Source organism: Nocardioides sp. WJ219 (genome assembly GCF_058559815.1).
Genome location: NZ_JBZUJV010000006.1, coordinates 1 through 227,613 on the forward strand (window position 1 = coordinate 1; position 227,613 = coordinate 227,613).

The following is a 227,613-nucleotide window of genomic DNA, read 5'->3' on the forward strand; positions in this document are numbered from 1 at the left end:
AGCTCCGCGACGAGTTGTCCACAACCCCTGTGGTTGAGCGGGAAACCCGCCGCAAACTGTCGGTGGTCGGTGCTGGAATAGTCTCATGGCCGAGCACACCGACACCCCCCGATCGGGACACCCGATCGAGGCGTTCCTGTGCTCGGTGCTCGACGACCTCCAGGCCCTGGCCGAGGTCCCGGCCTGGTCCATGGACCCGGTCACCACCACCCGCGTCGTCGGACTCGCCGCCCGGGTCGCCGCCGGCATCGCCGAGGTCGAGGCCCGCACCATCGGCCACGCCGAGGTCCTCGACCTCCCCGGCACAGCCCAGTGCCGCGACCTACGACGGTGGCTGCAGCAGACCACCGGCGTCACCCGCCGCACCGCTGCCGCGAAGACCAGGTTGGCGGGAGCGCTCGCCGGCCTGGAGCCGACCCGCGCCGCGACCGCCCGCGGTCAGATCCACGCCGAGCAGGCCCACGCCATCGCCGACCACCTCACCCGCCTCGACGACGACCACGTCCCCGCCGCCGACCGGGCCCGCGCCGAGGCGTTCCTCCTCGACCACGCCACCACCGGCGGCATCGACGCCGACGACCTCGCCCGGCTCGGCCACGCCATCGCCGAACGTCTCGACCCCGACGGCGCCGATCAACGCGAAGCCCGCGCCCTCGAGGCCCAGGAAGCCCGCGCCCGGAAGAAGACCCGCCTCACCATGGTCGACGCCGGCGACGGCCTGACCCACGGCCGGTTCACGCTGCCCACCCACGTCGCGGAGATGTTCCGCAAGCAGCTCCACGCCCTCGCCGCCCCCAAGCACGTCCGCGCCCACCACGGCCCCGGCACCTACGACTGGCAGACACCCTCAGCCGACAGGCTCGGCCACGCGTTCACCGAGTGGATCGAGACCTACCACCCAGACCAGCTCCCCCAGATCGGCGGACTCTCCGCGACCGTCATCGCCGTCGGGGACCACGACATCCTCACCGGCAAGGTCGAGGCCGCCGCCCTGGACACCGGCACCAAGATCTCCCACACCGAGTACCTACGTCTGGCCTGCGGGGCCGGTGTCATCCCCGCCTGGATGAACGCCACCGGCGAAGTGCTCGCCCTGGGCCGCAAGCACCGCTTCCACACCACCGCCCAACGCCTCGCCGCCATCGTCGAACAACGCCACTGCCAACACCCCGGCTGCGACACCCCCGGCTACCTCTGCCACACCCACCACCGGGTCCCGTGGCAGGACGGCGGCACCACCGACCTCCGCAACACCCAGCTCCTCTGCCCCTACCACCACACCCGCACCCACCAACCCGGCACGCACCCCATGCGAACGTGAGATGCAGGGCGGCGCCTCCGGCCCGTCCCTGCTCTCCTCCGTCCGACCAATCGCAGGCCCGGCCGCGTTCGACGTCGACGGGGGCGCCACTCCGTCGCCTACGCGCTCCTCTGCACCCGCGTGCCGGCACGGATCGCCCGCGGGATCTCGGCTACGGCGTCGACCACGGAGGCGAGGCGGGCGAGGTCCTCGGCCAGCGCCGGCGAGTCGATCAAGACTGAGTAGTTGATGCCGGTCGAGCACCACTCGGAGTCGAAGTCGCCGTCGGCTTCGACCGCGATCCCGTGCACCTCGATGCCGAGGCGCTCGGCCTCGCGGTAGGTGTCGTTGAGGACGCAGAGGGCCACTGACAGGTGGAGCAGGTGACCGCCGGTACTCGCGGGACCTGCGACGACGCCTTCCGCGGTCCAGGCGTGGTGGAGTACGACGCCTTCGAGCGCGCGTAGGGATCCGGCGGTCGCGCGTACGCCCAGTGGTGACAAGACCATCTGCCGATTGTGCCAACGAAAGAGACGGGCAGGCTCAGTCGGTCGCGAGATCGCGCGTCAATCCGCCGCGAACGAGCGCTGCCCGATTCAACTCAATCGTGTAGTGAACCTTGCTTTCACGCAGGTTTCTCGCCATAGGCCCGCTCCAAGCATGGCCTCACTCTCCTCGCGGCGAGTCCATGACCCGCGTTCGACGGTGACCGGGCGGGGTGCGCCACGAGCACTGGACTAGGCCATCGTGAAATCTACTTGATGTGTACATGGATGTACTGGATAGTGTTCCATGTAGTCGGGCACGCCGGCCGCACAACAACCAGGAGACCCCCATGGACAGCACTACCCCGGTTAGCGACAGCCCGTTCGCGTATGTTCCCGTCCCCAATGAGCACGTCCCGGCCGTCCTGACCTACCTCGCAGGTCTCATCGCGGGACAGCACAGTGCGGCTGCGGAGTCACTGACCACCTCGGTCTCCTCGGCTTCCTCGGCTTCCTCGCCTTCCGCCAATCCCGAGCCGCCCGCAGATGAGTGGACCGACGAGGAGCTGAGAGCCTTCCTCGACTCCGGGACCAAGACGGCGGAGATCGTCGGCCGCTTGATGGCGAACCTGACGGCGGCGGGCGACTCGGCTGCGCTGTCGACCACGGAGGTGGCTACGTCGCTAGAACTGACCTACTCGACGGTCAAGGTGCTGCCGACCCACATCACCCGGACCTTGCGCAAGCACTTCCCCGACAAGACCTCACCGCTGGTGCACATGTGGGGTTCCGAACTCTCCCCGCCGCGCGGCGACGAGCTGTACTACTCCGTAACGCCCGAGCGCGCCGCGCAGTTCGCACGCGTTACCGCGTAACCCGGACAGCCCCGCAGGCCCCGATCCCTCGGATCGGGGCCTTCGTGTGGTTTTGCCACGGCTTCCCTAGGTGACTCGGCGCCTTGCCCGGCTGGTTAGCCAGAGTCACGCTCGGGCCACCGCACCGTTCGGATCACTTATCCGACACGTGGCGATGACGTCCGCGCTGGTACGCGGTCGGTCAACACCATGATGGACTCCTCTGAGACCGTCGGTCCGTCGGACAGGGAGGCACCCATGGGAGTCATCGAGCTCGGGAAGAGCGTCGACGCCGAAGAAGCCGAGAGGTGGGTCTTGGCGGCGGCCGAGGGGCTCGTCGACGGCGAGGAGATGCTGGCGGTCTTCCGGGCCAACCAGATCAAGCCGGCCGCCGACGTCGCGTTCGTGACATCGGCGCGGATCATCCTGTGCGAGACCGCCAGGGGCTCGTTCCGGTTCAAGAGGGAGCACCGGATCGCGGACGTCCGGACGGTGACGGCCAACAAGCTGGGACTGAACGGCCAGGTCGCCATCACCACCGACGCTGGCGACAAGTTCAGGGTCTCTGTCGGCCGCTACAGGTCCGCGAAGGACGACGCAGTGGCGATGCGGGACGCGATCGAACGAGCCAGGACCCATCCCGACCATCAGCGCGCCAGCGCCAACCTGCCCCCCGTCGGACCAGACGGCGACCCGCAAGCACCGACGGCCGCACCTGAGGCGACCCCGACCCGGTTCGAGGCCAAGTCCGAAGCCCGGCAGCGCGCACTTGCCGAGCGGCAGGGCGAGCTGCAGAACCGCCTCGAGACCAGGGCCGACGAGGCGCGATCGGTACCCGAGCTCGGAAACAACGTCACCTTCGTGGGCGACCGGGCCTCGTCGAAGTCGGTCCAGGTGATCCTCGACCACTGCACGGACGACGAGCGACCGTGGCTCGTCATCGCGTCCACCGGCGCAGGAGTCCTGGCAGCCTTCGAGGACCGCCTGATGATCATCAAGACCGGAGCCGTCACCTCCTGGATGGCGGGGTCTCTGGGCGGAGGCAGGTCCGCAACGTTCCACTTCACCGACGTCACCGGGATCGAGTACAACTCCGGGTTGATGAACGGAGTCCTGGAGGTCCTCACGGCGTCCTACAGCGGAACGCTCGCAAAGGACTACTGGCGGGGAGCGGGCAGGTCACGCAACGCCGATGCGAGTGATCCCCACACGCTCAGCAACACGCTGCCCTTGACGCGGGCCCACCACGCGCAGGCGCAGCCCCACCTGAACGAGCTGCGGTCGCGGATCTCTGCTGCCAAGCGCCCCGGCTCGAGCGCACCTGCACCCGCCCCGGCAGCACCACAGCCCGACGTCATGGAGCAGCTTCGCCAGCTCGGATCACTCCGCGACGCCGGAGTCTTGACCGAGGATGAGTTCGACGCCAAGAAGGCGGAGCTGTTGCGGCGCATCTGAGCGGCGTCCGCGCCACAGCAGCGACTCATGGTCCCAAGCGGTGATGGCGGCCACGGCGCACGGCCGGTGTATCGGCCGCGTCGATCCGCCGCGAGCGGGCGTGGCGCCTAGTCGAGGACCACGCGCGGCAAGTAGCGCCTGGCGCCACGTGCCCAGTCGGTGGTGACGCTCGACCGGTACGGCCGGTAGGACTGGACCGCCACCCGTACTGAGGCTGGGTCGCCCAAGCAAGCGACTGGCGCGTTGAAGACCAACTCGTTCTGGCGTGGCCTCGTCGTGATGAAGCCCTGGTCCCAGTCGTCGGGTACGCACTCGTTCCAGTCGCCCCACGGGTCGACGCCGTTGGGGCGCAGCTTGTTCCACCCGGTGGTGGAACCTGCAGCCGTGTGCATCCCGTCCACCTTGACCACGTGATCCGGCTTGCGTTCTGCGTCAGTGTCGAAGTGGACGCCCAGTGCCGTAGCGACGGGGGCCCGGGAGCCCATCCGTGCGAAGTCACGCACACGGACCACGACGCGGACGGTCGCCGCTGAGTGAGAGACCGAGACGCGGGTGATGTCGAGCGCCCGGTGCGCGTCACGCCTGACGTCCCACTCGGTGATGTCGGCGTCGGCCAACGACCTCATCGGGACGCCGGCCGCGCCCTGCCCGGCATTTCCCGCTGTCCCGGTAGCCGCACTCGAGGGGATCGCGGTCGCCGCGGTCAGCGCGACAGCGGCGGACAGGACCACAGAAGCCGAGACGAGAAGACGCACGTGGCCAGTCTCCTGTGCGTGGGTGTCGAGCGTCTCGGGTTTCGACGATGTCGACGGCCTGGCAGCAGACCGGTGTCGGAGCCGGATCGGACTCACGTCGGCACCCAGCAGTGGGAGCCATACACGTGACTACTTGCGCGCGGGCCCACCCCACGGGGCGCCGATGCCGTACGCCTGGTCCATCTCCATCTGGTCGCGGTGGTAGGTGACGAGGCGCTCGGCCTTCATCTGGCCGCCGCCGGTGTTGGTGAGCATCGCGACGGCGCAGATGCGGAGCGGCTGGCTCTCGTCGAGGCGGACCTCGATGGTCGGGCCGCCCTGCTGGCTCACGCGGACGACGCCGTCGGCCTGGGCCCAGTTGGCGACGCCCTCGTAGATCATCGCGTAGATGAGGATGCGGTCGAACTTGTCGGAGTGCTGCTCGTTGATCCGCAGGGTCTCGCCGCCCGTGGCGGCGCCGCTGCGGTCGTCGCGGTCGAGCCGGATCCACGGCGCCTGGTCGTAGTCGCCGAAGGCGTTGCCGAGCGCCTGGATCCCGCTGACCTGACCCGAGGAGAGGACGAAGAGGCAGCAGAGGTCGAGGTCGATGCCCCGCGACTTGGGTTGCAGGAACCCGCGCTTCTGACCCCCCGGTGCCGCCTGGTTCCAGTCGAGGTTGACGACGAAGGCCCCGCCACCGCCCTTGGCGAGGTTGACCGACTCGCCGCGCTTGGTGAGCGTGACCTTGCTCAAGTTGGGAGCACTGCTCGCAGTCGGCGGGGGCGGCGGCGGCGGAGCCGGTGACGCCGCAACCGGTGCGGGCGGCGGAGGCGGCGGGGGCGGCGGGGGCGGCGGGGGCGGCGGGGGCGGCGGGGGCGGGGGTGGGGGCGGCGCGGCCGCCTCGCCCACCGAGATCCCGAAGTTGGTGGCGATGCCGGAGAGCCCGTCGGCGTACCCCTGGCCGACGGCCCGCAGCTTCCACGCGCCCTGGCGCCGGTAGACCTCGACGCAGAGCAGCGCGGTCTCGGCGGTGAGGCCGTCGGGGACGAAGGTGGCGACGGCGGAACCGCCCACCGAGACCGTCAGCGTCAGCGCACCGAGCTGCCCGAAGCTCGCCGGCCCGCTGCCGTCGAGGCTCGCGGCCACCACCACGCGCTCGATGTCGGGCGGCACCTGCGCCGGGTCGACGTCGACCCCGTCTGCGCGGTAGCGGACACCGCCGGCCGACGGCTGGTTGTAGAAGACGAAGTCGTGGTCGCCGCGCACCATGCCGGCCGCGGTGAGCAGCAGCGCCGACACATCGACCGCGGCGCCCGCCTGCACGTGCACGGAGACCTCACCCGGTGGCAGGGAGAGGTTCTGGCCCTTGCCCAGCTGCTGCGACATGCGCCGAGCCTACGGGCGGTTCCCTCGCCGGTCGTCCAGGACGTCGCGCCACGAGTGCTGCGGCTCGTAGCCGAGGAGCGCGCGGGCCTTGTCGATGGAGTAGAAGGTCTCGTCGCGGCCCATCTCGCGGCGTACCTCGACGCCGTCGTAGAAGCGCTCGATGAGCTCCTGGGTGGTCGCGGCCACGGACAGGTCGGCATTGGCGACGTTGAAGATCTCGAAGCCGAGGCCGTCGGTCTCCAGGCAGCGCAGGGTCAGCTGCCCGAGGTCGCGGGTGTCGATGTAGGCGAACAGGTTGCGCCGGCGCAGCGCGGGGTCCTCCAGGAAGGGCGGGAAGAGGGTGGCGTACTCGTCGGGCTCGATGACGTTGTTGATGCGCAGGCCGTAGATGTCGGCGCCGGTGCGGGCGTGGAAGGCGCGGGCGGTCACCTCGCCGGCCACCTTGGACATGGCGTAGGAGTCCTCCGGCACGACCGGGTGCTCCTCGTCGACCGGCACGTACAGCGGCTTGCGGTCGCCCTGGCCGAAGCAGACGCCGTACGTCGTCTCGGAGGAGGCGAAGACGATCTTGCGGATGCCGAGCCGGGTCGCGGCCTCGAGCACGTTGTAGTGGGCGACGATGTTGGTCGCGAAGGTCTCGTTGTCGGTGGAGGCCAGCGGCCGCGGGATCGCGGCGTAGTGCACCACGGCGTCGTACGCCGACCCGCGCGTGAGGTCGAGGTCGGGGTCGTCGTAGTCGGCCTGGGTGGGCACGGCGGCCAGCGCCGAGTAGGTCTGGCCGGCGTCGGTCAGGTCGACACGGAGGTCGGTGACGTCGGGGTGCCCGAGCGGGGTGAGGTCGGCGTTGGTGACTTGATGGCCCTGGGAGGCGAGGTACGGCGCGACGTGGTGCCCGGCCTTGCCACTGCCCCCGGTGAAGAAGATCCGCATGCCTCCCACCAAACCAGGCGGCCGGTCAGCGGCGCCGGCGGGCACCCGCCGACCGCGGGGGCGCGGCGCGCATGTGGTCGCGCACCGGCACCAGGAGCTCGCCCAGCTCCTGCGTCTGCGGGCCCGTCAGCACCGCGAACAGCTGCTGGCGCAGCACCTCGACGTGCCCGGGGATCACCTCCGCGACCCGGGAGCGCCCGGCGTCGGTGACCGTGACGGTCACGCTCCGCTCGTCGTCCGGGGACGGGGCGCGCACGACGAGACCGGCCTTCTCGAGCAGACCGGCCTGGTAGGTCAGGCCGCTGCGGCTGTAGACGACACCGTCGGCCAGGTCGGTCATCCGCTCGCTGCCGGTCGGTGAGTCCAGGGCCAGCCGCGCCAGGAGCTGGAACTGCACGTAGCTGAGGTCGCCGCTGTCGCGCAGCTGCTGCTCCACGGCGTGACGCAGCAGCCCCGCCACGTCCATCAGCGCGAAGTAGGCGCCGAGCTGGACGGAGTCGAGGGAGGAGGGCGAGTCGGGCACGGAACCAACCTACCAATTAATTCACCTTCGAAACACTTGCTTCGAGTTCGAAGGGGATGTAGCGTCCCTCTTGTGCTTCGGATTCGAAGCAACTCCCACCGAAAGAGAAGAAGGTCCGCCATGAAGGCCATCCGTTTCCACCAGTACGGCGACGTCGACGTCCTGCGCTACGAGGACGTCGAGACCCCCACCCCCGGCGCCGGCGAGGTCCGCGTCCGCGTCGCCGGGACGACGTTCAACGGCGTCGACGGCAACATCCGCGCCGGGTTCATGCAGGGGCCCATCCCCCTGACGCTGCCGCACGTCCCCGGCCTCGACGTGGCCGGCACGGTCGACGCCCTGGGCGACGGCGTCACCGGTCTCCAGGTCGGCGACCCCGTCGTGGGCTTCCTGCCGCTCGTCATCGACGGCGCCTCGGCCGACTACGTCCTCGCCCCTGCCGACGGCCTGGCGCCTGCCCCGTCATCGATCCCGCTCGCCGACGCCGCCGCCCTCCCCACGGTCGGCCTCACGGCGTGGCAGGCCCTCTTCGAGCACGCCGACCTCCGCCCCGGCCAGCGGATCCTGGTCAACGGCGCGAGCGGCGCGGTGGGCGGCTACGCCGTCCAGCTGGCCAAGGCCGCCGGCGCCCACGTCATCGCCACGGGCAGCGCACGCAGCACCCAGCACCTCCGCACCCGCGGCGCGGACGAGGTGGTCGACCACACCACCACCGAGGTGAGTGCCGCGGTGACCGAGCCGGTCGACGTCGTGCTCAACCTCGCGCCCGTCACCCCCGAGCAGCTCACCTCGCTCACCGACCTGGTCGGCGACGGCGGCGTCGTGGTCAACACCACCGTGTGGATGCCCGCCCCCAGCGACGAGGCTCGCGGGGTGCGCGGCATCGACCTCTACGTCCACGGTGACGCGCAGCAGCTCGCGGAGCTCGTGGCCCGCGTCGACCGCGGCGAGCTGGTCGTCGACGTCACCGAGCGCGTGGCGCTCCCCGACCTCGCGTCGGTCCACGCCCGCGCCGCCGCAGGCACCCTCACCGGCAAGGTCGTCGTCGTCCCCGAGGGCGACCAGCGCTGAGCGTCAGGACGCCAACCAGGCCGCGAACGAGTCAAAGGTGTACGGCCGGCCCAGGAAGTCCGCGACCAGGTCGGCCGCATCCCTGGTGCCGCCGGCCGCGAGCACCCGGTCGCGGTAGCGGCGGGCCACCTCGGGCTCGAACAGGTCGGTGGAGTCGAAGGCGCTGAACAGGTCCTTGGCGATCACCAGCGACCACATGTAGGTGTAGTACGCCGAGCTGTAGCCGCCGAGGTGGCCGAACGACGCGAACATGTGGGTGCCGTCCTGGTAGGGCCACGCGGAGTACTGCTCCTGCAGCTCGACCATCCGCGCGGTGAGGTCGTCGGGGCGCTCCACGTGGAACCAGTACGACATCGAGGCGTAGAACATCTGGGTGCGCGCCTGGGCGCCCTTGCCGAAGTCGTCGCTGGCGCGCATCGCCTCGACCAGGTCGGCCGGGATCGGCTCACCCGAGGCGTCGGTGGCGAAGGAGCGCAGGATGCCGGGGTCCCACGCCCACTCCTCGAGCATCTGGCTGGGGGCCTCGACGAAGTCCCACTCGGTCGCGACCCCGGCGAACCGCGCCCAGGCCACGTGCCCGCCGAGCACGTGGTGGACCAGGTGGCCGAACTCGTGGAACAGCGTCACGACGTGGTCGTGCTCCATCAGCCCGCGGCTGAAGTTGCACACCAGCACCCCCTCGGGCAGCTGCTGGCCCATCACGCCGTCGGTGAGCGTGAACTGCGCGGCGTGCTTGTACTTCCCGTCGCGCGGGTGGAGGTCGAGGTAGATCCGGCCGAGGCCGTCGCCCGAGGCGGTGTCGACGACGTCGTACGCCGTCACGTCGGGGTGCCACACGGCGGCGTCGGGCACCTCGTCGTAGCGCAGCCCGAAGAGCCGACCGGTGACGTCGAGGAGCCCGGCCCGGACCTTGTCGAAGGCGAAGTAGGTGCGCACCCGCTGCGAGTCGACCTGCAGCTGCTCCTTGCGGACGACCTCCTCGTAGTAGATGGCGTCGGCGACCGGCACCCGGTCGGCGTCGGGCCGGTCCTGGCGGTAGCGCTCGAGCAGCACCCCCAGGTCGCGCTCCATCGGCTCGCGTGCCGCCTCGGCGATCCGGTCGATGAACGCCGCGATCGCCGGCCCCTCGCCGATCATCTTGACCTCGGCGTCGTAGGACGCCCAGTCGGCGTAGCCGACCAGGCCAGCCAGCTCGTGGCGCAGGTCGAAGAGCTCCTTCAGCAGCGGCTCGGTGGCCGGCCAGCCGCGGTTGAGGAACGCGTCGAGCATGTCGCGGCGTACGTCGGCGTCGTGGGCGAACTGCCGCACCGGGATGGCGTCGGGGTAGTCGGTGGTGACCGTGACCAGCCCGTCGTCGCCGGCCGGGTGGGACTCCAGGAAGTCCTCGGGCAGGCCGGCCAGGCGCTCGGGGGCCACCCGGACCGTGCGGACGTCGTCGCGCACGACCTTGCCGAACTCCTGGTCGAGCTCGGTCATCCGCTCCCGGATCGCGGTGATCCGCTCGCGGGTCGCGTCGTCCTGGTCGACGCCGGCGCGGGTGAAGTCGCGGCGTACCTTGCCGAGCAGGCGCAGCGCCTGCTCGTCGAGGCCCTCCTCGGACAACCCGGCGAAGAGGTCGTAGAGGCCGCGGTCGAGCGAGAGCTCGGTGCTGAGCCGGCTCACGTCCTGCTCGGCCTCCTCGGCGGTGGTGCGCACCGACTCGTCGGGGTGCACGTTGCCGAGCAACGAGCCCATCGCGGCCACGTTGGACAGCTGGAGCGACAGCTCGTCCCACCGGCGCAGCACGTCGATCGCGTCGGCCGGCGGCGCCTCGCGCAGGCCGGACACGAGCTCGCGGGCCCGCGCCAGGCCGCTCCCGGCCCGCTCGCGCACCCACGCCTCCCACGCGGTGGCGTCGGCGTCGGCGGGCAGGGCCAGGGGCTCGAGCGTCTCGGGAGTCACGCGCCCAGGCTACGAGCAGCCGCCCCCACGTGCGCCGACCGTCACCCGGTCAGCTGGTCGCGCCGCCGGGTGAGGTACGCCGTCTCGGCGGGGTTGTCGATCAGCGCCAGCGCCGCGTCGTACGCCGCCCGCGCCTCGGCGGAGCGCCCGAGCCGGCGCAGCAGGTCGGCCCGGGTGGCGTGGAACGGGTGGTAGACCGCGAGCGCGTCGGTGAGCCGGTCGACGGTGGCCAGCCCCACCTCGGGGCCGTCGAGCTCGGCCACCGCGATCGCGCGGTTGAGCCGCACGACCGGGCTCGGGTCGAGGGCGACGAGCTGGTCGTAGAGCGCGGCGACCTGGGACCAGTCGGTGTCGGCGGCGGCGCGGGCGTCGGTGTGGACGGCGTTGATCGCGGCGAGCACCTGGTAGCGGCCGGGACGGTTGCGGGTCAGGCACTCGCGCACGAGCGCGTGACCCTCCTCGATCAGCGGCCGCGACCAGGCGCCGCGGTCCTGCTCGTGCAGCGGCACCAGGACGCCGTCGGCCGAGACCCGTGCGGGCCGCCGCGCCTCGGTGAGCAGCATCAGTGCCAGGAGACCGGTGACCTCGGGCACCTGCGGCAGCAGCGCCCGCAGGATCCGCCCGAGCCGGATGGCCTCGGCGGTCAGGTCGTCGCGGACCGACGTCCCCTCCGCCGTCGACAGGTAGCCCTCGTTGAAGACCAGGTAGACCACGGCCAGCACGGCGCTGACCCGCTCGGGCAGCTCGTCGAGCGACGGCACCCGGAACGGGATCCCGGCGCCGGCGATCTTCTTCTTCGCCCGGGTGATCCGCTGGGCCATCGTGGTCTCCGGCACCAGGAAGGCCTGGGCGATCTCGGCGACGGTGAGGCCGCCCAGCAGCCGCAGGGTGAGTGCCACCCGGGCCTCGGGGGCCAGCGCCGGGTGGCAGCAGGTGAAGACCATCCGCAGCCGGTCGTCCTCGACCGGCCCGGTGGGCTCGTGCGGGGTGTCGTCCATGATCGTGAGCGCGGCCTGGTGCTTGGCGTCGCGGTGGGACTCCCGGCGGATCCGGTCGATGGCCTTGCGGGTCGCCGTGGTGGTGAGCCACGCCCCCGGGTTGGGGGGCGTGCCGTCGACCGGCCACTTCTCCAGCGCGACCAGGAGCGCCTCGCCGGCGGCGTCCTCGGCGACGTCGATGTCACCGAAGCGCCGCGTCAGCGAGGCGACCACCCGGCCGAACTCCTCGCGGTAGACCCGCTCGATCGCCTCCACGGGGCGACGTCCCACCGACTCCGTCAGGCGTCCGGCTCGCCCTGGAACGGGCGGACCTCGACCTTGCCGGCGCAGGCGCGCGAGCCCTTCGTCGCCCAGGCGAGCGCCGCGTCGAGGTCGGCGGCCTCGATGATCCAGAAGCCGCCGAGGTACTCCTTGGACTCCGAGTAGGGCCCGTCGGTGACGACCGGGGTGTCGCCGGTGGCGTCGACGAGGGTGCTGGCGTCGCGGTCCTGCAGGCCGCCGGCGAAGACCCAGGCGCCCGCCTCCTGCAGCTCGGTGTTGAAGGCGTCGACGGCCTCCATGATCGGCTGCATCTGCTCCATCGTCATCTCCGCCATCTCGGCGGCGCCGGCCTCGTCGTGGTTGACGGCCAGGAAGTACTGCGCCATGTCGATCTCCTCGTTCGTGTGTGGGTGGTGCGGTGCGGCCCCGGTGGCCGCCTTCCACCCCTTCCACGAACGGGACGGCGGCGATACGACAGGTCCCCCGGAAGTTTCTCGGGACTTTCTACCGCGTGCCGCCGGTCCCGGGTCGCCGTACCCTGGCCCCGTGGCCAGCTACACCGTCAACGACGCCGGCGTCGCCCACGCCCGGGCGCTGATCGCCAAGCGGCAGTACGTCCTCGACAGCGACTGGGGCGAGGTGCAGCCGAGCGCCGCCGACCAGAACTCCTACCTCGACAAGCACTCCTGGGACGACTACGCCGGGTGGCACCTCGGCCTGACCGACGGCGCCAACGACGAGACCAAGGCCCGGTTCGCGTTCGGCTACGGCGACTTCCGCCGGTTGCACCGCTCCGGCCTGATCGCATGCGTCTACCGCGCCTCGGAGTGGCGGCACAAGCAGGTCGAGCTCGCCGCGCACGCGCTGCTGCAGGAGCTCGACGAGGCCGCCGGCATCGGCTAGCCGCACTGGTCGCGGAAGCCGGCCACGACGGTGGACATGTCCTGAAGATCCGCCAGCGCGGCGCTGGTCGCGCACCGAGCCGTCCGGTGTGGCGCAGCGGTACCACCAAGAGGCAGCGCCCTGAGCCGGAGAGCGAGCCAAGGACAAGACCGGCGTGTCAGCGCCTTGGCGGTGACACGCCGATCCGGGTCTGCGGCATGAGGTCCACGGACCTCGTTGATCCGTTACCGGACTTCGACGAAGTCGACGTGCCGCCGCACCGTCGGGTCGAACTTGCGCAACCTGAGCCGCTCGGGGTCGTTACGGCGGCTCTTGCCGCTCACGTACCGGAAGGAGGACTCCGTGGACTGGAGCAGAACCTTGCCGCGGAGCGAAGAGGAACGGTGAGCCATGATTGTCCTTTCCTGACTGCGGGTCGGCAGTCTGTCCGGCTCAACCCGCTCCAGGGCGCCGCCATTCCCACGCCGCCTGGCGCGCCGCCCCACGCAACGACGCCAGAGTTCGTCGGTCGGCGACCGATGCGCCCCGCCTCCCGCTGAGTGCGTCAACGCGGCGCCGCCCTCCTCCGTTGTCCGCCTGGACGACCGCCCCGACCCGACCCAGGAGCACGATGAGCCACCTCCGTCGCAGCGCGGCGACCGCTGCCGCCGTCACGGACGTCTACCTGCGTTCCCTCACGGGTGCTCCGTGACCTGGGCGGGCCGGTAGCGCAGGGCGACCGCCCCGGATCGGAAGTCGCGACGCTCCACGAGCTCGAGCTCGATGCGTTCACGCAGCCCGGCGAGCAACGTCGGCCCGTGTCCGGCGAGGACCGGCTGCACGACGAGCTCGTACTCGTCGATCAGTCCCAGACCTGCCAACGCCAGCGGGAGCGTCACGCCACCCACCAACAGGCCCTCGCCCGGCTCCGCCTTGAGCCGCTCGACCGCCTGCCGCAGGTCGTCCCGCACCAGCTCGGCGTTCCAGTCGACGGAGTCGAGGGTGCTCGACACGACGTGCTTCCTCGCCCGGTGGATGGCCTCGGCGAACGGGACCTCCCACTCACCCATCCACTCGGGCCACGTGCCCGTGGCCGGCTCGCGCCACGCCGACTCCATCATCTGGTAGGTCACCCGGCCGTACAGCAGGGCATCGGCGCGCTCGATCGCCGCGGTCCAGTACCGCATCGACTCCTCGTCCGGAGGAAGCCCTGCCTCGTGATGACAGCAGCCGTCGAGCGTGACGTTGATCGAGTAGCGGAGTGGTCTCATGCTGGTCCCTCTCGAGAGGCGGTCGTGCCGACCGGACCGTACTCAGACGGCCGCCGGCCCCGGATCTCATCGCCGTCCCGCTCGGTCGTCCTCGCCCGCCTCGTCGGCCTCGTCGTCCTCGTCCTGGAGCTCGCGGACCAGCCAGGCGGCGAAGGCGGCGGTGACGGCGCCGACCAGGGCGATCCCGACCACCATCAGCGCGACCGCGACGAAACGGCCGGTGGTGGTCACCGGGTAGATGTCGCCGTAACCGACCGTGGTGACGGTGGTGCACGCCCACCACACCGCGTCGCCGAAGGTGGTGATGGTCGCGCCGGGGGCGTCCTGCTCGGCGTCGAGGGCCGCCAGGGCGCCGAGACCGATCGAGGCCAGCGTCGCGCCGACCACGTAGATCCCCACCCGGCCGACCAGGGTGAGCCGGGCGCCGCGGTGCAGCAGGCGGGCGAAGGCGAGCAGCTGCAGGAGCCGCAGGGGTCGCAGCACGGGCAGCGCGACCAGCACGACGTCGTACCAGTGGCGCCAGGCGTAGCGGACCCGGTGCCGCGCCAGGGCCAGCCGGATCGCGAGGTCGACGGCGAACGCCGCCCACACCGTCCACGAGACGACGCGCAGGAAGTCCTCGACGCCCGGCTCGAGGCTCCGGTCGAGCACCGGCCACGCGTAGGCCACCAGGAACGCGAGCGCCAGGAGCACCAGTGGCACCTCGGTACGCCGCTCCCAGCGCTGCACGCGTTCCTCGGTCGTCACGACCCAGGAGCCTAGGCACCGGGTGCGCTTGACTGGACGGGTGACCACCGACGCCCCCGCCCCCGTCCGCGCCTGGCACCGGCTCGTCGAGAACCGCGACCCCGCCGGCCTCGACGACCTGCTGGCCGAGGGGTGCGTGTTCCGCTCCCCCGCCGTGCACACGCCGCAGGAGGGCAAGGCCGTCACGACCGCCTACCTGAGCGCGGCGATGGTCGTGCTCGGCCCGCACCTGCGCTACGTCGCCGAGTGGTACGCCGGCACGGACGACGACGGCTCGGCCGTGCTGGAGTTCGAGACCGAGGTGGCCGGCAAGGCCGTGCACGGGGTCGACATGCTGCGCTGGGGCGCCGACGGGCGGCTCACGTCGTTCACGGTGATGGTCCGCCCGGTCAAGGGGCTGGAGGCCGTGATCGCGGCGATGGGCGCCGAGCTGACCCAGGGCTGATCACGGGCTGAGGCCGGGGCGGCGTCCACGAACCGTCAAGGACCCCGCCGGCACCGTCAAGGAACCGTCAAGACCGTCGGGTCCGGTGTCGCGGCGGCGGTGCGATGGGGTCGTGACCGACGCCCTCTTCCTCCTCCTCACCCTCACGGCCTTCGCGCTCCTCGCGCTGCTCGTCGGGGTCCTCGACCGCACCGGCCGGCAGTCCCAGGGCGGGGAGCGGTGAGCGAGCTCGCCCCGGCGCTGGGCCAGGTCGCCCTGCTGGTGGCGCTGCTCGCGCTCACCGTCCCCCTGCTCGGCCGGTACCTGGCCCACGTCTACACCGCCGAGCGGCACCTCGCCCCGGAGCGGGTCGCCTACAGCGTGCTCCGGCTCGACCCCGACGCCGACCAGCACTGGCGCACCTACGCCCTGTCGGTCCTCGGCTTCTCGCTCGTCGGCGTGCTCGCGCTCTACGCGCTCGGCCGGCTCCAGCAGCACCTCCCGCTCTCGCTCGGCTTCCCCGCCCTGCCGAGCGACGGCGCGTGGAACACCGCGGTCTCGTTCGTGACCAACACCAACTGGCAGTGGTACTCCGGCGAGGCGGCGCTGGGCCACCTCGTGCAGACCAGCGGGCTGACGGTCCAGAACTTCGTCTCGGCCGGGGTCGGCATGTCGGTCGCGGCGGCGCTCGCCCGCGGCCTGGCGCGCAGCGGCACCGGAGGCACGAGCGGTCGCGTCGGCAACTTCTGGACCGACCTGGTGCGCACCGTGGTCCGGGTGCTGCTGCCGATCGCGCTGGTCGCGGCCGTCCTGCTGGTGCTGCTCGGCGTCGTCCAGAACCTGCACGACCCCGTCACCGTCACCACGCTGACCGGCGACCCCCAGACCATCCCGGGCGGCGCCGTCGCCAGCCAGGAGGCGATCAAGGAGCTCGGCACCAACGGCGGCGGCTTCTACAACGCCAACTCCGCGCACCCCTTCGAGAACCCGGGTCCGCTGTCGAACCTCCTCGAGGTCTACCTGATCCTGCTCGTCCCGTTCGGCATGGCCTGGGCCTTCGGGCACCTCGTGCGCGACCGCCGCCAGGGCGCCGCCGTCCTCGCCGTGATGGCGGTGCTCCTCGCCGTGTCGATCGGCCTGCTCACCTGGGCCGAGATGGCCGGCCCCGGCAGCGCCCCCGAGCTCGCCGGCGGCGCGCTCGAGGGCAAGGAGGTGCGCTTCGGGACGGCCGGCTCGGCGCTGTTCGCCGCGGCCACGACGGCCACGTCGACGGGTGCGGTCAACGCCTCGCACGACTCGTTGACCGCCCCCGGCGGCGGCGTCGCGCTGTTCGGCATGATGCTCGGCGAGATCGCGCCCGGCGGGGTCGGCTCGGGCCTCTACGGGATGCTCGTGCTCGCCGTCGTCACCGTCTTCCTCAGCGGCCTGATGGTCGGCCGCACCCCCGAGTACCTCGGCAAGAAGATCGGCCAGCGCGAGATCGTGCTGGTCGCGGCCTACGTGCTCACCACGCCGCTGCTGGTCCTCGGCGGCAGCGCCCTGGCGCTCTCGGTGCCGGCCGGCCTGGCCGGGCTGCAGGAGTCGGGCCCGCACGGCCTGTCCGAGGCGGTGTACGCCGTCACCTCGGCGGCCAACAACAACGGCTCGGCCTTCGGCGGCCTCACCTCGGGCACGCCGTTCTGGAACACCCTGCTCGGTGCCTGCATGCTGCTCGGCCGGTTCGTGCCGATGGTGCTGGTGCTCGCGCTCGCGGGCCGGTTCGCCACCCAGCCCCGGCTCCCGTCGGGGGCCGGCACCCTGCCGACCCACCGCCCGCTGTTCGTCGTCCTGCTCACCGGCGTCGCCCTGGTCGTGGTCGGGCTGACCTACGTGCCGGTGCTCGCCCTCGGCCCGATCGTGGAGTCCCTGTCATGACCACGCACGTCCTGACCCCCGCCCAGCTCGGCGAGGCCCTGCCCGGCGCCCTGCGCAAGCTCGACCCGCGCGCGCTGCTGGCCACCCCCGTGATGCTCGTCGTCGAGGTCGGCGCCGCGGTCACCACCGTGATCTCGGTGGTCGACCCGAGCGTGCTCGGCTGGTCGGTCACCGTCGGGCTCTGGCTGACCGTGCTGTTCGGCACCCTGGCCGAGTCGGTGGCCGAGGGCCGCGGCAAGGCCCAGGCGGCGAGCCTGCGCGGGCTGCAGACCGAGACGCCGGCGCGGCGGCGTACGCCGTCGGGCGGGCTCGAGGCGGTGCCGTCGACCGCGCTGCGCACCGGCGACGTCGTCGTGGTCGAGGCCGGCGAGCGGATCCCCGGCGACGGTGACGTCGTCGAGGGCGTCGCGTCGGTCGACGAGTCGGCGGTCACCGGCGAGTCGGCGCCGGTGATCCGGGAGTCGGGCGGCGACCGCAGCGCGGTCACCGGCGGCACGGTCGTGCTGTCCGACCGGATCGTCGTACGGATCACCTCCGAGCCCGGGCACTCCTTCGTCGACCGGATGATCGCGCTGGTCGAGGGCTCCGAGCGCCAGCGCACCCCCAACGAGGTCGCCCTCAACGTGCTGCTGACCTCGCTGACCGTCGTCTTCGTCGCGGTCGTCACGTCGCTGTACTTCCTCGCCGACCACAGCGGCGCGGGCCAGAGCGTGCTGGTGCTCGTCGCCCTGCTGGTCTGCCTGATCCCCACCACGATCGGTGCCCTGCTCTCGGCCATCGGCATCGCCGGCATGGACCGGCTCGTGCGCCGCAACGTGCTGGCCATGTCGGGCCGGGCCGTCGAGGCGGCCGGCGACGTCGACGTGCTGCTGCTCGACAAGACCGGGACGATCACCCACGGCAACCGCCGGGCCACCGCGCTGTCGCCACTGACCGGCGTCACCGCCGACGAGCTCGCCCGGGCCGCGCTGCTCGCGTCGCTGGCCGACGAGACCCCCGAGGGCCGCTCGGTGGTCACGCTGGTGGAGGGGCAGGGCATCGAGGTGGCCGCCGTCGGGGCGACGTACGTCGCGTTCTCGGCCGCCACCCGGATGAGCGGCATCGACCTCGACGGGCGGGAGGTCCGCAAGGGCGCGGCCTCGGCCGTCACGGCCTGGGTCGGCGGCTCGACACCCGAGCTCGACACCCTCGTCGAGCAGGTCAGCCGGACCGGCGGCACGCCGCTGGTGGTGGCCGAGCGCGGTCGCGCCCTGGGGGTGGTCCACCTGCAGGACGTCGTCAAGGACGGGATGCGCGAGCGGTTCGCCGAGCTGCGGGCCATGGGCATCCGCACGGTGATGGTCACCGGCGACAACGCCGTGACCGCCGCCGCCATCGCCGCCGAGGCCGGCGTCGACGACGTCCTGGCCGAGGCCACGCCGGAGGACAAGCTGGCGCTGATCCGCCGCGAGCAGGAGGGCGGCCGGATGGTCGCCATGTGCGGCGACGGCACCAACGACGCGCCCGCGCTGGCGCAGGCCGACGTCGGCGTCGCGATGAACACCGGCACCACCGCCGCCAAGGAGGCCGGCAACATGGTCGACCTCGACTCCGACCCCACCAAGCTGCTCGAGGTCGTCGAGATCGGCAAGCAGCTGCTGATCACCCGCGGCGCGCTGACGACGTTCTCGGTGGCCAACGACGTCGCGAAGTACTTCGCGATCCTGCCGGCGATGTTCGTCGGCGCCTTTCCCGAGCTCAGCGCCCTCGACGTGATGCGGCTCAGCAGCCCCGCGTCGGCGATCGTCTCGGCGGTCGTCTTCAACGCGCTGGTCATCGTGGCGCTCATCCCGCTCTCGCTGCGCGGTGTGCGCTACCGACCCGCGTCGGCGTCGGACCTGCTCACCCGCAACCTGCTCGTGTACGGCGTCGGCGGGCTGGTGACGCCGTTCATCGGCATCAAGCTGCTCGACCTCGTCGTCTCGCTGATCCCCGGACTCTGAGGAGCACACCCATGAAGGACCTCCACGCCCTCCTCCGCCACAGCCTCGCCGGGCTGCGCGTGCTCCTCGCCGCCACGGTGCTCCTCGGCGTGGCGTACCCGCTCGTCGTGCTCGGCGTCGCCCGGCTCGTGCCCGGACGCGCCGACGGCTCGCTCGTCAGCGTCGACGGGGAGGTCGTCGGGTCGAGCCTGGTCGGCCAGCTCGCCCCGCCCGACCTCTTCCAACCCCGCCCCTCGGCTGCGGGCGACGGCTACGACCCGCTCAACACCTATGGCTCCAACCTCGGCCCCGAGAGTCCCGAGCTCCTCGCCGCGATCGCGGAGCGGCAGGCCGAGGTCGCCGCACGCGAGGGCGTGCCGGTCGCCGACGTCCCGCCCGACGCGGTGACGGCCTCCGGCTCCGGTCTCGACCCGCACGTCTCGCCGGCGTACGCAGCGCTGCAGGTGGCGCGGGTCGCCGCCGCCCAGGGGCTGGGCGTCGACGTCGTGCGCGACCTGGTCGCCGACCACACCGAGGGCCGGACCCTCGGCGTCCTCGGTGAGCCGCGGGTCAACGTGCTCGAGCTCAACCTGGCCGTGCTGGACGCAGTGGGAGGATCTGGCCCGTGAGCGAGCACGTCCGACGCGGGCGCCTGACCGTCTACCTGGGCGCCGCGCCGGGGGTGGGCAAGACCTGCGCGATGCTCGGCGAGGCCCGGCGGCGGTGCGAGCGCGGCACCGACGTCGTGGTCGGCTACGTCGAGACGCACGGCCGCCGTCACACCGAGGAGATGGTCGCCGGGCTCGAGGTCGTGCCGCGCCGCGAGGTCGGTCACCGCGGCGCGGTGTTCGCGGAGATGGACACCGACGCGGTGCTCGCCCGCGCACCCGCCGTCGTGCTCGTCGACGAGCTCGCCCACACCAACGTCCCCGGCGGCCGGCACGAGAAGCGCGCCGGCGACGTCGAGGAGCTCCGTGCGGCCGGCATCGACGTCATCACCACCCTCAACATCCAGCACCTCGAGTCGCTCAACGACGAGGTCGAGCGGATCACCGGCGTGCGCCAGCGCGAGACCGTGCCCGACGAGGCGGTCCGCACCGCCGACCAGATCGAGCTCGTGGACATGTCGCCGGACGCGCTGCGGCGGCGGATGGCGCACGGCAACATCTACCGCCCCGACCGGATCGACGCCTCGCTGACGTCGTACTTCCGGGTCGGCAACCTCACCGCGCTGCGCGAGCTGGCCCTGCTCTGGCTGGCCGACCGGGTCGACGACGACCTCGGCGACTACCGCCGCGCCCACGCGATCGACCACCCGTGGCCGACCAGGGAGCGGATCGTGGTGGCGGTGACCGGCGGCACCGAGAGCGAGACGCTGCTGCGCCGCGGCGCCCGGCTCGCCCAGCGGGCGGCCGGCTCGGAGCTGCTCGCCGTCCACGTCATCGCCTCCGACGGCCTCGGCGGGCCCGACGAGACCCGCATCGCCCGCGCCCAGCAGCTGGTCGCCTCGCTCGGCGGCACCTTCCACTCCGTGGTCGGCGAGGACGTCGCCGCCGCGGTCGTCGACTTCGCCACCGCCGCCAACGCCACGATGGTGGTGGTCGGCGTCTCCCGGCACGGCCGGCTGCGCCGGCTCGTCGCGGGCACCACCGGCGACCGGATCGCCGCCCTCGCCGGGGCGGTCGACGTCCACCTGGTCACCCACGACCAGGTGGCCCGCGGCACCCGGCGGCGAGCGGTGCTATCGCCGCTCAGCCCGCGCCGCCAGGTGGCCGGCTGGGTCGCCGCCGTCGTCCTCCCGCTGCTGCTGACCCTGGTGCTCCAGGGCTTCGACGACACCGACCAGCTGCCGCTGGCCGAGATGCTGCTGCTCGCGGGCGCTGTGGCGGTCGCGCTGGTCGGTGGGCTGCTGCCGGCCCTGCTGGCGGCGCTGGTGAGCTTCCTGGCGCTCAACTGGGTCTTCACCCCGCCGACCGGGGAGCTCACGGTGGCCGACCCGGCCAACCTGGTCTCGCTGCTCGTCTACGTCGCCGTGGCCGCGGGGGTCGCCACCGTCGTCGACCGGGCCTCGCGGCGGGCCGCCGACGCCGTCCGCGCCCGGGCCGAGGCCGCGACCATGGGCTCGCTGTCGCGCTCGGTGCTGACCGGGCAGGACACCGCCGAGGCGGTCGTCGAGCGGGTGCGCGAGGTGTTCGGGCAGCAGTCGGTCTCGCTGCTCGCCCGCGCCCCGGCCGGGTGGGACCTGGTGGCCGCGGCCGGCGCCGACCCTCCCGCCCGTCCCGAGGACGGCGACACGCGGGTGCGCGTCGACGACGACCGGGTCCTGTGCCTGCGCGGCGCCACGCTGCGCGCCGGTGACCAGCGGGTCCTGGAGGCCTTCGCGGTGCAGACCAGCCTGGTGCTGGAGTACCGCCGGCTGCGCGAGCGCGAGCAGCGCGCCGCCGCGCTGGAGAGCGCCGAGGCCACCAGCACCGCCCTGCTGCGTGCCGTCTCCCACGACCTGCGCACACCGCTGGCGACGATGCGCGCCTCGGTCGACGGGCTGGTCCTCGGCGACGTCGGACCGGACGACCGGGCCGCCCTGCACGAGTCGCTCGACACCGCCACCGACCGGCTGGAGACCTTGATCGACAACCTGCTCGACCTCTCGCGCGTGCGGGCCGGGCTGGTGACCCCCACCCTGGCCGACCGCAGCCTCGACGAGGTGCTCCCGCTGGCGGTCGCGGGGCACCCCCCGGGCGCGGTGGTGCTCGACGTCGACGAGCCGGCCCCGGTGGTGCGCACCGACGCCGGCCTGCTCGAGCGGGTCATGGCCAACCTGGTCGCCAACGCGGTGCGCGCCTCGGCCGGCGAGCCGGTGCGGGTCCTGGCGCACGTGCTGCCCACGACCGTCGAGGTGATGGTCGTCGACCGCGGTCCCGGCGTGCCGCCCGACCAGCGCGACCGGATGTTCGAGCCGTTCCAGCGGCTCTCCGACAGCGCGCCCGGCGGCCTGGGCCTCGGGCTCGCGGTCGCGCTCGGCCTGACCGAGGCCGTCGGCGGCCGGCTCGCGGCCGAGGACACCCCGGGTGGCGGCCTCACCATGATCCTGTCCCTGCCACGGGGGGCGTCGTGAACGTCGGCGGCCGCCCGGGCCGGGTGCTCGTGGTCGACGACGAGCCGGCGCTGGCCCGCGCGCTGGCCATCAACCTGCGGGCGCACGGCTGGGAGGTGACCACCGCCGCCGACGGTCGCAGCGCGCTGGACGCCGCCGCGACGACCCACCCCGACGTCGTCGTGCTCGACCTGGGGCTGCCCGACCTCGACGGTACCGAGGTGATCGCCGGGCTGCGCGGCTGGACCAGCGTGCCGATCGTGGTGCTCTCGGCGCGCCAGCACGGTGAGGACAAGGTCGAGGCGCTCGACCTCGGCGCCGACGACTACGTCACCAAGCCCTTCGCGATGAACGAGCTGATGGCCCGGCTGCGGGCCGCGGTGCGCCGGGCCCAGGAGGCGGCGCCCACCGAGACCGTCGTGACGGCCGGCGACCTGACCATCGACCTGGCCCGCAAGCGGGTCGCCAAGGGCGGCGACGACGTCCGGCTCACCCCCACCGAGTGGGCCTTCCTCGAGCTGCTCGCCCGCCACCTCGGCCGGCTGGTGCCGCGCGCGCAGGTGCTGCGCGAGGTGTGGGGGCCGGCGTACGAGCACGAGACGCACTACCTGCGGGTCTACGCCGCGCAGCTGCGCCGCAAGCTCGAGGACGACCCCTCGGCGCCGCGGCACCTGATCACCACGGCGGGCCTGGGCTACACGCTCGAGCCCTGACCGTCGCCCTGGCCCTGGCCGCGCAGGCGGTCGCGGACGTCGAAGGAGTTGATGCCGCGCTCGCGGGAGACCGGCTTCTCGACCAGGCCGCGCTCGAAGACGATGACGCTGTCGTAGAGGTGCATCGACCGGGTGGTCCGGGTGAACTCGTCGACGACGAACCCGGGCTCGCGGGAGTGCCAGGCGTGGAGCTGGTCGCTGAGGTCCTTGGCGTACTCGATGAAGGTGCCCTCGCGCCGGTAGCCCCCGCCGTAGCCGGGCCAGTAGCTGGTGTGCAGGTCCTCGATGAGGAAGCAGCCGTCCTGGGACATGGCCGGGTAGATCTCCTCGAACGAGGCGATCTGCTGGCCCATGTGGTGGCCGCCGTCCTCGATCACCACGTCGAAAGGCCCGTGCTTCTCGTTGAGCGAGCGCAGGAACTCGCGGTTCTCCTGGTCGCCGATCTCGATCGAGACGTTGCCGCCGGCGAACTGGCGGCAACGCTCGTCGATGTCGACGCCGACGATGCGGGAGTCGTCGTGGAAGTAGTGCTGCCACATCTGCATCGAGCCGCCCTGGTTGACCCCGAACTCCAGGATCGTCGCCGGCTCGTCGCGGAACCGGGCGAAGTGGCGGTGGTAGATCTCGAAGTAGTGGATCCACTTGTGGATCCGCGGACCCTCGTGCTGACGGAAGAAGCGCAGGAGCGGATTGGGTCGGGGCACGCCACGGACCCTACGCGGGCGGACCCTGCTCGCCGGTCACCACGAAGTCGCGTTGCCGGATCAGCAGCAATGTCAGGACCGCCGAGACGAAGGCGATGACGGCCGTGATCAGGATGATGTGGTTGAGGGCGTCGACGAACGCCGTGGTCGCGGCGTCGGTGACCGCCGCCGGGGCCTCGTCGGCCAGCCGGCCCAGCCCGCCGTTGGTGACCGCGAGCGCGACCTCGCCGGACCGGCCTGCGGCCGGCGTGCCCTCGAGCGAGGCCGCGATCTCGTCGCGCACCTGGTGGCTGAAGATCGAGCCGAGGGCGGCGATGCCGGTGGCGATCCCGACCTGGCGGAACGTCGAGTTGACCCCTGAGGCCATCCCCGACCGGGCGACCTCGACCACGCCGACGGCCGTCGAGGCGAGCGGCGGGTTGATCATGCCGATGCCGATGCCGCAGACGAGCAGCCCCGGGATCAGGTGCGTCCACGCCCCGGGATCGCGGGTGGGCTCGATGCCGAGCAGCAGCACGAGGCCGGTGCCGAGGACCAGGAACCCGGGACCGATCAGCAGCTTGGTGGGCACCTTCTCGGTGAGCCGGCCGGCGATCGCTGCCGCCACGAACGAGGCCGCCGAGAGGAACAGGAACCGCACCCCTGTCTCGACCGCGGAGTAGCCGAGCACGCTCTGGACGTAGATCACCAGGTAGGCCAGCAGCGCGAAGATCGACGACGAGACGCCGAACGCCGCGATCAACCCACCCGAGAAGGTCGGCTTGCGCAGCAGCGAGAGGTCGAACATCGGGGAGCGGACCTTGAGCTGCACCACCACGAACGCCGCCAGCAGCAGCACGGCCGCGGCCATGCACACCTGCACGACGGTGTCGGACCAGCCGTCCTCGCCGGAGCGGATCAGGCCGTAGACCAGCAGTCCCAGGGCGCTGCTGAAGGTGAGGAACCCCAGCCAGTCGGGCGACCCGGCGCGCGGGTCGTGGGACTCCTGGACCCGGCGCACGGTCACCGCCAGGGCAACCGCGCAGATGGGGACGTTGACCAGGAAGATCCACCGCCAGCTCAGGCCGCTGGTGAGCACGCCGCCGAGCACGGGCCCGATCGCCACCGCGACGCCGGTGGTCGCCCCGAAGGCACCGAACGCGACACCCCGGTCGCGACCGCTGAACGCCGAGGCCAGCAGCGCGAGCGCGGTGGCGAACATGGCGGCGCCGCCGATGCCCTGGAAGGCCCGGGCCACCGTCAGCAGCCCGACGCTGGTCGCCGCCCCGCACGCCACCGACCCGATCGTGAAGAGCACCGTGCCGATCACGAAGACCCGCTTGCGCCCGTAGAGGTCGGCGAGCGAGCCGGCGGTGAGCAGCAGCGCCGCCAGGCTGAGCGCGTAGGCGTCGATCACCCACTGCAGGTCGGCGAGCGTGGCGTCGAGGTCGGTCTGGATGTCCGGCAGCGCGACGTTGACGATGGTGATGTCGAGCAGCAGCATGAACACGCCGGTGCAGACGGCCACCAGGGTCCACCACTTGGGGTCGCGCCCCGTCGGGGCCGCGTCGGTCTCGGTCTCGCTCACCGCGTCATCATGGCCGCGCCCACCGACACCCGGCTCCCCCCGTCAGGCCTTGGCGTGGGCGACGGCCTCGCCCTCCTCGGGCGAGAGCTGCTGGTCGCTGCTCCACGCGGCGATGCTCTTGGCGTAGGTGCGCGCCTCGCTGCGGCCGTGGATCGAGCTGAGCACGACGCCGTCGCCACGGTCGTCGAGCAGGGCCACGCTCCACGACAGGTGCCCACCGACGTCGTCGAAGGCGTCGTAGCGCACCACCGCGACGTGCCGCAGCCCGTCACCGAGCTCGGTGCGCAGGGCCGCGACCTCCCGGCGCAGGCCGAGCAGGTCGGAGGGCAGGTCGGACCCGTCGGCGCGCCGGTGCGTCCGGCGTACGGCGACGACCGCGAGGACCACCGCAGCCACGGCCAGGACCAGGGCGAGGACGGCGAGCGCGGTGGTCATGGGGTCACCGTAGGTCGGGGCCGAGCCCGACCCGAGGAGGCACACCGTCCGCCCAGCCGGACGGCGTGCCTCCCCGGGCGCCTACCGGGCCGGGGGCCCGCTGCGCCGGCGCGCGGCGCGGCCGCTGAGCACCAGCCCCAGGCCGACCAGCAGCAGGACCCCGGCGACCAGGAACAGGATCCCGGCCGGTCCGCCGGTCTCCGGCAGCCAACCGCCGTCCCCGCCGCCGCCGTCCCCGCCGTCCGCGGTGGGCGGGTCGACCGGGTTGCGCGTGCACAGCCGCGACTCCGGCGGGCAGCCGCCCGACGACGTCACCCCGGTCGGTGCCAGGACGTTGAGCAGCTCGCCGTCGCCGCTGCCGGGCTGGCCGACCCGGACGACGTAGCTGACCACGACCCGCTCGCGCGGCTCGAGGTCACCGCGCACCCGCAGCACCGAGCCCCGCAGCTCGGCGGTCACCACGTCGGTGCGGCGCCCGTCGGGCGTGGTGACCGTGGGCCCGCCGACCAGCTCGGCGTCGTCGAGGACGTCGGACAGGTCGTCGTCCCAGGTGACCTCGCCGGCGCCCGTGCCGGTGTTGGTGAACCCCAGCCGGTAGGTGAGCTCCTGGCCGGGTCGGACCCGGGTGCCCGAACCGGGGCGGACCGACTTGCGGGCCACGACCTCGGCGGCGTAGGTCACCGTGCAGGTGGTCGCCGCGGGGTCGCAGGTCGGCTCCTCCGGGGTCTCCTCGCCGGGGAGGAGCAGGAAGTTGGCCAGCACGTCGTCGCCGCGCCGTCCGTCGGGACGGACCTGGAGGCGGTAGGTCACCGTGACCTCCTGGGCCGCGGCCACCGTGCCGTGCACCCGGAACCTGGCGTTCCTGATGCGGGTGGCCTCCAGGGCCGGGTCGGAGCTCGACGGGTGCTCCACCACGCGGGCGTCGTCGACCACGTGGGTGAGGTCGTCGACCCGCTCGAGGTCTCCGGCGCCCTTGCCCTCGTTGGTGAAGGTGAGGGTGTAGGTCAGCTCGTCGCGGGCCGCGACCGCCGAGCCCGACGCCGGGGCGACCGTCTTGGTCTGGACCAGGCGCGGGACCGGGCTCCAGACGCAGTCGACGCCCTCGTAGCCCACCGGCGCCTCCGGCCGGCACTCCGGGGCGGGCTGCTCACCGGGGTCGAGCAGGAAGTTCAGCAGCTGGTCGTCGCCCCCGGCGGCCGCGCGCTCGGCGTCGGGCATGACCTCCACGGCGTAGCTGACGGTGACCACCTGCCCGGGCTGCAGCGTGCCGGCGACCGCCAGACGAGCATCGGTCAGCGTCGCGGTGAGCGCCGGGTCGGACGACGCGGGCGGGGTGACCAGCACCGCGTCGTCGAGCACGCCCGACAGGTCGTCCTCGCGGGCCACCACGCCGGGAGCCTTGCCCTCGTTGCCGAAGGTCAGCTCGTAGGTGACCAGGTCGCCCGGCAGCACCACGGTGCCGGAGCCCGTGTCGGCCGACTTGCCGTCGACCAGGCGCGGGATCCCGTTCTCCACGCAGTCGGGGTGGGCCGGCGCGCAGCCGGTGAAGGGCTCGTCCGGGTGCAGGATCGCGTTGAGGAGCCGGTCGTCGCCGCCGCGCTCGAACCGCACGGCGTCGGGCAGGACCCGCACCGTGTAGGTCACCGTGACCACCTGGTCGGGCTGCAGCGTGCCGGTCACCGCCAGGCGGGTGCCGGTCAGGGTGGCGGTCAGGGCGGGGTCCGAGACCGTCGGGCCGGAGAGCAGCTCGGCGTCGTCGAGGATGCCGCCCAGCTCGTCGTCGCGGGCCAGGGCGCCCGCGCCGGTGCCCTCGTTGGCGAAGGTCAGCGTGTAGGTGACCTCGTCACCCGCGAGCACGGTCGTGCCGTCACCGACGTCGTTGGCCTTGCCGTCGACCAGGCGCGGGATCTTCGTGCCCGTGCAGTCGGGGTCGTCGACCTCGCAACCGGTGAACGTCTCGCCCGGGTCGAGCAGGGCGTTGAGCAGCTCGTCGTCGCCGCCGTCGGCCACGCGCTGGTCGTCCGGCTTGACCCGCACCGTGTAGCTGACGGTGACCGTCTGGTCCGGCTGCAGGGTGCCGCGGACCGACAACCGGGTGCCGCTCAGCGTGGCCGTGAGTGCCGGGTCGGACGCCGTCGGGCCGCTGACCAGGACGGCGTCGTCGAGGACGCCGCCCAGCTCGTCGTCGCGGGCCAGGGCGCCCGCGCCGGTCCCCTCGTTGCCGAACGTGAGGGTGTAGGTGACCTCGTCGCCCTGCAGCACCACCGCGCCGTCGCCGACGTCGGTGTCCTTGCGGTCGACGAGGCGCGGGATGAAGCTCGACGTGCAGTCCGGGTCGTCGGCCTCGCACTCGTCGACCGTCGTGCCGGGGGCGAGGAGGAAGTTCTGCAGCAGGTCGTCGCCGCCGGCGGCCACCCGCTCCTCGTCGGGCAGGACCTCGACGACGTAGGTGACGGTGACCGGCGTGCGTGGCTGCACCACGCCCGCCACCGTGAACCGGCCGCCGGTGATCGGCGAGACCGTGAGGGCCGGGCTCGACGACGTGGGGGGCGAGACCAGCCGGGCGTCGTCGAGGACGCCGGACAGGTCGTCCTCCTTGCGCACGTCGCCCTCGGCCTCGCCGAGGTTGTCAAAGGTGAGCGTGTAGGTGAGGCGGGTCCCCTCGACGACCGTGCTGCCCGAGGCCGGGTCGACCGACTTGCGGTCGACGACCAGCGGGATGCGGTGCTCCGGGCAGCGACCCGGGAGGCACACCAGGTCGCCGCCGGGGTTCACCACGGCGTTGCGCAGCCGGTTGTTGCCCCCGCGGGCGATCCGCTGGTCGTCGGGCAGGACGCGGGCGGCGTAGGACACCGTGACGACCTGGCCGGCGGTGAGGGTGCCGGTCACCGAGAACCGGCCGGCCGCGATCGGCGAGACGGTCACCGACGGGTCGTCCGGGGTCGGCGGCGAGAGCAGCTCGGCGTCGTCGAGGACGTCGGCGACGACGTCGTCGTACGCCACCGGTCCCGGACCGTTGCCGTCGTTGCGGAAGGTGAGCGTGTAGGTCACGACGTCACCGGGCAGCACCCGCGAGCCGTCGGCCGGGACGGCCGCCTTGGCCGCGGTGATCAGCGGGACGCCGTGCACCGTGCAGTCGGGGTTGGCCGGCAGGCACTGGTCCCCCGGGTCGACGTCGGGCGGGACGAGGAAGTTGAGCAGCCGGTGGTCACCGCCGTCGGCGAGGCGCTGCTCGTCGGTCTTGACCCGCACGGTGTAGGTGACGGTGACCGTCTGGTCGGGCTGCAACGTGCCGGAGACCCGGAACCGTCCGGCGGTGGTGCCGGAGACCGCGAGGGCAGGGTCGGACGCGGCAGGCGCTGTGACCAGCACGGCGTCGTCGAGCACGCCGGCGATCACGTCGTCCTTGACCACCGGGCCGGGTCCGGCGCCGATGTTGCGGAAGGTCAGCGTGTAGCGGACCTCCTCGCCCGGCAGCACGGTCGTGCGCGACGGCGGGGTGGCCGACTTCTCGTCGACGATCTCGGGCACGAGGTGGACGGTGCAGTCCTCGCCGACGCACTGCGCGGGCGGGACGGTGCCGGCCTCGACCAGGAAGTTGGTGAGCACGTTGTCGCCGCGCTGGTCGTCGGGCAGGACCCGGACCCGGTAGGTGACGGTGGCCGTCTGGCCCGCCGCGAGCGAGCCGCGGACCTCGAAGCGACCGTTGGCGATCGGCGAGACCGTCAGCGCCGGGTCGGACGACGTGGGCGGCGTGACCACGACCGCGTCGTCGAGCAGCCCGGCGAGGACGTCGTCCTTGGCGACGGCTCCCGCCTCGGTGCCCCGGTTGGTGAAGCTGAGCGTGTAGAGCACCTCCTGGCCGACCGCGAGCGTCGTGCCGGAGACCGGGGTGGCGATCTTGGAGTCGACCAGCTCCGGCATCCGGTGCCCCGTGCAGCGGGGGTCGGGCGGCACGCAGACGCTCGTGTCGCCCGGTCGGATCAGGACGTTGCCCAGGTAGTTGTTGGTGCGCTGACCGGGCGGGCGTACCCGCACGCTGTAGGTGACGGTGGCGCGCTGGCCGGCCTCCAGGGTGCCGCGCACCTCGAACCGGCCGTTGGTGATGCCCGAGACGGTGAGCGCCGGGTTGTCCGAGGTCGGCGGCGTGACCAGGTCTGCGTCGTCGAGCACGTCGGAGGCGTCGTCGTCCTCGACGACCGCGCCGGCGGCCGAGCCCAGGTTGGCGTAGGACAGCGTGTAGGTGACGACCCGCCCGGTGCTCACGACCGTGCCGCTCGCCGGGTCGGCGGTCTTGGCCCGGACGATGTCGGGCATCCGGTGCTCGGGGCAGTCCGGGTCGCCGGGCGCGCACTGCGTCTCGCCGGGCAGCACGAGGGCGTTGCGCAGCACGTTGTCGCCACGCTCGCCGTAGGGCCGCACGCGGACGGCGTACCTGACCCGCACGGTCTGCCGGGGCTGCAGGGTGCCCCGCACCGTGAACCGCCCGTCGACGATCGACGAGACGGTCAGGGCCGGGTCGTCGGAGGTCGGCGGCGCGACGAGGTCGGCGTCGTCGAGGGCGCCGGCGACGTAGTCGTCCTTGGCGACGGGGCCGGGCGCGTTGCCGTTGTTGGTGAACTCGAGCGTGTAGGTGACGACCTGGTTCTCCGCCAGGACGGTGCCGGCGGCCGGGTCGGCCGTCTTGGTGTCCACGATGTCCGGTGCGAGGACGAGGACCGGGACCAGGTGGTCCTCGACCTCGCCGCCCGCCGCGTTGCCGGTGGCGGCGGGGGGCGTCGGCCCGTGAGCCAGCCGCAGGCGCAGGACCGTGGGGCCGGTGGCCGTGCCGGCGGGGAACACCAACGTGGGGCTGGTGGTGCCCGAGCCGCCGAGCACGGTGGCCTGCTGGCGCTCGCCGGGTGAGAACGTGCCGTTGCCGTCGAGGTCGAGCCAGCCGACCAGGACGGCCTGCTCGGCGGCGGTGTTGGTGACCGTGACCGGGACGGCGAGCGGCTGGCCCGGGGTGCGCGTCAGGGCGCCGACGGCGTCCTCGTCGTCGACGTCGGCGGCGTCGTCGCCGGTGGCCTGCGGGCCCGGTACGCCGTTGCCCTCGAGGTCGACCCGGCGCCCGAGCATCAGCGGGGCGGTGCGGGTGGCGGCGTCGTGGTCGCGGATGGAGTGGCGAGCGCCGTCGTTGACCTCGAGCCGGGTGCCGAAGCTGTCGGGCGCGTCCCCGAAGTCGATCGGCACGGGCGCGGTGGCGCAGCGCGCGCCGTCGTTGGTGCTGGTCTCGGGCCCGTCGGAGAACAACGCCATCGTGGCGGCCGGGTTGGGCGCGGTGACGTCGATGCGGAAGATGAGGCCGTCCTCGTTGTAGGAGGCGTAGACGTAGCGGTTGTCGGTGAACATGGCCCCGACCGCGTTGTTGGACGACCGGCTGCCGAGCGGGACCGGTGTGGACCACGTCAGCGTGGTGGTGTCGAAGGCCAGCAGCATCGACTGGAGCCCGTCGCCGCTGCGCGCGACCATCCACAGCTTGCCGGTCGACGGCACGAAGACCCAGTCCCGGCCGGCCTCGATGCCGTCGGGCCGCGGGCGGAGACCCGTGGCGACCGGGGCCGCGGTGTTCCCGGTGATCCGGATCTTGACGAAGGTGTCGCCGCCGTAGATCCAGTAGAAGCCCTGGTCGTCGACGTCACCGACGGCGGTGCCGATCGGCGTCGTCTGCGGGGGCGGTACGGACCCGTCGTTGTAGGCGATCGGCGTCGTCGTCCCGTCGGCGGAGATCCGGACGATCTCCCGCGCGTCGACGTCGGTGCCGTAGACGAAGTTGTCGAGCATGTTGTAGCCCACGCCGTTGACCCGACGGTCGAGCACCGCGCCCCGGGTGTAGGTGCCGAGGCCGAGCTCGACCTCGAAGACCGAGGAGTCGACCTCCCCGTCGGCGGACTGGAAGAGCAGCCCCTCGGGCTGGCACGTCCACGGGACCTCCGGTCCCGCCACCGCCACGCGGTAGTCCTCGACCTCGCCGCCCTGCGCTCCGCCGACCGGTGGCGGCGCGACGGTGCCACTGCTCAGGCGCAGGCGCAGGAAGCTCGACGCGGTCGAGGCGCTGGCCGGGAAGGTCAACGACACGGTCTGCGGAGCCGCCCCCGCAGGGACCGGGGTGGTGACCCGCTCACCGGGCTCGAAGACACCGTCGGCGTCGAGGTCGACCCAACCCGCGAGCACGGCGGCTGCGCCGCTGGTGTTGGTCACCGTCACCGGGACGGTGAGGGGCTGGTTCGGCGTCCGGGTCGGCGCGCTGCCGAGGGCGTCCTCGTCGTCGGTGCCGGCGAGGTCGTCACTGTCGGCCTGGCCACCGCCCACGCCGTTGGCGTCGATGTCGACCCGGCGGCCCAGCATCAGGGGCGCCGTGCCGGCGGCGGCGTCGTAGCCCAGCAGGGAGTGCCGGGGCCCGTTGTCGACCTCGAGGCGGGTGCCGTAGCGGTTGGGTGCGTCACCGAAGTCGACCGGCACCGCGGCGCGGGCGCAGCGGGCGCCGTCGTTGCCGCCCGAGATGGGTCCGTTGGCGAAGAACGACGCCCGCTCGGCTGCCGGGATCCCGTCGGCGAGGTTGACCCGGTAGATCTGCCCGGTGAGGTTGTAGGAGACGTAGAGGAAGCCCAGGCTGTCGGCGAACATGCCGCCGCTGCGGTTCTGGCTGCCGGCGCCACCGAGGTTGCCGAGGTCGATCGGCGTCGACCAGGTGTGCGTGGTGCGATCGAAGCTGGTCAGCAGCGAGGTCGTGTTGGTCGCGTTGGTGCCGACGGTCCAGAGCTTGTTGGTCCCCGGCACGTAGACCCAGTCGACGCCGGCATCGACGCTGGGGGGCCGCGGCGCCTCGCCGTCCTCGAGGACCGTGGTACTGCCGGCGTCGATGCGCAGGCGGTACCAGTGGGACCCAGGGTTGAGCCAGTACTCCCCCCGGTCGTCCACGTCACCGACCGCGATGTCCCTCGCGATCTGGTCCGGGTCCATGCCGATGGGACCCCCGAGGTCGTCGATGCCGCCGTCGGCGGCGACCCGCACGACACCGTGGGTCACGACGTCCCACCCGTAGGCGAAGTTGTCGACCGGGTTGTAGCCCACGGCGTTGATCTGCCGGTCCTGGATCGGCATCGGCTGCGGCCAGGTCCCCTCGGCGATGTCGACGCGGTAGACGTTGGTCGGGGTGCCGCCCTGGAAGAGCAGGCCCTCCGGCGTGCAGCTCCACGGGGCGACCGCGTCGAGCGCGGCGACGTCGTCGCGGGCCGCGGTGGCGTCGTCCTCGGGGGGCTCGGTCGGGTCGGGTTCCCTCGACCGGGGCCCGGCGTCGGACTCGGTCGGCTCCGGCCCGGCCGGCTCCGGCTCTGCCGGCTCAGGCTCCGGCTCGGCCGGGTCGGGGTCGGCCGGGTCGGGCTCGGCCGGCTCCGTCCCGGGCTGGGTCGGCTCGGTGGTCGGACCGTCGGAGGGCGACTCGGTGGAGTTGACGGGAGCGGGGGTGGGGCCCGGGTCGTCCGCGGTGGCGACCCCGGCGTCGAGGCCGGCGGTCAGGACGACGGCGGCGGCGACGACGGAGATCAGGCGACCGCGGACGGCGCGGTGGACGGGGAGGGAGCGGCGGCGCATGGGGGGCTGCTTTCTGGACCGAGAAGGGCGGTGCGTCCCCGCCGAGTGCGGGAACGCTCGCAGCCCGTGACCCTCCCGGCGGCGCCCTAGAAGCGCGGCGGGGTCAATTCACCCGCACATTTCATCCTTTCCGGCAGGACGGAGCAGGCCCTGCTCCCGGGCGGCCACCAGCGCCTCCGCACGCGACCGGACGCCGAGCTTGCGGTAGATGCTGTGGGTCTGGGACTTCACCGTGTGGCTCGACACCGAGAGCCGCTGGGCGATCTGCTCGCGGCCGAGCCCGGCGGCGAGGTGGCGCATGATCACCTGCTCGCGCCGGGTCAGGCGTACGGGCACGAGCGAGACCGGGAACACCTCGCGCAGGTGGGCGTCGTCGAGCGCGCGCAGCGCCGGCTGCGCGGCCGCCAGCCCCTCGGCGAGCAGGCGCAGGTCGGGTCCCGGCACCATCGCGAAGGCGCGCGGCGTCGTCGTCCCCTCGGCCAGCACCCGCTCGAGGTCGGCGCGGGCGCGGTCGGTGTCCCCCGACCGGTGCCGGGCGACGATCTCGAGCAGGACGAGCTCCTCGCGCACCCGCGTCACGGCCGGCCGGCTCAGCAGCGAGTCGCGCGCGAGGGCGACCGCCGACCCGGTCTCGCCGGAGAGCAGCGCCAGCCGGGCGCGCGGCGCGTCGAGGAGCGGCTGGTCGGTGCCGACGGCACGGACGATGGCGGCGGCATGGCGGCGGTGGCCGAGCGCCAGCATCAGGTCGACCTCGGCCGCACGGACGAGGGCGTCGAGGGCCGATCCCTCCCCCGACCAGTCCGGCCGGGAGGCGCGCTCGGCCAGGATGTGCTGGACGACGGCGACCCGGTCGCCCCACAGCAGCGCGTACTGCGCCCGCGCGTACAGGGCGAACGGCCACAGCTCGTCGAGCGGGTCGGTCGTGGTGAGCAGCTCGCGCAGCGCGTCGCGGGCGCCCGCGTGGTCGAGGCGGCCGACGGCGACCAGCACCCGGGCCACGTCGGCCGCGATCTCGGCGCGCGGACCGACCCACCCCGCGACCTCGGGACTGGTCGCCGCGCGGTCGAGCCAGGTGGCGGCCTCCTCGACGTCGCCGAGCAGGGCCAGGTCCATGGCGAGGTGCGAGGCGCAGTGCCGCGCCGACCCGCGCAGCGCCGAGTGCCCGGCCGTGTCGAACCCCCACCGCAGCGGCATCACGGCGCCGGGCACGTCGCCGTCCAGCTCGTGGAGGATGGCGGTGAGCAGGAACGTCGGCGCCAGCAGGTCGCTCACCTCGACCGGGCTCCAGACCCGCGCGGCCAGCACGATGCGCTGCAGCCGCTCGGCCAGCACCAGCGCCTCGTCGAGGCGGCGGGCGCGGCGCAGCCCGAAGAGGTGCACCAGGCCGGTGTTGAGCGTGGCTCGTACGTCGGGCGCGGCGGCCCGCTGCTCGATCTCGCCCTGGTCGGAGGGGAGCCGGATGACGTCGGCCGTCGGGTCGCGGGGCAGTCGCAGGGTCAGGTCGCGGACGCCGTGCAGGAACTCGCGCCGGGTGAACCAGTCGGCCGGGGCGTCGCGGAAGAGCCGGGTCAGCGCGTCGTTGTGGTAGACGAGCAGCGGCAGCCAGGCCTCGTCGAGGATGCCGCCCACCAGCTCGGCGTCGCCCGTGGCGTGGGCGTGCTCGATCGCCGGCGCCCACTCCTGTCGTCCGCGGTGCCAGGCGGCCAGCCGGTCGTCGGTCGCCCGGACGGCGGCGGGCGACGACGCCGCGAGGCCGGCGCGCAGCGCGTCGGCGACGGCGGTCGGCCAGTGGTGCACCGTCTCGCCGTCGGCGAGCGCCGACCCGAGCAGCGCGAGGTCGGCGAGGTGGCGCAGCGCGCCGGCGGCGTCGCGGGGCGGTACGCCGAGGACCGCGCCGGCCGTCTCGACGGTCAGGCGTCGCGGGAGGGCCAGGGAGCACAGGCGCGCGGCGACGTCGGGCGCCAGGCCGGGCAGCAGCTCGTGGTGCACGAGCTCGCGGGTCACCCGGTCGGCGAGCGCGAGGTCGTCGACCCGGCCGGAGGACTCCACGAGGGCCGCCGCCACGCGGCGCACGAGCACCGGCCACCCGCCGACCGCGGCGTGCACGGCGTCGACCTGGTCGTCGCTGCGCCGCAGCCCGGCGGCGGCGAACACCGCCCGGGCCTCCTGCGGCGTCATCCGCAGGTCGGTCGCGCCGATGGTCCGCCCGCCGCGCGAGACGAGGAGGTCGCCCGCACCCGGGCCGACTCCGGGCGCGGGCACGACCGGCCGGTCGCGCAGGCACACGACGAGCCCCAGGTCGGGCACGGCCGCGACCAGGTCGAGCAGCTCATGGCCCAGCATCTCGTCGAGGACGTCGTCGAGACCGTCGAGCACCAGCGTCGTACGGCGGCCGCGTCGGGCGAGCTGGGCGCGCACGGTCAGGGCGGAAGACGTGCGCGACGGCGCCGGCTCGAGGGCGCGCGCCACCTGGCCCCAGAAGGCCGGACGCCGACCCCCGCCCGCGATCGTCACCGGGACGACGTCGCCGTGGGTCGGGCCGCGGGTCTCCGCCCAGATCCGGGTCAGGGTCGTCTTGCCGAACCCCAGCGGCGCCCGCAGCACCGTCACGGAGTGCTGCTCGTCGAGCATCTGGAGCAACCGTGGGCGGACCACGAGCCGGTCCGCCGACGGCTGGGACCAGTGGACGGCGGGGAGGTCGTCGTCACGCTCGCCAGACGACACGTGAGCACCTCGTCCCGGAAGTTGCGCGCCGGCCCCCGATGACCCGCGAGCAGGCGCCCGTCCCCACGGCCGGGCGCCTGCGCCCACCCTAGGAGAACGCGGCCGTGCTCGCGCGCCTCGCAGAGGATGAAAGCGGGGATGAAACAGCGCCGCCGAGGCGCCCTGACAGGCTGGGCCGGTGGACCTCGCTGCCCTCGCGCTCACCTTCGGGGCGATCTTCGTCGTCGAGCTGCCCGACAAGACGTTCCTGGCGACCCTCGTGCTGGCCACGCGCTACCGCCCCCTCCTCGTGTGGGTGGGGGTCGGGCTGGCGTTCGCGGTGCAGACCGGGATCGCCGTGGCGCTCGGCCACGCGGCGTCGCTGCTGCCGCCCGAGCTGGTGCAGGGGACCGCCGTCGTGCTGTTCCTGGTCGGCGCGGTGCTGCTGGTCCGCGAGGGCCGGTCGCACCAGGAGGCCGCCGACGACGACTACGCCGACCGCGCGCCCGCCGCGACCGGCTGGCGGGCGGTGCTGGCGTCGTTCCTCGTGCTCTTCGCCGCCGAGTGGGGCGACCTGTCGCAGCTGCTCACGCTGTCGCTGGTGGCCCGCTACGAGGCGCCGCTCGAGGTGTTCCTCGGTGCCCTGGGCGCGCTGCTCACGGTCAGCGCCCTGGCGGTCATCGTCGGGCGCAGCCTGCTGCGCGTCGTTCCGGTGCACGTCCTGCACTACGCCGGTGCCGTGGTGTGCGTCGTGCTGGCGGTCCTCACCCTGGCCGAGCTGCTCGGCTAGGTCGCCGGCCGCCACCGGCAGCGCCGATTGTCTGACAATCGCCGGGGTCACTAGGCTCGGCGCATGGTGCACGGGGCGGACTCTGAGGTCGGGCGACTGCGGACAGTGATGCTGCACCGGCCGGGGCCGGAGCTGAGCAGGCTGACGCCGCGCAACAACGACCGGCTGCTCTTCGACGGCATCCCCTGGGTGGCCCGGGCGCAGGACGAGCACGACGCCTTCGCCCAGGCGCTGCGCGACCGCGAGGTCGAGGTCCTCTACCTCACCGACCTGCTCACCGAGACGCTCGCCGACGGCGACGCCCGCGACGTGGCGATCGAGACCGTGCTGGCCGACCTCGACCTCGGCGACACCATGCGCCACTACCTGCGCGGGTTCCTCGCGGAGGCCGCCCCGGCCGACCTCACGACGTACCTCACCGCGGGCATCCGCAACGACGAGGTGCGCGGCGGCTTCGGGCTGGTCACCTCCCTGCTGGCCTCCGACGCGTTCCTGGTCGACCCGCTGCCCAACCTGCTCTTCACCCGCGACTCCTCGGTGTGGGTGCGCGACCGGGTCGCGATCACCAGCCTCGCGATGCCGGCCCGCAAGCGCGAGACCGAGCTGACCGAGCTGATCTACACCGGTCACCCGCGCTTCGCCGGCACCCCGCGCATCCACGGCTCCCACTACGAGCACGTCGAGGGTGGCGACGTCCTGCTGCTCGGGCCGGGCGTCGTGGCCGTCGGTGTGGGTGAGCGGACGACGCCGGCCGGCGCCGAGCGGCTGGCGCGGCAGGTCTTCGACGACGGCCTGGCCCACACCGTGCTCGCCGTACCGATCGCCCAGGAGCGGGCGACCATGCACCTCGACACGATCTGCACGATGGTCGACGTCGACCTGATGGTCGTCTACGAGAACGTCGCCGACTCGCTGGTGGCGCACGCCGTCACGCCCGCCGGCCACGACGACGAGGGCAGCCTGCTCCTCGACGTCGCCGGCCCCCGCCCGTTCCTCGAGGCCGCCGCCGACGCGATGGGCCTCGACAAGGTGCACCGCATCGCCACCGGCCTCGACCCCGTGGAGGCCGAGCGCGAGCAGTGGGACGACGGCAACAACACCCTCGCGCTGGCGCCCCGCGTCGCCGTGGCCTACGAGCGCAACGACGGCACCAACGGCCGGCTGGAGGACGCCGGCATCGAGGTCGTCCGCATCGCCGGCTCCGAGCTCGGCTCGGGCCGCGGCGGCCCGCGGTGCATGAGCTGCCCCATCGAGCGCGACCCGCTCTAGGATCAGCCTGCTCCCTCCACCCCGCAGCACCGGCCAGGAAGGCTGACCCATGGCAACGTTCTTCGACTCCTTCACCCCTCGCGAGGTCGCCAAGATCAGCGCACACGGGCGGCGGGTCAAGCTGCCCCAGGGCTGGTCGCCGATCTGGGAGGACACCCCGGCCGACAAGGCCTACATCATCCTCGAGGGGTCGGTGTCCGTGCGGCGTGACGGCAAGGAGATCGCCCAGCTCGGCTCCGGCGACATCGTCGGCGAGGCCGCGATCGTCGGCCACACCCTGCGCACCGCCTCGGTCGTCGCGCTCACGCCGCTCGTCGCGATCCACTTCACCGACACCGACGTCAACGAGCTGCTCGAGGAGATGCCGTCGTTCCGCACGAAGCTGACCGCCGTCGTCGAGTCCCGGGTCAAGGGCTGACCCTGAGCGACGAGCCGGCCGCGCCCGACCCCCTCGACCTCCTCGACGCCTACCTCCTCGGTGAGGCGCCGAGCCTGACCCGCCGGCAGGTCAGCGAGCGCTCCGGCGTACCGCTCGACGACGCCGTGCGCCTCTGGGCGCTGCTCGGCTTCGCCCACGTCGAGGACGACGAGGTCGTCTTCACCCCGGCCGACGTCGACGCGCTGCGCGGTGCGCAGGAGCTGGTCGAGCTCGGCATCCTCTCCCCCGAGCGCCAGGCCGCGCTGGTGCGCACGTGGGGCCGCAGCTTCGCGCGGCTCGCCGACTGGCAGACCAACCTGCTGGCCACCGTGGCGCTGGAGAGCGGCGCCGAGCCCGACGTCGCCGCCCTCGCGGCCGAGGTGGTGCCGCGCGTCGAGGCGCTGCAGTCCTACGTCTGGCGTCGGCACCTGGTCAGCGCCGGGGCGCACCGCCTCGCCGCCCCCGGCGTCCCCACGGCGGCCGCACCGCTGGCCGTGGTCTTCGTCGACATCGTCGGCTACACCTCGCGCAGCCGGAACCTCTCCGAGGCCGAGCTGGTCGCCTGGCTCGAGCGCTTCGAGGACGAGACCACCGCCCTCGTGGTCGCCCAGGGCGGCCGGATCATCAAGAACATCGGCGACGAGGTGCTCTTCGTGGCCGACGACGTCCGCGCCGCCGTCGACGCGGCCCTCACGCTGGTCACCCGCGGCGCCGACCCCGACGACCCGTTCCCCGAGGTGCGCGCCGGCGTCGCGCACGGCGAGACCGTGCGCCGTCTCGGCGACGTCTACGGCGAGACCGTCAACGTCGCCGCCCGCCTCACCTCCGCCGCCCGCCCCGGCTCCGTCCTCGTCGACCGCGGTGCCTTCGAGGCGCTGACCGGCGCCGAGGACGACCCGTCCTCCGACGGCGACGGGACCCACCCCGACCTCGCGTTCCGGCGGGTGCGGCGGCTGTCGGTCAAGGGGTACTCGCGGCTCGCCGCCTGGTCGGTCCGGGCGCGGGGCTGAACGGCGGTCTCGTCGTACGGCGGGCTCAGCTCCCGGAGCCGGCGATGGCGGTGACCCGGATCTCGACACGCATGGCGGCGAGGCCCAGGACCGTGACGCCGGTCTCGGTCCAGATCGGCGCGCGACCGCCGAGGCGCAGCCGGAACTGCTCGGCCATGACCGCGTTGTGATCGTCGCCGATGACGTCCTGACCGGGCTCGACCTTGTGGTAGGAGTTCACGTGGATGACGTCCTTCCAGGTCGCGCCGACCGAGGCGAGCGTCAGCTCGACGTTGTCGAAGGCCCGGACGATCTCCTCCTCGAGCGAGTCCGGAATGGCGAGGTCGTCGTCGACCCCGGCCTGGCCGGAGATCTCGACGCGGTCGTCCACGCGGACGGCGCCGCTGTAGCCGAGGGCGTCGTGCAGCTTCTGGCCGAAGCCGGGGGCGACCCCGAAGGTGACGGTGCTCATGGTGGTTCCTCTCGCTCGGTGCGTTCCCTCCGGATGAGTTCACGCGTAAAGTGACGGTAGCACCGATGACTTCAAGAGTGAAGTGAGAGTGGATGGTCATGAGCACCGAGGAGCCCGACGCGACCGACGTGACCGAGGAGGAGGTGCGCTGGCTCGAGGCGCACGAGAAGGCGGCGTGGACGGGGTTGATCTCCCTGGTCCTGCTGCTGCCCGGCAAGCTCGAGCCGCCGCTGCGGCAGGAGCACGGGCTCACGCTGTTCGAGTACCTCGTGCTCAGCCACCTCTCCGAGGCGCCGCAGCGGACGCTGCGGATGGGAGAGCTGGCGTTCCTCGCCAGCGGGTCGCTGTCCCGCCTGTCCAACGTGGTCAAGCGCTGCGAGCAGCGCGGCTGGGTACGGCGCGCCCCGGACCCGGCCGACGGTCGCTACACCCTCGCTGCGCTCACCGACGCCGGCGTCGACGTCGTGCGCCTGGCCGCGCCCACCCACGTGCGCGCCGTGCGCCGCGCCGTCCTCGACCTGCTCGACCCGACCGACCAGGAGTCGCTCGTCCGCATCGCGCAGAAGCTGCGCGTCGTCCCCGACGAAGTCGGGTGACGCCGACGGCGCCGCGTCCTAGAGTCCGGGGACGACGACTGGCGTAGGTGGCCACCACCGGGGAGTGCCGTCGCCGCATCGACCGCCTGGGTGCTGCGTACCGCGAGGAGGCTGCCGTGCCGCACCGGATCCTGCACCTGTCCGACACCCACGTGACCGCGAGCGGACGCGACGAGGACGGCGTCGACGCGCTGGGGTCACTCGAGCGGATGCTCCACGACTGCCGGCACCTCGACGGCCTCGACCTGGTGGTCGTGACCGGCGACATCGCCGACGACGGCTCGCGCGAGGGCTGCGCGCTCGTCCGGGAGCGGGTCTCGGCGTTCGCCGCGGCGCGCGGGATCCCGCACGTCTACACGACCGGCAACCACGACCGCCGTCCGACCTTCACGGCCGCCCTGGGCACCGGCCACCTCGACGGCCGCGCGGGCCGGGACGCCGACGTCGGCACGCTCCTGCCGGGACTCGACGACGAGCGCGCCGCGGTGAGCACGGTCGACGGGCTCCGGGTCGTCACCCTCGACAGCCTCGTGCCCGGCTCCGCCCACGGACACCTGGGCACGGCGCAGCTCTCGGCGCTGCGCGAGCTGCTCGCCGACCCTGCACCCGCCGGCACGGTGCTCGCCCTGCACCACCCCCCGATCCACAGCCCCGCGGCGCCCTGGACGGAGCAGGCGGGGCTGCGCAACCGGGACGCCCTGGCGGAGGCGATCGCCGGGACCGACGTCTCGGCGGTGCTGTGCGGGCACTTCCACCTCCAGCTCACCGGGCGCCTCGGTGGGTCGGTGGTCTGGGTGACCCCGGGGATCGTGACGCGCGTCGACCTCAGCGCCCCCGCCCGCGTCGTCCGCGCGGTGCAGGGAGCCGGCGCCACCGTCGTCGAGCTCGGCGGCCCCTCCTCGCCGTCGTTCCACCTCGTGCACGCCCGCGACCCCCTCGCCGGCCGCCAGGTGTACGTCGTCGACCCCGTGACGTGGGACGACACCGCCGAGGAGCAGGCGTCCGGGCACGAGTCCTAGGAGCCTGCGGCGAGCCAGGCGTCGACCTCGGCGTCCGCCTCGGTGTCGGCCTCGAGGGCGTAGCGCCGCTCGTCGAGACCGTGCAGGACGTCGTCCAGGTCGTGAGCCTCGAGGAGGTGCAACGGATGGGAGCCGGCGGGGAAGCGCCCTATCGTGCGCCCATGACCTCGAGTCCCACACCTGCCGGCGACCTGACGCTCGGCCACGTCCTGGCGGCGTGCGGGGTCGACCCGAGCGACGTCCTGGTCATCCGGCACACGTACAACGACGACGGTCTGCGTCGTGGGGACGTCACCCTCGAGACGGTCCTCGCCTACACCCGGGTCCAGCGAGTGCGTTTCAACCCGGTCCAGCCGACGCTGTGGCTGAACTTCCTGGCCGTGGGCGGTCGACGTTCCCGGCTCTGGGGCGCCTTCGAGAACGGCGGGGAGGTCGTCGAGGAGCGGACCGACGAGTGGCGCTCGTTCGACCTCCGGCCGTCGGGCGTCATGTCCTCGCTGGCGAACCGCCTGACGGTGGAGTGGAGCCGCGACACGATCAACTGGGCCAAGCGGGGCCCGACCGCTGCTGGGTTCCCGGTCGTCGAGATCGCCGACCCGCAGGACGTGCCCTTCCCGGGGTTCGACCGCCTCGTGCTGAGTCACGCCGACCTGCAGACCGTGATGGCCGACTCCCGCTACGGAGCCTGGCGAACGGCGCTGGGGTCGGTCCAAGGGGTCTACCTCATCGCCGACACCAGCACCGGCCAGCACTACGTCGGCAAGGCCGACGGCAGCGAACGCGTCCTGGGCCGCTGGTTGCAGTACGCCAAGGACGGCCACGGCGGCAACGTCGCCCTGAGGTCGCTGGCCGCGGCCGACCGCCAGCACTCCCGCCACTTCGTCTTCAGCCTGCTGCGGGTGTTCGGCCCGGACACCCCCAGCCGCGACGTCGACGAGGCCGAGGCGCACTTCAAGAAGGCGATGCTCACCCGCGAGTTCGGGATGAACCGCAACTGAGGTGAACGAGACCATGGTCCGCCGAGCGCGCTGAGGCTGCACGGTGCCGGCATCACCGAACTGCGCGTCGCAGCTGGGGAGGGCACCCAGTCGGCGATCGAGCAAGGGGCCATGGCTACCCGCGAATCGACTGGAGGAATCGACCTGAGCCGTCGCTCAAGAGCCAGAATGTCCAACCATTCCGTTGTGGGCTGACATCTGGCTTGTAGTGAGAGATGACCGCTCTCGCAGCGCTGCTTGGTGACTTGAAGGACCGGCCGGCGAGAGGTCCGTCGACGACGTCGACACGGCTCGTCAGCTCCCGGAACAGCGCCGTAGTCCGGTGACCTTCGTAGTCCACATGGATTTCGACCACCTGGTCATCCGCCGCCCTCGGCGTCGAGGTCGGTGACGCGACTGGGGCCTGCTTCACCAGTCGAGCGACGACGCCACCGTGGGTAAGTCCGCTGAATCGCGCAGCGAGGTCGATTGCATCGTAGGTGTGTTGATCGAGGTCGATCGTTGGCATGAGTCACTCCTGGCCTGGGCGGGTGTACTCTCGCCGCTCATGAGAGAGAATAGAGCAGCATTCGAAGTAAACCAAGCAGCGGCGAGGCTGGGATGAGGCCGTGGAAGGACGACATCGTCCTGGCGCTCGAGACGATTGGCGGTCGCGGCACACTGTCCGACATCTACGCCGCGATCGCGCAAGTACGGTCGCCCCTGGACGGGCAATGGAAGGCAACGGTGCGCGGCACGTTGGAACGTAACTCGTCAGACTCCGAGAACTACCGCGGCGGCGAGGACCTCTTCTTCACCGTCAGCGGGATCGGTGGCGGGGAATGGGGCTTGCGCTGAACTGACTTCGAGCTCCTGGACTCCGGCATCCGTCCCCCTCCTTGTATCTCTGGACCGGCACATCTCAACTGGGTTCCTCAAGCCAGCACGGACGCGACCTAGACGCGTCGGTGGAAGGTGATGTCGCCATTGGGGTGTCGGGTGTGGTGGTAGTGGGGGTCGTGGGCTCGGTGGTGGTGGTGGGTGCAGAGGAGGACGCCGTCGTGGAGGTTGGTGTGGCCGCCGTGGGTCCAGGGGGTGAGGTGGTGGGCTTCGCACCAGGGCGCGGGGATGGTGCAGCCGGTGGCGCGGCAGGTGGGGTCGCGCAGGGCCATGGCTTTGCGTTGGTGGCGGCTGTAGAGGCGTTGGCTGCGGCCGAGGTCGAGGACGTGGGAGTCGCCGTCGAGGACGGCGGGGATCAGGTGGGCTTGGCAGGCCAGGCGGCGGGCGTGGGCGGCGGTGATGGGTTGGTCGCCGACCAGGGCGGTGCCGAGTCCGGTGAGCAGGGTGTGGAGGTCGAGGGTGACGATGACGGTGGTGGCGTCGCCGCCGTGCAGGGGCAGGCGTGCGGGGTCGAGGGTCTCCAGGAGGGTGGCGAAGGCGTGGCCGAGGCGTTGGGGGTAGGGGCGCCGGTCGTCGGGGTTGTTGCTCTCAGGGTCGCCGTGCTGGCCGGGCTGGCCGGGTTGGCCGCCGTGGCGGGGTGAGGTGAGGGCCTCGAGGTAGGTCAGGAGGCGGTCGGCGACGTGGTCGGCGCAGCGGATCGTGAGGTCGGTGGTGCCGTCGCCGCGGCGGTGGGTGTGCAGGTCGGTGGCGGCGTGGGCGTGGGTGTCCTGGGCCTCGAGGAGTCGCCGTTCGAGGGCCTCGTCGACCTCGGGTGCGACGACGGCGAGGATCTTGCGGCCCAGGACGCGTAGTCGACGGGGGTTGAAGTGGGTGGCCTGGTCGAGGAGGTGGCGTTCGGCGTGGTCGAGGGTCTCGGGTGAGATGTCGTGGGGCAGCTCGTCGAGCGCTCGCGCCACGACCGCGGCGCGGGCCCGGTCGAGGCGCCCGGATCGCATCGCCGCTGCCAGGTGGGGGCGCCGTTCCAGGGTGCGCGCCAGGGCGAGGTCACCGCGGGCGGTGGTGTCGTCGGTCCGGGTCTGGTGGGCCAGCCAGGCGGCGGCGTCGCGGGCGCCGTGGACGACGGCGACGTCGTCGGCTGCGGCGAGGACCCGTAGCCGCAGCTCGTCGAGCTGGGCGGCTGCGGCGGCGAGCTCGACCAGCGCGGTCTCCTTGTCGGCGGTGGCCAGGTACCGCGGGTCGACCTCGCTCACTCCACCGAGCGCCGCCCGCAGCGTCGCGGCGCAGGCCAGCACCGGGTGCGGGGTCGGGGCGAGGGGGTGGGACACGACGTACTCCGTGCGGGCGAGCTCGAGCCACGTGCCCGGGGAGAGGTCCCCACCAGGACTTCGGACGAGCTCGGAGCCAGCGCGACCCAGCGGGTCGGAGGACGGGGGCACGCACCCGCCGAAGTGTCCGGGACCGAGGTGAGCCGTTCAGCGTGCCGTTCCCGTCATCGTACACCTGTTCGAATGAACGCGCAAGCATCAGTCGCCCGACGGACGGTCAGGACCAGGAGGTCTCGCCGTGCCGGTGGGCGAACCGCCCCGAGCCGTGACCGGGCCCCTCGGTCGCGAGCGACACGACGGCGTCGGTCCCCTCGGTGACCGTCTGGGGGCCGCTGTGGGCGTTGAGGTCGGTGGCGGTGTAGCCGGGATCCGCGGCGTTGACGCGGATGTCGGGGAACGCCTTCGCGTACTGCGTGGTCAGCATCGTCAGGGCCGCCTTCGAGGCCGTGTAGATGGGCGCGACGACCTGCGACTCGGGGCGCGACGGGTCGTGGGTGTGCTCCAGGGACCCCATCCCGCTGCTGACGTTGACGATGACGGGGTCCGCGGACCGCCGCAGGAGCGGGAGGAAGGCGGAGGTGGTCCGGACGACGCCGGCGACGTTGACGTCGAGCACGCCGAGGACGTCGGCGCCGGTCAGGTCGGCCGGGTCGACGCCGTGGGTACCGGCGACGCCGGCGTTGTTGATCAGCACGTCGACGTGACCCTCGTGGGTTTCGACGTCGGCGGCGGCGGCGCGCACGGAGCGCTCGTCGGTGACGTCGATCTGGACAAAGCGGACGCCGAGGTCGGCCGCGGCGGCCGCGCCGCGCTCGGGGTCGCGGGCGCCCAGGAGGACGGTGTGGCCGAGGTCGGCGAGGCGGCGGGCGGTCTCGAGGCCGAGGCCCTTGTTGGCCCCGGTGATGAAGGTGGTGGTCATGGGTCGATCCTGCGGTCGCGCCGGGTCGCCCACCAGGGAGGACGCGACGGTAGGAGCAGCCGTACCACCCACAGCACCACCGGCGCGTGCTGTCGCGGGGGATGATCGTGCGGTGACGACCGCGAGTGCCCTGGGCCCCACCATCCGTGCCTGGCGCGACCGGCTCGCGCCGTCCGCCGCCGGGCTGCCCGCGCGGCACGGCCGGCGCACCACGGGGCTGCGCCGCGAGGAGCTGGCCGAGCTGGCCGGCGTCTCGGTCGACTACGTCGTGCGTCTCGAGCAGGGTCGCGCCACGACGCCGTCAGCCCAGGTCGTGGCCGCGCTGGCCCGGGCCCTGCAGCTGAGCGCCACCGAGCGCGACCACCTGTACCGGCTGGCCTCGCTCGCGCCGCCCAGCAGCGGCCGGGTCTCCGACCACCTCTCCCCGGGCGTCCACCGGGTGCTGTCGCGCGTGGGTGACGCGGCCGTCGCGGTGTTCGCCGCCGACTGGCAGATGATCTGGTGGAACCACAGCTGGGCCGCCCTCCTCGGTGACCCCGCCGGCGTGCCGGTGCCCGTGCGCAACTTCGCCCGCTGCATCTTCCCGGTCGCAGCCGACGGCCCGGCCGTCGCGCAGTGGCCCGTCGTCGTGCAGGACCAGGCCCGGACCGAGGCCGCGGTGGCCTCCGACCTGCGCCGCGCCACCGGCCGCTTCCCCAGCGACCCGCGGCTGGCCGGACTGGTCCGCAACCTGCTCGCCGGCAACGCCCGCTTCGCCGAGCTGTGGGCCGCCGGCACCGTCAGCGCGCACCGGGAGGACCGCAAGGTCGTCCACCACCCGGCCGTGGGGCCCGTCGCGGTCGACTGCGACACCCTCACCGACGGCGAGGCCGACCACAAGATCGTCGTGATGACGGCCGCGCCCGGCACGGAGGACGAGAGCCGGTTCCGTCTCGCGCTGGTGGCCGGCATCCAGCACGCCGTTCCGGCGACGAGGACCTGAGCCCCGACCCGGCGGGTCAGCCCTAGCGGATGGTGACCTGCCGGTTGGCCAGTCCCGAACGCGTCGAGCGCTGCTCCGAGGTCAGCTCGGAGGTGTCGGCGAGCGCCTCGTCGAGGGCCGCCTTGAACGCCGCCGCCGGCTCCTCGAGCGCCTCGGCGCCGGTGCCGAGCGGGAGGTCCCAGACCGGGGCGAGGAGGCCGTGGGCGCGGAACATGCCGACCAGGCGGGAGTCGGGGACGATCACGTCGGCGCCGGAGGCGTGCAGCCGCGAGAGCGCGTCGAGCAGGGCGTCCTCGGGCTCGGGCATCACCCAGCGCAGGTGCTCCTTGGTGCCGACGTCGGTCCAGTACGCCGCCTCGACCGACGTCAGGCGGGAGGTCGGCGTGGACGCCTCGTTGGCCTGGGCCATGGCCTCGGCCATCGCCTCGCTCTCCTCGACGTCGGCGAGCCAGAAGTCGAAGCCGTCGTGGACGGTGACCTCGAGCTTGTCGTCGGTCACCAGGTCCTGCAGGCGAGCGCCGGGACCGGGCGGTGTCGTCAAGCCGATGACGCCGGGCTCGGTCGCGGCCAGCGCGGCCTCCAGCACGGCGGCCAGGTCGCGCGAGGGGTCGCCGAAGGCGTGCTGGACCTGGAGGCCGAGCCAGGTCTGGCCGCTGTCGCGCGCCATGGCAGGCGACGCGGCCGGCAGCAGGGTGCACAGCTGGACGGTGCGGTCCTCGAAGCCCTTGATCGTCAGCGGTGCCGTGGCCGCGGGCACCAGCTCGCGCATCGCGACGATGTCGCACTCGCCGGGCAGGCCCTCGAACGGCCGGGCGACGAAGACGTCACCGCCGCCGGGGGCGCCGTGGCAGGCCTTGTAGCGCTTGCCCGAGCCGCAGGGGCAGGGCTGCCGGGGACCGACCTCGCCGGCACCGGCGGTGGACGCGACCTCGCGGGCCTTCGTGCGGGACTTCTTCGCCATGCCAGGAACCTACCGACCGAGCTGCTCCAGCACGTAGGCCGGGCGGTCGGTGATCACGGCCTGGACGCCGGAGTCGAGGCACAGCTGCAGGTCAGCCTCGGTGTTGACCGTCCACACGTGGATGTCGTGCCCGGCCGCGGTGATCTTGCGGGCCAGCTTCTTGTGCTCGCGCAGCATCGAGATGCCCGGGCCGACGATCCAGTCGGGTCCGATGACCCGGCGCAGCATCTTCCAGTACTGGTACCGGTCGACCAGCTGCACGAGCTGGATGTCGGGCGCCGCCCGCTCGATCCGCTGCAGCGCGGTGAAGGAGAAGCTCATCACCCGCACCGGCGCGCCCGGCTCGTCCCACCCGAAGTCACCGAGCATCTCCACCAGCCGCCGCTCGACGAGACCGCCGAACCGGGTGGGGTGCTTGGTCTCGATGGCCACCTCGACGCGACGGTCGTAGTCGGCCACCGTCTCGAGCAGCCTGCGCAGCGTCAGCACCCGGTCGAGGGACTCGTCGCGGTCGGGCGCCTCGTCGGAGAGGTCGGCCCACGGGTTCTTCCACGACGCGAAGTCGAGCTCGTTGAGGTCGGCGAGCTCCATCGTCGAGACCAGCCCGGGCGCCTGCGCCGTGCGCCGCAGGTCGCGGTCGTGCACGCACACCAGGTGCCCGTCAGCGGTCAGCCGTACGTCGCACTCGAGCCCGTCGGCGCCGGCCTCCAGCGCTGCGACGTAGGCGCCGAGCGTGTGCTCGGCATTGTCGTGGCTGGCGCCGCGGTGGGCCACGACCTGGGGGGTCACGGCACCAGTGTGCCGCAGGACCCCCGACGTCAGGCGGTGCGGGCCACCCGAGTCGCGAACGCGAGGTCGAGTCCCTCGCGCAGCATCGCGATCAGGTCGGGCACCTCGTCGACGGCGAGGCGGAACGTCGCGGCGCACACGTTGTCGCGCCACAGCGAGAGGACGACCACGTCGGCCTCCTGGTGCCAGGAGACCCGCAGCGCGCGCTCGCCACCGCGGGGGTCGAGGAAGATCGCCCCCGGCGAGGTGAGGGACCGCGGTGTGGTCATCCACCCATCATGCAGCGGTCGGGCCGCGTTGTCAGTGCCTCCGCCGAGGTGACTCCCAGCAGGGGTGCCTCCTCCTAGACTCGGCGCATGCCCGAGCTGCCCGAGGTGGAAGCCCTCGCCCTCGACCTGCGGGGCCGGCTGCACGGCCGGGCGATCGCCACGGTGCACCTCGCGGCGTTCAGCGCGCTGAAGACCTACGACCCGCCGGTCTCGGCGTTGACGGGCACCCTCGTCGACGACGTGACCCGCCACGGCAAGTTCCTCGACATCGACGCCTCGGGGCTGCACGTCGTCCTCCACCTCGCCCGCGCCGGGTGGGTGCGCTGGAAGGACGAGGTGCCCACGCTGCCGCCGCGGCCCAGCAGCAGGAGCGGCCTGGCGGTGCGCATCGTCCTCGACGACGACTCCGGGCTGGACATCACCGAGGCCGGCACCAAGAAGAGCCTGGCCATGTACGTCGTCCGCGACCCGCTCGAGGTGCCCGGCATCGCCAGCCTGGGACCCGACCCGCTCACCGACGACTTCACGCCCGAGGTGCTGGCCGGGATCCTCCAGCGCGAGGGCCGCAAGCAGATCAAGGGTGTGCTGCGCCACCAGGGCACGATCGCCGGCATCGGCAACGCCTACTCCGACGAGATCCTGCACGCCGCGCGGATGTCGCCGTACAAGCCGGCCAGCAGCCTGGAGGAGGACGACCTGGCCGTCCTCTACCGGGCGATCCGCGACACGCTCGGCGCCGCCGTCGACCGCTCCCGCGGGCTGGCCGCCAGCCAGCTCAAGGGCGAGAAGAAGAGCAACCTCGCCGTGCACGGCCGCACCGGGATGGCCTGCCCGGTCTGCGGTGACACCGTCCGCGAGGTGTCGTTCGCCGACTCGAGCCTGCAGTACTGCCCCACGTGCCAGACCGGCGGCAAGCCGCTCGCCGACCGGCGGACCAGCAAGTTCTTGAAGTAGGGCCGGCCTGGACCGGGCATCCCTCGCCACGGCGACGGCGCCGTCCATGCCCCGTTCGGGCTATTGTCCCCCGCTGCGAGCGGGAGGAGCATGGCCGCGGTCTGACGTCTCGGGTGCACGACCTCGGCCCCTCGTCGACATGGGGAGACCCCAGCCGCGCCCCCCGTGGGCGCCATGACCGCCGGCCTCTGACGTCGATCGGTCCAGGACCCTCAACTCCGCGACGAGCCCAGGAGCTTCGCGCATGTCGACGACGACCACACCCACCACACCCACCACATCCACCGGCACCACCACCAGCGACCCCGACCTCCGCCCGCCCGAGAACCTCGTCAACCAGGCGGCGTCCTCACGCGGGTTCGGAACCCCCCAGCGCCGGGCCCGCGGGCACGGCTACGAGCAGCGCGGCCTCGCCTACGTGCCGGTGTCGCAGCTGTTCGAAGGACGGTTCGGGCGGATGTTCCGCCTCGCGCCGTTCGTCCCCACCGCCGAGCGCATCGCCGAGATCGCGGCCGCCATGACCGAGGACGCGGCCAGCACCGACGCGGCCCTCGACAACCCAACCATCCCGGCGGGCTACACCTACCTCGGCCAGTTCATCGACCACGACCTCACCTTCGACCCGGTCTCGAGCCTCACCCGGCAGGACGACCCGGACGCCCTCACCAACTTCCGCTCACCACGCTTCGACCTCGACTGCGTCTACGGGCGCGGCCCGACCGACGACGCGTTCATGTACGACAAGCGTCCCGGCCGCGAGGACATGCTCCTGATCGGCGAGCACGACGACGAGGAGGACCTGCCGCGCAACAACCAGGACACCGCGCTGATCGGCGACCCGCGCAACGACGAGAACACCTTCGTCAGCCAGCTCCAGCTCACCATGCTCAAGTTCCACAACGCGGTGGTGGAGCTGGTCCGGGACGACGCCACGATGCGGCGCGGCAGCGAGACCGTGTTCGAGGCCGCCCAGCGCGTCGTGCGGTGGCACTACCAGTGGATCGTCGTGCACGACTTCCTGAGGCGGACGGTCGGCCAGGCCATGCTCGACTCGGTCCTCGACGAGACGTGCCCGGTCCCCCGGGTGACGCTGCAGCACTACCGCCCGCGCTCGTCCACGCCCTACATGCCGCTGGAGTTCTCCGTCGCGGCGTACCGCTTCGGGCACTCGCAGATCCGGGGCGGCTACGCCCTCAACTCGCTGGTGCGGGCGGCGACGTTCCTGCCGGGCAGCACCTCCGACCCGGCGCTGGCGCTGCGGCAGTTCGGTGGGTTCCGCATCCTCCCGCCCCAGTGGACCATCGAGTGGCGCCGCTTCTTCGAGGTCGACGGCGAGGGGGACGGCACCCTCCAGCCCACCCGGCTGATCGACGCCAAGCTGGCCAATCCCCTGGCCGCCCTGCCGGTCGAGATCGGCGGCGACCGGCCGTCCCTCATCGACCGCAACCTGACCCGGGGTGCACGGCTCGCGCTGCCCTCGGGCCAGGACGTCGCCGCCGCCATGGGTGAGGCACCGTTGGACGACACCGACCTGCAGCTCCCCGGCGGTGGGCCCGCCCCCCTGTGGTTCTACGTGCTGCGCGAGGCCCGGGTGCAGGCGGCCGGGCACCACCTCGGCGCCGTCGGTGGCCGCATCGTCGCCGAGGTCTTCCTCGGCGTGCTCGCGCGCGACCCCTCGTCGTACCTGCGCAACGAGCCCGGATGGCGCCCCACGCTGCCGTCGGCCGTCCCGGGCCAGTTCACGATGGCCGACCTCATCACGATCTCGGGCCACGGACTGGCGGTGACGCCGGCGCCCTGAGTCGGTGCGACACCACCCGGTGCCCCGTCGGCCAGCCCGGCGGGGCACCGATCGACGCCGTGGTGCACCTCCCGCCCAGGATCGGGCACCGGACGGGGACCCTCGGAGGACTCGTGGACCGGCGCCGCTCGTACCAGCTCTTCATCGACTTCGTCGACGTGCTCGCCGCCGAGGCCGCGCGCGACCCCCAGTGGTTCGACCGCATGCAGTCGGCCGCCTGGAGGCTCGGCGTGCACGCGGCACACCCCGACTGGGCGTAGGTCCCACCGCTGCGGCCCCTGCGTACCGTGAGGGGGTGACCACGACGCGCGCGACCAGCACCGCCGGCCGGGCCCTGGGCGCGCTCGCCCTCACCCTGGGCCTGTCCCTGACCGCCTGCGGCGACGACGGCGACGACGGCGGGGGTGGCGACGGCAGCAGCGAGGTCTCCGCCACCGAGCACAACGACGCCGACGTCGCCTTCGCCTCCGACATGCTGCAACACCACGCGCAGGCGCTGTCGATGGTCGACCTCACCCAGGGCCGGACCCTCGACCCGGAGGTGCAGGCCCTCACCGAGCAGGTCCGCGACGCCCAGGGCCCCGAGATCGAGACCTTCACCGACTGGCTCACCGACTGGGACGAGGAGGTCCCGGCGACCATGCGCGACCACAGCAACGCCGGTCACCACCAGGGCGACGTGGCCGAGTCGATGGAGGGCATGGACACCGACATGCCCGGCATGATGTCCGCCGAGGAGATGACCGCCCTCGAGGACGCCCCCGACGCCGAGTTCCAGACGATGTGGCTGGAGATGATGGTCGAGCACCACGAGGGCGCCGTGGAGATGGCCGAGACCGAGACCGAGGACGGGCAGTTCGAGCCCGCGGTCGAGCTCGCCGCCGACATCGCGGAGTCCCAGACCGCCGAGATCGCGACGATGCGGGACCTCCTCGGGACCTGAGCACCGGGCCCCGGCCGGTGGCCGGCTGAGTGGCAGACTGGACGGCAGCCGGACCACCACCGACGACCGCCGTCCCGAGAGGACCCCCGACCCGTGAACGTCCCCACCGTCGCCATGGCCGGCGTGCCCGACCCGTTGCCCGAGGGCCTCGCGGTGCTCGACGTCCGCGAGCAGTTCGAGTGGGACGCCGGGCACATCGACGGCGCGCTGCACGTCCCGCTCGGCGAGCTGACCGAGCGGCGCAGCGAGCTCCCCCAGGCGCAGACGCTCGTGGTGTGCAAGGTCGGCGGCCGGTCGAGCCAGGCGGTGGCCTGGCTCTCGCGCCAGGGCCACGACGTGGTCAACCTCGACGGCGGCATGCTCGAGTGGGAGGCCGCCGGGCGCCCGATGGTCAGCGAGACCGGGGCGCCGCCGCAGGTGGTCTGACGCCGGGACGGTGCTAGCGCGCGAACGCGCGGGGCACCGGCACGTCGAGGAGCCCCGCGAGCCGGACGGCGTAGTCGTCGCGGCCGACCTCGCGCACGCCGAGCGAGGCCAGGTGGGGGGTGGCCCACTGGACGTCGATCAGCCGCTCGGCAGCGTGCTCGTCGTCGAGCAGGTCGACCAGCGCGACCAGCGCCACCTTGGAGGCGTCGCGCCCGCGGTGGAACATCGACTCCCCCGCGAACAGCCCGCCGATCGCCAGGCCGTAGAGCCCGCCCTCGAGCCGTCCGTCGCGCCAGGCCTCCACCGAGTGCGCCCAGCCCAGCTCGTGCAGCCGCGTGTAGGCGCGGCGGATGCGCCCGTCGATCCAGCCGTGCGGACGTCGCCGGTCGGCGCACGCGTCGAGCACGTCGGCGAACGCCGTGTCGACGCGCACCTCGTAGTCACGACACGACCGGCGCAGCGACCGGGAGACGACGAGACCGTCGAGCGGCAGCACCCCGCGGCGCACGGGCGACCACCAGCCCACCGGGTCGCGCGAGGAGCCCAGCGGCATCGGGAACAGCCCCTGGCGGTACGCCGCCAGCACCGTCCCCGGCTCGAGGTCGGCCCCCAGCGCGACGAGGTCGTCGTCGGGGTCGACCCGGGAGTCCTCGACGTCGGCACCGATGGCCGGGAAGGCCCACCGGGTCGGCGGGGGCTCGACGGGCATGCGCCGAACCGTACCTGTCGCCCGTGGCGCTGGACCCGACTCCTACCATCGGGGCATGGGAGTGTCCCGCAGTGTCGGCAAGCATCTCGGCAGGCAGCTCGCCCCGCGCATCACCGACTTCGCGCCCCACGCGACGACGTCGTTCGTGCGCGAGGCGCTCCACCGGGCCATCGACGGGGTCGGTCCGCTGCCCCCGGCGGCCGAGGCGGCGCGCAAGCAGCTCGCGGCCCACGGCGGTGACGCGGCGAAGGCCGTCGAGGCGGTGGTCGACCAGCACGTCCGCTACGCCGGGGCCTCGGGGTTCGCGACCAACCTCGGTGGCCTGGTGACCATGGCCGTGACGGTGCCGGCCAACCTCACCGGGATGGCCTTGATCCAGTGCCGGATGGTCGCGGTCGTCGCCCACCTGCGCGGCTACGACCTCACCGACCCGCGGGTGCACAACGCGGTGCTGGTCACCACGCTCGGGGAGGAGGCCGTCAACCGGCTGGTCAAGAAGCGCACCCTCCCCGCCCCGCCGATGGCACTGGCCACCGCGCCGGTCCACGACGAGGCCGTCGACTCGGTGGTCTCGGCCGAGGTGGCCAGGTCGCTCATCTCCCGCGTGACCGGGCGCCGGCTGGCGTCCACGGTCGGACGCCGGGTGCCCGGGCTCGGCGGCGTCGTCGGCATGGGCACCGACGGCTGGGCGACGTACAAGGTGGGGCACTACGCCGAGCGCGAGCTCCTGCCGCGCAAGGCCCGGTAGACCTTCAGCGCGCCGCGCCCGGCGGCGCCGGTCTCGAGCCGGCGCACGGCCTTCTCGCGGGCCCGGTAGGTGGGCCGCAGGTAGGCCCGCTCGAGTGCCTGCCGGGCGTCGTCGAGCTCGACGCGCAGGCGCTCCTCCTCCTCGCGCAGCCGCGTGTTCTCGAGCAGCAGCGCCTTGATCACGTCGAGACCGGCGTGGGCCACGGCCTTCTCGCGCGGCCGGTCGGGGTCGGCCCACTCGTTGGGGGCGGTGCCGACCAGCTCGCTCACGTCGCCGATCACGTCGTAGCCGCGTCGGTCGATCTCCTCGGCCCAGGTGCGCTCGAGGTCGCCGACCCACTCCTGCAGGTCGGGCGGCAGCCCGAGCCGGGGCGAGCGGCGCCGCTGCGAGAGCGTCTGGTGGGCGAGCAGCTCGCGGACCAGCGGGCGGTAGTGCGCCGGCGGGAGCTGGCGGTTGGTGGCGCGGTTGATCCGGCGCAGCAACGCGATCTCGGGGACGCCGAGCGAGGGGTTGGCGCGGTCGGTCTGCAGGTCGAGGTCGAGGCCGTCGAGCTCGAACGCCTGGCTGAACCGTTTCCAGAGCACCTCGGGGGCACCGCCCTTGGGCGGCACCGTCACCAGGTGCACCCGCTCGGGAGGCAGGTCGCCGGCCCAGCGGTCGAGGATGTCGGGGATCTCCTGCACGCCCCAGAACCAGGTGGCGATCCGGCTCGACCGCTCGGGGTCGCGGATCAGCTCGAGGAACCGGGCGTAGCTGAAGGACCGGCGGTGCTTGACGTTCTCCTGCCACTCCGCCGGGATCTGCCGCACCAGGTCGCGCACCGAGAGGACGACGTGCACCTCGGGCTCGTCGGGGCCGCCGGCGCCGTGACCGAGCGAGCCGAGGGCCCGGCCGATCTGCGAGCGGGAGGCGGTGGCGAGGATCTCGTGGCTGATGATCGAGGTGCCGGGGTGGGCGCGGACCTGCGCGGCCAGCCGGTCCCACGCCCCGATCGCCTCCACCTCGAGCCCGCCCCACGGCAGCCGCATCAGGTCGAGCGCGGCCAGGAAGTGGTCGTCGAAGCGCTCGGCCGGGTAGAGGATGCCGGCGGTCGCGAGCGGCGCTCGGTTGCGGAACAGCACGTCCTGGACGTACGACGTACCGGTCTTGGGGGTGCCGACGTGCAGCACGACCTTGCGCCCCGTCACCGTCGTCCCTCCGCTGCCTCGTCGTCGTCGAGCAGCAGCCGGATCGCCAGGTCGAGCACCCGGCCGTCGTCGGGCCCGCTGCCGGGGGCCGGGTCGTCGGCGCGGGGCACCAGGCGGTCCGTGCTGCCGACGACAGCGTACTCAGCGTGACTCAGCACGCGACGGACGCGCTCACCCTGCTCGACCGCCCACGTCCGCTGGTCGGCGTCGAGCCGCAGCGGTGGGCCCGGGTGGGACAGCAGGCGGGGCAGCAGCGTCAGCCGGAGCAGCTCGACGCGGTGGTCGGGCAGCACCAGCAGCCCGAGCGGCGCCGAGACGCGACGGGCCAGGTCGGTCGCGTCGGCCGAGGGCACCGGCGGTCGGGGCAGCGCCCGGCGGGTGCCGAGCAGCCGCGGCAGCCGCTCGTGGTCGAGCACGACCCGGACCCGCTCGGGGCCGACGCCCTCGACCCAGGCCCGCACCATCCGCAGCAGGTCGGCGCGCGGGGGCGGACGGTGGGAGCGGACGGCGGCGGCCATCCAGTCCTCCCACGTCGGGCCACCCTCGTCGAACGAACGGGTCACGAACGCCAGCTCGGTCATCGTGCCGACGTCGGCGCCGAGGACGTGGACCACGAAGCCCTTGCCACCGGGACGGCGTCCGCGGCGGCGCATCTCGTCGCGCAGCGGCGCCGCGAGCCACGGCACGCCGGCGACCTGGAACGGCCGCCACGGCCGCCGGAGCCGCGGTCGGTCGTCGGGCGGCAGGCCGGCCCCGACGACGTCCTCGGCGATCAGGTTCGTGGCGACGCGGAGCAGCTCGTCAGCCGTCAGCCCGGCGGGGTCGACCGGACGGGGCCCCCACGCCGACGGCTCCACGGCGCCGACCAGCTCGAGGTCGGGGCGGCCGCGGCCCGGGGCGCTCGCCGCGAGCACCCGCTCGACCAGCTGCGGGCCCGGGCGCCCGGCGGCGTTGAGGCGGCGCAGCAGCTCGAGCTGCTGGGCGCCGGGCAGGAAGCGGCTGCCGCGGTCGGCCTCGGCGGTCCACGCCGACCACGGCGTCGTGCTGCCGTCGCGGAGCGCGGCGACCCAGCCCCAGGCGCGCTGCTCGGCGACCGGCCGGCTCACGGGCGCCCCGGGCGGAGGAGGGCGCGCGCCCGGGCGGTGAGCCGGGCGTCGGGGTCCTCGCGCCGGGCGGCCTCGTGCGTCATCAGCGCGAGCGCGTCGAGGGCGGCACCCAGCTGGGCCTTGGACGACACGCGCTCGGGGTCGACGTACGCCGCGGGGTCGAGCGGGGCCGGCACCAGGTCGGCGAGGTCTCCGACGACGTGGACCCCGCTGGCGGTGATCCACTCCGTCCAGCGCGCGGCCTCCGCCACCGCCCACGGGTGCATGGCCGGTGGCAGCTGCACCCGGGTGCCGCGCCGGTTGGCGAGCATCCCCTGGGCGAGGGTCTCGCGCACGACCCGGCCGTAGGAGGTGTCCTTGCGGCTGTCGCGGTCCATCCGCCGGTTGAGCCGACGCAGCACCGCGGTCTCGGCGACCCCCATCGACCGGTTGACGTGCTCGCTCTCCCGCGGCGCCCAGGCCGGGTCGATCCCGAACACCGAGCAGAAGCGCGACCACAGCAGGTCGCCCCGCTCGTGCGGCACGGTCACCACGTGGACCCGCTCGGGTGGCAGCGCCTCGCCCCAGGTGGAGAGCACCTGCGGGAGGTCGAAGGCGCGGGCGAACCACGAGCGGCCGCGGGTGATCCGGCGGCTGAAGCGGCGGTAGGTCCAGGTGCCGCCCTGCTTGATGCTCTCCTGCCAGGCGGCCGGCACCTGCCGGCCGGGGTCGCGCACGGAGTAGACGACGTGGACCTCGCTGCCGCGCAGGTCGTGCAGCGCGCGACGTACCTGCGCCGGCGTGGCCGGCGCGAGGATCTCGTGGCTGACCACGACGGTGCCCTCGAGCCGCGCGACACGCCGGGTCAGCGCGCGCCAGGCGCCCTCCGCGTGGCCCGGGCTGCCGCCCCAGTCCTGGCCGAGCAGGTCGAGCGCCGCGCGGAACTGGCTCAGCGTCGCGTCGGCGAGCGCGTGCCGGCTCGGGAAGTGCACACCGTGCTCCGCCAGCGTGCGGGCGTTGACGGCCAGCCGGTCCTGCAGGTAGGTGGTCCCGGTCTTGGGCGCACCGACGTGCAGGTAGACCGTGCGACTCACGTGGACAGGCTAGCGATCCCGGGTTCGGCGCCACCGAGGGCCCGCACGACCCCCGACGGGCTGGGACGGCCGAGGTGGCCGGCCATCCAGGTGCTCGTGGAGACCAGCGCCGACAGGTCGACGCCGTGCTCGATGCCGAGGCCGGCGAGGAACCAGACGAGGTCCTCGGTGGCCAGGTTGCCGGTGGCGCTCTTGGCGTAGGGGCAGCCGCCCAGCCCGCCCGCGCTGGCGTCGTACGTCGTCACGCCGGCACGGAGTCCCGCCTGCACGTTGGACAGTGCCTGGCCGTAGGTGTCGTGGAAGTGCAGGGCGAGCCGGTCGGCGGCGACGCCGGCGTCGGCGAACGCGGCGACCAGCGCGGTGACGTGTCCGGCGGTGCCGACCCCGATCGTGTCGCCGAGGCTCAGCTGGGAGGCACCGAGGTCGAGCAGCCGGCGTCCGGTGGCGACGACCTGCTCGACCGGCACCGCGCCCTCCCACGGGTCGCCGAAGCACATCGAGACGTAGGCGCGGACGTCGAGGCCGGCGGCGCGGGCGCGGGCGACGGTGGGCTCGAACATCGAGAACTGCTCGTCGAGCGAGCGGTTGAGGTTCTTCTGGGCGAAGGTCTCGGTGGCCGAGCCGAAGATCGCGACGTGGCGCAGGCCCAGCTCGAGGGCGCGGTCGAGGCCGCGCTCGTTGGGCACCAGCACCGGGAGGTCGCGGCCGGCATCACCGAGGCGGGTCATCAGCTCCTCGGCGTCGGAGAGCTGCGGCACCCACCTCGGGTGCACGAACGACGTCGCCTCCACGACCGGCAGGCCGGCGGCGAGGAGCCGACGCACGAACTCCTCCTTGACCTCCACCGGGACCATCGGCCCCTCGTTCTGCAGGCCGTCGCGGGGGCCGACCTCGTAGATCGTCACGGCGGTCGGCAGCCCGGGCTCGGGGACCGTCATCGGGAGCGTCATGCCGGCTCCACCACGAACAGCGGGGCGCCGAGCGGCACCTGCGCGCCGGCGACCGCGTCGACCGAGACGACGGTGCCGGCGAACGGCGCGGTGAGGGAGAGCTCCATCTTCATCGCCTCCATGGTGCCCAGGACCTCGCCCTCGATCACGGTGTCGCCCGTGCCGACACGGACGTCGAGCACGGTGCCCGGCATCGGCGCGAGCAGCGTCCCGTCGCCGGCCGTCGCGGTGCCGGCGAGCCGGTCGGGCGGGGTGAACACGAACCGCTGGCCCCGCCAGGCCACCTCGAGCACGCCCGAGCGCCCCGGTTGGACGTTGACCACCGCGCGCACCGTCTCGCCGTCGACGACGGCCTCCAGCACGTGGTCGGCGGCCCTGAGCTGGCGGAACGGGACGCCGTCGACGGTGCCGGCGGAGCGGTCGACGAGCACGTCGCGGTCGAGCTCGACGAGCGTGGGGGCGGGCGGGGCGCCGAGGCGGAACCCGTCGGGGGCGAAGGCGTGGTCGCGGTCGGACGCGGTGACCATCGCCGAGATCCAGGCCACCAGGGCCCGGGGCAGGTCGGCGTCGGGCGCGGGCACCTCGGCGGTGTCGAGCCAGGCGGTGTCGATGGTGGCGTCGCGGAACTCGTCGGAGGCGACCAGGGCGCGCAGGAAGCCGGCGTTGGTGGTCAGGCCGAGGATCGACGTCTCGTCGAGCGCAGCGACCAGCGCCGCACGGGCGCTCTCGCGGTCGGGCCCGTGGGCGACGACCTTGCCGAGCATCGGGTCGTACGACGTGCTCACGGCCTGCCCGGGCTCGAGCGCGTGGTCGACGCGCACGCCCGGTCGCCCGCTCGGCCACCGCACGATCGAGGCGGTGCCGGCCTGCGGCAGGAAGCCGCCGAACGAGTCCTCGGCGTAGACCCGCGCCTCGATGGCGTGACCGGTGAGCGTGACGTCGTCCTGGCTCAGGCTGAGCGGCTCGCCGGCGGCGACGCGCAGCTGCAGCTCGACGAGGTCCAGACCCGTCACGGCCTCGGTGACCGGGTGCTCCACCTGGAGCCGGGTGTTCATCTCCAGGAAGTAGAACTCGCCGGTGGCGTTGTCGAGCAGGAACTCCACCGTGCCGGCGCCGGTGTAGCCCACGTGGGCCGCGAGGTCGACCGCGGCGCGGCGGACCCGCTCGCGGGTGGGCTCGTCGAGGGTGGGCGCCGGGGCCTCCTCGAGCACCTTCTGGTGGCGGCGCTGGGTGGAGCAGTCGCGCTCGAAGAGGTGGAGCACGGTGCCGTGGGTGTCGCCCATGACCTGCACCTCGACGTGCCGGCCGCTCTCGACGTACTTCTCCACCAGCATCGTGTCGTCGCCGAACGCCGATGCCGCCTCCCGCTTGGCGGCGGCGACGGCATCCGCCATCTCGGAGGCCGCGCGCACGACGCGCATGCCCTTGCCGCCACCCCCGGCGGCGGCCTTGACGAGCACCGGGAACGGCGCGTCGTCGCCCGTCGGCACCACCGGCACGCCGGCGGCGACGGCGAGCTCGCGGGCGGCGTCCTTGCGGCCCATCTGCTCCATCACCTGCGCGCTGGGGCCGACCAGGGTGACGCCGGCGGCGTCGAGCGCGCGGGCGAAGGCGGCGCGCTCGGAGAGGAACCCGTAGCCGGGGTGGACGGCGTCGGCGCCGCCGGCGACCGCGGCGGCGACGACCTCGTCGATGTCGAGGTAGCTCCCGATCCGCACCGCGTCGTCAGCGGCACGCACGTGCGGGGCACCGGCGTCGAGGTCGGTGAAGACGGCCACGGTGCGGATGCCGAGGCGGCTCGCGGTGCGCATGACACGGATCGCGATCTCGCCGCGGTTGGCGACGAGGAGGGTGTCGATCATGCGGTGGCTCCTCGGGGGGTGGGTGCGGTGGTGGGGGCGCCGTTGCCGCGCGATCGAACGGGAACGACACGGAACGGCGACCCAGAACTGTCGTTGCCGCGCGATCGAACGGGAACGACACGGAACGGCGACCCAGAACTGTCGTTGCCGCGCGATCGAACGGGAACTACAGGAAACAGCGGCCCAGAACTGCCATTGCCGAACGATCGCGCGGCAACGACGGCCCCGGGGGCAGCGCTGACGACCTCCATCGGGGTCACATCCGCCAGACGCCGTAGCGGGGTTCGGGCACGGGCGCGTGCGCTGCGGCGGCCAGGCCCATGCCGAGGACCCGGCGGGTGTCGGCGGGGTCGATGACGCCGTCGTCCCACAGCCGCGCGGAGGCGTAGTAGGGCGAGCCCTGGGTCTCGTACTGCTCGCGGATCGGGGCCTTGAACGCCTCGACCTCCTCGTCGGTCGTGAGCCTCGGGTTGACGGTGGCCAGCACCGAGGCGGCCTGCTCGCCGCCCATCACCGAGATCCGGGCGTTGGGCCACATCCACAGGAACCGGGGGTCGTAGGCGCGCCCGCACATGCCGTAGTTGCCGGCGCCGAAGGAGCCGCCGATGACGACGGTGAACTTGGGCACCACCGAGCAGGCCACGGCGGTGACCAGCTTGGCGCCGTCGCGGGCGATGCCGCGGTTCTCGTACTCGCGCCCGACCATGAAGCCGGTGATGTTCTGGAGGAACACCAGCGGGATGCCGCGCTGGTTGCACAGCTCGATGAAGTGGGCGCCCTTGAGGGCCGACTCGCTGAACAGGATGCCGTTGTTGGCCACGATCCCGACCGGGTGGCCCCACACGTGGGCGAAGCCGGTCACCAGGGTCTCGCCGTAGAGGTGCTTGAACTCCTGGAACCGGCTGCCGTCGACGACGCGGCGGATCACCTCGCGCACGTCGTACGGCGTGCGGGTGTCGCCGGGCACGACGTCGTACAGCGTCGCGGGGTCGAGGGCCGGCTCCTCCGGCTCGCGCACCTCCCACGGCGGCGCCGGGGTCGGGCGCAGCGTGTCGACGATGCCGCGCACGATGGCCAGCGCGTGCGCGTCGTCGTCGGCGAGGTGGTCGACCACTCCGGACTTGCGCGCGTGGACGTCGCCGCCGCCGAGGTCCTCGGCGGTGACGACCTCGCCGGTCGCGGCCTTCACCAGCGGCGGGCCGCCGAGGAAGATCGTGCCCTGCTCCTTGACGATGACGGTCTCGTCGCTCATCGCCGGCACGTAGGCGCCGCCGGCGGTGCAGGAGCCCATCACCGAGGCCAGCTGCGGGATGCCGCGGGCGGACAGGTTGGCCTGGTTGAAGAAGATCCGGCCGAAGTGCTCGCGGTCGGGGAACACCTCGTCCTGCAGCGGCAGGAACGCGCCGCCGGAGTCGACGAGGTAGACGCACGGCAGGTGGTTGTCGGCGGCGACCTGCTGGGCGCGCAGGTGCTTCTTGACCGTCATCGGGTAGTAGGTGCCGCCCTTGACGGTGGCGTCGTTGGCGACCACGACGACCTCCCGTCCGTGCACGCGGCCGATGCCGGTGACCACGCCGGCGCTGGGCACCGGCGTCTCGCCCGGGGCGCCGTACATCTCCCAGGCGGCGAGGGGGCTCAGCTCGAGGAACGGGCTGCCGGGGTCGAGCAGCCGGTTGACGCGGTCGCGCACCAGCAGCTTGCCGCGGTCGGTGTGCTTGGTGCGGGCCGCCTCGCTGCCTCCGCGGCGGACGACGGCCAGGCGGTCGCGCAGCTCGTCGACGAGCTCTCTCAGGTCGGGCACGCAGCCAGGTTAGCGATCGTTAACCGGCGCGTCCATCACGTGGCACCGCCCCGGATTCTTGGGTGTGTCCATCTACTTTGGGCAGCACGCCCGACCCACAGGAGCCCGCCATGACCTACCGCCCCGAGACGTTGAACGTGCACGCCGGCCAGGAGGAGGCCGACCCGGCCACCAACGCCCGCGCCGTGCCGATCTACCAGACCACGTCCTACGTCTTCAACGACACCGAGCACGCCGCCAACCTGTTCTCCCTGGCCGAGCCGGGCAACATCTACACCCGGATCATGAACCCGACCCAGTCGGTCTTCGAGGAGCGGATGACGCAGCTCGAGGGCGGCGTCGGGGCGCTCGCGACCGCCTCGGGCTCGGCGGCCACGACGTACGCCGTGCTCAACCTGGCCGGCACCGGCGACAACATCGTCGCCCTCTCCACGCTGTACGGCGGCACCTACGCGCTGTTCGCGCACACGCTCCCCCAGTTCGGCATCACCGTCCGCTTCGTCGACCCCGACGACCCGGCCGGCCTGGCCGCCCACGTCGACGAGCGCACCCGCCTGGTCTTCGCCGAGACCGTCGGCAACCCGCGGATCAACGTCGTCGACATCCGGGCCTGGGCCGACGCCGCGCACGCGCAGGGCCTCCCCCTGGTCGTGGACAACACCGCGCCGACGCCGTACCTCGCGCGGGTCTTCGACCACGGCGCCGACGTCGCCGTGCACGCGGCCACCAAGTACATCGGCGGCCACGGCACCTCCATCGGCGGCGTCATCGTCGACTCCGGCAACTTCGACTGGGCCGCGCACGCCGAGCGGTTCCCCGGCCTGACCGGGCCCGACGCGGCCTACCACGGGGTCGTGTGGACCGAGGCCGTCGGCAACCTCGCCTTCATCATCCGGGCGCGCACCGTGCTGCTGCGCAACACCGGCGCGGCCATCACCCCGCTCAACTCGTGGCTGTTCCTGCAGGGCCTCGAGACGCTGCACCTGCGGATGGAGCGGCACAGCGCCAACGCGCTCCGGGTCGCCGAGCACCTCTCCCAGCACCCCCAGGTGTCGTGGGTGAGCTACCCGGGCCTGCCCGACTCGCCGTACAAGGCTGTCGCCGACCGCACCTTCACCGGTCGCGGCTACGGCGGCATCCTCAGCTTCGGCCTGAAGTCCGGCCGCGAGGGCGGCAAGACGTTCATCGAGGCGCTCGGGCTGTTCTCGCACCTGGCCAACATCGGCGACGCCAAGTCGCTGGCCATCCACAACGCCACCACCACCCACTCCCAGCTGACCCCCGACGAGCTCGTGGCGGCCGGTGTGCCGGAGGACATGGTGCGGCTCTCGATCGGCATCGAGCACGTCGAGGACCTGATCGCCGACCTCGACCAGGCGCTCGCCGCCACCGCGTGACCGATCCCGGCCCCCAGCGGGTCGTCCTGGCCACCCCGGACGACCCGCTGGTGCTCGAGCACGGCGAGCACCTCGCGCCGCTCGAGGTCGCCTACGAGACCTGGGGGACGCTGTCGCCGGCGCGCGACAACGTCGTCCTCGTCTGCCACGCGCTCACCGGTGACGCGCACGCCGCCGGGCCCGGGGGCTGGTGGGAGTCGCTGGTCGGGCCGGGCCGCGCCGTCGACTCCGACCGGTGGTACGTCGTGTGCGCCAACCTGCTGGGCGGCTGCCGCGGCACCACCGGCCCGTCGTCGGTCGACCCGGCCACCGGGCGCGCCCGCGGCCTGCGCTTCCCGCTGTTCACCGTGCGCGACCTGGTCGCGGTGCACCGGCGGCTGCTCGACCACCTCGGCGTCGAGCGGCTGCACGCCGCCGTCGGCGGCTCCCTCGGCGGCATGCAGGTGCTGCAGTGGGCGCTCGACGACCCCGGCGCCATGGACCACGCGGTGGTCGTCGCGGCGTCGTCGCGGCTCACCGCGCAGAACATCGCCTTCTCCGCCGTCGCCCGCGACGCGATCCTGCGCGACCCGGACTTCCAGGACGGCGACTACGTCGGCACCGGACGCCGGCCCGACCGCGGGCTGGCGGTGGCCCGGAGGCTGGCGCACATCACCTACGTCTCGGAGGGCTCGCTCGAGGCGAAGTTCGGGCGCGACCGGGTGGCGCCGGGGCCGCCGCGGCACGGCACGGACTTCCAGGTCGAGGCCTACCTCGACCACCAGGCCGCGGCGTTCCTGGCCCGGTTCGACGCCCTGTCCTACCTCTACCTCTCCCGGGTGATGGACTACTTCGACCCGTTCGCCGACCCGGGGGCCGCCACCCGCGCCGCGAGCGGGAGCACCCGCTTCCTGCACGTCTCGTTCGACTCCGACTGGCGCTTCCCGACCGCCCACTCCGCCCGCACGCACGCGTTGCTGCTCGAGGCAGGCGCCGACACCGAGCACGTCGAGATCGCCTCGCCGTGGGGGCACGACTCGTTCCTGCTCTCGCCGCCGGGCTACCACGAGCGGGTGCGCGACCTCCTGGAGACCTGACCCCCTACCGGCCCGGCCCGTGCGCCCGGTCGAGGGTGTCGAGCATCGTCGCGAGCGTGGCGTCGCGCTCGGCGACGCCGAGGCCCCGCAGCGGGCCCTCGGTGACGAGCACCGCGAACCCGTGCACGGCCGCCCAGCAGGTGACCTCCGCGCCCGGACGACGCGCCGCGTCGAGGTAGCCGACCGCGACCAGGTCGTCGAGGGCGCTGGTGAGGATGCCGTAGGGGTCGTCGTCCGCGGCCTCGGCGACGGGCGCGTCGGGGTAGGAGCTGAAGAGCACCCGGAAGAGGCCGGGCTCGGCCAGCGCGTACTCGACGTAGCCGGTCCCGGTCTCGACGAGCCGCCGCCGGGCCCGGGCCACCGGGTCGGACTCGGTCACGGTGGCGAGCCGACGCTGCATGACCTCGACCAGGCCGGCGTGGGCGCGCTCGGCGACGACGTCGACCAGCGCGTCGCGGTCGGCGAAGTGCCGGTACGCCGCGTTGTGCGACACCCCGACCCGGCGGGCCAGCTCGCGCACCGCGAGACCGTCGGGCCCGTGCTCGCGGGCCGCGGCGACGGCGGCGTCCGCGAGCGCCTCGCGGAGGTTGCCGTGGTGGTAGCGGGACGCGGTCACGCCTCGACACTAGGTCATGTTGACACCGCCCACATCGTCGGCCACGCTGATGTTGACACTGTCCACACAGGAGTGCCCATGACCCGCAAGCCGCTGATCCTGCTCACCGTCTGCCTCGCGGTCTTCGCGATCAACCTCAACACCACGATCGTCAACATCGCCCTGCCCACCCTGGCCACCGACCTCGACGCCAGCACCCGCGAGCTGCTCTGGATCGTCGACGGCTACAACCTCGCCTTCGCCGCGCTCGTGCTGGCGATGGGCAGCCTCTCCGACAAGCTCGGACGCCGCCCGGCGCTGCTCGTCGGCCTGGCCGGCTTCGCGGCCAGCAGCGCGGCCGGCGCGCTGGTCGACTCCGCGGGCGCGCTCGTGGTGACCCGGTTCGCGGCCGGCGTCTTCGCCGCGGTGATCTTCCCGACCACGCTCTCGGTGATCTCCAACGCCTTCACCGACCGGCGCCAGCGCGCCGGTGCCCTCGGCGCCTGGGGCGCGGCGGTCGGGGTCGGCGTCGCCGCCGGACCGGTGAGCGGCGGGGCGCTGCTCGAGGCCGCGGCCTGGCAGAGCGTGTTCTGGGCGATGGTGCCGGTCGCGGCGGTGGCCTTCGCGGCCACGGTGGCCTTCGTGCCGGAGTCGCGCGACCCCGCCGTACCGCCGCTCGACCTGCCGGGCATCGCCGTCTCGATCGCGGCCCTCGGCCTGCTCACCTGGACGATCATCGAGGCCCCCGAGGCCGGCTGGCTCTCGACGCAGACGCTGCTCGGCTTCGGGCTCACGCTCGTCCTGCTGACCCTCTTCGTCCGGCTGCAGCAGCGCGCCGAGCACCCGATGCTCGACGTCTCGCTGTTCAAGGACGCGCGGTTCTCCGCCGCCTGCGCGGCCGTCACCATCAGCTACTTCGCGCTGTTCGGCTTCATCTTCCTGATCACCCAGTACTTCCAGTTCATCCGCGAGCTGTCGGCCCTCGGCACCGGCGCCCGGATCCTCCCGGTCGCCACCAGCATCGCCGCCGCCTCGATCGCGGGCGGCCTGCTGGCGCCCCGGGTCGGCACCAAGGCCGTCGTCGCCACCGGCATGGCCCTGCTCGGCTCGGCGTTCGTCTGGATCGGGTTCATGGACGTCGACGCCGCCTACGCCACGACGATCGTCCCGCAGATGCTGCTGATGGGCACCGGCCTGGGGCTGATCACCACCCCGGCCACCGAGTCGATCCTGCGGGTGCTGCCCCCGGCGCGCGCCGGCGTGGGGTCGGCGGTCAACGACGCCACCCGCGAGCTCGGCGGCACCCTCGGCGTCGCCGTCGTCGGGTCGCTGTTCTCCTCCCTCTACGCCGCCAGCCTCGTCGACTCGCTGCAGGGGCGCGTGCCGGCGGCCGAGCTGGCGGCGGCCGAGGAGTCGGTGGGCTACGCCGACGGCCTGGCAGACGCGGTGCCCGGCGTGCGCGGTGCCCTCGAGACGGCGTTCATGACCGGGCTCAACACCAGCTGCCTGGTGATCGGCGTGCTCTGCCTGCTCGGCGCCGCCGCGGCGTGGGTCGCGCTCCCCGGCGACCGCTACGACCCGCTGGCCGAGCCCGAGCTGGTCCCCACGGGCTGAGAGGGCGTCGGAGGGGTGCGTTAACGCTCGCTAACCTGGGCCGGTGACCGAGACCGTCCTGAGCCGCCGCGAGCAGATCCTGGCGACCGCGGCCGAGCTGTTCGCCCGGCGCGGCTTCCACGGCGTCTCGGTCTCCGACCTCGGCACCGCCTGCGGCATCTCGGGACCCGCGCTCTACAAGCACTTCGCGTCCAAGGACGCCGTCCTGGCCGAGATGCTGGTCTCGATCAGCGAGCAGCTGCTCTCGATCGGGCGCGAGCGGGTGGCCGACGCCGCCGACCCCCGCGCGGCGGTGGCCGCGCTGGTCGACTGGCACGTCGACTTCGCGCTGCGCCACCAGGCGCTGATCGTCGTCCAGGACCGCGACTGGTCGTCGCTGCCCGGCGACGCCCGCGAGCAGGTGCGCTCGCTCCAGCGCGCGTACGTCGACCTGTGGGCCGCCCAGCTGCGCCGCGTCGACACGCGCCTGACCCTCGACGCCGCCCGGGCCCAGGCGCACGCGGCGTTCGGGCTGATCAACTCCACCCCGCACAGCGGGCTGCTGCCCGACGGAGCGATGCACGACCTGCTGGTCACGATGGCGACCCGGGCGCTGCTCGGCTGATCGGCGCCCCTCGGCCACCGCCCTCAGAGCAGGTGCTCGACGCCGCCGGGGGCGTCGCGGTCGAGCAGCTCGAGCAGCCGCGCGGCGCGGGCGGCCGCGTCGAGCGCGGTGTCGAGGGTCGCGGCGTCGAGGTCGTCGGGGTCGTCGACGGGGTGGTCGACGACGGTGCGTGCGTGCAGCCGGGCGAGCAGGTCGTCGCGGGCCAGGCCGCGCAGGTGGAGCAGCACCAGCGGGTCGGCGTCGACCAGCCAGGCGACCTGCGAGAGCACCGCGAGGCCGTGCGGGCACGGGTCGAGCCAGCCCACGCAGGTGCAGGTGCACTCGAGCTCGGTGCCGTAGGGCAGCAGCTCGACGCCGGCCTCGTCGGCGTGCTCGACCAGGGTGTGCGGGAGGTCGCCGGCCAGCAGCGACCCGATCCGGCCGGCCTCGGCGGCCACCACCTCCACCACCGTCGCCACGCCCTCGGCGTCGAGCACCGGCAGCCGGGCGTCAACGGTGAACAGGCCGTGCTCGTCGGCGACGGCGGCGACCATGCGGCCGGCCGTGAGCGAGATGCCGCCGACGGCGCCGCCGCGGGCCAGTGACCGCGCCAGCCGCAGGTCGGTCTCGGTGTACGCCGCCTCCTCGACGGCGCGCACCCACGCCCGGCCCCACCAGGTGGTCGCCCGCGCGGCGCCGCGCCGGGGCGCGACCGGCGGGTGCGCGACCACGGTGGCGCTCATCAGCGCCTCCCGTCGGGCCGCAGCGCCACCAGGTCGTGCAGCTCGCGGTCGTCGAGCTCGGTCAGCGCGGCCTCGCCGCGACCCAGGACGGCGTCGGCGAGCGCGCGCTTGCGGGTGAGCAGCTCGGCGACCTTCTCCTCCACGGTGCCGCGCATGATCATCCGGTGCACCTGGACCGGGCGGGTCTGGCCGATCCGGTAGGCGCGGTCGGTGGCCTGCTCCTCCACCGCGGGGTTCCACCAGCGGTCGACGTGGACGACGTGGTCGGCCCGGGTGAGGTTGAGACCGGTGCCTCCGGCCTTGAGCGACAGCAGGAACACCGGCACCTCGCCGGCCTGGAACCGGGCGACCATCGCCTCGCGCTCGCGCACGGGCGTGCCGCCGTGGAGCAGCTGGTGGGGCACCCCGGCCCGGCCGAGGTGGGACTCGAGCAGCCGGGCCATGGCGACGTACTGGGTGAAGACCAGCACCGACCCGCCCTCGGCGACCGCGGTGGTGACCAGCTCGTCGAGCAGGTCGAGCTTGTCGGAGCGGCCGCCCAGCCGCACGGCCCCCGACTGCTTGAGGAACTGCGCCGGGTGGTTGCAGATCTGCTTGAGGCCGGTGAGCAGCGCGAGCACGAGGCCGCGGCGGGCGTCCTCGTCGGCCCGCTCGATGCGCGCCATCGTGTCGCGCACGAACGCCTCGTAGAGGACGACCTGCTCGCGCGTGAGCGTGAGCGGGTGGTCGGTCTCGGTCTTGGGCGGCAGCTCGGGGGCGATGCCGGGGTCGGACTTGCGACGGCGCAGCAGGAACGGCGTGACGAGGTCGGCGAACTGCGCCGCCTTGGTGGGCTCCTGGCCCGACTCGATCGGCCCGGCCCAGGCCTTGCGGAAGGCGTTGCGGCTGCCGAGCAGGCCGGGGGTCGCCCAGTCGAGGATCGCCCACAGCTCGGTGAGGTTGTTCTCCACGGGCGTGCCGGTGAGCGCCACCCGGGCCGCGCTCGGGATGGTGCGCAGCGCCCGGGCCGTGGACGAGGCGGGGTTCTTCACGTGCTGCGCCTCGTCGGCGACGACGAGGTCCCACGGCACCGCCGCGAGCTCGTCCTTGCCGACCCGCATCGTGCCGTAGGTGGTCAGCACGAACCCGCCCGCCTGCACGGCGCCGTCGAGGTCGCGCTGGGTGCCGTGGAAGCGGCGTACGTCGACGCCGGGGGCGAAGCGACGCACCTCGGCCTCCCAGTTGCCGAGCAGGCTGGCCGGGCACACGACGAGCGTGGGACCGGTCGCGCCGGCCTCGACCCGGTGCAGGTGCAGCGCGATCAGGGTGACGGTCTTGCCGAGGCCCATGTCGTCGGCCAGGCAGGCGCCGAGACCGAGGGCGGTGAGGTCGGCCAGCCAGGTGAGGCCGTGACGCTGGTAGTCGCGCAGGTGGGCGTGGAGCCCGGCGGGCGGCTCGACCGGGTCGCGGGTCGCGGCGGCGAGCAGCTGCTCGCGCACCCGCAGCAGCGACGCACCCACGACCACCGAGGTGTCGGTGTCGGGCTCGGCCTCCACCACGCCGGTGAGCGCGGCCGCCACGGCCTGCACCGGCTTGACCGTGCGGATCAGCCGCTTGCGGGCCCGGCGCGCGGTGGCGGGGTCGACGACGGTCCAGGCGCCGCGGAGCCGGAGGATCGGCGACGCCGCCTGGGCCAGCTGGTCCATCTCCTCGGGCGTCAGCGGGTCGCCGTGCAGCGCCAGCTGCCAGCGGAAGCTGAACAGCGTCTCGGTGGAGAGCAGCGGCTGGTTGAGCGGCTCCTCCCGCACCACCCCGCCCGTGCCGCCGGCGGGCGCGCGGGGCGCGGCGTCGAGCACGGCCGACGACGTGAGGTCGCGCCCCAGCGCCCGCGGCCACATCACGTCGACCCCGCGCTCGCCGAGCGCCGCGACGCCGCCGTCGAGCAGGCTGACCAGCTCGTCGGTGTCGAGGGTGATCTCGTCGGGCACGCGCAGCGCCAGCAGGCGCTCGAGCGGCTGCCACACCTCGGCCGCCGCGCGCAGGGCGATGCTGGCGTGGGTGCGGGCGCGCTCGCCGAAGCCGTGCGTCTCGGCGTCGGAGGTGAACAGCAGCGCCGCGTCGCACAGGTGGAGCGGGTCCTGCTCGTCGTGCACCTGCAGCACCACCCGGACGGCGCCGGCGACCAGCTCCTCCTCGTCGGCCTCGACGCGCAGCGAGATGCGCACCAGCTGCGGCAGGTCGGCGCGGTCGGCGGCGGCGCGGTGCCGGGCGATCCGGGCCTGGAGCCGCTCGGCGAAGCCCTCGACGGAGGGGACGGGTGCGGCCCGGGGCGGCGTCGTACGACGGGGGGCCGGGGCCACGGGGGCGCTGCGCGGCATCGTGTCGGCGATGGCGTCGAGGACCTGGCGCACCAGGGTGGTGGCGTCGACGGCGTCGAGGTCGTCGTGGGCCCGCGACCCGGCGAGCAGCGCGACCCGCTCGGTGTCGCGGTCGTCGAGCGCGGCGATCCGCCAGGCGCCGTCGTCGGGGCGGAACTTGCCGTCGGCGACCAGCCGCATGCCGAGCAGCGCCGCGCCGGCCAGCAGTCCGACACTGGGGTGGACGTCGTCGCGGCCGCGGACCCGGGTCAGCACCGGCAGCGCCGCCCGCATCGGGAGCGCGACCGTGCGCCGGTCGTCGCTGAACTCGACCACGCTCTCGCGGGGCGGCTCGGCGGCACGGAAGGTAGCGACGCCGGTGACCGGGACGAAGCTCACGGGCCTCCTCGGGTGACGGGGGAACTCCGACCGTAACGACCGGCACCGACGGCGAGTTCCCGGCCGGCCCCCTGGGGCCCCCGAGACCCCCTAGACCGCGACCCGCCCGGTGATCGGCGGCAGGTCGGCGAGCGTGACGATGCCGGGGCGGGCGGCGACGACCGCCGGCACGGCGTTGGTGACGGGCATCGCGGTGTAGATCATGCCCAGGTCCATGACGCCCTCGTCCCAGTCCCGGGGCGGCAGGCAGTGGATGACCGTGCGCATGTTGGGCACGCCGAAGACCTGGACCACATGGCCGTGCGCGAGCGGCTTCGGCGGTACGACGTGCTGGCCCATCGTCCAGTTGAACCCGACGCTGACGACGTTGCGGTCACCGACCCAGCCGCGGTGGTAGCCCATCACGCCGGCGACGGTGCCGGCCGGGATCGTCATGAAGCCGAGGTCGGAGTCGCCGGTGGCGGCGGTGAACTCGACGTCGAAGGTGGTCCGGTCGAGCGTGACGCCGAGCGCGTCGGCCATCATCGCCGCCGACTCGGCGAACACCTCGCTCTCGCGGCGCACCGACTCGGCGAGCCCGGGTGTCGCCGGGTCCTGGGAGAACCCCATCGCGACCTGGGTGCCGGCCGACTCGTACGTCGAGCAGTCGACCGACTCGGTGATCCGGATCTCCTCGACCCGCTCGCACGACCCGCTCAGCACCATCCCGACCAGGTTGGTCATGCCGGGGTGCGCCCCCGACCCGAAGATCGAGGACCGCCCGGTCTCGCAGGCCCGCTCGATGCGGGCGCGGTCCTCCGGCGCCTGCTTGCCCCCGGTGATCCACGCGGCGCTGGTGCACACGTTGACCCCGTTCTCGAGCAGGGTCACCAGCTCCTCGACCGAGGGCCACAACGGGTTGTAGCAGCAGGCGTCGGGCCGCAGCGCGAGCAGCGCGGCGACGTCGGCGGTGGCGACGACGCCGGTCGGGGTGTCGAGCCCGCACAGCTCGGCGGCGTCCTTGCCGACCTTGTCGGCGCCGTGCGCGTAGACGCCGACCAGCTCGAGGTCCGGCCGGGCGATGATCGCGGCGAGCGAGCGGCGTCCGATGTTGCCGGTGGTCCACTGGATCACGCGCAGGGTCATGCCCGGAGGTTAGAACGTGTTCTAGTTTCGCTCAAACCTCTGGGCCGGACGCCGCTCGCGGCTAGCCGGTGTACGGCGGCCGCGGCGGCTCCTGCCGCAGCGGCTGGGTCTCCGGCGGCGCCTGGTACGACGGCGCACCCGGCGCACCCGCGCCGGGTCCGTCCGTCGGGTGGATCGCGGTGTCGTCGCGCGTGTCGTCGCGCTCGCTGCGGGCGCGCAGGCCGATCGCGACGAGCACCAGGCCGCCGAGCAGGCCGACGGCCAGGCCCCACCAGCTCGGGTGCTCGATCGCCAGCACCGCGATGGCGGCGGGCAGCACGACGGCGGTCATCGCGACCACCAGCACCTTGAAGCCGGGGGCGTCGGTCAGGTAGCCGGCGACGAGCCACACCGCCACCAGCACGGCGGCGAGGGCGAGGGTCACCCAGACGTCGTTGTCGTACTCGTTGTTGGAGCCGACGCCGACGGCGGAGGCGTCGCCGGTCATGTCGCCGGACATGTCGGCGAAGAAGGCACCGAACAGGGCGGCGACCCCGATCGCGGTCATGATGCCGGCGTAGGCGAGCACCGCGAAGGCCCCGACGGCCACCCCGACCACGACCCGGGCCGGGCGCAGCACCCAGGCGGCCGCGGTCACCAGCAGCACGAAGACCAAGACCGCGACGGCAAAGGTGATGAAGCCGTTGTCCTCGGCCGCCTCGAAGTCGACCAGGTCGCTGAACGCCTCGCCGTAGAGCAGGAACAGGCCGACCACCGCGGCCACCACGGGCGGGGCGCTGGGCGCCAGCACGTAACCGGCCGCGCCCAGGGCCACGACGACGGCACCGGCGAGGTAGACCGTCACGTCGGCGTCGTCGAGGGCGATGATGACCATCAGCCCGGCACCGACGGCGCCGAAGGCCATCGGCCACGAGATCAGGTCGTGGCGGGCACCGTCGTGCCGGACCAGCGCGCGGGCGGCGAGGCCGACGAGCAGGAGGCCGAGGGTGGCGGCGATGCCGACGCCGTAGTTGGACCAGTCGAGGTCGCCGTCCTTGCGGCTGTTGACGGTCGAGATGACGACGGCGGCGCTGAGCAGCGCGACGCCGAGGGCGATCGCGACGCTGTCGCGCCGCCGTCGGGAGGGCCGGGCCACCGGCACGGCCGCGGTCGCCGGAGCGGGCGGGTGGTGGGGGTAGGGGGTGGGAGCAGTGGTCATGGGCGGACTGTAGGGCGATGTCAGCGCCAGCGAGGCAATACCTCCGCCGCGACGGTGTGCAGGACGTCCTCGGTGCCCTGGTACGGCGAGTCGGGGCGCGGCCAGTGCGTCACCAGGTCGGTGAACCCGAGCTCGGCGGCCCGCCCGGCCACCTCCTCGAAGAACGCGACGCTGGTCAGCGCGAAGCGGCCGGTGCCCTCGCGGTAGGGAGCCGAGTCGGTGAGCAGGTAGCGCGGCAGGGGTCCGCGCCCCGACGCGGCGAGCGCCTCCTCGAAGGTCGCGGCCGACGTCGCGAGCCCGGCGAACCACTCCTCGACGGTCTCCACGGTCGGCCCGGTGGTCACCCAGCCGTCGCCGGTGGCCGCGGCGAAGCGCAGCGAGCGCGGGCCGTTGGCCGCCACCAGCAGCGGCGTGCGCCGCAGCGGCGGGAGCGTGCGCGCGTCGCTGGTCGAGAACCACCGCCCGGCGCTGGTCACGTGGTCGCCGTCGCGCAGGTCGACGAGCAGCCGGACGAGCTCCTGGAACCGGTCGACCCGCTCCCGCACGCTGAGCGCCTCCTCGCCGAGGACCTCGGCGTCGAGGTTGCCGCCGGTGCCGACGCCGAGCAGGAACCGACCGTCGCTGAGGTCCTCCAGCGCCTGGGCGTCGCGGAAGAGCAGGTAGGGGTGACGGAAGTTGGGCGAGGCGACGAGGGTGCCGAGCCCGATCGTCTGGGTGACCTCGGCGGCCGCGCCGAGCACCGGGGTCGCCGTGGTCCACGGCGCGTCGGGCAGCCCGCCCCAGACCAGGTGGTCGTAGGTCCAGGCGTGGTCGAACCCCATCTCCTCCGCCGCCTGCCACCGCGGCCGGGCCTCGGTCCAGGGGAGGTCGGTCAGCAGCGTGATCCCGAAGCGCATGCCGCGAGCCTAGGCCCGCCCAGGGCTCAGCCGAGACCGAGGACCAGCGGCAGCACCCGGGCGGCGCCACGCGAGCGGAGCGCGACGGCGGCCCGGGTGAGGGTCCAGCCGGTGACGACCTGGTCGTCGACGAGGAGCACGGTGGTCCCGTCGACGGGGTCGTCGAGCTCGAGGGAGAAGCGCCGTCCGACGGCGGCGACCCGCTGGGCCGAGTTCATCTGGCCGCGGCCGGGCTCGACCTCGGGGTCGACCACGGCGTAGCGACCCAGCACCGGCTTCCTCAGGAACCGCGACAGGTTGGCCGCCAGGTCGTCGGTGAGGGCCGGGCGGCGGACGGACTCGACGACGACGATGCCGTCGACCTGGGGCCGCCAGTCCATCAGCACCTCGACCAGCGCGCGGGCCAGGCCGGGCGGCACCGGAGAGTCGCCGGCGCCGTCGCGGAACAGGTCGCGCAGCGCCTGGCCGTGACCGAGGTCGGTGAGCCGGGCCACGGCCCGGCCCTCCTCGGCGCCCTCCTTGATCTTGCCGGTGAGGTCGATGCCGATCGACTTCAGCCCGGTGGGCCACATCTTGCGCGGCTCGACGGGGGTGCCGGGACGGGCCAACCGCTCCTCGGCCTCGGACACCGCCGCCTCGGAGACCGTGGTGTCGAGGACCATGCCGCCGCAGTTGTCGCAGCGCCCGCAGTCGGTGGCGTCGGGGTCGTCGAGCTGCTCGCGCAGGTAGCGCATCCGGCAGACGTCGGTGGCGAGGTAGTCGAGCATCGCCTGCTGCTCGCGCTCTCGGGCCTCACGCACCCGGCGGTAGCGCTCCTCGTCGTAGGTCCAGTCGCGGCCGGTGGCCTCCCACCCGCCGCGGACCCGGCGTACGGCGCCGTCGACGTCGAGCACCTTGAGCATCTGCTCGAGCCGGGTGCGGCTCAGCTCGACCCGCGTCTCGAGGGTGGCGGTCGACATCGACCTGCCCTCGTCGGTGAGCACCTGGAGGGTCTGGCGCACCAGCGGCTCGGGCGGGAACGACAGCGAGCCGAAGTAGGCCCAGATGTCGCGGTCCTCCAGCGCCGGCAGCAGGACGACGGCCGCGCCCGGGTCGGCGGGCACGCCGCGGCCGGCGCGGCCGACCTGCTGGTAGTAGGCCACCGGCGACTGCGGCGCCCCGAGGTTGACCACGAAGCCGAGGGTGGCGTCGAAGCCCATGCCGAGCGCGCTGGTGGCGATCAGGGCCTTGACCCGCCCGGAGATGAGCGCCTCCTCGAGGGCGAGGCGCTCGGTGGTCTCGGTCTGGCCGGAGTAGGCCGCCACCTCGTGTCCGCGCGAGCGGAGGTAGTCGGCGACCTCGTGGGTGGCCGCGACGGTGAGGCAGTAGACGATGCCCGACCCGGGCTGCTCGGCCAGGTGGTCGGCGAGCCACGCCAGGCGCTGCTGGGCCGTCTTCAGCCGGACGACGCCGAGGCGCAGGGACTCGCGGTCGAGCGAGCCGCGCAGCACCAGGGTGTCGGTGCCGAGCTGCTCGGCGACGTCGGCGGTGACGCGGGCGTTGGCGGTGGCGGTGGTCGCCAGCACCGGGATGCCGTCGGGCAGGTCGCCGAGCAGCGTGCGGATGCGGCGGTAGTCGGGGCGGAAGTCGTGGCCCCAGTCGCTGATGCAGTGGGCCTCGTCGACCACGAGCAGCCCGCAGGTGGCCGCGAGCCGCGGCAGCACCTCGTCGCGGAACCCGGGGTTGTTGAGCCGCTCGGGGCTGACCAGGAGGACGTCGACCTCGCCGGCGGCGATGGCCTGGTGGGTCTCGTCCCACTGCTCGAGGTTGGTCGAGTTGATCGTCACCGCGCGGATCCCGGCGCGCTCGGCGGCCGCGATCTGGTTGCGCATCAGCGCCAGCAGCGGCGAGACGATGACCGTGGGGCCGGCCCCCTGGGTGCGCAGCAGCAGGGTGGCGACGAAGTAGACCGCCGACTTGCCCCAGCCGGTCTTCTGCACCACCAGGGCCCGGCGCCGCCCGGCCGCGAGCGCCTCGATCGCCGTCCACTGGTCGTCCCGCAGGACGGCGTCGTCACGACCGACGAGCGCACGCAGGTGGGCCTCGGCGGCGTCGCGGGTCGTGCCGGCGGTCAGGTCGGGCGCGGTGGTCGGGGACATGCCGCCTGTCTACCAGCGGGCCCCGACAGGCCGGCACGTCCTCCACAGGCCGGCGCCCGCGCCGGTTCCACAGGATTCCCAGAGGATTCCGAAAGGGCGGTCGCGCACAGTGTCGGCATGCGCCAGACCACGCCCTCCCGCTCCTCCGTGACCCTCCACGAGCTGCCCGCTCCCGCGCCCGCCGCGCCGCTGCGCACCGACGCCCCGACCTCGCTCCCCGAGCGCGAGCACGTGGTCTTCGTGACCAACGCCGTCCGCCGCCGCGGCGGCCTGCGCACCCGCGCCGAGCAGCACGCCGGCCAGCACCGCCCCGTGCTGGCCGTCGTCGTGCGCTGACCCGCTCAGGCGGCGGGGCCGCGCCGGCGTACGTCGGCGACCGACTCGATCGCGGTGCGCAGCTCGGCGAGCCAGTCGTCCTCGTGCTGGGCCACCAGGCGCACGCACCACCCGAGCGCGTCGGACCTCGAGCGCGCCACGCCGGCCTCGACGAGCGTGTCGAGGACGATGCGCTGCGGCTGCTTGAGGCGGGTCATCACCGGGACCGACGCGTGCGTCCACAGCTCCTCGTGCCCCTCGTCGTCGGTGCCGACGACGACGCCCCACGACACCGTGCGCTCGAAGCGCCGCTCGGCCTCGCGCGCGATGGCGATCCGGGCGTCCCGGGTGTCCTCGCGGAACGCCTTGGCCCGGCCCGCCCGCGCTGCCGACCGCTCGACGTCCGACACCCCGTCGTCGAGGTCGACGTCGCCGATGCCGAGCACGACGGTGACCTCCTCGCGGTCGACCGTGACCCGGGGCGGGGTCGCCACCCAGGCCTCGGGGAGCCGACCCGTGAACCAGCCCCGTACTCGCTCTACCGTCTCGTCCGTTGTCATGATTACATGATTACACGCACCCCCTAGGAGGACCGATGGCCGTGGACGAGCCCGACCTGCCGACCCTGCACGAGTGGGCCGGCGGCGACACCGCCGTACGCCGGCTCATCGACGCGTTCTACGACCGCGTCGAGCGCGACGAGCTGCTCACCGGGTTCTTCCCGGGCGGGGTGACCGAGCACCACCGCGAGCGGGTGGCCGCGTGGTGGTGCGAGGTGCTCGGCGGCGCGACCGCCTACACCGACCGGATGGGCGGCTACCCCACCATGCTCGACCACCACCGCGGCCTCGCGATCACGCCGGAGCAGCGGCACCGGTTCGTGGCCACGATGAGCCTCGCGGCCGACGACGCCGGGCTGCCGGACGACCCGGAGTTCCGCGCTGCCGTCCTCGGCTACGTCGAGTGGGGCACGCGCCTGGCCATGGGCAACTCCCAGCCGGGCGCGCCGGTGGTCACCGCCGCGCCCGTGCCTCGCTGGGGGTGGGGCGTCGCCCCGCCCTGGCAGGGCTGAGCCGACGCGTCACGCCAGGAGCGTCGCCGCGCGCTCGCGCCAGAGCGCTGCCGCCGGGGCGATCATCGCCCGCACGGTCTTGCCGTCGACGAACTCGCCGAGCGCGGACATCTCCCAGGCAGACGCCCTGCGGAAGACGACGCACATCAGCACGCCCGTGCGCGCCTGCGCGCCACCGAGGTCGAAGCGCACCAGCTCGGCCCCCGAGGTCCCGTCGACCAGCCGGCAGAAGGCGCTCTTGACCGCGTCGAAGGTCTGGCCCTGGAAGGAGTTGACGGTGAAGAACAGGGCCGCGACGTCGGCCGGCAGCGCGCCGAGGTCGACCCGGATCTGCTCGTCGTCGCCCGCACCGGCCCCGGTCAGGTTGTCGCCCGAGTGCCGGATCGCGCCCTTGAACGCCTTCTTGCCCATGAACCACACCGTGTCGAGCTTGCGGCCGTCGGCCGCCAGGGCGATGCAGGAGGCGTCGAGGTCGATGGAGCGCCTCCCGGCCACCGGGTCCCACCCGAGGCCCATCACGACCTGGGTCAGCGGGGGTGCGCCCTGCTTGGTCAGCGACACGGTCTGGCCCTTGCGCAGCGAGACCCCGCCCTTGTCGAGGGTGAGCTTCTGCGCCGACGGCGCGGACGGCGGCGGGGGCGGTGGGGGCGGCGGCGGCGGAGTCAGGGACCCCGGCGCGGGGGACGGCGGAGGCGGCGGAGGCGGCGGAGGCGTGCCCGGCTCCTCGGCGACGCTGATCCCGAAGTCCGTGGCGATGCCCGCGAGCCCCGAGGCCCAGCCCTGACCGACCGCGCGGACCTTCCAGCCGTCCTGGCGGCGGTAGACCTCGACGAGCTTGACCGCCGTCTCGCCGCCGAGGCCCTCGACGTCGTACGTCGCCCGGTCGCCCGGACCGCTCAGCGTGACCACGACCGGGCCGACGTCGCCGAAGGTGGCCGGCGCGCCGGTGGCACCGTCGACGCTCGCCACCACCACGACCCGCTCGACGTCGGCGGGGACCGCGGCCGGGTCGACGATCACGACGGCGCCCCGGAGGCTGACCCCGGGACCCGTCGGCTGGTTGTAGAAGACGAAGTCGGCGTCGTCGCGCACGCGGCCCGCGGCCGTGACGAGCAGCGCCGAGACGTCCAGGCCGGCCGCCCCCACCGACACCTCGACCGGCCCGCCGCTCAGCGGTGCGTTGGTGCCCTTCGCGAGTGCCGTCATCGGGGGACGCTCACCAGGACGGGCGGTTGAGCGCGGCCGCCTGGCTGCGCCACAGCTGCCCGGCGGCGCCGACCATGTCCTTGACGGTGCGGCCGTCCTGGAAGATCCCGACGCCGGTCATCGCCCAGCCCGGGCCGCTGCGGTGCACCATCGCCATCATCACGCCGGTGCTGGGGGCGCTGGTGCCGAGGTCGAAGCGCACCAGCTCGGACCGGCTGCCGTCGTCGACGAGCCGGCACCAGGCGTTGCGCACGTCGGTGAACCGGTGCCCGGAGTAGGAGTTGACGCTGAAGACCAGCGCCTCGACGTCGCGCGGGAGGGCCTGCAGGTCGACGAAGATCAGCTCGTCGTCGCCGCCGCCGTGACCCGTCGTGTCGTCGCCGGAGTGCCGGATCGCGCCGCGGAACTCCGACTTGTCGTTGTACCAGCAGATCCCGCGCTTGCTGCCGCCCGACCCGAGCGCGATGCACGAGGCGTCGAGGTCGATCCGGCCGTAGCCCGGCGACGGGTCCCAGCCGAGGCCCATGATCACCCGCTGCAGGTAGGGCGTGCCGCCGCGGGCGAGGTTGACGGTCTGGTCCTTGCGCAGGTTCACCGTGCCGTGGTCGAGCGTGTACGCCGCGGGCGCGGCCGGCGGCGCCTGGCCGTAGCCGGGCTGCGGGTGGCCCGGCTGCTGCCCGTACGCCGGCTGGCCCTGCGGCGGCTGCCCGTAGGCCGGCTGGGGCGCCTGGCCGTAGCCCGGCGGCGGTCCGGCGGGCGGCGGGGCGCCGTGGCTCGGCGCGGCCGGCGGCTGGAAGAACCCGGGGGCCGGCGCCGGGGCTGCCGGCGGGGCCTGCGGGACGTGCGGCTGGTGCGGGGCCGGCTGGTGCGGGGCCGGCGGGGCACCGTAGCCCGGCTGCGGCTGGCCGAACCCGCCCTGCTGGGGCTGGCCGAAGCCCCCGGCCGGCGCGGCGGGAGGGGCCGCGGGCGGGGCGGCCGGCGGCGCGGCCGGCGGCGCGGCTGGCGCGGGCGGCGGCGTACCGGGAGCGCCCGCGGGCGGCGGTGCCGCGTCGCCCAGCACGCTGACGCCGAAGTCGGTGGCGATGCCGGCCAGGCCGCTCGACCAGCCCTGGCCCACGCCGCGGACCTTCCACTCGCCCGTCGGGCGGCGGTAGAGCTCGACCAGCATCACCGCGGTCTCGGCGCCGAGGCCGTCGGGCGCGAACTGCACGACGTCCTGGCCGCCGGCGGAGACGGCGGTGACCACCAGCCCGACCGCGCCGAACGTCGACGGCGTACCGGGGGTGGCGTCGACGCTGGCGACCACCACCACCTTCTCGACGTCGGGCGGCACCTGGGCGGGGTCCACCTCGATGCCACCGCGGTCGAGCCGGACGCCGGGCGCGGCCGGCTGGTTGAAGAACACGAAGTCGGCGTCGGAGCGGACCCGGTCGGCAGCGGTGACCAGCAGCGCCGAGAGGTCGAGCGGGGCGCCGGCGCGCACCTCGACCCGCAGCGGGGCGTGGGGCAACGGGGCGTTGGCGCCCTTGCTGAGCTGGGTGACCATGGGGAAACTCCTCTTCTCGGACTACCAGATCCGGACGCGGTCGGCGGGGTCGAGCCAGAGGCCGTCGCCCTCCGTGGTGGCGAAGACCTCGTGGAACTCGTCGAGGTTGCGCACGATGTTGGCACGGAACTCCGGCGGGCTGTGCGGGTCGATGGTGAGGAACTGCTGCTCCTGCTCGGGCCGCCGCTTGGTGCGCCACACGAAGGCCCAGTTCAGGAACAGCGTCTCGCGTCCCTGCTGCGTGACCTCGGCGCCGTGCCGGGCGCGGTTGATCGCGTAGGCCTTGAGCGCGATGGTCAGCCCGCCGAGGTCGCCGATGTTCTCGCCGACGGTGAGCGAGCCGTTGACCTTCTCGCCCGGCAGCGCCCGCGGCTCGAACCCGTCGTACTGCTCGACCAGCGCCTTCGACTTCAGCTCGAACGCCGACTTGTCGGCCGGGGTCCACCAGTCGTTGAGGTTGCCCTGGCCGTCGTACTGCGCGCCCTGGTCGTCGAACCCGTGGCCGACCTCGTGGCCGATGACCGCGCCGATGCCGCCGTAGTTCTCGGCGGGGTCGGCGTCGGGGGCGAAGAACGGCTTCTGCAGGATGCCGGCCGGGAAGCAGATCTCGTTGGTGCCGGGGTTGTAGTAGGCGTTGACGGTCTGCGGCAGCATGAACCATTCGTCGCGGTCGACCGGCGAGCCGATCTTGGCCAGCTGGCGGTCGGTCTCGAACGCCGAGGCGCGGTGCACGTTGCCGAGCAGGTCGCCGCGGTCGACCGTCAGCGCGGAGTAGTCGCGGAACCGGTCGGGGTAGCCGATCTTGGGCCGGAACGTCGCCAGCTTGTCGTAGGCCCGCTCCTTGGTGGCGTCGGTCATCCAGTCGAGCTGCTCGATGGAGGAGCGGTAGGCCGCCAGCAGGTCGTCGACCAGCTCGTCCATCAGCGCCTTGGAGGTCGGCGGGAAGTGGCGCGCGACGTACTCCTTGCCGACGGCCTCGCCGATCGCGCCCTCGACGAAGCCGACCCCGCGCTTCCACCGCGCCCGCAGCTCGGGGGTGCCGTTGAGGGTGCGGCCGTAGAAGTCGAAGTTGGCCTCGACGAAGTCGTCGGTGAGGTACGCCGCCGCCGAGCGCAGCACGTGGCTGAGCAGCCAGGCCTTCCAGTCCTCGATCGGCACCTCGTCGAGCACCGTGGAGAGGTGGGAGAAGAACGACGGCTGCCGCACCACGACCTCGGCGATGGTCTCCCGGGTGCCGCCGAGGTTGCGGGCGTAGGCGTCCCAGTCGAAGCTCGGGCAGAGCGCCACGAGCTCGTCGTAGGTCATCAGGTTGTAGGTCTTCTGCACGTCGCGGGTCTCGGCGCGCTCCCAGTGGCCGGCCGCGATCCTGGTGTCGATCTCGAGGATCGTGGCGGCCGCGGCCGGGGCGTCCTCGTGCCGGCCGAGGGTGAGCAGCCGGACCAGGTAGTCGACGTACGCCGCGCGCTTGTCGGCGAACTTCTCGTCGCGGTAGTAGGACTCGTCGGGCAGCCCGAGCCCGCCCTGGAACAGGTTGACGACGTAGCGGTCGGAGTCCTTGTCGTCGTTGTCGATGTAGGACCCGAACAGGCCGTGCCCGCCGATCCGCTCGAGCTCGCCGAGGAACGCCGCCAGGTCGCGCACGTCGCGCAGCGCACCGACCGCGTCGAGGACCGGGCGCAGCGACTCGGTGCCGCGCGCCGCGATCGCGTCGGTGTCCATGAAGGAGGCGAAGAGATCACCGATCTTGCGGGCGTCGTCGGGGTCGGACCCGGTCGACGGGTCGGCCGCCAGGGACTCGATGATCTCGCGCACGTGGGCCTCGGCCGCGTCGGCCAGCTGCACGAACGGTCCCCAGCTCGAGCGGTCGCTGGGGATCTCCACGGTCTCCAGCCAACGTCCGTTGACGTGGCCGAACAGGTCGTCCTGGGGGCGGGTGCCGAGGTCCATGCCCTCGCGGGCGTCGTCAAGGATGCTCACGTCGGCGACAGTATCCGCACGACCCGCGCGCACCTACCGTCCAGGGTATGGCCGGTGGCGGGTCGACGCGCAGGGCCGACGCCGGTCAGGGGGTGTGGCGGCCGAGCTCCGCGTCCAGCCGGTCGCGCCAGTCTGCGTCCGCCAGCCCACCGTTCACGAGCACGTCGCGCCAGTCGAGAGCGGCGAGGCGGGCCTGGACCCGGAGCTCGTCGAGGTCCCCGTGCGCGGCGACGACGACCGCCGCCTGCACGCGTTCGGAGTCGGCGGCACCCGAGACCAGCCGTCGGGCCTCGTCGAGATCCGAACCGACGTGCTCGCGCTCGATGCGTCGGTCCAGTCGGCCCGAGATGGTGCTCACCTGCGCGCTCCCCGATTCCCGCGTGGGCCGGCACCCAGCGCTCGCACCGCCACGCCGGTGAGCGTCGCGGCCGCGACCACCAGCAGCCCGACGACGATCTCGGCACCCACGGCGTTGCCGCGCAGCCGGTCGCCGACCAGGGACATCACGACCGCGACGGCGAGGGTGCCCATGGCCAGGGCGACGAAGGTCAGGCCGACGACCGCTAGCGGGTGACGCGCCGGTGCGACAGGCCCGGCGGCGGGCTCCGCCGGGTCCTCGACCCCGCGGAGGACGTCGACCAGCGCATAGAGGCCGCACCCGCTGCACAGCGCCAGCACCGCGACGCCGCCGACGTCGGTGGCGTTGCCGGTGGCCAGCATGGCCACGAGGACGACGGCCGGCACGGCCGCCACCAGCCCCGCCACCGTCAGGGCGACCAGGCCCCGGGGGTGGTTCGGACCGAGCACGATTCCTCCGGTGTGGCTTCGACGCCGGCCGGCGAGGCGGCGTCGACCGGACCCCAGCGTATCCGCGCACGCCACGGCACCGGCGCGGTCACGTCGGGCGGGGGGCGAACCGCTGCCGGTAGGACGTCGGGGTGGTCGCGTACGTCGCGACGAAGTTCTGCCGGAACGTCACGACGCTGCTGAACCCGCACGCCGCGGCGATGCCGGTGACCGGCCAGGTCGTCGTCTCCAGCAGGCGCCGGGCCTCGTCGAGGCGCTGGGCCAGCACCCAGCGGGCGGGGGTGGTCCCGGTGACCTCGGCGAACCGGCGGGTGAAGTTGCGCCGGCTCATCCGGGCGTGGGCCGCGAGGTCGTCGACCGTGAGCCGGTGGTCGAGGTGGGCCAGCGCCCAGTCGACGGTCGGGCCGAGGTGCCCCACGCCGCCGGGCTGCGGCATCGGGCGGTCGACGTACTGCGCCTGGTCGCCGTCGCGGTGCGGGGCGACGACGAGGTGGCGCGCGACGGTCGCGGCGGCAGCCGAGCCGAGGTGGGAGCGGACGATGTGCAGGCAGGCGTCGATCGCCGAGGCGGTGCCGGCCGAGGTGAGGACGTCGCCGTGGTCGACGTAGAGCGCGGCCGGGCTGACCCGCACCCCGGGTCGCCGCCGGGCGAGCTCGTCGGCCGCGCCCCAGTGGGTGACCACGTCGCGACCGTCGAGGAGGCCGCTGTCGACCACCGGGAAGGCGCCCAGGCACAGGCCCGCGACCTGGCTCCCCCGCGCCTGCGCGGCGCGGATCCTGCCGACCAGCGCGTCCCCGGCGGGCGGCAGGTCGGTCGGCCAGGACGGCAGCACCACCAGGTCGGCGTCGTCGACCGCCTCGGGACCGCGGACGTCGTCCACCCGCGGACCCTCGGCGGTCCGGACCCCGCGGCCGTCCTGGGTCCACACGACCGGGTCCCAGCCCGCGGCCAGTCCCTGCCGGCCCACCTCGCCGAAGACCAGCAGCGGCGCGGCGAGGTGGAACATGGTGATGCCGTCGAAGGCGAGGACGGCGATCCGCATCGTTGGCCCGATCTCATCGGAAGTAGTCGTGTGCGCCACTCACGCTAGCCCGCCGTCCTTGGCGAGGGTGGAGCCAGGAACACCCACCCGCCCCGAACGGAGCCAGCCATGACCCGCCGAGCCCTCGTCGTCGTCGACGTCCAGCAGGAGTACTTCGACGGGGTCCTCCAGGTCCAGGCCCCGTCCCCGGACACGACCCTGGCCCGGACCCTGGCGGCCCTCGAGGTCGCCCGGCAGCACGGCCTGCCCGTGGTCGTCGTCCAGCACGAGCTGCCGGAGGGCGCCCCCGTCTTCGCCGTGGGCAGCGAGAGCTGGGCGCTGCACCCCGAGGTCGAGCAGCGCCTGGACCCCTCGTGGAAGCGCGTCACCAAGGACAAGGGCAGTGTCTTCGCCGGCACCGACGTCGGGCCGTGGTTGGCCGAGCAGGGCGTCGACACCGTCACGATCGCCGGCTACATGACCAACAACTGCGTCATCGCCACGGCCGTGGGGGCCGAGGAGCTCGGGATCGCCGCCGAGGTGCTCTCCGACGCCACCGGCGCCATCCACCTGGCCAACGAGGCCGGCAAGGTCTCCGCCGACCAGCTGCACCAGACCCTGCTCGTGCTCCTGCACTCCAACTTCGCCGCCGTCGCGACCACCGAGACCTGGACCGCGGCCGTCGCCGCCGGGGAGGCCCTCCCCAAGAGCGACCTGGGCACCTCGGCCGTGCAGGGCCGGGCCGCGTTCGGCGCCTGACCCGCGACGGCCCGGGGTCACCGCAGGCGCAGCGTGACGGCCCGGGGCTCGGTGAAGAAGTCACGCGAGAAGCGGCCGCCCTGGCGGCCCACGCCGCTGCGTCCCTCGCCGCCGAACGGCAGGCGCAGGTCGCGCTCGTAGAAGCAGTTGACCCAGACCGTGCCGGCCCGCCACCGCGCGGCCATCCGGTGCGCGCGGTCGAGGTCGCGGGTGAAGAGCATGCCGGCCAGTCCGTACGGCGAGTCGTTGGCGATGGCGAGCGCCTCGTCCTCGGTCCCGAAGCCCAGCACGGTCTCGACCGGCCCGAAGATCTCCTCGCGCGCCGTGCGCGACCGGTTGGTCAGGCCGTCGATGACGGTCGGCGGGTAGTACGAGCCGGCCGCGTGCTCGGGTCCCTCGAGCCGGGCGCCGCCGAGCAGCACCTCGCCGCCCTCCCGCTGGGCCAGCTCGACGTAGCCGTGCACCGTGGCGAGGTGGGTCGGCCCGACCAGCGGTCCCACGAAGGTCGTCTCCGCCTTGGGGTCGCCGACGGTGAGCGCGGCCGCCTCCGCGAGGAACCGCTCCAGGAACGCCGACCGGATGCCGTGCTGCACGAGCAGCCGCGAGCCGGCCAGGCAGACCTGGCCGTTGCCGGCGAAGCTCGCCCGGATCGCCTGCGGGACCGCGACGTCGAGGTCGGCGTCGTCGAAGACGACCGTCGCGGACTTGCCGCCGAGCTCGGCCGAGACGGGGATCAGGTGGGCCGCCGCGGCCGCCAGGATCCGCGACCCCGTGGCGCTCGACCCGGTGAACGCGATCCGGTCGACGCGCGGGTCGGAGGTGAGCGGCCCGGCGACCTCGTCGGCGCCGTGGCCCTGGACCACGTTGAGCACGCCCTCGGGCAGGCCGGCGTCCAGGGCGATCCCGGCCAGGAGCGCGGCCGTGAGCGGGGTCTGCGGCGCGGGCTTGAGCACCGCGGTGTTGCCGAAGGCGAGGGCGGGCGCCAGCTTGGAGGTCGCCAGCACGAGCGGTGCGTTCCACGGGCTGATCGCCGAGACGACCCCGGCGGGCGGGTGGAGCTGGTAGCTCAGCAGCTCGCCGTCGGGGTACGCCTCGTTCGGCGCCATCGCGGCGTAGTCGGCGTAGAACCGGAAGTTCTGGGCGACCCGGGGCAGCTCGGCCAGCCGCGCCTGGGTGATGGTCTTGCCGCTGTCGCGGGTCTCCACCATCGCCAGCTCGTCGGCGCGGGCGTCGACGCCGTCCGCGACGCGGTGCAGGACGTCGCGGCGCTCCGTGGCCGACATCCGCGGCCAGGGCCCGCTGTCGAACGCCGTGCGCGCGGCGTCGATCGCGCGGGCCGCGTCGTCGGCCGTGCCCCGCGCCACCGTCCCCAGCAGGGAGCCGTCGTGCGGGTCGTGGGTCGCAAAGGTCCTGCCGTCGGAGGCGTCCACCCACTCCGTGCCGATGAGGTGCTGCACGGTGCTGACGTCGGGGGTCATGGACTGCCACCTCGCTGGATGCTCGCCGGTGCGGGTCACTCGTCCCGAGACGGACGGCCGCGCGCCGAGGATGCCACGGCGCCGCCGCGACCGGCGAGGGCGTCGCGCAGCTGGCCGCGGACGGTGATGCCGAGCTTCGGGTAGGCGCGGTAGAGGTGGGCGCCGACGGTGCGGTGGGACAGGTAGAGCTGGTCGGCGATCTCCTTGTTCGTCAGGCCCCGGGCGGCCAGGCGGGCGACCTGCAGCTCCTGCGGGGTGAGCAGGGTGACGGGGTCCGGCCCGGCTGCCGGGCCGGGGCGGGCCGGTACGACGCCGGCGGCGCGCAGCTCCGACGCCGCCCGCTCGGCCCAGGGTCGGGCGCCCGCGGCGTCCAGCGTGTGCAGGGCCTCGGTGAGCTGCTCGCGGGCGGCCACCGTCCGCCGCTGGCGCCGCAGCCACTCGCCGTAGAGCAGCCGGGTACGGGCCAGCTCCAGCGAGGTGCCGGCCGCCCGGCCGGCGGTGACCGCCGCGTGGAAGTGCTCCTCGGCGGCGGGCCCGTCGCTCAGCAGCGCCCGGCTGCGCGCGACCAGCAGGTCGAGGTGCGCCGAGCCGAAGGCCGCCGCCGCGTGCGCGGCGGCGTCCACGACCGCGGTCACCTCGCGGGCCTTGCCCGCCCGCACGGCGGCCTCGGTCAGGTCGCCCAGCGCCCACAGCGCCACCGTGGGGTGGGCGGAGACGCGGCTCAGCTCGATCCACGCGTCCCGGTAGCGCTGGTCGGCGAGCGCGATCAGCCCCCCGGCCCACGCCTGGTCGGCGGTCACCAGCGCCAACGGCGCCCGAGCCGACAGCTCGCGGCTCCGGGCCAGGGCCTCCGTCGCCCGCGCGAGGTCCCCGCGCCAGCCCTGCGCCCGAGCCGCCACCGCGGCGGTCGCCGCAGTGCTGATCGGCAACCCCATCTCCTCGAACATCCGCAGCGCGTGCTCGGCGTCGTCCAGCGCGGGCACCAGCCGGCCGAGCACCAGTCCGGTGGTGGCCCGACCCCGCAGCGCCTGGCACTCGTCGTTGTGGAACCCGGTGCGGCGCGCCAGCTCCGTGGCGCTGCCCCAGATCCGGTGCGCCGTCGGCACGTCCTGCAGCGACTCCGCGGCCAGCGCGAGGATCTGCTGGCCCAGGAGGTCCTCGGACAGCGCGGACGCCAGGCGGCCGAGGTGGGGCCGGACCTCAGCGGCGCGGCCGACGGGGTCGAGCAGGGCCAGGGCCATGTGCCGCGGGGCGGGGTCACCGCCGGCCAGGTCGATCGCGACGAGCTCAGCCTCGACCGCGCGTCGTTCGGCGTCCGGCAGGGCCCGGCCGAAGCACTCGATGGCGGCACCCCACAGCAGCGCGACCCGCTCCCGCGGGTGCTCGTCCCCGCCGGGTCCGGCGAGGCGGCGGGCGAGCGCGACCAGGTCGCCGGCACTGGGACCCGGCGTGCCGGCGGTGTTGCTGAGCAGCAGCCGCGTCGTCGAGAGCTGGACCAGCACCGCCGCGTCGGTGGCGTACGGGAGGGCCTCCTCCAGCACGCTCGTCGCGACGGCGGTCGCCCCGGCCCGGCGCGCGGTCTCGGCCGCGGCGGCCAGCCGCCTGACGCGTTCCGCGGGGTCCGGGGACAGCGCGGCCGCTCGCCGGAGGGCGGCGACGGCCTCGGGCTGGGCACCCCGTCGGCGTGCCTCCTCGGCGGCGTCCTCGAGGACGGCGGCCACCTCCTCGTCGCGCTCGTAGGCGGCCGCGGCCCGGTGCCAGGCGGCTCGGCTGGGGTCGGCCGTCACGTCGGCGAGGGCGCGGTGCACCGCGGCACGCTCCGCGGTGGTCGCGGCCCCGCACACCGCCGACCGCACGAGGGGGTGTCGGAAGACCAACCGGTCGCCGGCCACCGACACCAGTCCCGCTCGTTCGACCGGGTCCAGGTCGGCCGGGGTGATCCCGAGGCGGCGTCCGGCCGCGAAGAGCTCGCTGAGCGCGGCGTCGTGGGCGGTGGCCGCGAGGAGGAGCATCCGGCCGCTCGCCGGGGGCAGCAGGGCAGCGGTGCCGAGGAAGGCATCCTCCAGGCGCCGGGTGGTCGGCAGCAGCCCGGACGACCGCAGCGCCTCCTCGTCGTCGTGGGCGCTGACGGCCGACGCGAACTCCCGCAGCGCCAGCGGGTTGCCACCGGCCTCGGCCAGGACGCGCCGCCGCGCCGTGCTGCTCAGCCGCACCGGCAGGGCGTCCAGCAGCGCGCCGGCCGCCTCCGGCTCCAGCGGCCCGAGCTGGATCCGGGTCAGCGGCAGCCCGGGCAGCGGGTCGTCGGTGGCGTCGGCGCCGCCGGTGCGCACGCTGACCAGCAGCAGGATCGGGGCGTTGCTCAGGCGGCGGGCCAGGAAGGTGAGGGTCTCGACGGTGGAGCTGTCGAGCCACTGCAGGTCCTCCACCACGAGGACCAGCCGTTGCTTCGAGGCCACCTCCTCCAGCAATCCGAGCACGGCCAGGTAGATGAGCAGCCGCTCCGGGGCGGGCCCGTCGGCCAGCCCGAACGCCGTCGACAGCGGCGCGTTGCCGCGGGGGCAGCAGCGCGACCTGGTCGAGCACCGGGTGCAGCAGCTCGTGGAGACCGGCGAACCCGGCAGTCGTCTCGCTCTGCACCCCGGTGCACCGCAGCTCGCGGAAGCCGGCGTCGACGGCCAGCGCGGCGGCCGCGCCCATCAGCGCGGTCTTCCCGATCCCCGCGTCACCCTGGACGACGGCCGCCTGGCCGCGGTGGGCCACCTCGGCCACCAGCCGCGCCACGGCGGCCAGCTCGGCGGCCCGACCGATCACGGCTGCCCCGCCGGTGCGGGCCGGGAGGCGCGGGGGCAGTCATCTGACCGATGTGCTGCGACACGTGGGGGCGGGAGGCTGGGCGAGCACGCAGGACCGCGTGCTGCGACCGAGAGGACCCACCCCGTGACCGAGCCCCTGAAGCCCGTGCTGGAGGCACCCGCACAAGCGTTCAGCGACGCCAATGCCAGTCCTCCGTTCCTGTACCAGCTCTCCCCGGAGGAGGGCCGGAAGATCGTCGACAGCGTACAGAGCGACCCGCCCCCGGTGCTGCGGGACGCCGACGTCTCCGACCTGACCATCGACGGTGGTCCGACCGGGTCGATCCGGGTCCGGATCGTGCGCCCGCCGGGCGCCACCGGCGTGCTCCCGGTGATCCTCTACGTGCACGGGCTGGGCTGGGTGTACGGCGGCCCCCAGACCCACGACCGGCTGGTCCGTGAGCTCGCCGTCGGCGCCCAGGCGGCGGTCGTGTTCCCCGACTACGACCTCGCCCCGGAGCACCGGTACCCCACCCAGGTCGAGCAGGTGTACGCCGTGGCCGACTGGATCGCGATGAACGGCCCCGAGCAGAGCCTGGACCCCGCCCGGATCGCCGTCGCCGGCGATTCGGTGGGCGGCAACATGGCCGCCGTCACCACCTTGCTGGCCAAGCAGCGCGGGGGCGTGTCCTTCGTCGGCCAGCTGCTCTACTACCCGGTCACCGACGCCGACTTCGAGACCGGTTCCTACCACCAGTTCGCCGAGGGGTACTTCCTCCCGCGCGCCGGCATGCAGTGGTTCTGGGACCAGTACACGACCGACCCGGCGCAGCGGGCCGAGATCACCGCCTCGCCGCTGCGCGCCACGCTGGAGGACCTCGCTGGGCTCCCGCAGGCGCTGGTCATCGTCGGTGAGGCCGACGTGCTCCGCGACGAGGGCGAGGCCTACGCCGCCAAGCTCCGCCAGGCCGGCGTACCGGTGACCACCGTGCGCTACGCCGGCATCGTGCACGACTTCGTCGGGCTCAACCCGCTGCGGCACACGTTCGCCGCCGAGGCGGCCATCAACCAGGGCATCGCGTTCCTGCGCGGCGTCCTCGGCACGGACTGACGACGTGGCGGACGCGGCGGAGCTGCTGCACCGCATGCTCGGGGAGGTGTTCAACGAGCCCGACGCGGGGCGGCGGTCGGCGGTGATCACGGAGCTGTTCAGCGACGACGTCGTCTTCACCGACCCGGAGCGCACCGTGGTCGGGCGCGACGACCTGGCCACCACGGTCACCGGCCTGCTCGCGGGTGGCCCGGGACTGGTCTTCAGCCACAGCGGACCGTTCCGCGGCGCGGGTGACCTGGGGATGCGGCCGTGGTCGCTCGGACCGCCCGGGGCCGACCCGGTCGCCGGCGGTCTCGACGTCGTCCTGGTCAGCGACGGCCGGATCGCCCGGCTCTGGACGGTGCTCGACGCCTGACCGGCGGGCTCGTCGTCGTCCCGGAGGCGCCCGGGACGGCGGCGAGCCACCGACCGTCGCCACGTGAGTCAACGTGCTGATGCGTGCGGGGGGCGGGTCCTCCTAGCGTGCCGGGCATGACTGCGATCCACACCCCCTCACCGCGGTGGTCGCGCGATGACCGGCCTGGCCCTGCGCTGCGTCGCCGACTGGGCGGTGGACCCGGTGACCGCGGACCGGCTCTGGGACCTGGGGCTCGACGCCGTCCGGGCCTGACTCGGCCGGCGGCGGACGACGACGCCCCGGGTACGGAGCGGCGACGCGCGGCGGAGCATGAGCCACGATTGCGGTCATGGCAGAGTTCGAGGGGTGAGGACCAGCTGGACGGCGGCGCCGGTCTGGCTCAAGCTCCTCTGCATCGTGGGTGTGCCGTGGTTCGTAGGCTTCGTCGCGCTCGGGCTCCCGCTCCTCTTCCGTGAGGGTCCAGGCCTGCCGCTCCTGGTGCTCGGCGGCCTGGGAGTCGGGCCCTGGGCGGTCGTCGCCCTGGACCTGTACCAGCGCTCCGAGCACTGAGGAGCGCTGTCCCTCGTGGAAGGCGCGACCGAGCTCCTCGTCGACGTGGCTGTGCGAGTCAGAGCCGAGGTAGCGGGTCGTGAGGCCCCGGCGCGACCCCGGTCTCGAGGAAGACGATGTACCTCTGCAGGTCCGTGGCCAGCTCCGTTGCTGTGTACTGCACGTAGGCAGTCGCGGCGCTGGCCATGGCCGAGCGTTCGGCAGGTGTGTAGCCGCCGATCGGGCGGCAACGGAAGAGGCGGTCGGAGAGGTCGTCGGGCAGCTCGGGGCGCGGCCCGGTGAGGGCGCGGACCATGGCATCGACGAGCGGCTGACGCGAGTGCCGCTCTCGCCACCACCCACGCACGAGCTCTGGCGTCCAGTGGTCGTGGCCGTCGTCTGCATACCCGCGGAACGGGTCGGACTCCGCGGCGTCGAGCAGCGCCTCCACCTCCTGGTCCGTGCGCGGTTGCCGCCAGACGAAACCGCAACCCTCGTGGTCGTAGAGCAGGGACGCCGGCGCCAGGGCAGGCCCGTCGCAACACGTATCGGTAGCGGCGCCGTAGAACCGACCGGGTGAGCTCAGCGGGTGCCGCTCATCCCATCGCCCGCAGAACAGCTCTCGCGGAGCCGTTCCACCGTGACGGTCGACCAGCTCGAGGCTGCGAGCGATCCAGTCCACGGCACCAGGCTAGGCGCGGCGCAGGACGTCCTCGGTCGACTGTCGTTCCTCGGTCACCATCGCAGTATCGCCGGGCCGGATTGGGCGATGGTGGGCGCAGCCGGGCCGGCCTGGCCGGGCGCTCGTCACCCGGCGACGACGAACAGCGACGGGTGCCTCAGCGCTGACCCCTGCGGCTGAGCAGCCACAACACGAGCGCCACCAGGGCCACGACCCCGACCAGCTCGAACACGCCCACACCGGACATGCGCACACGGTACGGGGGCCCGAGCCTGGACGGCGAGATCACCTCGGGCGGACCGGGTCGGTGGGCGCGGCCCGCACCGCGACTCCCCGGAGCCCCGGCGCCTTGGCGATCACCCGGAACCCGATGTCCGCGTCGACGTCGCCGGGACGCAGCCGGAACGTCAGGCCGTCCGCGCCGGGGACGACGTCGGAGCGCACGAACCACCGGTAGGAGAACGTCACCCCGGAAGCCGGCGTGAAGGTGCCGGGGTCGGCCGTGAGGGTGCCACCGACGACCGGCTTCCCGGTGATCCTCGGCCGGGTCGTTGACCGGACACGTGGGACGGACGTCGCCGCCTCGCTCGTCGACCACAGCTCGGTGCCGAAGAGCTCGTCGTTGGTGGAGAAATAGAGGACCCCACCGGCGCTGACCAGGTACGACGGGACGTTGCCGTAGCCGCCGCCGGCCACGTCGTTCACGTCCACGACCAGCTCGGTGCCCTCGGCGGTGCCGTCGGTGCGCCAGAGCCCGCCGCCCGTCTCGTCGCCGTACGCCGAGAAGTAGAGCCGGTCCTGGTGCACGGTGAGGTCGTAGGGGCCCGAGCCGCCGGGCTCGTCGTCGACGGACCTGGCCGTGTTGATGTCGGCCACCAGGCGGGTGTCCTCAGCGGTGCCGTCGGTGCGCCACAGCTCGCGTCCGACGCGGCCGTTGCCGGCGGAGAAGTACGCCGTCCCCTCCCAGACGGTGACGGGGCTGGGGTCGGAGCCGTCGACGCCGTCGTCGACCGTGACCGGGTCGAGGTCGGCGACGAGGTGCGTGCCCTCGGCGGTGCCGTCGCTGATCCACGGCTCCTCACCGGTGGTCCCGTCGTCGGCGGAGAAGAGCAGGGAGTCGCCCAGGACACCGAGGGGCTCGAGGCCGGCGAAGGGGGCCGGGGGCTCGTCGTCGTCGGGGTTCTCGTCGGGCTCGTAGGCGTCGAAGGCACCGGGGGTGATGTCCTCGACCAGCCGGGTGCCGTCCTCGGTGCCGTCGGAGACCCACAGCTCGTTGCCGTGGGTCTCGTCGGTGGCGGCGAAGAAGACCCGGTCGCCCACCGCGGTCAACAGGAGCGGGCGGGACCCGTCCGCCCCGGGTCGGATGTCGGCGACGAGGCGGGTGCCCTCCTCGGTGCCGTCCGAGGACCACAGCTCCCTCCCCGTCTCGACGTCGTCCATCACGAAGAGGAGCGTGTCGCCGACGGCCGTCAGGCTGCGGGGGGCGCTCTCGCTGCCCGCACCGGGGCGCGACACGACGACCGAGGTGCCCTCGGGCGTCCCGTCCGATCGCCACAGCTCGGACCTGGACTCGTCGCCGGTGACGAAGAACAACGTGTCGCCGACCGCGGTGAGCTGACGGGGACCGTCGAAGCCCTCCGTGCGAGCGGCGTCGGTCAGGTCGACGACCATCCGTGTCCCGGCGGCGGTGGCGTCGGTGCGCCACAGGTCGTGCCCGGCGCGGTCGTCGCCCCGGAAGTAGAGGACGCCGTCCATCTCGGTGAAGACGACGTCGGGTCCGTCCTCGTCCTCGTCGAGGACTGGGGCCACACGGGCCAGGGGCGCGACAGCCGACCCGTCGGTCACCCAGAGCCCGGACCGGCCGCCGTAGGCGGAGAAAACCAGCCGGTCGCCGACCGCGACGCCGTCCGACGGGAAGGACCCGGCGGTGCCGGTCTCGATGTCGGTCAGCATGGCCGCGTCGCCCACGGCGACCTCGGGCGGGCTCGGTGCCTCCGTGCCGGCAGGCGTCGGCACCGGGCCGGACGAGGGCCCGGACGACGGCTCGGCGTCGGCGCTGCACGCCGCCACCGCGCACAGGATCCCGATGAGCACCGCCACCGGCGCTCGCGTGCGAGGGGGACGGACGGTCTTCGACATGGGCACCTCACTGTCAGGGGGCCACGGTACGTCCCGGGGCCGCTCGGCGGGGACGGCTGCTCCCCGGATGGCCGGCTCAGGAGAGGAGGGTCGGGACCAGCGTCCGGTCCTCGACCGACCACTCGTAGTACGCCGGGCCACCGGACGGGCTGTCGTCGATCCTGGTGACCAGGTGGGCGCCGGCGTCCGTGGTGTAGGTCTCGAAGTAGGGACCCTCGCCGGCGAACTGGCCGAGCACGACGTCGTCGTCCGGTTCGGGGAGGTAGAGCTCGCCGTCGTCCAGCACCGCGAGGAAGGTGTTCACGTGCTCGCCGCCACTCTGCGTCACCAGGTAGCCGATGCCGGCGTCGCCGAGGTCGACCGTGACGTCGTAGATCCAGCCCTCGGCGCTCGTGGGCAGCTCGACGGAGAACTTCTCCTCCGCGGCCGTCGTGACGCGGAGGTGGGTGCCGTCGGAGGACGCGCTGCTGCTGTCGGCGAAGACGGTGTCGCGGGGGAACGGGACCCGGTTCATCTCGTCCTTGGCGCCGAGGTCGTCGACGGTGCGCGACGACGTGCTCGCTGCGGTCTCGGGGTCGGTCTCCGGCACGGTGTCCGGTTCGGGCTCGGGCACCGGCTCGCCGGTGTCGGTCTCCGGGGAGGTGGTGTCCGCAGGCGCCGAGGACCGGGGCGAGGCGGCGCGGTCCACAGCCTCGCGGCCGTCGGCACCGTCGCCGGCGGTGTCGTCGCCGCAGCCGGTGAGGCCCAGGGCCAGGACGGCCACGGCGAGGGAGGAGGTGATCGCGGCGCGGCCGCGCTGGCGGGAGGGGAGGGAGAGGTTCATGCCAACTCCGACGCCGGTCGGCGGTGGAAAGTTATCCACGCGACCGGCCGGCGCCGCGAACCGGCCCTACTCCGCGGTGTAGCCGAACTCCGTGAGGTCGAAGTCGAAGGTCGTCGCGGTGTCGGTGGTCTCGACCACGGTGACCGGGACCTCGCGGGCGACGTCGTCGATGGTGGCGGCGCAGGTGCTGGTGGCATCCACCTCGTCGTCGATCTCCTCGCACGACTCGACGGTGCCGGTGATCTGGTTGCCCGCGAGGAAGTCCTCGAGCGCGGACTTCACGGTCTCGGTGGGGACCTTGCCGTCGTCGGCGAAGGTGGAGTCGTCCCCGTCGTCGTCGGCGTTGGAGCAGGCCGCGACGGACAGGACGAGCGGGAGGCTCGCCAGGGCGAGGAGGAGGCGGGGGTGACGGTTCACGGGTGACCTTTCTCGGAGTACGCCGCGGACGCGGCCACTCACGGTAGGGGCGCGCCCGACGATCCAGAGGGGCATTCCCGCAAAACCGGTGGGGTGGGCTAGCCCCGACCGGCGGGGCGGAAGGCGTCGCCGTCGAGCAGGGGTACGACGTCGCTCACCCCGACCTGCGCCGCGACCCGGACGTCGTCGGCGAACCCCTTGGCCGCCAGCTCGCGCCCCGACGCGCACCCGAGCAGCGACGACTCGACGTCGCCCGCGACCGCGCGCCACGCGTCGACGGCGAGCCGCGCCTCGGGCGACAGGTCGTCGGGCCGGCCCATGGCCGCCAGCACTGCGCCCGCGCCCCAGAGGTCCTCGACGGCCGGGCGCAGGGACCCGTCGGGCCACCGCTCCCCCGCGGCCACCACCGCCACGGTCGCCCCGCGCGGCAGCCACCGGCCCACCGCGGCCGCGTCGCGCAGGCTCGCACCCACGACGGTGCAGCCGGCCCCGGCCAGCCGGAACGAGATGGCCGACCCGTTGGGCGACGGCAGCACGATCCGCTCCACGTCGCGCGCTGCCGGCGCCAGCAGCGACGCCGGCGAGAGGCTCACGCCGCCCTGCCCGAGCCGGGCCTCGAACCGCCCGACGGCTAGCACCGCGTCGCGCTCGGCGGCGTACGACGCGGCGCGGTCGTCCTGCCAGCGGTAGGGGTGGACGGTCATCCCGCGGCCGAGCGCGACGTCGAGCGTCGTGGTGAACGACAGCACGTCGACGACCACGGCGACGTCGGCCCCGGCCGCGACGGCGTCGGCGCCGGTCGGCCCCCACTCGAGCCGGACGGCGTAGGACCCCTGGGTGTGCGCGGGGTCAGTCGCGGACACGCACCACCGACTTGCCGAGCGTGCGCCGCTCGTCCATGTCGACCAGCGCCTGCCCGAACTCCGCCAGCTCGTAGACCTTGCCGACCGGCGGCCGGACCGACCCGTCGTCGATCATCGGCACCAGCCGCGCCCACTGCTCCTGCATGTAGCCGGGCCTGGTCATCGCGAACGCGCCCCAGCCGACCCCGCGGACGTCGACGTTGTTGAGCAGCAGGCGGTTGACCTTGACCTCGGGGATGCCGGCGCCGGAGGCGAACCCCAGCACCAGGAGGCGGCCCTGGGTCGAGAGCGAGCGCAGCGAGTCGGTGAAGGCCGGCCCGCCGACGATGTCGGCCACCACGTCGACGCCGGCACCCCCGGTCAGCCCCTGGACGGCGTCGCGGAACCCGTCGAGCAGCACCACGTCGTCGGCCCCGGCCGCACGCGCGGTCGCCTTCTTCTCCTCCGTGCTGACCACGCCGATCACCCGGGCGCCCATCCCCTTGGCCACCTGGACCGTCGCGGTGCCCAGGCCGCCGGCGGCGCCGTGCACCAGCACCGTCTCCTCTGCCCGCAGCCCGCCGCGCTCGTGGAGGGCGAACTCCGCGGTCAGGTAGTTCATCGGCAGCGCCGCGCCCTCGTCGTACGACGTGGCGTCGGGCAGCGCGAAGACGAACATCGCCGGCACGACCACCCGCTCCTGGGCGTTGCCCCACGGCATCACCGCGGCCACCCGCTGGCCGGTCTCGAACGCCGACCCGTCGGGCGCGCGGACCACCGTGCCGGCGACGTCGACGCCGAGGCTGAACGGCGGCTCGGGCTTCATCTGGTACTCGCCCCGGCTGAGCAGCAGGTCCGGGAACGACACCCCGACGCGGTGGACCTCGATCAGGACGTCGTCGGCCCCGGGCGTGGGCTCCGCGACCTCGGTGACGACGACGTCGAGCGGACCGGTGGGCGTGACGACCTGGACTGCGCGCATGCCCGCCATCCAACCAGCGTCGGGGTCGGGCCGGGGCACGTCCTAGCCGGGCGCCTTGAGCTGCGCCAGCTCGAAGTGCATCGGGTCGGTGTAGGCCCAGTCACCGCCCCAGGCGAAGCCCCAGTACTTGAAGATCGCCACGACCTCGCGGTCCATCTCGCCGACCGTGCCGCGCAGGTTGCCCGGCACGTTGAAGTCGAGGGCCAGGCCGAAGGAGTGGTTGGACAGCGTCGTCGATCCCGCGATGTAGCGGGGGTAGTAGCAGCCGGCGTACTCGTCGGGGTCGATCTCGTCGGCCAGCCCGCGGGTGACGACCTCGGCGAGCGCGGCCTTGAGCTGCGGCATCAGGTACTTGTTGCACGTGACCGAGCCGAGGATCGGCACCACCTCGGTGACGATGTGCTCGCGCACCCACGCCGGGTCGGGGGCGATCCGCCCGTCGCCGGTGGGCGTGTAGTTGAAGACGCCGACGGCGTCGGCGAAGTCACCGACGAGCACGGCCGACTCGAAGGCGCCCGGGTCGAGGCCGTAGCGGGCGACGGCGTCGAGGTTCTGGATCGAGGCGTCCTGGCCGACGATCTCGGCGATCGGCTGCTTCAGCGACTCGGGCGCGGTCTGCCCGGTGCTGACCAGCAGCGCGTTTCCGGGCACCATGCCGAGGGCCTCGCCGCGCAGCGTGTTGACGACGAGGTCGACCTTCTCCGGCGCCTCGGCCAGGGCGCCCAGGTGCACCTGGCCGCCGCCCTCGGTGCTCAGCGCGAGGTAGCCCTGGTCGTCGACCGGCACCTTCTTCGCCAGGTCGGGCGCCACGGCGACCTCCCCGGCCGCCACCCGCTCCCAGGCCTCCTGGAAGTCGGCGTGGGTGGTGAACAGGCGGTACTCCGCGGGGTCGACGGCCGCGACGTTGTAGACCTTGTTCTCCATCGCCACGTTGGCCAGCGAGATCGTGGTCGTCGCCACCACGCCGTCGAGCGCCTCGACCTGCTCGACGAGGTCGGGGTCGAGCGTGCCCTCGCCGGCGATCATGATGTCGGCGACGCTGACCTGCTCGGTACGCCGGCCGGGTGCGTCGACGGCGTACGCCGGGTCGAGCGCGTCGGGGTCGGCCGCGGGCGTCGCGGTGTCGGCGTCGGGGTTCGCGTCGGGGTCGGCCTCGCGGGTCGCGCCGGCCTCGGTGGCGTCGGAGCCGCCCGGGGCGGGGTCGCCGGAGCACGCGGTCGCCACCAGCACCGCCGCGACCGCGGCGGCCGCTCCAGCGCGCGACAACCTCATGGCTCCTCCTCCCCTCCCGTCAGGGTAGAGGGACGTCGCAACGCCGGTGCCGGTTCCGGATCAGCGCAGCACGCGCGCGGCGATCCAGGCGATGTCGTCGGCGGTGGCCGCGGGTGGGGCGGTCGGCTGCATCACGTGGCTCAGCACGACCCGCACCACCATGTCGATGGCCGCGTCGAGCCGGGCTGCGTCGAGCGGGACGCCGTACGGCGCGATCCGCTCGCCGATGACCGTCTTGGCGGCGACCAGCAGCGACTCGGCGTGGGTCGTCAGCAGGGGGAGCAGCTCGGTGTCGGCGCCGTGCGTGGCCGAGACCACGGCGTGCAGGAGGTGGTTGTCCTGGGCGTGCTCCAGCACCGTGCGCGAGGCCTGGCGGATCGCGTCGACCAGGTCGGTCGGGTGGGCGTCGAAGGCGACCTCGACGACGCCGAGGAACCGCTCGAGCTCGCCGAGGATCATCGCCTCGGCCAGGCCGGACTTGGTGCCGATCTCGTTGTAGACCGTCTGCCGGCTGACGCCGACGTGGTCGGCGAGCTTGGCCATCGTGACCTGCGCCCACCCGACCTCGGCCGTGAGCCGCACGGCGGCGTCGACGATGCGCTCGCGCGTCGTCCCGGCCGCCGTCTGCTGCATGCCACCAGCGTAGGCAGGAGGGGTTCAGCCCGTGAGGGTGAGGGCCAGCACGGGGCAGGCCTGGGTGGCGGCGTGCACGTGGCCGCGGTCGGTGTCGGGCACGTCCTCGCGGACGACGTGCAGCTCGTCGTCGCCGTCGGCGGACTCCGCAAGCTCGAAGTAGTCCGAGGCCATCGCCTCGCACATGCCGAGGCCCTCGCACCGGTCGCGGTCGACGACGATCCGGGCGGCCACGTCAGGCGTCCTGCTTCTCGACGGCGACGAAGTCGACCTTCTCGCGCACCCCGCAGTCGGGGCAGCACCAGTCGTCGGGGATGTCCTTCCAGGCGGTGCCGGCGGCGAAGCCCTCGAGCTCGTTGCCGACCTCGACCTCGTAGGTGTAGCCGCACCCGGGGCAGCGGGCGGCGAGCACCTCCTCGGCGGCGGCGGCCGCGGCGGCCGCGAGGGCGGCGTCCTCGGCGGCGATCCACTCGGCCTCGAGCACGTGGGCCGGGCGCGGGTAGCGGGCGAGGTACCTCTCCCGGCGGTTGGGCTGCACGTTGGCGAGCGTGACGTCGCCGCCGAAGTGGTCGACGACGCGCTGGTCCATCGCCCTGCGGAACAGCGGCGGGACCAGCGCCAGCACGATCATCCCGGCGTAGCCGGTGGGCAGCACCGGGCTCTCCTCGAAGTCGCGCAGCGTCTGGTAGCGCCGGGTCGGGTTGGCGTGGTGGTCGCTGTGGCGCTGCAGGTGGTACAGCAGCACGTTGGTGGCGATGTTGTTGGAGTTCCACGAGTGCGACGGGTCGACGCGCTCGTAGCGCTGCCGGTGCCCGGCGCCGACCTTCTGGCGCAGCATCCCGTAGTGCTCCATGTAGTTGACGACCTCGAGCAGCGAGAAGCCGATGACGGCCTGGACCACCAGGAACGGCACGACCTCGACCCCGAGCCAGGCGACCAGCCCGCCGAAGAGCACCGCCGACATCAGCCAGGCGTTGAGCACGTCGTTGCCGAGGTGGAAGGGGTGGGTCTTCTTGCGGGCGTAGCGCTTCTTCTCCAGGTGCCAGGCGCTCCGCAGCGAGCCGACGACGGTGCGCGGCCAGAACGCGTAGAAGGTCTCGCCGAGGCGGGACGACGCGGGGTCCTCGGGGGTGGCGACGCGCACGTGGTGGCCGCGGTTGTGCTCGATGTAGAAGTGGCCGTAGAAGCTCTGCGCCAGCGCGATCTTCGACAGCCAGCGCTCGTTGGCCTCCCGCTTGTGGCCGAGCTCGTGGGCGGTGTTGATGCCGATCCCGCCGATGCACCCGATGGAGACGGCCAGGCCGACCTTGTCGAGCAGGGTCAGCTCACCGAGCCCGAAAGGCGCCCCGCGGGCGATGACGTACAGCGCCAGCACGAACCCGGCGTACTGGATGGGCAGGAAGAGGTAGGTGATCCACCGGTAGTAGCGGTCCTTCTCCAGCGCCTCGATCGCGTCGTCGGGCGGGTTGGTGCGGTCGAGCCCGGCGACCAGGTCGATCGCCGGCACCAGGCCGAGGATGACGATCGGGCCGATCCAGAACCAGACGCCCCACCCGGTGGCCGCCCACATGCCGCCGGCGACGAACGCCAGCGACGGGACCACGAGCCCGATCAGCCAGAGGTAGCGCTTGCCGTCCCTCCAGCCCTCGGTCGAGCTCTGCGACACCGTGCTGTGGCGGATCGTCTCCATGCTGCCTCCTGCGTCCGTGCGGGTTTACAGAACCGTAGGGGTTGTAAACCGTCTTGACAAGAGGTCGCCGTTTGTAAAGCGGCCGGGGCGGCGATGGGCGCAGCTGTAACTCACCGTCCGGTGCGCTTCCCCGCCGATCTACGGGCGGGTAAGTGCGCCGAACGGTGAGTTACTTGCGACCGGCCGCCCGCCCGCCTACCCCACCTACCGCGCCAGCTCCACCAGGTCGCGCAGCTCGGCGGCGCCGGCGACGCCGTCGAGCTCGTCGAGGCGGGCGTCGAGGTCGTCGAGGGTGACGCCCCGCTCGGCGTACGGCGACGCGCCCTTGAGCAGCTGCGCCAGGTCGGCGGCGACCGTGGCCAGTCGCAGCGCGTCGGACGGCTCGCCGTCGGGGTCGGCGGCGACCAGCCCGACCTCCGCCTCGGCCGGCTCGGCCTCGCCGGAGCCGGGTCCGGTCAGCTGCCACAGCAGGGACGCCGTGCCGATGGGGTCGCCGGGCGCGACGCCGTCGGCGAGCACCACCTCGTACAGCGCGGTGGCGTGGTGGCCCGACCCGAGCTCGCCGGCGTCGACGCCGAGGTCGGTGAAGTCCTCGTCGGCGAGGTCGCGGTTCTCGTAGCCAATCAGCCGGTACGACGACACGACCTCGGGGTCGAACGACACCTGCGCCCGCGCCTCGGCGGCCACCGGCACGAGGGTGGTGGTGAGCTCCTCGGCGAAGACCTGCTCGGCCTCGTCGTAGGTGTCGACGTAGGAGTAGAAGCCGTCGCCGAGGTCGGCCAGCTGCTCCATCAGGTGGTCGTCGTAGTTGCCCATCCCGAAGCCGACCGTGACCAGGTTGATCCCGTCGCGGCCCTCGCGGGCGATGGTGTCGGTGATCGACCCGGGACCGGTCGCGCCGATGTTGGCGACGCCGTCGGAGCAGAGGACGACGAGGTTGACGGCGTCGGGGTCGTAGGCCGTGCGGGCCTGCTCGTACCCGAGCCGAAGGCCGGCCTCCAGGTTGGTGCCGCCGCCGGGCTGCAGCTCCTCGACCGCGGCGAGGATCGCCTCGGTGTCGCGCACCGGCGTCGGCTCGAGGATCGGCTGGGCGTCGTCCTCGAAGGAGACCACCGAGACCGTGTCGTCGTCCTCGAGCCGGTTGGCGAGCAGGGCCAGGGACGACTGCACCAGGCCGAGCCGGTTGCGCACGTCCATGCTGCCGGAGCGGTCGACGACGAGGGTGACGTTGACCCGCGGCCGGTCGGCCGGGTCGACCTCGCGGGCGCTGACGCCGACCCGCACCACCTGGGTGCCGTCGTCGAGGGTCGGCGCGAGGCCCGACTCGGCGACCAGGCCGAGGTCGGCGTCCTCCGGCGGCGGGTCGTCGTACGGGACGGCGTTGACCCACTCCTCGGGGCGCACCGACGCGGCCGGCACCGGGTAGCCGTCGCTGAGCAGGGCGCGGGCGACGCCGAGCGAGCCGGTGTCGACGTCGAGGGCGAACGTCGACAGCGGGTCCTCGGTCGTCGGCACGAACCCGTTGACGCCCGGGTCGACGAAAGTGTTGTCCTCGTCGGGGTCGGGCACGTCGGGCGTCTCCGGCCCCCCGGGCGCCTCGGCGGCCGACGGTGCCGGGGCGGCGGCGTACTCCTCCTGCGTCGTCTCGTAGTCGTCGTAGTACTCCTGGGCATCGACGTCGCCCGCCGAGGGGCTGGCGTCGACGTCGTCGCCGCTGCAGCCCGCCAGGGCCAGTCCGGTGGTCAGGGCCAGGACCGCGAGTCCCGCCAGCCTGCTCGTCGTCCGTGGTGTGGTCATGCGGCATGGGACGGGCCGGGGCCACCTGTGGTTCCGGTCGCCCCGACCAGCCACAATGGGCGCCATGTCCGACCCGGCCCCGATGGCGCGCTTCGACGCCGACGAACCGGACGCCGACGACGGGCGCGAGCGCCACGTCGTGTGGCGCGCCCTCAAGCGGGTCCGCGTGGTGATCGTGCTGCTGCCGCTCGTCGCCGGGCTGCTGGTGGTGGCCGGCATCGGCGCGAACAAGCTGTGGGCCGACCTCCCCGAGCGCGGGACGGTGTCGCCCGACGTCACCTGCTGGGACAAGGAGGTCCGCCCGGCCGACCAGTGCCCCGAGCCGTCGGGCGTGTTCGGCCTGCGGTGGGTCTTCCCGAGCTTCCGGCCCGACGACTCGCGCTGCGAGCGGATCGCCCGCAGCCGTCGCGACGAGGCACGCCCCCTCGAGTTCGCCTGCTCCTACAGCTTCGACCAGCGCCCGATCACGGTGACCTACAGCGTCCGGACCTCGCTCGAGCAGGGCCTGGCGTTCCTCCGGCGCCGCTACGACGCCGAGCCCCGGCCCGAGGCCGACGGGGAGCGCCTGGTCTTCGCCGTCAGCTCCGACACCGGCGTGCACGTGACCACGGTCGCCTACGCCGACTACCCGTTCGCGGTCACCGTGGAGGCCCCCGAGCCGGGGCTGCGCGACGACGCGCTCGCCGAGCTGGTCGACTTCCGCCCCGCCGACGAGCTGCTCTTCCGCAAGCGCCCCGTCGAGTAGGAGCGAGGGGCCAGCGGCCGCCCGGACCTAGCCGCGCACCGCGGCGGCGACCGCCTTGGTCACGTCGGGGTGGAAGACGCTGGGGATGATGAAGCTCTCGTTGAGCTCGTCGTCGCCGACCACGTGCGCGATGGCCCGGGCCGCGCGCAGCAGCATGTCGATGGTGATCTCGCTGGCGCGGGCGTCGAGCAGGCCCCGGAAGACGCCGGGGAAGGCGAGCACGTTGTTGATCTGGTTGGGGTAGTCGGACCGGCCGGAGGCGACCACGGCGGCGTACTTCCCGGCCTCGGCCGGGTCGACCTCGGGGTCGGGGTTGGCCAGCGCGAAGACGACCGCCTGGTCGGCCATGTCGGCGATCCACTCGGCGGGGAGGATCCCGGGGGCGCTGACCCCGATGAAGACGTCGGCGCCGTGCAGCGCGTCGTGCAGGTCGCCGGTGACGCCGCGCGGGTTGGTGGTGGCGGCCAGCTGCTGCTGGGCCGGGGAGAGGCCGTCGAGGTCGGGCACCAGGCACCCGACCCGGTCGACCACGACGACGTCGGTGACCCCGGCGGCGACCAGGAGCGTGACGATCGCGGTACCGGCGGCCCCGGCGCCCGAGACCACCACGCGGGCGCGCGGGAGCTCCTTGCCGACCACCCGCATCGCGTTGGTCAGCGCGGCCAGGACGACGATCGCCGTCCCGTGCTGGTCGTCGTGGAAGACCGGGATGTCGAGGCTCTCGCGCAGCCGCTGCTCGATCTCGAAGCAGCGCGGCGCGGCGATGTCCTCCAGGTTGATCCCGCCGAAGCCGGGCGCGATCATCTCCACGGCCTTGACGATCTCGTCGGTGTCCTGGGTGGCCAGGCAGATCGGCCAGGCGTCGATGCCGGCGAACCGCTTGAACAGCGCCGCCTTGCCCTCCATCACCGGCAGCGCCGCGCCGGGCCCGATGTTGCCCAGGCCGAGCACCGCCGAGCCGTCGGTGACCACGGCGACGGAGTTGCCCTTGATGGTGAGGCGGCGGACGTCGTCGGGGTTGTCGTGGATCGCCATGCTCACCCGGCCGACGCCGGGGGTGTAGGCCATCGAGAGGTCGTCGCGGTTCTTCAGCGGCACCTTGGAGGACACCTCGATCTTGCCGCCGATGTGCAGCAGGAACGTGCGGTCGCTGACCTTGTAGACCTCGACGCCCTCGACGGCGTCGGCCGCCGCCTCGAGCTCGGTCGCGTGGCTGGCGTCGCCGGCCGAGCAGGTGACGTCGAGCACCAGCCGGGCGTGGCTCGACTCGGCGACGTCGATGGCGGTCACGATGCCGCCGGCCGCGGAGATCGCCGTGGCGACCGCGCCGACGACGCCGTGGTCGGGCGCCGTGTGCAGGCGCATGGTGATCGAGTACGACGACGTGGTGGCAGGTCGGGACACGACGGTCACCTTGTCACCGCGGGGCGGTGACGCGCGAGTAGGCGTGGGCTAGTGCGTGGGCTAGTGCGTGGGCTAGTGCGTGCCCTGGACGCCGAGGTGGGTCAGCAGGTTCTTGCCGAACCGGTCGCCCATCTGCGCGATCACCCCGCGCATCGCGGTGCGCACGGCACCGCCCGACAGCCGGGGCAGCGGCAGGTCGACGCAGATCTCCATGCTCGTCTCGAGCACGACGCCGGAGCCGTCTGGGGCGTCGGAGAGGGCGTACCAGCCGTGCACGCCGGCCCGCTCCTTCTGGCCGGGCGGCGGGTCGTGGGTGAACTCGATCCGCTTGCCCTCCTCCAGCGTCATCCGCTCGGTGAAGGTCGCGCTGAACCCCTTGCCCATGATCGAGATGCCGCTCAGGTGCCAGATCCAGTGGTCGCCGCCGTCGGTCGTGATCGAGGCGACGAACGGGGTCAGCCGGGCCACCAGCGCGGGGTCGGTGAGCGCGTCCCAGACGCGGGCGCGCTCGACCGGCACGAGTGCCTCGGCCGTGGCGGAGGAGGAGAAGATCGCCACCGCTCAGCCCCCCAGGGCCTTCTCGATGTCGGCCGCGATGTCGGCGGGCTCGGTGTTGGAGCCGTAGCGCTCGATCACGGCGCCGTCCCTCCCGACGAGGAACTTGGTGAAGTTCCACGGCACCCGCTTGCCGAGCGTCCCCCGCTTCTCCCGGGTCAGCCACTGGTACAGGGGGTGGGCGTTCTTCCCGTTGACGTCGATCTTGCTCATCATCGGGAAGGTGACGCCGTAGTTCTTCTCGCAGAACGCGCCGATCTCGGCCTCGGACCCCGGCTCCTGGTGCAGGAACTGGTCGCAGGGGAACCCCAGCACGACGAGCCCCTGGTCGGCGTACTGCTCGTGGAGCCGCTGCAGCCCGGCGTACTGCGGGGTGAACCCGCACTTGGAGGCGGTGTTGACCACGAGCACCACCTGGCCGGCGTACGCCGAGAGCTCGACGGGCTGCCCGTCGAGCGTCGTGGCGCTGAAGTCCTTCAGGGAGGTCATGGCGCCGATCCTCTCAGGCGCGGCCTCACCCGGGCGGGTTGTCCGGATCGACGGGACGACGCCTCAGCACCAGCGCCAGCGCGGCGAGCAGCACCACGTCGGCGAACAACGTGAGCGCGACCAGCAGGCCCGCGCCCTGCTCGCCCTCGACGCGGTAGCGCGACGGGTCGTCGGGGACGACGCGCACCGCCACCGTCTCCTCGGACTCCGCGCGCTCGAGCGCCTCCTGGCCGACCGCCGACTGCCAGGTGCTCCGGTCGGGGTCGACGTCGTCGGTGAACCGGAACTCGACGAGCCCGCCGTCGCCGTCCCGGTCGCGGGTCCCGGTGACCTCCGCGGTCACGTCGACGCCGTCGCGGTCGACCTGCCGGTCCACCCAGGCGCCGTGCAGGAGCGGGAGGTTGACCACCACCAGCAGGGCCACGACGACGAGCGCACCGCGGCGGTGCCTCACCGGCCCCACGGGCGCCACCCGTCGGCGTACGCGATCTCGGCGAGCGGACGACGGGTGCGCTCGCGGTCGTCCCGCTCGCGGTCGCGCTCGGGCACCTCGCCCGGGTCGCCACGCACGCCGACGGCGATGCCGGCCAGCAGCCGCACGTGGTCGGGGACGCCGAGCGCCGTCGCGGCGCCGGCCTTGTCGAAGCCGCCGAACTGGTGGGTGTGCAGCCCCATCGCCCGGGCCTGCAGGGTCACGTGCGCCGCCGCCTGGCCGAGGTCGTAGCGCGCCGTGTCGGGGTCCTTGACGTCGACCACCTCGCACCCGCCCACCAGCACCAGCGACGCGCGCGGCACCCAGCCGGCGTTGCCCCGGCTCAGGTGCGGGACGAACGCCGCGTGCGCGGCGCTCCCCCGCGGGGCGACCACGAACCGCCACGGCTGGCTGTTGCCGCTGCTCGGCGCCCACCGCGCCGCCGTCAGCAGCGTCGCGACGTCGCCGGGCTCGAGCACGTGGTCGGCGTCGAAGACGCTCGGGCTCCAGCGCGAGCGCAGCGGCTCGGCCAGCGGCTCGGCTCCGGGCATCGGCGCGTGGGACACGCGCGGAAGTCTGTCAGGGCACGACACCGGAAACGGGGTCCGCCCGGAGAAACCGTCCCCCGCTCTCCCCCCACGGTCGAGCGGGGGACGGCGATTTCAGGGTAACGGAGTGCGCAGGTGCCGACGAGGCCCTGGTAACCAAACGTTTGCTCAAGATGGCGGACGGGTGCTGCCGGCCAGCGTCCAGCTGGCGAGCACGCTCAACGTCCGCGCCGAGGGCGAGCCGGGCTCGGTGGAGTAGGCGAACACGGTGGTGCCGGGGTCACCGGGCAGGGTGAGGCTCTCGTACTCGACGGTCAGGTCGCCCACCAGCGGGTGCCGCAGCCGCTTCGAGCCGTGGGTGCGCTGGTAGACGCGGTGCTCCGCCCACCAGCGGTCGAACTCCGGGCTCGCGCCGCGCAGCTCCTCGATCAGGGCTGCGGTGGCGCGGTCGGACGGGTCGTTCCCGGCCTCCAGACGCAGGCTCTCGACCGCCGCGCGGGCCTGGTCGTCCCAGTCGACGAACAGCGAGCGGGCCTCCTCCTCCAGGAGCAGCCACCGGGCGTAGTTGCGCCGGGTGGCCGGGAACCGCTCGAAGTCGGTGAAGAGCGCCCTCCCGAGCCGGTTCTGGGCCAGCACCTCGGCGCGGCGGCCGAGCACCAGCGCCGGGACGCCGTCGAGGGCCTCCAGCAGCTGGTGGACCCCCGGCCGCACCCGCTGCACGGGCCGCGCACGGGGGGTCGGCGTACCGGAGCCCGCGCCGATCAGGTCGGCGAGGTGGGCCCGCCCGGCCCGGTCGAGGCCGAGGGCGCGGCCGAGGGCCTCGACGACCGAGGGCGACGGGGTGATCCGCCGGCCCTGCTCGAGGCGGGCGTAGTAGTCGGCGGACACGCCGGCCAGCAGCGCCACCTCCTCGCGGCGCAGGCCGGGCACGCGGCGCACGCGGCCGTCGGCCGGGAGACCGGCGCGGGACGGGTCGACCTGGCTCCGCGCGCGCCGCAGGAAGTCCGCCAGCTCGGTGTTGCGCTCCGCCATGCCGTCCAGTCTGGCGGCCACCCGGGGCCGGTGGGGTGCGCTACCTGGACCTCCGCGTCCTAGGTCGGGCCGGCCCAGGACCGAGCGGGCCTCGTGAGCGGCTCCACGAGCCCCCCGCCGGCGGAAGGGTTCGTGGGGACGGCACGCCCGTGCCGTCGTCGATCCTCCGGAGGAGAAGCCCATGACCTACCCCACCGACCGACCGGCCACGTGGCTCGTGACCGGCGCCTCGCGCGGCCTCGGCCTCGAGCTCGTCACCCAGCTGCTCGAGCGCGGCGACCAGGTCGCGGCGACCACCCGCTCCGCCGAGCGGCTCACCGACGCGCTCGCGGGCTCCGACACCAGCCGGCTGCTCGCGCTGACCGTCGACCTCGCCGACGAGGACCAGGTCGCCCGGGCGGTCGCCCGTACCGAGGAGCGCTTCGGCGGCCTCGACGTGGTCGTCAACAACGCCGGCTACGGCTACCTCGGCGCCGTCGAGGAGGTCTCGGACGCCGACGCCCGCGCGATGTTCGACGTCCAGGTGTTCGGCGTCTGGAACGTGCTGCGCGCGGTGCTGCCCGGCTTCCGCGCCGCCCGCAGCGGCCACGTCGTCAACGTGTCCTCGGTCCTGGGGCTGCTGTCCTTCCCCGGCTGGGGTCTGTACGGCGCCGGCAAGTTCGCGCTGGAGTCGCTCACCGAGTCCCTCGCGGCCGAGGTCGCCGACCACGGCATCCGGGTCAACCTCGTCGAGCCCGGCTACCTGCGCACCGACTTCCTGCGGCCCGTCTCGATCGGCCTGCCGGCGGTGACAGGCGACGCCTACCCGGCGGTCCGGGAGATGGTCGACCAGCACCTCGCGATGCCGGGCACCCAGCTCGGCGACCCGCGCCGGGCCGCAGCGGCGATCATCACGGTCGCGACCAGCGGGACGGCTCCGCTGCACCAGCTGCTCGGGTCCGACTCGCTCGCCCTCGCCGAGGGCCGGGTGCAGGCGCTGGCCGCCGACATCGCCGCCTCCCGCGACCTCGCGGTCACCACCGACATCCCCGCGGCCTGAGCGGGACGGCGGGGCGACGGGGCGACGGTCAGACCACCGCGGCGGCCGCCGCCCGGCCGGCGGCGCGGCCGGAGAAGAGGCAGCCCCCGAGGAACGTGCCCTCCAGGGCGTTGTAGCCCATCATCCCGCCGCCGCCGAACCCGGCGACCTCGCCGGCGGCGTACAACCCGGCGTACGGCGTCCCGTCGGCGCGCAGGCACCGGCCCTGCAGGTCGGTCTCGAGACCACCGAGCGTCTTGCGCGAGAGGACGTGGAGCTTGACCGCGATCAGCGGGCCGGCCTTCGGGTCCAGGAGCTTGTGCGGGGTGGCCACCCGGATCAGCCGGTCGCCGCGGTAGCCGCGGGCACCGCGGATCGCGGTGACCTGCGCGTCCTTGGAGAAGTCGTTGTCGATCTCGCGGTCGCGGGCCTCGACCACCCGCCGCAGCGACGCCTCGTCGACGAGGGGTCCGTCGCCGATCCGGTTCATGCCGGCGACCAGCTCGGTGAGGGTGTCGGCGACGACGAAGTCCTCGCCGTGCTCCTTGAACGCCTCCACCGGACCGGGTGCGCCCGGCTTCACGCGGGAGAGCAGCAGCCGGACGTCCTTGCCGGTGAGGTCGGGGTTCTGCTCGGAGCCCGAGAGCGCGAACTCCTTCTCGATGATCTTCTGGGTCAGCACGAACCAGGAGTAGTCGTGGCCCGTCCGGCGCAGGTGGCGCAGGGTGCCGAGGGTGTCGAAGCCGGGGAAGTACGGCGCGGGCAGCCGCTCCCCGGTCGCGTCCAGCCACAGCGAGGAGGGCCCGGGCAGGATCCGGATCCCGTGGTTGTCCCAGATCGGGTCCCAGTTGCGGATGCCCTCGACGTAGTGCCACATCCGGTCGGGGTTGATGACGTGGGCGCCGGCGTCCTGGGTGATGGTGAGCATCCGCCCGTCGACGTGGGCGGGGACGCCGGAGACCATGGTCCGCGGAGGCGTGCCGAGCCGGGACGGCCAGGCCTTGCGGACCAGGTCGTGGTTGCCGCCGATGCCACCGCTGGTGACGACCACCGCCTGACCACGGATCTCGAAGTCGGCCTGCTCCACGCGCGAGCTCGGGCGGCCCCGGTCGACCCCGGTGGGCTCGAGCACCCGCCCGGTCACGCCGGTCACGGCGCCGTCCTCGACGACGAGGCCGTCGACGCGGTGGCGCAGGGCGAGGGTGATCCGGCCGGCGTCCACGTGCGCCCGCACCCGTCGCTCGAAGGGGTCGACGATGCCGGGGCCCGTGCCCCAGGTGAGGTGGAAGCGCGGGACCGAGTTGCCGTGGCCGTCGGCGCGGCCGTCACCGCGCTCGGCCCAGCCGACGACCGGGAAGAACCGGTGGCCCATGGCACGCAGCCACGAGCGCTTCTCGCCCGCCGCGAAGTCGACGTACGCCTCGGCCCACGCCCGCGGCCAATAGTCCTCCGGGCGGTCGAACTGGGCGCTGCCCAGCCAGTCCTGCCAGGCCAGCTCGTGGGAGTCCTTGATCCCCATCCGGCGCTGCTCCGGGCTGTCGACGAGGAACAGGCCACCCAGGCTCCAGAACGCCTGGCCACCGAGCGACTGGTCGCCCTCCTGGTCGACGAGGACGACCGAGCGGCCGGCGTCGGCCGCCTCGGCGGCGGCGGCCAGACCGGCGAGCCCGGCTCCGACCACGACGATGTCGGCGTGCATCAGGGGGGCTCCGTCCGTCGGGGGACCAGCGGCGCTGCGCAGGTACCGGGCTGGGTCTTCGATCCTGGTCCGGAACCTAGCGGCCGTGCGAGGCCGCCCGGACGGCGGCGCGCGCCACCAAACGTGGCGAGGGTTCGGGCCCGTCGCGGCGGGCAGGGTCGCGACGTGAGCTCCGACGCACCCACCCGCCCGCGGCCCGCGCTCGTCCCGACGGTGCTGCTCGTGCTCGCCGTCATCGCGCTCGTCGCGTCCGCCGTGCTGCTGCACCGCTCCATCAGCCAGACCATGCGGGGCGAGCTGGCGGGCGAGGACGCGGTCGCCGAGCCCACCTCCGTGCACACCGAGGTGCGCTGCGCCTCGGTCACCCAGGGGCCGTTCATCGACGATCGGGGCGAGAACACCAAGCTGAACCGGGACCTGGTCGACTACAGCGGTGGCGAACCCCGCTCGGGCGACTGGCTCGACGAGGACTCGCCCTTCTCGGGCGACTTCGACGACGCCGGCCTCACCCGCGAGCAGGTGTGGCGCACCTGCGACCGCTTGCGCCAGGAGCGCACCGGGCACGCGCTGGAGCTGGCGGTCGGCGGCGTCCTGGCGCTCCTGGCGGCCGGGTGGTCGACGGCGCGACGGCGCCTGGGGACCGACCGTTCTTTCGCTAGGATGGCCGGATGACCGACACCCCGGGTGGGACCAAGCGATCCGAGCCCCGCGAGCGCCTGTTGCGCACCGCGAGCGCGCTGTTCTACGCCAAGGGCATCCGGGCCGTGGGCGTGGAGGAGGTCCTGGCCGAGGCCGGCGTGACCCGCGCGACGCTCTACCGGCACTTCGACGGCAAGGACGACCTCGTCGCGACCTACCTGCGGGCCGCCCACGAGGGCATGCGCGCGCAGTTCGACTCGGCCGGCGGTGACGGGGTGAGCGCGGAGGACCAGGTCCGGACGGTCACCCGGCTGATCGGGGAGCAGATCACCTCGCCCGGCTTCCGGGGGTGCGCGTTCCTGAACGCCGTCGCGGAGTACCCGGACCAGGAGAGCCCGGCCCACCGGGCCGTGCTCGAGCAGCGGACCTGGCTCCTGGAGACGGTCACCGGCCTGTTCGAGCGGGTGGGTGCCACGGAGCCGATCGCGGCGGCGCAGCACTTCGTGATGCTCCGCGACGGGGCGATGGCGGCGGGGTGCCTGGGTGAGCCCGACGCCGTGGCGGCCGTCTTCGTCCGCGGCATCGACCGGATGCTGGTCCGGATGGAGCTGTCCCCCACGTGACGAGGCCCCCGAGCCGTCGAGATCGGGATCTCGTCGGTCGGGGGCGTCGTTCGGGGTGTCGACAGGGGTGTCGGTCAGGGGTGTCGGTGGGGCGTCAGCCGACGGTCGCCTCGAGGGTGACCGGGATGTTGCCCCGGGTGGCCTGGGAGTAGGGGCACATGGCGTGCGCGTCCGCGAGGAGCTGGTCGGCGACCTCCTGGGTCACCCCGCTCAGCTCGACGTGCAGCGCGGCGCTGAGGCCGAAGCCGCCGTCCGGCGTCGCGCCGAGGTGCACCTCGGCCACCACGGCCGAGTCCTCGACCGGGGTCTTCTGCCGGGCCGCGACCGCCTTGAGGGCGGAGTGGAAGCAGGAGGCCCAGCCGGCCGCGAACAGCTGCTCGGGGTTGGTGGCCCCGCCGGGGCCGCCCATCTCCGCCGGGATGGCCAGGTGGAGGTCGAGCAGGCCGTCGCTGGTCTGCGCGCGGCCTCCGGCGCGGCCGTCTCCGGTGGAGGTCGCGACAGCGGTGTAGAGGGGGTCTGACATCGGCGTTCCTTTCGTTGGGTGTGCTGGGTCGTGCGGGGTGGGGGTGCGGTGGGAGGTCAGGCGGTGGGGGACGGCGTACCGGGCCGGCCGTAGGCCTCGAGCAGGCGGAGCCAGACCTCGCTGATGGTGGGGAACGCCGGGACGGCGTGCCACAGGCGGGCGATCGGGACCTCGCCGACCACGGCGACCGTGGCCGCGTGCAGGGTCTCGGCGACGCCGCTGCCGACGAGGGTGACGCCGAGCAGCACCTCACGGTCCTCGTCGACGACCATGCGGGCCCGGCCGCGGTAGCCGTCGGCGTGCAAGGTGGCGCCGGCGACCGCACCGAGGTCGTGGTCGACGACGCGGGTGCGGTAGCCGGCCGCCTCGGCGGCGGCCGCCGACAGGCCGACGGCGGCCACCTCCGGGTCGCTGAAGACGACCTGCGGCACCGACCGCACGTCGGCGGTGGCGGCGTGCCGGCCCCACGGGCCGTCGTCGACCGGGCGGCCCGCGGCGCGCGCCACGATGACGTCGCCCGCGGCGCGTGCCTGGTACTTGCCCTGGTGGGTCAGCAGGGCGCGGCGGTTGACGTCGCCGACGGCGTACAGCCAGCCGCCCTGGAGCGGGGCACCGCTCGGGTCGGTGACCCGGAGCGTCTCGTCGACGGTGAGCCAGCCGCCGTCGGCCAGCCCGACCGACGCGAGCCCGAGGTCGGCGGTGTTCGGCGTGCGGCCGACCGCGACCAGCACCTGGTCGGCCTCGACCTCGGTGCCGTCGCCCAGGGTCAGGGCGACGGTGCCGTCGTCCCGGCGGGCGCCGACCACCTCCGCCCCGACCCGGACGTCGACCCCACGCGCGCCGAGCTCGTCGACCACCAGCTCGGCGGCGAACGGCTCGAGCGTCGGGAGCACGCCGTCGCGGGCGAGCAGGGTCACGGCCGACCCGAGGGCCGCGAACGCGGTGGCCATCTCGGTGCCGACGACGCCACCGCCGATGATGGCGAGCCGCGCCGGGACCTGCCGCACGGCGGCGGCCTCGCGGCTCGTCCACGGCGTGACCTCGCGCAGGCCGGGCACGGCGGGCACCAGCGCCGAGGTGCCGGTCGCCACCACCACCGCGTGCCGCGCCGTGAGCAGCGTCGTGCTCGCGCCGTCCGGGCCGGTGGCGACCTCGACGGTGCGCGTGCCGACGACGCGCGCCCGGCCCCGGACCAGCGCGATCCCGGCGCCCTCGAGCCACGACACCTGGCCGTCGTCGTGCCAGTCCGAGGCGAACCGGTCGCGGCGCGCGAGGACGGCCCCGACGTCGAGGCGACCCGTCACCGCCTCGGCGGCTCCGGGGACCCGGGACGCCGCGCGGACGGCGTCGACGCTGCGCAGCAGGGCCTTGGTCGGCATGCAGGCCCAGTAGGAGCACTCGCCGCCGACCAGGTCGGCCTCGACGACCACCGCGGTCAGACCGCCGGCGACGACGCGGTCGGCCACGTTCTCACCGGCGGGGCCGGCGCCGATCACGACGACGTCGTACTCGCGGGTCTCTCGTCCCCGGGCCACCTCAGGCCACCTCCGCGGCGGCGGGCTGCGCCGCGCGCCCGAGGCGCAGCGCCGAGACGAGGAAGAAGACGCCGCCGAGCACCGCGTAGCCGGCGATGGTCGACACCGAGTCGGCGTCGCGCGAGGACGCGGCGATCGACGCCCCCGCGACGACGGACAGGCCGCCACTGAGCATCATCGGGAGCTGGCCGCCGAGGTCGCGACGCAGGACGCCGACGGCGAGCTGCACGGCACCCGCGGCGATCGCCCACGCCCCGAACACCAGCAGGATCCCCTCGGTGTCGTCGCCGACGACCGCCAGGGCGACCGCGGTGACGGCGCTGAGCGCGATGTTGAGGTAGAGCGCCACGGACGGCCGGCCGCCGTCGGCCGCGGTGCGGCGGTCGACCAGGGCGGCGACGACGTCGAACGCCGGGTAGGCGACGAGCAGCACCACGGCGAAGGTCTCGACCGGCGACGACGTGACCGCGAACAGCGCGGCCCACACCAGGGCGAAGACGAAGCGGACGAGGTAGAGGCGACGCAGCGCCAGCCTCGTGTGGTTCTCGGGTGGTGCCGAGGTGACGGTGGTCATGGAGAACTCCTGGAGAGGGGGTGCGGTTCGTAGGGAGAACGAACGGTCTTGCTCACCGTGGCACACGGAGCGCGCCTGGTCAACCGATCGTTCTTTCTCTTTCGGTGCCCACGCCAGTGGGCCGACCACGCGGCGACGCGGGAAATGGGAGAAGCCCCCGACCGTGGTGCCTGGTCAGGGGCTTCTCTGGTTCATCGCGCCGGCCGGGAGGCAGCTCCCGGACCGGCTGTGTGCGCGAGGGGGGATTTGAACCCCCACGCCCTTTCGGACACTGGCACCTGAAGCCAGCGCGTCTGCCGTTCCGCCACTCGCGCAAGTAGCCCACGGAGGGTATCCCAGGCGGTCAGCCCCGCCCAAACCGGTAGACCGCCACGGTCCGGGGTAGGGACCGGGTTGCGCGGCTCCCGGGTGGCGTCTCGCTACGATCGACGGAACTTCCGGTCCACGACCGGCGGTTGGCGTGCCACGACGACGTGGCGCGACGACGGGCAGGGACGACGCCGCGACGAGGAGGTGCGCGATGGGCGGGTTGCAGCGCTTCGAGCATCGACTCGAGACGATGATCTCCAGCGCGTTCGCCAAGACGTTCCGCAGCGCCGTCCAGCCGGTCGAGATCGCCGCGGCGCTCGAGCGCGAGCTCGACAACAACGCCCAGATCCTGTCCCGCGACCGCCGGCTGGTGCCCAACGACTTCCACGTCGAGCTCTCGGCCACCGACCTCGGCCGGCTGGCGCCGTACGACTCGACGCTGGCACGCGAGCTCTCCGACCAGCTGCAGCAGCACGCCGAGGGACAGTCCTACGTCTTCCCGGGCCCTATCCGGATCGGGTTCGAGGTGGCCGAGGACCTCACGACCGGCCGGTTCCGCATCCGCAGCGAGGCGCAGGCGAAGGTGGTCGGCACCGCCACCCACACGCAGGTACGCCGCGCGCTCGCGCTGATCGAGGTCAACGGCAGCCAGCACCCGCTGCAGCCGCCCGGCATGGTCGTGGGCCGCGGCACCGACGCCGACCTGCGGATCAACGATCCCGGCATCAGCCGGCGGCACCTGGAGTTCATGGTGACCGCGGTGCGCGAGGGCGAGGACCCCGTCGTCGAGGTCCACGACCTCGGCTCGACCAACGGCATCAGCGTCGACGGCCGCAAGGTCCCCCGGGCCACCCTGCGCGACGGCTCCCAGGTGAAGGTCGGCACCACCACGATGACGGTGCGGATCGTCCACGACCAGCCCGGTGACGGCCGGGCCGATCAGGAGGCTCGCGGTGTCTGAGCTCACGTACTTCCTCATCCGCGTCGCCTACCTGGCGATCCTGTGGATCTTCGTGCTCGCCGCGATCTCGGTGATCCGCTCGGACATGTTCGGCGCGCGGGTGCCCGAGGCCCAGCGCGCGGTCCGCGGCCCGGCCGCGCCCAAGCCGCCGAAGCAGAAGGCGTCCAAGCGGCGCGGCTCGCCGACCCGGGTGTCGGTCACCCAGGGCAGCAACACCGGCGCCACCGCCGGGCTCGACCGGGCCCCCATCCTCATCGGCCGCGGCTCCGACGCCGCGATCCGCCTCGACGACGACTACGTCTCCACCCGGCACGCCCGGATCGCCGCCTCCGGCGACCAGTGGTTCGTCGAGGACCTCGGCTCGACCAACGGCACCTACATCGGCAGCGTCCGCATCACCCAGCCCACCACGATCACGCTCGGCACGCAGGTGCGGATCGGCAAGACGATCCTGGAGCTGCAGAAATGACCGAGCCCGTGCTGGCGGCGCCACCCACCGGTGAACGTCTCCTGCTGCACTACTCCGCGATCTCCGACGTCGGCCGGGTCCGCAAGGACAACCAGGACTCCGGCTATGCCGGCCCGTGGCTGCTGACCGTGTGCGACGGCGTGGGCGGCGCCGCCCGCGGCGACATCGCCTCGTCCACCGCGGTCGCCGAGCTCCGCGCCCTCGACGTCGAGCCGCCGTCGGCCGGTGGCACCGCCCCGGCCACCGCCACGGCCGCCGACATTAACGCCGTCGCCGAGGCCACCGGCGGCCGGGGCACCGCGCTGCGCGAGCCCGCCATCCTCGACCGGGTCACCGACGCGCTGCACGCCGCGCACGAGCAGATCGGGCGCCTCGTCGACGCCGACCCGTCGATCAACGGCACCAGCACCACCGCCACGGTCGCGCTCTTCGACGGCCGCCGCGTCGGCATCGGGCACGTCGGCGACAGCCGCGCCTACCTGTTCCGCGACAACGAGATCAGCCAGCTCACCACCGACCACACCTTCGTCCAGAGCCTCATCGACGAGGGCCGGATCACCGAGGAGGAGGCGCGGGTCCACCCCCACCGCAACCTCATCCTCAAGGCACTCGACGGCGTGCACGAGGCCGAGCCCGACCTGTTCGTCCTCGAGCTGGTCGCCGGCGACCGGTTGTTCCTGTGCAGCGACGGCGCCTGCGGCGTCCTCGACGACGGCCGGCTCGCCGACATCCTCTCGATGGGTACCCCCGACTTCGCCGCCGTCGAGCTGGTGCGGGCCAGCCTCGAGGCCGGCAGCTCCGACAACGTGACTTGCATCGTCGCCGACGTCGTCACCGCCGAGCACGCCGCGGCCGACCCGGCGTACGCCGAGCTGGAGCCGATGCTCGTCGGCGCCGCCGCCGAGCTGAAGCGCAAGCTGCCGCGCGGGCTGTTCCGCGGCCACCGCTCCGGCGACACCGGCGAGCTCGAGCCGGTCGACGCCGAGATCCCCGACGACCTGCCGTTCGCCGTCGCCTCCGACCCGCTGCACCCGGCCGACGCCGAGGCCGCCCGCTACGCCCCGATCGCGCCACCGCGCTACACCTGGCTGCGCCGGGCGATGGTGGCGGTCATCGTGCTCGGGCTGCTCTGGATCGTCGCCGCGGCCGCCTGGTCCTACGTGCAGCGCCAGTACTACGTCGGCGAGCAGGACGGCGTCGTGGTGATCCACCACGGCCTGAACGCCTCGCTCCCCGGGATCGACCTGTCCGAGGTCGTCGTGGTCACCACGCTCGAGGTCGACTCCCTCGAGGAGTTCGATCAGGACATGGTGCGCGACGGGATCCCGGTCGACGACCTCACCGAGGCGCGCGACCAGGTCGACGCCCTCAACGGGCGGCAGGTGACCCCCACCGACCCGACCGACCCGACAGAGCCGACCGACCCGACCGAGCCGACCGAGCCGACCGAGTCCTCGGAGCCGTCGACCTCGACCACCACGCCGGTGTCCCCGGCGACCACCACTCCCGGCGAGACCGGTTAGGCGGTGGTCAGCGCACCCAGCACGTCCGCCCTGATGGGGTTCGTCCACCGGCGTCGCCGGGGGGCCGAGCTCTTCCTGCTCGTGCTCGCCCTCGCGGTCGGCGTCGGCGGCTACGCCGCGGTCGGCCTCGGCGTCAACGGCGAGGTCCCGGCCGACGTGATCGGCTACGGCGGCTGGCTCGCCGCCCTGATGGTCGGCGCCCACGTGGTCGTCCGGCTCGTCGCGCCGTACGCCGACCCGGTGCTGCTGCCGGTCGTGGCCGCCCTCAACGGCCTCGGCCTGGCCGTCATCTACCGTCTCGACCTCGCCGACGACACCACGTTCGCGCGCCAGCAGCTCACCTGGATGACGGTCGGGGTCCTGCTCTTCGTCGCCACCCTCGTCGTGCTGCGCGACCACCGGGTCCTCGCCCGGTTCACCTACACCTCCGGCCTGCTCGCGATCGTGCTGCTCCTGCTGCCGCTCGTGCCCGGCCTCGGGCTGATCATCAACGGAGCCCGCATCTGGGTGAGCGTCGGACCGTTCAGCTTCCAGCCAGGTGAGGTCGCCAAGGTACTGCTCGTGATCGCCTTCGCCGGCTACCTGGTGCTGCACCGCGACGCCCTCGCGCTCGCGGGGCGCCGCATCCTGTTCGTCGACCTCCCCCGCGGCCGCGACCTCGGCCCGATCCTGGCGATGTGGCTGGTCAGCCTCGGCATCCTGGTCTTCCAGCGCGACCTCGGCTCGAGCCTGCTGTTCTTCGGGTTGTTCCTGGTGATGCTCTACGTCGCCACCGAGCGTCCCGGCTGGATCGTCGTCGGCGCGCTGCTCTTCCTCGGCGGCGCCGCCGCGGCCTACCGGCTCTTCGGTCACGTCCGGGTGCGCGTCGACACCTGGCTGCACCCGTTCGACTACTACAACAACCCCAGCGGACCCGACAGCTTCCAGCTGGTCGAGGGCCTGTTCGGTTTCACCTGGGGCGGCCTGATCGGCCGCGGCTTCGGCGAGGGCGACCCGTCGCGGGTGCCCTACGCCGAGTCCGACTTCATCATGGCCGCCATCGGCGAGGAGCTCGGCCTCACCGGTGTCCTTGCGGTGCTGCTGCTCTACGGCATCGTGGTCGAGCGCGCCCTGCGCACCGCGGTGATCTCGCGCGACAACTTCGGCAAGCTGATGGCCACCGGCCTGGCCGGCGTCTTCGCGCTGCAGGTCTTCGTCGTCGTCGGCGGCGTGACCCGGCTGATCCCGCTGACCGGTCTGACGACCTCGTTCCTGTCCTACGGCGGCTCGTCGCTGGTGGCGAGCTGGGTGATCATCGCGCTGCTGCTGCGGATCTCCGACCAGGCCCGACGCCCGGCCCCGGCCCTGGAGCCCGTGGACGAGGCGGCTGCCGCCGAGGAGTCCACCCAGGTCATCAAGCTCGGGAAGGCCTGATGAACAAACCCATCCGGACCGTCGCGGTCTTCTGCCTGGTGCTGTTCGTCTCGTTGATGGCCAACGCGACCGTCTACGGGTTCTTCCTCGCCGACGACTACAACGACCGCGCGGAGAACCAGCGCGTGCAGCGCGCCGCCTACGCCAGCGAGCGCGGCGCGATCCTGGTCGGCCGCACGCCGATCGCCGAGAGCGAGTCCGTCGACGACGAGTACGAGTTCCTCCGCACCTACCGCAACCCGTTCCTCTACGCCCCCGTCACCGGCTACTTCTCGCTCAACACCAGCACCGGGATCGAGGACTCCCAGGACCGGGTGCTCTCCGGCGACGACCCCCGCCTGTTCATCGGCAGCCTGGTCGACCTGCTCGGCAACGAGTCGCCCCGCGGCGGCAACGTGCAGCTGACCCTCAACGCCGAGGCGCAGCGCGCGGCGTACGAGGGGCTCGAGCAGCTCGGCGAGGGTGTCGAGGGGTCTGTCGTGGCCCTCGAGCCCTCCACGGGCAAGATCCTGGCGATGGTCTCGCTGCCCACCTTCGACCCCAACAACCTCGCCACCCACGACTTCGAGGCCGCCGACGAGACCTACCAGCGGCTCGACGCCGACGAGACCGAGCCGTTGGTCAACCGGGCCATCGCCAAGCGGCTCTTCCCGGGCTCGGTCTTCAAGATCGTCACCGCGGCCGCCGCGCTCGAGTCGGGGCGCTACGCCGACGCCGACGCCGTCGTGCCGGGTGGCGACACCTACCAGCTGCCCCAGACGTCGGGGCCCGAGGCGCTGATCGACAACGAGGGGCGCAGCTGCCCCGAGGGCCTGACGCTGCGCGAGGCGATGGCCGAGTCGTGCAACACCACCTTCGCCCAGCTCGCCGTCGAGGTCGGCTCGGAGGAGCTGCTGCGCCAGGCCGAGAAGTTCGGCTTCAACAGCGACTACCTCGAGGACCTCGACGGCCAGGTCCGCTCCAACTTCCCCGCCGACCTGCCCCCGCCGCAGGTCGGTCAGGCCGGCTTCGGCCAGTTCGAGGTGCAGGCCACGCCGCTGCAGATGGCGATGGTCGCCGGCGCGGTCGCCAACGGGGGCGTCGTGATGCGTCCCTACATCGTCGACGAGGTCCAGTCGGCCGACTTCGACGCCCGGACCACCGACCCGGAGGAGCTGTCCGAGGCGATCTCGGAGGACACCGCCGCGGCCCTGACCGAGGCGCTGGTCACCACCGTCGACGACGGCACCGCCGCCCCCGCCCAGATCGAGGGGATCGAGGTCGCCGGCAAGACCGGCACCGCCCAGCGCGGCATCCCGGGCGAGCCGCCGTACGCCTGGTTCGTGTCGTTCGCGGCCGCTGACGACGCCGACGTGGCGGTGGCCGTCATGATCGAGGAGGCACCCGGGCTGCCCGACGGCGGCGAGATCGGCGGCGGCCGCCTCGGCGGCCCGATCGCCAAGGCCGTGATGGAGGCGGTGCTGCGATGACACCCTGCCAGCGGGACTGCCGCGACCGGCCCGCCCCGACCACCGAGAGGAGCACGCGATGACCGAGCACGCCGACGACGCCGGCCGCTACCGCCTCGACTCCCGGATCGCCACCGGCGGCATGGGCGAGGTGTGGCGCGGCACCGACACCACGCTGGGCCGCGAGGTCGCCGTGAAGCTGCTCAAGGTGGAGTACGCCGACGACCCGACGTTCCGCGCCCGCTTCGAGACCGAGGCCCGCCACGCCGCGGCGCTGCACCACCCCGGCGTCGCCTCGGTCTTCGACGTCGGCGAGCGCGCCGCCACCGACGGCTCGGGCCACCCGCGCCCGTTCCTGGTGATGGAGCTGGTCGACGGCAAGCCGCTGTCCGACCTGATCGCCCCGGCCGGCCAGGGTCGCGAGCTCGACCCCGCCGCGGTGCGCGACCTGCTCGCCCAGGTCGGCGACGCCCTCGGAGCCGCCCACCGCGCCGGCATCATCCACCGCGACGTCAAGCCGGCCAACCTCATCGTCACCCCGGCCGGCAAGGTCAAGGTCACCGACTTCGGCATCGCCCGCGCGGCCGACGGCGTCGGCATCACCCGCACCGGCGCGGTGATGGGCACCCCGCAGTACCTCTCCCCCGAGCAGGCCGAGGGCCGCCCGGCCACCGCCGCCTCCGACGTCTACGCCCTCGGCGTCGTGGCCTACGAGTGCCTCACCGGACGTCGTCCCTTCGACAAGGAGTCGTCGGTCGCCACGGCGCTCGCCCACGTCCGTGAGCCGGTCCCGACGCTGCCCGACCGGATCCCCTCCGACCTGGCCGCCGTGGTGACCCGCGCGCTGGCCAAGGACCCCGCCGAGCGCTACCCCGACGGCTCGGCGTTCGCCGCCGCGCTGCGCGACCCCGCCACTGCCTCGCTCCAGCGCCCCACCGCTGCCGTCGCGCCCGTCGTGCCGGTCGACGACGACTCGCGCACGCAGGTGCTGCCCGCCACGCCGTACGCCGGGGCGGCCGCGGCCGCCCCGCCGGTCGTCACGACCACCACCACGACCGAGCCCGCGCCCCGGCCCGACAAGCGCCGCAACCCGTGGCCGATCCTGGCCGTCGTCCTGCTCCTGGTCGCGCTCGCGGTGGTGCTCACGCTGCTGCTCACCCAGGGCGACGACGACCCCGACCCGTCGGCGAACGAGTCGTCGTCCGCGCCGACCCGCACCCGGCCGCCCGCCACGCAGCCGACGTCGGAGGGTCCCGAGACCGTCCAGGTCAACGCGGGCGACTACGTCGGCCTGCCCGTCGAGACCGTCGAGGCCCGACTGCGCGACCTCGACCTCGAGGTCGAGCTCGACGCCCTGGACAACACCGACCCCGCGGTCGACGGCCTGGTGGAGGGCGTCAACCCCACCGGCACCGTCGACGTCGGCGACACCATCACCGTCACCTACTGGGACGACGCGCCCGAGCCCGAGCCGGAGCCCGAGCCCGACCCCGAGCCGTCCTCGGAACCGACGTCGGAGCCGCCCCCGTCCGAACCCACGTCCGAGCCGACGTCCGAGCCGACCGTCGACCCCCCGCCGACCGAGCCCACCGAGGGGGAGCAGACCCCGTGAACGACCACAGGTCCGACGAGCCCACCGGCGGCCACCCCGGCGCGGGGATGGTCGGCGGCCGCTACCAGCTCGGCGAGCTACTCGGCCGCGGCGGCATGGCCGAGGTGCGCAAGGGCACCGACTCGCGGCTCGGCCGCATCGTCGCCGTCAAGCGGCTGCGCACCGACCTGGCCAGCGACGCGACGTTCCAGGCCCGCTTCCGGCGCGAGGCGCAGTCCTCGGCCTCCCTCAACCACCCCTCGATCGTCGCGGTCTACGACACCGGCGAGGAGGAGGCCACCGACGGCTCCGGGGTCGCCCAGCCCTACATCGTGATGGAGTTCGTCGCCGGCCGGACGCTGCGCGACATCCTGCGCGAGGGCCGCAAGATCCTGCCCGAGCGGGCGCTGGAGATCACCAGCGGCGTGCTGTCGGCGCTCGACTACAGCCACCGCGCCGGCATCATCCACCGCGACATCAAGCCCGGCAACGTGATGCTGACGCCGAGCGGCGACGTCAAGGTGATGGACTTCGGCATCGCCCGCGCGATGAGCGACGCCGCCAACTCCATGACCCAGACCGCCGCGGTCGTCGGCACGGCGCAGTACCTCTCCCCCGAGCAGGCCCGCGGCGAGACCGTCGACTCGCGCTCCGACGTCTACTCCGCCGGCTGCCTGCTCTACGAGCTGCTCACCGGCCGTCCGCCGTTCGTGGGCGACAGCCCGGTGGCGGTGGCCTACCAGCACGTGCGCGAGCAGGCCGACCCGCCGTCCGCGCACGACGGCGACCTGCCCGAGGACGTCGACGCGATCGTGATGAAGGCGCTCGCCAAGCGGGTCGAGGACCGCTACCAGTCGGCCGGCGCGATGCGCACCGACATCGAGCGCTACCTCGCCGGCCGCCCGGTCGAGGCCGCCGTCGTCCCGCCCCCGCCGCCCGAGCCGGTGCGCGCCGCCGTCGCGGCCGCGCCGGTGCCGGCGACCCCGCCCCGTCGTCCCGACCCGGCGGCACTGCCCGACGACGACCACCCACCCCGCACCGGGCTGTGGGTGGTGCTCGGGCTGCTGCTGATCGGCCTGCTGATCGCGTTGTGGTTCCTCTTCCAGGACTCGCTGTTCCCCGACTCGCCCGAGCGGGTCGAGGTGCCGCAGCTGGTCGGGTTGACCGAGGACGAGGCGCGCGCCCGCATCGGCGACGCCGGGCTCGTGCCGGAGGTGCTCGTCGAGAACAGCGACACCGTGCCGGTCAACCAGGTGATCAGCCAGGAACCGGCCTCGGGGTTCCTCGACCCGGGCGACACCATCACCATGACCGTCTCGATCGGCCGGGAGGAGATCGCCGTCCCCGACGTGGTGCGGTCCGACCTGGCTGATGCGAGCGCCCGGCTCCGCGAGGCGGGGCTGCGACCACGCAAGATCGAGGAGAAGAGCGACCGCCCCGCCCGCGAGGTGCTCTCGCAGTCGCCCGAGGCCGGCGAGATGGTCGAGAAGGGCGCCGTCATCACGCTCTACTACTCCGACGGCATGGAGCAGGTGCCGCCGGTCGTCGGCCTCACCGAGGAACAGGCCCGCCAGCGGATCGAGGCTGCCGGGTTCGACGTCGACGTCGGCGAGGACTCCGCCTCCACCGAGGTGGCCGGCACGGTGACCCGCCAGTCCCAGCCGCCGGGGTCCGAGCTGCCCGAGGGCAGCGTGGTGACGATCTTCGTGTCCGTCTTCGTCGAGCCGACGACCACGTCACCGCCGACCACCACCACCCCGCCGACCACCCCGCCGCCGACCACGACCCCGCCGCCGACGGGGCCGCCGACCACGACGCCGCCCGCCGGTCGGCGGGGCGAGCGGGGCCGCGACGACTGACCCGGGCCGACCCGGTTCAGCCGAGCGGTCGGGCCTGGTCGACGTCGAGCAGGCCGTCGTACGCCGGCGCCTCGACGGTCTCGTCCTCGGCCAGCGACCACCCGACGCCGTACTCGTCGGTGTCGGAGCGGAACGCAGCGACGTCGCCGTCGCCGTCGACGGCGGCCACGAGCTCGCTGGGGTCTCCGATCGCCTCGATCGTGTAGGGCTCGGGGTAGGGCACGCCCTGCAGCTGGACCGCGCTGCCCGAGCACTTGATGCCCGTGGTGGTGACGATGCGCTGGCCCTGCACGGTGACGGCCTCGGCCCCGCCGGCCCACAGCGCGTTGACCACCGCCTGGAGGTCCTCCTGGTGCACGACGAGCAGGTCGGGGTCGATGCCGGAGTCGGGCGCCGCGGCCTCCTCGAGGCGCTCCTCGGACGCATCGGACATCACGATGGTCAGGCCCGGGCCGGCCACGGGCTCGAGCCCGGCGGGTCCGCGCAGGGCCTGCGCGCGGCGCTGCTCCTTGCGCACCCGCGCGTCGTCGACCTCGCGGGCCAGGGCGTCGACCTCGGCCTCGAGCGCGGCGGCGTCGGCCTGCAGGCCCTCGTAGGTCTGCGAGGCGCCCTCGGTCAGGTCGGCCAGCGAGGTGTAGCGCCCCGGGCGCAGGTCGGTGCCCTCGCTGTTGGTGGCGCTCAGCACGAACAGGCCCCCGCAGAGCAGCACCACGAGCGGGGTGCCGACGCGCCACGGCCCCCGCGAGCGGGGCTCGGTTCGGTCCGGGGAGGTCACGCGACTAAGGTAGCCCGCGACCATCGACCCGAAGGACTCTCCACCGTGGCCAAGCTCAAGTCGAAGCAGCAGCAGACGTTCGACCCCGACCGGGGGCCGATCCTCAGCGTGCGCTTCGCGCTCGCGCTGCTGCTGATCGCGCTCGGTATCGCGTGGATCGCCTTCTACTACATCGGCGTCCGCGCGCCCGAGGGCTTCAACGACGAGGGCCAGCCCTACCCCGCCACCGGCCCCGGCTTCATGCGCGACCTCGCCGGCTGGAACTACGTGATCGGCTTCGGCGCGATCCTCCTCGGCCTCGTCGTCTCGGCCCACCCCTCCACCCCGCTCGGCCGCGGCCGCGGCGTCGTGGTCGGCATGCTCGGCTGCTTCCTGATCGGCCTGGCCTGGATCTGCGTCTTCTACGCGATCGCCCAGGACACCTCCAGCGTCCCGGTCTTCAACGACCTCGACCAGAAGAACCTGATCGTCGGCATCGCGTTCATGGGCGTCGGCTTCACCTTCGCCACCCGCTGGGAGTGACCCGACCCGCTCCCCGCTGACCCGTCGCAACGATGCGACGGGTCAGTCCCTTTTTCGCGCTGACCCGTCGCCACGATGCGACGGGTCAGCGCGCGTGCCGGGTTATCCACAGGGTTGTCCCCAGCTGTGGAACGAATGACACCGGTGTAGTTGTCCACCGGGCTGTCCACAGCTGTGGACAACCTCGGGGTCAGGCGAGGGCGGCGGAGCGGAGGATGATCGCGAGGGCGACCAGGGCGGCCACCCCGGCCAGGGCGGACCACTGCACGAAGGAGCGCCGGGCGCCGCGGGGGGCGTAGACGATGATCGCCGTGGCCAGCGCTCCGCCGACGAAACCGCCGAGGTGGGCCTGCCAGGAGACGTCGGCGCGGAGGCTGGCCACCACGTTGACGGCGAGCAGGACGCCGATCAGCTGCAGGTCGCCGTCGACCTTGCGGATCAGCACCACGAGGGCACCGAAGATCCCGAAGATCGCCCCGGACGCGCCGAGCGTGTAGGTGTCGGGGCCCTGGAACGCGTACGCGACCGCGGAGCCGGCCAGCCCCGCGAGGAAGTAGATGGCGAGGAACCGGGCCCGGCCGACGGCCGCCTCGACCCGGGGGCCGAGGAAGAACAGCCCCAGCATGTTGCCCGCGATGTGCCAGATCTCCACGTGCATGAACGTGCTGGTCAGCAGCTGCCAGACGGCGCCGTCGGCCACCCCGGGCACCCAGCGGGCGTCGGGGCCGACGCACAGCTCGGACCCGGAGGCCGGGTAGTAGGCCCCGGCCGTGCCGACCGACTCGCAGAAGCCCCGGGCGAGCAGCGAGAGCCGCGGCACGAGCCGGCTCTCGTGCCAGCCGGTCGCGAGCACGGCGAACCAGACGGCGAGGTTGAGGCCGATCAGCACGTACGACGTCAGCGCCGGGTTGGTCGAGCGTCGCCCGCCGTACGGCGACATCGCCTGGCGCGTCGAGCGGGCCCCCTCGGCGATGCAGGAGGGGCACTGGAAGCCGACCGCGGCGTCGCGCATGCACTCGGGGCAGATCGGCCGCTCGCAGCGCTGGCAGCGGATGTGGGTCTCACGCCCGGCGTGGCGGTAGCAGACCGGCACGCCGGACGCGGGAACCGACATCGAGGGTCAGCCCTTGTCGCCGACGATCTCGACGCTCTCGAAGACCACCGGCTCGACCGGCCGGTCACCGGCGCCGGTCGGGGTGGCCGCGATCGCGTCGACGACGTCACGCGAGGCCTGGTCGGCCACCTCGCCGAAGATCGTGTGCTTGCGGTTGAGCCACGGCGTCGCGCCGACGGTGATGAAGAACTGCGAGCCGTTGGTTCCCGGCCCGGCGTTGGCCATCGCGAGCAGGTAGGGCTTGTCGAAGACCAGCTCGGGGTGGATCTCGTCCTTGAACGTGTAGCCCGGCCCGCCGGTGCCGGTGCCGAGCGGGCACCCGCCCTGGATCATGAAGCCGGAGATGACCCGGTGGAAGCCCAGGCCGTCGTAGAACTTGCCGGTGCGGCCGTCAGGGGTGGAGTAGGACTTCTCGCCGGTCGCGAGACCGGTGAAGTTCTCGACCGTCTCGGGGGCGTGGTTCGGGAACAGGGTGATGGCGATGTCGCCCCGGTTGGTCTTCAAGATGGCTTGCAGGTCTGCCATGACAGCCTTTCGCGATGGAGGTCGACGGCGCCGCGTGACGCCGTACGGATCTCCTCGATCCTGCCATGTGGCCCTCACCCGCCCCGGGGTGGATTCGCGTGGGACGGGGTGGTTGGGTGGAGCAACACGCCCGCTGCAGGCCGTACTACCCGGAAAGGGAGGCTCGTATGGGACTCCGCAAGAACAAGTCGCTGGTCGACCAGGCGCGCGACCAGGCCATCGACGTCGTCGAGACGCTTCGCCCGCACGTCGACTCCGCCTACGAGCAGGCCCGCGAGTTCGTGCAGGACACCGCGATCCCCGCACTGGCCGACGCCCGCGACAAGGCCGGCCCGGCGCTGGTCGACGCCCGCGACAAGGCGGCCCCGGTGCTCGCCGACGCGCGCGCCAAGGCCGTCCCGCTGGTGGCCGGCGGCGCCGCGCTGGCCGGTGAGAAGGCCGTCGCCGCCCGTTCGCTCGCCGAGACCAAGGTCGCCGAGCTCCGGGGCGAGCAGCCCAAGAAGCGGAGCAAGATCAAGACGCTCCTCGTCCTCGGCGTGGTCGCCGGCGGCGTCGCCGTCCTCGCCAAGAAGCTCCAGGGCGGCGGCAACGACAACTGGCAGTCGTCCTACACGCCCACCCCGGCGCCGGCGGCCAAGCCGGCACCCACCTCGACGCCGAGCGCGGTCCCGCCGACCGACGCGGTCGACACCGGCGGCGCGGGCCCCGACGAGGCGATCGCCGACGCGACCGAGGCGCCGCACCCGGTGACGACGCCCGACGAGCCGGCCGAGGTCGTCGACCTCGACCCCGACACGAAGTAGCCGGGCTCAGCCCGTCCGACCACCTGTCCCGCCGTCCGGCGGGGCAGGTGGTTGCTTGTCCGGCACCAGCAGCCGGCGCCGCGGGAGGTCCTGAGGGGCGTGCTCGCCGACCCACGCGTCGATGCGCTCCCACCACCCGTAGAGCCACTCGATCCGGCCGTCGCGGTCGGCCGGGATCTCCGCGCGCGGCACCTGCCACCAGCGCATCACGATCCGCTTGTCCATCGGCAGCTCGCGCCACAGGTCCCCGACGGTGAGCAGGTGGTCGAGCCCGGTGTGCGCGACCAGGACGACGTCGGCGTCCGGTGCGGCGTCGAGTGCGGCGAGCAGCCCGCCCGGTCGGGGGGCGAGCACCCGCGTCATCGCCTCGGACCGCTCGGCCATCGCGTGCAGCCCGAGCTTGTGCAGCCGGGCGATCGCCCGCGTACGGCGCGCCTCGGTGAAGTTGCCGCCCTCGGGGAAGATCACGAACGCGTCGTTCTCGTCGAGCCCGGTGGCGAGGTCGCGGATGAGGGACTCGAGGTCGACCCCCGGCCCGGGGTCGGGCGTGATGAACCGCGCCGGGATCCGCCGCAGCAGCACGTCGATGGCCGGGTCCCAGGCGAGGGTGTCCTTGAGCACCACCCGCGGCTCGCGCCCGTACCAGTGCATCAGCGCGTGGAGCAGGGTGAAGGAGTCACCGGGCCCGGCGTGCCGGCACGCGACCACGATCGGCTTGCCCGGGTGGGCGTCCGGGGTCGGGCCGTCGGTGTCGATGCGCAGCCGCAGCACCCGCTTGGCCTCGCGGAAGAAGATCCACAGCGTGCCCTGCACCAGGTCGTAGTGCAGCCGTTCCCAGTACGGCGTCCGGAGCCGCCAGCCGAAGCCGGAGGCCAGCCACCAGCCGAACAGGATGACCAGCAGCAGCACCTCGACGGTGACGTAGAGGACGGCCAGCCAGAACAGGCGCAGGGCCCGCCAGTGCCCGGGCAGCAGCGGGGAGAGGGCGGCGGCCACGACTAGCCACAGCGGCAGGGTCACCCACAGCACCGCGGCGAGCAGGAAGACCAGGGGCACCAGGACCACCCGCCGGACCACCCTGACCACGGCTCAGGCCCCCAGGTCGTCGAGGTACGCCGTGCTCGCGGCGTAGGTCTGCTCGATCCGGCGCTCGACGCTGCCGAAGTCGCGGGCGGCCCAGATGGTGTCGTCGCGATCGGAGGTGCCCCGGGCCGGCAGCACGTGGCACTCGACGTGGTCGGGCAGCTCGGCGAGCTCGCGGACGAACCGGTGCCGGCGGGCGACCTCGAACGCCACCCGCGCGACCTCCCACGGCCGCCGCGGTACGTCGAGGGGCCGGTCGAGGCGACCGACCTGCAGCACGAAGACGCGGGTCGCACCCAGCGCGACGGCCCGGCCGAGGGGGACGGAGTTGACGATGCCGCCGTCGAGGTAGTGCTCGTCGCCGACCTTGGCCGGCGGGAGCAGGCCGGGGACCGCGGCGCTGGCGATCACCGCGTCGACGACGCGGCCGCTGGTGAACCAGTGCTCGGCCGAGCGCTCGATGCTGGCCGCGCAGACCTGGAACGGCACCGGCAGGTCCTCGAAGCGCACGTCGCCGAGCTCGTCGGCGAGCCGCCGGGCGAGGGGCCCGGCGCTGTAGAGGTGGGTGCCGGTGGACACGGCCCGGCGCACCGTCCTGATCCGCGACCCGCCGAGCACGTCGCTGCCGGTGCCGGCGGCGTCCGACCACAGCGCGAGGAGCCGGTCGACCACCCGCGCGTCGGGCTCGCGCGCCACGAGGGCGCCGTTCATCGCGCCGATGCTGGTGCCGAGCACCAGGTCGGGGGTGATGTCGTGCTCGAAGAGGGCGCGCAGCATGCCGACCTCGACGGCGCCCAGCACGCCGCCGCCGCCGAGCACGAACGCCGTGGTCACGGGCTCGCAGTCAGCGCCGTGGTGCTGTCGGGTCCGTGCTCCTCGCGGACCCGGCGGGTGGCGCGGTGCTCGGCCCAGAACGACAGCAGCGGCACGGTGCCGCAGACCAGGGTCACGGCGGTGAAGGGGATGTCCCAGTCGGCCCGCCGGGAGAGCCAGAAGGCTGCGAACAGGAAGATCATGTAGAGCCAGCCGTGCAGCACGCCGAGGTTGGTGGTGATCCACTCGCCGGCCTCCTGCAGCGAGGTGCCGTCGTCGAGCAGGTACTTCATCGGCACGCCGACCAGGATCAGCACGACGAGCAGCACCCCGACGACCGTCGCCATCACCCGGTAGGCCTTGAGGGGGGTCGCGACGTCGGGGCTCACGGGCCCGACGCTACCGCGTGGACCACCGTGGCGGCCTCGTGGGACTCGCGCACGAAGCGCCACCACACGAAGCCGGCGAACGCCCCGAAGACCCACCACTCGATGGCGTAGAGCAGGTTGCGCAACGCCGTGGTCCCGCTGGCCTCGGGCAGCTCCGCGAGGTCGCCGGCCGGCAGCCCGCCGACGCCGTCGCGGGCCACGGCGTAGGCGCTGTAGAGGTCGGCGTCGACGCGCTGGGCGAGGTCGGCGACCCGCAGCTGCGGGAAGACGTCGTCGGCCGGGTCGTCGTCGACGGCGCCGGTGCCCTCGGGGGGCTGCAGCCAGCCGTCGAGCTCGGCGGCGCCCTCGGGCGCGGGGGGTACGTCGTCGGGCGAGGCGACCCACCCGCGCACCACCGGCAGCGACGCCTGCTCGGGCCCGGCGACGAGCAGGGGGGTCACCACCCAGTAGCCGTCGACGTCCGCACGCGGCCGGTCGGAGATCAGCGCGGTGGCACCGGGGTCCCAGGTGCCGGTCACGGTCACCGGCTGCCCCACGCGGTCACCCGGGAACGGGTCGTCGGGACCGATCACGTCGGCGAGCGGGACGGGGTCGGCGCCGGTCAGGTCGACCGCCTCGGCCGAGCGACGCTCCTGCCAGGCGTCGTACTGCCACAGGCCCAGGGTGAGCGCGACCCCGACGGCCACCAGGCCGAGCAGGTGCGCGGCGAGCATCCTCGGGGTCAGCAGCGCGCGCACCGCTCCAGCCTACGGACGCCGCCCGGGTGTCGGGAGCGCGGTCACGCCGAGCGGGAGGCCGCCGAGTCTGCCACCATGCCTGCGTGATCCGTCACCTCAACTGCGCGTCGTTCGCTCCCCGGCTCGTCGGTCCGATGGTTGCCCACGTGCTGCTGGTCGAGCGCGACGACGGTCTCCTCCTCGTCGACAGCGGCTTCGGCACCGACGACCTCGCGCACTCCGCGCGGCTCGGCCGGGCGTTCAAGGCGATGATGCGGCCGGCGCTGCGGCCGCAGGAGACCGCGCTCGCCCAGGTGGAGGCCCTCGGCCACCGCGCCGAGGACGTCACCGACATCGTGCTCACCCACCTCGACCTCGACCACGCCGGCGGCGTCGGCGACTTCCCCCACGCCACCGTGCACGTCTACGACGCCGAGCTCGAGGCCGCGCGCAACCCGCGGGGCATGGAGCACGGGCGCTACCTCGAGGCGCAGTGGAAGGACGCCCGGTTCGCCACCCACCACGCCGTCGGCGACGACTGGTTCGGCTTCGAGTCGGTGACGGTGCTCGGGGACGACGTCGTCATGGTGCCGCTCGCCGGGCACAGCCGCGGGCACGCGCTGGTCGCCGTCCGCGACCCCGGGACCGACGACGGCTGGGTGGTGCACGCCGGCGACTCCTACTTCCACCCCGGTGACCTGACCGAGCCGCCGACCACGCCGCGGGCGCTGAGGGTGGTGCAGAAGGTCCTCGCCCAGGACAACCCGACGCGGGTGGCCAACCAGGCCCGGTTGCGCGAGCTGGTCGGTGCCGAGCACCCGGGGCTGCGGGTCTTCAGCGCCCACGACCCGACCGAGCTGGCGGCGTTCGCGACGGCCTAGTCACCGCCGGGAGGCGCGGTCAGCGTCGCCGCACGGTGACCCTGAGCGTCGCGCGCGCCCCCGGCTCGACGAACGCCGACCCGCCGTGGGTCACGGTCAGGGTCCGCCTGCCGGCCGGCAGCCGGGCGAGCCGGACCAGCGCCGAACCGTCCGCGGCGACCGGGGCCGTGCCGACCTTGCGCGCGCCGTCGCGGACGACGACGCTGCCGCCGGGGCCGGTGACGCCGGAGGCCCGCACGGTCACCGCCACCACGCCGCGGGCGGCGGTGGTCAGGCTCCCCGGGTTGCGCAGCGTGGCGCCGACCCGGGCGACCGCCCTGGTCACGGTGATCCTGGCGGTGTCGCTCGAAGGTCGCAGGCGGTCGTCCCCGGCGTACCGGGCGGAGAGCTCGTGCACGCCGGGCGGCAGCGCCCGCGGCGCGACGGTGACGGTGGCAGCCGACATGCCGGGCACCTCCGCGTCGGGCACCAGCGCCGCGCTGCCCACCGGCGTGGTGCCGGCGAGGAGCTCGACCGGGCCGTGTGCCGCGGGGCCGGTCGCGACCACGACGATGCGTGCTTGCGTGCCGGTGCCGTAGCGCAGCGAGGTGTCGCCCACGCTCAGCACCGTCCTGGAGGTCACCGCCGCCGCGGCGATCCGCTCGAGGGGGACCGCGTCGGCCAATGCCTGCTGACCCAACGTGTTGACGTGCAGGCCGTCGACGTCGTACGCCGCCCGGATCCGGTCGGGGCTGCCCGGGTCGCGCAGCACCTGGTCGAAGTCGATGACGCCGTCGCAGGTGCCGCTGCAGCGGCCGCCCTCACGGATGAAGGCGTTGACCTCGGCGCGAGCGGCGTTCTGCGCGGCGTTGTAGGTGGGACGCGGCGTGACCGGGGTGACGAACACCTTGATGCCCGCGGCGCGCAGCTCGGCGAAGGTGGCGCGCATGCTCGAGACGAGCGCCTCGGCGTTGCAGCCGTTGCCGAGGTTGGCGATGTCGTTGGTGCCGTAGTAGTAGATCAGCGCGGTGACACCGTGCAGCGACAGCACGTCGCGGCTCAGCCGGGACACGCCGTCGTTGCCACCGCCGCCGCACGCCGGGGAGGCCGTGGTGCCGCCGATCCCGGCGTTGACGAGGGTCAGCTGCCGGTCGGCGGGGAGGGCGTCGTCGATCCTGCGGCCGACGATGTCGGTCCAGCGCATGTAGGGGTCGGGCTCGGTGCAGCCGGGGCCGCAGCTCTCCGAGCCGGTGCCGTCGACCACCGAGCTGCCGTAGGCCACCACCGTGCCGGCCAGGTCGTCGTCGTGGACGTCGACGGCGCCGACGATGTAGTTCCACCCGTGCGTCTCGGTGAAGGCGGCGCCCGACTCGGCCGCCGCGAAGTCGCCGCCGTTGTCCGGGGCGAACCAGTTGGTCCGGCCCGCCCGGTCGTGCAGGGTCGTCACGGTGGCGTTGCGCACGTAGAACGAGATCGTCACGTCCTCCTGCGCCTGGGTGGCGAGGTCCACGGGGTCGCTCCAGACCGAGCCGCCCGCCGGGATGCTGACCGCCTGGGCGCCGTCGAACAGGACGGGTCGGACCGTGCCGGCCACGATGCCGGCACCCGCGCCGGTGCGGCCGACGGTGGTCTTGTCGACCACCATCGGCGTCGTCCCGAAGGTGTTCTCCAGCCGCAGGCGGACCTGGTCGCCGCCCTGGGTGAGCCGGCTGACCTGGCGCAGGGTCCGGTTGGTGAAGGTGAGTCCCGACCGGCGCTGGATCGACTGCGACCACGAGGTGAACCAGCCGTCGTCCGCTCCGTCGGCGGGGGCGACCGACGACGCCGCCGAGGGCGCCGGCGCCGCGGTGGTCGGCGCCGCGAGCCCGCCCGCGGCGAGGCTCCCGATCATCGTCACCGCGAGGGTCGCTGCTGCGCTGCGGAGTCTCATCGTGCTGCCTCTCCTGCGGCCGGGGCCGCGCGGTCGTGTCGGGGTGACAGCACTTCTGGGTGCCCGCCGTCGATCGGCTGGTGCACAAGGCCGACCTTGTGACGGACGTCATACTAAAGTCCGGCGCCGCCGGGGTGTCAAGGACGGCGTCCGGTGCCCGACACCAGGGCTCAGCGGGGCTGGTCGTCCCCGCACACCGCGAACGGCAGCAGCCGCTCCCGGGTCAGCCGCGCGGCCACGGGTCCGTCGCCGACGCGGAACCCGATGCGTCCCGTGCGCGGGTCGGCGACCACGGGCTCGGTGAACCCGGCCCCGAACTCCGGGTCGGTGGGCGGCAGGGTCTCGACCAGCCGGGCCCGCTCGAAGGTGTCGTCGCGCAGCGGGCCCAGCCGCGCGGTGACCAGCCGGGCGCCGAACCCGACCGAGAACGGCCCGAGCGGACCGAGGTCGGCGAGGTCGTCCGCGACCGCGGGTGCGAGGTCGTCCGCCGCGGCGCCCAGGACCTCGGCCACCGGCACGCAGTCGCGCGAGACGTACGTCGCCGCGGCCGTCGGACCGACGAGCTCGAAGAGCGCGGGGTCGGCGGCCCAGCTCGTGGCCGGCTCGCGGGTGGCGCCGACCGCGGCGACCTGGACGCCGGGCACCACGACGGCCCCGGCCAGCGGCCCGGTCGAGGCGGCGGCCGCGCGCTGCACGCCCCCCAGGTCGAGGTCGTCGCGGAACTTCACGACGTACCCCTCCCCCGCGGGGCCGGTGAAGTGGGCCTCCCACGACACGTCGTCCTGGCCGAACCCGAGCTCGCCCTCGTAGCCGGCCTCACGGAGCATCCCCGGGCTCAGGAGCGCCGCCTCAGCGTCGGCCCGTCGCCAGAAGTCGCCGCGCACCTCCGGGTCCGAGGCGCTGGACAGCTCGCCGAAGCCCAGCTGCAGCCGCACCTGCTCGAAGTCGGTCACCTCCAGCACGGTCGCGTCGCCCGGCACGATCGCCATCACCGCGGCCGCCGGCTCGAGCTCGGCGTCGTACGCCGGGGGCTCGGTGGTCGCCGCGGCGTCCGGCTCCACCAGCACCGGGTCGCGGTCGTCGTCGCTGCACCCGGCCAGGGTGGTCGCCACGGCGACGGCGACGACGAGCGCGAGACGCGGGTTCACGAGGGCCATCTCACCACCGCTCCCCCGGCAGGGTGCCGCCAGGGCGCCGGCGGGGGGCCGGCGGGGGGCAAGGGACGTCGGGACGGTGGAGCCTAGGGGACTCGAACCCCTAACCCCCTGCTTGCAAAGCAGGTGCGCTACCAATTGCGCCAAGGCCCCCGGGTGCTGCGGCGGAACGGCTCAGCGGGACTTGGAGACCGCGTCGGTCGCCTCGGCCCACAGGGCCTGCTCGGTGCGGCCCTCGGCGATCTTCTTGCGTGCCGCGACCGCGCCGGCGGCGGCGAGCGCGAGCAACAGGATCTTCTTCATCTTCGCCTCCAGGGGCGTCGTGCGGTACGTGGGCCTAACAGGACTTGAACCTGTGACCTCTTCCTTATCAGGGAAGCGCTCTAACCGTCTGAGCTATAGGCCCGAGTGCCCGGTGGGGCGGCGGGAACACTACTCCACCGCGGTGGTGCGTTCCCAATCGGTACGTCGGTGGCGGCGACCCTCAGTTGTCCTCGGCGAGGGTGACCTCGATGCCGCCGAGCAGCGCCGCGGACATGTTGTAGAGGAACGCGCCGAGGGTGGCGATCGCGGTGATCAGGACGACGTCGACCGCGGCGACCAGCATGGTGAACCCGAGGACCCGGTCGGTGCCGACGTAGTCCTCGACGTCGAACGGCTGGTTGCCGGGCTCCGTGACGACCTCGTTGATCGACTCGTTGATCGACGTCCACACGCCCGCGGCGCCGATCACCTGCCAGATCATCGCCACGGCGACGACGGTGACGATGCCGAACGCGATCGAGAGCAGGAAGGCGGTCTTCATCACCGACCAGGGGTCGACCCGGGTCAGGCGCAGCCGGGCGCGGCGCGGACCACGGGACTGCGGCGCCCGCGACGTCGCGGAGGTCGTGCCCGGCACCCCCTGGGAGGTGCCCACCGAGGTCGCGCCGTTCCGGTCGGACGACTGGGTGGCCGAGGCGAGCTTGGCCTGGATGCGCTCGGCGAAGCCGACCCGCACCGCGGTGTCACCCGCGCCGGGGGACGCCGCCTTCTCCAGGCGTGGCGCGCCGGGCGATGCCGGAGACTGGGACGGACGGCCGGCAGCCGGGGTCCGCGGCGGCGCCGGCGGCTGGGCCGGCAGTGCGGGCCGATCGGTCATCAGCCTTCATCCTCACCTGGGTCGGGGGCGTCCGTCTCGGAAGCCTCGACGGCGATTGTGTCATCCGCTACCACATCCGCGGAAACCTCGGCGCCGGCGCCACCCCCCTCGATCGTCCGCTCGACCGTCTCGGCGACGTCGGCGAGGGGCGTGTCGGGGGCGCCCTCCTCGGCGACCTCCTCCACGACCTTGGCCTCCACCGAGCGCGCCACGACCGCGACGGCGTCGCCCTTCTTGGCCGTCACGAACTTCACGCCCTGGGTGGAGCGGCCGGTCGGCCGGAAGTCGGCGTTGATCGGGCTGCGCACGACCTGCCCGCTGGTGGTGATCGAGAGCACCTCGTCGCCGTCCTCGACGATGAACGCGCCGACGAGGCCGCCGCGGTCCTCGTTGGTCAGCGTCATCGCGCGCACGCCCTTGGTCCCGCGGTTGGTCAGGCGGTACTCGTTGATCCGCGAGCGCTTGGCGAAGCCGCCGTCGGTCATCGTGAAGACGTACTGCACCTTGACGTCGTCGCTCTCCTCGGCGTCCTCCACGGCCGCCTCGGCCGCCCGGATCACCGACATCGAGAGCACCGAGTCGCCGGCGCCGGTGGCCATGCCGGTCACGCCGGACGTCGCGCGACCCATCGGCCGCAGCTGGCCGTCGTCGGCCTTGAACCGGACCGCCTGGCCGCGCCGCGAGACCAGCAGGATCTCGTCGTCGGGGCCGACCAGCTCGGCGCCGATCAGCTCGTCGTCGTCCTGGCGGAAGTTGATCGCGATCACCCCGGCCTGGCGCGGGGAGTTGTAGTCGCCCAGGCGGGTCTTCTTGATCAGGCCGGCGCGGGTGGCGAGCACGAGGTAGGGCATCTGCTCGTAGTCGCGGATCGCCAGGACCTGGGCGATGGACTCGTCGGGCTGGAAGCTGAGCAGCCCGGCCACGTGGCCGCCCTTGGCGTCGCGCGAGGCCTCGGGGAGGTTGTAGGCCTTGGTCCGGTAGACCCGGCCGGCGGTGGTGAAGAACAGCAGCCAGTGGTGGTTGGTGGTGGCGATGAAGTGCTCGACGACGTCGTCGCCGCGCAGGGTCGCGCCGCGCACGCCCTTCCCGCCGCGCTTCTGGGTGCGGTACTGGTGGCGCAGCGTCCGCTTGGCGTAGCCGCCGCGGGTGATGGAGACGACGAGCTCCTCGTCCGGGATCAGGTCCTCCATCGACAGGTCGCCGTCGGCCGCGATGATCTGCGTACGCCGGTCGTTGCCGTACTTCTCGACGATCTCGCTGAGCTCGTCGGCGATGATCTGCCGCTGCCGGGCCTCGTTGGCCAGGATGTCCTCGAGGTCGGCGATCAGCAGCTCGATCTCGGCGAGCTGGTCGACGATCTTCTGCCGCTCGAGCGCCGCGAGGCGACGCAGCTGCATGTCGAGGATGGCATTGGCCTGGACCTCGTCGATCTCGAGCAGCTGGATCAGGCCCTGTCGGGCGTCGTCGACCTCCGGCGAGCGCCGGATCAGCGCGATCACCTCGTCGAGCGCGTCGAGCGCCTTGACCAGTCCGCGCAGGATGTGGGCCCGCTCCTCGGCCTCGCGCAGGCGGTAGCGGGTGCGCCGCTGGATGACCTCGACCTGGTGGGCGACCCAGTTGCTGATGAACTGGTCGACCGACAGGGTGCGCGGCACCCCGTCGACCAGCGCCAGCATGTTGGCGCTGAAGTTGGTCTGCAGCTCGGTGTGCTTGAGCAGGTTGTTGAGCACGACCCGCGCCACGCCGTCGCGCTTGAGCACGACCACCAGGCGCTGGCCGGTGCGGTCGGAGGTGTCGTCGCGCACGTCGGCGATGCCCTGGACCTTGCCGGAGTCGGCGAGCTCGGCGATCTTGAGCGCCAGGTTGTCGGGGTTGACCATGTAGGGCAGCTCGGTGATCACCAAGCAGGTGCGGCCCCGGTTGTCCTCGTCGACCTCGATCACCGCGCGCTGGGTGACCGACCCGCGGCCGGTGCGGTAGGCCTGCTCGATGCCCTGGCGGCCCACGATGAGCGCGCCGTTGGGGAAGTCGGGGCCCTTGATCCGCTCGATGAGCGCGTCCTGGAGCTCCTCGCGGCTGGCGTCGGGGTGCTCCAGCGCCCAGCGGGCGCCCTCAGCGACCTCGCGCAGGTTGTGCGGCGGGATGCTGGTGGCCATGCCGACCGCGATGCCGGCGGAGCCGTTGACGAGCAGGTTGGGGTAGCGCGCCGGCAGCACGACGGGCTCGGCGGAGCGGCCGTCGTAGTTGGGCTGGAAGTCGACGGTGTCCTCGTTGATGTCGCGCACCATCTCGAGCGCGAGCGGGGCCATCCGGCATTCGGTGTACCGCATCGCCGCCGCGGAGTCGTTGCCCGGCGAGCCGAAGTTGCCCTGCCCGTGGACCAGTGGCGCGCGCATCACCCACGGCTGCGCCAGGCGCACCAGGGTGTCGTAGATCGCGGTGTCGCCGTGCGGGTGGTACTGACCCATGACGTCGCCGACCACGCGCGAGCACTTGGAGAACCCGCGGTCGGGGCGGTAGCCGCCGTCGTACATCGCGTACAGCACCCGCCGGTGGACCGGCTTGAGCCCGTCGCGGACGTCGGGCAGCGCGCGGCCGACGATGACCGCCATCGCGTAGTCGATGTAGGCGCGCTGCATCGAGGTCTGCAGCTCGACCGGCTCGATGCGCCCGCCCAGGGGAGGAGTGCCGCCGTCGGTGGGTGTCTGGGTCATCGCTCAGTCTCTTTCGTTCGTGTGGACCGGGGACCTGAGTGGTGAGGCCGCGGTCTGGCAAGGCGGAGGAGGGAAGGCGGCCCGTTCTTGGCCGTCGACCGATCGACAACGCCGCCAGGGCGCGAGCATCACCTCTCAGATCAGATGTCGAGGAAGCGGACGTCCTTGGCGTTGCGCTGGATGAACGAGCGGCGCTGCTCGACGTCCTCACCCATCAGGATCGAGAAGATCTCGTCGGCGTGCGCGGCGTCGTCGAGGGTCACCTGCAGCATCAGGCGCTGCTCGGGGTCCATCGTGGTCTCCCACAGCTCCTTGGCGTTCATCTCGCCGAGGCCCTTGTAGCGCTGGACCGGGTTCTCCTTGGGCAGCTTCTTGCCGGCCTCGACGCCGGCCTTGAGCAGCGCGTCACGCTCGGCGTCGGAGTAGACGAACTCGTGCTCGGCCGGCTTGTTCCAGCGCAGCCGGTAGAGCGGCGGCTGGGCCATGTAGACGTAGCCGCCCTCGATCAGCGGGCGCATGAACCGGAACAGCAGCGTCAGCAGCAGGGTGTTGATGTGGTGGCCGTCGACGTCGGCGTCGGCCATCAGCACGACCTTGTGGTAGCGCAGCTTGTCGACGTTGTACTCGTCCTGGATGCCGGTGCCGAGCGCCGAGATGATCGACTGCACCTCGGCGTTGCCGAGGACCTTGTCGATGCGGGCCTTCTCGACGTTGAGGATCTTGCCGCGGATCGGGAGGATCGCCTGGATCCGGGGGTCCCGGCCCTGGCGCGCCGAGCCGCCGGCCGAGTCGCCCTCGACGATGAAGACCTCGCACTCCTCGGGCCGGTTGGACTGGCAGTCCGACAGCTTGCCGGGCAGGCCGCCGCCACCGAGCAGGCCCTTGCGGGACCGGGCCAGCTCGCGCGCCTTCTTGGCCGCCTGCCGGGCCTGGGCCGCGGCCTGGGCCTTGCGGACGATGTCCTTGCCCTCGGCGGGGTTCTGCTCCAGCCACATCTTGAGCTGGTCGTTGACGATGCGCTGGGTGAAGCCCTTGGCCTCGGTGTTGCCGAGCTTGGTCTTGGTCTGGCCCTCGAACTGCGGCTCGCCGAGCTTGATCGAGATGATCGCGGTCAGGCCCTCGCGGATGTCGTCGCCGGAGACCCGGTCGTCCTGCTTCTTCATCAGGCCCCAGTCGAAGCCGGCGTTGTTGATCAGCGAGGTGAGCGCCGCGCGGAAGCCCTCCTCGTGGGTGCCGCCCTCGTGGGTGTTGATGGTGTTGGCGAAGGTGTGGACCGACTCGGCGTAGGTCGTGTTCCACTGCATCGCGATCTCGAGGCTCATGTGGTTCTCGGTCGACTGCGGCGTCTCGGCCTCGAAGCTGATGACGCTCGGGTTGGCCGGGGTCTTGGCGCGGTTGAGGTGCTCAACGTAGTCGACCAGGCCGCGGTCGTACTTGAAGACCTGCTCGGTGCCGCCGTGGGCGCCGGCGCCGAGGGCGTCGTGACCGGCGGAGTCGAGGTCGTTGTCGACGGTGTCGTCGGCGACGGCCTCGGCCACCGCGTCGGCGGTGACCCGCTCGTCGCGCACGACGATCTCGAGACCCTTGTTGAGGAAGGCGTACTCACGGATCCGGGTGGTGATGGTCTCGAGGTTGAACGTCGTGGTCTCGAACACGTCGGTGGAGGGGTAGAACGTGATCGTCGTGCCGGTGCGCTCGCCCTCGGCGAGCGTGCCGACCTCGTCGAGCTCGGTCACGGGTACGCCGACCTCGAACTCCTGGCGCCACTGCCGCCCACGGTTGCGGACCTCGGCGACCACGCGGCTCGAGAGCGCGTTGACCACCGAGATGCCGACGCCGTGCAGGCCGCCGGAGACCTTGTAGCCGCCGCCGCCGAACTTGCCGCCGGCGTGCAGCACGGTCAGCGCCAGCGTCAGGGCCGGCAGCTCCTGGCCCGGCGCCGTGTCGGTGGGGATGCCGCGACCGTTGTCCTCGACCCGGACGCCGCCGTCGCCGAGCAGCGTCAGCACGATGCGGTCGCAGTGGCCGGCCAGGGCCTCGTCGACGGAGTTGTCGACGACCTCCCAGATCAGGTGGTGCAGACCCCGCTCACCGGTGGAGCCGATGTACATGCCCGGCCGCTTGCGGACCGCCTCGAGGCCCTCGAGCACCTGGATCGACTCGGCGCCGTACGCCGCGTCGACGGTGTTGCTGCGCAGCGCGACGGGCTCGTCGGGGAGGTCGGAGGGGGAGCCGGGAACAGGCTGGTCGGACACGCGGGACCCTTCGCAGGCGGGGTCCGGACCCGGAGGTGCGGACATGACGAAGGTCGCGCCAGCGCGGGCCGCGACCTCGATCGCCATGATACCGCTCTACGGGCCGCATTTCACAGCATCGCCTCCGGCCTGTGGACGGCGCGTCGCCGCGAACGGCCGTCAGCGGGCCGTACGGGTGTCCTGGACGGCCTGGCAGGGGTCGGACCTAGCCCCCGTACGCCGTCGCGGCCGTCAGGACGGCTGCGTCGGCGTCTCCGGCGATTCGGGGTCGTGGCGACGCCCCCGGCGGGCCATGATGAGCCCCGCCGGTCCGGGTGCGGGCCGATCCCGGTGACACAGGAGGAGCACATGGGCGACAGGCGCAGGCGGTTCAGGCTGAAGCCGAGCTCTCGGGCCAGGAAGCGCGCCGGCGACTGCGTCGACTGCGGCAGCTGCGGCGACTGCGACTGCAGCCCCTTCCTGCTCTCCCCGCTGCTGCTGCTCCTGCGGGTGCTGCCCGGGGCGTTCCGCGCCGACGCCGTCGACCCCTGGGTCTCCCGGCCCGACGGCGTCCTGGGGCGCGTCGCCGCGCGGCTGGTCCGCTCCTACCAGCTCAACGTGTCGGTGCACCGGGCCCACCCGGTGTGCTCGATGACGCCGACCTGCTCGCGCTACGGGCTCCAGGCGTTCTCGCGGCACGGATTCTGGCGCGGCGGTCTGCTCACCCTCCGGCGCGTACGCCGGTGCGGGAGGTCGGAACCGTTCGACCCGGTGCCGCCGGCTCGCTGAGCGCTCCTCAGCCGTAGGTGTCGCGCGGTCCGCGTCCGTCGCGGGCCGAGCGGCGGCCCTTCTTCCAGGTCGGCAGGTGCGGGCCGAGCACCTCCAGCACGGTGACGGTGCCGTGCCCGAGGTCCTCGTTGAGCCGGCGCAGCACGCTCGGCGTCAGCAGCTTGAGCTGGGTCGCCCAGGCGGTGGAGTCGGTGCGCACCACCAGCGTGCCGTCGGCGAACGACTCCGGGGTGCAGTGCGCGCCGACCTCCTCGCCGACCAGCTCGGGCCACCGGGCGAAGACGCCGCGCACCCGCAGCTCGAGCTCCCAACCGTGCCGCCCGACCAGGCGGCCGACCTCGCCGCCGAGCAGCTGGGGGTCGCGGTCGTCGGGGTGCGCGCCGGACAGCCGGCCACGACGGGTCTCCGGGGGCGGCGTCCGCCGCCGGTAGCGCTTGCGGGCCGCCGGCGTGGTGCCGGCGGTCGCCCGGGTCACCTGCCGCGCGAGGTCGAGACCGTCGTCGGTGCGCGGCGTCTCGGGCGTCTCGGGCTCCGGGGTGCCGGACTGCTTACCCGACGGGTCTTTCGTCACGGGTCACCTCCCCGCTCGCCACGGTGAACCGGGTGCCGGCCAGGGCCTCCGGGACGTCGGCGGCGACCGCCGCGGTGACCAGCACCTGCTCGGCGCCGGCCACCAGTGCGGCGAGCTGGGCGCGCCGCTCGCTGTCGAGCTCGGCGAAGACGTCGTCGAGGATCAGGATCGGGTCGTCGCCGTCGGAGCGCAGCAGGTCGTACGACGCCAGCTTGAGGGCGAGCGCGAACGACCAGCTCTCGCCGTGGGAGGCGTAGCCCTTGACCGGTAGCCGGGTGCCAGTGCCGTCCCCGGCCTGACCCAGGGAGAGGAGCAGGTCGTCGCGGTGCGGCCCGACGAGGCACACGCCGCGGTCGAGCTCGTCGGCCCGGCGCCGCACCAGCTCGGCGAGCAGGGCCTCGGTGAGGTCGCCGCGGTCGGGGTGCGCCGGGTCGGCGGTGACCGACGCGGGCAGCTCCAGCGAGGGCTTGTAGGCGATGGTGGCGTCGTCGCGGCTCGCGCCGCGCGCGACCGTGGCGTAGGCCGCGCCGACGTGGGGCCGCAGCTCCTCGACCAGCGCGAGGCGCTCGGCGAGGAGCTCGGCGCCGACCCGGGCCAGGTGCGCGTCCCACACGTCGAGCGTCGAGAGCGCCGACTCCTGACCGGACGACCCGCGCCGGGCGTGGCCGGCGGTCTTGAGGAGCGTGGCCCGCTGCTTGAGCACGCGGTCGAGGTCGGCGAGGGTGCCGGCGTGGCGGGGGGTGCGCAGCACGAGCAGGTCGTCGAGGAACCTGCGCCGGTCACCGGGGTCGCCCTTGACCAGGGTCAGGTCCTCCGGCGAGAAGACCACCGTGCGGACCAGGCCGACTAGGTCACGCACCCGCGGCAATGTCGACTTGTTGATTCGTCCCTTGTTCGACTTGCCGACATTGATCTCCGCCTCGAGCACCGCGGTGCGGCCGTCCTTGACGACCGCCGCGCGGATCACCGCCTGCACGGCCCCGGCTCGCACCAGGGGCGCGTCGCTGGAGACGCGGTGCGAGGAGAGCCGCGAGAGGTAGTCGACCGCCTCGACCAGGTTGGTCTTGCCCTGCCCGTTGCGGCCGACGAACGCCGTGACCCCCGGCCCGAGGGCGACGTCGACGAGGTCGTAGGAGCGGAAGTTGTGCAGGGCGAGGTGCGAGACGTGCACGCCGTCATCCTCTCCTGCCCGATCGGCCGCACCACTTCGGGGCTCAGCCGGGGTCTGCGGGCCCTATCCTGCCGCCATGACCGAAGACCCGCTCGCCAAGCGTCCCTCCGACGACAACCCCTACGGCTCCAACCCGCCCTCGTCCGGCGGACAGCAGCCCCCTCCCCCGGCACCGTCCTACGGCGCCCCCCAGCCCCCGGCTCCGGCGTACGGCCAGCCGGCCGGCGGCTACGGCCAGCCCACGGGTCAGCCCGCCTACGGCGGCGGCGGCGCCCCCGGCCCGTTCTTCATGCAGGGGATGGGAGGCGAGCAGGGCCCGATCGACTACGGCCAGCTCGCCCAGATGGCCGTCGCCGGCAACGTCAAGGGCGACACCATGCTGCGCTCGCAGCAGAGCCAGGACTGGTTCCCGGCCAAGAACGTGCCCGGCCTGTTCTCGCAGAAGGAGTGGACGACGACGCTCATCCTCTCCGTGCTGCTGGGCGGCCTGGGTGTCGACCGGTTCTACCTCGGCTACACCGGGCTCGGCATCGCCAAGCTCGTGACCCTCGGCGGCTGCGGCATCTGGTCGATCATCGACATCGTGCTGGTCGCCATGCGCAAGATGACCGACTCCGATGGACGCCCGCTCGCCTGATCGCACCACCCGACCCCCGGTCGCCCCAGCGGAGCTGGTCGTGGCCGGGGGTCTGCTCGCGCTCGCGGCCGCCGCCCTGCTCGACCCCCGCCGCGTCGAGGACGGTGTGGTGCTGTGCCCGTTCCGCCGCACCACCGGCCTCGAGTGCCCGGCCTGCGGGCTGACCCGGTCGTGGGTCCACCTCGCCCACGGCGACCTGGCCGGGTCGGTGGCCGACCACCCGTTCGGTGTCGTGCTCGTGGTGGGGCTGGTCGTGCTGGCCGGGCTCGTCGTCCGCGCACGGCGGCTGGACCGCCCGTCGCCGGTGGTCGAGCGCCTGGCCCGCAGACCCGTCGTGCTGCTCGTCGGCCTGCTGTGGGCGGCGTTCGGCCTGGTCCGGATGACCGCCTGACGTCGGCGGTCGCCCCGCGGCTCAGGCGTCGACGTCGCCACCCGGCGGCGGCGCCGTGCGGACGGCGTGCCCGCCGAACTGGTTGCGCATCGCGGCGATCGCCTTCATGGCCGGGCTGTCGTCCTGGCGCGAGGTGAAGCGCGCGAACAGCGAGGCGGTGATCGCGGGGAGCGGCACCGCGTGGGTGATGGCCGCCTCGACGGTCCACCGGCCCTCGCCGGAGTCCTCGGCGTAGCCCGCGAGCTTGTCGAGGTGCTCGTCCTCGTCGAGCGAGGCGACCAGCAGGTCGAGGAGCCAGGACCGGATGACGGTGCCGCCGCGCCACGAGGCGAAGACCTCGGCGACGTTGTCGACGGCGTCGACCTTCTCCAGCAGCTCCCAGCCCTCGGCGTAGGCCTGCATCATCGCGTACTCGATGCCGTTGTGGACCATCTTGGCGAAGTGGCCGGCGCCCGGCTTCTTGCCGGCGTGCACGAAGCCGAACTCGCCCTCGGGGCGCAGCGCGTCGAAGGCCGGCTGGGCCTTGGCGACGTCGTCGTCACTGCCGCCGACCATCAGGGCGTAGCCGTTCTCCAGGCCCCACACGCCGCCGGAGGTCCCGGCATCGACGAAGCCGATGCCGCGCTCGGCCAGCATCGCGGCGTTCAGCTCGTCGTCGGTCCAGCGCGAGTTGCCGCCGTCGATGACGAGGTCGCCCTCGCGCAGCAGGTCGGCGAGCTGGGCGATCGTGCTCTTGGTCGGGTCGCCGGCCGGGACCATCACCCAGACCACCCGCGGGGCGTCGGCGGGCAGGGCCTCGACGAGCCCGGCGAGGCTGTCGACGTCGGTGAGCTCGGGGTTGAAGTCGAACCCCACGACGGTGAGGCCGGCGTTGCGCATCCGGGTGCGCATGTTGCCGCCCATCTTGCCGAGTCCGACGAGTCCGAGGTGCATCCGTGTGTCTCCTGGCTGGTGTGGGTGTGGTGGGGTCCGGCTGGTGCTCTAGGAGAGCAGGCGGCGGGGCATCAGGAGGTAGCGGAACCCGGGGTCGCTGGCGTCGTCCTCGCCGAGACCGCTGATGACCACCGGCTTCGAGGCCTGGGTGAACGCCAGCTCGACGACCGGCTGGTCGATCGCGGTGAGCCCGTCGAGCAGGAACTGGGGGTTGAAGCCGGTCGTGATGTCCTCGCCGTCGATGGTGGCGGGGATCGACTCCGAGGCCTGCGCCTCGTCGCCGGAGCCGGCGTCGAGGGTCAGGACGCCGTCGCTGAAGTTCATCTGGACCGCGGTGTTGCGCTCGGCGACCAGGGAGACCCGCTTGACCGACTCGATCAGGGCGGCCTTGTCGACGCGCGCCACGGTGAGCTTCTCGGCGGGGAACAGGCTGCGGACCTTGGGGAACTCGCCGTCGAGCAGGCGGGTGGTGGTCCGTCGTACGCCACCCGGGCCGATGCCCTCGAAGCCGATCAGGCCCTCGCCGGTGGCGCCGGAGGACAGCGCGATCGTGACCTCACTGCCCGAGGTCAGCGACTTGGCGGTGTCACCGAGCACGCGCGCCGGGACCAGCGCTGCGACGGACTCGTCGGGCGTGCCGGGCTCCCACCCGAGCTCGCGGTGCGAGAGGCGGAACCGGTCGGTCGCCAGCAACGAGATGGTCGAGCCGTCGATCTCGAGCCGGACGCCGGTCAGCACCGGCAGCATGTCGTCGCGGCCGGCGGCGGTCACGGCCTGGGCGACCGCGTGGGCGAACAGGTCGCTCTGCACGGTGCCGGTGGCCTGCGGCATCTGGGGGATCGTCGGGTAGTCCTCGACCGGCATGGTCTGGAGGCTGAAGCGCGCGGAACCACAGGTCAGCGAGACCCGGGACCCCTCGATGACCATCTCGACCGGCTTGGCCGGGAGGCTGCGGCAGATGTCGGCGAGCAGGCGGCCGCTGACCAGGGCACGACCCTCGTCGTGGATCTCCGCGCTCAGCGACGCCCGGGCGGAGGTCTCGTAGTCGAACGTCGAGAGGACGAGCCCGTCGTCGGTGGCCTCGATGAGGAGCCCGGCGAGCACCGGGGCACTCGGGCGGACCGGGAGGCTGCGGGCGGCCCAGGCGACGGCATCGGCGAGGACGTCGCGTTCGACACGGAACTTCACGGCGGGTCCTTCGAGGTGATGGGCACGAGACGGGCGGGATCGGGGCGGGTGGCGCACGGGCCCCGAGGGTCCGGCGGGGTTCGCATCCTGCCACGCGGCAGGTGTCCTCCACAGGGGGAGGGCCGGATGGAGTTCGCCGGATGAGGGGACGTGTGGAGGTTGGTCGTCGTCATAGCAGCTGTGGGTTCTGTGGATGACCGACGTTTGCGCAGGTCGTGCGGAGCGATCGTCGTCCACAGCCCCTGTGGATGACGGGGTGGGGAACGCGGACGGGGTGTGGAGCCGGCGGCGTCGGCGCGGACGCCCTCCACAGTTGTCCCCAGATCCTCCCCGTGTAGTTCGGACCTCGGGCGCCCGCCGGTGCACAGGGTCCGGGCCGCGGCGGGTCAGGTCTGGCGGGCCTGGAGCTTGACCCGGTTGGTCAGCTCGCTGACCTGGTTGAAGACCGCGCGGCGCTCGCCGAGGAGCTGATTGATCTTGCGCTCGGCGTACATCACCGTCGTGTGGTCGCGGTTGCCGAACTGCGCGCCGATCTTGGGCAGCGAGAGGTCGGTGAGCTCGCGGCACAGGTACATCGCGATCTGCCGGGCGATGACCAGGTGGCGCCCGCGGCTGGGTCCGGTGAGCTCCTCGATCGGCAGGCCGAAGTAGGCGGAGGTCTGGGCGATGATCAGCGACGCCGTGATCTCGGGCTCGCCGCCCTCGGGGATCAGGTCCTTGAGCACGATCTCGGCCAGGGTCATGTCGACCTCCTGGCGGTTGAGGTTGGCGAACGCGGTGACCCGGATCAGGGCGCCCTCGAGCTCACGGATGTTGGTCTGGATCTTCGAGGCGATGAACTCCAGCACGTCGGGCGGCGCCGTGAGCCGGTCCATCGCCGCCTTCTTGCGCAGGATCGCGATCCGGGTCTCGAGGTCGGGCAGCTGGACGTCGGTGATCAGGCCCCACTCGAAGCGGTTGCGCAGCCGGTCCTCGAGCGCCTCGAGGCGCTTGGGCGCACGGTCGGAGGTGAGGACGATCTGCTTGTTGGCGTTGTGCAGCGCGTTGAAGGTGTGGAAGAACTCCTCCTGCGTCTGGGTCTTGCCCTCGAGGAACTGGATGTCGTCGATCAGCAGCACGTCCACCTCGCGGTAGCGGCGCTTGAACCGGTCGAGCCGGTCGTCGCGGATCGCGTTGATGAACTCGTTGGTGAACTCCTCGCTCGACACGTAGCGGACCTTGGCGCCGGTGTAGAGGCTGCGCACGTAGTGGCCGATGGCGTGGAGCAGGTGGGTCTTCCCGAGGCCGGAATCGCCGTAGACCATCAGCGGGTTGTAGGCCCGACCCGGCGCCTCGGCCACCGCGACGGCAGCGGCGTGCGGGAACCGGTTGGACGAGCCGATGACGAAGGTCTCGAAGGTGTACTTGGGGTTGAGCCGGGTCTCCAGGGCCGACTTCGCCTGCTCCTGGCCGTAGCCCCCGTCGGCGCGGTCGCGGCTGCCGGGGCCGGTGGGCGCGGTGCCGAAGGCGTCCGGTGCCGGCGACATGTCGACAGATCGATCTGTCGGTTCGTCGACCGGCTGGGGCACCACCTCGGGCTCGGCGGTGGCGAGCTCGGGCTTGACGGTCACCGCGATCCGGATCTCGTGCCCGAAGCGGTCGGTGAGCGCATCCTCCAGCTGGTTGCGGAGCCGGCCCTCGAGCTGGGACCGGGTGAAGTCGTCGGGGACGGCGACGATGGCGGTGGTCTCGTGGAGGTGGACCGGCTCGCTCATCTTCAGCCAGGCCTGCTGGTGCGGTTGGAGCTCGGCGACGACGGCGCGCCAGGCCTCCTCGAGGTCGGATCGGTCAGCCGGGTCTGGTCGGTCGGCTCCGGTGAGCCCGTGGTCGTCCACTGGGTGCTTTGCTCCGCTTCGTCTGGATCTGCCCGGGTCGGTGTCGAGGTGGCGCGGTGAGAGCCGCGTCGTCGCTCCGTGCTGACTGTTCCACAACTTTATCCACAGGCTGTGAACCAGGGTGCCCGCCTGTGGAGGAGCTGCGCCGGGGAGCCGGTCCGAGCGGCTGCCGGCCGCGTTCTCGCAGGTCAGGGCGCTGTAGGGGCGCGGGATGGCCGAGAGGAAGGCGGCGGTCTGCAGGGGTGCTCGGGGTGCGGAGGGGAAGCCCGATGTCTCGCAACGTAGCCCGCGCGCCGCGGCGCGGGCAAGCGGTCATCCACAGGCAGGCCGTCTCGACCGCGCCGTGGTTTGACCCTGTCTCCGGGCAGCGCGTACCGTCTGTTGGTCACGAGGTTCCGAGTGGTGCCGCGGGTCGCTGTTTCGTGTCGCGAAATCGGCGGGCTGTCCGGCACGCGGGGCCGTGACCACGACTGTACGAGAACCGCGCGCCACGCGCGGACCCACGACCGAAGGAATGCCGTGAGCAAGCGCACCTACCAGCCGAACAACCGTCGTCGCCACAAGGTGCACGGGTTCCGCCTCCGCATGCGCACCCGCGCCGGCCGCGCCATCCTGGCGGACCGCCGTCGCAAGGGCCGCAAGAGCCTGGCCGTCTGAGCTCCGGCTCGACGCCAGTCTCTTCGCCCCCGGCCGCGGACCCTCGAGCCCGGTCGTGCTGCCTGCGGCACACCGCCTCACCGACGCCGTGTCCTTCCGGGACGCGACGCGTCGGGGCCGGCGCGCCGCGGGATCGACGGTGGTGGTGCACGTGCTCGCTGCTGACGACGCCGCTCCGACGCGGGTGGGCTTCGTGGTGAGCAAGGCGGTCGGCAACGCCGTGGTGCGCAACCAGGTCAAGCGCCGGCTGCGCCACCTGGTGCGCCAGCACCTCGAGGATCTCCCCGACGGCTCGGTGGTCGTCGTGCGCGCGCTGCCACGGGCGGCTGGCGCGCGGGCCGAGGTGCTGGGCCGCGACCTCGCGGCCCTGCTGGCGCGTCTCGGCGTCGCCGGCGCCGGGGTGCCGGCGTGAAGCATGTCCTCATCGCGTTCCTCAAGGCCTACCGGTTGCTGATCAGCCCGCTGTACGGCGAGGTGTGCCGCTACTACCCCTCCTGCTCGGCCTACGCGCTCGAGGCGGTCCAGGTCCACGGCAGCCTGCGGGGTTCCTGGCTCGCGGTCCGCCGACTGGCGCGTTGCCATCCCTGGGCACCCGGCGGGGTCGACAAGGTCCCGCCGCGCGACGTGCCCGCGCCGACCGAACCGGACCCCGCTCCCCCGAGTTCCGCCGCCGCCCTCCTGGGCGGCCCGACCCACCAGCAAGGAGCTTGAGTCCCGTGGGGTTCTTCTCTGACATCGGCGGCTTCATCATGACGCCGCTCTACTACGCCATCTCCGGGATCATGCTCGGCTGGCACGAGCTCTTCAGCCTGTTCCTCGACCCCGAGGGCGGCACGTCCTGGGCCCTGTCGATCATCGGGCTGACCGTCGTGATCCGGGTGCTGCTGATCCCGCTGTTCGTCAAGCAGATCAAGTCCCAGCGCAACATGCAGCTGATCCAGCCCAAGGTCAAGGAGCTGCAGAAGAAGTACGGCCACGACCGGCAGCGGCTGGGCGAGGAGACGATGAAGCTCTACAAGGATGCGGGCACCAACCCGTTCGCGTCCTGCCTGCCGTTGCTGCTCCAGATGCCGATCTTCTTCGCGCTGTTCCGGCTCCTCGACCAGGCGGCCAAGAAGGGCGACAACGGCGGTGGCCGGGGCTTCCTCTCCGACGCCCGGGCCGAGGACTTCGGCGAGTCGAAGATCTTCGGCGTGGTGCCGATCTCGGACACCTTCTGGGGGTCGGCGCCCTGGTCGCCCGGCGGCACCGAGGTGAGCGTGATCATCGTGGCGGCGATCCTGGTGATCGCGATGACGGCGACCACGTTCACCACCCAGCGCCAGCTGATGAGCAAGAACATGCCGGCCGACGCGCTCACCGGCCCCTACGCCCAGCAGCAGAAGATCCTGCTCTACGTGCTCCCGCTGGTGTTCGGCATCTCGGGCGTCGCGTTCCCGATCGGGGTGCTGCTGTACTGGACGACCTCGAACCTGTGGACCATGGGCCAGCAGTTCTACGTGATCCGCAACAACCCAGCGCCCGGCACGCTGGCCTACCAGGCCAAGCTCGACCGCGATCGCGCCAAGGGCAAGGTCGTCGCCGGCGAGGGTGACGTCGTGCTGACCAAGGACGCCGACGACGTCGACCGCCGGGCGGCGACGCGCCAGCAGCCGAAGCGCCAGACGAAGGCGCAGCGCCAGGCCGCCGCGCGGGCATCCGGGGGGTCCGCGGCGGCTCAGCCGCGTGCCTCCGAGGTGGACCTCGGCAAGGACCGGGCAACCGAGCAGGCGCCGAGCACCGCCGAACGCCGGCCGGCCGGCGGCCAGCAGACCAAGGGTCAGCGACCGAAGGCACCGAGCCCCGGTCAGCGGCCACAGAACAAGTCGAAGTCGAAGAAGCAGCGAGGAGGCAACCGATGAGTGCCGAGGCAGACGTGAGCAGCCCATCCCCCGAAGCGGCCACCGAGGTCGGAGCGGAGGCCGGGACCGAGGTCGGGACCGAGGTCGGGACCGAGCGTCCCGGAACCCGGTTGGAGCAGCTCGAGAACGAGGGCGACATCGCGGCGGACTACCTCGAGGAGCTGTTGGACATCGCGGACCTCGACGGCGACCTGGACATGGACGTCGAGGGCGACCGCGCGGCGGTGTCGATCGTGGGCGCCGACCTGCAGCAGCTCGTCGGTCGCAACGGCGAGGTGTTGGAGGCCCTGCAGGAGCTCACCCGGCTGGCCGTCTACCGGGAGACCGGCGACCGGTCCCGGTTGATGCTGGACATCTCCGGGTTCCGCGCCGACCGGAGGCTGCGCCTGATCGAGCAGGCCGACGAGGCCGTGACCCGGGTCCGGGAGTCCGGCGCGCCGTTGTCGCTGGACCCGATGACGCCGTTCGAGCGCAAGGTGGTGCACGACGCGGTCTCGGCGGCCGGCCTGACGTCCGAGTCCGAGGGCGTGGAGCCGCGGCGCTACGTCATCGTGCTGCCGGTCTAGCAGCGTGGCGGTCTAGAGAGCGTGGCGGTCTAGAACGTGGTGGACGTTTCACGTGAAACGCCAGCAGCACCCCCTGCGCCGCTCGAGGCGCGGGGGGTGTTTGGCGATCGGCTGCCGGTGGCCGAGCGGTACGCGGGCCTGCTCGCGTCCGACGGGGTGGTGCGTGGGCTGATCGGACCTCGCGAGGTGGAGCGCCTCTGGGAGCGACACCTGGTCAACTGCGCCCTGCTCGCACCGCAGGTGCCGGTGGACGCGTCGGTGGCCGACGTGGGCGCGGGCGCCGGTCTTCCGGGTCTGGTGCTGGCCATCCTCCGCGCGGACGTCTCGGTCACCCTCGTCGAGCCGCTGCTGCGGCGGGCCACGTTCCTGGAGGAGGCGGTCTCTGCCCTGGGGCTCACCAACGCCGTGGTGGTTCGGGGTCGCGCCGAGGAGCTGCACGCGAGGGCGGAGCTGGCGCCCGGGTTCGACGTGGTGACCGCCCGCGCCGTCGCCCCGCTGACCCGGTTGGTGCCGTGGTGCCTCCCCCTGGTGGCGCCGCACGGATCGATGGTGGTGCTGAAGGGCTCGCGGGTAACCGACGAGCTGGCCGAGGCCCGCGCCGTCCTGGATCGGTGGGGCGCCGCGGCGCCGCGGGTGGTGGAGCTGGGTGCCGAGGGTGCCGATGTCCCCACCTATGCCGTCCACATCGCGTGGGAGCGACCCGAGTCGGTATCGTGGCCGGCTCGGGAGAAGGCCGCTGGTCGGTCCCGCTCCCGCAAGCGGCGTTGACCGTTGTCCACCGGTGTCCCCCGCCTGAATCGCCTAGTTATCCACAGGTCGGCGGCCTGTTGTCCCCAGCCGCGGTCGAGCCTGGCATGCTGCTGTTTCACGTGAAACGGAGTTGGTAGTGACGTTCCCCCCCAGTCCATCCGGGTCCTCCCCCGGCTCGGGTACCGGCCCCTCCGGGGCTCGCCCGCGCACAGCCGGAGACCTGGCCGACCTGGACGACGCGTACGACACCGACGCGACACCCCTGGCGCGGGCGGTGCAGCACAGCCTGCTCGCCCGGCAGTCCAAGACCGCCGGCACCCGGTCAGAGGCGGTCCCGCGCCCCCGTGCCACCCGCGTGATGGTGGTGGGGAACCAGAAGGGCGGCGTCGGCAAGACGACGACCACGGTCAACGTCGCGGCGGCTCTCGCCCAGCTCGGTCAGCGCGTCCTGGTGGTCGACCTGGACCCCCAGGGCAACGCGTCCACCGCGCTTAGCGTGGAGCACGGCCGCGGAGCGCCATCCACCTACGACGCCCTGGTGGAGGGCCGGCCGCTGGCCGAGGTGGCCAGCCCCTGCCCCGATCTCCCCGGGCTGCACGTCGTGCCGGCCACCATCGACCTGGCCGGGGCTGAGATCGAGCTGGTCAGCGTCGTGGCCCGGGAGGGCCGGCTGCGCAAGGCCATCCACGGGCACCCGCTCGTCGCCACCGACCCGAACGACGCCCGCGCGGCCGACCCGGACCGGTTCGACTTCGTCCTCATCGACTGCCCGCCGTCCCTGGGCCTGCTCACCCTGAACGCGCTGGTGGCCGGGGACGAGATGCTGATCCCGATCCAGGCCGAGTACTACGCGCTCGAGGGCCTGGGCCAGCTCCTGGAGACCGTGGAGATGGTGCGCGCCCACCTCAACCCCGACCTCGACGTCTCCACGATCCTGCTCACCATGTACGACGCGCGCACCCGGCTCGCCGCGGGCGTCGCCGAGGAGGTGCGGTCGCACTTCGGTGACCAGGTGCTCCGCACCGCGATCCCCCGGTCGGTGCGGGTCTCCGAGGCGCCGTCGTACGGCCAGACCGTGATGACCTACGACCCCGGTTCGCCCGGAGCGCTGTCCTACTTCGAGGCCGCGCGCGAGATCGCCACCAAGGGAGCCCACCGATGAGCAAGCCCGCCCCGCAGAAGCGCGGACTCGGACGCGGCCTGGGTTCCCTGATCCCCCCGGCCCCGCAGGCCGCCCCCGCCGTCGGCCCCGAGCTCACCGGGGCGGAGCCGGAGGAGTCGACCGACCCGATGGCGCAGATCGCCCACCTGCTGCCGGTGCGGGGGGCCTACTTCTCCGAGCTGCCCGTCGACCGGATCCGACCCAACCGGGTCCAGCCCCGCCAGGTCTTCGACGAGGAGGCGATGGCCGAGCTGGTGCACTCGATCAAGGAGGTCGGCCTGCTCCAGCCGATCGTGGTGCGGTCCGTCGGGCCGGACGAGTACGAGCTGATCATGGGCGAGCGCCGGTGGCGGGCCGCGCAGCAGGCGGAGATGTACCGGATCCCCGCCATCGTGCGCCAGACCGACGATGTCGACATGTTGCGCGATGCGCTGCTGGAGAACCTGCACCGCAGCCAGCTCAACCCGCTGGAGGAGGCCGCGGCCTACGTCCAGCTGCTCGAGGACTTCGAGTGCACCCACGAGGAGCTGGCGCAGCGGATCGGCCGCTCCCGGCCGCAGATCAGCAACACCATCCGGCTGATGAGGCTGAGCCCCCCGGTGCAGCGCCGCCTCGCCGCCGGCGTGCTGTCGGCCGGGCACGCACGCAGCCTGCTCGCCGTCGACGACCCCGACCTGCAGGACCGGCTGGCCCAGCGCGTCGTGGCCGAGGGCATCAGCGTGCGTGCGCTGGAGGAGATCGTCGCCGTGGCCGAGCCGGGGGAGGGCCGCGCCCGTCAGGTCCGCCGCCGTCCCAGCGCCCCCGGGCTCGCGGACCTCGCCGAGCGGCTCTCCGACCGCCTCGAGACCCGGGTCAAGGTCGAGCTCGGCCAGCGCCGGGGCAAGATCACCGTCGAGTTCGCGACGCTGGACGACCTGCAGCGCATCGTCGACATCATGGACCCGCGCAACCGCGACGACCGGCCGATCTAGCACCCTGCCGACAAAGCGCGTTGTCGACAAAGCGATGTGACGCTTTGTCGAGACGCCGCTACTCGCCGCCGCGGGCAGCGCGGCGCTCGGCCCGAACCCGCTTCTCCTCGGCATCAAGCCGAGCAGCCTCCGCCGGCGACGGCGCCGAGCCGCCGTACGACGCCGGCAGCCACCACGAGCCGGGAGGCTGTTCGTCCGCCGGGTAGGTCCGGATCGTCTCGTCGAGCAGCGACGTCATCACCCGTCGCAGCTCCGCGGTCTCGGCCACGGGGTCGGCCCCGGTCGGGTGCAGCGGTGGGGCGACGCGCACCGCGATGGTCCGGCCGCGGGCGAAGTCGCGGGGGTGGTCCTTGGTCATCATCCGCTGGGTGCCCCACAGGATCACCGGCACCAGCGGGACGCCGGCCTCGGCGGCCACGCGGACCGCACCGGTCTTGAACTCCTTGAGCTCGAACGAGCGCGAGATCGTGGCCTCGGGGAAGATCCCCACGGCCTCACCGGCGCGCAGGTAGTCGAGCGCGACCCCCATCGACCGCTCGCCGGCGCCCCGGTCGACCTCGATGTGGTGCATCGAGCGCATCAACGGGCCGGTGACCGCGTGGTCGAACAGCTCGCGCTTGGCCATGAAGCGGACCTTGCGGCCCGCCGGGTCGGCGGCCAGCCCGCCGTAGACGAAGTCGACGTAGCCGATGTGGTTGACCGCGAGCAGCACGCCGCCGGTGCGCGGCACGTGCTCCGTGCCGCTCGTCTGGAACCGCTGGCCGAGCAGCCGGAAGCCGGTCTTCGCCGTCAGGATGATCGGCGAGTACGTGAGGTCGCGCATGCGGCGGTGCTCCTGGGGGTCGAGGTCAGACCGAGCGTGCCAGAGATCCCCGGCGGCCGTCGCCGGGGGGCGATCAGCGCCGCGTCGCCAGGAAGTCGGCGATCCGGCCGATCGCCTCCTCGAGGACGGCGACGTCGGGGAGCGTCACCAGGCGGAAGTGGTCGGTGTGCGGCCAGTTGAAGCCGGTGCCGTGGGTGACCAGGATCTTCTTGGCGCGCAGCAGGTCGATGACGAACGCCTCGTCGTCCTCGATCCGGTAGACCTCCGGATCCAGTCGGGGGAAGCAGTAGAGCGCGCCCTGGGGGCGCACCGAGGTCACGCCGGGGATCTCGTTGAGCATCCGGTCGGCCAGCATGATCTGGTCGTACAGCCGGCCACCGGGGACGATCAGCTCCTCGATCGACTGGTAGCCGCCGAGCGCGGTCTGGATGGCGTGCTGGCCGGGCACGTTGGCGCACATCCGCATGTTCGCGATCAGGGTGAGGCCCTCGAGGAAGTCGGTGGCGATCTCCTGCGGCCCGGAGATCATCACCCAGCCCGCCCGGTAGCCGCAGACGCGGTAGGCCTTGGACAGGCCGCTGAACGTCAGGCAGAGGACGTCGTCGCCGGCGGACGCCGCGGCGTGGTGGTGCACCGCGTCGTCGAAGATGATCTTCTCGTAGATCTCGTCGGCGAAGACCACGAGCTCGTGGCGTCGGGCGATGTCGACCAGGCCGTCGACGACCTGCTTGCTGTAGACGGCGCCGGTCGGGTTGTTGGGGTTGATGATCACCAGGGCCTGGGTGTGCTCGGTGATCTTGGCCTCGACGTCGGCCAGGTCGGGGCTCCAGCCGTTGGACTCGTCGCACAGGTAGTGCACCGGGACGCCGCCGGAGAGCGTCACCGCGCCCGTCCACAGCGGGTAGTCGGGGGCCGGCACCAGGATCTCGTTGCCCTCGTCGACGAAGGCCTGCAGCACCATCGAGATCAGCTCGGAGACGCCGTTGCCGATGAACACGTCGTCGACGGCCGTGTCGCGGAGCCCGCGCTGCTGGTAGTACTGCGCGACGGCGGTCCGGGCCGAGAAGATGCCCCGGGAGTCGCTGTAGCCCTGGGAGTCGGCCAGGTGGCGGGTCACGTCGGCGAGGATCGCCTCGGGCGCCTCGAAGCCGAAGGGCGCGGTGTTGCCGATGTTGAGCCGCAGGATCCGGTGCCCCTCGGACTCCAGGCGCTGTGCCTCCACCAGGATCGGCCCCCGCACGTCGTAGCGGACGTCGTGCAGCTTCTTGCTCTGGCGGATCTGGCGCATCGCCCCATCCTGGCAGGCACGCGACGCGGCTACGCTCCTATTTCATGGCACGCAGGGTGGTGCGGCTCACGCCCGACCGGCTGCACGCCCTGGGGGAGTCCGGCCTCCCGTGCCGCTCCTGCGTCCGGTGGGAGCTCGACCCCGTCCGTCGGGGCCGGATCGACCGCGCCGAGGACGCCGCCGCCGAGAAGGACGCCTGGCTGTCGCTGGTGCTCCGGGAGTGGGGGTCGTGCGGGCGCGTCGTGCTCGTCGACGACGTCCCGGTCGGGTACGTCGTCTACGCCCCGCCGGCGTTCGTCGCGGGCGCCGCCGGGCACCCCACCGCGCCGGTGTCGTCCGACGCGGTCCTGATGACCACGGCGTACGTCGCCCCGGCGCACGCCGGGGGAGGGCTCGGTCGGGTCCTGGTCCAGGCGATGGCGCGCGATCTGGTCGAGCGCGGCGGCGTCCGGGCCGTGGAGGCCTTCGGCGACAGCCGGGGCCGCGCCGGGTGCCTGCCGCCGGCCGACTTCCTGGCGCACGTCGGCTTCCGCACCCACCGCGCGCACCCGACCACGCCGCGGATGCGGATGGACCTGCGCTCGGCCCTGACCTGGAAGGACGAGGTCGAGGCCGCCATCGAGCGGCTGGTCGGGGCCGTGCGACCCGGCCCGACGCCCTCGCCCACGCTCCGGACGCACGAGACCCCGGACGTCGGGTGACGTCCGGGGTCCGGTGCCGAGCGGACCGACCTCGCGAGCGGGCTCGCGGGTGGGCTCAGGCGGTGAACTCCTCGAGCTCCTTGAGCAGGGCGGCCTTCGGGCGGGCGCCGACGATGCTGCGGACGACCTCGCCACCCTGGTAGACGTTGATCGTCGGGATGCCGGTGACGCGGTAGGACGACGGCGTCACGGGGTTCTCGTCGACGTTCATCTTCAAGAACGTGATCTTCTCGCCGTGCGCGGTGGCGATCTCGTCGAGGATCGGGGCGACCTGGCGGCACGGACCGCACCACTCGGCCCAGAAGTCCACCAGGACGGGCTTGTCGGACTTGAGGACCTGCGACTCGAACTCGGCGTCGGTCACGGCTGCGATGTTGGCCACGCTGCTTCCCTTCGTTGACGGAACTGGCTGTCCTGGGTGAACGCCGACGGGACCGGACGTGTTCCCGGCCCCACGTGCGGCCCGGTCAGAGGACGGCGACCTCGGCGTCGGCCCGCTCCTGGGCCTCGGCCCCCGACGACGCGAGGTGGTGGTCGAGCTCGGACAGGTAGCGCTCGGCGTCGAGGGCCGCCGCGCAGCCGGTGCCGGCGGCGGTGATGGCCTGGCGGTAGATGTGGTCGACCAGGTCGCCCGCGGCGAAGACCCCCGGCAGGTTGGTGCCGGTGCTGGGGTGGGACGTCACGACGTAGCCGTTGTCGTCGAGGTCGACCTGGCCGGGCAGCAGCTCCGAGCGGGGGTCGTGCCCGATGGCGATGAACAGGCCGGTGGCGTCGAGGCCGCGGGTCTTGCCGGTGACGGTGTCGCGCAGGGTCACCGACTCGAGCTGGCCGTCGCCGTTGATGGTGTCGACCACGGAGTTCCAGACGATGTCGAGCTTGGGGTCGGCGAACGCGCGTTCCTGCATGATCTTGGAGGCGCGCAGCTCGTCGCGGCGCACGATCAGCGACACCTTGGACCCGAAGCGGGTCAGGAACGTCGCCTCCTCGATCGCGGAGTCGCCGCCGCCGACCACGGCGATGTGCTGCTCGCGGAAGAAGAAGCCGTCGCAGGTGGCGCACCAGGAGACGCCGCGTCCGGAGAGGGCGTCCTCGTTGGGGAGCCCCAGCTTGCGGTAGCCCGACCCCATGGCCAGGATCACCGCACGGGCGGTGTAGGTCTCGGTGGCCGTCTTGACGACCTTGACGTCACCGGTGAGGTCGACCTCGACGACGTCGTCGGGGACGAGCTCGGCACCGAACCGGCGGGCCTGGGCCTTCATCTCGTCCATCAGGACCGGACCCATGATGCCGTCACGGAAGCCCGGGAAGTTCTCGACCTCGGTGGTGTTCATCAGCGCGCCGCCGGCGGTGACCGAGCCCTCGAGGACCAGCGGCTCCAGGTTGGCGCGGGCGGCGTAGACGGCGGCGGTGTAACCCGACGGCCCGGAGCCGATGATGATGACGTTGCGGGTCGGGGACTCGGACATGCGGGAGGGTCTCCTCGAAGGTGGCGGGCGGTGGTACTCGCTCCAACGCATGGTAGGCGAGGCCCATTCCGGGCCTGCCCGGCCCGGCTCAGGGGAAGGGGATCACCGTCGACCGCAGCACGTCGCCGCTGCCGCACTGCAGCAGCTCGACCGTCTGGGTGTCGCCCACGGGCGGCCGGTAGGCCAGCACCGCCGGCAGGCTCCGGAACCGGACGGCGAGCAAGCGGCCCTCGCCCCACACGGTCGGAGGGCACTCGAACACCGGCGAGGAGGTGAGGTCGGCGCCGCCCAGCGGGAGGGAGTCGGTCGAGGGCGTGCCGCGGCGCCCGCGCAGCCGCTCCGCGTCGTCGGAGAACGTCGGTGCGCCGACCGTCGGCACGTCGTCCTCCGCGCCGCCGGGCGGCACCGTGCTCGGGGTCGACTCCGGCTCGAGGGCCTCCGGCAGGGCGGCGTCCCCCTGGTCGCGCTCCGCCGAGGAGCCGCCCGACGCGCTCCTCGAGTCGTCGGACTCGAAGCCCCCGTCGGTGTCGATGACCTGACCGACGCCGACGCCGAGGACGACCACGGCGGCCGCGGCACCCAGGAGCCCGGTGACCCGACGCCGACGTCGGCGGGCCGCGAGGTCGACGACCGGGGCGGGCTCGGGACCGGGTCGGTACGGCGGCGGGGGCCGCAGCGGCGGCGGCGGGGGCGCGATGCCGCGCGGTCCCTCGGAGACCAGGCCGGCCAGGACGGCGTCGAGCCGGGCCGCCACGTCGGGGGGCACGGGCTCGTCGTGGCGCGCCTGCGCGAGCAGGCGGCGTACGGCCTCCTGCTCGGCAGCGCTCGCCTCGGGCTCGTGCTGGGACATGGGGACACTTCCGGGTGGTGGGTGGCGGTGGGGTGGCGGTCGGCGTGGGGGTGACTCAGGCCGGAGGGCCCCGCGGCGGGTGCGTGGATGGGACGGCGCCGGGGGGCGGCGGGTTCCCCGGGGCAGCGGGGCCGGGCCCGCTCGCGTCGTCGAGGAGGTGCGCGAGGAGCGAGGCCAGGCGGGTGCGGCCCCGCGAGCAGCGCGACTTCACCGTGCCGACGGCGCAGTCGAGCATCACCGCCACCTCGGCGACCGGGTAGCCCTCCATGTCGACCAGCACCAGCGCGGCGCGCTGCTCCTCGGGCAGCTGCGCCAGCGCGTCGAGGACCTGGCGGCGGCGGTCGGTGCTCACGGCGACGTCGGCCGGGTCGGCGGCCTCGTCGGTGGCCGAGACCAGCGACCCGCGGCCGGCGTGCTCGTCGAGGTCGTCGGGAAGCGCCTCGGCGCGGCGTACCTTGGCGGCCCGGAGCCGGTCGAGGCAGGCGTTGACGACGACGCGGTGGAGCCACGTCGTGACCTGGGCCTCGCCGCGGAAGGACGCCGCGCGCCGGTAGGCGGCGATCATGCCGTCCTGGAGCCCGTCGGCGGCGTCGTCGGGGTTGCCCATGGTGCGCAGCGCGACCGCCCAGAGCCGGTCGCGGTGGCGGGTGAACAGCACGCCGAAGGCGGCGGGGTCGCCGGCCACGTGGGCCGCGAGCAGCTCGGCGTCGGTCGGGGCGTCGTCAGCCACCGCGGACCACCACCTCGGCCACGCTGCCGCGGAACCGGCCCTCGTCGTCGAGGGGGAGCGAGGTCAGCCACACCACCAGGTGCGAGCCGCGGGCGCCGCCGGTGTCGAGGACCAGCCGGTCGCCGTCGGCGGTGCCCTGGGCGGCGGGCTCGAGGCGGGTGAGGTCGTCGGCCTCCCGCGGGTCGGCGTCGAGGAGGTAGACCGACACCGAGGTCGGTGTGCCGGCGAGGGTCAGCTCGACCCGACCGACCTCGCGCTCCCCACCGAGGTCGAGCGCCAGGCCGACGCCCGACTTCAGGGCGTCGACGGTGCCGAGCTGGTCCTCGTAGCCCTGGGTGGTCCACCGGGTGGCGGGGTCGCCGTCGACGGCCAGGGCGGCGTCCTCGTCGTTCTCCGAGGGCGGGTCGCCCTGGGGGTCGTACGCCGCCACCGCCAGGTCGGCGATCGGCCGCCCGCCGGCGGCTCGTCGCGCGGACGGGTCGCCGGAGGTCAGGCCGGCCGTGCTCCCACCGGAGCGGTCGGGGCTCGACCCGCCGGTCTCGTCGTCGCCCGACAGCTTGATGGCCACCACCACGGCCACCCCGAGCAGCACCAGCACGGCCAGCACGGTCGCCAGGCGCAGGAAGGTCCGGCCGGGGACGGGCCCGTCGTCGGCCGGGACGGGGGCCGCGGTGGCGCCGCCGGGACCGGCGCCGGCTCCGGTGTCCCACGGCCAGAACCCGCCGGCGTCGCCCCCGGCCCCGCCGGTGCGGCTGCCCGCGCCACTGGTCGCGCCACTGGTCGCGGGGTCGCGCGGCGCCCGGCGCGGGACGCCACCGGCGGGCTCGGGGGCGAAGAGCGGCCGCTCGGGGGGCGCCTCGAACGGCGGCGGGGGCGGCGGCGGGGTCGACCGGCGCTCGAGCCACGAGACGTCGTCGCCGTCCTCACCGAAGATCGGGACCCCCGCCTGGGTGGGTCGGTCGTCCTCGCGCGCGGGGCGCCGGACGGTGGCGTCGTCCGGGACGGGCGGCTCGGCGGGCGGCTCGGCGGGCGGCTCGGCGGGCGGTGCGGCGGGCGACTCGTCGTACGGTTCGTCGTCCTGCTCGTCGTGGGGGAGGACCTCGGGCACGGGCGGCAGCACGACCTGCTCCTCCTCGGGCAGCACGTCGGGGGTGCTGGCGAGCACGGCCTCGGGCATGCCGACGGGGTCGCCCACGAACTCGGCGAGGTAGTCGGCCATCCCCCGGGCCGTGGCGGTCTCCTCGCCGGGCTCGCGGTGGCGGCCCTGGGCGAGCGGGTGCAGGACGTCGTCGCAGAGCAGGTCGAGCGGTCCGGGGATGCCGGCGCGGACCTGGCGGGGCCGGAGCACGTCGCCGTGCTTGCGCGGTGCCGCGGGCACGATGGAGCCGGACGACCCGGCCCAGCGGCCGGTCAGCGCGCAGTAGAGCAGGCCGGCGAGGTCGTCGAGGTCGCGCCGGACCGGGTCGCCCGCGCGGTCGTCGAGGCCGTGCAGGGCGGCGTCGACGCACAGGCCGATGATCCGGACCCCGCCCGCGCGGTCGACGAGGACGTTCTCGGGGTTGAGGCGGCCGTGGGCGACGCCGAGGTCGTGGGCCAGCGCGATCGAGTCGGCGACCTCGGCGACGAGCCAGGCGGCCTGGCGGGGGTCGAGCGGTCCGTGCCCGGCGACGACGATGTCGAGGGAGGCGCCCCAGCCCCACTCGTTGACCACGTAGCACTCGTCGTCGGTGCACTCGGCGTCGAGCACCCGCAGCACCCGGCGGTCGGGGACGGTGGCCGAGCGCCGCGCGGCGTCCATCAGGGCCGGTGCGCGGTCGTCGTCGCCCCGGATGACGTGGATCGCGACGTGCCGCTCGAGCACCGGGTCGTGGGCGCGCCAGAAGCGGCCGCCCTCGCTCTCGGTGAGGAGGTCCACGAGACGGTAGCGGTCGCCGAGGACGTCACCGGGCCGGGTGGCGTGCGGCACCTGAAGTCGACTCCTCGGTGGGACGTGCGTGGTCCCGGCCATCGTAGGACCGGTGGGGTCCACCGCGCTGCAGGTCAGCGGGCGCGGCTGACCTTGCGGGTGACGGTCCGCACCACCGTGGTGACCTCGGTGATCCCGGTGACCCGGGCCATCAGCAGGAACACCCCGCCCGTGACCGCGGCGACGGTGCCGCCGCGCAGGGCGGCGAGGGCCCAGTGGGGTTGGTCGGCCAGGCCGTCGAGGACGACGGCGAGGCCGCCGCCGACCGCCGTGGCAACCGCGACGGCCACCGCCAGCCGGGCCGCGAACCGCACCAGGCGGCCGGTCTCGAGACCGCCGAGGCGCCGGCTCAGGACGGTGTAGGACAGCGCCGCGCCCACGGCGTACGACGCGGCGTAGGCGAGCACCAGGGCGGGGGAGGTGCCCTCGGCGTCGACCGACCGGACGATCAGCACGGCGGCGACGATGTTGGTCGCCGCGACCCCGCACTGCATGAGGAACACCGTGCGGTTGAGCTCGAGGGCGTAGAAGCCGCGCAGCACCAGGTAGTGCACGGTGAACAGCACCAGCCCCGGGCCGAACAGCGCGAGGGACGGGGCGTAGCGCTCGAAGTCGTCGGACGCGGCGCCGTGGCCCCAGATGACGTTGGCGAGGTCCTCGGCGACGAACGGCAGGATGGCCGCGAACGGGACGACGACCGCCAGCGCGGTGCGCAGCGCCGAGGCCAGGGTCGCCCCGAGCCGGGGCCGGTCGCCGGCCGTCGCGTGCCGGGAGAGCTGGGGGAGGATCGCGGTGGCCAGCGACACCGTGATCACCGAGTGCGGCACCATCACGATCAGGAACGTCGAGGAGTAGACGGCGTAGCCGGTGCCGTCGCCGCCGTCGGCGGTGCCGCCCGAGGCCAGCGCCACCACCACGGTGTAGGCGACCTGGTTGACCACGACGAACAGCACGGTCCACACCCCGAGCCGGAAGGTCTGGCCGAGGCCGGCGTCGCGGAAGTCGAAGCGCGGGCGGAAGGTGTAGCCGGCCCGGCGGAGGTAGGGCACCAGGATCGCCAGCTGGGCGGCGATCCCCACGGTGGAGCCGACGCCGAGCAGGAGCTCCTGCCCACTGCCGAACGGGCCGAACCGCTCCGGCCCGCGGGCTGGTCCGAACGTGAGCAGGTAGGCCACCAGCACCGCGATGGAGATGATGTTGTTGGCGATCGGTGCCCACATCATCGGGCCGAAGCGGCCGCGCGCGTTGAGGATCTGCCCGACCAGCACGAACATCCCGTAGAAGAACACCTGCGGCAGGCAGTACCGCGCGAGGTCGACGACCGAGGCCAGGTGGGCGGCGCGGTCGGGGTCGTCGTAGCGGTCGTCGAGGTAGAGCGACATCAGCTGCGGGGCGAAGACGACGAGCGCGACCGTGACGGCGCCGAGGAACAGCGCCGCGAGGGTGACGACCCGGTTGGTGTAGGCGTCACCGCCGTCGGGGTCGTGGGCCATCGCGCGCACCAGCTGGGGCACCAGCACGGCGTTGAAGACGCCGCCGGCCAGCAGGATGTAGAGCATGTTGGGCACGGTGTTGGCGATGGTGAAGATGTCGGCGTGCAGGCTCAGCCCGAGCGCCGCCGCCAGCAGGGCCGACCGCACGAACCCGCTGAGCCGCGAGACCGCCGTGCCGGCCGCCATCACCGCGCTGTTGGCCAGCACCGTGCGCTGCTCGGCGGCGGGTGCCGCGTCGGGTCCGGTGCTCATCCGACCTCGACCGACGGTGCGGCGGCGGGATCGGGGTCCTCGACCGGCTGGGCCGAACGTCGACCGGCGCCCGGGTCGCCGCGCCGGGCCGCGCGCACGCGGCGCACGAGCCGGACGGCGATCGCCAGGAACAGCAGCCCGGCGCCGGTGCCCAGGATGATCCAGATCACGCCGCTGACCTGGGTCGCGCGGATCGGCAGCTCGTCGGTCGAGCCCAGCGGCGTGCCGGCGGCGTCGGTGACCACCAGCTCGACGTTGTGCACGGAGTTGGTGGTGGTGCGGGCCTCGAGGAACACGGTGTCGCGGGCGCCGGGCGCGAGCACGATCTCCTCCGGCGCGTCGACCTCGATGCCGGCGTCGGACTCGGCCCGGAGGCTCACCGAGACGCGGTGGTCGAGGGTGTTGGTGAGGGTGACCACGAACTCGCCGGCGTCGCTGGAGAGCGTGACACCGGGGGACGCGGTGACCTGGACGCCGCCGAGGCGCTCGTCGACCCAGGCGCGCGACCGGTTGGTCGTGAGGCGGCCGACGCCCTGGTCGTAGCGGACGAAGTAGGACAGGCCGGTCAGCGCCTCCTCGGTGATGACGCCGCCCACCTCGGTGTTGTCGACGAGCACGTTCTGGAGGGTGTCGCCGGCGTCGATGAGGCCGCGGACGTCGTCGACCGTGGCCGCGTCGAGCTCGCGACGGCGCTGGAGGCGGGTGTAGTCGAGGTCGTCGGCCGACACCGTCTCCGGCGTGCCGGCGGCCGACTCCACGGCGGCCAGTGAGCCATGGTCGACCCACGGGACGTCGAGGCCACCGAAGAACCCCGACGGCTCGGTGAGGCCCCACTCCAGCGGCAGGACGGCGACGAGCGGGCGGCGGTCGTTCTTGATGACCCGCACCGCGGCCTCGGCCAGGAGCCGCTGGCGGATGCCGACGGGCGTCAGCGGCGCCCCGGGCGGGGGACCGCCCTGCGTGGCGCCGTAGGAGGTGACCAGGACCCGGTGGCCGTCGACGTCGACGGCGGCCGGCGGCTTGTCGCCGAGCATCCGATCGGTGACGAGCACCCGCGTGTCGCGGTCGGCGGCCCGGATGCTGTCGCCGTCGAGGTAGCCGCTGGGGGACGTCAGGACGGGGGCGGACTCGACACCGAGGTCGGCGAGCGCGGAGCTGCGCTGGGCCAGGGCCAGGTCGAGCAGCTCGGGCGCGTGGGCGAGCGTGGCGGGCACGTCGATGTTGCCGTAGGGCAGGGTCAGCACCTCGTCGTCGGCCAGCGTCTCGCCCAGCCGGTCGAGCCAGGTCGACGCGGTGCGGGCGACGTCGGGCAGCTCGACGGGCTCGGCGTCCTCGGCCGGCTCGTCGGGCGTCGGCTCCCCGCTCGGTGACCCGGTCCCGGGGCCGGGGGTGCGGGTGGGACCCAGGCTGCGGGGCCGGTTGCCGCGGGCCAGGTGGTCGACGGCGTCGACCAGGGCGGGGTCGACCAGCCAGGTCACCGGGTCGGTGCCCTGGTCGACGAAGTCGAGGAGCTTGGTGAGGCGGCCGTCGGGCCCGAGCGCCCTCTCCCAGCCCTCGACGTCGTCGACGGACCCGTCCGGGGCGTAGCGGACCGGCTGGGCCAGCGGCACGACGAGCGACGTCGCGACCGGCGTGGCCTCGAACCGGCGGGGCACGTAGGGCAGGAAGGTGCGGGCCCGGCCGTCGGCGAAGTCCTCCTCGTCGGGGACCGACGGGCTCCCGCCGAGCGCGTGGACGCCGAACCAGTAGACGCCGGCCCGGGTCACCTCGACGGCGTCGGCCGGCAGCACGATCGTGTACGAGGCCGTGGCGCCGGGCGCCAGGGACGCGACGGACCCGGGCGTGCCGACGGTCGTCTTGCGCAGGCCCACGACCTCGTCGAGGGGGGACTGCATCGCCCGGGCGAGCTCGCCCTGGTTGCGCATGGGCTCGAACAGCTCGCCGTCGCCGACGATCGCGTACAGCCGGATCCGGCTCCAGGTCTCGTCGGTGCGGTTGGTGACGGTGCCAGTGACCCGGATGTTGCCGGTGGTCGGCAGCGACGACGGGCTCATCGTCGAGATGGTGACGCCGAGCGGGTCGTCGCCCGGGGCGACGCTTCCCGCGGCGGCGGCGGCGGCGGCGCGGGCCGGGGCGGCTGGCGCGGCCGGGGTCGCTGGGCCCTCTGGGCCCACCGGGCCCGCCGGGCCCGCCGGGCCCGCCGAGGCCGGGGCGGGGGCCACGCAGAGCACGGTGGCGACCCCGACCGTCGCCACGAGGGCGCGCAGGCATCTCGGGGGTCTGGCCACCTCCCGAGGGTATCCGGGTCGGCGGTGCGCGCCGCGCTCCGTAGACTCCGCGCCGTGTCCGTGGAGCCCCTGTCGATCGTCGAGGTGCAGCGTCGGGTCGGGGCTGAGCTCGACCGGCTCGCGCCGCTGATCGACAGCCTCGGCGCGCTCTTCACCGACGCCGGCCACGAGCTGCACCTGGTCGGCGGGCCGGTGCGCGACGCGATGCTCGGCCGTTCCCACCACGACCTCGACTTCACCACCTCCGCCCGACCCGAGCTGACCGAGCGGCTCCTCGGCGGCTGGGGCGACGCGCTGTGGGACATGGGCCGCGACTTCGGGACCATCGGCGCCCGCAAGGGTCCGTGGGTGGTCGAGGTGACGACGTACCGCTCCGAGAGCTACGACCCCGCCTCGCGCAACCCCACGGTGCAGTACGGCGACTCGCTGGCCGGCGACCTCGGCCGCCGCGACTTCACCGTCAACGCGATGGCCGTGGCGCTGCCCGACCGCCAGTTCGAGGACCCCTACGGCGGGATCGTCGACCTCGCCCACCGGGTGCTGCGCACCCCGGGCCGGCCGGAGGACTCCTTCGGCGACGACCCGCTGCGGATGCTGCGCGCGGCGCGGTTCGCCGCCCAGCTCGGGTTCACCGTCGCACCCGAGGTGGTCGCCGCGATGACCGCGATGGCCGAGCGGATCACGATCATCAGTGCCGAGCGGGTGCGCGACGAGCTGGTCAAGCTGATCTGCGCGCCGTACCCCCGGCTCGGCCTCACGCTGCTGGTCGATACCGGTCTGGCCGAGCTGGTCCTGCCCGAGCTGCCGGCCCTGCGCCTCGAGCGCGACGAGCACCACCGCCACAAGGACGTCTACGAGCACACGTTGACCGTGCTGGAGCAGGCGATCGACCTCGAGGACCGGCTCGGCGGCGAGCCGGACTTCGTCTCGCGGTTCGCCGCGCTGATGCACGACGTCGGCAAGCCGCGCACCCGGCGGCTGGTCGGCGACGGCACCGTCACCTTCCACCACCACGACGTCGTCGGCGCCAAGCTGACGACCAAGCGGATGAAGGCGCTGCGCTTCAGCAACGACGAGATCGACGCCGTCAGCAAGCTGGTCGAGCTGCACCTGCGCTTCCACGGATACGGGTCGGGGGAGTGGACCGACTCGGCCGTGCGCCGCTACGTGCGCGACGCCGGCGACCAGCTCGAGCGCCTGCACGTGCTGACCCGGGCCGACTGCACGACCCGCAACCAGCGCAAGGCCGAGCGGCTCCGGCGGACCTACGACGACCTCGAGAAGCGCATCGCGCGGCTGTCGGAGGAGGAGGAGCTGGCCTCGTTGCGCCCCGACCTCGACGGCAACCAGATCATGGAGGCCCTCGGCATCGGTCCGGGCCGCGAGGTCGGCGACGCCTACACGTTCCTGCTTGAGCTGCGGCTCGATCGCGGGCCGCTCGACGAGGACGCCGCACGGGCGGCCCTGCTGGAGTGGTGGGCGTCACGGTGACGCTGTTGAACATCGTTCAGTAAGGTCCGGCCATGGCCGACACCCAGCAGCACCAGGAGCTCGAGGCGACCATCGACATCGCCGCCCCGCCGGCGCAGGTGTGGGCGCTGGTCACCGACGTGCCCCGGATGGCCTCGTGGAGCCCGCAGGTCGTGCGCACCAAGGTCTGGGGCGGCGCGGTCCGCCAGGGCGCGACCTTCACCAACCTCAACCGCCAGGGCCTGCTGCACTGGCCGACCAACGCCGTGGTCGTGCGGTTCGAGCCGCACCGCGACTTCGCGTTCAAGGTCAAGGAGAACCGGACGATCTGGTCCTTCGAGCTCACCGAGAACGCCACCGGCGGCACCACCGTCACCCAGCGCCGCGAGGTGCCGCACGGCATCTCGCCGCTCTCCCTGCGCCTGACCGGCGTCGCCCTCGGCGGCGTCGAGTCGTTCACGCGGCGCCTCGAGCGGGGCATGCACGAGACCCTGGCGCGGGTGAGGACCGAGGCCGAGGCCGCCGCCCGCGCCTGACCCGGGTTGACCTTGTCCCAGGGTCAAGCCGCACGGTCGGTGCGCCGGTGAGGTGCACCGGCGCACGAGGAGGCACCGTGGGGCGCATGCGGTTGATGTCGATCGGCGACGCGGCCCGGGCGAGCGGCCTGAGCGCCAAGGCGCTCCGGTTGTACGACGAGTCGGGCCTGCTGCGCCCGGCCGAGGTCGACCCGGTCTCGGGCTACCGCTGGTACGCCGCGGACCAGCTCGACCGGGCGCGCCTGGTCGCGCGGCTCCGGCTGGCCGGGATGCCGCTGTCCCGGATCCGGGTGGTGGCCGACCTGGCCGGCCGCTCGGGCCGGGCGGCGGCCGCCGAGCTGACGTCGTGGTGGCGCCAGGCCGAGGCCGACGCCGCGTCGACCCGCGCGCTGGTGGCCGACCTCGTGGCCGAGCTCGACCAGAGGGAGCAGGACATGGGCACGCACGACAGCCAGCAGGTCGCCGCCGTGGCGGCGTCGTACGCCGAGCAGGGCGGGCGCGCGTCGCAGTGCGACGCGGTGCGCACCGACGGCGGCGTCTACGCCGTGGCCGACGGCATCGGGAACGCGCCGGGGGTGGCCGCCGACGTGGTCGGCGCGCTCGCGCCCGGTGACCTGGCCGCCCTGGACGCCTCGGTGGCCCGCGCGGCTGCGCTGGTGGCGGAGAAGTACGCCGGCCGGCCCGACGCCGCCACCACCGTGACCGCGTTCGCGCTGGGCGCGGACCACGTCGTCCTCGCCCACGTGGGCGACACCCGCGCCTACCTGGTGCGCGAGGGGCGGCTCGAGCGGCTCACCCGGGACCACAGCGTCGTGCAGACGCTCGTCGACGAGGGCCGGCTCACGCCGGAGGAGGCGCGCGCCGACGACCGCCGGGTGATCATCAACCGGGCGATCGCGGTGGACGCGCCGTACGCCCCCGACCTCGCGATCCACGCGGTGCGACCGGGCGACCGGCTGGTGCTCACCACCGACGGCGTGCACGCCGTGCTCGACCCGGCGGCGCTGACCGACCTGCTCGTCGCCGAGCGTCCGCCGCAGGACGTCGTCGACGCGGTCGCGGACGCCGTGCGGGCGGCGGGGGAGCCCGACAACCACGCCGCGGTGGTCGTCGACCTCTAGGGACGCGCAGGGCGGGCACCCCGTCGGGGTGCCCGCCCTGTCAGCGGTGGTGCGGGGGAGCCGTCAGCTCACTCGGTGCCAGCAATGAAGGCCTCGACGTGGCGACGGCCCTCGTCGTCGGGCAGCTGCACCGGCGGGCTCTTCATCAGGTAGGACGATGCGCCGATGAGCGGGCCGCCGATGCCGCGGTCCATGGCGATCTTGCAGGCGCGCAGGGCGTCGATGATGATGCCGGCGGAGTTGGGGGAGTCCCAGACCTCGAGCTTGTACTCCAGGTTGAGCGGGACGTCGCCGAACGCGCGGCCCTCGAGGCGGACGTAGGCCCACTTGCGGTCGTCGAGCCAGGCGACGTAGTCGGACGGGCCGATGTGCACGTTGCGGCTGTCGGTCTTGTCGGCCAGCTCGCCGGTGAGGTTGGAGGTCACCGCCTGGGTCTTGGAGATCTTCTTCGACTCCAGGCGCTCGCGCTCGAGCATGTTCTTGAAGTCCATGTTGCCGCCGACGTTGAGCTGGTAGGTGCGGTCGAGGGCGACGCCGCGGTCCTCGAACAGCTTCGCCATCACGCGGTGGGTGATGGTGGCGCCGACCTGGCTCTTGATGTCGTCGCCGACGATCGGGACGCCGGCGTCCTCGAACTTCTTGGCCCAGACCGGGTCGGAGGCGATGAAGACGGGCAGCGCGTTGACGAAGCCGACGCCGGCGTCGATGGCGCACTGGGCGTAGAACTTGTCGGCCTCCTCGGAGCCCACCGGGAGGTAGGACACCATCACGTCGACCTCGGCGTCCTTGAGCGCCTGGACGACGTCGACCGGCTCCTGGGCCGACTCCTCGATCGTCATCCGGTAGTACTTGCCCAGGCCGTCGAGGGTCGGGCCGCGCTTGACCTCGACGCCGAGCGTCGGGACGTCGGCGATCTTGATCGTGTTGTTCTCCGAGGCGTTGATCGCCTCGGACAGGTCCTTGCCGACCTTCTTGTCGTCGACGTCGAACGCGAGGACGAACTCGACGTCCTTGACGTGGTAGTCGCCGAAGGCGACGTGCATCAGGCCCGGGACGGTGCCGTGCGGGTCGGCGTCACGGTAGTAGGTGACCCCCTGGACCAGGGAGGTGGCGCAGTTGCCCACTCCGACGATTGCTACTCGTACCGAACCCATGGGGTTTCCCTTCGTGTGACGAACATGTCGCGTGCTTTGGTGTCTGTGGTGGAGCTGGTGCAGCGGTGGATCGGGTCGATCAGGTCGATCAGGGGTTCTGCGTGGCCGGCGGTGGGACGGCGGCCCGGTTGCGCTCGGCGTTGATCAGGTCGGAGAGCCACTGGACCTCGCGCTCGGCCGACTCGACCCCGTGCCGCTGGAGCTCGGCGGAGTAGCGGTCGACCTCCTTCTCGGTCATCGACAGCTCCCGCTGGATCCGGTCGAGCCGCTCCTGGAGCCGCGACCGCCGGCCCTCGAGGACCCGCAGCCGGATCTCCATGTCGGTGCGTCCGAAGAACGCGAACCGGATGCCGAAGTTGTCGTCCTCCCACGCAGCCGGACCGATGTCGGTCATCAACCGCTCGAACTCGGCCGTGCCCGCGGGCGTCACCTGGTAGACGATCTTGGGCCGACGCGACGTCGGGGTGAGCGACGGCGCGAGCTCCTCGATGAGGTTGCCCTTGAGCATCTTCTTCAGCGTCGGGTAGAGCGAGCCGTAGGACAGCACCCGGCCCCACCCGAGCATCAGGTTGAGCCGCTTGCGCAGCTCGTAGCCGTGCATGGGTCCCTCGTGCAGCAGTCCGAGGACTGCCAGCTCGATGGAATCACTGCGACGCGCCATGCGACCTATCGTAGCGATATATCCGCGGATCCGGAAAAGTCGATGCTTCGGATGTGAGGTCGCCCCTCGGGTCGGGGTCGCCACCCGGGTTTCGGCTCCTCTCAGCACCCGCCCGTACGCTGAGATGCCGCGCCGTGGGGACGGCGTACGTGGGAGCGACGAAGGGACGACGCGTGGCAGGCAAGCGCAAGGCAGCGGGTGCGGCGTCCTCGAGCGTCCAGGACAGGTCCTGGTCCGACCCCCTGCGGGCCCGCCTCGGGCGCAAGCCGAAGGGCGCCAGGCCGCCGATGACCTGGAAGCGCCGGCTGCGCAAGTACGCCGTGCGCGCGGGCGTCGCCTTCGTCGTCCTCGCCCTCGTCGCGGTGGCCGGGTTCGTCTGGCTCTACAAGACGATCGACATCCCCGACCCCAACGACGAGTTCCTCACCAACGCCTCGATCGTCTACTACGACGGCGACGGGAAGGAGGAGGTCGGGCGCTACGCGATCCAGAACCGCGAGTCGATCTCGCTCGACGAGATGCCCGAGACCCTCAAGCAGGCCGTGATCGCCGCCGAGGACCAGACCTTCTACTCCAACAACGGCATCGACTCCAGGGGCATCCTCCGCGCCGTCTTCAACAACGCCAAGGGCGGCTCGACCCAGGGCGCGTCGACGATCACCCAGCAGTACGTCAAGATCCTGTACCTGACCCAGGAGCAGTCCTACAAGCGCAAGGTCAAGGAAGCGATCCTGTCGCTGAAGATCCAGCGCGAGTACAGCAAGGACGAGGTGCTCGAGGGCTACCTCAACACCATCTACTTCGGCCGCGGGGCCTACGGCGTCCAGGCCGCGGCCCAGGCCTACTTCGACAAGCCGGCCAAGGACCTCGACCTGCGCGAGTCCGCGGTGCTCGCCAGCGTCCTCAACGACCCCAACGACCTCGACCCGGCCGACGGCAAGGACGCCCGGCGGGCGCTCAAGGGCCGCTACCAGTACGTGGTCGGGGCGATGGCCGAGACCGGCGACATCAGCGACGAGGAAGCCGACAAGGCGGCCAGGCGGCTGCCGGGCTTCCCGACGCAGGAGGCCGAGAGCACCTACGGCGGCCAGAAGGGCCACATGCTCACCCTGATCAAGGACGAGCTGCTCGACCTGCGCAACAAGGCCACCGGCGCGCGCTTCACCGAGGAGGAGATCGACGGCGGCGGCCTGCGGATCACCACGACGCTGACCCGCAAGGCGATGACGGCCCTCGAGGACGGTGTTACCGACGTCCGGCCCACCGAGGCCACCGACACCTTCACCAAGCCGGGGCAGCTGCACGTCGGCGCCGCGACGGTCGAGCCCGGGACCGGCGCGCTGCGCGGGTTCTACGGCGGCCAGGACTTCCTCGACTCCCAGATCAACTGGGCGGTCGCCGGCGGCCAGGCCGGCTCGACGTTCAAGCCGTTCGCGCTCGCGGCCGGCATCGACTCCGGCTTCTCCCTCAACGACCGGTTCGAGGGCAACTCGCCCTACGAGGCCGTCGACGGCACCGAGTTCGAGAACCAGGGCGACGAGGACTACGGCAGCTCGGTCGACCTGGTGCAGGCCACCGAGGACTCGATCAACACCGCCTTCATCGACCTGACGGTCTCCATGGACGACGGTCCGGAGAAGATCATCAAGACGGCCGAGAAGATGGGCATCCCGCCGGCCGAGCCGAAGCCCCGCAACCCCGGCATCCCCAACTTCACCGGCGGTCTGAAGGCGGAGACCGGTGTGGGGCTCGGCTCCCAGACGGTCAGCCCGATCAACATGGCCAACGGCTACGCCACCATCGCCGCCGGCGGCGAGGCGGCCGAGGTCTACCTGATCGAGGAGGTGACCAGCCAGGAGGGCGAGGTGCTCTACCAGCACCGCGAGGAGAAGCAGCGCGCGATCAGCGCCGACATCGCCGCCGACGTCGCCTACGCGATGCAGCAGGTCGTCGTGAGCGGGTCGGGCGACCTGGCCCGGATGGAGGACGGCCGCCCCGTCGCCGGCAAGACCGGCACGGCCACCAAGACCGGTGGCGCCGTCTCGTCGTCGTGGTTCGCCGGGTTCACCCCGCAGCTGTCCACCGCCGTGATGTACGTCCGCGGCCCGGGTAACGGCCAGCTCGACGGGTGGCTCCCGGACTCGCCCGAGGTCGGCAAGGACGGCTACTTCGGTGGCAACTACCCGGCCCGCACCTGGAACGCGATCATGACCCGCGAGCTCGACGGCCTGCCGGTCGAGGAGTTCCCCGAGCCGGTCTTCGTCGACGGCGAGGCCTACTCCGACGACAACGAGGAGTACGAACCGCCGGCGCCCGAGCCCGAGTACACCCCGCCGCCGCCGGAGAGCGGGGGCGGGGGCGGCGGTGAGGAGCCCGAGCCGGAGCCCGAGCCGGAGCCGGAGCCGGAGCCGGAGCCGACCCCTGACCCGCCGACGTCGGAGCCGCCCCCCGAGCCAGAGGAGCCCGAGGAGCCCGAGGAGCCGTGCGACGGCGTCCTCTGCCCGCCCACCGGCGAGCCCTCGCCCAGCGACCCGCCCAGCACCCAACCGGCGGCCACCGCAGGGCGCGAACGCGGGTGACGCACGTCCACGCCACCCGGGACGACCGGGTGGTGGCCTCGCTGAGCGAGGTGGTGGGTGGGCCCGTCGGCGACCACGCCGGTCCCGGACGCCGGTTCGGCGTGGTGGGGGTGCTGCTGGCGGTCACGGCGCTGACGTTCGCCCTCGGGCTGCTGTCGAAGACGGCGTGCGCCCAGGACGGGTGGCCGACCACGGGTGGCACCCGCTACACCCACGCCTGCGTCTCCGACGTGCCCGACGCCTACAGCGGCACCGGGCTCGCCGAGCTGGCCTGGCCGTGGTCGACCGACGGGGAGACCCGCGAGCGGCACGCCACCACCGAGGAGCCGGCGCTCGTCGGTCTCTGGTCCTACGCCGCCGCGCGCGTCACCCACGTCCTGAGCGGGTCGCCGGACGTGTCCGAGCGGCGGGTCCAGCCCGCGGGCACGGTGGCCGACAGCGCCGCGGTCGACGACGAACGCCGGCTGTTCGTGGTGGTCAACGCGGTGGGGTTCGCCCTCCTCGCACTGCTGGCGACGGCCGCCCTCGCCGCCGCCCACCGGAGGCGGCCCTGGGACGCCGCCGGGTTCGCCGCGGCGCCGGTGCTCGCGCTGGCGGGGGTCGTCTCCTGGGACCTGCTGCCCGTCGCGGCCGTCGCCGGCGCGCTGTGGGCGTGGTCGCGCGGGCGGACCGTCCTGGCCGGGGCCCTGGTCGGGGTCGGCGCGGCCGCCGGGGTGTGGCCGGTGCTGGTGCTGGCGGCGTACGTCGTGCTGTGCCTGCGCGACCGGCGCCCCGCCCTGGTGCTGCCGCCGGTGGTGACGGCGCTCGCGGCGTGGTCGGTGCTCAACGCGCCGGCCTTCCTGACCGGGCGCGCGCCGTGGGAGCGGTTCTGGGAGGCCGCCTGGGAGCGCGGGGCCGACCAGGGATCGGTCTGGACCGTCGTCGACCAGACCGCAGGGCTCTCGTCCGGGACCGCCCTGATCGTCGCCTGGACGCTGGTCGGGCTGTGGTCCGTCGGCATCGTGGCCATGGTCCTGCTCGCCCCCGCCCGGCCCCGCCTCAGCCAGGTGGCGCTCCTCCTGGTGGCCGGCGTGCTCGTGCTCGGCGTGGCCTACGAGCCCGAGCAGGCGCTGTGGCTCCTGCCGCTCGCCGCGCTCGCCCGGCCCCGCTGGCGCGACCTGCTCGTCTGGCAGGCGTGCGAGGCGGTGTACTTCGCGATGACCTGGTGGTGGCTCGGCGGCCTGCTCTCACCCGGCGGCAACGGCACGGCGGGCTTCTACTGGATCGCGATCGGCGTCCACCTCGCCGGCACCCTGTGGCTCGTCGCCGCCGTCGCCCGCGACGTGTGGTGGCCCGAGGACGACCCGGTGCGCGAGCCGGTCCCGACCTACGTGACGACGACCCGGTCGAACGTCGTCGCGGTGTAGCGGACCCGCACGTCGATCTCGTCGCCGACGTCGGGCACCCGGGCGCCGGTGGGCAGGAAGAGCATCGAGGCCTGCATGTGCGGCGGCTCGGCGAACAGCCGCTGCTTGCCGTCGATCGAGAACGGCGAGCGCACGAAGCCCACCGCGTCGAGGCCGCCGCGGGCCAGGGTGGCGGCCCGGGCCTTGATCGAGGAGTCGCCCGTCGGCGCCTCGAGCCCGATGCCGTGGGCGGTGCCGCCGCTGACGACGAGCAGGTGCCCCGACTTGGGGGCGGTGCGGGAGCGGTAGCCGAACGCGTCGCCGCGCTCGACCGCGTGCACGTCGAGCACGGTCGCGGTCACCGACAGCGCGCCGCGGTCGCCGAGCCACAGGCCGGTGCCGATGCGTGGGCGGATCGTGAAGTCGGCGTACGACGAGCGCAGGGCGTCGAGCTCACCGGCGGTGAGGTGGCTGACCCAGACCGTGTCGAGCCCGTCGAGACCCGCGCCGACCGCGTCGTTGAGGAGCCGGCGCACCTCGCCGAGGTGGGAGCCCTGGGCCAGCGGCAGGTGCAGTGCCAGGCCCTCGATCCGGGCGTGGTGGCGCCGTACGTGGTCGGCCGCCTCCCACAGCTCGCGGGCGGCGAACCCGTGCCGCTGCATCGAGGTCAGCAGCTCGAGCACGACCCGGGCGCCGGGCTGGCGGGTGAGCAGCGCGTCGACGTCGTCGACGCGGCCGACGGTGTGGATCACCCGGCGCGCGAGCGCGGGGTCGAGGTCGGGGACGAACGGCCGCCACGGGGTGAGCACGAGCAGCGAGCCGTCGAAGCGGTCGACGACCTCGGGCAGCTCCTCGTAGGTGCCGACCGCGATGGTGTCGGCGCCGAGCCACTGGCTCTTGCGGGCCAGCCGACCCGGGCCGAAGCCGTAGCCGTTGCCCTTGACCACCGGCACGAGTCCCGGCGTCGCGTCGGCGACGCCGCGCAGGTGGGCGCGCCAGCGCGGCCCGTCGGCGGTGAGTGTGAGGCCCATCAGGTCACCGCCTGCTCATGTAGAGGGAGAAGGCGCGGTAGAGCGGGCGGTTGAGGGGGAGGTCCCACTCGCCGGCGTGCTCGACGGCCTCGCCCCCGGTGCCCACCTTGAACTGGATCAGCCCCGCGTGCGGGTCGTCGGCGTCGAGGGTGTCGGTGATGCCGCGCAGGTCGTAGACGGCGGCGCCGGCCGCGAGGGCGTCGCGCACCATCGCCCACTGCACCGCGTTGGACCCGCGCACCTCGCGCTTCTCGGTCGAGGACGCGCCGTAGGAGTACCAGGCGTGCTCGCCGACGCGGATCGCGATGGTGGCGGCGACCAGGTCGCCCTGGTGGTGGGCGAACCACAGCCGGAGCCGCTCGGGACGCTCGGCGCAGAGGGCGTCGACCATGGTGCGGAAGTACGACAGCGGGCGCGGCGTGAAGTGGTCGCGCTCGGCGGTGTGGACGTAGAGGTCGTGGAAGGCCTTGAGGTCGGTGCCGACGTCGTGGGCGTCGGCGGTGGAGACCTCGACGCCCTCCTTGGCGGCCTTCTTGATGTTGCGGCGCCACAGCTGGTTCATGCCCTTGAGCACGTCGTCCTCGGTGCGGGGGGTGCCGTCGGGGTGGCGCAGCGGCACCTGGAAGACGTGCCGCGGCTGGCCGGCGGCGAACCCGCCCTCGACCGCCTGCGGCCGCCACCCCAGCTCGTGGAGCTGGCTGACCACCCGGGCGCCGACGGCGTCGCGGTCGGTGGGCGCGAGGTCGTCGAGGCGGCGTACGTCGGGGTCGGCGATGCCGGCCTTGATCGTGGCGGCGTCCCAGCGCCGGGTCACCACCGGCGGCCCGATCCGCACCCCGAAGGCGCCCTGCTCGCGCACGTGGGCCGCCAGCGGCCGCAGCCAGGGACCCAGGTCGTCGCTCGACCAGTCGAGCAGCGGACCCTCGGGCAGGTAGGCGAGGTAGCGCTTGACCCGGGGCAGCTGGCGGTAGAGCACCAGCGCCGCACCCACTTGGGTGCCGTCGGCGCCGAACCAGCCGATCGACTCGTGCCGCCACTCCGCCTTCACCAGACCCCACGCGGGGGTCTGGAGGAAGCTGGCCGAGGGCCGGGAGTCGACGAAGGCGAGGTGCTCGTCGGCCGAGGTCACGCGCACGTCGTAGGTCACCAGACCGAGGTTAGAGCCGGTCTCGCAGCCAGGCGAAGTCGGCCGTGTGCTCGGCGGCCCCGCCCGGGGTCTCGCAGACCACCGGCGCGCCGGCCTCGCGGACCACCGCGGCGAGCAGGTCGGGGTCGATCTTGCCGGCCCCGAAGTTGGCGTGCCGGTCGGCGCCGGAGTCGAACTCGTCGCGGCTGTCGTTGCAGTGCACCAGGTCGATCCGCCCGGTGATGCGGCGTACGTCGTCGACGACGCTCTCGAGCGCGTTGCCGCCGGCGTGGGCGTGGCAGGTGTCGAGGCAGAAGCCCACCTGGTCGGCGCCCTCGGCCCGCGAGATCGCCTCCCACACGCGCCCGATGCGGTCGAGGTAGCGGGTCATCGCGTTGTCGCCGCCGGCGGTGTTCTCGATGAGCAGCGGCAGCTTGAGGTCGGTGGCCTCGATGGCCTTGCGCCAGTTGTCGAACCCCTTCTCGGGGTCGTCGTCCTTGCCGACGTGACCGCCGTGCACGATCAGGCCCTTGGCACCGATGGCGGCTGCGGCGTCGACGTGCTGCTGGAGCAGCTTGCGGCTGGGGATGCGGATGCGGTTGTTGGTGGTGGCGACGTTGACGATGTAGGGCGCGTGGACGTAGAGGTCGACGCCGGCCGCCTCGGCGTCGGCGCGCAGACCCTCGGCGCCGCCGGCGTAGCGGAGCTCGGGACCCTGGTAGCCCTGCGGGTCGCCCAGGAAGAACTGCACCAGCGGCGCCTCGCGGGCGCTGGCCTCGGCGAGCGGGTCGGTCTGGTCGACGTGGGCGCCGATCGCGGGCTGGCTCATGGCAGCACTCTAGGAACCCCCACCGACATCCCGTCGTCCCAGGTACGACGGGTGTGAGGCTGCCGCGGCACGGGCACGTTCTCTACCATTCGTCTCGCGGCCTCGGGACTCCGCCCGACCTGCAGCACCGCCTCGACCGGGAGCCCTGATGAGCAGCATCCGCATCCAGTCCGCCGACCGCACCTGGTCGGCCGACTCGACCGAGGGCGCCCGCGTGTTCCGGATCGGTCGCGACGCCAACGCCGACATCGTGGCCACCGACCCGTCGGTCTCGCGCCGCCACGCCGAGATCCGCGCCCTCGGCGAGGGCTGGGAGGTCGTCGACACCGGCTCCTCCCTGGGCACCTGGGTCAACGGCCGCCGCGTCGAGCGGGCCGCGCTGCAGGGCACCACCGCCATCGGGTTCGGCGACCAGGGACGCTCCTTTCAGCTCACCGTGACCGTGAGCGCCCCGGCCGCCGCCCCGCCGCCGGCCCCGCCGGCCCAGGACCCCCTGGCGGCACCGCCGCCGGCCCACCCCGGCCCCCCGTCGTACGACGCCCCGCCCGGGCCGTCGTACGTGCCCGGGCCGCCGCCCACCCAGCAGTTCGGCCAGCAGCCCGGCCAGGGGCCCGGCCAGGGGCAGGGCCCCTACACCGCTGAGCACAACCCGCTGCTGGAGCAGACGATGGTCACCGGCGCCATCACCGGGCTGCCCGGCCTCTCCGGACCGGGCCTGCTCGTGCGCCGGCGCGTCGGCGGTGACCTGCGCTTCCCCGGCGGCGTACCGGTGCGGATCGGCCGCGACCCCGCGCTCGAGGTGCACGCCGACGACCAGGCGGTCTCCCGGCTGCACGCCGTCGTCGAGCCCCGCCCCGACGGCTGGTGGTGGGTCGACCGGTCGACCGCAGGGACGTTCGTCGACGGCGAGCGGGTGACGTCGTTCCGGATCGACGAGCCGCTCGAGGTCAGCCTGGGCCACCCCACGGCCGGCTACGAGCTCGAGGTGGTGCCGGTGGTCGCGGCCGGCCAGGCCTCCGCGGGGCTGAAGCGCCGCAAGCGCCGGCGGAACCTGGTCGGGGTGGCCGCCGCCGTGGTCGGCCTGCTGGCCGTCCTGGGCCTCACCTGGGGCGTGGTCGCGCTGGTCGACGACGACGAACCCGCCGACGTCGCACGCGGCGGCGACCCCACCGACACCTCCTCGCCCACGGTCGACCGGGCCGCGGCGCTCGACCGCGCCAAGGCGGCCACCGTGCTCCTCCAGGCGACCGACGAGAGCGGCCAGGTGCTGTGGTCGGGCTCGGGGTCGGTGATCAGCGAGGACGGCCTGATCCTCACCAACGCCCACGTCGGCGACCCCGACGCGCCCGGACAGGGCTCCACGGAGGTCGACCCGGCGTTCCTCACCGTCTCGCTGACCACCGGGGGCGACGACGACGCCCCCGCCGAGGCGCTCTACCGCGCCAACCCGATCGTCTCCGACGGCTACCTCGACGTAGCCGTGCTCCAGATCGACGCCGACATCGACGGCAACGAGATCGACCCCGCCGAGCTCGACCTGCCCGAGCCGCTCCCCATCGGCGACAGCGACGCCGTGCGCACCGGCGACCGGATCATCGCGCTCGGCTACCCGGCCATCGGCAACGTCACCGCGCAGGGCGACCGTCCGCTCACCGTCACCGAGGGCGTGGTCTCCACCTTCCAGGCCGACCCCGTGATCGGCACCGACCGCGGCTCCATCGACAGCGACGTCCGGCTCGGGTCCGGCAACTCGGGTGGACCGTCGATCAACGAGGCCGGCGAGATCATCGGGCTGAACACCCGCGTCATCACCGCCGCCTCCATGGACGCCGGCTCCATCACCCAGGGCTCCGCCCTGATCGTGCCGGTCAACCTCGCCGACGAGGTGCTCGGGATCGCCGAGGACGGCGGTGACCCCGACTACGTCTCGCCCTACCTCGACGAGATGCCCACCGACCCCGGCCTGCCGACCGACGCCGTCGTCGTCGCCAACGGCTGGGCCGCCGACGGCGACGAGGGCAGCTGCGCGGCGACCAGCGAGCCCGGCACGGCCCAGGAGCTGCCCGGGGTCGCGGTCGGCGACACCGTGCACGCCGAGTTCACCCTCGAGGGCGTCCCCACCGGGCTGCCGCTCTCGGTCGACTTCTACCTCGACGACGGCAGCCGGGTCGACACCCTCTCCGGCGTCTGGGACGGCGACGAGGCGCCCACCTGCATCTCCGCCCCGCTGACCCTCGAGGGCGACGTCCCCGGCGTGACCGCCGTGCTCAGCCTCGGCCAGGAGGGCGACGTCACCGTCGAGAACCCTGTCCTCTTCTCCGACCGCTAGGCCGGCCTGCGGCCCGGTCACCTCGCCAGGAGCCAGAGGGCGCCCGTCGACGTGGCCGCGGTCGACGTCACGAACGCCGAGCCGAGCAACCAGGCGGGTGCGGTCGGGCGGGTGGGGCGGGCGGTGCGCCGGGCGGTGGGGAGCGGGACGGCGACGTCGGCGAGCCGGTCGGGCACCCGCGGACGGCACCACGGCCGTCCCGGGGCGACCGCGTCGAGCCGGCGGCGGGCGTCGAGGGCGCCGGCCGGCCGGCGTGCCGGGTCGGCGGAGGTGAGGTCGGCGACCAGCGGGTCCAACGCGCTCGGCGCACGGCCGAGGAGTCGGCGAGCCGTGACGCCGCCGGCGTACAGGTCCTGGCGCGGGTCGGGCGGCGCGCCCGCGAGCTGCTCGGGCGCCGCGTAGCCCTCGGTGCCGACGGTGACCAGCGGCTCGGACGGGTCGCCGAGGACGGCCGCGACCCCGAAGTCGCCGATCCGCAGGTGCGGGCGGGCGCGGCCGGTCGCGTCGAGCAGCAGGTTGGCCGGCTTGACGTCGCGGTGGACGACGCCGGCGGCGTGCACCGCGGCCAGCCCGTCGAGCAGCTGGCCGAGCAGCTCGGCGACGTACGCCGCCGGCAGCGGCTCGCCCGAGCGGTCGGCGAGCAGGTCGGCCACCGAGCCGCCGTGGGCCAGCTCCATCGCGAACGCCACCCGCTCGTCGTCGGCGACCCAGCCGGTCGGCGCGGTGACGTGCGGGTGCCGGATCCGCACCGACTGCTCGCGCACGAACCGGAGCAGGTGGCCCGAGTCGTGGCGGCGCAGCACCTTGACCGCGACGAAGCGCTGCTCGCGCAGGTCCCAGGCCCGCCACACCGCGCCCATGCCGCCGGCGCCGACGACGTCGAGCAGGTGGTAGCGCCCGGCGAGCGGCGGGTCGGCGTAGGACATGCGCCGACCGTGCCACGACCGGGTCCGTCGCGGCGGCGCTCCTCCACAGGCCCCCTGCGGCCGGCACCGCCCCCACCGGCCGGCACGGGCGTGGAGTTGGGCGGGCCCGGCCGCCCGCGCTACTCTCTCCTGTCCTCGTCCGCGCCCACCGACGGGCCGCCGTGCGAGGACGAAGTTGTACAGCCCTCCTGCCACGGAGAGACCGTGGCCGCCGAAGTCCACAGGAGGTGGAGACCGCTGTGCGTTCCTATGAAGTGATGGTCATCCTCGAGCCCAGCCTCGAGGAGCGGACCGTCGAGCCGTCGCTCGACAAGTACCTCAACGTCATCCGCAAGGACGGCGGCACCGTCGACAAGATCGAGGTGTGGGGCCGTCGTCGCCTCGCCTACCAGATCAAGAACGCCGACGGGGTCAAGAACTCCGAGGGCATCTACGCCGTGATCAACCTGCAGGCCGAGCCGGCCACGGTCAAGGAGTTCGACCGCCAGCTCGGGCTCAACGAGTCGATCCTGCGCACGAAGGTCATGCGCCCCGACGCTCACTGAGCGTGCCGGTCGCCCTCCACCTTGTGGAGGACGGCTACCGCTTGTCGGCGGCTCGCGCGACGATGAGCCCCGACATCAACGGATCACCAAACCCTAGGGAGACCTGACATGGCCGGCGAGACCGTCATCACCGTGGTCGGCAACCTCGTCGACGACCCGGAGCTGCGCTTCACCCCGTCCGGGGCTGCGGTCGCCAACTTCCGGATCGCCTCGACGCCCCGCACGTTCGACAAGAACACCAACGAGTGGGTCGATGGCGAGGGCCTGTTCCTGTCGTGCGCGATCTGGCGCCAGGCTGCGGAGAACGTGGCCGAGTCGCTCCAGAAGGGCATGCGGGTCGTCGTCCAGGGCCGGCTCAAGCAGCGCAGCTACGAGACCCGTGAGGGCGAGAAGCGCACGGTCTACGAGCTCGACGTCGAAGAGGTCGGTCCCTCGCTGAAGTTCGCGACCGCCAAGGTCGTCCGTGCCGGCCGTCAGGGCGGCGGGGGCGGCTACTCCGGCGGTGGCGGCAACGGCGGCGGTGGCGGTGGCGGCGGTGGCTACTCCGGCGGTGGCGGCGGCCAGTCCGAGGACCCGTGGGCCACCCCCGCGCCCAGCCAGGGCGGCGGCGGCCAGGGCGGTCCGGGCGGACCCGGCGGCCAGGGTGGGCAGGGCGGCGGACGTCCGCCGGCCAACGACCCGTGGGCCGCTCCCGGCGTGGGCTCCGACGAGCCCCCGTTCTGAACAACCCATCCAGACAACCTCAACCATTCCGGCGTGAGCCGGGCTTCTAGAGAGGAAGCACCACAATGGCCAAGGCAATCCTGCGCAAGCCGAAGAAGAAGGTCTGCCAGTTCTGCAAGGAGAAGGCGACCGGTGTCGACTACAAGGACACCACCCTGCTCCGCAAGTTCATCTCCGACCGCGGCAAGATCCGTGCGCGGCGCGTGACCGGCAACTGCGTCCAGCACCAGCGCGACGTGGCCATCGCGGTCAAGAACGCCCGCGAGCTGGCCCTGCTGCCCTACACCTCCACCGGTCGCTGAGAGAGGAGTCGACACCATGAAGCTCATCCTCACCCAGGAGGTCGACGGACTCGGTTCGCCGGGCGACGTCGTCGAGGTCAAGGACGGCTACGGCCGCAACTACCTCATCCCGCGCAACGTCGCGGTCCGCTGGACCCGTGGCGGCCAGAAGCAGGTCGAGTCGATCAAGGCCGCCCGCGCCAGCCGCTCGGTGCGCGACCACGACCACGCCGACCAGATCAAGGCCAAGCTCGAGGCCGCGACGGTCGACGTCAAGGTCCGGGCCGGCGCCAACGGTCGCCTGTTCGGCACCGTCACGCTGACCGAGCTGGCCGGCGCGCTGGCCGACGTCGCCGGGGAGAGCGTCGACAAGCGCACGATCGTGGTCACCAACCCGATCAAGTCGCTCGGCGCCCACTCGGTCACGGTCAAGCTGCACGACGAGGTCACGGCCACCGTGGCGCTCAACGTCATCCCCGCCTGACGCACCACGCTCCGGCACTCGACGGCCGCCCCCGGGACTCCCGGTGGGCGGCCGTCGTGCTCGTGCAGCGCACCCTCAGCCGAGCCGCGCGTTGAGCCGGGCGGCCTGGCGCGTCAGGTGGTCCCGCTCGGCGAGGTTGGACGCCTCGTGGGCGGCGCGGGCGTAGAGCCGCGCGGCCATGACCTGGTCGCCGGCCCGCTCGTGCAGGTACGCCGCCACGGCGGAGCGCCGCGGAAGGCCCTCGTCGAGGGGCGCCAGGGCGGCCAGGCCGGCGTGCGGCCCGTCGGCCTCGCCGACCGCGACGGCCCGGTTGAGACGGACGACGGGGGTGTCGGTGAGCCGCAGCAGCTCGTCGTACCACTCGACGACCTGCACCCAGTCGGTCTCCTCGGCGGTGGGCGCGTCGGCGTGCAGCGCGGCGATCGCCGCCTGCGCCTGGAACTCGCCCAACCGGTCCCGGGCGAGGGCCGCCTGCAGGATCGCGACGCCCTCGGCGATCGCGCGGGTGTCCCACCGGCTGCGGTCCTGCTGGGCGAGGGTGACCAGGCTGCCGTCGGGAGCGGTGCGGGCGGCGCGGCGCGCGTGGTGCAGCAGCATCAGCGCGAGCAGGCCGGCCACCTCGCTGTGGGCGGGGTGCGCCGCGGGCAGCGCCGCCGCCAGCTGCCGGGTGAGCCGGATCGCCTCGGCGGCGAGGTCGACGTCGCCGGAGTAGCCCTCGTTGAAGACCAGGTAGAGCACCCGCAGCACGGTGGCGACGTCGCCGGGCTGGTCGAGGCGCACGCCCGCGACGGTGCGCTTGGCCCGGCTGATCCGCTGGGCCATCGTCGGCTCCGGCACCAGGTAGGCCTGGGCCACCTGGCGCGTCGTGAGCCCACCGACGGCCCGCAGGGTGAGCGCCACCGCCGACGCCGGCGTCAGCGACGGGTGGGCGCACAGGAAGTAGAGCTGGAGCGTGTCGTCGGAAGCCGGCGCGGAACCGGGCGCCGGCTCGTCCTCGACGCGCTCCTCGCGCCGCCGGCGGGCCGTGTCGGCCCGGGCGGCGTCGAGGAACCGGCGCCAGGCCACCGTGACCAGCCAGGCCTTGGCGTCGCGCGGCGGGTCGGCCGGCCAGACCCGGACGGCCTCGACCATCGCGTCCTGGACGGCGTCCTCGGCCGTCGCGAAGTCGGCGCCGCGGCGGACGAGGACGCCGAGCACCCCCGGTGCGAGGCTGCGCAGCAGGACCTCGTCCACCTCGAGGCTCACCGCAGCGTCACTCGGCGATCGTGGGGGGTGCGGTGAGGAACGGCCGCACCTCGAGCCACTCGTGGATCGGCGCGCCGCCGGCCCCGGGGGCGGCAGACAGCTCGCCCGCGAGCTCGACGGCGCGCTCGTGGCTGTCGACGTCGATGATCATCCAGCCGGCGATCAGGTCCTTGGTCTCGGCGAACGGGCCGTCGGTGACCGGCGGGCGACCCTCGCCGTCGTAGCGGACCCACGAGCCCTCGGGGGCGAGCGCCTGGCCGTCGACGAACTCGCCGGACTCCTCCAGCCGGGCCGCGAAGTCGTTCATGTAGGCGACGTGGTCGGCGATCTCCTGGGGCGTCCAGCGGTCCATCGGGACGTCGTTGACCGCCGCCGGGGCGCCGCGGTAGTGCTTGAGCAGCAGGTACTTGGCCATCGTGTTCTCCTCGGTGCTGGGGCGACCCGTCTGGTCGCCCTCGACCCTGGGACGGAACCGGTCACGCCTTCTCGACATCGTCCCCCGACGAGCTCGTGGCGGTCCGCGGAGCCGGGGGAGGGGCGCCGGCCCAGGGCCGGCCGGCGTACCAGAACAGCAGGACGACCACGACGGTCGGGACGAGCCCGACCAGGAAGCTGGCCAGGTCGGTCAGGCTCTCCACGCCGCCGCCGAAGATGAGCACCGGCAGGGTGGCCACGACGGCCAGGGCGAGCACCAGGGCCCCCCACCAGGTGGCGGCCACCTGCTCGCGGGCCTCGGTGGCGGCGCGGCCGAGGACCACGCAGAGCAGCAGGTAGCAGCCGAGCTTGGGGAGGTTGAGCGCCCAGGCGACGGCCTCGTCGCCGTCCTCGAGCGCCTCGACCACCGCGGGGACCCAGAGCGGCACCGACACCGCGGTGGCCAGCAGCGCGAGCACCAGCAGGGTCGAGCGCAGCTCGAGCCGGGCCGGGAGCCCCCGGACGCCGACGACCACCAGGACCCAGCCGAGCGGGTCGGCGAGCAGGTCGAAGCCACCGGCCTCGGCGTACAGCAGGTGGATGACCATGCCCATGGCGATCGCCTGCAGCGGCTTCACGCGGCCACCCTAGGGCCGGTCCGCAGCCACGCGTCGCCCCGGGCCCGGTGCACCAGGGTGACGAGGCGCCCGGTCATGAACAGCCCCGCGAACAGCACCCACACGGCCACCAGGCCGGCGTCGGCCCAGGCGGCGGCGGCGAGCGTGGCGGGGGCGTAGACCAGCGCCACGACGAGGCCGGCCCAGGCCAGGTAGCGGCCGTCGCCGGCGCCGATGAGGACGCCGTCGAGCACGAACACGACCCCGGCGATCGGCTGCCCGAGCGCCGCGACGACCAGGACCGGCCAGAGCAGCGACGGCACGTCGGGATCCTCGGTGAACAGCGACCCCAGCAGCGGGCTGGTCACCGCGAGCGCGAGACCGGTCACGATCCCGCTCGCCCAGCCCCACGTGACCATCCGCCGGGTGAGCGCCCGGGCCCCCTCGACGTCACCGGCGCCGAGTGCCCGGCCGGTGATCGCCTGGGCGGCGATCGCGATCGCGTCGAGCACGAACGCCAGGAACCCCCACAGCGTCATCGCGAGCTGGTGGGTGGCGATCTCGTCAGGGTCGCCGCCCGAGCCGACCGCGACGGCGTACGTCGTGACGAGCAGCGCGGCGCGCAGGGTGAGGGTCCGCACGACCAGGGCGACGCCGGCGCGCGCGGCTGCCCGGACGCCGGAGGGGTCGGGTCGCAGCGGCGCGCCGTGACGGCGGGCACCGCGGACGACGACGTAGGTGAGCGCGGCTGCCGAGGCGACCTGGGCGACGACCGAGCCCCACGCCGAGCCGGCGATGCCGATGCCGGCGAACGAGCCGACGCCGTGGACCAGCACGACGTTGAGCACGACGTTGAGCGCGTTGCCGCCGATCGCGACGACGAGCGGCGTGCGGGTGTCCTGGAGCCCGCGGAGCACGCCGGTCGCGGCCAGCATCACCAGCAGCGGGGCGGTGCCGAGGAAGGCGATCCGCAAGTAGGTGACGGCGTACCCCCGCACCGGGTCGCCGACGCCGAACGCGTCGACCAGGGGACCGGTGAGGGCGACGCCGGCGACGGTGATCGCGGCGCCGAGCGCGACCGCGAGCCAGATCCCGTCGACGCCCAGCGCGATGGCCCCGCGGCGGTCGCCGGCGCCGAGCAGCCGGGCGACCCCGGCCGTGGTGCCGTAGGCCAGGAAGACGCACAGGCCGACCGCGGTCTGGAGCACCGCGGCCGCGATGCCCAGCCCGGCGAGCTCGGCGGTGCCGAGGTGGCCGACCACCGCGGCGTCGGTGAGCAGGAACAGGGGCTCGGCGACCAGGGCGAGGAACGCCGGCCAGGCCAGGCGGAGGATCTCCCGGTCGGTGGCACGCACTCGTAGCACACTAGTGAGGGGGGCGCGCCGGATTCCTCAGGAACCGGTGGAAAACCACGCCGGACTTGTGGATGACCGATCGGGAGAGCCGCCATGTCGACAAACCTCCCGGACACGCCGTGTGACCGCGCGGTGAACGAAAAATCTTCTTGAGATTCTGGTTCCACACCGTGTGAGGCGGCATTTCCGCAGGTCAGCGGCCTGCCAGCGCAGATCGGGTCGCGCTGCTCCACAGGTTGCTCCCCAGGCTGTGCACACGGTGGCGCGTGTCGTCCACGGCCCTGACCGAGTTATCCCCAGGGCCTGTGGACAGGCCGCTGTCGCGCGGGCGCTGCGGGGCCTAGGTTCGGGGCTCTCGTCCCCCCGCACGTGGTGCCCGTCCCCGGCTCGACGCGGCGCGGATCGACCGTGCGTTCGAATTGTCGGTGGCCACCCCTACCGTCGGTCCTGCCTGCCAGCACCACCCTGTCCGTCCCCATCAGCGCCGATCCGTGGAGCCACCGTGAGCGTCACCGAGTCCGACAACCGGGGCTCGTCCGAGCCGCCGTACGACGGACCGGGCGACCCCTGGGGCGACGGCCCGATGCCCTTCGAGCCGGGCTCGGCGCCCCGGTCGGCCGGCGACCGCACCCCGCCCCAGGACATGGCCGCCGAGCAGTCGGTGCTCGGCTCGATGCTGATCTCCAAGGACGCGGTGGCCGAGGTCTCCGAGGTGCTGCGCGGCAACGACTTCTACCGCCCCAGCCACGAGGTCATCCACGACGCGATCATCGACCTCTTCGGCCGGGGCGAGCCGGTCGACATGATCACCGTCGCCGCCGAGCTCCAGCGCCGCGGCGAGCTCGCCAAGGTCGGCGGTGCGTCCTACCTGCACACCCTCGCCGCCAACGTGCCGATCGCCGCCAACGCCGAGTTCTACGCCCAGATCGTCCACGAGAAGGCGATCCTGCGCCGCCTGGTCGACGCCGGCACCCGGATCGCCCAGTACGGCTACGCCGGCGAGGGCCAGGTCGACGACATCGTCGACCGCGCGCAGGCCGAGATCTACCAGATCACCGACAAGCGCAGCTCGGAGGACTACTCGCCGCTCAGCGACATCATGGAGGGCGTCCTCGACGAGATCGAGGCGATCAGCAACCGCGAGGCCGGCCTCTACGGCGTCCCGACCGGGTTCGCCGACCTCGACGACCTGACCAACGGCCTGCACTCCGGCCAGATGATCATCGTCGCGGCCCGTCCCGCCATGGGGAAGTCGACCTTCGCGCTCGACCTGTGTCGCTCGGCGTCGATCGCCAACAACCTCACCAGCTGCTTCTTCAGCCTGGAGATGACGCGCTCGGAGATCACGATGCGACTGCTGTCGGCCGAGGCGAAGATCCCGCTCAACCACATCCGCAACGGCAACATGCAGGAGGGCGACTGGGACAAGCTCGCCCGACACATGGGCAAGGTGTCCTCGGCGCCGATGTTCATCGACGACAGCCCCAACATGACGATGATGGAGATCCGGGCCAAGGCGCGACGCCTCAAGCAGCGCCACGACCTCAAGCTCATCGTCATCGACTACATGCAGCTGATGAGCTCGGGCAAGAAGGTCGAGTCACGCCAGCTCGAGGTCTCGGAGTTCTCCCGCCAGATCAAGCTGCTCGCCAAGGAGCTCGAGCTGCCGATCATCGCGCTCTCCCAGCTCAACCGTGGCCCCGAGCAGCGCGGCGACAAGCGCCCGATGATGAGCGACCTGCGCGAGTCCGGCTCCCTCGAGCAGGACGCCGACATGGTGATCCTGCTGCACCGCGACGACGTCTACGAGAAGGAGTCGACCCGCCCCGGCGAGGCCGACCTGCTCGTCGTCAAGCACCGCAACGGCGCCACCCGCGACATCACGGTGGCCTTCCAGGGCCACTACTCACGCTTCGTCGACATGGCGCACTGACCGGTGCCGGTGCCGGTGCCGGTGCCGGTGGTCCGGCCCGACGCCCCCACGACAGCGCCCCGACCTCGCCGCACTCCCCACCCCTGGCCGATCGGTCAGACTTCCACCGTTCCCCGGACGCGGTGCCCCCGCCGAGCCACGATGGCGCCGTGCTGAGAACCCCGGTCGTCTCCCTGTCCCTGCTCGCGGCGGTCGCGTCGGCCACCCTCGTCGGGTCGCCCACGGCGGCCCAGGCCACCGGGCCCGGCCCCGAGCCCGTGAAGGTCACGCGGGTCGCGGCCGCCGAGCGGGCCACCCCGAGCGGCACCGAGGTGACCGTCGGCTACACCGTGGAGAACCGCGCCCCGGCACCGACGACGGCGCGGTTCGTGCGCTTCTACCTGGTCGCCGAGGACGGCACCCTGACCCTGTTCGGCCGGGCGTCCGCCCCGCGGATCGGCGCCGGCAAGAGCGTCGTCGCGACCAGGACCCGCAAGCTCCCGGTCGGCCACCGCTTCAACGAGGGTGACTACCGCGTCGCGGTCTGCTGGTCCCGGCACCCGGAGGCGGTCTGCAAGGTCGGCGCGACGACGAGGGCGACCATCACCATCGCCCCGTCCCGGCTGACCGCGGACGACGACATCGTCGCCGTCCCGATGCCCGCGGTCTTCCTGCCGGAGTCGCCCACGCGCCGCCAGGTAGCCGCACTCCGCGTGGCCGAGCCCTCGGACACCGCGCGCGTCGTCCTCACCAACACCGGCCAGACCCGCACCGGGCGCCTGGCGCTGGCGATCGAGGCCGGCGGGTCGAGCCTGCCGCCCCTGCTCGGGGGCCGTGCCGCCGAGCCGTCCACCAACTTCCAGGTCGCGGCCACGACCTGCAAGATCTCCCTCAGGCCCGGACGCAGCTGCACCGTCGACGTGTCCCGCGTCGAGGGCGGCGACCCGTTCGCCTCCGACCGGCTCGTCGTCCGCGGTGCCCGTGGCGCCGTCGCCGGGGTCGACCTGGTCGCGCCGGTGCGCCTCACGCCGATGACCCACGACTTCGGCGACGTCGAGGTCTCCGAGTCCGCGGCACAGACCTACGTCCTGCACAACGACAGCAACGAGGCCGTGTCGGTGCACGACGGCCTGCTGAGCGACACCGACAGCTTCTCCTTCGGCTTCGCGGGCGACGCCTCCTTCACCTGCGACGACTACGACCCCGAGACGTCCGAGCCGCGCTCGATCCCCGCGGGCGGTTCCTGCACCGCCACCGTGATCTTCGCGCCGCAGGCGGTCGGCGACCGCACGGGGTTCCTGGCCCTGCTGACGACCGGTGGGCCCGCGCTGGCGGCCATGACGGGCACCGGCACCCCCGGCGACGCCCCGACCGAGGTCCGTCCGGGTGCCCGGAGCTTCGGCCTCACGAGCTGACAGCACCGGGCGCGCGTCGACCTCGTGGGTTCGAGAGGCTGCTCCCCGGGACGGGCAGGGTGGAGGTCATGACGCACAGCGACTACGACCAGTGGGCCGAGGCCTACGCCGCTGCGAACGCCGAGGGCTTCTTCAACAGGTGGTACGAGAAGCCGGCGATGCTGGGCCTCCTGGGCGACGTGACCGGGCACCGGGTCCTCGATGCCGGGTGCGGGTCCGGTCCGACCAGCGTCGCGATGACCGAACGTGGCGCCGACGTCAGCGGCTTCGACCTCAGCGCCGCGATGATCGAGATCGCCCGCCGCAGCCTCCCCGAGACGGACCTGCGGGTGCACGACCTGGCCGAGCAGCTGCCCTGGCAGGACGCGACCTTCGACACCGTGGTGGCGTCCTTGGTCCTGCACTACCTGTCGGACTGGTCGGGCCCGTTGTCCGAGCTCCGCCGGGTGCTCACCCCCGGCGGCCGGCTGCTGGTCTCGGTCAACCACCCCGGCGCGTTCCCGATCGTGCACCCGGACCTGGAGTACTTCGGGATCACCGAGTACACCGAGGACTACGACTTCGCCGGCACCAGCGTGGACCTCACCTTCTTCCACCGGCCCCTGAGCGACATGGCGGGATCGTTCGCCGAGGCCGGCTTCCGGATCGTCGGGATCCACGAGCCGCCGGCCGACCCCGACACCCCCGCCGAGGTGCTGCCTCCGGGCCTGCAGCCAGGGGAGAGGTTCATGGGTTTCCTCTTCTTCGACCTCGAGGCGCTCTGAGTCCTGGGCACCCTGCTGGTCGAGGTGGTCGCGGCCTGGTGCGCGTCGTCGTCGTCACCGCGGGGTTCGCCTCGCTCGCGGTCGCCACCGTGGGTGCCGCGGGCTGAGCACCCCCTGCGACCTGCCGGGGCCCTTGACAAGAATAATTGTCAAGGGCACGCTGGCGGGATGCAGGACATCGAGGTCATCGAGGACGCCGACGCAGCGGCCGCCGCGCTCGACCCGGTCCGGGCGCGGCTGCTCGGCGAGCTGGCCGTCCCGGCGTCGGCTGCCGGGCTGGCCGCCAAGGTCGGGATCACGCGCCAGAAGGTCAACTACCACCTCAAGGCCCTGGAGGCGCACGGCCTGGTGCGGCTCTCCGACGAGCGTCGGCACGGCGGCATCACCGAGCGGGTGCTGCAGGCCTCCGCGGCGTCGTACGTCGTGTCGCCGGCGGCCGTCAGCGCGTCCGCGGCCGACCCGGACGCCAACGCCGACCACCTGTCGGCGGGCTACCTCGTCGCGCTGGCCGGCCGGCTGGTGCGCGAGGTCGGCACCCTGGCACGCCGGGCCGGCGCGTCCGGCAGGCGCCTGCCCACCCTGACGATCGACACGCAGATCGGCTTCGCCTCGGCCGCCGACCGGGCCGCCTTCGCCGACGACCTGACCGCCGCGGTGCTCGACCTGGCCGCCCGCTACCACCACGACGACGGGCGCCCGCACCGGCTCGTCGTCGCCGCCCACCCCCTTCCCGAGGAGACCTCATGAGCACGACACCGACCGTCCCGTACCGCCTGGAGTTCAGCGTCGAGGTGCCCGGCACCCCGGAGCAGGTCTGGCAGGCCGTCGCCACCGCCAGGGGCATGAGCGCCTGGTTCCTGCCCACGGAGCTGGAGGAGCGCGAGGGCGGCTCCCTGCACTTCTCCATGGGCCCCGAGATGGGCTCGGACGGACGGGTCACCGGCTGGGAGCCGCCGCGCCGTCTCGCCTACGAGGAGGACTGGGCCGCCCTGATGGGCAAGGACCCGGACTCGCTCAGCCCGCTCACCTCGGAGTTCCTCGTCGAGGCGCAGTCCGGCGGCACCTGCGTCGTGCGGGTCACCAGCAGCGGCTTCGGGACCGGCGCCGCCTGGGAGTCGGAGTGGTGGGACGACATGGGCTCCAGCTGGATGCCGTTCTTCGACAACCTGCGCCTCTACCTGTCGCACTTCCCCGGCCAGGAGGCCACCCAGCTCGAGGCCAGCGCCTCCCACCCCCGCGACGCGGCCGCGCTCTGGTCGACCCTGCGCGACGCCCTCGAGCTCGGCGAGGTGGGCACGGCGGTCGACCTGCGGGGCGCCACCGGCACGGTCGAGCGGGTCGGCGAGCGGCAGGCGCTGGTCCGGCTCGACGCACCGGTGCCCGGGATGCTCAGCGTCTTCACGCACGCCATGGGCGACGGCGAGGCGCTGGCGGGCGTGCGGGCGTACCTGTTCTCCGCCGACGCGGCCGACCACGTACGCCGCGAGGAGCCGGCCTGGCAGGCGTGGCTGCAGGGCCTGTCCGTCCCGGCCTGAGTCGGGCCGCCCCGCGTCCGGCCCCCGGCTACCGTGCCGCCCATGGAGCTGATCGAGGCCGCCTCCGCCGAGCTCGAGCGCGTCGTACGCCGGCTGCCGGACTCCTCGTGGGACCGGCCGACCCCGTCGGACATGCCCGTCCGCGACCTGGTCGAGCACCTCGTCGTCGGGAACAGGTTCACCGCGCTGCTGCTGGCGGGGGTGGGGCGCGACGACGCCCGCGCCGCGCTCGGCGGCGACCAGCTCGGCGACGACGCCCTCGCGGCGGTGGTCGCGTCGTCCCGCAGCCAGGCGGACGCCTTCGCCGCCACGGCACCCGACCAGACCGTGCCCGGCCCTCGCGGCGACATCCCTGCCGGCGCGTTCCTCCGCTTCCGCCTGGTCGACCTCGTCGTCCACGCCTGGGACCTGCTCCGCGCGGCCGACCTCGACGAGACGCTCGACCCGGCGGTCGTCGACGGGCTGTGGCGCCTCGTGGAGCCCCACCTCGACGAGATGCTCGCCTCCGGCGCGTACGGCGCCGGCCCGAGCGGCACCCTCCCGGCCACCGCGCCCCTGCAGCTCCGGCTCCTCGACGCGTTCGGACGCCGGCCCTAGCCGCGGCCGGCACCCCGGCCCGAGACCGGGCCCCTGCCGGTCACCGTCTCTTCGCCTGCGGATGACCGTCGCGGCCCTCGGGCGTTGGCCGAGCACTGGGTGAATGCGGTCGCCCCGCGTTCGCGGGGCGACCGTCCCCCAGAACGAGGTCACTCCCTGATGTCCCCACTATCCCCCCAGACGCGCCGGCGCGGGCTCCGCACGTCGGTGTCGGCGCTGGTGGCCGCGGTCGTCGGCGTCGGCGCGCTCGGCGTCCTGCCGACCAGCCCGGCCCACGCTGCCGCCCCGGCGCCCACCACGGCGTCCACCACCGCGCGCACCGCGGCCCCGGCCGCCGACGACTCGATCGCCCTGACCGACGAGACCGAGCCCATCGGGCCCGGGATCACGCTGCGCCACCTCACCACGGTGACGCCCCGCGGCTGGTACGACCAGCAGGTCCTCTCGGTCGACCTCTCCGACCCGGCCGTCACCAGTGACCTCCTCGCGGGCGAGCACGTCACCGACCGCGCCCCGATCTCCACCAAGGCCGACGCGGCCGGTGCGGTCGCGGCCGTCAACGGCGACTTCTTCGACATCAGCAACTCCGGTGCGCCGCTGGGCGCCGAGGTGCGCAACGGCGAGCTGCTCAAGTCGTCCGACCACGGCAGCTGGACCCACGTCGGGGTGGGCCAGGACGGCCTCGGCCGGGCCGTCGACATGGCGCTGCAGGCATCGGCGACCCTGCGCGGCACCGTCCACCCCGTGATCTCGCTCAACGCGTCCAATACCCTCGCCGGGACGCCGGCCGGCGCGATCGTCGCCTTCACCTCCGGCTGGGGCGGGGCCAGCCGGGCCATCGCCGTCAACGGGTCGCAGGACGTCGCCTCGGTGCTGGTCCAGGACGGCACCGTCGTCTCCGTCGACGCCCGGGCGGCCGGCAGCGGGCAGATCCCCGACGGCGCGTTCGTGCTCGTCGGCCGCGAGGCCGGGGCCGCCGCCATCCGGGCGCTCGCACCCGGGGACGCGGCGAGCCTGACCTACGGGCTGAGCGACGCCGTCGCCCGACAGATGAAGTTCGTCGTCGGCTCCAACCGCGAGCTGGTGCGCGACGGCGTCGCCCGTCCCGACTCCGAGCTCGACAACGACGTGCACCCGCGCACCGTCATCGGGTTCAAGGACGGCGGCCGCACCATGCTGCTGGTCACCAACGACGGACGCCAGTCACCGATCCTCGGCATGACGATGCGTGAGCTGGCGGCGTTCATGGTCGACCAGGGCGCCGAGGCCGCCTGGAACCTCGACGGCGGCGGCTCCACGACCATGGTCGCCCGCCCGCTGGGCGACTCCCGGGTCACCGTGCGCAACAAGCCCTCCGACGGCAGCGAGCGGCTCGACCCCAACGGGGTCGGCGTCTTCGTCACGCCCGGCTCGGGCCGGGCGGAGGAGCTCGTGCTCACCCCGGGGCCCGACGACGCGGCGGTCTTCCCCGGGATGCACCGCACCCTGACGGCCAAGGCCGTCGACGACCACCTGACGCCGGTGCCGCTCGCGCGTGGCGACGTCCGGTGGAGCACCTCGGCCGGGTCGATCGACAACGGACTCCTCGCCGCGCCCCGCGACGCCGAGGGCACCCTCACCGTGCGGGGCACCGCCGACGGCGCCATGGGCACCACGCGGGTCGAGGTGCTGGGCGACCTGCACGCCCTCGAGCTCTCCTCGAGCCGCGTCTCCATCGCCGACCCCGTGCCGGCCAACGCCGTCACCGTCCGCGTGACCGGCCGGGACGCCCAGGGCTTCACCGCGCCCATCGAGACAGCCGACCTCGAGCTCGACTACGACCGCGACGTCGTCCGCATCCAGCCCGCTGCCACCGGCCTGCGGGTCACCCCGCTCCGCGACGGTGGCACCGTCCTGGTCGCCACCGCCGGTGACCAGTCGGTGAGGCTCCCGATCACCGTGGGCGTGCAGACCGTGCGCCCCTACGCCTTCGACGACGCCGACACCGTCCCCGGCCGGTGGACGCCGAACGGCACCGCCGGCGGGATCACCGCCATCGCCGACGACCCGCAGGGCCTGCGTGTGGAGTTCAAGGCCACCCGCAACAAGGGCATCACGGCCGCCGGCGTCGTGGCTCGCGGCGTCGACATCCCGGGTCAGCCGCTCCGGGTCCGGCTCAAGGTCAAGTCCGACGTGTTCGTCCCGGCCTCGCTGACCTACGCCGGCTTCTTCGACGCCGCCGGCGCGTCGCACGGCCTCTACGGCACCGGCATCCAGCCGCTCGGCATCGGTGCGTCCGACCCGTGGCAGCAGGTCACCTTCACGCTGCCGGCCAGCGGCGTGACCTACCCGATCCGCTTCAACTCCTTCCAGGGCATCAACACCGCCGTGGCCGAGCAGAAGGCCGGCGCCTTCATCATCGGCGGCCTCGAGGCCGATGTGCCGTCGGAGATCGTGCTCCCCGCCGAGGAGCCGCTGCGCTCCGACCCGTTGTTCTCCGCGGACGGGCGGGCCGACGAGGACGCCGACTGGACCTTCGCCACGCTCTCCGACGTGCAGTTCACCGCGACGTCGCCCGACCTGACCAAGGTCGCCGTCGCCGCGCTGGCGCGGATCCGGCGCGAGCAGCCCGACCTCGTCGTGCTCAACGGCGACATCATCGACCGGGGCCTGCCCGAGGACGTCGCCCTTGCCCGGCAGACCCTCGAGGAGGGTGGCTGCGACCTGATCGCCGTCGGCGAGGAGCCCGCGGCCGACAGCACGCCGGACCACACCACGGGGACCATCCCCTGCTACTACGTGCCCGGCAACCACGAGTCCTACGGCGCCGGCAACGTGCAGTCGACCCTGGACGCGTGGGAGGCGGAGTTCGGTCAGCCGTACCGCACGTTCGACCACAAGGGCACCCGGTTCGTCCTGCTCAACAGCGCCCTGGGCAACCTGCGGAGCTCCGATTGGGACCAGCTGCCGATGCTGCGCGACGCCCTCGCCGACGCCGCCACCGACGAGGCCGTCGACAACGTGATGGTCTTCGCCCACCACCCCGTCGAGGACCCGGCCGTCACCGACTCCAGCCAGCTGACCGACCGCATCGAGGTGCGCCTGGTCAAGCAGCTGCTCTCGGACTTCCGCCGCGACAGCGACAAGGGCGTCGCCATGGTCGGCTCGCACGCGCAGATCACCCACGTGGGCCGCGAGGAGGGCGTGCCCTACGTCGTGCTGCCGTCGTCGGGCAAGTCGCCGTACGGCACCCCCGACCGGGGCGGCATCACCGGCTGGCTCGAGTGGAGCGTCGACCGCGACGCGAGCGCGGCCCAGCAGTGGCTCACCGCCGACGTCAAGGCGTTCTCGCAGGAGACCGTCGTCGAGGCGCCGGAGTCGCTCGAGGTGGGTCAGACCGCCACGGTCAGCGGCCACCTGGTGCAGCCCTCCGGCGTCGCCACCGGCAGCCGCGTCGTCCCGCTGGCCTACCCCCTCTCGACGGAGTGGTCCGGTGACGAGGGCCTCGCCGTCGGCTCTGGCGCCGACGCCGTCGAGGCGGCCCGAGACGCGCGCAAGGTCGCGATCCTCGACCCCGAGACCCGTCTGCTGACGGCGCTGCGCACCGGCTCGGTCACCCTGCGGGTCACCAGCGAGTCGATGCGCGAGCTGACCGACGAGGCGTCGCTGGCGCCCGTCGTCGGCGAGCGCACCGTCCAGGTCGTCGCCTCCTCGGGTCCCGGCCCGCGGGTCGACGCGCCGGCGCCGGTCTTCCCGACCCAGCCGGTCGCCACCATCGGGGTCGGCCAGGCCGTGACCGTCACCAACACCGGCGACCAGCCGCTGCGGGTCACCGACGTCGCCATCCGCGCCACCGGCACCAGCCCGGCCGGTGAGTTCGTGCTCGCCGGCGAGGACTGCGTCCGGGGTGAGATCGCCCCGGGGGCGTCCTGCGCCGTGCTGGTCCGGTTCTCGCCCTCGAAGGCGTCGGTCACCTCGACGGCCGAGCTGGTGCTCGTCACCAACACCGCGGAGGGTCGCGTCGAGGTGCCGCTCACGGGCCTCAGCACCGTGCTGCCGGCCGGTGAGCCGGGCGAGACCGGTCCCCAGGGTCCCCAGGGTCCGCAGGGTCCGCAGGGGCCGCAGGGGCCGCAGGGTCCGCAGGGCCCGGGCGGTGAGTCCGGTACGCCGGGCGCGACCGGTCCCCAGGGTCCGCAGGGTCCCCAAGGCCCGCAGGGTCCGCAGGGTCCGCAGGGCCCCCCGGGCAGCGGTGGTCCGCGCGGGCTGAGCGCCCCGGGCGGCAAGGTCGCCCGGGTGACCTGCGCTGTCCGTCCGGCCCGAGCCGCGCGGCCGATCCGCTGCCGGGTGGCGTACCGCACGGTCGCGGAGCGCCGCACGGTCGTCACCCGCAACGGCGCGGTCCACGCCCGCGGCCGCCTGGGTGACCTGCGCACGGTCCGGCCGCTGACCGCCGGCACCTACCGGCTGCGCGTGTGGCGCACCGCGTCGGACGTCGAGGCGCTCGTGCTCGTCGTGCGCAGGAACGGCCGCGTGGTCGTCCGCTGAGGCCGGGGCGGGGGTGCCGGCGACGACGTCGGCACCCTCGCCCTCCCACCGGCACGACGACGGCGTGCCGTCGCGCCGGGTTCGTCCGGACGGCATCTACCAGGGTCGCGAGAGCACCGCTCTCGTGGCTCTGTGACCCGACCCGCGCGCCTTGCCGAGGCGCCTTCGCCCGGGCCTTCTCGGGCTCGTCTCCTGGTCCGCGGTTTGGTCCGCGGTTTGGTCCCCGGTTTGGTCCGCGGACTGTCCGGTGCCGCGGCGAGCGTGACCCATGATCGAACACATGACGGTTCCTTCGACCATGGGAGCTGCCGCCGCCGAGCGGTGCGACGACTTCGGGTGGCACCCACGCGGGCGCGTCGACCCGTCCCTCGTCGCGGAGATCGCTCAGCACCCGCGGTTCGGCATGGGCCACGCCTGGTCCCGTTCCGCCGGCTACAGCCTCACCACGGCGCCGTCTCGCACCTACCTGGTGCTGACGATGGAGGGCGGGTTCGAGTTCGACGTCGACGGCTCCCCGGTCATCACCGAGCCCGGGTCGCTGATCCTCCTCGACGGTGAGACGCCCACCACGACACGCACCCTGCGAGACACCGCCCGCTTCGTCTGGCACATCCAACCGACCATGCTGGGCCCCAGCCGGTCCCGGTTCGGGTACGGCGAACCCATCGCAACGGGCGGCACGACCGTCCGAGCGCTGACGTCGATGACCAACGCCCTCCTCGCCGCCCCGACTCCCTCGAGCGAGGTGGTGCTGCGCCACCACGCGCTCGCCTTCGAGAACCTCCTCGTCGCGGTCCTGGAAGAAGCGGGACAGCAGCGGCACGACGGCACCCACCGCGACGGACTGTTCATGGCCGCCATGGCCGCGATCGAGGCCCACTTCCACGACCCCGCGTTCACCGTCTCGCGCCTCGCCAAGGAGCTCTCCGTCAGCGTCCGAACACTGCACGACACGTTCCAGAGCATCGGCAGCACCCCCCGGCGGGAGATCGAACGCCGCCGCATCACCGAGGCCAACCAGCTCTCCGCCACCCAGGTCATCCCCGGCGCAGACATCGCCGCACGCGCGGGGTTCACCTCGGCACGACAGCTCACCCGGGCGCTCAGCCGCGCAGCCACGGTTCCCCAGTAACCGAACCCGAGCTCCCGCACCACCCCCGCCCCGCCGCCCCTCGGTGAGCGGGGCAGTCCCCAGCTCGGGAGCGGTCGGGAGAGTCACCGACGCCGCAGACCGACGGCGCGAGCCGGCCGGCGCGGACGACGAACGTGCCGTCGCTGCTGCACGTGGCGCGCCCGATGGCGGCGACGGGCCCGTGTCGCGCACGCAGGTTTCCCGCTGCTCGTCTCGTTTGTGCAGGACGGAGCGTCATTTTCTGCAGACTTCGCCTCCCCGGGCTGAGGAACACCCCATCTGGCTCTTGACTGAGCGGGTCCCACCCGTCCCACCGTCTGTGCGCTCAGTCGCTCGGGGTCACCCGAGCTCCTTTCCCCCCTCCAGGAGAGCCCCCCATGTCTTCGCTCCCTCCACCCGTCCCTGACCGACACCCACGGCGCAGCACGCCGCTGCGTCGTGGCTTGACCGTCGTGCTCGCGTTCGTGCTGGCCCTGGCCGGCATCACCGCTCTCGCCGGGCCCGCCGCGGCGGCCCCCGTCTACGAGATCAACGGCCGGTGGATCGATGCGCCGGCGACCATCACCCGCGGTACCCCGGTGACGGCGGAGTGGCGGATCAACATCAACGACGACCAACCGGCCCCGTCCAACGACCCGGTGGACAACGTCACCGCGACCTTCACGGTCGACAACGCCTTCTTCGACGGCATCCCGGACATGTGCAAGACCACCGGCGTGACGCCGGCGTCGAGCCTCAACGCCGAGAAGACGGAGCTGACCTGCAACTTCGGCACGGTCGACATGGGCACCGCGCTGGTGCTGCAGACCCCGGTGATCGCCAGCGGCAATACCGGTGAGGAGATCGTCCTCGACGGCACCAGCCCCAGTGGCGAGAACGTCGAGCTGCCGCCCGTGCTGATCCGCAACCCGTTCCAGATGGACATGGTGTTCGCGGGCACGTCGTCGTACGAGGCCTGGGACGACGTGCGCACCCCGACCTACGTGGACGTCGACTTCAACTGGTCGCTGCGGCTCGGCAACGGCTCGGACCCCGGCCCCCAGACCGTGAGCTACCGACTCAACCTCGTCGACTCCAACGGTCGCCCGGTCCAGATCGGCACTCACCCCGACGACCTCGGCGTGCCGGCCAACCATGGCCAGCGGGGCTGCCTGAACAACGACATGGCCCAGGCGGACGGGCACCCGTTCTCCACGGTGCCCAGCGCCCCGACGCACACGAACTTCGTGGATTCATGCACGCTGACTCCGGTCGCCGGCCAGCCGGGTGTCTTCACGCTGACGCTGAGCGGGATCGACTACTCGCTGGTGAACTCCCCGGTCCGGGACTCGTTCAACAACCCGCTCCCGCCCAACTGGGACTACGTCGCGGCCGGCAAGCTCTGGATCCGCGTGCTGACGGATGAAGGGGGTTCGGTGCGCCTGACCTCGAACGCGCCGACCTACACCGCGCCGACCGGCCAGACCTCGACTGACCTGCCCGGCAACAACACCGCCAACAAGCCCTACACGCTGCCCGGCGGGTTCAGCCACGCCTGGATCCGGCAGCTGACCGGCAACGGCGGGTCGCCGTGGGATGACTCCTACCGGGTCGCCGCCGGCACCCGGGTCTGGAGCCAGACCAACAACGCCTTGGTCAATGACGCCGTGCCGGGCACCGCCTCCTACGGCAGCTGCTCGGTCCTCGACACCCAGCACGTCGACCTCGACCCGACCGTCCCCCTCGACTTCTGGGTCCTACCTAGCGACGGCAACCAGTACCGGCAGCTGGACGGTCCGCCTGCGGGCGGCGTGGTGGAGTACTACACCGGCGCCACGGGCGACCCCAGCCTGTTCAACTGCGGCACCGGCACCTGGTCCGCCACCCAGCCGGCGAACCCCGCGGCAATCACGGCCGTGCGGCTCACCTTCCCGCACTCGGCGTTCACCGCTGAGGACGCACGCCTGTTCCAGATGCGCGTCCCGATGCGGATCGAGGCCGACGTGCCGACGGGCCAGGACGTCTGGACCTTCGGCTCGTACAAGCGCAACAACACCTGGGTGACGGCGGTCTACCCCGAGCCGGGCATCACGCCCACGCCTGACTACCGGTACCCGTTCACCAACGGCTACCGCGACGTGCTCGTGGTGGTGCTGGCCAACCCCGTCATCCGGAAGAACTCGGCACAGAACACGGTGACCCCGGGCGTGCCGGCCCAGTTCACGCTGACCTACTCGGCCACGGGGACGGGCACCATCCCGCCAGAGGTCGACGGATACCGGATCGTGGACACCCTCCCGCAGGGGATGACGTACGTCTCCGGCTCCGCGTCCCCGGAGCCGGTGGTGACCACCAACGCCCAGGGCCAGCAGGTGCTGACCTGGACCCTGAACGACGTCACCACCAACACCCAGCACCCGCTGGTCTACGAGGCGGTGGCCGACAACACCATCGCCCCGGGCACGGCGCTGACCAACACGGCTGTGTCCAGCCTGGCCGGCGAGGACTCCGCGCCGGCGAGCAAGACGGTGACGACGACCACCAACGGCTACACGGTGATCTCCAAGACCGCCGACACCCCGTTCATCCCGAACATCGACGGCTCGGGTGATGGTGAGGGCGTGTGGTCGGTGACCCTGCGTTCGTTCGACCCGCTGCCGCAGGCCTTCACCGACACCATCGACATCCTCCCGTGGGAGGGCGACCAGCGGGGCACCGACTTCGACGGTGACTACTCGTTGGCCGCGGTCGAGCCGGTGGCCGGATCGACGGTGTACTACACGACGGCCGACCCGGCGACGCTGAGCGATGACCCGGCCGCCCCGGCCAACGGTGCGCCCAACGCGCCGTCGGCGCTGTGGTCGACGACGTTCACCCCCGACGCCACCGCGGTGCGCGTCGTGGGCCCGCAGCTCGCCCCGGGCGCGTCCCAGCAGTTCAAGGTCCGGATCGCCACCGACGGTGCGTCCCCGCAGGACCTGTACGTCAACCGCGCCCAGGCCCGCACCAGCCACACTGCGCTGGCGATGCGGACCTCGGAGCCGATGACGATGGCGTTCTACTACGCCGCCACCATCAAGAAGTACGTCCAGGACCGCCAGGGCCGCTGGCGCGACGCGCAGGACGTGGCCGACTACCCGACGTTCCGCTACGGCGACACCGTCAAGTACCGGATCGTGGTGACCAACGTCGGTCAGGGCACGCTGAACAACTTCCAGGTCGTCGACGACCAGCGGCCCGACCTGGGCAACTTCACCGTGGCCTCCCTGGCTGCCGGTGAGTCGGAGTCCCACGAGTTCTCCTTCGTCCTGACCCCGGCGACCAACGGCACCGTGGTGAACACCGCCTCGGCCACCACCGACCCGCCGCCGGACGCGCCGCCGCCGACGATCCCGCCGGACCCGGCCGGGTTCGAGGTGGCCAACTACAAGACGGTGAAGTCCTCTGACCCCAAGCCCACCTCGCCGGTGGCGCCGGGGGAGAAGATCAACTACACGATCACCGTCACCCAGCAGGGCAGTGCCCCTGCCGAGGCCGAGTTCACCGACGACATGGCCAAGGTCCTCGACGACGCCCGCTACAACGGCGACGTCAAGGCCTCGATCGGGACCGCGCGGTTCCGGAACGGGATCATGACCTGGAGCGGCACCATCCCGGTCGGCGGCGTCGCCAAGATCACCTACTCGGTGACCGTGCGGGGTGCCAAGCAGGGCAACGGCACCCTGGTCAACCCGGTGGCCTCCCCAGGGTGTGCGGTCCAGGACGGCCAGACCGTGGGCTGTGTGACCAGCCACCGGCGCGCGAAGTTCGACCTGGCACTCGACAAGCGCCTGGTCAGCGGCTCCCAGCGGGCCGGCGCCACCGTGAAGTACCAGCTCGTGGTGAGCAGCAAGGGCCCGGACACCGCACCCGGACCGATCACGGTCCTCGACCGGCTCCCCCGCGGGCTGGAGGTGACCTCGGCCCGGGGCAAGGGCTGGGACTGCCGGGTGCGCCTGGGTGCCGACACGGTGACCTGTGTGCGCGACAAGGAGCTGCGCAAGGGTCGCAGCGCGCCGCCGGTGCTCGTGGTCGCCACGGTGGGCAACCCCCGCCTGGGCACCACCAACACCGCCTGCGTGAGCCGGCCCGGTGACAGCAACCCTCGGAACAACTGCGACTCCGTCACCCCGCCGCCGCCGCTGCCCAACACCGGGTTCCGGCAGCAGATCAAGGGACTGTTCTGAGATGACCGGACGAGGACGGACCACACTGCCACTCCGGGCCGTCCTCGCCCCGGTCCTGCCCGTCGTCCTGCCCGTCGTCCTCGCCGTGGTCCTGTCCACGGTGGTCGTGCCGGGCGTCGCACTCGCGGCGCCCGGCCCGGCCGGCGGCGACCGGTCCGCGCAGGCCGGTGACCAGGCCGGTGAGCCGGCCGCGCGGGCCAGCCGGTCAGCCGGGCCCGTCGCCGGCTGCCCCCCAGCCGGCGGCGGGTTCCGGCCCGGCTCGGTCTCCGGCGCGGACATCGGCACCCGCCGGGTCCTGGCCCTGGGACGCGATGGTCGCGGCGTGCCGCGGACCCCGCCCCTGTCCGACCGCGGCAAGTGGCAGTTCGCCTGGGACCGCGACTCCGGCACCCGCCCCGGTGGGCGCCAGGGCGTCGTCCGGCTCAACGCCCACACCTACCCCTACAGCGGCGCCTACGGCTCCGCCCTGGGCAACCAGCTGCTCGCCCGCCTGCACGTCGGCGACCGGCTCGCCGTCACCGGCTCCGGCGACGCCCGCCAGTGCTACAAGGTCGTCCGGCGCCTCCAGGTCCGGCCCACCGCCAGCCGGGCGATGATCGACTACTACGACGACTCCGGCGCGCCGCGGCTGGCGATCCTGGTCTGCTCCGGCCGGCGCCGCGGGCCAGGCGACTGGAGCCACCGCACCATCTGGTTCGCCCAGCCCGTCCCCCGGTAGGCCCTCCCAGCGAGGCAGCGCCGCCTCGACATCGCCGCCCTCCCCCCACGTGCGGCGCCCGTCATCCCGGCCGGCACCAGGCCCGACCTCCAGGACCCCGCCCATGTTCGCCTTCGAGCCCCTCCCACCCGGCGGTGACGCGGTCGCCCCCCGGACCGAGGCGCCGACCACCGAGCCGCCCACCGAGCCGCCCACCGAGCTCGTCGTCATGCCCGTCGACCTCGCCCGGCACCCGAGCCTGACCTCGCTCCTGACCCGGGTCCAGGAAGCGGAGCGGACCGCCTCCGGACCTCACCGTCGGCCCACCTTCCGGCTGATGCGCGACCTGCTGGGTGCCTGCGTGCGCAGCGGCGTGTCCACCCACCAGCTGGCCCACCACCTGGGCACCAGCCCGAGCTCGGTCAGCGCCCGCGCCCGGAGCAGCACCGACGCCACGATGACCGCCCAGCTCATCGAGCAGCTCACCGACCTGACACCAGACCGGCTCGCCGCCCTCGCCCAGCACCGGCTCCCGCCGCTCGCCGACGGCGTCTACGACACCACCGACGTCATCCGCGCCCTCCTCGCCCTGCCCGACGAGAAGCAGGCGTGATCGCTCAGGGGCCCGACCGGGGGGCCCGACCGAGGTCGGCCTCGTCGATCAGGCCGAGCCGCTGCGCGCGGAGCAGGGCCGCCCCGCGGTCGTGGACCCCGAGCTTGCCGTAGACCGAGACCATCTGCTTCTTGATGGTGTTGGTCGAGACGCTGAGGCTCTTGGCGAGGCCGGCGGCCGTGTCGTGGTGCTGGATCTGGCGGAGCACCTCCAGCTCACGCTGCGAGAGCCGCACGAGGTCGGCCCGGGCGGGGTAGACCGGGCGCGCACCGTCGAGCGCCGCGTCGGTGTCGGGGTCGAGCGCCAGGCCGGTCGAGCGGAGGAGGTCGTCGCGCACGTCGCCGGGCAGTCGGAGCCACACCTGGCGGTTGGCCGTCTCGGCGCTGAGCGCGTGGGCACGCACGAAGCTCTCCTCGGCGCGCTCGTTGTCCCCCAGGGCGTGCCAGGCGGCAGCGGCGATCACCAGGATCTCGAGCCGGTCGCGCGCGTGGACGTCGTCGCGCCACGTGCCGGCGACCGCCAGCCGGCCGGCCCGCGTCGGGTCGCCGGTCATCAGGTGGAACCGGGCGGCCGGCACCGACAGCCAGGGCGGCAGCGGGCCGTCGCCGGCGAGGCGGGGCTCGAGGCGGTTGACCTCGCCCATGGCCAGCAGCAGCTCGGCACTGCAGCGCTCGAACACCTGGGTCGCCAGGTCGTGGGCGCTGGTGAGGTGTCGGACGCGCACCCGGGCGAGGTGGTCGAGCCGGAAGAGCATCGCGGCCGGGTCGCCGAACAGCATCTCGTGGTGCACCTGCACCACCATCATGACGGGCCAGAGGCCGCTCGCCTCCGACCCGAACGGGACGTCGGCGAGCTCGGCCGCGGCGGTGCCCGCGTCGAGGTTGTCCAGGGCGAGGGTGGCCCGCGCCAGGCGGGCCGGCAGCTCGGCGAGGCCGGTGGCCCAGTGCCCGGCCGTCTCGGCGGACCCGTGCCGGCGCAACCACTCCCGGGCGTCGGCGTGCTGCCCGCTGATCGCGTGCATCACCGCGAGCAGCCCGGCCGCGCCGGCGCCGAGGAGGGTGCGCGGGCCCACCTGGTGGGCGGTGGTGGCCGCGGCGAGGGCCTCGCCGTGCTCCCCGCTCTGCAGCTGCGTGACCGCGTTCTGCAGGTGGAACCACGCCACCTGCGAGCCGTGCAGGCGACCCGGCTCGAGCAGGCGCGCCCGGCCCAGCTCGCGGCTCACGTCGACGCCGAGCTGGCGCGCCTCGGGCAGGCGCCCCTCGGTGCGGTGGGCGACCATGCCTGCCGTGAGCATCTCGGCGAGCAGCGTGGGGCTGGTGACCTCGTGCCGCCGGCGTACGGCGTCGGTGCCGGCCTGGGTGTAGTGCTGCAGCAGCGCCTCGGTGCGGGCCGTCCACCCCAGGTCGCGCGTGGCGCCGAGCGCCTCGCTCAAGGCCGTGGCCATGCCCAGCTCGGGATGGGTCTCCAGGACGGCCGGGGGAACCGCGGCGTAGGCCGCCTCGAACGCCTCCGGGTCGGCGCCGGCGAGCGACCAGCCCCGCTCGACCCAGAGCTCGGCGAGCATGGTCCAGTCGGCGGCGGCCCGCACGTGCCGCAGCAGCTGGGTGGAGCCGGCGACGCTGCGCTCGGCGGTGAGGGCCAGCGCGACGGCGCGGTGGGTGGCGCGGGCGCTGTCGGGGTCGGTGCCCCGGAACGCGTCGAGCAGGGTGTGGCGGACGAGCTCGGGGAAGCGCCACTCGGACCGGCCGTCGCGCCGCGAGGACTGCCACAGGAGTCCCTCCCGCTCGAGGAGGGCCAGGCCCTCGAGCGCGGCCGAGGTGGGGGCGCCGTCGTCCATCAGCACCGCCGCCATCTCGGCGTCGAGGCGGTCGGGGACGGCGAACCGCATCGCCATCGCGAGCTCGGCGGTGTCGACGAGGTCGGGCAGCACCCGGCTGAGCAGGAACTGCTGGGCGGTGCGGGTGACGAGACCCTCCGACCAGGACGGCGTCGCGTCCAGCACCAGGCGCAGCGGGAGCAGCCAGCCACCGACCAGTGAGTGCAGCCGGCGTCCGGCCTCGGCGGTGAGGGGGTGACCCCACGCCTCGGCGAGGGCGGCGACCTCGTCGGGGGCGACGGCCACGTCGCTCCCGCGCAGCACGTTGGTCTCGACGGAGTGCCGGGCGGCGGCCTCCTCGAGCTGGTGGTCGGGCTCGGTCGCCAGCACCAGGTGCAGGTGGCCCACGTCGTCGAGGAGCCGCAGGAGCGCATCGAGGGCCCTCGGGTGCTGCAGGCGGTGGGCGTCGTCGACCACGACGAGGACCGGCCGCTCGCCGCGCGCCACCTCCTCGACCCACCCCGGTCGGCCGGCGGAGGACCGACCGGTCGCCGGCCGCACGGCGCCGTCGCGCACGAGTCCCCGGTGCACGAGCACCATCAGGGCCGCGGGGTCGTCGGCCTCGGCGCCCGCCTTGACCCACACCACGTGGCTCCCGGCCGCCCGCTGGGTCCGAGCCCACTCGGCGACCAGCGTGGTCTTGCCGAACCCGGGCAGCGCCTCGACGATCGTCAGCGGCGCGAGCCGGTCGAGCCGCCGCAGCTGGCGCACCCGGGGCACGAGTCGTCCGGACACCCGCGGGAAGGAGAGCAGGTCCGGCCGGTCCGGTGGGTCGTCGACGTCGTCGCCGTCACCGTGGTGCACGTGCCGCAGTGCGGCTTCGTCCTCCGGCCACGTGTCCCCATACACGTCGCTCACAGGGGGTACCACTCCTCTCCTCCGGCAGCGCCCCCCAGCGCCACGCCAGCGTCACTCGGACAAGTGGTCCCCCGGAGCCGCGCCCCGGAAACACCTCTTGCCCGAGCCCACATTCTCCGGGTGGGTCGGCGGAATGTCATGGAGCCGCGCGGACCAAGGACCGGACCATCCGCGGACCACCCGCCGGGCCACGCGACCCACGCCTCCCACGATCAGCCCGTGGGCTGGCGCAGGCCGTCGATGAAGACCATCGCCATCCGCCGGTTGTAGTCGACGTCGAAGCGCTCGTCCGGGAGGTCGTGGCAGAGCAGGGCGATCGCGTACAGCAGCTCGCGGGTGTCGATCTCGCACCGGAGCTCGCCGGCCTCGCGCGCGGCGTCGAGGAGCTCGGCGACGGCCGGCTCGAGCTTGTCGGAGAAGTAGTCCTTGAGCCCCACGAACGCCGGGTCGCCCGACTGGAGCGCCCCGGCGAGACCGCACTTGGTGGCGACGAGCTCGACGTAGCGGCCGACCCAGTGCCGCAGCGCCTCGTGGGGCCCGCAGTCGACGGGGGCGCCGCCGGCCGCCTCTGCGCACGCGTCGATCTCGTGCTCGAGGACGGCCACGATGAGGTCGGACCGGCGCGGGAAGTGGCGGTAGAGCGTGCCCACGCCGAGGCCGGCGCCGTCGGTGATCTCCTTCGCCGGGGCGTCGACCCCCGTGGTCGCGAAGACCACCTTGGCCGACTCCAGCAGGGCGTGCAGGTTGCGCTCGGCGTCGACGCGACGTCGCGTCCGCTGCTCCGCGCAGCGCTCCTCGATCCCTGGCACGAGATCAGTATGCCCGAACCCTTGCAAAAGCGGAAAGGCTTTCAGTATGGTTCCGGAAAGAGTTTCCGCTTCTGTTCGACCGGGCCCACGATCGCCGGTCGAGCACCTGCGCAACACCGCAGCCGCGACGCGGCATTCCCGCCCCGGGCGGGACCCCGGACGCGCGTGTGCCCGGCGCCCCTCGATGGCGCCTGGCGTCGGGCACACGCGACCAGACCGACGGCTCGAGAGGAGGGACACCGACGATGGTCAGCACGCGCTCCCCGTGGACCGCAGCCCTGCGCGAGCTGGGCCTGATCGCCCTGGTCTACCTCGTCTACCGGACCGGGCGCACCGTCACCGCCGACGCGGTCGACGTCGCCCACGAGCACGCGCGCGACGTGCACGGCCTCGAGCGGGTCCTCCAGGTGCCGTCGGAGGCCGCGGTGCAGGCGGCGGTCGGCTCCCAGCACCTGTTCGAGGCGGCCAACGTCTACTACGTCGGCGCCCACTTCCCGGTCACCGTCGCGTTCCTGGTGCTCGGGTTCGTCGCCCGGCCGCGGGCGGAGTACCTGTGGGCCCGCAACCTGCTGCTGGTCCAGACCGTCGCCGCGGTGGTCATCCACATGGCCTACCCGCTGGCGCCGCCCCGAATGTTCGGGGAGTACGGGTTCCTCGACACGATGACGGTCTACGGGCCGTCGGCCTACGACGGCGCCAGCGGCGCGATGGCCAACCAGTACGCCGCGATGCCGAGCCTGCACGTCGGGTGGGCGGTCCTGATCGCCGTCGTCGTGTGGCGCACCGGCCCGCCCCTCCTGCGGTGGCTCGCGGCGCTGCACGCCGTGGTCACCTTCGCCGTGGTGACCGTGACCGCCAACCACTGGTACGTCGACACCGCGGTCGCGGTCGCGCTGCTGGGGGTGGCCCTGCTGCTCCTGCCTGCTCCCGGCCGGGTCCGCAACCCGTTCGCCCTGCGGCACCAGCCGGTGCCGGCCCCACGGACCCTGCCCGTGCGCCAGGCGCCGACCACCGGCGCCCCCCTGCTCGCGGAGACCGACAGGTCCGCGTCGTGAACCTCGACCCGGCCGCGGCCACCGCGGCGCTCGACGGCCTCGGCTGGTGGAACCCCGTGGTGGGCGGCGTCCTGTCGTTCGCGGAGGCGATGTTCGGTCTGGGCCTCGTGCTGCCGGGCGAGGCGGCGCTGAGCACCCTCGCCATCACCGGGTCCCACGACCTGGTGCTGGTCGTCGGCGCCACCCTGGGCGCCGTGACGGGCGACCACGTCAACTACGCCCTCGGGCGACGGTTCGGGCACCGGCTGCCGCAGTCGTGGCTGGTCCGCCGCATCGGCACCCACCACTGGGACCGGGCGGCCGACCTGCTGGCGCGGCACGGTCCGGTCGCGCTCGTGGTGAGCAGGCTGTTGCCGGTGGTGCGCACGATCATGCCGGCCGCTGCCGGCGCCGTCCGCGTCCGCTACCGCACGTTCGCCCTGGCCTCGGTCGTCGGCTCGTCGCTGTGGGCCCTGCTCTGGGTCCTGGCTGGGTCGCTCGCCGCGCGGCTGCTCGGCACCCGGGCGCTCCTCGCCCTGGCCGCGGTGATCGCCGCGACCGCGGTGCTCGCCGCCGTACGCCGTCGCCGCCGGGGCGCCCGCATGCCCGTGGACCGGCACGGGGTGGCGGCCCCGGCTTCCCTGGTGGGGGCGGCGCTGGTCCCCGAGAGGTCGGCCCCCGAGCCGGTGCCCTGCCCCTGATCGCACCGCCCCTAGGCTCTCGACGTGGACGACGCCGACACCCGTACGTCGTTCCGGCGGGGCCTGCGGCTCGGCACGCCGTACGGCGCGGTCAGCTTCTTGCTGTCGGTGTCCTTCGGCGTGCTGGCGGTGCAGGCGGGGTTCACCCTGCTGCAGGCGATCGTGACCTCGGCGCTGGTGTTCGGCGGGTCGGCGCAGTTCGCGTCGTTGTCGATCGTCGCCGGGGGCGGCGGCATCGCGCCCGCGCTCGGGGCCGCCACGCTGATGCACTCGCGCTTCCTGGCGATGGGGATCGCCATCGCTCCCTCCCTCCCGGGCGGGCCGCTGCGCCGCGCGGTCGAGGGCCAGGCGGTCGTGGACTCCTCGTGGGCGCTGGCCAGCCGGGGTGACGGCACCTTCGACCGGGGGCTGATGCTCGGCACCACCGTGCCGCAGTACGTCGCCTGGGTGGCCGGCACGGTCGTGGGTGCCCTGGCCGGCGACCTGGTCGGCGACGTCGAGCGGTTCGGCCTGGACGCGCTGTTCCCGACGTTCTTCGTCGGCATCCTGATCGCCGAGCTCGCCCGCCCGCGGGCCCGGGTGGTGGCGGCCCTGGGCGTGGTCATCGCGCTCGCGCTGGTGCCGTTCGCGCCGGCCGGCGTGCCGGTGATGGCGGCCGCGGCCGCGGCGCTCGTCGGGCTGGGTGCCGTGGAGGAGGACCGGTGACGCTGTCGGAGGGCGAGGTCTGGTTGCTCATCGGGGCGCTCGTCGTGATGGCGACGGCGATCAAGGCGCTGGGGCCGGCGCTGGTGGGTGGGCGCGACCTGCCCCGCTGGTCGGCCGGCGTGATCGCCGCGATGGCGCCGGCGCTGCTCGCGGCCCTGATCGCGACGTCGGTGCTCGCCGACGGCCGGCGCCTCGGGGTCGGCGCCGACACCGCCGGCGTGGCCGCGGCCGCGGTGCTGCTGCTGCTCCGGGTGCCGCTGGTCGTCAGCGTGCTGGTCGCGGTGGTCGTCACGGCCGGCCTGCGCGCGCTCTTCTGAGGATCGGAGCTCGCGGACGGCGTCCGTCCGCGATGCGGTCTAGCGTGCCGGCCATGACGGAGTTCCGCGACCAGGACCTCAGCGGTGCGGTGTTCGAGCGGGTCCTGCTCACCGGCGCCACGTTCCGCGCCGCCGACCTGAGCCGGGTCACCATGACCGGCGTCGACCTGGTCGACGTGACCATCACCGGCGACGTGCTGCGGCTCGTCGTCAACGGCGTCGACGTCGCGCCGTACGTCGAGAGCGAGCTCGACGCGCGCCACCCCGGGCGGGCGGAGATGCGGCCCACCGACGCCGACGGGTTCCGGCACGCGTGGGCGCTGGTGAGCCGGCTGTGGGAGGGCACCGTCGAGCGGGCCCGGGCGCTCGAGGCGCGCGAGCCCGGGCTGGTGCACGCCTCGGTGGCGGGGGAGTGGTCGTTCGTCGAGACCCTGCGCCACCTGGCCTTCGCCTCGAGCTCGTGGGTCGGTCGCGCGGTCGTCGGCGACCTGTCGCCGTGGCACCCGCTCGAGCTCCCGTGGGACGAGGCCACGATGCCCGGGCTGCCGCGCGACCGCGACGCCCGGCCGACGCTCGACGAGGCCCTCGCGCTGCGTCGCGATCGTCAGGAGCTGGTCGGTCGGGTCGTCGCGGCGCTCACGGACGAGCAGCTCGCCAGCACCGTCACCCCGGCCCCCGAGGCCGGCTGGCCGCCGCCCGAGCCCGTCACGGTGGCGACCTGCCTGCGGATCACGCTCAACGAGGAGTTCCAGCACCGGCTCTACGCCGAGCGCGACCTCGACGTGCTGGCGACCCGTACCTAGCCGCGGGTCGTGCTGCCCGTCGACCCGTCGTCGGGCTGGCGGGCGCGGACCCGGGCGGCGAGCTCGGGCGGCATGCCGGGCCCGGGGCGGACGTGCACCTCGCCGGCGTCGGCGACCGGCCCGCACGTGGTGCAGGTCAGCGGGGTCTCGACCCGGCCTCCACAGCCGGTGTGGGTGTAGCGCACCGGCGGTCCCTCGGGTGCTGCCCATCGGTCGCCCCACGCCGTGAGCGCGACGACGACACCGGCGAGGTCGCGGCCCTTGTCGGTGAGCTCGTAGGCGTCGCCGTGCCGACGCATCACCCCGGACTCGACGAACCCCTCCAAGCGGGTGGTCAACACGTTCGTGGCGATGCCGAGGCGGCGGAAGTCGCTGAAGCGGGTCGACCCGGCGAACAGCGCGTCGCGCACGATCAGCAGGCTCCAGCGCTCGCCGACGATCTCGAGCGCCCGCGCTGCGGAGCACACCTGGGAGTCGTAGGTCCGGCCGAGCACGGACTCATCCTACGTGGACACTTGCATGATGCAAGCACCTCGCCCTAGGGTGAGTTGCATCACGCAACTACCCCAGGAGGAAACGGACATGGTCGACATCAGGCACAAGATCGGCATCGAGGGCGTCACGGTCGCCGACGTGCGCGGCGCACTCACGACGGTCGAGGGGCTCGGCGGCTGGTGGATCAGCGAGACCGCCGGCGAGCCGGGCCGGCTCGGCGGCACCGTCTTCTTCGGTAGCCGCCCGGGCGGGTTCGAGATGGAGGTGGTCGCGCTCGAGAACGACCGGGTGCGGTGGGAGGTGCTGGTCGGACCGGACGACTGGAAGGGCACCACGCTCGACTTCGACCTGCGCGCCGTCGAGGGCCACACCCTGGTGTTCCTCACCCACGGCGGCTGGGCCGAGCAGACCGACAGCATGGCTCACTGCAGCACGAAGTGGGCCACCTTCCTGCTCAGCCTCAAGGCCCTGCTCGAGACCGGCACCGGGCGGCCGAGCCCCGACGACGTCAAGATCGACGACTGGAACTGACCCGCTCGTCGCGGGCGGTGGGGGGCCGGGCATGGCCCGACCGGGCCATTCCGGCGCCGTCGTGCCCGACCTAGGGTGCGGGGATCCCGACCCAGGAGGCCCCGTGACCCGAGCCCGCACCACCCTCGCCGCCCTGGCGGTGGTCGTCCCAGCGCTGGCGGCCACCACCGCGACCGGCACCGCGGACGCCGCCGCTCCCGGGGAGCCGCGGCTCTCCGCGCGGCCCGACGTCTACACGGTCACCGGCCGGGTCGTCCGCTTCTCCAACGACCGGCCCGTGCGCGGCGTGAGCGTCTCGGCGTACGACGCCGGCGAGACCGACTTCGTCGGCTCCGACCTCACCGATGCCCGGGGCCGCTTCGTCATCCGCGGGGCCGAGGCCGACGACAACGAGTTCGGCATCTACGTCCGCGGACGGCGGGTGGGCCTGCAGAACGGCTGGCTGGGCTGCGACCGCACCCTCCACCCGACGTTCGGCGAGGCCTGCACCTTCAGCACGCCCGTCGGCAGGATCCGGATCAAGGCCGCCCCCGGGGGATAGTCCGACTCCTGGTCGACCTCCGCGACGTCCTGGAGGTCGACCAGGAGTCGGAGTACCCCGGGCCGGGGTCAGCCGACGAGCAGCCGGCGGTCGACGTCGAGCCGGGAGCCGAGGTCGATCTCGAGGTACTCGGTGACGTCGGGCTGGGGGCCGCGGCCGCCGCCACCGGGGTAGTTGTTGTCGTTGACGATCGCGATGGTGTCGGCGTCGACGAGGTCGACGTCCTCGATGGTGACGTAGGGGAAGGTGAACCGGCCGTCGACGGTGCCGGCGCCGCCGAGCCCGCGCGGGTCGGCGAGGTCCATCAGGTCGACGAGCAGGGTCTTGTCGAGGTAGCCGTCGCGGTCCCGGTCGCGGGTGTCGACGAGGTAGACGCGCTTGAAACGGGCCGCGGCGCCGGAGAGGTTGTCGCGCTCGATGGTCAGGAACTGGTGCCGGTTGACCGCGACGTGGTCGCCGATGGCGTGGGCCGGCGACTCGAGTCGGTAGCGGTCGTAGCTGCCGGTGAAGCGGGTCGGGCGCTTGCCGTGGGCGAGGCGGACGTCGTAGATGCGCAGGTCGGTGGTGGGGTCGCCGGCCACCGGCCCCTCGAGCATCGCGTGCAGGCGGCGGCCGTCGGCGGCCAGGGCGAGGCCCTCGTAGCCCTTGGACCCGCCGAGGTTGGGCTGCTCGCCCGGCAGCAGGGTCGGGTTGGACGGCGACTTCACGCCGGGTGTCGGGACCGGCGCCTCGAGCAGCCGGCCGCGGGCGTCGGTGTGCAGCAGGTAGGGGCCGAACTCCTCGCCGAACCAGATCGTGCCGTCGTCGAGCACCTGCATCGACTCGGGGTCGAAGTCCCAGCCGGTCAGCAGCCGGTCGCGCGGGGGGCAGGTGTAGCCGGTCGGGAGGGTGCCGGCCGACGCCGCCGCCTGGCAGCCGCCGTCGCGCCAGGTCGTGAACGGCACCCGGCCGAACGGGTCGGAGAGGTAGAAGCCGCCGCGCACCTCGATCGTGCCGCGCCGCGGGCGGGGCGCGATCTTGTGCACGCGGAGCAGGAAGTCCTGGCTGTTGGCCTTGGCGCCGAAGCCGTTGTCGCTCATCGCGAGGTAGCTGCCGCCGTCGAGGCGCTGGATGCCCGACAGGCCCTGCACGGGCTGGCCGGGGAACGGCGCGGCGGGGTTGCCGGTGAAGGCGCCCGAGGGGGCGCTGCCGGGCACGAAGGTGTCGGCGGGGAGCACCGCCCAGCCGGCGAGGCGGGCCTCGGTGGGGTCGGGCGCCGCGGGCCGGCCGGCGACGGCGGGGGAGCCGAGGGCGGCGAGCACGGCTGCCCCGGTCAGGGCGGTGGTGACGGTGGCGGTGACGGTGGTGAGGGTGGTTCCGAGACGGCGCATGGCCCCAGCCCACCAGGAACCAGGGACGCCCGGGCGACGTGCGGGCGACGCTCAGCCGAACTCGCGGGTGTAGCGGTGCACCTCCACCGGCACGGTCCCGCCGGGCGTGATGGCGGCGTACGTCTCGGGGCCGGCCTCGACCCAGCCGTGGCGCTCGTAGAACCGGCGGGCGCGCGTGTTGCCCGGCACCACCGCGAGCCAGGCCGACGCGTGGCCCGCCGCGGAGATCCGCCCCTCGGCGGCGGCCAGCAGCACGGCCGCGACACCGGTGCCGCGCGCGGCCCTGGCGACCATCAGCTGGTGGACCTCGTCGTCGCGGACCACGACGACGCCTGCGACCTCGCCGTCGGCCTCGGCCACGGTGGTGCGCTCGAGCAGGCCGGCCGCCCAGGTCGCGACGTACGCCGGGCCGCGGGCGTCGAGCAGGGCCTGCGGCACGTGCCCGGTGTGGGCGTCGTGCCAGGCCTGGTGCCACACCTCCGCCACGGCGGGCAGGTCGGCGGCGACGGCGGGACGGGTGGCGGGCACGCCGCCAGCCTGCCGCAGTGGGCAGACTCACATTCGTACAGACTGTACGAAACTGGGTGGACATTCGTACCGTCGACCCATGACCCGCCCCGTGCTCGCCCCGCCGGCCCTGTTGCTGGCCCTGTTGCTGGCGCTGCTGCTGGCCGTGACCGCCCTGGTCGCCGTCCCTGCGCCGGTCGCCGCGGCCGACCGCGACGGTCGCGCCGACGACCGTCCGGCCCAGCGCCGCGTGGCCAGCAAGGAGATCGCCTTCGAGGTCAACAACATCGCCGGCCTCGGCGCCTGCCTGCTCCAGCCGCCCGACGGTCGCGAGCACGTCGTGCGGGCCCGGCTCGTCGGGCCGGCCCAGGTGGTGCGCGGCCAGGCCGGGTCCGAGACCTTCCACCTGCTCGTCCACGACGCCGGCACCGGCGGGTGGTTCTTCAACCTGCGCCGGCACCCGGCGTACGACTACGCCACGCAGCTCGCGCGCCAGGGCGAGACGTCGGTGGTGCTCGACCGGCTCGGCTACGACCGCAGCCCGTTGCGCGACGGCGACGACACCTGCCTCAGCGCGCAGGCGACGATGGTCCACGACGTCGTGCAGTCGCTCTACTCGGGGCTCTACACGGTCACCGGCGGCCGCGACGACGCCACCCCGCACGCCTCCCACGTGGTGGTGCACGGGCACGGCACCGGCGCCACCATCGCCCGGCTCGCGGCCGCGCGCTACAGCGACTTCCAGGCCCTGGTGCTGATGTCGCCGGCCTCGACCGGTCCGTCGGGCCTGGCCCGGAAGGCCCTGCAGGGCCAGGCGACCGCCTGCCTGCGCGGCGCCGGCTACGCGCCGTACGGCGCCCGGGCGCGCGACTTCCGACGGCTCCTCTTCGCCTCGGCGCCGGCGGCCGTGAAGCGCACCGCGACGCGCCAGCGCAACAGCACCCCCTGCGGCGACGTGACCAGCCTCGCCGCCGCCGTGCTCACCGACCGCGCCGAGCGCGTCGACGTCCCGACCCTGCTGCTGACCGGGAGCGCCGACGCCCGCAGCAACGGCGCGGCCAGCGCCGCCTCGTCGGCCCGCGTCGTACGCCGGACCTTCGCCGGCGCCGGCAGCGCCCTCCCCCTGGAGCGCCAGGCCCCCGCCGTCCGTCGCACCGTGCTGCGGTTCGTCCGCTCCCTCGACGACCGCGTCCGCTGATCCACGCCGACCCGTCGCATCGTTGCGACGGGTCACCGTCGAATTCACGCTGACCCGTCGCAACGTTGCGACGGGTCAGCGGCAATTGCTTGACAGGGGTTTGTTAGTGCGGTGAACTAACAAATGTGACGCAGCCCACTCGGCCCGGTGGCCGCCAGCTCCGGCCCACCGGCAAGCTCCTGCAGGAGGACGCGCGCCGGCACCACCGAGCGATCCTGCTGCAGCGGCTGTTCCACGACGGACCCGCGAGTCGCGCCGACCTGGCGCGCTCGACCGGACTGACCCGCGTCACCGTCTCCGACCTCGTCGCCGAGCTCGTCGGGGACGGGTTGGTGAGCGAGCTGGGCGCGCCGGCGGAGAGCCGGGTCGGCAAGCCGCCGACGCTCGTCGGCATCGCCACCGGGTCGTCGCGGGTGGTGGCCCTCGACCTCTCGGCGGTCGACCGCCTCAGCGGGGCCCTGCTCGACCTGGCCGGCCGGGTCGTCGGTCGCGCCGAGCGGCCGCTGCGAGGTGAGCGCGGGGCGGAGGCGACCGCGCTGGTCCGCTCACTCGTCGACGAGCTGGCCGCCGCCGCGACCACCCCCGTGCTCGGCGTCGGCGTCGGCAGCCCGGGCGTCGTCGACGCGCTCGGCACGGTGCTCGAGGCGCCCAACCTCGGCTGGCACGACGAGCCCCTCGCCCGCGACCTCGCCGCGCACACCGGGCTCCCCGTGTACGTCGCCAACGACGCCAACGCCGCCGCGCTCGGCGAGCACACCTTCGGCGGCGCCGAGGGGGGCGGGCTGATGGTGCTGCGGGTCGGCACCGGCGTCGGCGCCGGCCTGATCCTCGAGGGCACGCTGCTCCACGGCCACCGCGCGGCCGCCGGCGAGATCGGCCACGTCGTCGTCGACCCCTCCGGCCAGCCCTGCGCGTGCGGCCGGCGCGGCTGCCTGGAGACGCTGCTCGCCGTCCCGCACCTGCGCACCCGGCTCGCCGCCGTCGAGGGGGACCCGGCCAAGCAGCGACGCGTCCTCGCCGACACCGGACGCCGCCTGGGCGCCGCGCTCAGCCCCGTCGTCGCCACCCTCAACCTGCACGAGCTGGTGCTCTCGGGCCCCGGCGAGCTCCTCGACGGGCCCCTGCGCGACGCCGTCGAGTCCACCCTGCGCGCCCGCACCATGCCGGTCACCGCCGACGAGCTGCGCGTGCGCACCTCGACCCTCGGCGACGACGTCGTCCTCGCCGGCGCCACGGTCCTCGTCCTCGACGGCGTCCTCGGCGTCTCCTGAGCCCCACCCCCTCACCAGCCCCGCACGACCCGCACGACCCCGCACCACCCACCCGCACCACCCCACCCGCACCACCAGAGAAGGAAGTCCCACGATGCGCTTCACCGTCACCCGGCCCGTCGCGGCCCTCAGCCTCATGGCGCTCGTCGCCCTCTCCCTCACTGCCTGCGGCTCCGACGACGACGGCGGCGACTCCTCGCCGACCGACGGCGGACCGGCCACCGGCGACATCCGGGTCTGGCTCAACGGCGCCGACACGCCCCAGGCCGCCCGCGACTACCTCAAGGCCGAGTTCGAGAAGCAGAACCCCGGCTCCACGCTCACCATCGAGGAGCAGCAGTGGGAGGGCATCGTCGAGCGCCTCACCACCACCTTGTCGAGCAAGACCGAGACCCCCGACGTCGTCGAGGTCGGCAACACCCAGTCGGCCACCTTCACCACCGCCGGTGCGTTCGCCGACCTCACCGACCAGCTCGACGAGCTCGGCGGCGACGACCTGCTGCCCGGCTTCGTCGAGGCCGGCAGCTACGACGGCGCGACGTACGCCGTCCCCTACTACGCCGGCTCGAAGTACGTCTTCTACCGCAAGGACCTGCTCAAGGAGGCCGGGCTCGAGGTGCCGACCACCATGGACGAGTTCGTCGACACCGCCGTGCAGCTCAAGGAGGCCAACCCCGACCCGGCCAACTTCAGCGGCTTCTGGTTCCCCGGGCAGGACTGGCGCAACGGCGTCACGTTCCTGTGGAACGCCGGCGGCGACCTCGCCGTGGAGTCCGACGGCACCTGGGAGGGCCAGCTCGACAGCCCCGAGTCGATCGAGGGCCTCGAGCAGGTGCAGGAGCTGATGGAGCAGGCCTCCGGCGCCGCCCAGGACGGCAACGAGACCGACCCGCAGATCCCGTTCTGCGCCGGCGAGGTCGGCATGATGTCGGCGCCCGGCTGGGTCAACGGCCTGATCTCCGACCCCGAGGCCGGCTGCCCCGACATGGTCGACAAGATCGGCGTCTTCGCGCTGCCCGGCGACGACGGCTCGCCCGCGCCGGTGCTGCTCGGCGGCTCCAACATCGCGGTCGCGAAGAACTCCTCCCACCAGGACCTGGCCAAGAAGGCCGTCGCGCTGATGCTCAGCGAGGAGTACCAGACCATCCTCGCCGAGAACGGCCTCACGCCGGCCAAGGAGTCCCTGACCTCGCTGCTCGGCGACGACGAGTTCGCCCAGGCCACCATCGCCGCCGCCAGCAATGCCCGCCTCACGCCCCCGGCCGCCGGCTGGGCCAAGGTCGAGGGCGCCCGGATCCTCGAGGACCTCTTCGTCGAGATCGCGGGCGGTGGCGACGTCGCCGCGCTGGCCGCCGAGGCCGACGCGGCGCTGGAGGAGCAGCTCAACGGCTGATCCGCTCGACCACCGTCGTCGACCTGGACCACGTAGAGAGGATGAGCAGGTGTCGTTGCTCGCGGCCCCCGACCGGAAGTCGCCGCCGGTCACGCCGCGCCCCGAGCGCCGCCGCGGCGCGCGGCGGCCGGCCGGACGGCGTACGCGCGGCCTGACGCCGTACGCGCTGATGGTGCCGGCCCTCGGCGCGCTGGCGCTGGCGCTGGGCTACCCGCTGGTGCGGCAGGTGAGCCTGTCGTTCCAGGACTACGGGCTGGAGCAGCAGTTCGGCGCGCCGGCCGAGCAGGTCGGCCTCGACAACTACCGCGCGCTGCTCACCGACTCCTACCTGTGGACCCTGGTGCTGCGCACCGTGGGGTTCTGCCTGGTCAACGCGGGCCTCACGCTGGCGATCGGCTTCGGCATCGCGCTGCTGCTGACGCGGATGTCCAAGCCGGTGCGGATCGCGGTGCAGGCCGCCCTGCTGCTGGCGTGGGCGATGCCGGTGATCTCGGCGGTGACGGTGTGGGAGTGGCTCTTCGACAGCCAGTACGGCGTCGTCAACCGCATCCTCACTGGCCTCGGCGCCGACTACGCCGGCCACTCCTGGCTCATCGAGCCGGCGTCGTTCTTCCTCATCGCCACCCTGGTCGTGGTGTGGATGAGCGTGCCCTTCGTGGCCTTCACGCTGCACGCCGCGCTGCTCGGCGTGCCGGAGGACCTGCTCGACGCCGCCAAGGTCGACGGCGCCACCGGCTGGCAGCGGGTGCGGCACGTCGTGGTGCCGTGCATCCGGCCGGTGCTGCTGGTCGTGGTGCTGCTGCAGGTGGTGTGGGACCTGCGGGTCTTCACCCAGATCTACAAGCTGCAGGGCGCCGGCGGCGTCACCCGTGACACCAACCTGCTCGGCACCTACATCTACCGCTCGGGCATCAGCGAGGGCGAGTTCGGGACCGCCGCGACCGCGGCGATCTTCATGCTGGTGCTCACCGTCGTGTTGACCGCGCCGTACGTCGTGAAGATGCTGCGGCTGGAGCGCGAGTCGTGAGCGCGGTGCGGACCGCGCACCGGCGGCTCAGTGACCTGGCCGGCGTCGGCCTGGTGCTGCTGTTCGTCTTCCCCGTCTACTGGATGGTGACGACGTCGTTCCGCCCGCGCCGCGACATCAACGGGCCCGACCCGTCCTGGCACCCCTTCGGCGGCACGCTCGACAACTACCGCCGCGTCTTCGAGGACGGCCGTTTCCTCGACTCGATGCGGATCAGCCTGATGGTCACCGGCGCCACGGTGGTGATCTGCATCGTCTTCGCGTTCCTGGCCGCGGTCGCGCTGTCGCGGTTCCGGTTCCGTGGCCGGACGTCGTTCGTGGTCGCGCTGCTCGTGGTGCAGATGATCCCCGCCGAGGGTCTGTTCATCAGCCAGTACAAGATGCTCGACGGCGCCGGGTTCACCAACACCGTCGGCGGGTTGACGCTGCTCTACGTCGCCGCCGTGCTGCCGTTCACGATCTGGGTGCTGCGCGGCTTCGTGTCCGGGCTGCCGGTCGAGCTCGAGGAGGCCGCCATGGTCGACGGGTGCACGCGGATCGGGGCGTTCTTCCGGATCACCTTCCCGTTGCTCGCCCCGGGGCTCGTCGCCACCGGTGTCTTCGCGTTCATCCAGTCGTGGAACGAGTTCACGCTCGCGCTGGTGACGATGACCAGCGACGAGAAGAAGACGCTGCCGGTGTGGCTCACGACGTTCTCCGACGTCAACCGCGGCACCGACTGGGGCGCGATCATGGCCGGGTCCACGCTGATCGCGATCCCGGTGATCGTCTTCTTCATGGTCGTCCAGGGCCGGATGGTCGCGGGCCTCACGGCGGGGGCGGTGAAGGGATGAGCCCCGCGTCCGACCCGGAGCGCCTGGCGCTCGGGGTGCTCCTGCCTGGCTTCGCGGGCCCCGACGTCGCCGACGACGTACGCCGGCTGGTCGCCGACGGCCTCGGCGGCGTCTGCCTCTTCGGCAGCAACACCACCGGTGACGTGGCGGCCCTGGTGACCGCCCTCCGCGACGAGAGCAGTGCTCTCGTGGTCGCCGTCGACGAGGAGGGCGGCGACGTCACGCGCCTGCACGCCCACTCCCCGCACGGGTCGCCGGTGCTCGGCGCGGCCGCGCTCGGGGCGGTCGACGACCTCGCCCTGACGCGGGCCACCGGCGCCGCGGTGGGCTCCGAGCTGCGCTCGCTCGGGATCGACCTGTGCCTGGGACCCGTCGCCGACGTCAACACCGACCCCGACAACCCGGTGATCGGCACCCGCAGCTTCGGCACCGCCCCCGAGGTCGTCGCGGCCCACGTCGCCGCCTGGGTCACCGGGCTGCGCGGGGCCGGGGCCGCCGCGTGTGCCAAGCACTTCCCCGGCCACGGCGACACCCGCACCGACAGCCACCTGGCGCTGCCCGTCGTCGACGTCGACGCCGAGACGCTGGCCGGGCGCGAGCTGGTGCCCTTCACGGCGGCCGTCGACGCCGGCTGCGACGCGGTGATGACCGGCCACCTCGTCGTGCCCGTCCTCGACCCGGACCGGCCGGCGACCCTCAGCCCCGTCGTCGTCGGGCTGCTGCGCGAGCGGGTCGGTCCCGACCGGGCGATCGTGACCGATGCGCTCGACATGGCCGGCGCCTCCGTCGTCGGCGGCGTCCCCGAGGCCGCGGTGCTCGCCCTCCTCGCCGGCGCCGACCTGCTGTGCCTCGGCGCCGACGTCGCGCCGGCGCTGGTGCGCGAGGTGCAGTCGGCCGTGGTGGCCGCGGTGGACGACGGTCGTCTCCCGGTCGAGCGCCTCGCCGAGGCCGCCCGGCGTACGACGCTGCTCCGACGCCCCGCCCCCGCCCCGCCCGCGAGCCTCGACGCCGACGCGCAGCGCGCCGGCGCCCGGGTGGCGCTGCGGGTCGAGGGCGAGCTGCCCGACCTCACCGACACCCTGCTGGTGCGCGTGACGACCGCCGCCACGATCGCGGTCGGCGACGTGCCGTGGGGCCTGCCCGGCGCGCTCGACGTGGCGCCCGACGACGCCGGCGCCGCCGACCGGGTGCGGGCGGCCGCGGCCGGTCGTCCGGTCGTCGTCCAGGTCCGCGACGCCCACCGGCAGCCCGCCGTGGGTGCCCTGCTCGACCGGCTGGGCGACACGGCCGTCGTGGTCGAGCTCGGCTGGCCGGGTCCGTGGACCCGTGCAGGGGCCCGCATCGTCACGCACGGCTGCTCGCGGCCGTCGTACGACGCCCTCCGGGAGGTGGTCCGGTGACCCGCTTCGGCCTCGACGTCGGCGCCACCAAGGTGCTCGGCGTCGCCCTCGACCCCAGCGGTCGGGTCGTCGCCCAGGTGCGCGAACCGTCGCACCTCGGTGCCGACGGCGTCGTCGCCACCGTCGCCAAGGTCGTCGACGCGCTGCGCGACGAGGTGGGCGGGGAGCCCACCGGGCCGGTCGGCGTCGGCGTGCCCGGCCTCGTCGACCTCGCGACCGGCGAGGTGCAGCACGCCGTCAACCTCGGCCTCGACGACCGGGTGCCGCTGCGCGAGCTGCTGGCCGACCGCCTCGGGCACGCCGTCGCGGTGGAGAACGACGTCAACGCCGCGACCCTCGGGGCGGCCGAGGCCACGGGTGCGCGCGACGTCGGGCTGATCAGCATCGGCACCGGCCTGGCCGCCGGGCTCGTCCTCGACGGCGTGCTGCGCCGCGGGTCGCACGCCGCGGCCGGGGAGATCGGGCACGTCCCGGTCGACCCCGGCGGGCGGCGCTGCGAGTGCGGCCAGGTGGGTTGCCTGGAGACGATCGCGTCCGGGTCGGCGGTCGCGCGGGCGTGGCCCTCGGACGGCGTACCGCCCGCGGTCGCGCTGTTCGCCGCGGCCGCCGCGGGGGACGCCCGCGCCCTCGTGGTCCGCGACGGGCTGGCGGCGGGGATCGCCGCCGCGGTCCGGGTGATCTGCCTGGCCGTCGACGTCGACGCCGTCGTGCTCGGCGGCGGGGTGGCGCAGCTCGGGGAGCCGCTCGGCGACGTCGTCCGCGACGCGCTGCGGGCCCAGGCCACGGCCTCGCCGTTCCTGTCGGCGCTCGGGCTCGCCGACCGGGTCTCGGTGGTGCCGGCCGACGTACCGGTCGCCGCGGTCGGGGCCGCGCTGCTGGGGCGGGCGCCGTGAGCGGGCTGGTCGACCTGCAGGTCAACGGGGCCGGCGGCATCGACCTGACCAGCGAGCCCGAGCGGCTCTGGGAGGTCGGCGCGATGCTGCCCGCCCACGGCGTCGAGTCGTGGCTGCCGACGGTGATCACCGCGGCGCCCGACGTGCCCGACCGCGCGCTCGCGACCCTGGCCGCCGGACCGCCGCCGGGCTGGACCGGTGCGCGCCCGCTCGGCCTGCACCTGGAGGGCCCGTTCCTGGCACCCGGGCGTCGCGGTGCGCACCCGCCCGCCTGGCTGCGGCCGCCCGAGGTGGTCGAGGGCTGGACCCGCGCGGCCGGCGTGGCGATGGTGACCCTGGCCCCCGAGCTGCCCGGTGCCATCGAGGTCGTCGAGCACCTGGTGGCGGCGGGGGTGGTGGTCGCGATCGGTCACACCGACGCCGGCGCCGCCGACGTACGCCGCGCGGTCGACGCCGGCGCCACCGCCGCCACCCACCTGTTCAACGCGATGCCGCTCGGCACGCCGCGGATCCCGGGCGCCGCGCTGGCGGCGCTCGACGCCGGCCTGGTGTGCGGCCTGATCGTCGACGGGCACCACCTCGCCCCCGAGCTGGTCCGGCTGGCGTGGCGGGTGCTGGGGCCGGAGCGGCTGGTGTCGGTCACCGACGCCACGGCCGCGCTCGGGCTGCCGGACGGCCGCACCCGGCTCGGCGACCACGACGTGGTGCTCGCCGGTGGCGCCGTACGCCTCGACGACGGCACGCTGGCCGGCGCCGCCTCGCCGCTGCCGCACAACCTCGAGCTGCTGCGCGCGACCACCGGGTGCACCGACGCCGAGGCGCGGGCGACGGCGACGCGGACCCCCTTGCGGCTGCTCGGGCTGGGGGACTGATGGAGGTCGTGCCGCTCCCCGACGCCGAGGCGGTCGCCCGGCTCGCCGCCGACGTCGTCGAGGCACAGGTACGCCGCCGCCCCGGCACCGTGCTCGGCCTGGCCACCGGGTCGACGCCGGTGCCGACCTACCGCGAGCTGGCCGGGCGCCAGGTCGCGTGGACCGGCGTCAGCGTGTTCCTGCTCGACGAGTACGTCGGCCTCCCCGCCGACCACCCGCAGTCCTACCGCGCGACCATCCGCCGCGAGTGCACCGACGCGCTCGGCATCGACCCCGCCCGGGTGCACGGACCCGACCCCGCGCTGCTGCCCGACGCCGGCCCGGCGTACGAGCGGCTGATCGCCGAGGCCGGCGGCGTCGACCTGCAGCTGCTCGGCATCGGCTCCGACGGCCACCTCGCGTTCAACGAGCCGGGCTCGTCGCTGGCGTCCCGCACCAGGGTCAAGACCCTCACGGCCCGGACCCGTGCCGACAACGCCCGGTTCTTCGGGTCGGTCGAGGAGGTGCCGCGCCACGCGCTCACCCAGGGCCTCGCCACCGTCCTGGACGCCCGGCACCTGCTCCTGCTGGCCACCGGCGGGGCCAAGGCGGCCGCCGTCGCCGCCGCCGTCGAGGGCCCGCTCTCGGCCTCCTGCCCGGCCTCGGTGCTGCAGCTGCACCCGCACGCCACCGTGCTGGTCGACCGCGCCGCCGGGTCGCGCCTGGAGCGGTGGGAGCACTACACCGAGGTGTGGGCCGGGAAGCCCGACTGGCAGGGGCTCTGATCCGGTTCCGACGCCTGGACCCTTGGTACGGTGCGCTCCCACCGCTGCCGAAAGGGGCTCCGATGCCCGGCTCCGACCGCCCCGACCAGACCCCGTGGACGCCGCCGTCCGGTCCGCCGCCGACTGGTCCGCCGCCGTCCGGTCCGCCCGCGCGCGCACCGCGCTCGCGGGTGCCGTGGCTGGTCGCCGCCGGGTCGGCCCTGGTCGCCCTCGCCGCAGTCGTGGCGCTGGTCGTCGTCCTGGCCGACGACGAGTCGTCCGACCCCGAGCCGTCGGCCGGGTCGTCCGGCGGGTCGTCCGGCGGGTCCGGCGGAGCGCCCACCGACGGGGACGGGTTCGAGACCCCCGAGGAGGCGCTGACCCACGTCGTCGAGCGCCTGGCCGCCGACGACGCGGCCGCCGCGGCCGAGGCCTTCGTGGTCGGACCCATGGTCGAGGCCTACGACTTCGAGGCGTTCGCCGAGCGCCTGCGGAGCGTCACCTACCAGACCTGGCTGCCGGCGTCGTCCGACGGCTTCACCGAGATCAACGAGGACCTGCGACGCGGCGCCGTCGCCGACCAGCTCCGGGCGGTGGTGCGCAGCGTCCTGGCGCCCGACCGCGACCAGCTGCAGCCCACGGCGCTCGACGACGACCTGACCGCCGGCCAGCTGGTGGACGAGCTGGACCCCGGACGGCTCGAGGACCTCGGGGTCGTGCGCGTCGACGCGATCGACCGCGAGGAGGAGGTCTACGCCGACCAGCTCGACCTGCAGGCGGCGATCTACGGCGCCGACGAGCTGCAGGAGCTGGGGATGTTCCTCGACACGCCGGCCGGGCCGGCGCTGGGCGGGGCGATGCTGGCCCGGTACGACGACCGGTGGTTCGTCCTCAACCTCGGCGTACCGCTCCTCGGGACGCCGTCCACCCAGATCCAGGGCGCCACCGAGGAGGAGTACCTCGACGCCCTCGAGTCCGCGCGCGGCTGAGCCGGAGGACGCGCCGGGGTCGTCGGTCGGCCGTCAGCCGACCTGGAACTCCCCGAGCTCGTGCCACTCCTCGGGCTGGTCCTGCCAGTTGCGGATCTGCGGGGTCGCTGCGACGTACTGCGGCAGCTCGGCCTGGGCCTTCTTGAAGTGCTCGCTCTGCACGTGCGGGCCCGCGGCGTCGTCGTCGAAGGCCTCGATCAGTACGTACTGCTCCGGGTCGTCGACGCTGCGCGACCACTCGAAGAACTTGTTGCCGGGCTCGGCCCGGGTGGCCTCGGTGAACTCCCTGGTCAGCTCGGGCCACGCGTCGGCGTGCTCGGGCTTCACCTGCCACTTCACGACGATGAGGATCATGGCGACGACTCTGCCAGCGGTGGCGTGCCGACGGCCAGCCCGGCGCGGCCGGTCGTCACACGCACAGCGACGACCGAAAGTCGCTCCTGGGCCGATCGCCACGCGTGAGCCGCGGCGCGGAGACAGACAATTGGTCGTCGGTGTGCGCAAGATCGTCGGGTGCTGACGACCTGGGAGCGCGTGGGCGTGCTGCTGCTCGCCGTCCGCCCGGCGTACGTCGCCGTCGAGCTGGTGGTGGCAGCCGCGGCGACCGGCTACAGCCTCGTCGACGACTCGGTCTCCGAGCTCGGCAACCTGACCTGCACGTCCTCGTGCTCGCCGCGGCACGACCTGATGAACGCCGCGTTCGTGCTGTTCGGCGTGCTCCTCGCGGCGGGCTCGGTGCTGCTGCGGCGCCGGCTCGGCACCTGGCCGGCGGCGCTGCTGGTCGTCTCCGGGCTCAGCTCGGTCGCGACCGGTCTCGCGCCGCTCGACCAGGACGCCGGGCTGCACACGCTCGCGGCGACGCCGCTGTTCGTCGCCCAGCCGCTCGCGCTGCTGCTGCTCGCTGTCGGGCAGCGGACCGTCCGGCCCCGTCTCGCCGGCTGGCTGCTGGCGACCGCGATGGTCACCGGCCTCGGCGCGGTCGGCTTCGTGCTGACCGGGTCGGGCGCCCTCGAGCGGCTGGCGCTGTGGCCCGTGCTGGTCGCGGTCGCAGCTGCTGCCGTCGGCCGGCGGGCGGTATTTCTTGCGGCCGACGTCGGCCGCTGAGCTGGTCCACCGCCGAGGCCGTCCCGACGCCGGACGCAATCCGCCCGTCCGGCCGACCATCAGATCAGATCAGATCAGATCAGTACGGCCGCCAGCCCGGGGGGCCGAACAGGTAGCCCACGCGATGCCGCCAGCGCGTGGCGGCCCGGACGTTCCGGACGATCTGGGCGTAGTCGCCGTACTGGAGCTTGAGGACGTTGTAGGTCTGGACCGGCGTGGTCAGCCCGTACGTCGGCCGCTGCCGCTCCGCCACGAACGTGCCGAACAGCCGGTCCCAGACGATGAGGATGCCGCCGTAGTTCTTGTCGAGGTACTCCGGGTCGGAGCCGTGGTGGACGCGGTGGTGCGAGGGCGTGTTGAGCACGTACTCGACGGGTCGCGGCAGCGTCCCGACCAGCTCGGTGTGGGTGAAGAACTGGTAGACGAGGTTGACGCCGAAGGCGACGTAGATCGTCCACGGCGGGAAGCCGAGGAAGGGCAGCGGCAGCCAGAAGAAGAACTCGAACCACGGGTTCCACTTCTGCCGCAGCGCGGTCGCGAAGTTCATGTACTCGCTGGAGTGGTGGGCCTGGTGGGCGGCCCAGCCGATGTTGACGCGGTGCACGAAGCGGTGGGAGCAGTAGAACGACAGGTCGACCACGACGACCAGCAGCACCCAGTACCACCAGGTGTCGGTGGGCAGCTCCCACAGCGCCAGGTGCACGAACACCGCGCTGTAGACCACGAACGAGCCGACCTTGAGCGCCAGGCTGAAGACCAGCGACACCGCGCCCATGGTGAGCGAGGTGCGTGCGTCGCGGCGCTCGTAGCCGGTGACGTCGTCGTGGTCGAGCCAGCGCAGCGCCGCGAGCTCGACCAGGATCGAGAGCACGAAGAACGGCAGGGCGTAGATGACGGGGTTCTTCAGCGGGTCGAGCAGGGCGTCCACGGCGGCTCCTTCGATATGAC

At 73.5% G+C, this 227,613-nt stretch carries 213 protein-coding genes and 3 tRNA genes; 101 read left to right on the forward strand and 115 right to left on the reverse strand.

All coding sequences use genetic code 11. The features are described from left to right. Window positions 1-85 precede the first annotated feature (85 nt). Window positions 86-1,321, forward strand: a complete 1,236-nt coding sequence (locus tag AC4MBH_RS14865) for an HNH endonuclease signature motif containing protein (protein ID WP_491795688.1) — start codon at window positions 86-88, stop codon at window positions 1,319-1,321. A gap of 98 nt (window positions 1,322-1,419) precedes the next feature. On the opposite strand, the gene AC4MBH_RS14870 is transcribed toward AC4MBH_RS14865, so the two are convergent. Then, on the reverse strand, window positions 1,420-1,809 hold the full coding sequence (locus AC4MBH_RS14870) for an OsmC family protein (RefSeq protein ID WP_491795689.1): 390 nt from the start codon (window positions 1,807-1,809) through the stop codon (window positions 1,420-1,422). 326 nt (window positions 1,810-2,135) lie between these two features. On the opposite strand from AC4MBH_RS14870, the gene AC4MBH_RS14875 reads away from it, so the two are divergent. Continuing rightward, complete coding sequence (locus tag AC4MBH_RS14875; RefSeq protein ID WP_491795690.1) at window positions 2,136-2,660, forward strand: hypothetical protein; 525 nt, start codon at window positions 2,136-2,138, stop codon at window positions 2,658-2,660. Window positions 2,661-2,897: 237 nt separating this feature from the next. Continuing rightward, window positions 2,898-4,094, forward strand: coding sequence for an SHOCT domain-containing protein (locus tag AC4MBH_RS14880; RefSeq protein ID WP_491795691.1), 1,197 nt, complete (start codon window positions 2,898-2,900; stop codon window positions 4,092-4,094). Between the two features lie 107 nt (window positions 4,095-4,201). Here the strand turns inward: AC4MBH_RS14880 and AC4MBH_RS14885 are convergent, their stop codons facing one another. From AC4MBH_RS14885 to AC4MBH_RS14900, 4 genes are read right to left on the reverse strand one after another with little or no spacing between them, the layout of a single operon-like run. Continuing rightward, a complete protein-coding gene (locus tag AC4MBH_RS14885) occupies window positions 4,202-4,945 on the reverse strand; it encodes a hypothetical protein (RefSeq protein WP_491795692.1) in 744 nt (247 codons plus the stop codon). A 33-nt stretch (window positions 4,946-4,978) separates the two neighbouring features. Next, window positions 4,979-6,214 (reverse strand): TerD family protein, encoded by a 1,236-nt coding sequence (locus AC4MBH_RS14890; RefSeq protein ID WP_491795693.1) that lies wholly within the window; start codon window positions 6,212-6,214, stop codon window positions 4,979-4,981. 9 nt (window positions 6,215-6,223) lie between these two features. Beyond that, window positions 6,224-7,144: an NAD-dependent epimerase/dehydratase family protein gene (locus tag AC4MBH_RS14895; protein ID WP_491795694.1), complete on the reverse strand. Its 921-nt coding sequence runs from the start codon at window positions 7,142-7,144 to the stop codon at window positions 6,224-6,226. Window positions 7,145-7,169: 25 nt separating this feature from the next. Next, window positions 7,170-7,667 carry a MarR family winged helix-turn-helix transcriptional regulator gene (locus tag AC4MBH_RS14900; protein ID WP_491795695.1) on the reverse strand — a complete coding sequence of 166 codons (498 nt, stop codon included), beginning with the start codon at window positions 7,665-7,667 and terminating at the stop codon, window positions 7,170-7,172. Window positions 7,668-7,787: 120 nt separating this feature from the next. Between AC4MBH_RS14900 and AC4MBH_RS14905 the strand changes: the two genes are divergently transcribed. Continuing rightward, window positions 7,788-8,738 (forward strand): NADP-dependent oxidoreductase, encoded by a 951-nt coding sequence (locus tag AC4MBH_RS14905; protein WP_491795696.1) that lies wholly within the window; start codon window positions 7,788-7,790, stop codon window positions 8,736-8,738. A gap of 3 nt (window positions 8,739-8,741) precedes the next feature. Here AC4MBH_RS14905 and AC4MBH_RS14910 read toward each other — a convergent pair whose 3' ends face one another. From AC4MBH_RS14910 to AC4MBH_RS14920, 3 genes are read right to left on the reverse strand one after another with little or no spacing between them, the layout of a single operon-like run. Beyond that, entirely contained in the window at window positions 8,742-10,679 is a 1,938-nt protein-coding gene (locus tag AC4MBH_RS14910; protein WP_491795697.1) for a M3 family metallopeptidase, read from the reverse strand. A 41-nt stretch (window positions 10,680-10,720) separates the two neighbouring features. Next, window positions 10,721-11,932, reverse strand: coding sequence for an RNA polymerase sigma factor (locus tag AC4MBH_RS14915; protein ID WP_491795698.1), 1,212 nt, complete (start codon window positions 11,930-11,932; stop codon window positions 10,721-10,723). 23 nt (window positions 11,933-11,955) lie between these two features. Beyond that, window positions 11,956-12,324, reverse strand: coding sequence for a YciI family protein (locus AC4MBH_RS14920; RefSeq protein ID WP_491795699.1), 369 nt, complete (start codon window positions 12,322-12,324; stop codon window positions 11,956-11,958). A 160-nt stretch (window positions 12,325-12,484) separates the two neighbouring features. Between AC4MBH_RS14920 and AC4MBH_RS14925 the strand changes: the two genes are divergently transcribed. Continuing rightward, on the forward strand, window positions 12,485-12,841 hold the full coding sequence (locus AC4MBH_RS14925) for a hypothetical protein (protein ID WP_491795700.1): 357 nt from the start codon (window positions 12,485-12,487) through the stop codon (window positions 12,839-12,841). A gap of 224 nt (window positions 12,842-13,065) precedes the next feature. On the opposite strand, the gene rpmG is transcribed toward AC4MBH_RS14925, so the two are convergent. From rpmG to AC4MBH_RS14940, 3 genes are all read right to left on the reverse strand, one after another. Continuing rightward, on the reverse strand, window positions 13,066-13,233 hold the full coding sequence (gene rpmG / locus AC4MBH_RS14930) for a 50S ribosomal protein L33 (RefSeq protein ID WP_491795701.1): 168 nt from the start codon (window positions 13,231-13,233) through the stop codon (window positions 13,066-13,068). Window positions 13,234-13,515: 282 nt separating this feature from the next. Then, entirely contained in the window at window positions 13,516-14,091 is a 576-nt protein-coding gene (locus tag AC4MBH_RS14935) for a dihydrofolate reductase family protein (RefSeq protein WP_491795702.1), read from the reverse strand. 66 nt (window positions 14,092-14,157) lie between these two features. Then, window positions 14,158-14,838: a potassium channel family protein gene (locus AC4MBH_RS14940; protein ID WP_491795703.1), complete on the reverse strand. Its 681-nt coding sequence runs from the start codon at window positions 14,836-14,838 to the stop codon at window positions 14,158-14,160. A 40-nt stretch (window positions 14,839-14,878) separates the two neighbouring features. Between AC4MBH_RS14940 and AC4MBH_RS14945 the strand changes: the two genes are divergently transcribed. The 6 genes from AC4MBH_RS14945 to AC4MBH_RS14970 all read left to right on the forward strand — a co-directional run bounded on the left by AC4MBH_RS14945 (window position 14,879) and on the right by AC4MBH_RS14970 (window position 22,944). Further along, entirely contained in the window at window positions 14,879-15,283 is a 405-nt protein-coding gene (locus AC4MBH_RS14945) for a nuclear transport factor 2 family protein (protein ID WP_491795704.1), read from the forward strand. A 219-nt stretch (window positions 15,284-15,502) separates the two neighbouring features. Continuing rightward, a complete protein-coding gene (kdpA, locus tag AC4MBH_RS14950) occupies window positions 15,503-17,176 on the forward strand; it encodes a potassium-transporting ATPase subunit KdpA (protein WP_491795705.1) in 1,674 nt (557 codons plus the stop codon). Then, a complete protein-coding gene (gene kdpB, locus AC4MBH_RS14955) occupies window positions 17,173-19,158 on the forward strand; it encodes a potassium-transporting ATPase subunit KdpB (RefSeq protein ID WP_491795706.1) in 1,986 nt (661 codons plus the stop codon). Before kdpA ends, kdpB begins: the two co-directional genes overlap by 4 nt. Window positions 19,159-19,169: 11 nt before the next feature. Next, window positions 19,170-19,766 (forward strand): K(+)-transporting ATPase subunit C, encoded by a 597-nt coding sequence (kdpC, locus tag AC4MBH_RS14960; RefSeq protein WP_491795707.1) that lies wholly within the window; start codon window positions 19,170-19,172, stop codon window positions 19,764-19,766. Then, window positions 19,763-22,252 carry a DUF4118 domain-containing protein gene (locus AC4MBH_RS14965; RefSeq protein ID WP_491795708.1) on the forward strand — a complete coding sequence of 830 codons (2,490 nt, stop codon included), beginning with the start codon at window positions 19,763-19,765 and terminating at the stop codon, window positions 22,250-22,252. The genes kdpC and AC4MBH_RS14965 overlap by 4 nt, the downstream gene beginning before the upstream one ends. Then, window positions 22,249-22,944, forward strand: coding sequence for a response regulator (locus AC4MBH_RS14970; RefSeq protein WP_491795709.1), 696 nt, complete (start codon window positions 22,249-22,251; stop codon window positions 22,942-22,944). Before AC4MBH_RS14965 ends, AC4MBH_RS14970 begins: the two co-directional genes overlap by 4 nt. Here the strand turns inward: AC4MBH_RS14970 and AC4MBH_RS14975 are convergent. The 5 genes from AC4MBH_RS14975 to AC4MBH_RS14995 all read right to left on the reverse strand — a co-directional run bounded on the left by AC4MBH_RS14975 (window position 22,926) and on the right by AC4MBH_RS14995 (window position 36,006). Beyond that, window positions 22,926-23,648: a class I SAM-dependent methyltransferase gene (locus AC4MBH_RS14975; protein ID WP_491795710.1), complete on the reverse strand. Its 723-nt coding sequence runs from the start codon at window positions 23,646-23,648 to the stop codon at window positions 22,926-22,928. The genes AC4MBH_RS14970 and AC4MBH_RS14975 overlap by 19 nt on opposite strands. Before the next feature lie 10 nt (window positions 23,649-23,658). Next, window positions 23,659-25,215, reverse strand: a complete 1,557-nt coding sequence (locus AC4MBH_RS14980) for an MFS transporter (protein WP_491795711.1) — start codon at window positions 25,213-25,215, stop codon at window positions 23,659-23,661. Window positions 25,216-25,257: 42 nt separating this feature from the next. Further along, entirely contained in the window at window positions 25,258-25,650 is a 393-nt protein-coding gene (locus AC4MBH_RS14985; RefSeq protein WP_491795712.1) for a DUF4446 family protein, read from the reverse strand. 81 nt (window positions 25,651-25,731) lie between these two features. Beyond that, on the reverse strand, window positions 25,732-33,282 hold the full coding sequence (locus AC4MBH_RS14990; protein ID WP_491795713.1) for a DUF7927 domain-containing protein: 7,551 nt from the start codon (window positions 33,280-33,282) through the stop codon (window positions 25,732-25,734). A gap of 108 nt (window positions 33,283-33,390) precedes the next feature. After that, window positions 33,391-36,006, reverse strand: coding sequence for a LuxR C-terminal-related transcriptional regulator (locus AC4MBH_RS14995; protein WP_491795714.1), 2,616 nt, complete (start codon window positions 36,004-36,006; stop codon window positions 33,391-33,393). A 178-nt stretch (window positions 36,007-36,184) separates the two neighbouring features. Between AC4MBH_RS14995 and AC4MBH_RS15000 the strand changes: the two genes are divergently transcribed. From AC4MBH_RS15000 to AC4MBH_RS15015, 4 genes are all read left to right on the forward strand, one after another. Further along, a complete protein-coding gene (locus tag AC4MBH_RS15000) occupies window positions 36,185-36,775 on the forward strand; it encodes a TMEM165/GDT1 family protein (protein ID WP_491795715.1) in 591 nt (196 codons plus the stop codon). Between the two features lie 63 nt (window positions 36,776-36,838). Then, entirely contained in the window at window positions 36,839-38,044 is a 1,206-nt protein-coding gene (locus tag AC4MBH_RS15005) for an arginine deiminase (RefSeq protein WP_491795716.1), read from the forward strand. A gap of 49 nt (window positions 38,045-38,093) precedes the next feature. Next, window positions 38,094-38,462, forward strand: coding sequence for a Crp/Fnr family transcriptional regulator (locus AC4MBH_RS15010; RefSeq protein ID WP_491795717.1), 369 nt, complete (start codon window positions 38,094-38,096; stop codon window positions 38,460-38,462). Between the two features lie 2 nt (window positions 38,463-38,464). Continuing rightward, window positions 38,465-39,472, forward strand: coding sequence for an adenylate/guanylate cyclase domain-containing protein (locus tag AC4MBH_RS15015; RefSeq protein WP_491796144.1), 1,008 nt, complete (start codon window positions 38,465-38,467; stop codon window positions 39,470-39,472). Between the two features lie 25 nt (window positions 39,473-39,497). Here the strand turns inward: AC4MBH_RS15015 and AC4MBH_RS15020 are convergent, their stop codons facing one another. After that, window positions 39,498-39,923, reverse strand: coding sequence for a Rid family hydrolase (locus AC4MBH_RS15020; RefSeq protein WP_491795718.1), 426 nt, complete (start codon window positions 39,921-39,923; stop codon window positions 39,498-39,500). 98 nt (window positions 39,924-40,021) lie between these two features. Here AC4MBH_RS15020 and AC4MBH_RS15025 point away from each other — a divergent pair, with 98 nt between their 5' ends. Together AC4MBH_RS15025 and AC4MBH_RS15030 are read left to right on the forward strand one after the other, a co-directional pair. Continuing rightward, window positions 40,022-40,519 (forward strand): MarR family winged helix-turn-helix transcriptional regulator, encoded by a 498-nt coding sequence (locus tag AC4MBH_RS15025; RefSeq protein WP_491795719.1) that lies wholly within the window; start codon window positions 40,022-40,024, stop codon window positions 40,517-40,519. A 116-nt stretch (window positions 40,520-40,635) separates the two neighbouring features. Continuing rightward, window positions 40,636-41,538: a metallophosphoesterase family protein gene (locus AC4MBH_RS15030; protein WP_491795720.1), complete on the forward strand. Its 903-nt coding sequence runs from the start codon at window positions 40,636-40,638 to the stop codon at window positions 41,536-41,538. On the opposite strand, the gene AC4MBH_RS15035 is transcribed toward AC4MBH_RS15030, so the two are convergent. Next, the gene (locus AC4MBH_RS15035) at window positions 41,535-41,660 is read right to left on the reverse strand and encodes a hypothetical protein (RefSeq protein ID WP_491795721.1); all 126 of its coding nucleotides are present in this window, start codon (window positions 41,658-41,660) and stop codon (window positions 41,535-41,537) included. The two genes, AC4MBH_RS15030 and AC4MBH_RS15035, sit on opposite strands and share 4 nt — an antisense overlap. A gap of 39 nt (window positions 41,661-41,699) precedes the next feature. On the opposite strand from AC4MBH_RS15035, the gene AC4MBH_RS15040 reads away from it, so the two are divergent. Continuing rightward, window positions 41,700-42,536, forward strand: coding sequence for a GIY-YIG nuclease family protein (locus AC4MBH_RS15040; protein ID WP_491795722.1), 837 nt, complete (start codon window positions 41,700-41,702; stop codon window positions 42,534-42,536). A gap of 115 nt (window positions 42,537-42,651) precedes the next feature. Here AC4MBH_RS15040 and AC4MBH_RS15045 read toward each other — a convergent pair whose 3' ends face one another. Further along, window positions 42,652-43,044, reverse strand: a complete 393-nt coding sequence (locus tag AC4MBH_RS15045) for a hypothetical protein (protein WP_491795723.1) — start codon at window positions 43,042-43,044, stop codon at window positions 42,652-42,654. A gap of 92 nt (window positions 43,045-43,136) precedes the next feature. Here AC4MBH_RS15045 and AC4MBH_RS15050 point away from each other — a divergent pair, with 92 nt between their 5' ends. Next, a complete protein-coding gene (locus AC4MBH_RS15050; protein WP_491795724.1) occupies window positions 43,137-43,373 on the forward strand; it encodes a hypothetical protein in 237 nt (78 codons plus the stop codon). A gap of 98 nt (window positions 43,374-43,471) precedes the next feature. Here the strand turns inward: AC4MBH_RS15050 and AC4MBH_RS15055 are convergent, their stop codons facing one another. Together AC4MBH_RS15055 and AC4MBH_RS15060 are read right to left on the reverse strand one after the other, a co-directional pair. Next, a complete protein-coding gene (locus AC4MBH_RS15055; protein WP_491795725.1) occupies window positions 43,472-44,740 on the reverse strand; it encodes an HNH endonuclease signature motif containing protein in 1,269 nt (422 codons plus the stop codon). Window positions 44,741-44,957: 217 nt separating this feature from the next. Further along, the gene (locus AC4MBH_RS15060) at window positions 44,958-45,659 is read right to left on the reverse strand and encodes an SDR family NAD(P)-dependent oxidoreductase (protein ID WP_491795726.1); all 702 of its coding nucleotides are present in this window, start codon (window positions 45,657-45,659) and stop codon (window positions 44,958-44,960) included. A gap of 112 nt (window positions 45,660-45,771) precedes the next feature. Between AC4MBH_RS15060 and AC4MBH_RS15065 the strand changes: the two genes are divergently transcribed. Next, window positions 45,772-46,641 (forward strand): helix-turn-helix transcriptional regulator, encoded by an 870-nt coding sequence (locus AC4MBH_RS15065; RefSeq protein WP_491795727.1) that lies wholly within the window; start codon window positions 45,772-45,774, stop codon window positions 46,639-46,641. Window positions 46,642-46,663: 22 nt separating this feature from the next. Here the strand turns inward: AC4MBH_RS15065 and AC4MBH_RS15070 are convergent, their stop codons facing one another. The 3 genes from AC4MBH_RS15070 to AC4MBH_RS15080 are packed head-to-tail and all read right to left on the reverse strand — an operon-like array spanning window position 46,664 to window position 48,660. Further along, the gene (locus AC4MBH_RS15070) at window positions 46,664-47,602 is read right to left on the reverse strand and encodes a DUF5926 family protein (protein ID WP_491795728.1); all 939 of its coding nucleotides are present in this window, start codon (window positions 47,600-47,602) and stop codon (window positions 46,664-46,666) included. 9 nt (window positions 47,603-47,611) lie between these two features. Next, the gene (locus tag AC4MBH_RS15075; RefSeq protein WP_491795729.1) at window positions 47,612-48,391 is read right to left on the reverse strand and encodes a glycerophosphodiester phosphodiesterase; all 780 of its coding nucleotides are present in this window, start codon (window positions 48,389-48,391) and stop codon (window positions 47,612-47,614) included. Between the two features lie 29 nt (window positions 48,392-48,420). Then, complete coding sequence (locus AC4MBH_RS15080; RefSeq protein WP_491795730.1) at window positions 48,421-48,660, reverse strand: hypothetical protein; 240 nt, start codon at window positions 48,658-48,660, stop codon at window positions 48,421-48,423. A gap of 87 nt (window positions 48,661-48,747) precedes the next feature. Between AC4MBH_RS15080 and AC4MBH_RS15085 the strand changes: the two genes are divergently transcribed. The 5 genes from AC4MBH_RS15085 (at window position 48,748) to AC4MBH_RS15105 (ending at window position 52,784) form a co-directional block, all read left to right on the forward strand. Continuing rightward, window positions 48,748-49,614 carry an Fpg/Nei family DNA glycosylase gene (locus tag AC4MBH_RS15085; protein ID WP_491795731.1) on the forward strand — a complete coding sequence of 289 codons (867 nt, stop codon included), beginning with the start codon at window positions 48,748-48,750 and terminating at the stop codon, window positions 49,612-49,614. Between the two features lie 244 nt (window positions 49,615-49,858). Next, window positions 49,859-51,415, forward strand: a complete 1,557-nt coding sequence (locus AC4MBH_RS15090; protein WP_491795732.1) for a peroxidase family protein — start codon at window positions 49,859-49,861, stop codon at window positions 51,413-51,415. 113 nt (window positions 51,416-51,528) lie between these two features. Continuing rightward, entirely contained in the window at window positions 51,529-51,675 is a 147-nt protein-coding gene (locus AC4MBH_RS15095; protein WP_491795733.1) for a hypothetical protein, read from the forward strand. Between the two features lie 35 nt (window positions 51,676-51,710). Next, window positions 51,711-52,358, forward strand: coding sequence for a DUF305 domain-containing protein (locus AC4MBH_RS15100; protein WP_491795734.1), 648 nt, complete (start codon window positions 51,711-51,713; stop codon window positions 52,356-52,358). A 93-nt stretch (window positions 52,359-52,451) separates the two neighbouring features. After that, entirely contained in the window at window positions 52,452-52,784 is a 333-nt protein-coding gene (locus tag AC4MBH_RS15105; RefSeq protein WP_491795735.1) for a rhodanese-like domain-containing protein, read from the forward strand. A gap of 13 nt (window positions 52,785-52,797) precedes the next feature. Here AC4MBH_RS15105 and aat read toward each other — a convergent pair whose 3' ends face one another. After that, window positions 52,798-53,493, reverse strand: a complete 696-nt coding sequence (gene aat / locus AC4MBH_RS15110) for a leucyl/phenylalanyl-tRNA--protein transferase (RefSeq protein WP_491795736.1) — start codon at window positions 53,491-53,493, stop codon at window positions 52,798-52,800. Between the two features lie 55 nt (window positions 53,494-53,548). Between aat and AC4MBH_RS15115 the strand changes: the two genes are divergently transcribed. Further along, window positions 53,549-54,241 carry an EcsC family protein gene (locus AC4MBH_RS15115; protein ID WP_491795737.1) on the forward strand — a complete coding sequence of 231 codons (693 nt, stop codon included), beginning with the start codon at window positions 53,549-53,551 and terminating at the stop codon, window positions 54,239-54,241. On the opposite strand, the gene AC4MBH_RS15120 is transcribed toward AC4MBH_RS15115, so the two are convergent. The 6 genes from AC4MBH_RS15120 to AC4MBH_RS15145 all read right to left on the reverse strand — a co-directional run bounded on the left by AC4MBH_RS15120 (window position 54,202) and on the right by AC4MBH_RS15145 (window position 62,220). Next, window positions 54,202-55,428, reverse strand: a complete 1,227-nt coding sequence (locus tag AC4MBH_RS15120; protein ID WP_491795738.1) for a hypothetical protein — start codon at window positions 55,426-55,428, stop codon at window positions 54,202-54,204. The genes AC4MBH_RS15115 and AC4MBH_RS15120 overlap by 40 nt on opposite strands. Beyond that, on the reverse strand, window positions 55,425-56,534 hold the full coding sequence (locus tag AC4MBH_RS15125) for a hypothetical protein (protein ID WP_491795739.1): 1,110 nt from the start codon (window positions 56,532-56,534) through the stop codon (window positions 55,425-55,427). The genes AC4MBH_RS15120 and AC4MBH_RS15125 overlap by 4 nt, the downstream gene beginning before the upstream one ends. Further along, complete coding sequence (locus AC4MBH_RS15130; RefSeq protein ID WP_491795740.1) at window positions 56,531-57,607, reverse strand: hypothetical protein; 1,077 nt, start codon at window positions 57,605-57,607, stop codon at window positions 56,531-56,533. The genes AC4MBH_RS15125 and AC4MBH_RS15130 overlap by 4 nt, the downstream gene beginning before the upstream one ends. Beyond that, complete coding sequence (locus tag AC4MBH_RS15135) at window positions 57,604-58,557, reverse strand: hydroxymethylglutaryl-CoA lyase (protein WP_491795741.1); 954 nt, start codon at window positions 58,555-58,557, stop codon at window positions 57,604-57,606. The genes AC4MBH_RS15130 and AC4MBH_RS15135 overlap by 4 nt, the downstream gene beginning before the upstream one ends. Continuing rightward, complete coding sequence (locus AC4MBH_RS15140) at window positions 58,554-60,419, reverse strand: acetyl/propionyl/methylcrotonyl-CoA carboxylase subunit alpha (protein ID WP_491795742.1); 1,866 nt, start codon at window positions 60,417-60,419, stop codon at window positions 58,554-58,556. The genes AC4MBH_RS15135 and AC4MBH_RS15140 overlap by 4 nt, the downstream gene beginning before the upstream one ends. 256 nt (window positions 60,420-60,675) lie before the next feature. After that, window positions 60,676-62,220, reverse strand: a complete 1,545-nt coding sequence (locus AC4MBH_RS15145; protein ID WP_491795743.1) for a carboxyl transferase domain-containing protein — start codon at window positions 62,218-62,220, stop codon at window positions 60,676-60,678. A 110-nt stretch (window positions 62,221-62,330) separates the two neighbouring features. Here AC4MBH_RS15145 and AC4MBH_RS15150 point away from each other — a divergent pair, with 110 nt between their 5' ends. Next, window positions 62,331-63,617 (forward strand): O-acetylhomoserine aminocarboxypropyltransferase/cysteine synthase family protein, encoded by a 1,287-nt coding sequence (locus tag AC4MBH_RS15150; RefSeq protein ID WP_491795744.1) that lies wholly within the window; start codon window positions 62,331-62,333, stop codon window positions 63,615-63,617. Continuing rightward, entirely contained in the window at window positions 63,614-64,693 is a 1,080-nt protein-coding gene (gene metX / locus AC4MBH_RS15155) for a homoserine O-acetyltransferase MetX (RefSeq protein ID WP_491795745.1), read from the forward strand. Before AC4MBH_RS15150 ends, metX begins: the two co-directional genes overlap by 4 nt. A 4-nt stretch (window positions 64,694-64,697) precedes the next feature. On the opposite strand, the gene AC4MBH_RS15160 is transcribed toward metX, so the two are convergent. Continuing rightward, a complete protein-coding gene (locus AC4MBH_RS15160; protein ID WP_491795746.1) occupies window positions 64,698-65,309 on the reverse strand; it encodes a TetR/AcrR family transcriptional regulator in 612 nt (203 codons plus the stop codon). A 78-nt stretch (window positions 65,310-65,387) separates the two neighbouring features. Between AC4MBH_RS15160 and AC4MBH_RS15165 the strand changes: the two genes are divergently transcribed. Beyond that, window positions 65,388-66,902, forward strand: a complete 1,515-nt coding sequence (locus tag AC4MBH_RS15165; protein ID WP_491795747.1) for an MFS transporter — start codon at window positions 65,388-65,390, stop codon at window positions 66,900-66,902. A gap of 43 nt (window positions 66,903-66,945) precedes the next feature. Further along, window positions 66,946-67,506 (forward strand): SACE_7040 family transcriptional regulator, encoded by a 561-nt coding sequence (locus AC4MBH_RS15170; protein WP_491795748.1) that lies wholly within the window; start codon window positions 66,946-66,948, stop codon window positions 67,504-67,506. A 23-nt stretch (window positions 67,507-67,529) separates the two neighbouring features. Here AC4MBH_RS15170 and AC4MBH_RS15175 read toward each other — a convergent pair whose 3' ends face one another. From AC4MBH_RS15175 to AC4MBH_RS15200, 6 genes are all read right to left on the reverse strand, one after another. After that, window positions 67,530-68,228, reverse strand: a complete 699-nt coding sequence (locus AC4MBH_RS15175; RefSeq protein ID WP_491795749.1) for an SWIM zinc finger family protein — start codon at window positions 68,226-68,228, stop codon at window positions 67,530-67,532. Then, window positions 68,228-70,963, reverse strand: a complete 2,736-nt coding sequence (locus AC4MBH_RS15180) for a DEAD/DEAH box helicase (RefSeq protein ID WP_491795750.1) — start codon at window positions 70,961-70,963, stop codon at window positions 68,228-68,230. The genes AC4MBH_RS15175 and AC4MBH_RS15180 overlap by 1 nt, the downstream gene beginning before the upstream one ends. Before the next feature lie 90 nt (window positions 70,964-71,053). After that, window positions 71,054-72,088 carry an NAD(P)H-dependent amine dehydrogenase family protein gene (locus AC4MBH_RS15185; RefSeq protein WP_491795751.1) on the reverse strand — a complete coding sequence of 345 codons (1,035 nt, stop codon included), beginning with the start codon at window positions 72,086-72,088 and terminating at the stop codon, window positions 71,054-71,056. 61 nt (window positions 72,089-72,149) lie between these two features. Further along, complete coding sequence (locus AC4MBH_RS15190; RefSeq protein WP_491795752.1) at window positions 72,150-73,286, reverse strand: hypothetical protein; 1,137 nt, start codon at window positions 73,284-73,286, stop codon at window positions 72,150-72,152. A gap of 20 nt (window positions 73,287-73,306) precedes the next feature. Further along, window positions 73,307-74,182, reverse strand: coding sequence for an LLM class flavin-dependent oxidoreductase (locus tag AC4MBH_RS15195; protein ID WP_491795753.1), 876 nt, complete (start codon window positions 74,180-74,182; stop codon window positions 73,307-73,309). Between the two features lie 26 nt (window positions 74,183-74,208). Then, a complete protein-coding gene (locus AC4MBH_RS15200; protein WP_491795754.1) occupies window positions 74,209-76,320 on the reverse strand; it encodes a RecQ family ATP-dependent DNA helicase in 2,112 nt (703 codons plus the stop codon). Between the two features lie 117 nt (window positions 76,321-76,437). Between AC4MBH_RS15200 and AC4MBH_RS15205 the strand changes: the two genes are divergently transcribed. Further along, window positions 76,438-76,656: a hypothetical protein gene (locus AC4MBH_RS15205; protein ID WP_491795755.1), complete on the forward strand. Its 219-nt coding sequence runs from the start codon at window positions 76,438-76,440 to the stop codon at window positions 76,654-76,656. Window positions 76,657-76,661: 5 nt separating this feature from the next. Here AC4MBH_RS15205 and abmR read toward each other — a convergent pair whose 3' ends face one another. Continuing rightward, window positions 76,662-77,195, reverse strand: coding sequence for an ATP-binding transcription factor AbmR (gene abmR, locus AC4MBH_RS15210; RefSeq protein WP_491795756.1), 534 nt, complete (start codon window positions 77,193-77,195; stop codon window positions 76,662-76,664). Window positions 77,196-77,230: 35 nt separating this feature from the next. On the opposite strand from abmR, the gene AC4MBH_RS15215 reads away from it, so the two are divergent. Next, window positions 77,231-77,707, forward strand: coding sequence for a group II truncated hemoglobin (locus AC4MBH_RS15215; RefSeq protein ID WP_491795757.1), 477 nt, complete (start codon window positions 77,231-77,233; stop codon window positions 77,705-77,707). A 9-nt stretch (window positions 77,708-77,716) separates the two neighbouring features. On the opposite strand, the gene AC4MBH_RS15220 is transcribed toward AC4MBH_RS15215, so the two are convergent. The 6 genes from AC4MBH_RS15220 to AC4MBH_RS15245 all read right to left on the reverse strand — a co-directional run bounded on the left by AC4MBH_RS15220 (window position 77,717) and on the right by AC4MBH_RS15245 (window position 84,285). After that, window positions 77,717-78,913 (reverse strand): TerD family protein, encoded by a 1,197-nt coding sequence (locus tag AC4MBH_RS15220; protein WP_491795758.1) that lies wholly within the window; start codon window positions 78,911-78,913, stop codon window positions 77,717-77,719. Between the two features lie 10 nt (window positions 78,914-78,923). Continuing rightward, window positions 78,924-80,459, reverse strand: a complete 1,536-nt coding sequence (locus AC4MBH_RS15225) for a TerD family protein (protein WP_491795759.1) — start codon at window positions 80,457-80,459, stop codon at window positions 78,924-78,926. Between the two features lie 21 nt (window positions 80,460-80,480). Continuing rightward, window positions 80,481-82,436 carry a M13 family metallopeptidase gene (locus tag AC4MBH_RS15230; RefSeq protein WP_491795760.1) on the reverse strand — a complete coding sequence of 652 codons (1,956 nt, stop codon included), beginning with the start codon at window positions 82,434-82,436 and terminating at the stop codon, window positions 80,481-80,483. Window positions 82,437-82,521: 85 nt separating this feature from the next. Then, window positions 82,522-82,794 carry a hypothetical protein gene (locus AC4MBH_RS15235; protein ID WP_491795761.1) on the reverse strand — a complete coding sequence of 91 codons (273 nt, stop codon included), beginning with the start codon at window positions 82,792-82,794 and terminating at the stop codon, window positions 82,522-82,524. After that, entirely contained in the window at window positions 82,791-83,243 is a 453-nt protein-coding gene (locus AC4MBH_RS15240; protein ID WP_491795762.1) for a hypothetical protein, read from the reverse strand. The genes AC4MBH_RS15235 and AC4MBH_RS15240 overlap by 4 nt, the downstream gene beginning before the upstream one ends. 88 nt (window positions 83,244-83,331) lie before the next feature. Beyond that, window positions 83,332-84,285 carry a GlxA family transcriptional regulator gene (locus AC4MBH_RS15245; protein ID WP_491795763.1) on the reverse strand — a complete coding sequence of 318 codons (954 nt, stop codon included), beginning with the start codon at window positions 84,283-84,285 and terminating at the stop codon, window positions 83,332-83,334. Between the two features lie 108 nt (window positions 84,286-84,393). Here AC4MBH_RS15245 and AC4MBH_RS15250 point away from each other — a divergent pair, with 108 nt between their 5' ends. Continuing rightward, window positions 84,394-85,023, forward strand: a complete 630-nt coding sequence (locus tag AC4MBH_RS15250; RefSeq protein ID WP_491795764.1) for an isochorismatase family protein — start codon at window positions 84,394-84,396, stop codon at window positions 85,021-85,023. A gap of 17 nt (window positions 85,024-85,040) precedes the next feature. Here AC4MBH_RS15250 and AC4MBH_RS15255 read toward each other — a convergent pair whose 3' ends face one another. Further along, window positions 85,041-86,501, reverse strand: coding sequence for an aldehyde dehydrogenase (locus tag AC4MBH_RS15255; protein WP_491795765.1), 1,461 nt, complete (start codon window positions 86,499-86,501; stop codon window positions 85,041-85,043). A gap of 35 nt (window positions 86,502-86,536) precedes the next feature. Continuing rightward, complete coding sequence (locus AC4MBH_RS15260) at window positions 86,537-88,978, reverse strand: LuxR C-terminal-related transcriptional regulator (protein ID WP_491795766.1); 2,442 nt, start codon at window positions 88,976-88,978, stop codon at window positions 86,537-86,539. Between the two features lie 460 nt (window positions 88,979-89,438). Between AC4MBH_RS15260 and AC4MBH_RS15265 the strand changes: the two genes are divergently transcribed. From AC4MBH_RS15265 to AC4MBH_RS15275, 3 genes are all read left to right on the forward strand, one after another. Further along, window positions 89,439-90,404: an alpha/beta hydrolase gene (locus AC4MBH_RS15265; RefSeq protein ID WP_491795767.1), complete on the forward strand. Its 966-nt coding sequence runs from the start codon at window positions 89,439-89,441 to the stop codon at window positions 90,402-90,404. A 4-nt stretch (window positions 90,405-90,408) separates the two neighbouring features. Further along, window positions 90,409-90,762 (forward strand): nuclear transport factor 2 family protein, encoded by a 354-nt coding sequence (locus AC4MBH_RS15270; protein WP_491795768.1) that lies wholly within the window; start codon window positions 90,409-90,411, stop codon window positions 90,760-90,762. 348 nt (window positions 90,763-91,110) lie between these two features. Continuing rightward, a complete protein-coding gene (locus AC4MBH_RS15275; protein WP_491795769.1) occupies window positions 91,111-91,314 on the forward strand; it encodes a hypothetical protein in 204 nt (67 codons plus the stop codon). Between the two features lie 58 nt (window positions 91,315-91,372). Here the strand turns inward: AC4MBH_RS15275 and AC4MBH_RS15280 are convergent, their stop codons facing one another. The 11 genes from AC4MBH_RS15280 to AC4MBH_RS15330 all read right to left on the reverse strand — a co-directional run bounded on the left by AC4MBH_RS15280 (window position 91,373) and on the right by AC4MBH_RS15330 (window position 102,570). Continuing rightward, complete coding sequence (locus AC4MBH_RS15280; RefSeq protein ID WP_491795770.1) at window positions 91,373-91,975, reverse strand: hypothetical protein; 603 nt, start codon at window positions 91,973-91,975, stop codon at window positions 91,373-91,375. A 285-nt stretch (window positions 91,976-92,260) separates the two neighbouring features. Then, window positions 92,261-94,114 (reverse strand): ELWxxDGT repeat protein, encoded by a 1,854-nt coding sequence (locus AC4MBH_RS15285; protein ID WP_491795771.1) that lies wholly within the window; start codon window positions 94,112-94,114, stop codon window positions 92,261-92,263. Between the two features lie 76 nt (window positions 94,115-94,190). After that, window positions 94,191-94,937, reverse strand: a complete 747-nt coding sequence (locus AC4MBH_RS15290) for a hypothetical protein (protein WP_491795772.1) — start codon at window positions 94,935-94,937, stop codon at window positions 94,191-94,193. 66 nt (window positions 94,938-95,003) lie between these two features. Then, window positions 95,004-95,354 (reverse strand): hypothetical protein, encoded by a 351-nt coding sequence (locus AC4MBH_RS15295; RefSeq protein ID WP_491795773.1) that lies wholly within the window; start codon window positions 95,352-95,354, stop codon window positions 95,004-95,006. A gap of 98 nt (window positions 95,355-95,452) precedes the next feature. Next, complete coding sequence (locus tag AC4MBH_RS15300; protein ID WP_491795774.1) at window positions 95,453-96,217, reverse strand: 2-phosphosulfolactate phosphatase; 765 nt, start codon at window positions 96,215-96,217, stop codon at window positions 95,453-95,455. Then, the gene (locus tag AC4MBH_RS15305; protein ID WP_491795775.1) at window positions 96,204-97,178 is read right to left on the reverse strand and encodes an NADPH:quinone oxidoreductase family protein; all 975 of its coding nucleotides are present in this window, start codon (window positions 97,176-97,178) and stop codon (window positions 96,204-96,206) included. The genes AC4MBH_RS15300 and AC4MBH_RS15305 overlap by 14 nt, the downstream gene beginning before the upstream one ends. A gap of 42 nt (window positions 97,179-97,220) precedes the next feature. Beyond that, the gene (locus AC4MBH_RS15310) at window positions 97,221-98,450 is read right to left on the reverse strand and encodes a M15 family metallopeptidase (protein ID WP_491795776.1); all 1,230 of its coding nucleotides are present in this window, start codon (window positions 98,448-98,450) and stop codon (window positions 97,221-97,223) included. A gap of 60 nt (window positions 98,451-98,510) precedes the next feature. Beyond that, a complete protein-coding gene (locus tag AC4MBH_RS15315) occupies window positions 98,511-99,083 on the reverse strand; it encodes a TetR/AcrR family transcriptional regulator (RefSeq protein ID WP_491795777.1) in 573 nt (190 codons plus the stop codon). A gap of 24 nt (window positions 99,084-99,107) precedes the next feature. Then, window positions 99,108-99,317: a ferredoxin gene (locus AC4MBH_RS15320; protein WP_491795778.1), complete on the reverse strand. Its 210-nt coding sequence runs from the start codon at window positions 99,315-99,317 to the stop codon at window positions 99,108-99,110. A 1-nt stretch (window position 99,318) separates the two neighbouring features. After that, complete coding sequence (locus tag AC4MBH_RS15325) at window positions 99,319-100,773, reverse strand: fatty acid desaturase (RefSeq protein ID WP_491795779.1); 1,455 nt, start codon at window positions 100,771-100,773, stop codon at window positions 99,319-99,321. A 204-nt stretch (window positions 100,774-100,977) separates the two neighbouring features. Continuing rightward, window positions 100,978-102,570 carry a vWA domain-containing protein gene (locus tag AC4MBH_RS15330; protein ID WP_491795780.1) on the reverse strand — a complete coding sequence of 531 codons (1,593 nt, stop codon included), beginning with the start codon at window positions 102,568-102,570 and terminating at the stop codon, window positions 100,978-100,980. A gap of 64 nt (window positions 102,571-102,634) precedes the next feature. Between AC4MBH_RS15330 and AC4MBH_RS15335 the strand changes: the two genes are divergently transcribed. Beyond that, window positions 102,635-103,315, forward strand: coding sequence for a hypothetical protein (locus tag AC4MBH_RS15335; RefSeq protein ID WP_491795781.1), 681 nt, complete (start codon window positions 102,635-102,637; stop codon window positions 103,313-103,315). Between the two features lie 27 nt (window positions 103,316-103,342). Here AC4MBH_RS15335 and AC4MBH_RS15340 read toward each other — a convergent pair whose 3' ends face one another. From AC4MBH_RS15340 to AC4MBH_RS15365, 6 genes are all read right to left on the reverse strand, one after another. After that, entirely contained in the window at window positions 103,343-104,680 is a 1,338-nt protein-coding gene (locus tag AC4MBH_RS15340) for an NAD-dependent malic enzyme (RefSeq protein ID WP_491796146.1), read from the reverse strand. Between the two features lie 111 nt (window positions 104,681-104,791). Beyond that, window positions 104,792-105,277: an SRPBCC family protein gene (locus AC4MBH_RS15345; protein WP_491795782.1), complete on the reverse strand. Its 486-nt coding sequence runs from the start codon at window positions 105,275-105,277 to the stop codon at window positions 104,792-104,794. A 3-nt stretch (window positions 105,278-105,280) separates the two neighbouring features. Further along, window positions 105,281-105,763, reverse strand: coding sequence for a glutathione peroxidase (locus AC4MBH_RS15350; protein ID WP_491795783.1), 483 nt, complete (start codon window positions 105,761-105,763; stop codon window positions 105,281-105,283). 25 nt (window positions 105,764-105,788) lie between these two features. Continuing rightward, window positions 105,789-106,217 carry a hypothetical protein gene (locus AC4MBH_RS15355; protein WP_491795784.1) on the reverse strand — a complete coding sequence of 143 codons (429 nt, stop codon included), beginning with the start codon at window positions 106,215-106,217 and terminating at the stop codon, window positions 105,789-105,791. Continuing rightward, window positions 106,214-106,801: a nitroreductase family protein gene (locus AC4MBH_RS15360; protein ID WP_491795785.1), complete on the reverse strand. Its 588-nt coding sequence runs from the start codon at window positions 106,799-106,801 to the stop codon at window positions 106,214-106,216. The genes AC4MBH_RS15355 and AC4MBH_RS15360 overlap by 4 nt, the downstream gene beginning before the upstream one ends. 150 nt (window positions 106,802-106,951) lie before the next feature. Then, complete coding sequence (locus tag AC4MBH_RS15365; RefSeq protein ID WP_491795786.1) at window positions 106,952-107,815, reverse strand: helix-turn-helix transcriptional regulator; 864 nt, start codon at window positions 107,813-107,815, stop codon at window positions 106,952-106,954. Between the two features lie 181 nt (window positions 107,816-107,996). Between AC4MBH_RS15365 and AC4MBH_RS15370 the strand changes: the two genes are divergently transcribed. Then, the gene (locus tag AC4MBH_RS15370) at window positions 107,997-108,854 is read left to right on the forward strand and encodes an SDR family NAD(P)-dependent oxidoreductase (protein WP_491795787.1); all 858 of its coding nucleotides are present in this window, start codon (window positions 107,997-107,999) and stop codon (window positions 108,852-108,854) included. A 28-nt stretch (window positions 108,855-108,882) separates the two neighbouring features. On the opposite strand, the gene AC4MBH_RS15375 is transcribed toward AC4MBH_RS15370, so the two are convergent. Further along, window positions 108,883-110,532: an FAD-binding dehydrogenase gene (locus tag AC4MBH_RS15375; RefSeq protein ID WP_491795788.1), complete on the reverse strand. Its 1,650-nt coding sequence runs from the start codon at window positions 110,530-110,532 to the stop codon at window positions 108,883-108,885. Window positions 110,533-110,697: 165 nt separating this feature from the next. On the opposite strand from AC4MBH_RS15375, the gene AC4MBH_RS15380 reads away from it, so the two are divergent. After that, on the forward strand, window positions 110,698-111,204 hold the full coding sequence (locus tag AC4MBH_RS15380) for a hypothetical protein (RefSeq protein ID WP_491795789.1): 507 nt from the start codon (window positions 110,698-110,700) through the stop codon (window positions 111,202-111,204). Further along, a complete protein-coding gene (locus AC4MBH_RS15385; RefSeq protein ID WP_491795790.1) occupies window positions 111,201-111,794 on the forward strand; it encodes a TetR/AcrR family transcriptional regulator in 594 nt (197 codons plus the stop codon). The genes AC4MBH_RS15380 and AC4MBH_RS15385 overlap by 4 nt, the downstream gene beginning before the upstream one ends. A gap of 94 nt (window positions 111,795-111,888) precedes the next feature. On the opposite strand, the gene AC4MBH_RS15390 is transcribed toward AC4MBH_RS15385, so the two are convergent. From AC4MBH_RS15390 to AC4MBH_RS15405, 4 genes are all read right to left on the reverse strand, one after another. Further along, complete coding sequence (locus tag AC4MBH_RS15390) at window positions 111,889-112,317, reverse strand: organic hydroperoxide resistance protein (protein WP_491795791.1); 429 nt, start codon at window positions 112,315-112,317, stop codon at window positions 111,889-111,891. A gap of 56 nt (window positions 112,318-112,373) precedes the next feature. Further along, window positions 112,374-113,852: a dihydrolipoyl dehydrogenase family protein gene (locus tag AC4MBH_RS15395; RefSeq protein WP_491795792.1), complete on the reverse strand. Its 1,479-nt coding sequence runs from the start codon at window positions 113,850-113,852 to the stop codon at window positions 112,374-112,376. A 1-nt stretch (window position 113,853) separates the two neighbouring features. Further along, window positions 113,854-114,426, reverse strand: a complete 573-nt coding sequence (locus tag AC4MBH_RS15400) for a hypothetical protein (protein ID WP_491795793.1) — start codon at window positions 114,424-114,426, stop codon at window positions 113,854-113,856. A gap of 231 nt (window positions 114,427-114,657) precedes the next feature. After that, a tRNA-Leu gene (locus tag AC4MBH_RS15405) sits at window positions 114,658-114,740 on the reverse strand. 206 nt (window positions 114,741-114,946) lie between these two features. Here AC4MBH_RS15405 and AC4MBH_RS15410 point away from each other — a divergent pair. The 7 genes from AC4MBH_RS15410 to pknB are packed head-to-tail and all read left to right on the forward strand — an operon-like array spanning window position 114,947 to window position 123,999. Then, window positions 114,947-115,696: an FHA domain-containing protein gene (locus AC4MBH_RS15410; RefSeq protein WP_491795794.1), complete on the forward strand. Its 750-nt coding sequence runs from the start codon at window positions 114,947-114,949 to the stop codon at window positions 115,694-115,696. Further along, window positions 115,689-116,165, forward strand: coding sequence for an FHA domain-containing protein FhaB/FipA (locus tag AC4MBH_RS15415; RefSeq protein ID WP_491795795.1), 477 nt, complete (start codon window positions 115,689-115,691; stop codon window positions 116,163-116,165). Before AC4MBH_RS15410 ends, AC4MBH_RS15415 begins: the two co-directional genes overlap by 8 nt. Further along, entirely contained in the window at window positions 116,162-117,688 is a 1,527-nt protein-coding gene (locus tag AC4MBH_RS15420; RefSeq protein ID WP_491795796.1) for a protein phosphatase 2C domain-containing protein, read from the forward strand. The genes AC4MBH_RS15415 and AC4MBH_RS15420 overlap by 4 nt, the downstream gene beginning before the upstream one ends. A gap of 33 nt (window positions 117,689-117,721) precedes the next feature. Beyond that, on the forward strand, window positions 117,722-119,101 hold the full coding sequence (locus AC4MBH_RS15425) for an FtsW/RodA/SpoVE family cell cycle protein (RefSeq protein WP_491796148.1): 1,380 nt from the start codon (window positions 117,722-117,724) through the stop codon (window positions 119,099-119,101). Then, window positions 119,101-120,570: a penicillin-binding transpeptidase domain-containing protein gene (locus AC4MBH_RS15430; protein WP_491795797.1), complete on the forward strand. Its 1,470-nt coding sequence runs from the start codon at window positions 119,101-119,103 to the stop codon at window positions 120,568-120,570. The genes AC4MBH_RS15425 and AC4MBH_RS15430 overlap by 1 nt, the downstream gene beginning before the upstream one ends. Before the next feature lie 58 nt (window positions 120,571-120,628). Then, a complete protein-coding gene (locus AC4MBH_RS15435) occupies window positions 120,629-122,161 on the forward strand; it encodes a protein kinase domain-containing protein (protein WP_491795798.1) in 1,533 nt (510 codons plus the stop codon). Between the two features lie 47 nt (window positions 122,162-122,208). Next, window positions 122,209-123,999, forward strand: coding sequence for a Stk1 family PASTA domain-containing Ser/Thr kinase (gene pknB, locus AC4MBH_RS15440; RefSeq protein ID WP_491796150.1), 1,791 nt, complete (start codon window positions 122,209-122,211; stop codon window positions 123,997-123,999). Between the two features lie 16 nt (window positions 124,000-124,015). Here pknB and AC4MBH_RS15445 read toward each other — a convergent pair whose 3' ends face one another. Then, window positions 124,016-124,774, reverse strand: a complete 759-nt coding sequence (locus AC4MBH_RS15445; RefSeq protein ID WP_491795799.1) for a DUF881 domain-containing protein — start codon at window positions 124,772-124,774, stop codon at window positions 124,016-124,018. Window positions 124,775-124,819: 45 nt separating this feature from the next. On the opposite strand from AC4MBH_RS15445, the gene AC4MBH_RS15450 reads away from it, so the two are divergent. Further along, complete coding sequence (locus AC4MBH_RS15450) at window positions 124,820-125,296, forward strand: cell division protein CrgA (protein ID WP_491795800.1); 477 nt, start codon at window positions 124,820-124,822, stop codon at window positions 125,294-125,296. A 190-nt stretch (window positions 125,297-125,486) separates the two neighbouring features. Here AC4MBH_RS15450 and AC4MBH_RS15455 read toward each other — a convergent pair whose 3' ends face one another. After that, window positions 125,487-126,410 carry a rhomboid family intramembrane serine protease gene (locus tag AC4MBH_RS15455; protein WP_491795801.1) on the reverse strand — a complete coding sequence of 308 codons (924 nt, stop codon included), beginning with the start codon at window positions 126,408-126,410 and terminating at the stop codon, window positions 125,487-125,489. A 6-nt stretch (window positions 126,411-126,416) separates the two neighbouring features. Further along, window positions 126,417-126,935, reverse strand: a complete 519-nt coding sequence (locus AC4MBH_RS15460; protein ID WP_491795802.1) for a peptidylprolyl isomerase — start codon at window positions 126,933-126,935, stop codon at window positions 126,417-126,419. A gap of 167 nt (window positions 126,936-127,102) precedes the next feature. Here AC4MBH_RS15460 and AC4MBH_RS15465 point away from each other — a divergent pair, with 167 nt between their 5' ends. Next, window positions 127,103-127,738 carry a hypothetical protein gene (locus AC4MBH_RS15465; protein WP_491795803.1) on the forward strand — a complete coding sequence of 212 codons (636 nt, stop codon included), beginning with the start codon at window positions 127,103-127,105 and terminating at the stop codon, window positions 127,736-127,738. Window positions 127,739-127,744: 6 nt separating this feature from the next. On the opposite strand, the gene AC4MBH_RS15470 is transcribed toward AC4MBH_RS15465, so the two are convergent. Genes AC4MBH_RS15470 through AC4MBH_RS15485 form a run of 4 tightly spaced genes read right to left on the reverse strand, consistent with a single transcriptional unit; the run spans window position 127,745 to window position 130,760 of the window. Next, complete coding sequence (locus AC4MBH_RS15470) at window positions 127,745-128,803, reverse strand: 1-acyl-sn-glycerol-3-phosphate acyltransferase (protein WP_491795804.1); 1,059 nt, start codon at window positions 128,801-128,803, stop codon at window positions 127,745-127,747. A gap of 24 nt (window positions 128,804-128,827) precedes the next feature. Further along, the gene (locus AC4MBH_RS15475; protein ID WP_491795805.1) at window positions 128,828-129,655 is read right to left on the reverse strand and encodes a patatin-like phospholipase family protein; all 828 of its coding nucleotides are present in this window, start codon (window positions 129,653-129,655) and stop codon (window positions 128,828-128,830) included. Further along, window positions 129,652-130,023: a DUF3817 domain-containing protein gene (locus AC4MBH_RS15480; protein ID WP_491795806.1), complete on the reverse strand. Its 372-nt coding sequence runs from the start codon at window positions 130,021-130,023 to the stop codon at window positions 129,652-129,654. The genes AC4MBH_RS15475 and AC4MBH_RS15480 overlap by 4 nt, the downstream gene beginning before the upstream one ends. Continuing rightward, window positions 130,020-130,760 (reverse strand): SURF1 family protein, encoded by a 741-nt coding sequence (locus AC4MBH_RS15485; RefSeq protein ID WP_491795807.1) that lies wholly within the window; start codon window positions 130,758-130,760, stop codon window positions 130,020-130,022. The genes AC4MBH_RS15480 and AC4MBH_RS15485 overlap by 4 nt, the downstream gene beginning before the upstream one ends. A gap of 83 nt (window positions 130,761-130,843) precedes the next feature. On the opposite strand from AC4MBH_RS15485, the gene AC4MBH_RS15490 reads away from it, so the two are divergent. Then, window positions 130,844-131,620, forward strand: a complete 777-nt coding sequence (locus AC4MBH_RS15490; protein ID WP_491795808.1) for an MBL fold metallo-hydrolase — start codon at window positions 130,844-130,846, stop codon at window positions 131,618-131,620. A 19-nt stretch (window positions 131,621-131,639) separates the two neighbouring features. Here the strand turns inward: AC4MBH_RS15490 and AC4MBH_RS15495 are convergent, their stop codons facing one another. From AC4MBH_RS15495 to gyrB, 8 genes are all read right to left on the reverse strand, one after another. Beyond that, window positions 131,640-133,529, reverse strand: a complete 1,890-nt coding sequence (locus AC4MBH_RS15495; protein ID WP_491795809.1) for an Ig-like domain repeat protein — start codon at window positions 133,527-133,529, stop codon at window positions 131,640-131,642. A 170-nt stretch (window positions 133,530-133,699) separates the two neighbouring features. Continuing rightward, the gene (locus AC4MBH_RS15500; RefSeq protein ID WP_491795810.1) at window positions 133,700-134,677 is read right to left on the reverse strand and encodes a hypothetical protein; all 978 of its coding nucleotides are present in this window, start codon (window positions 134,675-134,677) and stop codon (window positions 133,700-133,702) included. Between the two features lie 86 nt (window positions 134,678-134,763). After that, a tRNA-Ala gene (locus AC4MBH_RS15505) sits at window positions 134,764-134,836 on the reverse strand. Window positions 134,837-134,857: 21 nt separating this feature from the next. After that, window positions 134,858-134,986 (reverse strand): DLW-39 family protein, encoded by a 129-nt coding sequence (locus AC4MBH_RS15510; protein WP_491795811.1) that lies wholly within the window; start codon window positions 134,984-134,986, stop codon window positions 134,858-134,860. Between the two features lie 29 nt (window positions 134,987-135,015). After that, window positions 135,016-135,089, reverse strand: a tRNA-Ile gene (locus AC4MBH_RS15515). Window positions 135,090-135,167: 78 nt separating this feature from the next. Then, window positions 135,168-135,824, reverse strand: coding sequence for a DUF3566 domain-containing protein (locus AC4MBH_RS15520; protein ID WP_491795812.1), 657 nt, complete (start codon window positions 135,822-135,824; stop codon window positions 135,168-135,170). Further along, window positions 135,824-138,538, reverse strand: coding sequence for a DNA gyrase subunit A (gyrA, locus tag AC4MBH_RS15525; protein WP_491795813.1), 2,715 nt, complete (start codon window positions 138,536-138,538; stop codon window positions 135,824-135,826). The genes AC4MBH_RS15520 and gyrA overlap by 1 nt, the downstream gene beginning before the upstream one ends. Window positions 138,539-138,678: 140 nt before the next feature. Next, window positions 138,679-140,838, reverse strand: a complete 2,160-nt coding sequence (gene gyrB, locus AC4MBH_RS15530; protein WP_491796152.1) for a DNA topoisomerase (ATP-hydrolyzing) subunit B — start codon at window positions 140,836-140,838, stop codon at window positions 138,679-138,681. A gap of 303 nt (window positions 140,839-141,141) precedes the next feature. Between gyrB and yidD (AC4MBH_RS15535) the strand changes: the two genes are divergently transcribed. Next, window positions 141,142-141,561 carry a membrane protein insertion efficiency factor YidD gene (gene yidD, locus AC4MBH_RS15535; RefSeq protein ID WP_491795814.1) on the forward strand — a complete coding sequence of 140 codons (420 nt, stop codon included), beginning with the start codon at window positions 141,142-141,144 and terminating at the stop codon, window positions 141,559-141,561. 7 nt (window positions 141,562-141,568) lie between these two features. Here the strand turns inward: yidD (AC4MBH_RS15535) and AC4MBH_RS15540 are convergent, their stop codons facing one another. Next, window positions 141,569-142,132, reverse strand: coding sequence for a DciA family protein (locus tag AC4MBH_RS15540; RefSeq protein ID WP_491795815.1), 564 nt, complete (start codon window positions 142,130-142,132; stop codon window positions 141,569-141,571). Beyond that, window positions 142,110-143,303 carry a DNA replication/repair protein RecF gene (gene recF / locus AC4MBH_RS15545; RefSeq protein ID WP_491795816.1) on the reverse strand — a complete coding sequence of 398 codons (1,194 nt, stop codon included), beginning with the start codon at window positions 143,301-143,303 and terminating at the stop codon, window positions 142,110-142,112. Before recF ends, AC4MBH_RS15540 begins: the two co-directional genes overlap by 23 nt. Window positions 143,304-143,379: 76 nt before the next feature. Here recF and AC4MBH_RS15550 point away from each other — a divergent pair, with 76 nt between their 5' ends. Then, window positions 143,380-143,940, forward strand: coding sequence for an NINE protein (locus AC4MBH_RS15550; protein WP_491795817.1), 561 nt, complete (start codon window positions 143,380-143,382; stop codon window positions 143,938-143,940). 40 nt (window positions 143,941-143,980) lie between these two features. Then, the gene (locus AC4MBH_RS15555; RefSeq protein WP_491795818.1) at window positions 143,981-144,331 is read left to right on the forward strand and encodes a DUF2752 domain-containing protein; all 351 of its coding nucleotides are present in this window, start codon (window positions 143,981-143,983) and stop codon (window positions 144,329-144,331) included. Between the two features lie 21 nt (window positions 144,332-144,352). Here AC4MBH_RS15555 and gnd read toward each other — a convergent pair whose 3' ends face one another. From gnd to dnaA, 3 genes are all read right to left on the reverse strand, one after another. Beyond that, window positions 144,353-145,264 (reverse strand): phosphogluconate dehydrogenase (NAD(+)-dependent, decarboxylating), encoded by a 912-nt coding sequence (gene gnd, locus AC4MBH_RS15560; protein WP_491795819.1) that lies wholly within the window; start codon window positions 145,262-145,264, stop codon window positions 144,353-144,355. A gap of 48 nt (window positions 145,265-145,312) precedes the next feature. Continuing rightward, the gene (gene dnaN, locus AC4MBH_RS15565; RefSeq protein ID WP_491795820.1) at window positions 145,313-146,452 is read right to left on the reverse strand and encodes a DNA polymerase III subunit beta; all 1,140 of its coding nucleotides are present in this window, start codon (window positions 146,450-146,452) and stop codon (window positions 145,313-145,315) included. 386 nt (window positions 146,453-146,838) lie between these two features. Beyond that, complete coding sequence (gene dnaA / locus AC4MBH_RS15570; protein ID WP_491795821.1) at window positions 146,839-148,326, reverse strand: chromosomal replication initiator protein DnaA; 1,488 nt, start codon at window positions 148,324-148,326, stop codon at window positions 146,839-146,841. A gap of 519 nt (window positions 148,327-148,845) precedes the next feature. On the opposite strand from dnaA, the gene rpmH reads away from it, so the two are divergent. The 8 genes from rpmH to AC4MBH_RS15610 all read left to right on the forward strand — a co-directional run bounded on the left by rpmH (window position 148,846) and on the right by AC4MBH_RS15610 (window position 154,333). After that, entirely contained in the window at window positions 148,846-148,983 is a 138-nt protein-coding gene (rpmH, locus tag AC4MBH_RS15575) for a 50S ribosomal protein L34 (RefSeq protein WP_304805141.1), read from the forward strand. 55 nt (window positions 148,984-149,038) lie between these two features. Then, window positions 149,039-149,395, forward strand: a complete 357-nt coding sequence (gene rnpA / locus AC4MBH_RS15580; protein ID WP_491795822.1) for a ribonuclease P protein component — start codon at window positions 149,039-149,041, stop codon at window positions 149,393-149,395. Further along, complete coding sequence (yidD, locus tag AC4MBH_RS15585) at window positions 149,392-149,694, forward strand: membrane protein insertion efficiency factor YidD (RefSeq protein WP_491795823.1); 303 nt, start codon at window positions 149,392-149,394, stop codon at window positions 149,692-149,694. The genes rnpA and yidD (AC4MBH_RS15585) overlap by 4 nt, the downstream gene beginning before the upstream one ends. Before the next feature lie 5 nt (window positions 149,695-149,699). Beyond that, a complete protein-coding gene (yidC, locus tag AC4MBH_RS15590) occupies window positions 149,700-150,884 on the forward strand; it encodes a membrane protein insertase YidC (protein WP_491795824.1) in 1,185 nt (394 codons plus the stop codon). Continuing rightward, entirely contained in the window at window positions 150,881-151,450 is a 570-nt protein-coding gene (locus AC4MBH_RS15595) for a Jag family protein (RefSeq protein WP_491795825.1), read from the forward strand. The genes yidC and AC4MBH_RS15595 overlap by 4 nt, the downstream gene beginning before the upstream one ends. A gap of 117 nt (window positions 151,451-151,567) precedes the next feature. Then, complete coding sequence (gene rsmG, locus AC4MBH_RS15600) at window positions 151,568-152,218, forward strand: 16S rRNA (guanine(527)-N(7))-methyltransferase RsmG (protein ID WP_491795826.1); 651 nt, start codon at window positions 151,568-151,570, stop codon at window positions 152,216-152,218. Between the two features lie 256 nt (window positions 152,219-152,474). Continuing rightward, a complete protein-coding gene (locus AC4MBH_RS15605) occupies window positions 152,475-153,362 on the forward strand; it encodes a ParA family protein (protein ID WP_491795827.1) in 888 nt (295 codons plus the stop codon). After that, complete coding sequence (locus AC4MBH_RS15610; RefSeq protein WP_491795828.1) at window positions 153,359-154,333, forward strand: ParB/RepB/Spo0J family partition protein; 975 nt, start codon at window positions 153,359-153,361, stop codon at window positions 154,331-154,333. The genes AC4MBH_RS15605 and AC4MBH_RS15610 overlap by 4 nt, the downstream gene beginning before the upstream one ends. Before the next feature lie 58 nt (window positions 154,334-154,391). Here AC4MBH_RS15610 and AC4MBH_RS15615 read toward each other — a convergent pair whose 3' ends face one another. Together AC4MBH_RS15615 and AC4MBH_RS15620 are read right to left on the reverse strand one after the other, a co-directional pair. Further along, window positions 154,392-155,156, reverse strand: coding sequence for a lysophospholipid acyltransferase family protein (locus tag AC4MBH_RS15615; RefSeq protein ID WP_491795829.1), 765 nt, complete (start codon window positions 155,154-155,156; stop codon window positions 154,392-154,394). A gap of 73 nt (window positions 155,157-155,229) precedes the next feature. Continuing rightward, the gene (locus AC4MBH_RS15620; RefSeq protein WP_491795830.1) at window positions 155,230-156,444 is read right to left on the reverse strand and encodes a pyridoxal phosphate-dependent aminotransferase; all 1,215 of its coding nucleotides are present in this window, start codon (window positions 156,442-156,444) and stop codon (window positions 155,230-155,232) included. Between the two features lie 44 nt (window positions 156,445-156,488). On the opposite strand from AC4MBH_RS15620, the gene AC4MBH_RS15625 reads away from it, so the two are divergent. Next, complete coding sequence (locus AC4MBH_RS15625; protein WP_491795831.1) at window positions 156,489-157,145, forward strand: GNAT family N-acetyltransferase; 657 nt, start codon at window positions 156,489-156,491, stop codon at window positions 157,143-157,145. Window positions 157,146-157,200: 55 nt separating this feature from the next. Here AC4MBH_RS15625 and trxA read toward each other — a convergent pair whose 3' ends face one another. The 7 genes from trxA to AC4MBH_RS15660 form a co-directional block, all read right to left on the reverse strand. Beyond that, entirely contained in the window at window positions 157,201-157,527 is a 327-nt protein-coding gene (gene trxA / locus AC4MBH_RS15630) for a thioredoxin (protein ID WP_491795832.1), read from the reverse strand. An 85-nt stretch (window positions 157,528-157,612) separates the two neighbouring features. Then, the gene (gene trxB / locus AC4MBH_RS15635) at window positions 157,613-158,611 is read right to left on the reverse strand and encodes a thioredoxin-disulfide reductase (protein ID WP_491795833.1); all 999 of its coding nucleotides are present in this window, start codon (window positions 158,609-158,611) and stop codon (window positions 157,613-157,615) included. An 88-nt stretch (window positions 158,612-158,699) separates the two neighbouring features. Continuing rightward, complete coding sequence (locus AC4MBH_RS15640) at window positions 158,700-159,461, reverse strand: hypothetical protein (protein WP_491795834.1); 762 nt, start codon at window positions 159,459-159,461, stop codon at window positions 158,700-158,702. A 55-nt stretch (window positions 159,462-159,516) separates the two neighbouring features. Beyond that, window positions 159,517-160,191: an RNA polymerase sigma factor SigM gene (gene sigM, locus AC4MBH_RS15645; protein ID WP_491795835.1), complete on the reverse strand. Its 675-nt coding sequence runs from the start codon at window positions 160,189-160,191 to the stop codon at window positions 159,517-159,519. Continuing rightward, on the reverse strand, window positions 160,184-162,157 hold the full coding sequence (locus AC4MBH_RS15650; protein ID WP_491795836.1) for a protein kinase family protein: 1,974 nt from the start codon (window positions 162,155-162,157) through the stop codon (window positions 160,184-160,186). Before AC4MBH_RS15650 ends, sigM begins: the two co-directional genes overlap by 8 nt. A gap of 74 nt (window positions 162,158-162,231) precedes the next feature. Next, a complete protein-coding gene (murJ, locus tag AC4MBH_RS15655) occupies window positions 162,232-163,902 on the reverse strand; it encodes a murein biosynthesis integral membrane protein MurJ (RefSeq protein WP_491795837.1) in 1,671 nt (556 codons plus the stop codon). Next, window positions 163,899-166,190, reverse strand: coding sequence for a DUF6049 family protein (locus AC4MBH_RS15660; protein ID WP_491795838.1), 2,292 nt, complete (start codon window positions 166,188-166,190; stop codon window positions 163,899-163,901). The genes murJ and AC4MBH_RS15660 overlap by 4 nt, the downstream gene beginning before the upstream one ends. Window positions 166,191-166,244: 54 nt before the next feature. Between AC4MBH_RS15660 and AC4MBH_RS15665 the strand changes: the two genes are divergently transcribed. From AC4MBH_RS15665 to AC4MBH_RS15675, 3 genes are all read left to right on the forward strand, one after another. Next, window positions 166,245-167,681: a CCA tRNA nucleotidyltransferase gene (locus tag AC4MBH_RS15665; protein ID WP_491795839.1), complete on the forward strand. Its 1,437-nt coding sequence runs from the start codon at window positions 166,245-166,247 to the stop codon at window positions 167,679-167,681. Window positions 167,682-167,713: 32 nt separating this feature from the next. Next, on the forward strand, window positions 167,714-168,196 hold the full coding sequence (locus AC4MBH_RS15670) for an SRPBCC family protein (RefSeq protein WP_491795840.1): 483 nt from the start codon (window positions 167,714-167,716) through the stop codon (window positions 168,194-168,196). 86 nt (window positions 168,197-168,282) lie between these two features. Beyond that, window positions 168,283-169,317: a MerR family transcriptional regulator gene (locus AC4MBH_RS15675; RefSeq protein WP_491795841.1), complete on the forward strand. Its 1,035-nt coding sequence runs from the start codon at window positions 168,283-168,285 to the stop codon at window positions 169,315-169,317. A 68-nt stretch (window positions 169,318-169,385) separates the two neighbouring features. Here AC4MBH_RS15675 and AC4MBH_RS15680 read toward each other — a convergent pair whose 3' ends face one another. Then, entirely contained in the window at window positions 169,386-170,471 is a 1,086-nt protein-coding gene (locus tag AC4MBH_RS15680; RefSeq protein ID WP_491795842.1) for an inositol-3-phosphate synthase, read from the reverse strand. A gap of 88 nt (window positions 170,472-170,559) precedes the next feature. Next, window positions 170,560-171,132, reverse strand: coding sequence for a PadR family transcriptional regulator (locus AC4MBH_RS15685; RefSeq protein WP_491795843.1), 573 nt, complete (start codon window positions 171,130-171,132; stop codon window positions 170,560-170,562). Between the two features lie 173 nt (window positions 171,133-171,305). Here AC4MBH_RS15685 and AC4MBH_RS15690 point away from each other — a divergent pair, with 173 nt between their 5' ends. Next, window positions 171,306-173,711 (forward strand): transglycosylase domain-containing protein, encoded by a 2,406-nt coding sequence (locus tag AC4MBH_RS15690; protein WP_491795844.1) that lies wholly within the window; start codon window positions 171,306-171,308, stop codon window positions 173,709-173,711. Continuing rightward, window positions 173,708-175,117 carry a glycosyltransferase family 87 protein gene (locus AC4MBH_RS15695; protein WP_491795845.1) on the forward strand — a complete coding sequence of 470 codons (1,410 nt, stop codon included), beginning with the start codon at window positions 173,708-173,710 and terminating at the stop codon, window positions 175,115-175,117. Before AC4MBH_RS15690 ends, AC4MBH_RS15695 begins: the two co-directional genes overlap by 4 nt. Here AC4MBH_RS15695 and AC4MBH_RS15700 read toward each other — a convergent pair. The 3 genes from AC4MBH_RS15700 to AC4MBH_RS15710 are packed head-to-tail and all read right to left on the reverse strand — an operon-like array spanning window position 175,078 to window position 178,082. Further along, window positions 175,078-176,127, reverse strand: coding sequence for an alanine racemase (locus tag AC4MBH_RS15700; RefSeq protein ID WP_491795846.1), 1,050 nt, complete (start codon window positions 176,125-176,127; stop codon window positions 175,078-175,080). The two genes, AC4MBH_RS15695 and AC4MBH_RS15700, sit on opposite strands and share 40 nt — an antisense overlap. A gap of 4 nt (window positions 176,128-176,131) precedes the next feature. Beyond that, a complete protein-coding gene (locus AC4MBH_RS15705; protein ID WP_491795847.1) occupies window positions 176,132-177,274 on the reverse strand; it encodes a lipid II:glycine glycyltransferase FemX in 1,143 nt (380 codons plus the stop codon). Window positions 177,275-177,284: 10 nt separating this feature from the next. Next, a complete protein-coding gene (locus AC4MBH_RS15710) occupies window positions 177,285-178,082 on the reverse strand; it encodes a deoxyribonuclease IV (RefSeq protein WP_491795848.1) in 798 nt (265 codons plus the stop codon). A gap of 148 nt (window positions 178,083-178,230) precedes the next feature. Between AC4MBH_RS15710 and AC4MBH_RS15715 the strand changes: the two genes are divergently transcribed. After that, a complete protein-coding gene (locus AC4MBH_RS15715) occupies window positions 178,231-180,411 on the forward strand; it encodes an FHA domain-containing protein (protein WP_491795849.1) in 2,181 nt (726 codons plus the stop codon). A 17-nt stretch (window positions 180,412-180,428) separates the two neighbouring features. Here the strand turns inward: AC4MBH_RS15715 and AC4MBH_RS15720 are convergent, their stop codons facing one another. Further along, a complete protein-coding gene (locus AC4MBH_RS15720) occupies window positions 180,429-181,337 on the reverse strand; it encodes a serine/threonine-protein kinase (protein WP_491795850.1) in 909 nt (302 codons plus the stop codon). Window positions 181,338-181,576: 239 nt separating this feature from the next. On the opposite strand from AC4MBH_RS15720, the gene rpsF reads away from it, so the two are divergent. From rpsF to rplI, 4 genes are all read left to right on the forward strand, one after another. Further along, on the forward strand, window positions 181,577-181,882 hold the full coding sequence (gene rpsF, locus AC4MBH_RS15725; protein ID WP_491795851.1) for a 30S ribosomal protein S6: 306 nt from the start codon (window positions 181,577-181,579) through the stop codon (window positions 181,880-181,882). Window positions 181,883-181,990: 108 nt separating this feature from the next. Next, a complete protein-coding gene (locus AC4MBH_RS15730) occupies window positions 181,991-182,605 on the forward strand; it encodes a single-stranded DNA-binding protein (RefSeq protein ID WP_491795852.1) in 615 nt (204 codons plus the stop codon). A gap of 65 nt (window positions 182,606-182,670) precedes the next feature. Beyond that, window positions 182,671-182,907 (forward strand): 30S ribosomal protein S18, encoded by a 237-nt coding sequence (gene rpsR, locus AC4MBH_RS15735; protein ID WP_056603689.1) that lies wholly within the window; start codon window positions 182,671-182,673, stop codon window positions 182,905-182,907. Window positions 182,908-182,923: 16 nt separating this feature from the next. Further along, window positions 182,924-183,370 (forward strand): 50S ribosomal protein L9, encoded by a 447-nt coding sequence (gene rplI / locus AC4MBH_RS15740; RefSeq protein ID WP_491795853.1) that lies wholly within the window; start codon window positions 182,924-182,926, stop codon window positions 183,368-183,370. A 75-nt stretch (window positions 183,371-183,445) separates the two neighbouring features. On the opposite strand, the gene AC4MBH_RS15745 is transcribed toward rplI, so the two are convergent. From AC4MBH_RS15745 to AC4MBH_RS15760, 4 genes are all read right to left on the reverse strand, one after another. Next, window positions 183,446-184,615, reverse strand: a complete 1,170-nt coding sequence (locus AC4MBH_RS15745) for an RNA polymerase sigma factor (RefSeq protein WP_491795854.1) — start codon at window positions 184,613-184,615, stop codon at window positions 183,446-183,448. Window positions 184,616-184,622: 7 nt separating this feature from the next. Further along, complete coding sequence (locus tag AC4MBH_RS15750) at window positions 184,623-185,030, reverse strand: YciI family protein (RefSeq protein WP_491795855.1); 408 nt, start codon at window positions 185,028-185,030, stop codon at window positions 184,623-184,625. A gap of 61 nt (window positions 185,031-185,091) precedes the next feature. Then, window positions 185,092-185,667, reverse strand: a complete 576-nt coding sequence (locus AC4MBH_RS15755; protein ID WP_491795856.1) for a hypothetical protein — start codon at window positions 185,665-185,667, stop codon at window positions 185,092-185,094. Continuing rightward, window positions 185,664-187,001 (reverse strand): MATE family efflux transporter, encoded by a 1,338-nt coding sequence (locus tag AC4MBH_RS15760; RefSeq protein WP_491795857.1) that lies wholly within the window; start codon window positions 186,999-187,001, stop codon window positions 185,664-185,666. The genes AC4MBH_RS15755 and AC4MBH_RS15760 overlap by 4 nt, the downstream gene beginning before the upstream one ends. A gap of 583 nt (window positions 187,002-187,584) precedes the next feature. Between AC4MBH_RS15760 and dnaB the strand changes: the two genes are divergently transcribed. The 11 genes from dnaB (at window position 187,585) to AC4MBH_RS15815 (ending at window position 204,395) form a co-directional block, all read left to right on the forward strand. After that, window positions 187,585-188,934 carry a replicative DNA helicase gene (gene dnaB, locus AC4MBH_RS15765; RefSeq protein WP_491796153.1) on the forward strand — a complete coding sequence of 450 codons (1,350 nt, stop codon included), beginning with the start codon at window positions 187,585-187,587 and terminating at the stop codon, window positions 188,932-188,934. Between the two features lie 149 nt (window positions 188,935-189,083). Beyond that, window positions 189,084-190,328, forward strand: a complete 1,245-nt coding sequence (locus AC4MBH_RS15770) for a hypothetical protein (protein ID WP_491795858.1) — start codon at window positions 189,084-189,086, stop codon at window positions 190,326-190,328. Between the two features lie 68 nt (window positions 190,329-190,396). Continuing rightward, the gene (locus tag AC4MBH_RS15775; protein ID WP_491795859.1) at window positions 190,397-191,092 is read left to right on the forward strand and encodes a class I SAM-dependent methyltransferase; all 696 of its coding nucleotides are present in this window, start codon (window positions 190,397-190,399) and stop codon (window positions 191,090-191,092) included. A gap of 168 nt (window positions 191,093-191,260) precedes the next feature. After that, window positions 191,261-191,839: a winged helix-turn-helix domain-containing protein gene (locus AC4MBH_RS15780; RefSeq protein ID WP_491795860.1), complete on the forward strand. Its 579-nt coding sequence runs from the start codon at window positions 191,261-191,263 to the stop codon at window positions 191,837-191,839. Then, entirely contained in the window at window positions 191,836-192,627 is a 792-nt protein-coding gene (locus AC4MBH_RS15785) for an SRPBCC family protein (protein WP_491795861.1), read from the forward strand. The genes AC4MBH_RS15780 and AC4MBH_RS15785 overlap by 4 nt, the downstream gene beginning before the upstream one ends. A gap of 42 nt (window positions 192,628-192,669) precedes the next feature. Continuing rightward, window positions 192,670-193,224 carry a TIGR03086 family metal-binding protein gene (locus tag AC4MBH_RS15790; protein WP_491795862.1) on the forward strand — a complete coding sequence of 185 codons (555 nt, stop codon included), beginning with the start codon at window positions 192,670-192,672 and terminating at the stop codon, window positions 193,222-193,224. A 159-nt stretch (window positions 193,225-193,383) separates the two neighbouring features. After that, window positions 193,384-197,748 carry a phosphodiester glycosidase family protein gene (locus AC4MBH_RS15795; protein ID WP_491795863.1) on the forward strand — a complete coding sequence of 1,455 codons (4,365 nt, stop codon included), beginning with the start codon at window positions 193,384-193,386 and terminating at the stop codon, window positions 197,746-197,748. A 280-nt stretch (window positions 197,749-198,028) separates the two neighbouring features. Beyond that, entirely contained in the window at window positions 198,029-198,880 is an 852-nt protein-coding gene (locus tag AC4MBH_RS15800) for a helix-turn-helix domain-containing protein (RefSeq protein WP_491795864.1), read from the forward strand. 452 nt (window positions 198,881-199,332) lie between these two features. After that, complete coding sequence (locus AC4MBH_RS15805; protein ID WP_491796154.1) at window positions 199,333-203,085, forward strand: DUF7927 domain-containing protein; 3,753 nt, start codon at window positions 199,333-199,335, stop codon at window positions 203,083-203,085. A 1-nt stretch (window position 203,086) separates the two neighbouring features. After that, window positions 203,087-203,803, forward strand: coding sequence for a class F sortase (locus AC4MBH_RS15810; protein WP_491795865.1), 717 nt, complete (start codon window positions 203,087-203,089; stop codon window positions 203,801-203,803). A 103-nt stretch (window positions 203,804-203,906) separates the two neighbouring features. Next, complete coding sequence (locus AC4MBH_RS15815) at window positions 203,907-204,395, forward strand: hypothetical protein (protein WP_491795866.1); 489 nt, start codon at window positions 203,907-203,909, stop codon at window positions 204,393-204,395. A gap of 4 nt (window positions 204,396-204,399) precedes the next feature. On the opposite strand, the gene AC4MBH_RS15820 is transcribed toward AC4MBH_RS15815, so the two are convergent. Next, window positions 204,400-207,129 carry an AAA family ATPase gene (locus AC4MBH_RS15820; protein WP_491795867.1) on the reverse strand — a complete coding sequence of 910 codons (2,730 nt, stop codon included), beginning with the start codon at window positions 207,127-207,129 and terminating at the stop codon, window positions 204,400-204,402. 212 nt (window positions 207,130-207,341) lie between these two features. After that, window positions 207,342-207,938, reverse strand: a complete 597-nt coding sequence (locus AC4MBH_RS15825; protein WP_491795868.1) for a TetR/AcrR family transcriptional regulator — start codon at window positions 207,936-207,938, stop codon at window positions 207,342-207,344. 245 nt (window positions 207,939-208,183) lie between these two features. Here AC4MBH_RS15825 and AC4MBH_RS15830 point away from each other — a divergent pair, with 245 nt between their 5' ends. The 5 genes from AC4MBH_RS15830 to AC4MBH_RS15850 are packed head-to-tail and all read left to right on the forward strand — an operon-like array spanning window position 208,184 to window position 211,498. Continuing rightward, complete coding sequence (locus tag AC4MBH_RS15830) at window positions 208,184-208,993, forward strand: phosphatase PAP2 family protein (RefSeq protein WP_491795869.1); 810 nt, start codon at window positions 208,184-208,186, stop codon at window positions 208,991-208,993. Further along, complete coding sequence (locus tag AC4MBH_RS15835) at window positions 208,990-209,673, forward strand: DedA family protein (RefSeq protein ID WP_491795870.1); 684 nt, start codon at window positions 208,990-208,992, stop codon at window positions 209,671-209,673. The genes AC4MBH_RS15830 and AC4MBH_RS15835 overlap by 4 nt, the downstream gene beginning before the upstream one ends. A gap of 24 nt (window positions 209,674-209,697) precedes the next feature. Then, on the forward strand, window positions 209,698-210,378 hold the full coding sequence (locus tag AC4MBH_RS15840) for an AzlC family ABC transporter permease (protein WP_491795871.1): 681 nt from the start codon (window positions 209,698-209,700) through the stop codon (window positions 210,376-210,378). Further along, window positions 210,375-210,695, forward strand: a complete 321-nt coding sequence (locus AC4MBH_RS15845) for an AzlD domain-containing protein (protein ID WP_491795872.1) — start codon at window positions 210,375-210,377, stop codon at window positions 210,693-210,695. Before AC4MBH_RS15840 ends, AC4MBH_RS15845 begins: the two co-directional genes overlap by 4 nt. Before the next feature lie 53 nt (window positions 210,696-210,748). Next, window positions 210,749-211,498 (forward strand): DinB family protein, encoded by a 750-nt coding sequence (locus tag AC4MBH_RS15850; protein ID WP_491795873.1) that lies wholly within the window; start codon window positions 210,749-210,751, stop codon window positions 211,496-211,498. Here the strand turns inward: AC4MBH_RS15850 and AC4MBH_RS15855 are convergent. Next, on the reverse strand, window positions 211,495-211,992 hold the full coding sequence (locus tag AC4MBH_RS15855) for a winged helix-turn-helix transcriptional regulator (protein ID WP_491795874.1): 498 nt from the start codon (window positions 211,990-211,992) through the stop codon (window positions 211,495-211,497). The genes AC4MBH_RS15850 and AC4MBH_RS15855 overlap by 4 nt on opposite strands. 88 nt (window positions 211,993-212,080) lie before the next feature. Between AC4MBH_RS15855 and AC4MBH_RS15860 the strand changes: the two genes are divergently transcribed. Both AC4MBH_RS15860 and AC4MBH_RS15865 read left to right on the forward strand, forming a co-directional pair. Next, window positions 212,081-212,524 carry an SRPBCC family protein gene (locus tag AC4MBH_RS15860; protein WP_491795875.1) on the forward strand — a complete coding sequence of 148 codons (444 nt, stop codon included), beginning with the start codon at window positions 212,081-212,083 and terminating at the stop codon, window positions 212,522-212,524. A 103-nt stretch (window positions 212,525-212,627) separates the two neighbouring features. Beyond that, complete coding sequence (locus AC4MBH_RS15865; protein WP_491795876.1) at window positions 212,628-213,065, forward strand: peptidase associated/transthyretin-like domain-containing protein; 438 nt, start codon at window positions 212,628-212,630, stop codon at window positions 213,063-213,065. Between the two features lie 68 nt (window positions 213,066-213,133). On the opposite strand, the gene AC4MBH_RS15870 is transcribed toward AC4MBH_RS15865, so the two are convergent. Both AC4MBH_RS15870 and AC4MBH_RS15875 read right to left on the reverse strand, forming a co-directional pair. Continuing rightward, the gene (locus tag AC4MBH_RS15870; RefSeq protein WP_491795877.1) at window positions 213,134-214,435 is read right to left on the reverse strand and encodes an esterase-like activity of phytase family protein; all 1,302 of its coding nucleotides are present in this window, start codon (window positions 214,433-214,435) and stop codon (window positions 213,134-213,136) included. A 51-nt stretch (window positions 214,436-214,486) separates the two neighbouring features. Beyond that, on the reverse strand, window positions 214,487-214,963 hold the full coding sequence (locus AC4MBH_RS15875; RefSeq protein WP_491795878.1) for a GNAT family N-acetyltransferase: 477 nt from the start codon (window positions 214,961-214,963) through the stop codon (window positions 214,487-214,489). 79 nt (window positions 214,964-215,042) lie between these two features. Here AC4MBH_RS15875 and AC4MBH_RS15880 point away from each other — a divergent pair, with 79 nt between their 5' ends. From AC4MBH_RS15880 to AC4MBH_RS15925, 10 genes are all read left to right on the forward strand, one after another. After that, window positions 215,043-216,140: a serine aminopeptidase domain-containing protein gene (locus tag AC4MBH_RS15880; protein ID WP_491795879.1), complete on the forward strand. Its 1,098-nt coding sequence runs from the start codon at window positions 215,043-215,045 to the stop codon at window positions 216,138-216,140. Window positions 216,141-216,265: 125 nt separating this feature from the next. After that, entirely contained in the window at window positions 216,266-217,411 is a 1,146-nt protein-coding gene (locus tag AC4MBH_RS15885) for an ROK family transcriptional regulator (RefSeq protein WP_491795880.1), read from the forward strand. A gap of 94 nt (window positions 217,412-217,505) precedes the next feature. Continuing rightward, entirely contained in the window at window positions 217,506-218,804 is a 1,299-nt protein-coding gene (locus tag AC4MBH_RS15890; protein WP_491795881.1) for an extracellular solute-binding protein, read from the forward strand. Between the two features lie 49 nt (window positions 218,805-218,853). Further along, window positions 218,854-219,831, forward strand: coding sequence for a carbohydrate ABC transporter permease (locus AC4MBH_RS15895; RefSeq protein ID WP_491795882.1), 978 nt, complete (start codon window positions 218,854-218,856; stop codon window positions 219,829-219,831). After that, on the forward strand, window positions 219,828-220,664 hold the full coding sequence (locus AC4MBH_RS15900; RefSeq protein ID WP_491795883.1) for a carbohydrate ABC transporter permease: 837 nt from the start codon (window positions 219,828-219,830) through the stop codon (window positions 220,662-220,664). The genes AC4MBH_RS15895 and AC4MBH_RS15900 overlap by 4 nt, the downstream gene beginning before the upstream one ends. Continuing rightward, on the forward strand, window positions 220,661-222,064 hold the full coding sequence (locus AC4MBH_RS15905; RefSeq protein ID WP_491795884.1) for a glycoside hydrolase family 3 N-terminal domain-containing protein: 1,404 nt from the start codon (window positions 220,661-220,663) through the stop codon (window positions 222,062-222,064). The genes AC4MBH_RS15900 and AC4MBH_RS15905 overlap by 4 nt, the downstream gene beginning before the upstream one ends. Then, on the forward strand, window positions 222,061-222,957 hold the full coding sequence (locus AC4MBH_RS15910; RefSeq protein ID WP_491795885.1) for an ROK family protein: 897 nt from the start codon (window positions 222,061-222,063) through the stop codon (window positions 222,955-222,957). Before AC4MBH_RS15905 ends, AC4MBH_RS15910 begins: the two co-directional genes overlap by 4 nt. Beyond that, window positions 222,954-223,829 carry an N-acetylglucosamine-6-phosphate deacetylase gene (locus AC4MBH_RS15915; RefSeq protein WP_491795886.1) on the forward strand — a complete coding sequence of 292 codons (876 nt, stop codon included), beginning with the start codon at window positions 222,954-222,956 and terminating at the stop codon, window positions 223,827-223,829. The genes AC4MBH_RS15910 and AC4MBH_RS15915 overlap by 4 nt, the downstream gene beginning before the upstream one ends. Beyond that, window positions 223,829-224,593, forward strand: a complete 765-nt coding sequence (locus AC4MBH_RS15920; RefSeq protein ID WP_491795887.1) for a glucosamine-6-phosphate deaminase — start codon at window positions 223,829-223,831, stop codon at window positions 224,591-224,593. The genes AC4MBH_RS15915 and AC4MBH_RS15920 overlap by 1 nt, the downstream gene beginning before the upstream one ends. 62 nt (window positions 224,594-224,655) lie before the next feature. After that, window positions 224,656-225,561, forward strand: a complete 906-nt coding sequence (locus tag AC4MBH_RS15925; protein WP_491795888.1) for a hypothetical protein — start codon at window positions 224,656-224,658, stop codon at window positions 225,559-225,561. A gap of 33 nt (window positions 225,562-225,594) precedes the next feature. Here the strand turns inward: AC4MBH_RS15925 and AC4MBH_RS15930 are convergent, their stop codons facing one another. Beyond that, window positions 225,595-225,915, reverse strand: coding sequence for a putative quinol monooxygenase (locus AC4MBH_RS15930; protein ID WP_491795889.1), 321 nt, complete (start codon window positions 225,913-225,915; stop codon window positions 225,595-225,597). 159 nt (window positions 225,916-226,074) lie between these two features. On the opposite strand from AC4MBH_RS15930, the gene AC4MBH_RS15935 reads away from it, so the two are divergent. Further along, entirely contained in the window at window positions 226,075-226,665 is a 591-nt protein-coding gene (locus AC4MBH_RS15935; RefSeq protein ID WP_491795890.1) for a DUF998 domain-containing protein, read from the forward strand. Between the two features lie 79 nt (window positions 226,666-226,744). Here the strand turns inward: AC4MBH_RS15935 and AC4MBH_RS15940 are convergent, their stop codons facing one another. Beyond that, window positions 226,745-227,593, reverse strand: a complete 849-nt coding sequence (locus AC4MBH_RS15940; RefSeq protein WP_491795891.1) for a sterol desaturase family protein — start codon at window positions 227,591-227,593, stop codon at window positions 226,745-226,747. Window positions 227,594-227,613: the final 20 nt, after the last annotated feature.

Bases quoted from the DNA above. Each gene is read 5' to 3' on its own strand.
- AC4MBH_RS15625 (WP_491795831.1), top strand. From the start codon at position 156,489: ATGGCACGCAGGGTGGTGCGGCTCACGCCCGACCGGCTGCACGCCCTG.
- rpmG (WP_491795701.1), bottom strand. From the start codon at position 13,233: ATGGCTCACCGTTCCTCTTCGCTCCGCGGCAAGGTTCTGCTCCAGTCC.
- AC4MBH_RS15020 (WP_491795718.1), bottom strand. From the start codon at position 39,923: ATGAGCACCGTCACCTTCGGGGTCGCCCCCGGCTTCGGCCAGAAGCTG.
- AC4MBH_RS15225 (WP_491795759.1), bottom strand. From the start codon at position 80,459: ATGGTCACCCAGCTCAGCAAGGGCGCCAACGCCCCGTTGCCCCACGCC.
- AC4MBH_RS15215 (WP_491795757.1), top strand. From the start codon at position 77,231: ATGGCCGTGGACGAGCCCGACCTGCCGACCCTGCACGAGTGGGCCGGC.
- yidD (WP_491795814.1), top strand. From the start codon at position 141,142: ATGGGCGACAGGCGCAGGCGGTTCAGGCTGAAGCCGAGCTCTCGGGCC.
- AC4MBH_RS15350 (WP_491795783.1), bottom strand. From the start codon at position 105,763: ATGACCTCCCTGAAGGACTTCAGCGCCACGACGCTCGACGGGCAGCCC.
- AC4MBH_RS15375 (WP_491795788.1), bottom strand. From the start codon at position 110,532: ATGCACGCCGACATCGTCGTGGTCGGAGCCGGGCTCGCCGGTCTGGCC.
- AC4MBH_RS15465 (WP_491795803.1), top strand. From the start codon at position 127,103: ATGGGACTCCGCAAGAACAAGTCGCTGGTCGACCAGGCGCGCGACCAG.
- rpsR (WP_056603689.1), top strand. From the start codon at position 182,671: ATGGCCAAGGCAATCCTGCGCAAGCCGAAGAAGAAGGTCTGCCAGTTC.
- AC4MBH_RS15285 (WP_491795771.1), bottom strand. From the start codon at position 94,114: ATGTCGAAGACCGTCCGTCCCCCTCGCACGCGAGCGCCGGTGGCGGTG.
- AC4MBH_RS15615 (WP_491795829.1), bottom strand. From the start codon at position 155,156: ATGCGCGACCTCACGTACTCGCCGATCATCCTGACGGCGAAGACCGGC.
- AC4MBH_RS15730 (WP_491795852.1), top strand. From the start codon at position 181,991: ATGGCCGGCGAGACCGTCATCACCGTGGTCGGCAACCTCGTCGACGAC.
- AC4MBH_RS15045 (WP_491795723.1), bottom strand. From the start codon at position 43,044: ATGCCAACGATCGACCTCGATCAACACACCTACGATGCAATCGACCTC.
- AC4MBH_RS15220 (WP_491795758.1), bottom strand. From the start codon at position 78,913: ATGACGGCACTCGCGAAGGGCACCAACGCACCGCTGAGCGGCGGGCCG.
- AC4MBH_RS15520 (WP_491795812.1), bottom strand. From the start codon at position 135,824: ATGACCGATCGGCCCGCACTGCCGGCCCAGCCGCCGGCGCCGCCGCGG.
- kdpC (WP_491795707.1), top strand. From the start codon at position 19,170: ATGAAGGACCTCCACGCCCTCCTCCGCCACAGCCTCGCCGGGCTGCGC.
- AC4MBH_RS15040 (WP_491795722.1), top strand. From the start codon at position 41,700: ATGACCTCGAGTCCCACACCTGCCGGCGACCTGACGCTCGGCCACGTC.
- AC4MBH_RS15810 (WP_491795865.1), top strand. From the start codon at position 203,087: ATGACCGGACGAGGACGGACCACACTGCCACTCCGGGCCGTCCTCGCC.
- AC4MBH_RS15150 (WP_491795744.1), top strand. From the start codon at position 62,331: ATGACCTACCGCCCCGAGACGTTGAACGTGCACGCCGGCCAGGAGGAG.
- AC4MBH_RS15610 (WP_491795828.1), top strand. From the start codon at position 153,359: ATGAGCAAGCCCGCCCCGCAGAAGCGCGGACTCGGACGCGGCCTGGGT.
- AC4MBH_RS15710 (WP_491795848.1), bottom strand. From the start codon at position 178,082: ATGAGCCAGCCCGCGATCGGCGCCCACGTCGACCAGACCGACCCGCTC.
- AC4MBH_RS15195 (WP_491795753.1), bottom strand. From the start codon at position 74,182: ATGCGCTTCGGGATCACGCTGCTGACCGACCTCCCCTGGACCGAGGCC.
- trxB (WP_491795833.1), bottom strand. From the start codon at position 158,611: ATGTCCGAGTCCCCGACCCGCAACGTCATCATCATCGGCTCCGGGCCG.
- AC4MBH_RS15400 (WP_491795793.1), bottom strand. From the start codon at position 114,426: ATGACCACCGTCACCTCGGCACCACCCGAGAACCACACGAGGCTGGCG.
- AC4MBH_RS15390 (WP_491795791.1), bottom strand. From the start codon at position 112,317: ATGTCAGACCCCCTCTACACCGCTGTCGCGACCTCCACCGGAGACGGC.
- AC4MBH_RS15245 (WP_491795763.1), bottom strand. From the start codon at position 84,285: ATGCGGATCGCCGTCCTCGCCTTCGACGGCATCACCATGTTCCACCTC.
- AC4MBH_RS14890 (WP_491795693.1), bottom strand. From the start codon at position 6,214: ATGTCGCAGCAGCTGGGCAAGGGCCAGAACCTCTCCCTGCCACCGGGT.
- AC4MBH_RS15005 (WP_491795716.1), top strand. From the start codon at position 36,839: ATGGTGCACGGGGCGGACTCTGAGGTCGGGCGACTGCGGACAGTGATG.
- AC4MBH_RS15010 (WP_491795717.1), top strand. From the start codon at position 38,094: ATGGCAACGTTCTTCGACTCCTTCACCCCTCGCGAGGTCGCCAAGATC.
- AC4MBH_RS15720 (WP_491795850.1), bottom strand. From the start codon at position 181,337: ATGTCCTACGCCGACCCGCCGCTCGCCGGGCGCTACCACCTGCTCGAC.
- AC4MBH_RS14880 (WP_491795691.1), top strand. From the start codon at position 2,898: ATGGGAGTCATCGAGCTCGGGAAGAGCGTCGACGCCGAAGAAGCCGAG.
- AC4MBH_RS15460 (WP_491795802.1), bottom strand. From the start codon at position 126,935: ATGGCAGACCTGCAAGCCATCTTGAAGACCAACCGGGGCGACATCGCC.
- AC4MBH_RS15090 (WP_491795732.1), top strand. From the start codon at position 49,859: ATGTCGACGACGACCACACCCACCACACCCACCACATCCACCGGCACC.
- AC4MBH_RS14875 (WP_491795690.1), top strand. From the start codon at position 2,136: ATGGACAGCACTACCCCGGTTAGCGACAGCCCGTTCGCGTATGTTCCC.
- AC4MBH_RS15290 (WP_491795772.1), bottom strand. From the start codon at position 94,937: ATGAACCTCTCCCTCCCCTCCCGCCAGCGCGGCCGCGCCGCGATCACC.
- AC4MBH_RS15890 (WP_491795881.1), top strand. From the start codon at position 217,506: ATGCGCTTCACCGTCACCCGGCCCGTCGCGGCCCTCAGCCTCATGGCG.
- AC4MBH_RS15785 (WP_491795861.1), top strand. From the start codon at position 191,836: ATGAGCACGACACCGACCGTCCCGTACCGCCTGGAGTTCAGCGTCGAG.
- AC4MBH_RS14865 (WP_491795688.1), top strand. From the start codon at position 86: ATGGCCGAGCACACCGACACCCCCCGATCGGGACACCCGATCGAGGCG.
- AC4MBH_RS15135 (WP_491795741.1), bottom strand. From the start codon at position 58,557: ATGACGCTCCCGATGACGGTCCCCGAGCCCGGGCTGCCGACCGCCGTG.
- AC4MBH_RS15175 (WP_491795749.1), bottom strand. From the start codon at position 68,228: ATGAGCGCCACCGTGGTCGCGCACCCGCCGGTCGCGCCCCGGCGCGGC.
- AC4MBH_RS15385 (WP_491795790.1), top strand. From the start codon at position 111,201: ATGACCGACACCCCGGGTGGGACCAAGCGATCCGAGCCCCGCGAGCGC.
- gnd (WP_491795819.1), bottom strand. From the start codon at position 145,264: ATGCACCTCGGACTCGTCGGACTCGGCAAGATGGGCGGCAACATGCGC.
- AC4MBH_RS15550 (WP_491795817.1), top strand. From the start codon at position 143,380: ATGACCGAAGACCCGCTCGCCAAGCGTCCCTCCGACGACAACCCCTAC.
- aat (WP_491795736.1), bottom strand. From the start codon at position 53,493: ATGCCCGTCGAGCCCCCGCCGACCCGGTGGGCCTTCCCGGCCATCGGT.
- AC4MBH_RS15780 (WP_491795860.1), top strand. From the start codon at position 191,261: ATGCAGGACATCGAGGTCATCGAGGACGCCGACGCAGCGGCCGCCGCG.
- AC4MBH_RS15060 (WP_491795726.1), bottom strand. From the start codon at position 45,659: ATGACCACCACCTTCATCACCGGGGCCAACAAGGGCCTCGGCCTCGAG.
- AC4MBH_RS14870 (WP_491795689.1), bottom strand. From the start codon at position 1,809: ATGGTCTTGTCACCACTGGGCGTACGCGCGACCGCCGGATCCCTACGC.
- AC4MBH_RS15410 (WP_491795794.1), top strand. From the start codon at position 114,947: ATGGGCGGGTTGCAGCGCTTCGAGCATCGACTCGAGACGATGATCTCC.
- pknB (WP_491796150.1), top strand. From the start codon at position 122,209: ATGGTCGGCGGCCGCTACCAGCTCGGCGAGCTACTCGGCCGCGGCGGC.
- AC4MBH_RS15860 (WP_491795875.1), top strand. From the start codon at position 212,081: ATGGTCGACATCAGGCACAAGATCGGCATCGAGGGCGTCACGGTCGCC.
- AC4MBH_RS15115 (WP_491795737.1), top strand. From the start codon at position 53,549: ATGGGAGTGTCCCGCAGTGTCGGCAAGCATCTCGGCAGGCAGCTCGCC.
- AC4MBH_RS15315 (WP_491795777.1), bottom strand. From the start codon at position 99,083: ATGCAGCAGACGGCGGCCGGGACGACGCGCGAGCGCATCGTCGACGCC.
- AC4MBH_RS15680 (WP_491795842.1), bottom strand. From the start codon at position 170,471: ATGGGTTCGGTACGAGTAGCAATCGTCGGAGTGGGCAACTGCGCCACC.
- AC4MBH_RS15700 (WP_491795846.1), bottom strand. From the start codon at position 176,127: ATGGGCCTCACACTCACCGCCGACGGGCCGCGCTGGCGCGCCCACCTG.
- AC4MBH_RS15510 (WP_491795811.1), bottom strand. From the start codon at position 134,986: ATGAAGAAGATCCTGTTGCTCGCGCTCGCCGCCGCCGGCGCGGTCGCG.
- AC4MBH_RS15325 (WP_491795779.1), bottom strand. From the start codon at position 100,773: ATGGAGACGATCCGCCACAGCACGGTGTCGCAGAGCTCGACCGAGGGC.
- AC4MBH_RS15340 (WP_491796146.1), bottom strand. From the start codon at position 104,680: ATGCGCCTGCACACGGCGCCCGACCACGGCGTCGTCGGCGCGGTCGCC.
- AC4MBH_RS15310 (WP_491795776.1), bottom strand. From the start codon at position 98,450: ATGAGGTTGTCGCGCGCTGGAGCGGCCGCCGCGGTCGCGGCGGTGCTG.
- AC4MBH_RS15330 (WP_491795780.1), bottom strand. From the start codon at position 102,570: ATGACCACACCACGGACGACGAGCAGGCTGGCGGGACTCGCGGTCCTG.
- murJ (WP_491795837.1), bottom strand. From the start codon at position 163,902: ATGAGCACCGGACCCGACGCGGCACCCGCCGCCGAGCAGCGCACGGTG.
- AC4MBH_RS15420 (WP_491795796.1), top strand. From the start codon at position 116,162: ATGACCGAGCCCGTGCTGGCGGCGCCACCCACCGGTGAACGTCTCCTG.
- AC4MBH_RS15140 (WP_491795742.1), bottom strand. From the start codon at position 60,419: ATGATCGACACCCTCCTCGTCGCCAACCGCGGCGAGATCGCGATCCGT.
- AC4MBH_RS15080 (WP_491795730.1), bottom strand. From the start codon at position 48,660: ATGACCACACCGCGGTCCCTCACCTCGCCGGGGGCGATCTTCCTCGAC.
- AC4MBH_RS15165 (WP_491795747.1), top strand. From the start codon at position 65,388: ATGACCCGCAAGCCGCTGATCCTGCTCACCGTCTGCCTCGCGGTCTTC.
- AC4MBH_RS15025 (WP_491795719.1), top strand. From the start codon at position 40,022: ATGAGCACCGAGGAGCCCGACGCGACCGACGTGACCGAGGAGGAGGTG.
- rplI (WP_491795853.1), top strand. From the start codon at position 182,924: ATGAAGCTCATCCTCACCCAGGAGGTCGACGGACTCGGTTCGCCGGGC.
- AC4MBH_RS15425 (WP_491796148.1), top strand. From the start codon at position 117,722: ATGGGGTTCGTCCACCGGCGTCGCCGGGGGGCCGAGCTCTTCCTGCTC.
- AC4MBH_RS15455 (WP_491795801.1), bottom strand. From the start codon at position 126,410: ATGTCGGTTCCCGCGTCCGGCGTGCCGGTCTGCTACCGCCACGCCGGG.
- AC4MBH_RS15190 (WP_491795752.1), bottom strand. From the start codon at position 73,286: ATGACCACTGCTCCCACCCCCTACCCCCACCACCCGCCCGCTCCGGCG.
- AC4MBH_RS15815 (WP_491795866.1), top strand. From the start codon at position 203,907: ATGTTCGCCTTCGAGCCCCTCCCACCCGGCGGTGACGCGGTCGCCCCC.
- AC4MBH_RS15370 (WP_491795787.1), top strand. From the start codon at position 107,997: ATGACCTACCCCACCGACCGACCGGCCACGTGGCTCGTGACCGGCGCC.
- AC4MBH_RS15085 (WP_491795731.1), top strand. From the start codon at position 48,748: ATGCCCGAGCTGCCCGAGGTGGAAGCCCTCGCCCTCGACCTGCGGGGC.
- AC4MBH_RS15185 (WP_491795751.1), bottom strand. From the start codon at position 72,088: ATGACCCTGCGCGTGATCCAGTGGACCACCGGCAACATCGGACGCCGC.
- AC4MBH_RS15305 (WP_491795775.1), bottom strand. From the start codon at position 97,178: ATGCGCGCAGTCCAGGTCGTCACGCCCACCGGTCCGCTCGACGTCGTC.
- AC4MBH_RS14990 (WP_491795713.1), bottom strand. From the start codon at position 33,282: ATGCGCCGCCGCTCCCTCCCCGTCCACCGCGCCGTCCGCGGTCGCCTG.
- AC4MBH_RS15070 (WP_491795728.1), bottom strand. From the start codon at position 47,602: ATGGCGAAGAAGTCCCGCACGAAGGCCCGCGAGGTCGCGTCCACCGCC.
- AC4MBH_RS15685 (WP_491795843.1), bottom strand. From the start codon at position 171,132: ATGGCGCGTCGCAGTGATTCCATCGAGCTGGCAGTCCTCGGACTGCTG.
- AC4MBH_RS15430 (WP_491795797.1), top strand. From the start codon at position 119,101: ATGAACAAACCCATCCGGACCGTCGCGGTCTTCTGCCTGGTGCTGTTC.
- AC4MBH_RS15880 (WP_491795879.1), top strand. From the start codon at position 215,043: ATGACCCGCCCCGTGCTCGCCCCGCCGGCCCTGTTGCTGGCCCTGTTG.
- AC4MBH_RS15795 (WP_491795863.1), top strand. From the start codon at position 193,384: ATGTCCCCACTATCCCCCCAGACGCGCCGGCGCGGGCTCCGCACGTCG.
- AC4MBH_RS15830 (WP_491795869.1), top strand. From the start codon at position 208,184: ATGGTCAGCACGCGCTCCCCGTGGACCGCAGCCCTGCGCGAGCTGGGC.
- AC4MBH_RS14895 (WP_491795694.1), bottom strand. From the start codon at position 7,144: ATGCGGATCTTCTTCACCGGGGGCAGTGGCAAGGCCGGGCACCACGTC.
- AC4MBH_RS15750 (WP_491795855.1), bottom strand. From the start codon at position 185,030: ATGGCCAAGTACCTGCTGCTCAAGCACTACCGCGGCGCCCCGGCGGCG.
- AC4MBH_RS14920 (WP_491795699.1), bottom strand. From the start codon at position 12,324: ATGGCGCAGTACTTCCTGGCCGTCAACCACGACGAGGCCGGCGCCGCC.
- AC4MBH_RS15335 (WP_491795781.1), top strand. From the start codon at position 102,635: ATGTCCGACCCGGCCCCGATGGCGCGCTTCGACGCCGACGAACCGGAC.
- AC4MBH_RS15800 (WP_491795864.1), top strand. From the start codon at position 198,029: ATGACGGTTCCTTCGACCATGGGAGCTGCCGCCGCCGAGCGGTGCGAC.
- AC4MBH_RS15435 (WP_491795798.1), top strand. From the start codon at position 120,629: ATGACCGAGCACGCCGACGACGCCGGCCGCTACCGCCTCGACTCCCGG.
- AC4MBH_RS15620 (WP_491795830.1), bottom strand. From the start codon at position 156,444: ATGCGCCAGATCCGCCAGAGCAAGAAGCTGCACGACGTCCGCTACGAC.
- AC4MBH_RS15200 (WP_491795754.1), bottom strand. From the start codon at position 76,320: ATGTCCCCGACCACCGCGCCCGACCTGACCGCCGGCACGACCCGCGAC.
- dnaB (WP_491796153.1), top strand. From the start codon at position 187,585: ATGCCCTTCGAGCCGGGCTCGGCGCCCCGGTCGGCCGGCGACCGCACC.
- AC4MBH_RS15205 (WP_491795755.1), top strand. From the start codon at position 76,438: ATGCGCCAGACCACGCCCTCCCGCTCCTCCGTGACCCTCCACGAGCTG.
- kdpB (WP_491795706.1), top strand. From the start codon at position 17,173: ATGACCACGCACGTCCTGACCCCCGCCCAGCTCGGCGAGGCCCTGCCC.
- AC4MBH_RS15920 (WP_491795887.1), top strand. From the start codon at position 223,829: ATGGAGGTCGTGCCGCTCCCCGACGCCGAGGCGGTCGCCCGGCTCGCC.
- AC4MBH_RS14985 (WP_491795712.1), bottom strand. From the start codon at position 25,650: ATGACCACCGCGCTCGCCGTCCTCGCCCTGGTCCTGGCCGTGGCTGCG.
- AC4MBH_RS15870 (WP_491795877.1), bottom strand. From the start codon at position 214,435: ATGCGCCGTCTCGGAACCACCCTCACCACCGTCACCGCCACCGTCACC.
- AC4MBH_RS15775 (WP_491795859.1), top strand. From the start codon at position 190,397: ATGACGCACAGCGACTACGACCAGTGGGCCGAGGCCTACGCCGCTGCG.
- abmR (WP_491795756.1), bottom strand. From the start codon at position 77,195: ATGACAACGGACGAGACGGTAGAGCGAGTACGGGGCTGGTTCACGGGT.
- AC4MBH_RS15715 (WP_491795849.1), top strand. From the start codon at position 178,231: ATGAGCAGCATCCGCATCCAGTCCGCCGACCGCACCTGGTCGGCCGAC.
- AC4MBH_RS15670 (WP_491795840.1), top strand. From the start codon at position 167,714: ATGGCCGACACCCAGCAGCACCAGGAGCTCGAGGCGACCATCGACATC.
- AC4MBH_RS15595 (WP_491795825.1), top strand. From the start codon at position 150,881: ATGAGTGCCGAGGCAGACGTGAGCAGCCCATCCCCCGAAGCGGCCACC.
- AC4MBH_RS15250 (WP_491795764.1), top strand. From the start codon at position 84,394: ATGACCCGCCGAGCCCTCGTCGTCGTCGACGTCCAGCAGGAGTACTTC.
- AC4MBH_RS15925 (WP_491795888.1), top strand. From the start codon at position 224,656: ATGCCCGGCTCCGACCGCCCCGACCAGACCCCGTGGACGCCGCCGTCC.
- gyrB (WP_491796152.1), bottom strand. From the start codon at position 140,838: ATGTCCGCACCTCCGGGTCCGGACCCCGCCTGCGAAGGGTCCCGCGTG.
- AC4MBH_RS14935 (WP_491795702.1), bottom strand. From the start codon at position 14,091: ATGAGACCACTCCGCTACTCGATCAACGTCACGCTCGACGGCTGCTGT.
- AC4MBH_RS15790 (WP_491795862.1), top strand. From the start codon at position 192,670: ATGGAGCTGATCGAGGCCGCCTCCGCCGAGCTCGAGCGCGTCGTACGC.
- AC4MBH_RS15905 (WP_491795884.1), top strand. From the start codon at position 220,661: ATGAGCCCCGCGTCCGACCCGGAGCGCCTGGCGCTCGGGGTGCTCCTG.
- AC4MBH_RS15930 (WP_491795889.1), bottom strand. From the start codon at position 225,915: ATGATCCTCATCGTCGTGAAGTGGCAGGTGAAGCCCGAGCACGCCGAC.
- AC4MBH_RS15495 (WP_491795809.1), bottom strand. From the start codon at position 133,529: ATGAGACTCCGCAGCGCAGCAGCGACCCTCGCGGTGACGATGATCGGG.
- AC4MBH_RS14905 (WP_491795696.1), top strand. From the start codon at position 7,788: ATGAAGGCCATCCGTTTCCACCAGTACGGCGACGTCGACGTCCTGCGC.
- gyrA (WP_491795813.1), bottom strand. From the start codon at position 138,538: ATGACCCAGACACCCACCGACGGCGGCACTCCTCCCCTGGGCGGGCGC.
- AC4MBH_RS15675 (WP_491795841.1), top strand. From the start codon at position 168,283: ATGCGGTTGATGTCGATCGGCGACGCGGCCCGGGCGAGCGGCCTGAGC.
- AC4MBH_RS15640 (WP_491795834.1), bottom strand. From the start codon at position 159,461: ATGTCCCAGCACGAGCCCGAGGCGAGCGCTGCCGAGCAGGAGGCCGTA.
- AC4MBH_RS15255 (WP_491795765.1), bottom strand. From the start codon at position 86,501: ATGACCCCCGACGTCAGCACCGTGCAGCACCTCATCGGCACGGAGTGG.
- AC4MBH_RS15050 (WP_491795724.1), top strand. From the start codon at position 43,137: ATGAGGCCGTGGAAGGACGACATCGTCCTGGCGCTCGAGACGATTGGC.
- AC4MBH_RS15850 (WP_491795873.1), top strand. From the start codon at position 210,749: ATGACGGAGTTCCGCGACCAGGACCTCAGCGGTGCGGTGTTCGAGCGG.
- AC4MBH_RS15365 (WP_491795786.1), bottom strand. From the start codon at position 107,815: ATGGCGGAGCGCAACACCGAGCTGGCGGACTTCCTGCGGCGCGCGCGG.